The organism is Microbacterium sp. SORGH_AS_0969 (assembly GCF_030818255.1).
Lineage (GTDB): Bacteria > Actinomycetota > Actinomycetes > Actinomycetales > Microbacteriaceae > Microbacterium.
Map to the genome: position 1 here is coordinate 3,310,140 of NZ_JAUTAG010000001.1, position 230,686 is coordinate 3,540,825.

198 protein-coding genes, 9 tRNA genes, 1 other RNA gene and 4 pseudogenes (2 of these 212 only partly in view) are annotated in these 230,686 nt (G+C 69.3%); 136 read left to right on the plus strand and 76 right to left on the minus strand.

Annotation, left to right across the window (positions count from 1 at the left end; all coding sequences use genetic code 11):
- Together QE388_RS15520 and QE388_RS15525 are read left to right on the plus strand one after the other, a co-directional pair.
- Positions 1-400 carry the 3' portion of an ATP-binding cassette domain-containing protein gene (locus tag QE388_RS15520; protein WP_307386270.1) on the plus strand. It extends 374 nt beyond the left edge of the window, so 400 of the gene's 774 nt are visible here — the last part of the coding sequence; its start codon lies off the left edge, out of view; its stop codon occupies positions 398-400.
- 62 nt (positions 401-462) lie between these two features.
- A tRNA-Asn gene (locus tag QE388_RS15525) sits at positions 463-535 on the plus strand.
- A 133-nt stretch (positions 536-668) separates the two neighbouring features.
- Here QE388_RS15525 and QE388_RS15530 read toward each other — a convergent pair.
- Entirely contained in the window at positions 669-1,790 is a 1,122-nt protein-coding gene (locus tag QE388_RS15530) for an IS1249 family transposase (RefSeq protein ID WP_307386016.1), read from the minus strand.
- A gap of 125 nt (positions 1,791-1,915) precedes the next feature.
- Between QE388_RS15530 and glsA the strand changes: the two genes are divergently transcribed.
- The 3 genes from glsA to QE388_RS15545 are packed head-to-tail and all read left to right on the plus strand — an operon-like array spanning position 1,916 to position 4,604.
- On the plus strand, positions 1,916-2,878 hold the full coding sequence (gene glsA / locus QE388_RS15535) for a glutaminase A (RefSeq protein WP_307386273.1): 963 nt from the start codon (positions 1,916-1,918) through the stop codon (positions 2,876-2,878).
- A 47-nt stretch (positions 2,879-2,925) separates the two neighbouring features.
- Positions 2,926-3,300 carry a hypothetical protein gene (locus QE388_RS15540; protein ID WP_058595611.1) on the plus strand — a complete coding sequence of 125 codons (375 nt, stop codon included), beginning with the start codon at positions 2,926-2,928 and terminating at the stop codon, positions 3,298-3,300.
- On the plus strand, positions 3,300-4,604 hold the full coding sequence (locus QE388_RS15545; protein WP_307386275.1) for a glutathionylspermidine synthase family protein: 1,305 nt from the start codon (positions 3,300-3,302) through the stop codon (positions 4,602-4,604). The genes QE388_RS15540 and QE388_RS15545 overlap by 1 nt, the downstream gene beginning before the upstream one ends.
- Positions 4,605-4,634: 30 nt before the next feature.
- Here the strand turns inward: QE388_RS15545 and def are convergent, their stop codons facing one another.
- Positions 4,635-5,201: a peptide deformylase gene (gene def / locus QE388_RS15550; RefSeq protein WP_081317250.1), complete on the minus strand. Its 567-nt coding sequence runs from the start codon at positions 5,199-5,201 to the stop codon at positions 4,635-4,637.
- A 41-nt stretch (positions 5,202-5,242) separates the two neighbouring features.
- On the opposite strand from def, the gene QE388_RS15555 reads away from it, so the two are divergent.
- Positions 5,243-6,205: a DMT family transporter gene (locus QE388_RS15555; protein WP_275800295.1), complete on the plus strand. Its 963-nt coding sequence runs from the start codon at positions 5,243-5,245 to the stop codon at positions 6,203-6,205.
- A gap of 106 nt (positions 6,206-6,311) precedes the next feature.
- Positions 6,312-6,388, plus strand: a tRNA-Ile gene (locus QE388_RS15560).
- 121 nt (positions 6,389-6,509) lie between these two features.
- Here the strand turns inward: QE388_RS15560 and QE388_RS15565 are convergent.
- Complete coding sequence (locus QE388_RS15565) at positions 6,510-7,553, minus strand: methionine synthase (RefSeq protein ID WP_307386278.1); 1,044 nt, start codon at positions 7,551-7,553, stop codon at positions 6,510-6,512.
- Complete coding sequence (locus QE388_RS15570; protein ID WP_307386280.1) at positions 7,550-8,530, minus strand: putative oxygenase MesX; 981 nt, start codon at positions 8,528-8,530, stop codon at positions 7,550-7,552. The genes QE388_RS15565 and QE388_RS15570 overlap by 4 nt, the downstream gene beginning before the upstream one ends.
- A gap of 103 nt (positions 8,531-8,633) precedes the next feature.
- Here QE388_RS15570 and QE388_RS15575 point away from each other — a divergent pair, with 103 nt between their 5' ends.
- Together QE388_RS15575 and QE388_RS15580 are read left to right on the plus strand one after the other, a co-directional pair.
- Positions 8,634-9,584: a LysR family transcriptional regulator gene (locus tag QE388_RS15575; RefSeq protein ID WP_275800301.1), complete on the plus strand. Its 951-nt coding sequence runs from the start codon at positions 8,634-8,636 to the stop codon at positions 9,582-9,584.
- A gap of 29 nt (positions 9,585-9,613) precedes the next feature.
- Complete coding sequence (locus QE388_RS15580; RefSeq protein ID WP_307386281.1) at positions 9,614-10,570, plus strand: isoprenylcysteine carboxylmethyltransferase family protein; 957 nt, start codon at positions 9,614-9,616, stop codon at positions 10,568-10,570.
- 21 nt (positions 10,571-10,591) lie between these two features.
- Here QE388_RS15580 and QE388_RS15585 read toward each other — a convergent pair whose 3' ends face one another.
- From QE388_RS15585 to QE388_RS15605, 5 genes are all read right to left on the minus strand, one after another.
- Positions 10,592-11,614, minus strand: coding sequence for a CNNM domain-containing protein (locus tag QE388_RS15585; protein ID WP_307386282.1), 1,023 nt, complete (start codon positions 11,612-11,614; stop codon positions 10,592-10,594).
- Positions 11,611-13,014, minus strand: coding sequence for a hemolysin family protein (locus QE388_RS15590; RefSeq protein ID WP_307386284.1), 1,404 nt, complete (start codon positions 13,012-13,014; stop codon positions 11,611-11,613). Before QE388_RS15590 ends, QE388_RS15585 begins: the two co-directional genes overlap by 4 nt.
- A gap of 211 nt (positions 13,015-13,225) precedes the next feature.
- Positions 13,226-13,921, minus strand: a complete 696-nt coding sequence (locus QE388_RS15595) for a hypothetical protein (RefSeq protein WP_307386286.1) — start codon at positions 13,919-13,921, stop codon at positions 13,226-13,228.
- Complete coding sequence (locus QE388_RS15600; RefSeq protein ID WP_307386288.1) at positions 13,918-14,841, minus strand: ABC transporter ATP-binding protein; 924 nt, start codon at positions 14,839-14,841, stop codon at positions 13,918-13,920. The genes QE388_RS15595 and QE388_RS15600 overlap by 4 nt, the downstream gene beginning before the upstream one ends.
- Positions 14,838-15,239 (minus strand): GntR family transcriptional regulator, encoded by a 402-nt coding sequence (locus tag QE388_RS15605; protein WP_307386290.1) that lies wholly within the window; start codon positions 15,237-15,239, stop codon positions 14,838-14,840. The genes QE388_RS15600 and QE388_RS15605 overlap by 4 nt, the downstream gene beginning before the upstream one ends.
- Before the next feature lie 183 nt (positions 15,240-15,422).
- Here QE388_RS15605 and QE388_RS15610 point away from each other — a divergent pair, with 183 nt between their 5' ends.
- Positions 15,423-15,749 carry an ATP-dependent DNA ligase gene (locus QE388_RS15610; RefSeq protein WP_275798556.1) on the plus strand — a complete coding sequence of 109 codons (327 nt, stop codon included), beginning with the start codon at positions 15,423-15,425 and terminating at the stop codon, positions 15,747-15,749.
- Positions 15,750-15,776: 27 nt separating this feature from the next.
- Here QE388_RS15610 and QE388_RS15615 read toward each other — a convergent pair whose 3' ends face one another.
- Together QE388_RS15615 and QE388_RS15620 are read right to left on the minus strand one after the other, a co-directional pair.
- A complete protein-coding gene (locus tag QE388_RS15615) occupies positions 15,777-17,204 on the minus strand; it encodes a HAMP domain-containing sensor histidine kinase (RefSeq protein WP_307386292.1) in 1,428 nt (475 codons plus the stop codon).
- Entirely contained in the window at positions 17,201-17,875 is a 675-nt protein-coding gene (locus QE388_RS15620) for a response regulator transcription factor (protein ID WP_307386294.1), read from the minus strand. The genes QE388_RS15615 and QE388_RS15620 overlap by 4 nt, the downstream gene beginning before the upstream one ends.
- Before the next feature lie 143 nt (positions 17,876-18,018).
- Here QE388_RS15620 and QE388_RS15625 point away from each other — a divergent pair, with 143 nt between their 5' ends.
- The 3 genes from QE388_RS15625 to QE388_RS15635 all read left to right on the plus strand — a co-directional run bounded on the left by QE388_RS15625 (position 18,019) and on the right by QE388_RS15635 (position 20,244).
- A complete protein-coding gene (locus QE388_RS15625) occupies positions 18,019-18,555 on the plus strand; it encodes a hypothetical protein (protein WP_307386296.1) in 537 nt (178 codons plus the stop codon).
- 77 nt (positions 18,556-18,632) lie between these two features.
- On the plus strand, positions 18,633-19,598 hold the full coding sequence (locus QE388_RS15630; protein ID WP_307386298.1) for a hypothetical protein: 966 nt from the start codon (positions 18,633-18,635) through the stop codon (positions 19,596-19,598).
- Between the two features lie 142 nt (positions 19,599-19,740).
- Positions 19,741-20,244 carry a DUF3145 domain-containing protein gene (locus QE388_RS15635; RefSeq protein WP_058595626.1) on the plus strand — a complete coding sequence of 168 codons (504 nt, stop codon included), beginning with the start codon at positions 19,741-19,743 and terminating at the stop codon, positions 20,242-20,244.
- A gap of 144 nt (positions 20,245-20,388) precedes the next feature.
- On the opposite strand, the gene QE388_RS15640 is transcribed toward QE388_RS15635, so the two are convergent.
- The 6 genes and pseudogenes from QE388_RS15640 to aceE all read right to left on the minus strand — a co-directional run bounded on the left by QE388_RS15640 (position 20,389) and on the right by aceE (position 28,056).
- On the minus strand, positions 20,389-21,627 hold the full coding sequence (locus QE388_RS15640) for a beta-ketoacyl synthase (RefSeq protein WP_307386300.1): 1,239 nt from the start codon (positions 21,625-21,627) through the stop codon (positions 20,389-20,391).
- Positions 21,628-21,696: 69 nt separating this feature from the next.
- Positions 21,697-21,945 carry an acyl carrier protein gene (locus tag QE388_RS15645; protein WP_013586517.1) on the minus strand — a complete coding sequence of 83 codons (249 nt, stop codon included), beginning with the start codon at positions 21,943-21,945 and terminating at the stop codon, positions 21,697-21,699.
- A 75-nt stretch (positions 21,946-22,020) separates the two neighbouring features.
- Positions 22,021-23,025 (minus strand): beta-ketoacyl-ACP synthase III, encoded by a 1,005-nt coding sequence (locus QE388_RS15650; RefSeq protein ID WP_307386305.1) that lies wholly within the window; start codon positions 23,023-23,025, stop codon positions 22,021-22,023.
- Positions 23,022-23,947: pseudogene (locus tag QE388_RS15655) on the minus strand (ACP S-malonyltransferase). Before QE388_RS15655 ends, QE388_RS15650 begins: the two are co-directional and overlap by 4 nt.
- 82 nt (positions 23,948-24,029) lie before the next feature.
- The gene (locus QE388_RS15660; protein WP_307387160.1) at positions 24,030-25,265 is read right to left on the minus strand and encodes a CdaR family transcriptional regulator; all 1,236 of its coding nucleotides are present in this window, start codon (positions 25,263-25,265) and stop codon (positions 24,030-24,032) included.
- Positions 25,266-25,329: 64 nt separating this feature from the next.
- Positions 25,330-28,056: a pyruvate dehydrogenase (acetyl-transferring), homodimeric type gene (gene aceE, locus QE388_RS15665; protein ID WP_307386307.1), complete on the minus strand. Its 2,727-nt coding sequence runs from the start codon at positions 28,054-28,056 to the stop codon at positions 25,330-25,332.
- Positions 28,057-28,410: 354 nt separating this feature from the next.
- Between aceE and QE388_RS15670 the strand changes: the two genes are divergently transcribed.
- The 5 genes from QE388_RS15670 to QE388_RS15690 all read left to right on the plus strand — a co-directional run bounded on the left by QE388_RS15670 (position 28,411) and on the right by QE388_RS15690 (position 36,672).
- A complete protein-coding gene (locus QE388_RS15670) occupies positions 28,411-30,426 on the plus strand; it encodes a hypothetical protein (protein WP_307386310.1) in 2,016 nt (671 codons plus the stop codon).
- The gene (locus QE388_RS15675; protein WP_307386312.1) at positions 30,411-31,478 is read left to right on the plus strand and encodes an acyltransferase; all 1,068 of its coding nucleotides are present in this window, start codon (positions 30,411-30,413) and stop codon (positions 31,476-31,478) included. Before QE388_RS15670 ends, QE388_RS15675 begins: the two co-directional genes overlap by 16 nt.
- 142 nt (positions 31,479-31,620) lie before the next feature.
- A complete protein-coding gene (locus tag QE388_RS15680; protein ID WP_307386314.1) occupies positions 31,621-33,606 on the plus strand; it encodes a hypothetical protein in 1,986 nt (661 codons plus the stop codon).
- Positions 33,607-33,788: 182 nt separating this feature from the next.
- The gene (locus QE388_RS15685) at positions 33,789-35,885 is read left to right on the plus strand and encodes an acyltransferase family protein (RefSeq protein ID WP_307386316.1); all 2,097 of its coding nucleotides are present in this window, start codon (positions 33,789-33,791) and stop codon (positions 35,883-35,885) included.
- 91 nt (positions 35,886-35,976) lie between these two features.
- Positions 35,977-36,672, plus strand: coding sequence for a hypothetical protein (locus QE388_RS15690; RefSeq protein WP_307386318.1), 696 nt, complete (start codon positions 35,977-35,979; stop codon positions 36,670-36,672).
- 8 nt (positions 36,673-36,680) lie between these two features.
- Here QE388_RS15690 and QE388_RS15695 read toward each other — a convergent pair.
- The 5 genes from QE388_RS15695 to QE388_RS15715 all read right to left on the minus strand — a co-directional run bounded on the left by QE388_RS15695 (position 36,681) and on the right by QE388_RS15715 (position 39,917).
- Positions 36,681-36,753: transfer RNA gene (locus QE388_RS15695), tRNA-Val, on the minus strand.
- Between the two features lie 14 nt (positions 36,754-36,767).
- The gene (locus QE388_RS15700; protein ID WP_307386320.1) at positions 36,768-38,066 is read right to left on the minus strand and encodes a hypothetical protein; all 1,299 of its coding nucleotides are present in this window, start codon (positions 38,064-38,066) and stop codon (positions 36,768-36,770) included.
- Positions 38,063-38,392, minus strand: a complete 330-nt coding sequence (locus tag QE388_RS15705) for a hypothetical protein (protein WP_058595635.1) — start codon at positions 38,390-38,392, stop codon at positions 38,063-38,065. Before QE388_RS15705 ends, QE388_RS15700 begins: the two co-directional genes overlap by 4 nt.
- Positions 38,389-39,606, minus strand: coding sequence for a hypothetical protein (locus QE388_RS15710; RefSeq protein ID WP_307386322.1), 1,218 nt, complete (start codon positions 39,604-39,606; stop codon positions 38,389-38,391). Before QE388_RS15710 ends, QE388_RS15705 begins: the two co-directional genes overlap by 4 nt.
- Complete coding sequence (locus QE388_RS15715) at positions 39,603-39,917, minus strand: DUF6507 family protein (RefSeq protein ID WP_307386324.1); 315 nt, start codon at positions 39,915-39,917, stop codon at positions 39,603-39,605. The genes QE388_RS15710 and QE388_RS15715 overlap by 4 nt, the downstream gene beginning before the upstream one ends.
- 89 nt (positions 39,918-40,006) lie before the next feature.
- Between QE388_RS15715 and QE388_RS15720 the strand changes: the two genes are divergently transcribed.
- The 3 genes from QE388_RS15720 to rnpB all read left to right on the plus strand — a co-directional run bounded on the left by QE388_RS15720 (position 40,007) and on the right by rnpB (position 42,867).
- Entirely contained in the window at positions 40,007-40,735 is a 729-nt protein-coding gene (locus tag QE388_RS15720; protein WP_307386326.1) for a zinc ribbon domain-containing protein, read from the plus strand.
- 6 nt (positions 40,736-40,741) lie between these two features.
- Positions 40,742-42,457: a bifunctional 3'-5' exonuclease/DNA polymerase gene (locus tag QE388_RS15725; RefSeq protein ID WP_307387161.1), complete on the plus strand. Its 1,716-nt coding sequence runs from the start codon at positions 40,742-40,744 to the stop codon at positions 42,455-42,457.
- 28 nt (positions 42,458-42,485) lie between these two features.
- Positions 42,486-42,867, plus strand: an RNA gene (rnpB, locus tag QE388_RS15730) — RNase P RNA component class A.
- 73 nt (positions 42,868-42,940) lie between these two features.
- Here rnpB and QE388_RS15735 read toward each other — a convergent pair.
- Entirely contained in the window at positions 42,941-43,336 is a 396-nt protein-coding gene (locus QE388_RS15735; RefSeq protein WP_307386328.1) for a DUF732 domain-containing protein, read from the minus strand.
- Between the two features lie 46 nt (positions 43,337-43,382).
- Entirely contained in the window at positions 43,383-44,168 is a 786-nt protein-coding gene (ppgK, locus tag QE388_RS15740; RefSeq protein WP_058614656.1) for a polyphosphate--glucose phosphotransferase, read from the minus strand.
- Positions 44,169-44,266: 98 nt separating this feature from the next.
- Between ppgK and QE388_RS15745 the strand changes: the two genes are divergently transcribed.
- Genes QE388_RS15745 through QE388_RS15755 form a run of 3 tightly spaced genes read left to right on the plus strand, consistent with a single transcriptional unit; the run spans position 44,267 to position 48,860 of the window.
- The gene (locus tag QE388_RS15745) at positions 44,267-44,452 is read left to right on the plus strand and encodes an SPOR domain-containing protein (protein ID WP_275797338.1); all 186 of its coding nucleotides are present in this window, start codon (positions 44,267-44,269) and stop codon (positions 44,450-44,452) included.
- Positions 44,453-44,508: 56 nt separating this feature from the next.
- Complete coding sequence (glnA, locus tag QE388_RS15750) at positions 44,509-45,849, plus strand: type I glutamate--ammonia ligase (RefSeq protein ID WP_058595722.1); 1,341 nt, start codon at positions 44,509-44,511, stop codon at positions 45,847-45,849.
- Between the two features lie 20 nt (positions 45,850-45,869).
- The gene (locus tag QE388_RS15755; RefSeq protein ID WP_307386333.1) at positions 45,870-48,860 is read left to right on the plus strand and encodes a bifunctional [glutamine synthetase] adenylyltransferase/[glutamine synthetase]-adenylyl-L-tyrosine phosphorylase; all 2,991 of its coding nucleotides are present in this window, start codon (positions 45,870-45,872) and stop codon (positions 48,858-48,860) included.
- Between the two features lie 34 nt (positions 48,861-48,894).
- Here the strand turns inward: QE388_RS15755 and QE388_RS15760 are convergent, their stop codons facing one another.
- Positions 48,895-50,586: a long-chain-fatty-acid--CoA ligase gene (locus tag QE388_RS15760; RefSeq protein ID WP_307386335.1), complete on the minus strand. Its 1,692-nt coding sequence runs from the start codon at positions 50,584-50,586 to the stop codon at positions 48,895-48,897.
- A 118-nt stretch (positions 50,587-50,704) separates the two neighbouring features.
- Between QE388_RS15760 and QE388_RS15765 the strand changes: the two genes are divergently transcribed.
- Positions 50,705-51,019 carry a DUF2277 domain-containing protein gene (locus tag QE388_RS15765; protein WP_307386337.1) on the plus strand — a complete coding sequence of 105 codons (315 nt, stop codon included), beginning with the start codon at positions 50,705-50,707 and terminating at the stop codon, positions 51,017-51,019.
- A 6-nt stretch (positions 51,020-51,025) separates the two neighbouring features.
- On the opposite strand, the gene QE388_RS15770 is transcribed toward QE388_RS15765, so the two are convergent.
- Together QE388_RS15770 and glnA (QE388_RS15775) are read right to left on the minus strand one after the other, a co-directional pair.
- The gene (locus QE388_RS15770) at positions 51,026-51,739 is read right to left on the minus strand and encodes a hypothetical protein (protein ID WP_307386339.1); all 714 of its coding nucleotides are present in this window, start codon (positions 51,737-51,739) and stop codon (positions 51,026-51,028) included.
- A 38-nt stretch (positions 51,740-51,777) separates the two neighbouring features.
- Entirely contained in the window at positions 51,778-53,202 is a 1,425-nt protein-coding gene (glnA, locus tag QE388_RS15775) for a type I glutamate--ammonia ligase (protein ID WP_307386341.1), read from the minus strand.
- A gap of 101 nt (positions 53,203-53,303) precedes the next feature.
- Between glnA (QE388_RS15775) and QE388_RS15780 the strand changes: the two genes are divergently transcribed.
- Positions 53,304-53,762, plus strand: a complete 459-nt coding sequence (locus tag QE388_RS15780; protein WP_307386343.1) for an RDD family protein — start codon at positions 53,304-53,306, stop codon at positions 53,760-53,762.
- 40 nt (positions 53,763-53,802) lie between these two features.
- On the opposite strand, the gene QE388_RS15785 is transcribed toward QE388_RS15780, so the two are convergent.
- Positions 53,803-54,513 carry a DUF4191 domain-containing protein gene (locus QE388_RS15785; protein ID WP_058614651.1) on the minus strand — a complete coding sequence of 237 codons (711 nt, stop codon included), beginning with the start codon at positions 54,511-54,513 and terminating at the stop codon, positions 53,803-53,805.
- 122 nt (positions 54,514-54,635) lie between these two features.
- Between QE388_RS15785 and QE388_RS15790 the strand changes: the two genes are divergently transcribed.
- Positions 54,636-55,730 carry a hypothetical protein gene (locus tag QE388_RS15790; RefSeq protein WP_307386346.1) on the plus strand — a complete coding sequence of 365 codons (1,095 nt, stop codon included), beginning with the start codon at positions 54,636-54,638 and terminating at the stop codon, positions 55,728-55,730.
- A gap of 17 nt (positions 55,731-55,747) precedes the next feature.
- Here the strand turns inward: QE388_RS15790 and sucB are convergent.
- The 3 genes and pseudogenes from sucB to QE388_RS15805 form a co-directional block, all read right to left on the minus strand.
- Positions 55,748-57,464 (minus strand): annotated as a pseudogene (gene sucB, locus QE388_RS15795) (2-oxoglutarate dehydrogenase, E2 component, dihydrolipoamide succinyltransferase).
- 54 nt (positions 57,465-57,518) lie between these two features.
- Entirely contained in the window at positions 57,519-58,892 is a 1,374-nt protein-coding gene (lpdA, locus tag QE388_RS15800) for a dihydrolipoyl dehydrogenase (RefSeq protein ID WP_307386348.1), read from the minus strand.
- Entirely contained in the window at positions 58,889-60,349 is a 1,461-nt protein-coding gene (locus tag QE388_RS15805; protein ID WP_307386350.1) for a leucyl aminopeptidase, read from the minus strand. The genes lpdA and QE388_RS15805 overlap by 4 nt, the downstream gene beginning before the upstream one ends.
- An 85-nt stretch (positions 60,350-60,434) precedes the next feature.
- On the opposite strand from QE388_RS15805, the gene QE388_RS15810 reads away from it, so the two are divergent.
- From QE388_RS15810 to QE388_RS15820, 3 genes are all read left to right on the plus strand, one after another.
- On the plus strand, positions 60,435-61,361 hold the full coding sequence (locus QE388_RS15810; RefSeq protein WP_058595653.1) for a proteasome assembly chaperone family protein: 927 nt from the start codon (positions 60,435-60,437) through the stop codon (positions 61,359-61,361).
- Positions 61,362-61,611: 250 nt separating this feature from the next.
- Positions 61,612-62,919 (plus strand): RNA polymerase sigma factor, encoded by a 1,308-nt coding sequence (locus QE388_RS15815; protein ID WP_307386352.1) that lies wholly within the window; start codon positions 61,612-61,614, stop codon positions 62,917-62,919.
- Positions 62,916-63,614 carry a coenzyme F420-0:L-glutamate ligase gene (locus QE388_RS15820; protein WP_058595655.1) on the plus strand — a complete coding sequence of 233 codons (699 nt, stop codon included), beginning with the start codon at positions 62,916-62,918 and terminating at the stop codon, positions 63,612-63,614. Before QE388_RS15815 ends, QE388_RS15820 begins: the two co-directional genes overlap by 4 nt.
- A 296-nt stretch (positions 63,615-63,910) precedes the next feature.
- Here QE388_RS15820 and QE388_RS15825 read toward each other — a convergent pair whose 3' ends face one another.
- Complete coding sequence (locus tag QE388_RS15825) at positions 63,911-64,933, minus strand: sugar-transfer associated ATP-grasp domain-containing protein (RefSeq protein ID WP_307386353.1); 1,023 nt, start codon at positions 64,931-64,933, stop codon at positions 63,911-63,913.
- A gap of 45 nt (positions 64,934-64,978) precedes the next feature.
- Between QE388_RS15825 and QE388_RS15830 the strand changes: the two genes are divergently transcribed.
- A complete protein-coding gene (locus tag QE388_RS15830; protein WP_275801180.1) occupies positions 64,979-65,614 on the plus strand; it encodes an alanine racemase C-terminal domain-containing protein in 636 nt (211 codons plus the stop codon).
- Positions 65,611-66,651 (plus strand): alanine racemase, encoded by a 1,041-nt coding sequence (locus QE388_RS15835; RefSeq protein WP_307386355.1) that lies wholly within the window; start codon positions 65,611-65,613, stop codon positions 66,649-66,651. The genes QE388_RS15830 and QE388_RS15835 overlap by 4 nt, the downstream gene beginning before the upstream one ends.
- 63 nt (positions 66,652-66,714) lie before the next feature.
- On the opposite strand, the gene QE388_RS15840 is transcribed toward QE388_RS15835, so the two are convergent.
- Positions 66,715-66,933, minus strand: coding sequence for a hypothetical protein (locus QE388_RS15840; protein ID WP_058595658.1), 219 nt, complete (start codon positions 66,931-66,933; stop codon positions 66,715-66,717).
- 163 nt (positions 66,934-67,096) lie between these two features.
- On the opposite strand from QE388_RS15840, the gene QE388_RS15845 reads away from it, so the two are divergent.
- A complete protein-coding gene (locus QE388_RS15845; protein ID WP_307387163.1) occupies positions 67,097-69,169 on the plus strand; it encodes a type IIA DNA topoisomerase subunit B in 2,073 nt (690 codons plus the stop codon).
- Between the two features lie 90 nt (positions 69,170-69,259).
- Here the strand turns inward: QE388_RS15845 and QE388_RS15850 are convergent, their stop codons facing one another.
- On the minus strand, positions 69,260-71,713 hold the full coding sequence (locus QE388_RS15850) for a DNA topoisomerase (ATP-hydrolyzing) subunit A (RefSeq protein ID WP_307386358.1): 2,454 nt from the start codon (positions 71,711-71,713) through the stop codon (positions 69,260-69,262).
- 71 nt (positions 71,714-71,784) lie between these two features.
- Here QE388_RS15850 and QE388_RS15855 point away from each other — a divergent pair, with 71 nt between their 5' ends.
- Positions 71,785-72,912 (plus strand): alkaline phosphatase family protein, encoded by a 1,128-nt coding sequence (locus QE388_RS15855; protein WP_307386360.1) that lies wholly within the window; start codon positions 71,785-71,787, stop codon positions 72,910-72,912.
- Positions 72,913-72,918: 6 nt separating this feature from the next.
- Here QE388_RS15855 and sepH read toward each other — a convergent pair whose 3' ends face one another.
- Complete coding sequence (sepH, locus tag QE388_RS15860; RefSeq protein ID WP_307386361.1) at positions 72,919-73,974, minus strand: septation protein SepH; 1,056 nt, start codon at positions 73,972-73,974, stop codon at positions 72,919-72,921.
- Positions 73,975-74,195: 221 nt separating this feature from the next.
- On the opposite strand from sepH, the gene QE388_RS15865 reads away from it, so the two are divergent.
- On the plus strand, positions 74,196-74,489 hold the full coding sequence (locus QE388_RS15865; RefSeq protein WP_013586557.1) for a DUF4193 domain-containing protein: 294 nt from the start codon (positions 74,196-74,198) through the stop codon (positions 74,487-74,489).
- Here QE388_RS15865 and QE388_RS15870 read toward each other — a convergent pair.
- Positions 74,464-74,955 carry a DUF3093 domain-containing protein gene (locus tag QE388_RS15870; RefSeq protein ID WP_058595663.1) on the minus strand — a complete coding sequence of 164 codons (492 nt, stop codon included), beginning with the start codon at positions 74,953-74,955 and terminating at the stop codon, positions 74,464-74,466. The two genes, QE388_RS15865 and QE388_RS15870, sit on opposite strands and share 26 nt — an antisense overlap.
- Before the next feature lie 12 nt (positions 74,956-74,967).
- Between QE388_RS15870 and dut the strand changes: the two genes are divergently transcribed.
- From dut to dxs, 5 genes are all read left to right on the plus strand, one after another.
- A complete protein-coding gene (gene dut / locus QE388_RS15875; protein WP_058614637.1) occupies positions 74,968-75,423 on the plus strand; it encodes a dUTP diphosphatase in 456 nt (151 codons plus the stop codon).
- Positions 75,420-76,049 carry a DUF3710 domain-containing protein gene (locus tag QE388_RS15880; protein WP_307386365.1) on the plus strand — a complete coding sequence of 210 codons (630 nt, stop codon included), beginning with the start codon at positions 75,420-75,422 and terminating at the stop codon, positions 76,047-76,049. Before dut ends, QE388_RS15880 begins: the two co-directional genes overlap by 4 nt.
- The gene (locus QE388_RS15885; RefSeq protein WP_275801195.1) at positions 76,046-76,813 is read left to right on the plus strand and encodes a DUF3159 domain-containing protein; all 768 of its coding nucleotides are present in this window, start codon (positions 76,046-76,048) and stop codon (positions 76,811-76,813) included. Before QE388_RS15880 ends, QE388_RS15885 begins: the two co-directional genes overlap by 4 nt.
- A 136-nt stretch (positions 76,814-76,949) precedes the next feature.
- A complete protein-coding gene (gene acnA / locus QE388_RS15890; protein WP_307386366.1) occupies positions 76,950-79,790 on the plus strand; it encodes an aconitate hydratase AcnA in 2,841 nt (946 codons plus the stop codon).
- A 235-nt stretch (positions 79,791-80,025) separates the two neighbouring features.
- Positions 80,026-81,975: a 1-deoxy-D-xylulose-5-phosphate synthase gene (gene dxs, locus QE388_RS15895; RefSeq protein WP_307386368.1), complete on the plus strand. Its 1,950-nt coding sequence runs from the start codon at positions 80,026-80,028 to the stop codon at positions 81,973-81,975.
- Positions 81,976-82,305: 330 nt separating this feature from the next.
- On the opposite strand, the gene QE388_RS15900 is transcribed toward dxs, so the two are convergent.
- From QE388_RS15900 to QE388_RS15915, 4 genes are all read right to left on the minus strand, one after another.
- The gene (locus tag QE388_RS15900; RefSeq protein ID WP_307386370.1) at positions 82,306-84,444 is read right to left on the minus strand and encodes a 3-hydroxyacyl-CoA dehydrogenase NAD-binding domain-containing protein; all 2,139 of its coding nucleotides are present in this window, start codon (positions 84,442-84,444) and stop codon (positions 82,306-82,308) included.
- Positions 84,441-85,649, minus strand: a complete 1,209-nt coding sequence (locus QE388_RS15905; RefSeq protein WP_307386372.1) for a thiolase family protein — start codon at positions 85,647-85,649, stop codon at positions 84,441-84,443. Before QE388_RS15905 ends, QE388_RS15900 begins: the two co-directional genes overlap by 4 nt.
- Before the next feature lie 71 nt (positions 85,650-85,720).
- Positions 85,721-86,917, minus strand: a complete 1,197-nt coding sequence (locus QE388_RS15910) for an HRDC domain-containing protein (protein WP_307386374.1) — start codon at positions 86,915-86,917, stop codon at positions 85,721-85,723.
- Positions 86,910-87,452: a DUF3000 domain-containing protein gene (locus QE388_RS15915; RefSeq protein WP_058595672.1), complete on the minus strand. Its 543-nt coding sequence runs from the start codon at positions 87,450-87,452 to the stop codon at positions 86,910-86,912. Before QE388_RS15915 ends, QE388_RS15910 begins: the two co-directional genes overlap by 8 nt.
- A gap of 73 nt (positions 87,453-87,525) precedes the next feature.
- On the opposite strand from QE388_RS15915, the gene QE388_RS15920 reads away from it, so the two are divergent.
- On the plus strand, positions 87,526-88,761 hold the full coding sequence (locus QE388_RS15920) for an alpha/beta fold hydrolase (protein ID WP_363376612.1): 1,236 nt from the start codon (positions 87,526-87,528) through the stop codon (positions 88,759-88,761).
- A gap of 28 nt (positions 88,762-88,789) precedes the next feature.
- Here QE388_RS15920 and QE388_RS15925 read toward each other — a convergent pair whose 3' ends face one another.
- The gene (locus QE388_RS15925; protein WP_275801209.1) at positions 88,790-89,230 is read right to left on the minus strand and encodes a SufE family protein; all 441 of its coding nucleotides are present in this window, start codon (positions 89,228-89,230) and stop codon (positions 88,790-88,792) included.
- Positions 89,231-89,264: 34 nt separating this feature from the next.
- Positions 89,265-90,167, minus strand: a complete 903-nt coding sequence (locus tag QE388_RS15930; protein ID WP_058595675.1) for a sulfurtransferase — start codon at positions 90,165-90,167, stop codon at positions 89,265-89,267.
- A 120-nt stretch (positions 90,168-90,287) separates the two neighbouring features.
- On the opposite strand from QE388_RS15930, the gene zapE reads away from it, so the two are divergent.
- The 9 genes from zapE to QE388_RS15975 all read left to right on the plus strand — a co-directional run bounded on the left by zapE (position 90,288) and on the right by QE388_RS15975 (position 98,132).
- Entirely contained in the window at positions 90,288-91,325 is a 1,038-nt protein-coding gene (gene zapE, locus QE388_RS15935) for a cell division protein ZapE (protein ID WP_275801211.1), read from the plus strand.
- Between the two features lie 169 nt (positions 91,326-91,494).
- The gene (locus QE388_RS15940) at positions 91,495-92,769 is read left to right on the plus strand and encodes an ammonium transporter (RefSeq protein ID WP_058595677.1); all 1,275 of its coding nucleotides are present in this window, start codon (positions 91,495-91,497) and stop codon (positions 92,767-92,769) included.
- Positions 92,770-92,892: 123 nt separating this feature from the next.
- Complete coding sequence (locus QE388_RS15945) at positions 92,893-93,402, plus strand: type II toxin-antitoxin system PemK/MazF family toxin (RefSeq protein ID WP_081318462.1); 510 nt, start codon at positions 92,893-92,895, stop codon at positions 93,400-93,402.
- A gap of 22 nt (positions 93,403-93,424) precedes the next feature.
- Entirely contained in the window at positions 93,425-93,940 is a 516-nt protein-coding gene (locus QE388_RS15950; protein ID WP_307386381.1) for an ASCH domain-containing protein, read from the plus strand.
- A gap of 359 nt (positions 93,941-94,299) precedes the next feature.
- Positions 94,300-95,166, plus strand: coding sequence for a sensor histidine kinase (locus QE388_RS15955; RefSeq protein ID WP_307386382.1), 867 nt, complete (start codon positions 94,300-94,302; stop codon positions 95,164-95,166).
- Entirely contained in the window at positions 95,163-95,807 is a 645-nt protein-coding gene (locus tag QE388_RS15960; protein WP_275801215.1) for a response regulator transcription factor, read from the plus strand. The genes QE388_RS15955 and QE388_RS15960 overlap by 4 nt, the downstream gene beginning before the upstream one ends.
- 75 nt (positions 95,808-95,882) lie before the next feature.
- Positions 95,883-96,620 carry an ABC transporter ATP-binding protein gene (locus tag QE388_RS15965; protein WP_307386384.1) on the plus strand — a complete coding sequence of 246 codons (738 nt, stop codon included), beginning with the start codon at positions 95,883-95,885 and terminating at the stop codon, positions 96,618-96,620.
- Positions 96,617-97,381: an ABC transporter permease gene (locus tag QE388_RS15970; RefSeq protein WP_275801217.1), complete on the plus strand. Its 765-nt coding sequence runs from the start codon at positions 96,617-96,619 to the stop codon at positions 97,379-97,381. The genes QE388_RS15965 and QE388_RS15970 overlap by 4 nt, the downstream gene beginning before the upstream one ends.
- A gap of 7 nt (positions 97,382-97,388) precedes the next feature.
- A complete protein-coding gene (locus QE388_RS15975) occupies positions 97,389-98,132 on the plus strand; it encodes an ABC transporter permease (RefSeq protein WP_307386386.1) in 744 nt (247 codons plus the stop codon).
- Positions 98,133-98,246: 114 nt separating this feature from the next.
- On the opposite strand, the gene QE388_RS15980 is transcribed toward QE388_RS15975, so the two are convergent.
- A tRNA-Val gene (locus QE388_RS15980) sits at positions 98,247-98,322 on the minus strand.
- 152 nt (positions 98,323-98,474) lie between these two features.
- On the opposite strand from QE388_RS15980, the gene QE388_RS15985 reads away from it, so the two are divergent.
- The 7 genes from QE388_RS15985 (at position 98,475) to QE388_RS16015 (ending at position 100,741) form a co-directional block, all read left to right on the plus strand.
- A tRNA-Gly gene (locus QE388_RS15985) sits at positions 98,475-98,546 on the plus strand.
- A gap of 65 nt (positions 98,547-98,611) precedes the next feature.
- Positions 98,612-98,682, plus strand: a tRNA-Cys gene (locus QE388_RS15990).
- A 27-nt stretch (positions 98,683-98,709) separates the two neighbouring features.
- A tRNA-Val gene (locus QE388_RS15995) sits at positions 98,710-98,781 on the plus strand.
- Between the two features lie 99 nt (positions 98,782-98,880).
- On the plus strand, positions 98,881-99,252 hold the full coding sequence (locus QE388_RS16000; protein ID WP_275801219.1) for a hypothetical protein: 372 nt from the start codon (positions 98,881-98,883) through the stop codon (positions 99,250-99,252).
- A 65-nt stretch (positions 99,253-99,317) separates the two neighbouring features.
- A complete protein-coding gene (locus QE388_RS16005) occupies positions 99,318-99,731 on the plus strand; it encodes a PPOX class F420-dependent oxidoreductase (RefSeq protein ID WP_307386389.1) in 414 nt (137 codons plus the stop codon).
- A 194-nt stretch (positions 99,732-99,925) separates the two neighbouring features.
- Positions 99,926-100,309, plus strand: a complete 384-nt coding sequence (locus QE388_RS16010; protein ID WP_307386391.1) for an ATP-dependent DNA ligase — start codon at positions 99,926-99,928, stop codon at positions 100,307-100,309.
- Positions 100,310-100,348: 39 nt separating this feature from the next.
- A complete protein-coding gene (locus QE388_RS16015; protein WP_307386392.1) occupies positions 100,349-100,741 on the plus strand; it encodes a TIGR03618 family F420-dependent PPOX class oxidoreductase in 393 nt (130 codons plus the stop codon).
- A gap of 3 nt (positions 100,742-100,744) precedes the next feature.
- On the opposite strand, the gene QE388_RS16020 is transcribed toward QE388_RS16015, so the two are convergent.
- Positions 100,745-101,896 (minus strand): SLC13 family permease, encoded by a 1,152-nt coding sequence (locus tag QE388_RS16020; RefSeq protein WP_307386394.1) that lies wholly within the window; start codon positions 101,894-101,896, stop codon positions 100,745-100,747.
- Positions 101,897-101,978: 82 nt separating this feature from the next.
- Here QE388_RS16020 and thrS point away from each other — a divergent pair, with 82 nt between their 5' ends.
- A complete protein-coding gene (gene thrS / locus QE388_RS16025) occupies positions 101,979-103,964 on the plus strand; it encodes a threonine--tRNA ligase (protein WP_307386396.1) in 1,986 nt (661 codons plus the stop codon).
- 110 nt (positions 103,965-104,074) lie between these two features.
- Positions 104,075-104,599 (plus strand): HIT domain-containing protein, encoded by a 525-nt coding sequence (locus QE388_RS16030; protein ID WP_275801236.1) that lies wholly within the window; start codon positions 104,075-104,077, stop codon positions 104,597-104,599.
- A 198-nt stretch (positions 104,600-104,797) separates the two neighbouring features.
- Here QE388_RS16030 and pdxY read toward each other — a convergent pair whose 3' ends face one another.
- Both pdxY and QE388_RS16040 read right to left on the minus strand, forming a co-directional pair.
- The gene (gene pdxY, locus QE388_RS16035) at positions 104,798-105,652 is read right to left on the minus strand and encodes a pyridoxal kinase PdxY (protein ID WP_275801229.1); all 855 of its coding nucleotides are present in this window, start codon (positions 105,650-105,652) and stop codon (positions 104,798-104,800) included.
- A complete protein-coding gene (locus QE388_RS16040; RefSeq protein WP_307386399.1) occupies positions 105,649-106,989 on the minus strand; it encodes an aminotransferase class I/II-fold pyridoxal phosphate-dependent enzyme in 1,341 nt (446 codons plus the stop codon). Before QE388_RS16040 ends, pdxY begins: the two co-directional genes overlap by 4 nt.
- Before the next feature lie 118 nt (positions 106,990-107,107).
- Here QE388_RS16040 and pdxS point away from each other — a divergent pair, with 118 nt between their 5' ends.
- From pdxS to QE388_RS16090, 10 genes are all read left to right on the plus strand, one after another.
- The gene (pdxS, locus tag QE388_RS16045; protein ID WP_307386401.1) at positions 107,108-107,992 is read left to right on the plus strand and encodes a pyridoxal 5'-phosphate synthase lyase subunit PdxS; all 885 of its coding nucleotides are present in this window, start codon (positions 107,108-107,110) and stop codon (positions 107,990-107,992) included.
- Positions 107,982-108,602 (plus strand): pyridoxal 5'-phosphate synthase glutaminase subunit PdxT, encoded by a 621-nt coding sequence (gene pdxT, locus QE388_RS16050; RefSeq protein ID WP_307386403.1) that lies wholly within the window; start codon positions 107,982-107,984, stop codon positions 108,600-108,602. Before pdxS ends, pdxT begins: the two co-directional genes overlap by 11 nt.
- A 10-nt stretch (positions 108,603-108,612) precedes the next feature.
- Positions 108,613-109,371: a YebC/PmpR family DNA-binding transcriptional regulator gene (locus tag QE388_RS16055; protein WP_058595691.1), complete on the plus strand. Its 759-nt coding sequence runs from the start codon at positions 108,613-108,615 to the stop codon at positions 109,369-109,371.
- A gap of 48 nt (positions 109,372-109,419) precedes the next feature.
- Entirely contained in the window at positions 109,420-110,022 is a 603-nt protein-coding gene (gene ruvC, locus QE388_RS16060) for a crossover junction endodeoxyribonuclease RuvC (RefSeq protein WP_275798397.1), read from the plus strand.
- Positions 110,023-110,031: 9 nt separating this feature from the next.
- On the plus strand, positions 110,032-110,652 hold the full coding sequence (gene ruvA / locus QE388_RS16065; protein WP_307386407.1) for a Holliday junction branch migration protein RuvA: 621 nt from the start codon (positions 110,032-110,034) through the stop codon (positions 110,650-110,652).
- On the plus strand, positions 110,645-111,688 hold the full coding sequence (gene ruvB / locus QE388_RS16070) for a Holliday junction branch migration DNA helicase RuvB (protein WP_307386409.1): 1,044 nt from the start codon (positions 110,645-110,647) through the stop codon (positions 111,686-111,688). The genes ruvA and ruvB overlap by 8 nt, the downstream gene beginning before the upstream one ends.
- A gap of 94 nt (positions 111,689-111,782) precedes the next feature.
- The gene (gene yajC / locus QE388_RS16075; protein WP_275798402.1) at positions 111,783-112,229 is read left to right on the plus strand and encodes a preprotein translocase subunit YajC; all 447 of its coding nucleotides are present in this window, start codon (positions 111,783-111,785) and stop codon (positions 112,227-112,229) included.
- Between the two features lie 47 nt (positions 112,230-112,276).
- A complete protein-coding gene (gene secD / locus QE388_RS16080; protein ID WP_307386411.1) occupies positions 112,277-113,983 on the plus strand; it encodes a protein translocase subunit SecD in 1,707 nt (568 codons plus the stop codon).
- Positions 113,983-114,969, plus strand: coding sequence for a protein translocase subunit SecF (gene secF, locus QE388_RS16085; RefSeq protein WP_275798405.1), 987 nt, complete (start codon positions 113,983-113,985; stop codon positions 114,967-114,969). The genes secD and secF overlap by 1 nt, the downstream gene beginning before the upstream one ends.
- A gap of 64 nt (positions 114,970-115,033) precedes the next feature.
- A complete protein-coding gene (locus QE388_RS16090) occupies positions 115,034-117,286 on the plus strand; it encodes a bifunctional (p)ppGpp synthetase/guanosine-3',5'-bis(diphosphate) 3'-pyrophosphohydrolase (RefSeq protein WP_275798407.1) in 2,253 nt (750 codons plus the stop codon).
- On the opposite strand, the gene QE388_RS16095 is transcribed toward QE388_RS16090, so the two are convergent.
- The 3 genes from QE388_RS16095 to QE388_RS16105 all read right to left on the minus strand — a co-directional run bounded on the left by QE388_RS16095 (position 117,273) and on the right by QE388_RS16105 (position 119,849).
- Positions 117,273-117,875 carry a hypothetical protein gene (locus tag QE388_RS16095; RefSeq protein ID WP_307386413.1) on the minus strand — a complete coding sequence of 201 codons (603 nt, stop codon included), beginning with the start codon at positions 117,873-117,875 and terminating at the stop codon, positions 117,273-117,275. The genes QE388_RS16090 and QE388_RS16095 overlap by 14 nt on opposite strands.
- Positions 117,876-117,938: 63 nt before the next feature.
- Positions 117,939-119,468, minus strand: a complete 1,530-nt coding sequence (locus QE388_RS16100) for a DUF349 domain-containing protein (protein WP_307386414.1) — start codon at positions 119,466-119,468, stop codon at positions 117,939-117,941.
- 84 nt (positions 119,469-119,552) lie between these two features.
- Positions 119,553-119,849 (minus strand): dioxygenase, encoded by a 297-nt coding sequence (locus QE388_RS16105; RefSeq protein ID WP_307386416.1) that lies wholly within the window; start codon positions 119,847-119,849, stop codon positions 119,553-119,555.
- 158 nt (positions 119,850-120,007) lie between these two features.
- On the opposite strand from QE388_RS16105, the gene QE388_RS16110 reads away from it, so the two are divergent.
- From QE388_RS16110 to aroB, 11 genes are all read left to right on the plus strand, one after another.
- Positions 120,008-121,366 (plus strand): replication-associated recombination protein A, encoded by a 1,359-nt coding sequence (locus QE388_RS16110; protein WP_373426650.1) that lies wholly within the window; start codon positions 120,008-120,010, stop codon positions 121,364-121,366.
- 54 nt (positions 121,367-121,420) lie between these two features.
- Positions 121,421-122,149, plus strand: coding sequence for a DUF1361 domain-containing protein (locus QE388_RS16115; protein ID WP_307386420.1), 729 nt, complete (start codon positions 121,421-121,423; stop codon positions 122,147-122,149).
- Positions 122,150-122,304: 155 nt separating this feature from the next.
- Complete coding sequence (rpsD, locus tag QE388_RS16120) at positions 122,305-122,934, plus strand: 30S ribosomal protein S4 (protein WP_058595701.1); 630 nt, start codon at positions 122,305-122,307, stop codon at positions 122,932-122,934.
- 346 nt (positions 122,935-123,280) lie between these two features.
- Positions 123,281-123,547 carry an ATPase gene (locus QE388_RS16125; protein WP_307386422.1) on the plus strand — a complete coding sequence of 89 codons (267 nt, stop codon included), beginning with the start codon at positions 123,281-123,283 and terminating at the stop codon, positions 123,545-123,547.
- 61 nt (positions 123,548-123,608) lie between these two features.
- Complete coding sequence (gene alaS, locus QE388_RS16130) at positions 123,609-126,278, plus strand: alanine--tRNA ligase (protein ID WP_307386424.1); 2,670 nt, start codon at positions 123,609-123,611, stop codon at positions 126,276-126,278.
- Positions 126,275-126,748: a Holliday junction resolvase RuvX gene (gene ruvX / locus QE388_RS16135; protein WP_275800506.1), complete on the plus strand. Its 474-nt coding sequence runs from the start codon at positions 126,275-126,277 to the stop codon at positions 126,746-126,748. Before alaS ends, ruvX begins: the two co-directional genes overlap by 4 nt.
- Before the next feature lies 1 nt (position 126,749).
- Positions 126,750-128,423, plus strand: a complete 1,674-nt coding sequence (gene mltG / locus QE388_RS16140; protein WP_307386426.1) for an endolytic transglycosylase MltG — start codon at positions 126,750-126,752, stop codon at positions 128,421-128,423.
- On the plus strand, positions 128,417-129,253 hold the full coding sequence (locus QE388_RS16145; RefSeq protein ID WP_307386428.1) for a shikimate dehydrogenase: 837 nt from the start codon (positions 128,417-128,419) through the stop codon (positions 129,251-129,253). Before mltG ends, QE388_RS16145 begins: the two co-directional genes overlap by 7 nt.
- 4 nt (positions 129,254-129,257) lie before the next feature.
- Positions 129,258-130,484, plus strand: coding sequence for a chorismate synthase (gene aroC / locus QE388_RS16150; protein ID WP_307386430.1), 1,227 nt, complete (start codon positions 129,258-129,260; stop codon positions 130,482-130,484).
- Positions 130,471-131,037, plus strand: coding sequence for a shikimate kinase (locus QE388_RS16155; protein ID WP_307386432.1), 567 nt, complete (start codon positions 130,471-130,473; stop codon positions 131,035-131,037). Before aroC ends, QE388_RS16155 begins: the two co-directional genes overlap by 14 nt.
- Positions 131,034-132,110, plus strand: a complete 1,077-nt coding sequence (gene aroB / locus QE388_RS16160) for a 3-dehydroquinate synthase (RefSeq protein WP_307386434.1) — start codon at positions 131,034-131,036, stop codon at positions 132,108-132,110. The genes QE388_RS16155 and aroB overlap by 4 nt, the downstream gene beginning before the upstream one ends.
- Before the next feature lie 240 nt (positions 132,111-132,350).
- Here the strand turns inward: aroB and QE388_RS16165 are convergent, their stop codons facing one another.
- The 3 genes from QE388_RS16165 to QE388_RS16175 form a co-directional block, all read right to left on the minus strand.
- Complete coding sequence (locus tag QE388_RS16165) at positions 132,351-133,670, minus strand: MFS transporter (RefSeq protein WP_307386435.1); 1,320 nt, start codon at positions 133,668-133,670, stop codon at positions 132,351-132,353.
- A gap of 12 nt (positions 133,671-133,682) precedes the next feature.
- On the minus strand, positions 133,683-134,576 hold the full coding sequence (locus QE388_RS16170) for a shikimate dehydrogenase (protein WP_307386437.1): 894 nt from the start codon (positions 134,574-134,576) through the stop codon (positions 133,683-133,685).
- Positions 134,577-135,023: 447 nt separating this feature from the next.
- The gene (locus QE388_RS16175) at positions 135,024-135,656 is read right to left on the minus strand and encodes a TetR/AcrR family transcriptional regulator (RefSeq protein WP_307386439.1); all 633 of its coding nucleotides are present in this window, start codon (positions 135,654-135,656) and stop codon (positions 135,024-135,026) included.
- A gap of 50 nt (positions 135,657-135,706) precedes the next feature.
- On the opposite strand from QE388_RS16175, the gene QE388_RS16180 reads away from it, so the two are divergent.
- The 25 genes from QE388_RS16180 to QE388_RS16300 all read left to right on the plus strand — a co-directional run bounded on the left by QE388_RS16180 (position 135,707) and on the right by QE388_RS16300 (position 163,941).
- Entirely contained in the window at positions 135,707-137,518 is a 1,812-nt protein-coding gene (locus QE388_RS16180) for a sugar phosphate isomerase/epimerase and 4-hydroxyphenylpyruvate domain-containing protein (protein ID WP_307386440.1), read from the plus strand.
- A 13-nt stretch (positions 137,519-137,531) separates the two neighbouring features.
- Positions 137,532-137,990 carry a type II 3-dehydroquinate dehydratase gene (aroQ, locus tag QE388_RS16185; protein WP_275801448.1) on the plus strand — a complete coding sequence of 153 codons (459 nt, stop codon included), beginning with the start codon at positions 137,532-137,534 and terminating at the stop codon, positions 137,988-137,990.
- A gap of 138 nt (positions 137,991-138,128) precedes the next feature.
- Positions 138,129-138,689 (plus strand): elongation factor P, encoded by a 561-nt coding sequence (gene efp / locus QE388_RS16190; RefSeq protein WP_013586614.1) that lies wholly within the window; start codon positions 138,129-138,131, stop codon positions 138,687-138,689.
- A 2-nt stretch (positions 138,690-138,691) separates the two neighbouring features.
- Positions 138,692-139,102, plus strand: a complete 411-nt coding sequence (nusB, locus tag QE388_RS16195) for a transcription antitermination factor NusB (protein WP_058595714.1) — start codon at positions 138,692-138,694, stop codon at positions 139,100-139,102.
- A 322-nt stretch (positions 139,103-139,424) separates the two neighbouring features.
- Positions 139,425-142,376 (plus strand): DEAD/DEAH box helicase, encoded by a 2,952-nt coding sequence (locus QE388_RS16200; RefSeq protein WP_307386442.1) that lies wholly within the window; start codon positions 139,425-139,427, stop codon positions 142,374-142,376.
- A gap of 173 nt (positions 142,377-142,549) precedes the next feature.
- Positions 142,550-144,127, plus strand: coding sequence for an MBL fold metallo-hydrolase (locus tag QE388_RS16205; protein WP_307386444.1), 1,578 nt, complete (start codon positions 142,550-142,552; stop codon positions 144,125-144,127).
- Between the two features lie 268 nt (positions 144,128-144,395).
- Entirely contained in the window at positions 144,396-144,926 is a 531-nt protein-coding gene (gene pyrR / locus QE388_RS16210) for a bifunctional pyr operon transcriptional regulator/uracil phosphoribosyltransferase PyrR (protein WP_307386446.1), read from the plus strand.
- Complete coding sequence (locus QE388_RS16215; RefSeq protein ID WP_307386448.1) at positions 144,923-145,891, plus strand: aspartate carbamoyltransferase catalytic subunit; 969 nt, start codon at positions 144,923-144,925, stop codon at positions 145,889-145,891. Before pyrR ends, QE388_RS16215 begins: the two co-directional genes overlap by 4 nt.
- Positions 145,888-147,210, plus strand: a complete 1,323-nt coding sequence (locus tag QE388_RS16220) for a dihydroorotase (protein WP_307386450.1) — start codon at positions 145,888-145,890, stop codon at positions 147,208-147,210. The genes QE388_RS16215 and QE388_RS16220 overlap by 4 nt, the downstream gene beginning before the upstream one ends.
- The gene (locus QE388_RS16225; RefSeq protein ID WP_307386452.1) at positions 147,207-147,710 is read left to right on the plus strand and encodes a hypothetical protein; all 504 of its coding nucleotides are present in this window, start codon (positions 147,207-147,209) and stop codon (positions 147,708-147,710) included. The genes QE388_RS16220 and QE388_RS16225 overlap by 4 nt, the downstream gene beginning before the upstream one ends.
- Positions 147,707-148,879 (plus strand): glutamine-hydrolyzing carbamoyl-phosphate synthase small subunit, encoded by a 1,173-nt coding sequence (gene carA / locus QE388_RS16230; protein WP_307386454.1) that lies wholly within the window; start codon positions 147,707-147,709, stop codon positions 148,877-148,879. The genes QE388_RS16225 and carA overlap by 4 nt, the downstream gene beginning before the upstream one ends.
- Positions 148,872-152,159, plus strand: coding sequence for a carbamoyl-phosphate synthase large subunit (carB, locus tag QE388_RS16235; protein ID WP_307386456.1), 3,288 nt, complete (start codon positions 148,872-148,874; stop codon positions 152,157-152,159). The genes carA and carB overlap by 8 nt, the downstream gene beginning before the upstream one ends.
- Complete coding sequence (gene pyrF, locus QE388_RS16240; RefSeq protein WP_307386458.1) at positions 152,156-153,016, plus strand: orotidine-5'-phosphate decarboxylase; 861 nt, start codon at positions 152,156-152,158, stop codon at positions 153,014-153,016. Before carB ends, pyrF begins: the two co-directional genes overlap by 4 nt.
- Entirely contained in the window at positions 153,009-153,914 is a 906-nt protein-coding gene (gmk, locus tag QE388_RS16245) for a guanylate kinase (protein ID WP_307386460.1), read from the plus strand. Before pyrF ends, gmk begins: the two co-directional genes overlap by 8 nt.
- Positions 153,915-154,110: 196 nt before the next feature.
- Entirely contained in the window at positions 154,111-154,365 is a 255-nt protein-coding gene (gene rpoZ / locus QE388_RS16250; RefSeq protein ID WP_013586629.1) for a DNA-directed RNA polymerase subunit omega, read from the plus strand.
- 129 nt (positions 154,366-154,494) lie between these two features.
- On the plus strand, positions 154,495-155,688 hold the full coding sequence (metK, locus tag QE388_RS16255) for a methionine adenosyltransferase (RefSeq protein WP_307386462.1): 1,194 nt from the start codon (positions 154,495-154,497) through the stop codon (positions 155,686-155,688).
- Positions 155,689-155,784: 96 nt separating this feature from the next.
- Positions 155,785-157,767, plus strand: a complete 1,983-nt coding sequence (locus tag QE388_RS16260) for a primosomal protein N' (protein ID WP_307386464.1) — start codon at positions 155,785-155,787, stop codon at positions 157,765-157,767.
- 47 nt (positions 157,768-157,814) lie between these two features.
- A complete protein-coding gene (gene fmt / locus QE388_RS16265) occupies positions 157,815-158,732 on the plus strand; it encodes a methionyl-tRNA formyltransferase (RefSeq protein ID WP_275799570.1) in 918 nt (305 codons plus the stop codon).
- Positions 158,729-160,102, plus strand: a complete 1,374-nt coding sequence (locus QE388_RS16270; RefSeq protein ID WP_307386467.1) for an RsmB/NOP family class I SAM-dependent RNA methyltransferase — start codon at positions 158,729-158,731, stop codon at positions 160,100-160,102. The genes fmt and QE388_RS16270 overlap by 4 nt, the downstream gene beginning before the upstream one ends.
- 36 nt (positions 160,103-160,138) lie before the next feature.
- Entirely contained in the window at positions 160,139-160,810 is a 672-nt protein-coding gene (rpe, locus tag QE388_RS16275; protein ID WP_307386469.1) for a ribulose-phosphate 3-epimerase, read from the plus strand.
- Between the two features lie 292 nt (positions 160,811-161,102).
- Positions 161,103-161,366 carry a phosphoribosyl-ATP diphosphatase gene (locus tag QE388_RS16280; protein WP_043361677.1) on the plus strand — a complete coding sequence of 88 codons (264 nt, stop codon included), beginning with the start codon at positions 161,103-161,105 and terminating at the stop codon, positions 161,364-161,366.
- Between the two features lie 46 nt (positions 161,367-161,412).
- Complete coding sequence (gene hisG, locus QE388_RS16285; RefSeq protein WP_307386472.1) at positions 161,413-162,255, plus strand: ATP phosphoribosyltransferase; 843 nt, start codon at positions 161,413-161,415, stop codon at positions 162,253-162,255.
- Positions 162,255-163,019 carry an imidazole glycerol phosphate synthase subunit HisF gene (gene hisF, locus QE388_RS16290; protein ID WP_275799580.1) on the plus strand — a complete coding sequence of 255 codons (765 nt, stop codon included), beginning with the start codon at positions 162,255-162,257 and terminating at the stop codon, positions 163,017-163,019. Before hisG ends, hisF begins: the two co-directional genes overlap by 1 nt.
- Positions 163,016-163,354 carry a phosphoribosyl-AMP cyclohydrolase gene (gene hisI / locus QE388_RS16295; RefSeq protein ID WP_058597766.1) on the plus strand — a complete coding sequence of 113 codons (339 nt, stop codon included), beginning with the start codon at positions 163,016-163,018 and terminating at the stop codon, positions 163,352-163,354. Before hisF ends, hisI begins: the two co-directional genes overlap by 4 nt.
- A complete protein-coding gene (locus tag QE388_RS16300; RefSeq protein WP_307386474.1) occupies positions 163,354-163,941 on the plus strand; it encodes a Trp biosynthesis-associated membrane protein in 588 nt (195 codons plus the stop codon). The genes hisI and QE388_RS16300 overlap by 1 nt, the downstream gene beginning before the upstream one ends.
- Positions 163,942-164,146: 205 nt before the next feature.
- Here QE388_RS16300 and QE388_RS16305 read toward each other — a convergent pair whose 3' ends face one another.
- On the minus strand, positions 164,147-164,446 hold the full coding sequence (locus tag QE388_RS16305) for a hypothetical protein (protein ID WP_275799584.1): 300 nt from the start codon (positions 164,444-164,446) through the stop codon (positions 164,147-164,149).
- 10 nt (positions 164,447-164,456) lie between these two features.
- Here QE388_RS16305 and QE388_RS16310 point away from each other — a divergent pair, with 10 nt between their 5' ends.
- The 11 genes and pseudogenes from QE388_RS16310 (at position 164,457) to QE388_RS16360 (ending at position 182,979) form a co-directional block, all read left to right on the plus strand.
- Entirely contained in the window at positions 164,457-170,258 is a 5,802-nt protein-coding gene (locus QE388_RS16310) for a cutinase family protein (protein ID WP_307386476.1), read from the plus strand.
- A 107-nt stretch (positions 170,259-170,365) separates the two neighbouring features.
- Positions 170,366-170,596 carry a DUF6704 family protein gene (locus QE388_RS16315; protein WP_013586640.1) on the plus strand — a complete coding sequence of 77 codons (231 nt, stop codon included), beginning with the start codon at positions 170,366-170,368 and terminating at the stop codon, positions 170,594-170,596.
- 2 nt (positions 170,597-170,598) lie between these two features.
- Positions 170,599-171,375 (plus strand): indole-3-glycerol phosphate synthase TrpC, encoded by a 777-nt coding sequence (gene trpC, locus QE388_RS16320; protein ID WP_307386479.1) that lies wholly within the window; start codon positions 170,599-170,601, stop codon positions 171,373-171,375.
- Positions 171,372-172,703: a tryptophan synthase subunit beta gene (trpB, locus tag QE388_RS16325; RefSeq protein ID WP_307386481.1), complete on the plus strand. Its 1,332-nt coding sequence runs from the start codon at positions 171,372-171,374 to the stop codon at positions 172,701-172,703. Before trpC ends, trpB begins: the two co-directional genes overlap by 4 nt.
- A complete protein-coding gene (trpA, locus tag QE388_RS16330) occupies positions 172,700-173,491 on the plus strand; it encodes a tryptophan synthase subunit alpha (protein ID WP_307386483.1) in 792 nt (263 codons plus the stop codon). The genes trpB and trpA overlap by 4 nt, the downstream gene beginning before the upstream one ends.
- Before the next feature lie 10 nt (positions 173,492-173,501).
- Positions 173,502-174,507 (plus strand): annotated as a pseudogene (gene lgt, locus QE388_RS16335) (prolipoprotein diacylglyceryl transferase).
- A 52-nt stretch (positions 174,508-174,559) separates the two neighbouring features.
- Positions 174,560-179,137, plus strand: a complete 4,578-nt coding sequence (gltB, locus tag QE388_RS16340) for a glutamate synthase large subunit (RefSeq protein WP_307386485.1) — start codon at positions 174,560-174,562, stop codon at positions 179,135-179,137.
- Positions 179,130-180,596: a glutamate synthase subunit beta gene (locus QE388_RS16345; RefSeq protein ID WP_307386486.1), complete on the plus strand. Its 1,467-nt coding sequence runs from the start codon at positions 179,130-179,132 to the stop codon at positions 180,594-180,596. The genes gltB and QE388_RS16345 overlap by 8 nt, the downstream gene beginning before the upstream one ends.
- 54 nt (positions 180,597-180,650) lie before the next feature.
- Positions 180,651-182,096 carry a pyruvate kinase gene (gene pyk, locus QE388_RS16350; protein ID WP_058597756.1) on the plus strand — a complete coding sequence of 482 codons (1,446 nt, stop codon included), beginning with the start codon at positions 180,651-180,653 and terminating at the stop codon, positions 182,094-182,096.
- 76 nt (positions 182,097-182,172) lie between these two features.
- Positions 182,173-182,253 (plus strand) — tRNA-Leu (locus QE388_RS16355).
- Between the two features lie 105 nt (positions 182,254-182,358).
- Positions 182,359-182,979 carry an ANTAR domain-containing response regulator gene (locus tag QE388_RS16360; RefSeq protein WP_013586648.1) on the plus strand — a complete coding sequence of 207 codons (621 nt, stop codon included), beginning with the start codon at positions 182,359-182,361 and terminating at the stop codon, positions 182,977-182,979.
- A gap of 269 nt (positions 182,980-183,248) precedes the next feature.
- Here the strand turns inward: QE388_RS16360 and QE388_RS16365 are convergent, their stop codons facing one another.
- Complete coding sequence (locus QE388_RS16365) at positions 183,249-183,680, minus strand: hotdog fold thioesterase (protein WP_307386489.1); 432 nt, start codon at positions 183,678-183,680, stop codon at positions 183,249-183,251.
- A 72-nt stretch (positions 183,681-183,752) separates the two neighbouring features.
- Here QE388_RS16365 and polA point away from each other — a divergent pair, with 72 nt between their 5' ends.
- The 6 genes from polA (at position 183,753) to QE388_RS16395 (ending at position 192,041) form a co-directional block, all read left to right on the plus strand.
- The gene (gene polA / locus QE388_RS16370) at positions 183,753-186,392 is read left to right on the plus strand and encodes a DNA polymerase I (RefSeq protein WP_307386491.1); all 2,640 of its coding nucleotides are present in this window, start codon (positions 183,753-183,755) and stop codon (positions 186,390-186,392) included.
- 50 nt (positions 186,393-186,442) lie between these two features.
- On the plus strand, positions 186,443-188,119 hold the full coding sequence (locus QE388_RS16375; RefSeq protein ID WP_307386493.1) for a DUF885 domain-containing protein: 1,677 nt from the start codon (positions 186,443-186,445) through the stop codon (positions 188,117-188,119).
- A 97-nt stretch (positions 188,120-188,216) separates the two neighbouring features.
- Positions 188,217-189,278: an LLM class flavin-dependent oxidoreductase gene (locus QE388_RS16380; RefSeq protein WP_307386494.1), complete on the plus strand. Its 1,062-nt coding sequence runs from the start codon at positions 188,217-188,219 to the stop codon at positions 189,276-189,278.
- The gene (locus QE388_RS16385) at positions 189,275-190,609 is read left to right on the plus strand and encodes an MFS transporter (RefSeq protein WP_307386496.1); all 1,335 of its coding nucleotides are present in this window, start codon (positions 189,275-189,277) and stop codon (positions 190,607-190,609) included. The genes QE388_RS16380 and QE388_RS16385 overlap by 4 nt, the downstream gene beginning before the upstream one ends.
- Before the next feature lie 65 nt (positions 190,610-190,674).
- Positions 190,675-191,439 carry an SGNH/GDSL hydrolase family protein gene (locus QE388_RS16390; protein ID WP_307386497.1) on the plus strand — a complete coding sequence of 255 codons (765 nt, stop codon included), beginning with the start codon at positions 190,675-190,677 and terminating at the stop codon, positions 191,437-191,439.
- Between the two features lie 92 nt (positions 191,440-191,531).
- The gene (locus tag QE388_RS16395) at positions 191,532-192,041 is read left to right on the plus strand and encodes a hypothetical protein (RefSeq protein WP_307386498.1); all 510 of its coding nucleotides are present in this window, start codon (positions 191,532-191,534) and stop codon (positions 192,039-192,041) included.
- A gap of 85 nt (positions 192,042-192,126) precedes the next feature.
- On the opposite strand, the gene QE388_RS16400 is transcribed toward QE388_RS16395, so the two are convergent.
- Positions 192,127-192,813 carry a hypothetical protein gene (locus QE388_RS16400; protein WP_307386500.1) on the minus strand — a complete coding sequence of 229 codons (687 nt, stop codon included), beginning with the start codon at positions 192,811-192,813 and terminating at the stop codon, positions 192,127-192,129.
- Between the two features lie 505 nt (positions 192,814-193,318).
- On the opposite strand from QE388_RS16400, the gene QE388_RS16405 reads away from it, so the two are divergent.
- Together QE388_RS16405 and QE388_RS16410 are read left to right on the plus strand one after the other, a co-directional pair.
- The gene (locus tag QE388_RS16405) at positions 193,319-194,122 is read left to right on the plus strand and encodes an SDR family NAD(P)-dependent oxidoreductase (RefSeq protein ID WP_307386501.1); all 804 of its coding nucleotides are present in this window, start codon (positions 193,319-193,321) and stop codon (positions 194,120-194,122) included.
- Between the two features lie 309 nt (positions 194,123-194,431).
- Positions 194,432-195,655, plus strand: a complete 1,224-nt coding sequence (locus tag QE388_RS16410) for a serine/threonine-protein kinase (RefSeq protein ID WP_307386503.1) — start codon at positions 194,432-194,434, stop codon at positions 195,653-195,655.
- A gap of 23 nt (positions 195,656-195,678) precedes the next feature.
- Here the strand turns inward: QE388_RS16410 and QE388_RS16415 are convergent, their stop codons facing one another.
- Positions 195,679-196,218 (minus strand): hypothetical protein, encoded by a 540-nt coding sequence (locus QE388_RS16415; RefSeq protein WP_307386505.1) that lies wholly within the window; start codon positions 196,216-196,218, stop codon positions 195,679-195,681.
- Positions 196,219-196,402: 184 nt separating this feature from the next.
- Here QE388_RS16415 and QE388_RS16420 point away from each other — a divergent pair, with 184 nt between their 5' ends.
- Together QE388_RS16420 and QE388_RS16425 are read left to right on the plus strand one after the other, a co-directional pair.
- On the plus strand, positions 196,403-197,332 hold the full coding sequence (locus tag QE388_RS16420) for an AEC family transporter (protein WP_307386507.1): 930 nt from the start codon (positions 196,403-196,405) through the stop codon (positions 197,330-197,332).
- Between the two features lie 97 nt (positions 197,333-197,429).
- The gene (locus tag QE388_RS16425) at positions 197,430-197,975 is read left to right on the plus strand and encodes an HdeD family acid-resistance protein (RefSeq protein ID WP_307386509.1); all 546 of its coding nucleotides are present in this window, start codon (positions 197,430-197,432) and stop codon (positions 197,973-197,975) included.
- Between the two features lie 66 nt (positions 197,976-198,041).
- Here the strand turns inward: QE388_RS16425 and QE388_RS16430 are convergent, their stop codons facing one another.
- Positions 198,042-200,012: a S9 family peptidase gene (locus QE388_RS16430; protein WP_307386511.1), complete on the minus strand. Its 1,971-nt coding sequence runs from the start codon at positions 200,010-200,012 to the stop codon at positions 198,042-198,044.
- 2 nt (positions 200,013-200,014) lie between these two features.
- Complete coding sequence (locus tag QE388_RS16435) at positions 200,015-200,779, minus strand: SDR family oxidoreductase (RefSeq protein ID WP_307386514.1); 765 nt, start codon at positions 200,777-200,779, stop codon at positions 200,015-200,017.
- Between the two features lie 155 nt (positions 200,780-200,934).
- Here QE388_RS16435 and QE388_RS16440 point away from each other — a divergent pair, with 155 nt between their 5' ends.
- Positions 200,935-201,735 (plus strand): glycerophosphodiester phosphodiesterase family protein, encoded by an 801-nt coding sequence (locus QE388_RS16440; protein ID WP_307386516.1) that lies wholly within the window; start codon positions 200,935-200,937, stop codon positions 201,733-201,735.
- A 109-nt stretch (positions 201,736-201,844) separates the two neighbouring features.
- The gene (locus QE388_RS16445; protein ID WP_307386518.1) at positions 201,845-202,216 is read left to right on the plus strand and encodes an RNA polymerase-binding protein RbpA; all 372 of its coding nucleotides are present in this window, start codon (positions 201,845-201,847) and stop codon (positions 202,214-202,216) included.
- Positions 202,217-202,231: 15 nt separating this feature from the next.
- On the opposite strand, the gene lnt is transcribed toward QE388_RS16445, so the two are convergent.
- The 9 genes and pseudogenes from lnt to QE388_RS16490 all read right to left on the minus strand — a co-directional run bounded on the left by lnt (position 202,232) and on the right by QE388_RS16490 (position 212,282).
- Positions 202,232-203,797, minus strand: a complete 1,566-nt coding sequence (gene lnt, locus QE388_RS16450; protein WP_307386520.1) for an apolipoprotein N-acyltransferase — start codon at positions 203,795-203,797, stop codon at positions 202,232-202,234.
- A 59-nt stretch (positions 203,798-203,856) separates the two neighbouring features.
- Positions 203,857-206,341 (minus strand): annotated as a pseudogene (locus QE388_RS16455) (DEAD/DEAH box helicase).
- Positions 206,338-207,096: a twin-arginine translocase subunit TatC gene (gene tatC / locus QE388_RS16460; RefSeq protein WP_275800333.1), complete on the minus strand. Its 759-nt coding sequence runs from the start codon at positions 207,094-207,096 to the stop codon at positions 206,338-206,340. The pseudogene QE388_RS16455 and the gene tatC overlap by 4 nt, the downstream one beginning before the upstream one ends.
- A 63-nt stretch (positions 207,097-207,159) precedes the next feature.
- Positions 207,160-207,414, minus strand: a complete 255-nt coding sequence (gene tatA / locus QE388_RS16465) for a twin-arginine translocase TatA/TatE family subunit (protein WP_058597911.1) — start codon at positions 207,412-207,414, stop codon at positions 207,160-207,162.
- A gap of 91 nt (positions 207,415-207,505) precedes the next feature.
- Positions 207,506-208,471: a YafY family protein gene (locus tag QE388_RS16470; protein WP_307386522.1), complete on the minus strand. Its 966-nt coding sequence runs from the start codon at positions 208,469-208,471 to the stop codon at positions 207,506-207,508.
- On the minus strand, positions 208,468-209,460 hold the full coding sequence (locus QE388_RS16475) for a YafY family protein (protein WP_307386524.1): 993 nt from the start codon (positions 209,458-209,460) through the stop codon (positions 208,468-208,470). Before QE388_RS16475 ends, QE388_RS16470 begins: the two co-directional genes overlap by 4 nt.
- Before the next feature lie 123 nt (positions 209,461-209,583).
- Entirely contained in the window at positions 209,584-210,534 is a 951-nt protein-coding gene (locus QE388_RS16480) for an FKBP-type peptidyl-prolyl cis-trans isomerase (protein ID WP_307386525.1), read from the minus strand.
- Positions 210,535-210,543: 9 nt separating this feature from the next.
- Positions 210,544-211,569, minus strand: coding sequence for a tRNA (adenine-N1)-methyltransferase (locus tag QE388_RS16485; RefSeq protein ID WP_307386527.1), 1,026 nt, complete (start codon positions 211,567-211,569; stop codon positions 210,544-210,546).
- Positions 211,566-212,282 (minus strand): HAD family phosphatase, encoded by a 717-nt coding sequence (locus tag QE388_RS16490; RefSeq protein WP_307386529.1) that lies wholly within the window; start codon positions 212,280-212,282, stop codon positions 211,566-211,568. Before QE388_RS16490 ends, QE388_RS16485 begins: the two co-directional genes overlap by 4 nt.
- 96 nt (positions 212,283-212,378) lie before the next feature.
- Here QE388_RS16490 and QE388_RS16495 point away from each other — a divergent pair, with 96 nt between their 5' ends.
- Complete coding sequence (locus QE388_RS16495) at positions 212,379-213,245, plus strand: PAC2 family protein (protein ID WP_307386530.1); 867 nt, start codon at positions 212,379-212,381, stop codon at positions 213,243-213,245.
- A gap of 166 nt (positions 213,246-213,411) precedes the next feature.
- On the opposite strand, the gene QE388_RS16500 is transcribed toward QE388_RS16495, so the two are convergent.
- Both QE388_RS16500 and QE388_RS16505 read right to left on the minus strand, forming a co-directional pair.
- Positions 213,412-214,260: an undecaprenyl-diphosphate phosphatase gene (locus tag QE388_RS16500; RefSeq protein WP_307386532.1), complete on the minus strand. Its 849-nt coding sequence runs from the start codon at positions 214,258-214,260 to the stop codon at positions 213,412-213,414.
- Between the two features lie 8 nt (positions 214,261-214,268).
- Positions 214,269-215,570, minus strand: coding sequence for a M20/M25/M40 family metallo-hydrolase (locus QE388_RS16505; protein WP_307386533.1), 1,302 nt, complete (start codon positions 215,568-215,570; stop codon positions 214,269-214,271).
- A 172-nt stretch (positions 215,571-215,742) separates the two neighbouring features.
- Here QE388_RS16505 and QE388_RS16510 point away from each other — a divergent pair.
- Positions 215,743-215,828: transfer RNA gene (locus QE388_RS16510), tRNA-Leu, on the plus strand.
- 160 nt (positions 215,829-215,988) lie between these two features.
- Entirely contained in the window at positions 215,989-217,032 is a 1,044-nt protein-coding gene (locus QE388_RS16515) for an isopenicillin N synthase family oxygenase (RefSeq protein WP_307386534.1), read from the plus strand.
- 252 nt (positions 217,033-217,284) lie between these two features.
- On the opposite strand, the gene QE388_RS16520 is transcribed toward QE388_RS16515, so the two are convergent.
- Positions 217,285-218,364 carry a VIT1/CCC1 family protein gene (locus QE388_RS16520; protein WP_307386536.1) on the minus strand — a complete coding sequence of 360 codons (1,080 nt, stop codon included), beginning with the start codon at positions 218,362-218,364 and terminating at the stop codon, positions 217,285-217,287.
- A 295-nt stretch (positions 218,365-218,659) separates the two neighbouring features.
- A complete protein-coding gene (locus QE388_RS16525; protein ID WP_307387165.1) occupies positions 218,660-220,519 on the minus strand; it encodes a DEAD/DEAH box helicase in 1,860 nt (619 codons plus the stop codon).
- 583 nt (positions 220,520-221,102) lie between these two features.
- Here QE388_RS16525 and QE388_RS16530 point away from each other — a divergent pair.
- Genes QE388_RS16530 through QE388_RS16540 form a run of 3 tightly spaced genes read left to right on the plus strand, consistent with a single transcriptional unit; the run spans position 221,103 to position 223,238 of the window.
- A complete protein-coding gene (locus QE388_RS16530) occupies positions 221,103-221,963 on the plus strand; it encodes an SGNH/GDSL hydrolase family protein (protein ID WP_275801725.1) in 861 nt (286 codons plus the stop codon).
- A gap of 4 nt (positions 221,964-221,967) precedes the next feature.
- Positions 221,968-222,480, plus strand: coding sequence for a DUF3806 domain-containing protein (locus QE388_RS16535; protein WP_307386537.1), 513 nt, complete (start codon positions 221,968-221,970; stop codon positions 222,478-222,480).
- A complete protein-coding gene (locus QE388_RS16540; RefSeq protein WP_307386538.1) occupies positions 222,477-223,238 on the plus strand; it encodes a hypothetical protein in 762 nt (253 codons plus the stop codon). The genes QE388_RS16535 and QE388_RS16540 overlap by 4 nt, the downstream gene beginning before the upstream one ends.
- 154 nt (positions 223,239-223,392) lie before the next feature.
- On the opposite strand, the gene QE388_RS16545 is transcribed toward QE388_RS16540, so the two are convergent.
- Both QE388_RS16545 and QE388_RS16550 read right to left on the minus strand, forming a co-directional pair.
- Positions 223,393-224,199 (minus strand): RNA methyltransferase, encoded by an 807-nt coding sequence (locus QE388_RS16545; protein WP_307386540.1) that lies wholly within the window; start codon positions 224,197-224,199, stop codon positions 223,393-223,395.
- 223 nt (positions 224,200-224,422) lie between these two features.
- Entirely contained in the window at positions 224,423-225,625 is a 1,203-nt protein-coding gene (locus QE388_RS16550; RefSeq protein ID WP_307386542.1) for an amidohydrolase family protein, read from the minus strand.
- Positions 225,626-225,703: 78 nt separating this feature from the next.
- Here QE388_RS16550 and QE388_RS16555 point away from each other — a divergent pair, with 78 nt between their 5' ends.
- Both QE388_RS16555 and QE388_RS16560 read left to right on the plus strand, forming a co-directional pair.
- Positions 225,704-226,552, plus strand: coding sequence for a Sir2 family NAD-dependent protein deacetylase (locus tag QE388_RS16555; RefSeq protein WP_275797871.1), 849 nt, complete (start codon positions 225,704-225,706; stop codon positions 226,550-226,552).
- Between the two features lie 35 nt (positions 226,553-226,587).
- Positions 226,588-227,175 (plus strand): histidine phosphatase family protein, encoded by a 588-nt coding sequence (locus QE388_RS16560; protein WP_307386547.1) that lies wholly within the window; start codon positions 226,588-226,590, stop codon positions 227,173-227,175.
- Between the two features lie 87 nt (positions 227,176-227,262).
- On the opposite strand, the gene QE388_RS16565 is transcribed toward QE388_RS16560, so the two are convergent.
- The 3 genes in view from QE388_RS16565 to QE388_RS16575 are tightly spaced (at most 55 nt apart) and all read right to left on the minus strand, a layout consistent with a single transcriptional unit that may run on beyond the window.
- Positions 227,263-228,423 carry an acyl-CoA dehydrogenase family protein gene (locus QE388_RS16565; RefSeq protein WP_307386549.1) on the minus strand — a complete coding sequence of 387 codons (1,161 nt, stop codon included), beginning with the start codon at positions 228,421-228,423 and terminating at the stop codon, positions 227,263-227,265.
- Positions 228,420-230,018 (minus strand): dihydrolipoamide acetyltransferase family protein, encoded by a 1,599-nt coding sequence (locus tag QE388_RS16570; protein WP_307386550.1) that lies wholly within the window; start codon positions 230,016-230,018, stop codon positions 228,420-228,422. The genes QE388_RS16565 and QE388_RS16570 overlap by 4 nt, the downstream gene beginning before the upstream one ends.
- A gap of 55 nt (positions 230,019-230,073) precedes the next feature.
- On the minus strand, positions 230,074-230,686 hold the 3' portion of the coding sequence (locus QE388_RS16575; protein ID WP_307386552.1) for an alpha-ketoacid dehydrogenase subunit beta. Its footprint extends 389 nt past the window's final position; only the last 613 of its 1,002 coding nucleotides appear in the window; its start codon lies beyond the right edge, outside the window; it ends in the stop codon at positions 230,074-230,076.

Here is a 230,686-nt window from a genome sequence, read left to right on the forward strand (position 1 = left end):
TAGCCGCGCGCTCGCTGTGCGCGTCGCGACGCTCCTCGACGAGATGGAGCTCCCGCTCGGCACCGCACCGAAGTATCCCTACGAGCTCAGCGCGGGCATGCGTCAGCGGGTGGCCCTCGCCCGGGCGTTCGTGCTCGAGCCGCGCCTCTTCGTGGCCGACGACCTCTACGCCAACCTCGACGTCGAAGTGCGCGCGGCCGCTCGCGCGTCGATCGTGCGCCGACGCGACGAGCGCGGCATGGCGTCGCTCGTCGTGACGAACGATGCCGACGCGCCCACCGACCTCGATGCCGACGTTCTGGTGCTGCACGGCGGGCACGCCGTCGCTTTCGGTCATGGCTCGGACGAACTGCAGTGGACCCCGGGCGGCGCGCCCGACCGACGCGTTTCGACGGCCTGATTTTTCGACTACCCCGCGGTGCTGTTAGTATCGTGTGGTTGCCCGCCGCAAGGCGCGCATGATCCTCGGTAGCTCAATTGGCAGAGCAATCGGCTGTTAACCGATAGGTTCTTGGTTCGAGTCCAAGCCGGGGAGCGAGAGACCCACGCCCATCTAGCTTGGCTCTCACCCTAGGCCCGGGCTTCCACCCCGGGCCTTACTTTTTGCTCGCGCCCCTCGCACCCCCGGTCCGGCTTATAGGCAAGAACGTGTGGATGGCTCGGGCGTGTCAGCTCCGTCCTGCCCATCCGGTTCGGATCCAGAGGCCTTCCTCGGCGGTGACGGCGGTGTCGTAGAGAGCTGGCTGTCCGTCGTCGTCGGGCTCGTCGGGTGTGGCCGGCGGGGTGGGCGTGATGGCGTGCCGGTGCGCGCGCTCGAGGGGAACCTCGTGCAGCAGCAGGAACCACTCGACGGCTTTGCGGCGGTGCTCGGTGGGCATGCCCCGGTGATGGCGCAGAAGGTGGCGGATCTGACTGTTCAAACCCTCCAGGCGTGAAGTGGTGCGGGGGTTTCCGTGCTGGAGAGTGGTGAACACGTGCCCTGATTCTGCGGCGCGATGAAGGACATTCCAGGCTCGGCGGAGTTTGAAGTGGGTGAACCCGAAGTGCCCGTTCGCGTAGAGGGTGCGTTCTTTGGTGAGATGCCCGTGGGTCTGCCACCACGCTTGCAACGTGAGCCGCCAGGAGATGGCGTCATCGATGGTGTGGACCGCGGTCAACGCGAGGGAGATCTGGCGCAGGTCGCGGCCGGCGCGGGTGCGGGGATTGCGCGTCAGCTCGCGGGTGACGTTCAGTTGCAGGTGGAAGATGCAGCGTTGCACGGCGGTGTCGGGCCAGGTCGTGGCTAGGGCGGAGCGGATGCCGGAACCGCCGTCGGTGACGACGACGACCGGGGGCGGGACCTGTTCGAACAGGGCCGTCCACGCGGCGGTGGATTCTCGGGCGCACCACTGCCAGGCGAGGACGCGTCCGGTGTCGGATTGGGCGATGAGAAGGCACCAGGAGCCGATCCAGACACCGTCGACGAGGACGACATCGTGAACTTCGCCGGTGACCGGCATCACGGGCTGCAGACCCCAGCACCAGGCGGTGTCGTGACGAAATGAGCGCCCGGTTCCGCCGCCGATTTCCGCTTGCGTTGTTTTGCCCGTCAACCAGCGCAGGAACCGGCGCAGCTGCTCCCGCTCGCTCACGTCGCGTCGGGAGCGGACAGATGATGCGCCGCAGTCGGGGCAGCGCCATCGCTGTGTTCCGGCGGCGGTCTTACCGTTCTTCACCAGCCGAGCACCGCATATCACGCAGAGCGCCTGATTCGAGGGATGGTCCACGCCTAAGCGTCGCGGACCATGCACAACCCCGTTTCACCGCGTGATCGCGCGGCTAGATCACCATCCCATCCACACGTTCTTGCCTATAACCCCCCGGTCCGTTCCGCGGCCACGGCCCGCGCCGAGCCGGCGCCTGCGAGGCTGGGGGAGTGACCCCCGCACTCGACCCCGCCCGCTACGACCTCGACTCCCTGCGCGAAAGGCTGCTCGACGAGCGCGGGGGAGAGGTGGATGACAGCATTCCCCAGCTCGCGGAGGCCGATCCCGACCTCTGCGCGCTCGCCCTCGCCCTTCCGGACGGCACCGTGCGACGCAGTCGAGACGCCGACGTGCCGTTCAGCATCCAATCGGCGGTGAAGCCGTTCCTCTTCGCCCTGGCGCTGCGGGACACCGACGGCGACGCCCTCGACCGGGTCGGGATCGAGCCGACGGGGGAGTCCTTCGACGCGATCAAACTCGAGAGCGGAACCGGTCGACCCCCGAACCCGATGGTGAACGCGGGCGCCCTCCTGACCGCATCTCTCGTGGACGGTGGAGATGCCGAGGAGCGCAGTGCCCGCATCGCGCGTGGGCTCGCGGCCTTCGCGGGCCGCGACCTCGACGTGGACGAAGCGATCGCGCACAATGAACACCTGCTCGGCGATCGCAACCACGCCCTCGCGCACCTCATGCGGGCGGAGGGCACCCTCGCCGTGTCCGCCGACAACGCCGTCGCGGTCTACGCCCGCGCCTGCGCGACGCTCGTGGATGCCGAGACCCTGGCGATCATGGGAGCAACCCTGGCGCTCGGCGGCGTCAATCCGTGCACCGGCGACCGGGTGATCCCGGAGCGTGTCGCGCGCGACGTCGTCTCGGTGATGGCGACGTGCGGTGTCTACGACGGCTCCGGTCGATGGATGCGGGCCGTCGGCATCCCGGCCAAGTCCAGCGTGTCGGGGGCGATCGTGCTGTCGGCCCCCGGTCGTCTCGGTGCGGCCGTCGTCAGCCCGCCCCTCGACGCGCAGGGCACGAGCGTGCGCGGACACCGCGCGAGCGAGGTGCTCAGTGAAGAACTCGACCTGCACTCCTTCGCAACCGCGCCACGGCTGACCCTCGGGTCGTCGCGGGTGTGAGAGCATCGGCGAGGACGCGGCTCCGTGGCGTCCACGAAGGAGTTCCGATGCCACCCACCGCACGCCGCCGCGCCTCTCGCAGCGTGACGATCGGGGTCGTCGCGGCCCTCGCCGCATCTCTCACCGGGTGCGGTCAGGGCACCAACGTCTCGGAGGACTACGCGCAGATCTGCCGCGACAACGCGACCGAGAAACGCCTCCCCGACGACGACTGCAACAACCACGGCGGAACGGCCCACTGGTACTACCTGCCGCTGGGCTCCAGCGGGCGGAACGTGCCCGCCGTCGGACAGCCCGCGACGGGAGGCACCGACGCGCTGCCGTCGGGCAAGACCGCCGCGAAGGGCATCTCCGGCGACGGCGCCAGCGTCTCCCGCGGTGGCTTCGGCGGCTCGGGATCCGACGGAAGCCACGGCGGCTGATGCGCCGCATCGAGCTGGCGCCCCGGCCGGACTGGGAGCGGACCATCAAGCAGTCCGGTCTCATCTACTCGCGATCGCTGCGCGACGACGGGTCTGCGGTCGAGTACTGGAACGATGGCGCGGCGTACGTGTTCACGCTTCCCGAGGTCGAAGCGCTCGAGAAGCAGACCGAAGAACTGCACCGTATGTGCCGTGAGGCCGCCCGGTACATGGCATCCGGAGAACTCGGCCACCTCGGACTCACCCCTCAGGCGTTCGAGTTCGCGCAGTGGTCGCTCGAGCAGGACGAGCCCGACGTGTACGCGCGGTTCGACCTCGCGTACGCCGGCGACGGTTCCCCGGCGAAGATGCTCGAGTACAACGCCGACACCCCCACCGGGCTGATCGAAGCCTCGCTGACGCAGTGGTTCTGGCTGCAGGACCGGATCAAGAGCGGCGCGCTCCCCGCCGACACCGACCAGTGGAACGGGCTGCACGAAGCGCTCGTCGAGCGTTGGCGCGTTCTTCTGCACCGATCGCTCAGCGAGGGCGAGGGCGGGCGCCTGTTCGTCGCGCACTCGGATGCCGACATCTACGGCGAGGACTGGGACACCGTCGCCTACATGCGCGACCTCGCGGGCGAGGCGGGCTGGGAGCACACCGGCATCGAGATGAAGGACATCGGCTGGCACCACGGCGCGCGCCAGTTCGTGGGCGTGCCGGAACCGTGGGGCTCGTCGCGCAGCGTCAACGCACTGCCCGGCGACGCTCCGGGTACGCAGTACCCGGTGATCCGCAACCTCTTCAAGCTGTACCCCTGGGAGGACGTGGTCTCAGGCGACGACCGGGTCGTCGGCGACCAGGAGTTCGGGTCGCTGCTCATCGCCGGTCGCGGCCTGTTCGGACGCTGGTTCGAGCCCGCGTGGAAGATGTTCCTCTCGAACAAGCTGCTGCTCGTCGCGCTGTGGCGCCTCTACCCCGACCACCCGAACCTGCTGCCGGCGTACGCTGACGGACCGAACGGCATGACCGACTACGTCGTCAAACCCGTCTTCGGCCGCGAGGGCGACGGCATCCGGGTCCACCGCGCCGACGGGAGCGTGACCACGAACGGTCAGGAGTACCGCCGCGAAGGAACGGGACGCGAGCGTGTCTGGCAGCAGTACCACGAGCTGCCCGACTTCCCCGGGTCGAACGGGAGCAACCACCCCGTGCTCGGGTCGTGGGTCGTGAGCGACGAGGCGTTCGGGGTCGGCATCCGCGAATCCGACGGGCCGATCACCGACTACTTCTGCCGCTTCGCGCCGAACATCATCGAGAGCTGAGCTCTCGCGGGGCCCCACACGCGTCGATGCTCACGCGTCGATGTCGTCGACTCCCGGCATCCACGACGCACCAGGCTTACCCCACTTGCGCTTCTTCGCGATCTTCGCGACCACCCGGCTGTCCTCGTCGTCGAGGCGATCGACGTACAGGATTCCGTCGAGGTGATCGAACTCGTGCTGGAGGATGCGCGCACGCCAACCGGTGACCTCGATGCGGACGGGCTGCCCGTCGAGGTCGACGCCCGTGAGCAGCGCCGCGTCGGAGCGGCGGAGGGGGAAGCGCTCGCCCGGGAACGACAGGCACCCCTCGGACTCGTCGTCGGGATCGGGGTAACCGGGTTCGAGCGGGCGGATCCACAGCTCCGGGTTGATGACGACGCCCCGCCACGGCAGGCCCTCGTCGTCTTCGTACGTGTACGTGAAGATGCGCAGTCCCACTCCCACCTGGGGTGCGGCGAGACCGACGCCGGGGGCGGCATCCATCGTCTCGAACATATCGGCGACGAGGGTGCGCACCTCTTCGGTGATCTCGTCGACGCGGGCGGCGGGAGCGTGCAGCACGGGATCACCCATGATGCGAATCGGGAGAACGGCCACGTCACCAGCCTAATCGCGGAGGCGGCGGCTATCGTCGGAGGGTGATCCCGCTCGATGTCTCCCTCAGCGACGGAATCGACCAACTCGTCGGTGTCTTCCGCGACCCCCGCATCCTCCTCGGCATCCCGCTCGCCCTTCTCGGGGCGGTGTTCATGTCGTTCGGGGCGCAGTACCAGCACCGCGGGGTGCAGAAGGTCGAGCGCCTCTCGGGCAAGACCACCGGCGGACTCTCTCGCAAGCAGCTGACCTCGCTCCTCACGCGTCCGTCGTGGGTGGCGGGCACGGTCATGCTCGGCCTCGCGATCGTGTGCCAGCTCGCGGCCCTCTCGGTCGCGCCGCTGATCCTCGTGCAGCCGCTCGGGGCGATCGCACTCGTCATCACGACGGTGCTGAACGCTCGGGTGTCACGGCACAAGCCGACGCGTCAGTCGCTCGTCGCGATCGCGCTGTGTGTCGGCGGCATTCTCGTCTTCGTCACGATCGCGGCGTTCTTCGCCACCGAGCACGTGGTCACCGAGCGCGAGCTACTGATCATCCTCGGCATCCTGGCCGTGGTCGTCGTCGTCTTCGGGGTGTTCTGGATCCTCGTCCGCCGCAAGGCCCAGGCGCTGTTCTACATCATGGCCGCCGGCGTCATCTACGGCTTCGTCGCCACCCTCGCGAAGGTCGTCATCAGCCGCGCGCAGGCCGGCGACTTCGAGTGGCTGACCCTGCTGTGCCTGGTGGCGTTGCTCGCCGCTGTCGCCGTGGGCGCGTACTTCGTGCAAACGGCGTACTCGGTCGGCCCGCCCGACCTCGTGATCGCGGGACTCACCGTGATCGACCCGATCGTGGCCGTGCTCATCGGCCTGCTCGTGCTCGGCGAGGCCTCGACGGCCCCCGCGTGGGCGCTCATCGGTTTCGTCATCGCCGGCGCGATCGCCACCTGGGGTGTGATCCAGCTGACCAAGCATCACCCGCAGGTGACCGCCGACGGCAAGCCCAAGCAGCCGCGCGTCCACTGACTCGGCGGGACCTTTCGCGTCGATAGCCGGTCGACGGGAGTTTCGGCGACGAGCCGCGTCGACCGTCGGCGAGGAACAACGGATGCCGGTAGGCTCGTCGTCGCTGGGGGCGGTGGCCAAGCTGGTCAAGGCAGCGGGCTCATAACCCGACGATCGTGGGTTCAAGTCCCACCCGCCCTACCATTCCCTTCGACCGGGGCCGCGTGCGCGACGAGCGGCGGGTCCGGGACGAGCGGAGGGCCGGGGACCCGGCATCCCTCCGCCTCTCGTCCCCGGCCCTCCCGCCGTCACCCCGCGTCGCGCGTCAGACCAGCACCGGCGCCGACACCTCATCGCGGACGATCGCGGCGCCCGCCGACAGCGCGCTCATCTTCTCGAGCGCCACGCGGCGCGGCAGGGGAGCCATGCCGCAGTTGGTCGAGGGGATGAGCTTGTCAGCGTCGACGAACTGCAGGGCGCGACGCAGCGTCTCGGCGACCTCCTCTGGCGTCTCGACCGTCTCCGTCGAGACGTCGATCGCGCCGAGCATGACCTTCTTGCCGCGGATGAGCTCGATGAGGTCGATCGGCACGTGCGAGTGGTGGCTCTCGAGCGAGACGGCGTCGATCGTCGAACGCTGCAGGAGCGGGAACGACTCCTCGTACTGGCGCCACTCGGAGCCGAGCGTCGCCTTCCAGTCGTTGTTCGCCTTGATGCCGTAGCCGTAGCAGATGTGCACGACCGTCTCGGCGCGCAGCCCCTCGGCGGCGCGTTCGAGGGCCGCGACGCCCCAGTCCTTCATCTCGTCGAAGAACACGTTGAAGGCCGGCTCGTCGAACTGGATCATGTCGACCCCCGCTGCCTCGAGCTCACGCGCCTCCTGGTTGAGGATCGTCGCGAACTCCCACGCGAGCTTCTCGCGGCTGCGGTAGTGACGGTCGGAGAGCGTGTCGATCATCGTCATGGGTCCGGGAAGGGCCCATTTGATCGGTCGGTCGGTCTGAGCGCGGAGGAAAGCGGCATCCTGAACGAACACGGGCTGACGCCGGCTGACCGCTCCGACGACCGTCGGAACGCTCGCGTCGTAACGATTCCGGATGCGGACGGTCTCGCGGTTCTCGAAATCGACGCCGTCGAGGTGCTCGATGAACGTCGTCACGAAGTGCTGGCGCGTCTGCTCGCCGTCGCTGATGATGTCGATGCCGCGGCGCTCCTGCTCGTGGACGGCGGCGCGGAGGGCGTCGTGCTTCCCCTCGACGAGCTCGGCGCCCTCGAGCTCCCACGGCGCCCAGAGAACTTCAGGCCGCGCGAGCCACGCGGGCTTGGGGAGGCTGCCGACGAGAGCAGTGGGAAGAAGAGCCGAGGTCATCGCAGCACCGCCCCGAAGTTCGCGGCCCACGCGTCGAGAGCGGCGCGGTGCGGCTTCACGAAGTGCTCCTCGGCGTAGCGTCCCTGTACGACCGCCAGCTGGCTGCGCTCCTCGCGGTCGTAGTCGATGCCGGTGCGCACGAAGTCGGGCTGGTCGAGGGTCGGGCGGTATTCCTCGCCGGCGGGGATGATGGCGTTGTAGATCTCGGGTCGGTAGATCTTCTGGAAGGTCTCCATCGTGGCGATCGTGCCCGCCAACTGCAGGTCGGTGTAGTCGGCGAGCAGGTCACCGCGGAAGTAGAACGCGAGGGGAGCGACGCTGCCGCGCGGCATGAAGTACCGCACCCGCAGGCCCATCTTCGCGAAGTACTCGTCGGTGAGTGAGAACGCGTCCTGCTCGTACTCGACGCCGAGCACGGGGTGCACGACGCCGGTGCGGTGATACATACGGCTCGTCGACACGCTGATGCAGATCACCGGCGAGGACGAGAACCGGTCGCGATACACCGAGGAGTCGAGGAAGTGCCGGAAGAGCTTGCCGTGCAGATCGCCGAAGTCGTCGGGCACCGTGAACGTGCCCGCAGCCGCCTTGGCGGCCGGAAGGACCACGCTGAAGTCGTAGTCGCGCAGGTACGACGAGAAGTTGTTGCCGACGATGCCCTGGTGGCGCTCGCCGGTCTCCGTATCGACGATGTGGACGTCGAGCACCTCGATGACGGGGAACTCCTCGTCGTCGGCGCCGTCGGCGAACGCGAGTTGCACCGACACGATGTCGAGCTCGACGCGATACCGGGCGTCGGCGGACAGCAGCTCGTTGAGTCGGCGATCCATCATCGACAGGGCGTTTCGCAGGTTCTGTCGGCGACCCTCGCCGCGCGCGAGGTTCGCGAAGTTGGTCGTGACGCGCGAGTTCTCCGCCGGGGCGTAGTCCTCGTCGAAACGGGTGGTGGTGATGCTGAACGTGATGTCGTTCGTCATGACGTGCCAATCAGAAGGGGTCGGATGCCGCTCCCTCATGGTGCTCGCACGGATCAGGCATCGGGTAATTCCACGCAACTATGCGTTGGTATAGCCTCAAGCTATGGCCCGTCGTCCGAGCGGCATCACGCTGCAGCAGCTCCAGTACTTCATCGAGGTCGCCGCCGAAGGGTCGATCAGTGCGGCGGCCGATCTGCTCTACGTCGCGCAGCCGACGATGTCGGCCGCGATGCGCGACCTCGAGAGCCGCGTGGGGCGCGAGCTCCTGGTGCGCTCGGCCCGCGGAGTCACGCTGACCAACGACGGAGTCGAGTTCCTGGGGTACGCCCGACAGGTCGTCGAGCAGGCCGAGCTGCTCGAACAGCGCTACCTGGGACGCCCGCCGTCGCGGCGCCTCCTCGGCGTCTCGGCGCAGCACTACTCCTTCGTCGTCGACGCCTTCGTGCGGATGGTGCGAGCGACGGATGCCGCCGAGTACGAGTTCTCGCTGCGAGAAACCCGCACGTGGGACATCATCGAAGACGTCCGGACGCTGCGCAGCGAGGTCGGCATCCTGTTCCGCAACGACTTCAACCGCAACGTCATCGACAAGCTGCTGCGCGACTCGGGGTTGGCCTTCCACCCTCTCTTCGTCGCCGACCCGCACATCTTCGTCTCACGGCGGAACCCCCTCGCCTCGCGGAAACGGGCCACCCTCGACGATCTCGTCTCGCTGCCGCGGCTGACCTTCGACCAGGGCGCGAACAATTCGTTCTACTTCGCCGAGGAGATCCTCTCGACGCTCTCGAGCGCGCAGGAGATCCGCGTCTCCGACCGCGCCACGATCTTCAACCTCATGATCGGCCTCGACGGGTACACGATCTCGACGGGCATCATCAGCGACGACCTCGATCCCGAGATCGTCGCGGTGCCGCTCGACGTCGACGAGGAGATTGAGATCGGCTGGATCGGCCGCACCGCCATCCCGCTCACCGAGCAGGCGCAGCGTTACCTCGCCGAAGTCCGGACCGTCGTCGCCGAGGCGGGGGTCGCCCTCGCCGATCCCGCCTCGTAGCGCGCACCACGACAGTACGCTCGGTCGAGATGCACATCACCGCTTCGCACTCGGTCCCGATCGGCCGGCTGTACTTCGCCGCGCAGGCGCTCGCCGGCGCGGCATGGTGGGTCTGCGTCTTCGCCGTTCCCCTCGTGCGCACCGCGACCCTGGGCGACCTCGACCCCGCGCTCGTCGCGATGCTCGACGTCCCCCTGTTCGTCGTGGCATCCGCTCTCGCGGTCCTCCCCGGGCGCGCGGGCCGCATCGCCGCTCTCGTCGCGACCGCGTGGACGCTGCTCGTCACCGCGGCCCTCGCCGTATACGCCACCGTCACGGGTCTGGCCGGGTGGGGAGTGGTCGCGATGGTCGCCGCCGCCACGTGCTCGGTGCTCGCCCTGGCCCTGCTCTGGCTCGGCCGCGTTCCCACGAACTGGCTGCTCATCGGACCCTTCGCCTTCCGCCGAGCGCGCCCGCGCCGGACGCCGATCGCCCACGTCGTCGCCACGACCGCTCAGATCGTCGTGTTCTGGGGGCTGTTCCTCGTCGTGTTCCCCCTCGCGATCCAGCTCCTCGAGAAGCGGTGGGGTCTCGCAGCCCCCGTGCCCGCGTGGGTGACGCTGATCGGCGCGGGAGTGGTACTCGCCGCCAGCGCTCTCGGCCTCGCGTCGGCCGCCGCGATCACGGTGAAGGGCGACGGAACACCGCTGCCGTCCGCGATGCCGAATCGTCTCGTGATCGCCGGCCCCTACCGGTGGGTGCGCAATCCGATGGCACTGGCGGGCATCGCTCAGGGCGTCGGTGTCGGGCTCATCCTGCAGTCGTGGCTCGTCGTGGTCTACGCTCTGGCGGGGTCCCTTGTCTGGAACTACGCCATCCGTCCTCACGAAGAGGCCGACCTCGAGGCCAGCTTCGGTGACGACTACCGCCGTTACCGCGACGAAGTGCGCTGCTGGGTTCCCGGTCGTCGCCGGAACACGACGAAGGCCCCGCTCCCACGGGCGTGAGAACGGGACCTTCGCGAGCCGCTACCGCGAGACGTCGGCGAGCTCGCCGGGTCCGGGCAGGATCTCGCGCAACAGGTCGTCGAGCGTGACGACCCCCACGAGCCGGTCGCCGTCCACGACCGTGGCCAGCTGCACCCGCCCACGGCGCATCCGCGCCAGGGCGTCGTACGCCGAGGCCTCCGGCTCCAGCACGAGCGGCTCTCGCGCGATGTCGAGAGCGGGGGTCGCGGGGTCGACTGTCAGAGTGTCGCGGACGTGCGCGACGCGCGACGACGCTCCCGAGCCGACGAGGATGCGCAGGTGCGTCGACGAGGCGGCGACGGTCTGGATGTCGGCGACGGTGGCATCCGTCGGCACGCTCGTGGGGGAGCGGTCCGTCCGGACGATGTCGCCCACCGTCAGGGTGCCGAGCGCGATCGCCTGCGCGATCGGCTCCGAGTACTGCTCCTCGAGCGTGCCGGCCTGGCGCGAATGCGCGACGAGCTCGCGGATCGTGTCGGCGTCCTGACCGCCCGCGGCCGCCTTGTCGACCGGCTCGACACCCGACGCCTTCACCAGGCGGTTGGCGATGTGGTTGATCCACAGCAGGAACGGTCGCAGCGGCCAGGTCAGCGCACGGGCCAGGATGCCGGTGGCCTTCGCCGCGGTCTCAGGATGCGCGATCGCCCACGACTTCGGAGCCATCTCGCCGATCACGAGGTGAAGGAACGTGACGACGATCAACGCGAGCATGAACGCGATGATGTCGGCGAGAACGTAGGGAAGACCCCAGGCCTCGAACACCGGGGCGAGGGCGTAATCGATCGCGGGTTTTGTGATCGCGCCGAGGAGGAACGTGCACGCGGTGATTCCGAGCTGCGCGAACGCGAGCATCACGGTGAGCTCGTTGACGCCGCGCAGCGCCGCACGGGCGGACGCGCTCGTGGCGGCTTCCTCCTCGAGGCGGTGGCGTCGGGCGGCGAGGAGCGCGAACTCCACGATCACGAAGAACGCACTCGCGACGATGAGGAGCGTCGTGATGAGGGCGACCATCCAGCCGTTCATCGGGCCACCTCCTCATCGACGGTCGGGGCTTCGTCGGCGGGCTCGGCATCCCGGTCCACCTCGTGCAGACGCACCGCGAGCTGTGAGGGAACGTGCCGGTCGACCTCGATCACCTCGACCGTCAGCCAGCGTTCGATGTCGAGACCCTGAACCGTTTCGGAGGGCTTCTCGGGAAGGTCGACGCGCACCACCGCGCCGATCGTCGGGAGGTCGCCGTGGGTCTCGATGACGAGGCCCGCCGCGGTCTCGGCGTCGGTCTCGGCCAGGTCGAAGCCGATCACGCGCTCGAGCTCATCGAGGTGGAGGTCACCCGGAACGGTCCAGGCGTCGTCGCCCACGGCGGCGACCTCGGAGGTCTCGACGTCGTGCTCGTCGGAGAGCTCGCCGATCACCTCTTCGGTGAGGTCCTCGATCGTCAGGATGCCGTCGAAGTTGCCGTACTCGTCAACCACGCACGCGAGCTCGTTGCGGGTCTTGCGCATCCGATCGAGGGCGACGGGCAGCATCATCGAGGTCGGCAGGACGACCGCGGGCCGCATGACCGTCGACACCGCGGCGTCGTCGGAGGGCTGCTCGCGCAGCAGATCGATCAGCTCGACGACACCGACGGGGGAGTCCTCGTCACCGATCACCGGATAACGCGTGTGACCGGATGCCATGAGGGCGCGCACCTCGCCGACCGTCGTCTCGGGGGTCACCGAGTCGATCTGCGAGCGCGGGATCATGGCGTGCTCGACGTCACGCTGAGGGAAGTCGAGGATGCGGTCGATGATGATCGACAGATCGCCGGGGAGGTCGCCGCTCTGCCGGGACTCCTCGATGATCGCCTCGAGGTCGCGAGCGGTGGCGCTCTCGTCGACGTCCTCGAGAGGCTCAATGCGCAGCAGGCGCAGCAGCGCGTTCGCCGCGACGTCGAAGACGGTGATGAGCCAGCCGAAGAGCAGCAGGTAGATGCGGGTCGGCACGGCGAGGGCCCGGGCGAGCGGCTCCGGGCTCGCGATCGCGAGGTTCTTCGGGTAGAGCTCACCGAAGATCATCGTCACGATGGTCGCGAGCAGCAGAGCGCCGACCGTGCCGATGAGGACCGACACCGCGGGGTCGACGCCCACACCACCCAGCAGGGTGCCGAGCGATTCGCCGATCAACGGCTCGGCGACGTAGCCGATGAGCAGACCGGTCACCGTGATGCCCAACTGCGCGCCGGAGAGCATGAACGACGTGCGCTTCGTGATGGCGAGCACGCGCTTGGCCTGCGCGTCGCCCTTCTCCGCCAGCGCCGCCATGCGCGAACGGTCGACCGACATGTACGCGAACTCCTGCGCGACGAAGAAGCCGCAGGCGACGATGATCGCCAGAGTCACGATGACGCCCAACAGAAGAGTCAGGACCGCAGCCAGCATCAGATTTCACCCCCTCTCGAAACGAGGGGGCTCGAAGATCGGCCCTCCTGGTCGGGGGAGGTTCGGTGATGGCTCACGGGGTTTCTCTCTCGTGGGTCGGTTGATCGAAGATCGTCCTCCACTGTATCGAGGCGACGACACGCCCGGCTGGGGATTGACCGCGTAAAACGGGGCCGGACCGCGGTGCGGTCCGGCCCCCTTTCCCGCGCGATTACGGAGTCGCGCGACGCAGGGTGAGGAACGACGAGGACGCGAGCGCGGCGATCAGCACCAGCCCCCAGAGCGCCATCCCGAAGGCCCCGAGCGCGGCCCCACCCTCCAGCACGGCGGGCCACGAGCGGGTCAGCGTGACGAGCGCGATGAGCACGACCAGGAGGAGACCCGCGCCCACGAGGGTGACCGTGGTCACGAGGGCGCCGAAGCGCTTGAAGATGGTCGCTCCCCAGAACCCGATGACGAAGAAGAACATCGCGACCGCGAAGAACGTCACTCCGGCAGCGAACGGCCCGGCCTCCCACAACCAGGGCATGTAGAAGAAGTACCCGTTCATCCCGTACCCATTGGTCGCCTGCTCGACGAGGCCACCCGCGACGAAGACGATCGAGAGCACGACAGCTGTGATCCCCGCTGTCAGCAGGGTCCCCGTGAAGAACTCACGACGCGTGACGCTCATCGCCTGGGAGAAGGGGAACGTGCGGGTCAGCGCCTGGGCGCCGACCACGCCGAAGTACCACAGTGGGGCCTGGGCGCCGCCGCTGATCTTGACGCCGTCGACCCCCGCCGCAGCGATGATCCCGTAGACCAGAAGGCTCAGACCCAGGGCTCCGAACAGGATGATCAACGGCAGCCAGAGGAACGTCTGACGGTTGATCAGCTGTAGGCGGACCACGTTCAGCGTGCGGTTCATCGCAGCGCTCCTTCCGGGAGGGCGGCGCCGACGGTCGCGGCGGCGCGTGGGCTGGTGCTCTGCGTGCGACGCACGATGAGTTGCTGCAGCGATACCGGGGCGACCTCGAGTCGCGCCTCGACGAGCGCCCGACGGTCCGCCGGGGTGAGCTCGCCGACGACGGTGACGGATGCCACGCCCCCGAGGCTCTCGCGATGGATGACCTCGCGCCCCAGGCAGAAGGCGTCCACGGCGATCGCGTCACCGACGATCGTCACGGCGCTGTGGCGCACGGCATCCGTGTCCTCGTCCATGACGATGCGTCCGCCGTCGAGGACGATGACCTTCTCGAGGAGATTGGCGACCTCGTCGATCAGGTGGCTCGACAGGATGATCGTGCGCGGATGCTCGGCGTAGTCCTCGAGGAGGCGGTCGTAGAAGATCTGTCGGGCGACCGCGTCGAGGCCGAGGTACGGCTCATCGAAGAACGTGATCTCCGAGCGGGAGGCGAGGCCGATGATGACGCCGACCGCGGAGAGCTGCCCGCGCGAGAGCTTCTTGATCGTCCGTTTCAGCGGAAGCTGGAACTCCTCGACGAGACGGTCGGCGAAAGACTGATCCCAGTTCGGGAAGAACAGACGGGCGGCACGGAAAGCGTGGGCGGGCTGAGCGTCGTCGGGGTACTTCTGACTCTCACGGACGAAGCACATGCGCGAGAGCACGCGCGGATTCTCGTACGGGTCCTCGCCGAACACGCGAGCCTCGCCGCCGGACGCGAAGTTCTGCGCGGTGAGGATGGACATGAGCGTGGTCTTCCCGGCACCGTTGCGGCCGAGCAGACCGTAGATCGAGTCCTTCTCGATCCGGAAGGACACGTCGTCGAGGGCGAGTCCGCCCCGGTAGCGCTTGGTGAGGCCCGTGGCCTCGATCACGGCGGTCATCGTGCGACTCCTTCGGTGCGGGGGGAGGGGGTGGGGGAGGCGAGCTGCGCACGCTCACGGATGAGATCGGCGAGGTCGTCCGGGCCCAGGCCGAGGGTGCGCGCTTCGGCGAGGAGCGGTTCGACGAAGCGATCGGCGAAGGCTGTCCGGCGCTCGCGGAGGAGGGTGTCACGCGCGCCGGAGGCGACGAACATGCCGATGCCTCGACGTTTGTAGAGGACGCCCTTGTCGACGAGCATGGTGATTCCTTTCGCGGCGGTGGCGGGGTTGATGCGGTGGAACGCGGCGAGTTCGTTCATGGAGGGCGCACGAGTCTCTTCGGCGAGCGAGCCGTCGACGATGGAGTCTTCGACGCTCTCCGCGATCTGGAGAAACAGCGCCCTGCCGTCGTCGATCATGCGATCTCCGTCCGTTGGTTCATTACTTGACTAAGTAACCATGCAACGCGCTCCTGCGCCGTGTCAAGACCGGAGATACTTCGCGGCGTGAGATACTAAGCGGACCCCGCATTGCTGCGCTTCCCGGCGCGGTCCCGCCCCTTGCACCACAGGACGCTTCAGTGCGCCAGAAAAGGACCAGCCGTGGGACGCCTCATCTACCGCGATCGCGCATCGTTCGACATCGACGACCGCATCCTCGCCCACCTTCGCATCGTCATCATGAACAAGTTGCGCCGCAACGAGGGGTTCATGCTGCAGCTCCCCGTCAACGAGGGAGTCCGCCAGGCCAGCATCTGGGTGCACGCCTCGAACGCCCTCGTGCTGCAGTTCTACGGCGGCCGCGAGCCGTCGATCGACCGCGAACTCGTGGATCAGATGATGCACGACGCCAGCAGCGCCGATGGGCTCACGCTCCTCTCGACGGGCCCGGTCATCGCCGCATCCCCGACGCCGCGCCTCGCGCGCTGACCGGCGCCGACCTGCTCCCGGGCCGACTCAGCTCCGGCGCTCGCCGCGGGGGAGGGCGACGACGAAGCGCGCCCCTCCCTCGTTCGGCAGGCAGCGGACGTCGCCGCCGTGTGCACGCGCGATCCCCCGCGCAATGGGCAGGCCGAGACCCACGCCCGTCGAGGAACGCGCGGGATCCAACCGCACGAGTCGATCGAAGATGCGCTCGTGGTCGCCCTCGGCGACGCCGGGTCCGTCGTCGGTCACCGTCATGACGACCTCCTTCGCGCTCTCATCCAAGCCGACGCGCACCGATCCGCGGCCGCCCGTCGCACGGGCGGCGTTCTCGATGAGGTTCGACAGCACCTGGCCGATGCGGTCGACGTCGACGGATGCCATGACGGCGGCATCCGGAACCGTCGCGCGCAGATCGAGGTGCGGGTAGAGCAGCGGCGCCCGCTCCGCCTCCGCCCGGACGAGGTCACGGAGGTCGACGTCGGCACGAGCGAGTTCGAGGCCCCGATCGACCCGGGCCATCATCAACAGGTCGTCGACGAGGCGCGAGGCGCGAGCGGCCTCCCGCGCAACCTGTGCGGCGAGCATCTCGCGATCGGGTCCGTCGAGGTCGGCCCGAACGAGGGTGTCGGCGGCAGCGCGGATGCCCGCGACCGGCGTCCGCAACTCGTGCGCCGCGTCCGAGAGGAAGGCACGCAATCGCCGTTCGGCGCCGCGCGCGGCCTCCTCGGCACCGACGACGTCGTCGAGCATGTCGTCGAGAGCGGTGGCCACGCGGCCGATCTCGGTGTCGGGCCGGGTGGGCCGCAGACGCCGGCCGCGCTCGCCCGCACCGATCGAGCGCGCGACCTCCGACACCTGGTCCAGCGGCCGGAGCGTCGCGCGCACGATGACGATCACCGCTCCAGCAGCGATGGCCAGAACGACGGCGGACGCGATCGCCATGATCCACCGGACCTGGACGAGGGTGTCCTCGATCCCGACCGCGGATGCCGTGAGCGTGATCGTGGACCCGTCGCTCAGGGTCGAGCTCAACGTGACGAGATCGTCGTCGCCGCCGATCGTCGAGGCGACGATCGTGACAGCCGACTCGCTCGCCGTCGGCTGGGGCGCCGATCGCGAGCCCGGTCCCGGTCCACCCGGCCCCGGCGGACCCTCGCGTAGTTGATCGGGACTGGGACCCGCGACGACCGATCCGCCCGTCGCGCTGTCGATACGCACGGCGAGGCCCTGATCCGACAGACGCTCGGCCAGATCGGTGTCATCGACGGTGCCGACGAGCGAGGCGGCGGCTGCCGCGCGGTCGCGCAGCCGCTCTTCGATCTGCCCCCGCAGGCGCGCACCCAGCGCGACATCGACGACGACCGAGAGCACGACGAGCAACACGGCGACCAGCGCGAGGACGGCGACGATCGTGCGGCGCCGGAGCGAACCCGACCGCAGGGCCGGCGAGGGCATCATGGCGTGACGCTCAATCGGTAGCCCAGACCCCGGACGGTGTGGATGAGACGCGGTCCGCGCGTCTCCATCTTGCGTCGCAGAGCGCTGAGGTGCACCTCGACGAGGTTCGGGTCGTAGTCGTCGTACCCCCACACCTGGGTGAGGATCTGCCCCTTCGACAGGGTGCGGCCGCGGCTCTCCGCGAACAACTGCAGCAGGCGGAACTCGGTCGCCGTGAGATCGAGCGCCCCACCGGCGCGGTGGGCGATCGCCGCGTCCGGGTCGACGACCAGATCCCCGACCGCGATGGTCTGGGGAAGGCGCCCCCGACGGCGCAGCACCGCACCCACGCGCGCCACGAGCTCGGCCACGGTGAACGGCTTGGTCACGTAGTCGTCCGCGCCCTCGGCGAAGCCCCGCAGGCGATCGTCGACTTCGTCGCGCGCCGTGAGCATGATCACGGCGGTGTCGCCCTCCGTGCGGATCACGGGAAGCAACCGGATGCCGGCAGGCCCCGGCATCATCCAGTCCAGCACCACGAGGTCGGGGCGGAAGGCGCGCAGACGCACCGTCAGATAGCCGCCGTCGGGTGCTCCCTCCGCGACGAAGCCCTCCGCGCGCAGCGCGGTGACGACGCTGATGCGGATGGTCTCGTCGTCGTCGAGCACGAGGACGCGGGCAGGGGTGGGCACCTCGTCACGGTACGACCGCGCCCTGTGCGCTTCTTATGCGTCGGCTATGGCATCCAGTGCCATAGCAAGCTTCAGGTTCGCTTCAGTCCTGCCTCCAAGGCTGGGCTTACCGCCGGGAATCCTCCGGCCCAGGAAGGAACATCATGACCGACGACGACAACCCGACACTCCCGCTGCCGCGCACCGAGGAGCAGCCCGAACCGCAGCGTCACCGCTGGACTCGGCCCGCGCTCATCGCCGGTGCCGTGGTCGTGGCGCTCGGCCTCGCCGGAGGCTCCGCCGCGATCGCCGCACAGTCCGGTACTCCCACCGCCCTCGCCGGGGCCTCGACGACGTCCGCCCCGAGCGCTGACGGCGGCAGCGGGCCGGGCACCGCACCGATGCCGGGCGCCACCCCGACCGACGCCCCGACCCCCGGCGCCGAGGCCACGCCTCCCGCCACGCCGGGCGACGGTGCCGGACCGGGCGCGTGCGAGCCGGGCGCGAAGGGTCCCGGGGGACCGGGTGCCGGGGGTCCGGGTGCCGCCACGCCTCCCGCGGACGGACAGGCGCCCACTCCTCCCGCCCCGCCCGCGGACGGGCAGGCGCCGACCCCACCCGCGCCTCCCGCCGACGGACAGGCCCCCACCCCGCCCACCGGTGGGCAGGCGCCGACCACGCCCCCGACTCCGGGCAGCTGATGACCGACCCGCGCTGACCGCCGCGCCGCACGTTCGACGTGCAGGCCGCGGTCAGCGCGGTGAGGCACGATCGATGCATGACCACACGGCGATCTCCGGCCCGCCGCGTCGCCTCTTCGCGCCGGACACCTGCGCGCCGGACACCTCCGCGCCGGACGCCTCGGAGCCGCGCGCGGCGCCGCTCCCGCGCGGCGACGCTGCGTCGCCGCCGCCTCGCCGTCGGCATCCTCGTCGCGATCGGCGCCCTCTCCATCGTCGGGCTCCTCGTCGCAGCCTTCATCCCCCTGCTCAGCCTCGGTGCCGCGTGGAACACCGAGATGAAGGACGAGGTGAAGAAGGAGAGCATGGACCTCTCGACCTTCGACCCCAGCCGCCTGATCGACGATGCGGACTTCTACGACGGCGACGCGATGACCGCCGACGAGATCCAGCGATTCCTCGACGAGAAGGTGGGGGAGTGCCGGACCGACACCTGCCTCAACGTCCTGCGGACGACCCTCCCCGGCCGCGACAGGCTCGTCTCGGATGCCACGGGCGAGACCATCTGCGAAGCGATCGACGGGGGCGAACTCACCGCGGCCGAGATCATCGATCGGGTCCAGCGCGCGTGCGGCATCTCCGCGAAGGTCCTGCTCGTAACGCTCCAGAAGGAGCAGAGCCTCGTGTCGGGCCGCACGGCTCGAGCGCCCGACGACGCAGCGCTCGGGGCCGCGATGGGCGCGCGCTGCCCCGATACCGCTCCGTGCGATCCCGGTCTCGCCGGGTTCGCCTCGCAGGTCGTGCAGGGCGCCACCGACCTCAAGTCGTACAGCGCCTCGGACTTCATGCGGCAGCCCGGCACGCACTGGATCGCGTTCTCGCCCGACCCCGACTGCGGCGGCTCCGAGGTCACGATCGAGAACGAGGCCACCGCCGCCCTGTACAACTACACGCCGTACCAACCCAACCCCGCGGCTCTCGCCGCAACGTGGGGGACGGGCGACGCGTGCTCGGCGTACGGCAATCGCAACTTCGCGCTGTACTGGTCGCTCTGGTTCGGCTGACGGCCCGCGCCCGGATCATGCACGGGCGAATCACAGTGTTGTGATTTCGTTATGAACGGGCGATAATGACCGAGACAACCGAACATCGCCGTGAACTCCATCACAGGTCGTAGGGGAAGACGTACCTGACGAAGGAGAGACCATGGCGACCACGTCTTCGCGCGGAGTGATCCTGATCCACTCCGCGCCCCGCGCGTTGTGCCCCCACCTCGAGTGGGCGGTGGGACGCGCTCTCGGCCGTGCCGTGAACTTCGACTGGACCGACCAGCCGGTCCTCGCGGGTAGTCGACGAGCCGAGTTCTACTGGGAGGGTCCCGTCGGCTCCGGCGCAGCTCTCGCGAGCGCGATCCGCGGGTGGGAGCACCTTCGCTTCGAGGTCAGCGAAGATCCGACCCCGCGCAGCGACGGTGGTCGCTGGATGCACACGCCGGGTCTCGGCATCCACTACGCGCAGACCGACGCCGCCGGGAACGTCGTCATCGGCGAAGACCGGGTGCGCTACGCCATGGAGGTCGCCGCGGGCGACGCGTTCGAACTCCAGCGCGAGCTCGATGTCGCCCTGGGTTCCGCGTGGGACGAAGAACTCGAGCCGTTCCGTCACGCAGGCGACGATCAGCAGATCGTCTGGCTGCACAAGGTCGGCTGAAACCGTCGGGCGGGGGAGGCGCCACTACCGGACGTCGGTGATCATTCCCGGCACCGAGACCGCGTATCCCCCTCCCGATCGAAAGACGAACGCCCCCGCCCATCCCCGAAGCAGTCGGGGGATGCCGGGGGCGTTCGGCCGTGATCAGACCGAGGCGATCGCGACGACGGCGTTGTGACCGCCGAAGCCGAACGAGTTGCTGATCGCGAGCTGGTCGCCCGCACCCAGCTCGACGGGCGAGCCGGAGAGGGCGAACGGTACCTCGGGGTCCTGCTCGGTGAGGTTGATCGTGGGCGGAGCCACGCGGTTCTGCAGCGCGAGGACGGTGAAGATCGCCTCGAGGGCGCCCGTTCCTCCGAGCAGGTGGCCAGTGGAGGCCTTCGTCGCCGAAACGGGGATCTCGTCGACCCGCTCGCCGAACACCGCGCGCAGCGCCTTGTACTCGTTCGGGTCACCGACCGGGGTCGAGGTCGCGTGGGCATTGATGTGGGTGACGTCGTCGACCGACGCGCCGGCCATCTCGAGCGCCATGTGGACGGCGCGCGCCGCGCCCTGACCCTCGGGGTCGTTGGCCGTGATGTGGTACGAATCGGCCGTGACGCCGCCGCCGACGATCGAGGCGTAGATCTTGGCGCCGCGGGCTTTCGCGTGCTCCTCGGTTTCGAGGATCAGCACGCCGGCACCCTCGCCCATGACGAAGCCGTCGCGGTCGATGCTCGCCGGGCGCGAAGCGGTCTCGGGGGAGTCGTTGCGCTTCGACAGCGCCTGCATCGACGCGAACGACGCGATCGTGATCGGGTGGATCGCCGATTCGGTGCCGCCGGCGATCACGACGTCGGCGAGGCCGTCGCGGATGTGCTGCACAGCGTTGACGATCGACTCGGTGCTCGACGCGCAAGCAGACGCCACCGTCCGGGCGAAGGCGCGTGCGTTGAAGTGGAGCGACAGGTTTCCGGCTGCCGCGTTGGGCATGAGCATCGGCACCGTCATCGGCATGACGCGGCGCGGGCCCTTCTCGCGCAGGACGTCCCACGCGTCGAGGAGCGTCCACACGCCGCCGATCCCGGTGGCGAAGTCGACGCCGAGACGATCGGGGTCGATGTCGGGCGCCCCCGCGTCTTCCCACGCTTCCTTGGCGGCGACCATCGCCAACTGCGACGAGGGGTCGAGGCGCTTGGCCACCGGACGCTCGAGGACGGTCTCGGGACGCACGAGCGCCTCAGCCGCGAAGGTGACGGGAAGCTGGTACTTCTCGACCCACTCGTGCTCGAGGGTGCGCGCGCCGGAGGTTCCGGCCAGCAGGGCGGACCAGCTCTCGGGGGCCGTCCCGCCGATGGGCGAGGTGGCTCCGATGCCGGTGACGACGATGCGGGGTGTGCTCATGGGGTGCGAAATCCTTGCTGCGGACCGATGGGGCCTGACCGGTGGGGGCCGAAGCCCCCACCGGGAGAATCAGGCCTGGTTCGAGGTGATGAAGGTGACGGCGTCGCCGACGGTCTTGAGGTTCTTGACCTCGTCGTCGGGGATGGTGACGCCGAACTTCTCCTCGGCGTTGACGACGATCGTCATCATCGAGATGGAGTCGATGTCGAGGTCGTCGGTGAACGACTTCTCGAGAGCGACCTCGTCGGCCGAGATGCCGGTCTCATCGGTGATGAGCTCGGCCAGACCTGCGAGGACCTCGTCGTTGGTGAATGCCATGATTTCTCCTGTTCGTGGGTCGGCCCGTGCGGTGACCCGTGGGCCTGGATCAGTCTAGGGTTCGACGCTCTCGCGTCAGGGGAGGACGACGACCTGCGCGCCGAAGACCAGACCGGCACCGAAGCCGATCTGCAGCGCGAGTCCGCCGCTGAGCTCGGGGTGCTCCTCGAGCAGTCGGTGGGTGGCGAGCGGGATGGATGCCGCCGAGGTGTTGCCGGTGGTCTCGATATCGCGACCGATGACCACGGTCTCCGACAGCCCCAGCTGCTTGGCGAACTCGTCGATGATGCGCATGTTCGCCTGGTGCGGGACGAAAGCGGCGAGATCGCTCGGCTCGATGCCGGCGGCGTCGATCGCCTGACGGGCGACCTTGACCATCTCCCAGACGGCCCAGCGGAACACCGTGGGGCCCTCTTGGCGCAGCGTCGGCCACGGGGCGGCGCCGTCGCGGAACTCGGTCAGGGTGGCGTTCATGCCCACGGCATCCGCCTTCGATCCGTCCGAGCCCCAGATGGTGGGGCCGATTCCGGGCGTGTCGCTGGGTCCGACGACGACGGCGCCGGCGCCGTCACCGAGCAGGAACGAGATGCTCCGGTCGGTGGGGTCGACGATGTCGCTCAGCTTCTCAGCACCGACGACGACCACGTGCTTCGCGAGGCCGGCGCGGATCAAGGCATCCGCCTGGCCCACGCCGTAGGCGAACCCGGCACACGCCGCGTTCACGTCGTATGCCGCGGCGGGGTTCGCACCGATGCGGTCGGCGACGATCGCCGAGGCCGACGGCGTCTGCTTCGGGTTGCTGATGGTCGCCACGATGACGGCGTCGATGTCGGCGGGGTCCACGCCCGACTTCTCGACGGCCTCGCGCGCGGCCTCCGAGGCGAGGTCGATGGCATCCGTCTCCTTGTTCGCGCGAACACGCGTCACGATGCCCGTGCGCTGACGGATCCACTCGTCGCTCGAGTCGATCGGCCCCACGAGGTCGTCGTTCGGCACGAAGTTCTCACCACGGGCGGCGCCGTACGCATAGATCCGCGTGTGCGCCGGTCCCTGCAGCTGACGGAGGGTGGGGGTGCTCATGCCTGGATGTCTTCTTTCAGGAGCGAGACGGCCGCGTCGAGGTCGTCGGGGGTCTTGACCGCCACGGTGGGCGTACCGCGAAGGGCGCGCTTGGCGAGTCCCGTCAGCGCTCCCGCGGGGGAGAGTTCGATGATGCCGGTCACGCCCTGCTCGGCGAACGAAGCCATGCAGCGATCCCAGCGCACGGGCGACGCGACCTGCGCGACGACGAGGTCGAGAGCGCGGCGCCCCTCGGCGACGACGGAACCGTCGGAGTTGGTCCAGAGGGTGAGACCCGGGTCGGACACCGCGACACCGGCAGCTGCCGCACGCAGCGTCTCTCGACGGCGGGCTCCATGAAACGCGTGTGGAAGGCACCGGCGACCTGCAGCGGGATGACCCGCGCGCCGCGCGGCGCCTCGGCCGCCAGCTCGGCGAGAGCGGGCAGCTCGCCCGCCGCGACGATCTGGCCACCGCCGTTGTAGTTGGCCGGGGTGAGGCCCAGGGCCTCGAGGCGCTCGAGGACGACCGCCTCGTCGCCCCCGACCACCGCGCTCATGCCCGTCTCGGTGACGGCGGCGGCTTCGGCCATGGCACGTCCGCGCAGACCGACGAGGCGGAGCGCATCGTCCTCGGTCAGGACTCCGGATGCCGCCAGCGCGGCGATCTCGCCGACCGAATGCCCCGCGACCCCGGCGACGGCGCTTCCGGAGCGCTGCGTCAAGGCGGACCACGACAGCAGGCTCGCCGCCACGATCAGCGGCTGGGCGACGCTCGTGTCGCGGATGCGGTCGGCATCCCACTCGGTGCCGGCGGCGATGAGGTCGACACCCGCCTGCTCGGAGTACGCGGCGAGACGCTCGCGTGCCCCGTCGAGTTCGAGCCACGGTGTGAGGAACCCAGGGGTCTGCGACCCCTGCCCGGGGAAGACGGCGATGATCACGGTCCCATCCTGCCAAGGATCGAGCGCCGTCTTATGGAGGTATCGACACAGATATGCGGCGTGTCTTTGTGCGAGCCGTGCATCAGCGCGACAGGGGAGGGCGCCGACCGGCGGCTCCGCGCCGTCGCGTGGCATCCGTTCCGATCGACCCGAGAATCAAGGCCGTCTGCAGGATGAGCGCCTCGCGAGGGCCGGTGGCATCCCATCCGATCACCTCGGAGACGCGCTTGAGGCGGTACCGGACCGTGTTCGGGTGCACGTACAGCTCGCGAGCGGTCGCTTCGAGGGAGCGGCCGTTGTCGAGGTAGCTCCAGAGCGTCGCGACGAGATCGGTGCTGTGCGCTTGGAGGGGCCGGTAGACGCGGTCCACCAGCGTCTGCTTCGCCACCGCGTCTCCGGCGAGAGCGCGCTCGGGCAGCAGGTCGTCGGCCTCCACCGGGCGCGGCGCGTTGCGCCACGCGCGCGCGACGGCGAAGCCAGCCAGCGCCGCTCGGGCGCTCTGACCGGCGTCGACGAGAGCCGCGACCGGGGGGCCGAGCACCAGGTGGCCCGACCCGAACCCGGGTTCGAGCCGCTTGGCGATCTCGGCGAACGGGAGCTCGGTCGTGTCGTCGCCACCCCGCGCGGGCAGTTCGGCTCGGCCGAGCACGAGGACGAGACGAGACCCCTGGACGCCGATGAGCACGTCGACTCCGAGCTTGCGCGCCGTGCGGCGCACCTGATCGACGTCGAACTGCGGGGGAGTCGTCCCGACGAGGACGGCGACCTCTCCGTGCCCGTGCCATCCGAGGGCGGCGATGCGGCTGGGCAGTTCTTCGTCGGCCTCGCCCGTGAGGATCGAGTCGACCACGAGCGCCTCGAGACGCGCGTCCCAGAGGCCGCGTGCCTCCGCGGCACGCGCATAGACGTCGGCGGCGGCGAACGCGACCTCGCGCGAGTACAGGAGCATCGCCTCGCGCACACTCTTGCTCCGCCCGGCGACGCGCTCCTCCATCACCTCGACGGTGACGCGGACGAGTTGCAGCGTCTGCGTCAGGCTCACGCTGCGCAAGAGCTCGCGCGGAGCCGCCGCGAAGATGTCCGACGCGATCGCCGGGGTCTGCGCGGGATCCTCGACCCACTGCGTGAACGACGTGATGCCCGCCTGGGCCACGAGGCCGACGGCCGAGCGCCGGGCCGGCGGCATCCCGGCGTACCAGGGGAGGGTCTCTTCGAGGCGCTGGATCGTGGCCGTCGCGAGGTCGCCGGAGATCCGGCGCAACCACACGAGGGTCTCTTCCTTGTCGCGCGCGACGCGATCGAGGCCGTCGCGCGAAATGCGGTCGGGACCGGTCCCGCCCGAGAGGGGGGAGCCGGTCCCGACCGTGGGTTCACTCACGTGATCAGGCCTCGCCGCCCGCGTTGCCGCTGGTGCCGGCGTTGACGTCGTGCAGGCGGTACTTCTCGATCGCCTGTCCGACGACGGCGCGATCGACCTTGCCCTCCTCCGCCAGCGCCTGCAGGGCGCGCACGGCGAGCGAGGGGCCGTCGATCTTGAAGAATCGACGGGCCGCCGCGCGGGTGTCGGAGAAGCCGAAGCCATCGGCACCGAGCGTCCAGTAGTTCTGCGGGACCCACTGGCGGATCTGGTCCTGGACGGCGTGCATCCAGTCGCTGACCGCGACGACGGGACCTTCGGCTTCCTTGAGCTTGTCCGTCAGGTACGCCACGCGCGGCTCCGCCTCCGGGTGCAGGAAGTTGTGCTCGTCGGCGGCGAGGCCATCGCGGCGCAGCTCGGTCCACGAGGTGACCGACCACACATCGGCCACGACGCCCCAGTCGTCCTTGAGCAGGCGCTGAGCCTCGAACGCCCACGGCACGCCCACGCCCGAGGCGAGAAGCTGCGTGCGGGGCCCGTCGCCCTCGCCGGTCGAGATGCGGTGCATACCGCGGACGATGCCGTCGACATCCACGTTCTCGGGCTCGGCGGGCTGCACGTAGGGCTCGTTGTACACGGTGATGTAGTACATGACGTTCGGGTCCGGGTGCTCGCCGCCGTACATGCGCTCGATACCGGAGCGGACGATGTGCGAGATCTCGTACCCATAGGCCGGGTCGTACGACACGGTGGCGGGGTTGGTGGACGCCAGGAGCTGCGAGTGCCCGTCGGCGTGCTGCAGACCCTCACCGGTCAGCGTCGTGCGACCGGCGGTCGCGCCGATGATGAAGCCGCGCGCCATCTGGTCGCCCGCCGCCCACTGGGCGTCGCCCGTCCGCTGGAACCCGAACATCGAATAGAAGACGTAGACCGGGATCAGCGGTTCGCCGTGCGTCGCGTACGACGTGCCGGCCGCGGTGAACGCCGCGAGGGCGCCCGCCTCGTTGATGCCGACGTGAATGATCTGACCCTGCGGGCTCTCCTTGTACGCGAGCAGCAGCTCGCGGTCCACGGAGGTGTAGTGCTGGCCCTTGGGGTTGTAGATCTTCGCCGTGGGGAAATACGCGTCCATACCGAACGTGCGCGCCTCGTCGGGGATGATCGGGACGATGCGGTGACCGAAGTCCTTGACCCGCAGCAGATCCTTGAGCAGGCGGACGAACGCCATGGTCGTGGCGATCTCCTGCGTGCCCGACCCCTTCTTGGGCAGCGCGTACGCCGCGTCGCCGGGGAGCTCGAGACCCACGTGCGTCGAGCGACGCTCGGGGAGGAAACCGCCGAGCGCGCGGCGACGCTCGAGCATGTATTTGATGGTCTCGTCGTTCTCGCCGGGGTTGTAGTACGGCGGCTGGTACGGGTTCTCGTCGAGCTGCGCGTCGGTGACGGGGATGTCCATCGCGTCGCGGAAGGCCTTGAGGTCGTCCAGCGTCAGCTTCTTCATCTGGTGGGTCGCGTTGCGGCCCTCGAAGTGCGGGCCGAGACCGTAGCCCTTGATCGTCTTCGCGAGGATGACGGTCGGCTGGCCCTTGTGCTCCTTGGCCGCCTTGAACGCCGCGAACACCTTGCGGTAGTCGTGGCCACCGCGCTTCAGGCCCCAGATCTGCTCGTCGGTGTAGTCCTTGACGAGCTCCAGGGCCCGCGGGTCGCGACCGAAGAAGTTCTCGCGGACGTACGCGCCGTTCTCGGCCTTGTAGGTCTGGTAGTCGCCGTCGGGCGTCGTGTTCATCAGGTTGAGCAGCGCACCCTCGGTGTCGCGGGCGAGCAGGTCGTCCCACTCACGGCCCCAGACGACCTTGATGACGTTCCAGCCGGCACCGCGGAAGAAGCTCTCGAGCTCCTGGATGATCTTGCCGTTACCGCGGACGGGGCCGTCGAGACGCTGCAGGTTGCAGTTGACGATGAATGTGAGGTTGTCGAGACCCTCGTTCGCCGCGACCTGCAGCTGTCCGCGGCTCTCGACCTCGTCCATCTCGCCGTCGCCCAGGTAGGCCCAGACGTGCGAGTCCGAGACATCCTTGATGCCGCGGTTCGAGAGGTACTTGTTCGACATCGCCTGGTAGATGGCGTTGATCGGACCGAGACCCATCGACACGGTCGGGAACTGCCAGAACTCCGGCATGAGACGCGGGTGCGGATACGACGGGATGCCGTTCGGTGCCTGCGACTTCTCCTGGCGGAAGCCGTCGAGCTGCGCCTCGGTGAGACGACCCTCGAGGTAGGCGCGGGCGTAGGCGCCGGGCGAGGCGTGGCCCTGGATGAAGATCTGGTCGCCGCCCGACGGGTCGTCGAGCCCGCGGAAGAAGTGGTTGAAGCCGACCTCGTAAAGAGCCGCCGACGACGCGTAGGTCGAGATGTGACCGCCGACGCCGATACCGGGACGCTGCGCACGGTGCACGGTGACGGCGGCGTTCCAGCGGATCCACTTGCGGTAGCGGCGCTCGAGCTCCTCGTCGCCGGGGAACTCCGGCTCGTTCTGCTGCGAGATGGTGTTGATGTAGTCGGTGGTGGGAACCATCGGCACGTTGAGGTGCAGTTCCTTGGAGCCCTTCAACAGGCTCAGCATGATCTCGCGAGCGCGAGCCGGTCCCTTCGCCTGAACGAGCTGTCGCAGGGATTCCTGCCACTCCCCGGTCTCTTCGGGGTCGCTGTCCTGCGGCCCTTGCGAATACGGATCCTGGTCGTGAACAGTCACGGAAGACCTTTCGTCGTCTGGCAGGTCATGCCAGAGAATCGCCATACAAGTGCGGCAACCCTTGTTCGCTCCGCACAATCAACCAGCGTCCAGCCTAGCGAGTGATGACGCGAACGGATGCGCACCGGTCCCCGTCTCTTCCGACTCGATCGAGGGAATCCTCGGTGACGGAACACTGTGGGATGCCACAGGGGTGAGGACGCGGGGGAATCGGAGGGCGCCATTCCCGGCGCACCATCGTGTGATTGCGCATCTATACATGCCAGAGAAACGGCATCCGTCCCCTCCCCTCACCCTCCGGGACGAATGAATCCGGGCCGCTGCCGCGCCGGGCTGCTTCGTATGGTGACGGCCATGACCAGCTCGCCCTTCACTCTCGACCGCCGACACTTCCTGCTCACTGCAGGGACCGGCGCGGCCGTCGGTACGGCAGGAACCGCGCTCAACGCACCCGCACCGGCGGCGGCCGCGACCTCGGCGGACAGCGCGGGCGTCGTCACGGTCACCGACGCCATCGCCGGCATCCCCTTCCGCACCGGAACCTCCGAGCTCGACACCGCCGAGTACGCGCGCCGCGCCGCAGCCAACTCCGCGGCCTTCAACGACGCGTGGAAACGCGCTCTGCAGCTGCTGCGCGTCGTTCCCACCCCGACCGCCTCGCCCGCCTCCGGGCGGAGCGTCAACTGGCTGCCGAACGCCGGCGTGACCCTCAAGGTCCCGCCGGGCTTCTACGCGATCGATCAGTGGAACCTCGCCGTCACCCCGGCCGATCTGCGTCTGCCCGGCACGGAACGGGCGTCCGGCCAGCAGTACGGCGAGTGGTCCGTCCGAATCACGATCGAAGCCGAGGGCGTCGTGCTCGTCGCCCGCGACCACGCGGGATCCACCGCCGGCAGCCCTGTCGTGTACCTGGGGAGCCCCGAATCCAGCGGGGGGAGCCAAGACCTCCTGAAGCGCGTCGTGCTGCGAGGGCTCACCGTGCAGAGCGACGGACACTCTCTCCAGGCGAACTACGTGGCCGACCGCGTCGGCATCCTCGTGCGCCAGAGTCAAGAGATCCGCCTCGAGCGCGTCTCGGTCTTCGGCTTCGCGCGCGAAGGCATCCGATTCGAGGGCGTCATGGATTCGACGATCGACGCCGCGGTCATCGGCTGGTGCGGTCGCGGCTCGCGGCTGAGCGCGCCGCCGACTCCCTCACCCTTCGGCCTTGCGTTCCTCAGCACGCGCAACGGCTCAGGCGCGATCGTCGAGAACTGCAACGCCCTTCGTGTGATCGACACGCACCTGGAGTTCTGCGACCACGAGCTCTTCATCGATCGCGGGACACGCCACGTGGACTTTCTCGGGTGCAAGTTCGAGCACGGCTGGGGGACGACGTCTGCACAGTCCCCGGTGTCGATCGGTTATCCACCGAACAGGGAATCCTCTCGAGACCGCGTTCTCGAGATCGGGTTCACTTCGTGCATGTTCGTTCAGAACACCTATGCCGACCCCGGGCGACACCCGAGCCACATCGTCGTCGGCGAGCTGGCATACGGCGGCGGCGAGGCGTTCGCCGCCAAGACGGCCGTCACCTTCACGGGATGCCATTTCTCGGTGCCGGACGGCGTCGGCGAGCGCTGGTTCACCGGGGGCGACACCACCTTCACCGCGTGCGACTTCGCCGGGTGCGGGAACGCGGAGGGAGACCCCGCCTGCTTCGATCTCGGCAACGACGTCACGTTCGACGGGTGTCGCTTCTCCGCGGTCGCCGAGGTGCACGACGGATTGACCGAGACGCAACGCAACGGTCCCATCGGGGCGGTCGTGCCCGGCTCCCGCGCCGATCTTTTCCGTTTTCGCGGCGGCGCGTCCCGCGTCCTCGATCCCGTGATCTACTTCCCGCCCCCGAATCAGGGCGTTCGCACCTCTCCCGGGTCCGTGGCCACGCTGGCGCAGAACGTCGGCGATGCGAATCGCGTAGCCGGGTGGCATCCCGCCTTATACGGACTGCCACCCGGGAACGGTGGTCGGCCCGGTCCCATCGCCGCCGTCCGATACGAAGACTCTCGTCGTACGCAGCTCGGCACTTCCCTCACGTGGACGCCCCTCACGGGGACGTCGACCCCGGTCCTTGAGCCCGACGATCAGGGGCGGGTCTCCGTGTGTGGAGCGGAGCAGGTTCGCGTGCGAGGCGGGCGGACCTACTCCGGTTTCACCGATGCGTACTCCGGGCAGATCATCCGTGTCCTCGCCGACGGCGAGCCGATCACCTTCTCGGGAGGTCAGCTCGTCCTCCGCGGAACACAGACCCTTCGCGCCGGAACGTCGGACATGACCTGCTTCGTCTATTACACCTACGGTTCAGGCGCGGCATGGTTCCAGATCTGAGGGTGCGGCGGCGCTCGACGCTCGGGGCACGGTTCGACCCACGCGCGAACAGTCTGAACGCGATCCGGCTCGGGCTCGCACTGCTGGTCCTGGTGGCACACGCCTGGGAGTTGGGCGGCTATGGGCTCGAAACGCAGTTCCTGGGGCCGTTGGCCGTCGCGGGTTTCTTCGCGATCTCAGGCTTCCTCATCACAATGAGCCGTTCACGGACGACGAAGCTGTCCGACTTCCTGCGTCGACGGATCGCTCGAATCTTCCCGGCATTTCTCGTCGTTCTCGTCGTGACGGCCTTCCTCTTCGCTCCGTTCGCAAGTCTCCTTCTCGGAGGGGGAACGTGGACTCCCGGAGCGGCTCTGGGCTACGTCATGCGCAACGCCGCGCTGTGGCCCGTGCAACCGACCATTCCGGGAATGCTCGAGACGCTGCCGTTCCCCGGGGTGTGGAACGGTTCGCTCTGGACGCTGTCCTATGAGTTCGGCTGCTACATCGTCACAGGGGTCGTCGGATGCCTCGTGACTCGTCGGAGCACGCGAGCCACCGCTGCGCTCTGGGTGGTGAGCGCCACCATCTCGCTCACGACATCGGCGGATCTCCTGTCGCTCCCGCACGTCGTGGTGACGCTCTGTACTCTCCTGTGCGCCTACATGTCGGGGGCGCTGCTCTTCCTCTGGCGCGACCGGATCCCCCACGCTCCCTGGCTCATCGCACTCGCCTTCGCCACGATCGTCATCGGTGTCGCCCTACGCATCGCACCCGGCATCCTCGGACCGGCAATCGCGTACGTACTCATCGCACTGGGTGCGGCGCTTCCCCTGCGCATCGGATCGCGCAACGACATCTCCTACGGCGTCTACATCTACGCGTTCCCCGTTCAGCAGATGCTCGCGCTCCTGCTCTCGGGTACGGGGACTCCGGTCGCGGGGTATCTCGCCCTCAGCATCATCTTCACCCTGCCCCTTGCGTGGGCGAGCTGGCTCGCGGTCGAACGGCCGGCGATGCGACTCGGAACGGGACCTCGCCGACGTTCGCGTCGTGAGCGGTTGACGGTCTGACGTCCTCGATCCCCGCGCTCACCCCGATGTGGTGAAGTGGGGGAGGAATTCGCCTCCCGCGCGGTCAGAGCACGTCCGCGTACGCCGAACAGACACGAATGCGGCTGCCGCACGGTGTGCGAATGTCGGGATCATGCACCCGATGAATGACGAGCTCCCCCGACGAGGGTTTCTTCTGGCAGCGACCGCGACCGCCGGGCTCGCCACTTTCTCGTCAGCACCCACCGCCGCCAGCGCAGCCGACGAGAACGTCCCCAACACCGTCGTCACTGTCCTCGGCGCGATGAGGGGAGTGCCCTACGCACTTGCGACGAGTGCACTGGACGAGATCGAGTTCGCGCGCAGGGCCCGGATCAATACAGTGGCATTTCGCAAGGCATGGAAGGAAGCGCTTGCCACAGTGCGATTCGTTTCCCCGCCGGAAGTCTCAGAAGCGTCGAATTATGAGACAGTCTCGCAACCATTGAGTGGCGCGACGATACGAGTTCCGCCGGGGTTCTATCCCATCGATACCTGGGATATGTCCGTCACCCCCGCTGACCTCAATCTCCCGGGCTCGGAGGCCCATGGGCCTCAGTATGGCGAGTGGTCGATCAGGGTAACCGTCGAGGCCGATGGTGCCGTACTGGTGACGAAGGACTATCCAGGATCACCGAGCCCAACGACTCCTGTCATCTATCTCGGCAGCCCCGATTCTCCGGGGCGCAGCCTCGATCTGCTGAAAAGGGTGACGATCCGGGGCCTCAGCATTCAGAGCGATACGAACCCCATTCAGTCGTTCACCGCAACGGACAGGGTCGGGATGATCGTCCATCAGGCCCAGGAGGTGTGCCTAGAAAAGGTATCCATCTTTGGGTTTCGAAGAGAAGGTCTGCGTCTCGAGGGCGTTATGGACTCTACATTCACGTCGGTGAACATCGGCTGGTGCGGGCGCTCTGACGCAGCGGAGGGTGGCGCGTTCGCGCTCGCAGTGATGACGACGACTGACGCGGCTGGTGTCCCCGTCGAGAATTGCAATGCTCTCCGATTCATCGGCTGCCACATTGAGTTCTGCGACCTTGAACTCCTGATCGACCGGGGCTCACGACATGTCGACTTCTGGGGATCGAAGTTCGAACATGGCTGGGCGACAACTTCCACCCGCTCACCCATCCAAATCGGCGCTATGCCTGGCTCCTCATCGCCGACGACGTACGTTCGTGAAATCAGCTTCGTCTCCTGCATGTTCGTGCAGAACACGTATGCCTTCGAAGGGAGTCACCCAAGTCACATTTCCGTGGAAGAGGTGGGCTATGTCGGTAGCCAGTCTGAAAAGGCCAAGACCGCGATCTCCTTCGTCGCCTGTCACTTCACGGTTCCGGACGGTGGCGGTGAGCGATGGTTCCTTGGAGCCGACACGACATTCTCCGCGTGCGACTTCCATGGATGCGGAAACGCTGCGGGTGAGCTGGCGTGCTTCGACCTGGGAAATGACGTGGTGTTCTCGGCATCCCGGTTCTCCGTGGTTCGCTTCATCCATGACGGACTCACCGGTGACGCGGGCGCGGGCGGGCCTGGCGCCCCACTGAACCACTCGCGTGCCGACCTCTTTCGCTTTCATGGGGGCGCCTCGCGCGTGCTTCAGCCTGTCATCTACTTTCCTGCCCGTGCGGAGGGAGTGGATGCCGCGCCAGGGTCCCTTGTAACTATCGCCTCCGGTGCGGGGAACGGGAATCTCATCGCAGGGTGGCAGACGCACTGGTACGGGTTGCCGACCCATCCCGACGGATCGCCGGGACACATCGACCCCGTCCTTTACGAGCAGCGGTCGCAGCGTCATCTCCTTTCACGCCTCACCGTTGACCCGTGGTCGCGGGAGGTGACGGGCGTGCTCCCGCCCGACAGGGAAGGGTTCATTTCGGTGATGGGGAGAGAGACGCTCAAGCTGCAGGGGGGCGCATCGTACAACGACTTCCGTGACGGATACTCGGGGCAGGTCGTGAGAGTGGTCAGCGATGGTGGAACGGCTGTTCTGAAACCAGGATCATTCGTCTTCCGCACTCCAGGTTCGAATTCCATCGGCCCCGGAACACTGCGAACGTTCGTGTTGTACAGCGATGGAGGAGGAGCGGCGTGGTTCGAGGTGTGAGCTCGACCGCGGGACTCGTCCCCCGATCTCTGCAAAGGGTGAGCGACGGGGCCAATCTCGAGGAGCGGCGCCTCTCCCTCGATCGTGCCGTGCGCCGGATGCTCGGCGCGGTAACCGTCCGTCACCCTGTCGCCGCCGTGCCCTCCGTGACAGATCGGCTCGGCCTTCCGTGGCACGTTCCAATGGTGTCAACTCCCATCAGGCCACGAGCCGAGCGTGCCTCGGTCGATGCAACCGGCTTTCTTCCGCACATCCAGGGGCTGAGGGCGATCGCCGTTCTGGGGGTCGTGGTTTTCCATCTGTGGCCGAGGATGCTGCCGGGAGGGTTCGCCGGCGTCGACGTCTTCTTCGTCATCTCCGGCTTCCTGATCACCGGACACCTTGCTCGCGAACTGAGCCGAACCGGCACGGTCCGACTGGCGGCGTTCTGGGCCCGGCGTGCTCGACGACTCCTGCCCGCGGCGCTGATCGTTCTGTGCTTCTGCGCGATCGTCGTCTCGACACCCACCCTCGCTCCGCTCTCGGCGCTACCCCTGAGAGTGAAGGAGATCGTCGCCTCTACCTTCTATGTCACCAACTGGCACCTCGTCACCACGTCCGCGAACTACTTCGGCGACTCGAACAGTCCGACCTTCGCACGGCACTACTGGTCGCTTTCTGTCGAGGAGCAGTTCTACCTCGTGTGGCCACTGGCAATCCTGCTCGGCGCTGCGATCGGCCGGCGTCTCACCGGTCGGACAAGAGCGGGCGTCGTGGGCGCGGTCGTGCTCATGACGTGCGTGAGCCTCATGGCCAGCGTGTGGTTCACCGCGTTCAGCCCGGCGGCGGCGTATTTCGCCACCTTCACCCGTGTGTGGGAGTTCGGCGCGGGTGCGCTGCTCGCCCTGCTCCCCACACTCCATCCGAAACCGGTGTGGTGCCGCGTCCTGCTGGGATGGCTCGGACTCGCCGGTCTGGCAGCATGCTTCGCGCTCCTGAGCGACGCCGTCCACTTCCCCGGTTCCGCGGCCCTGCTTCCGGTGCTCTCGACCGTCGCGGTCATCGCTGCGGGCGCGGACGGCCCGTGGTGGTTCCCCGCCAGACTCATCTCCCTGCCGCCGTTCGCGTTCGTCGGGAAGATCTCGTACAGCCTCTACCTCTGGCATTGGCCGCTGATCCTGATCGCACCGGCTCTCGCGTGGTGGTCGGGAACCGGCGCACAGATGCTCTGCCTGCTCGTCGTCACCATCGTCTTTGCGTGGCTGACGCAGCGTTTCATCGAGGACCCCGTTCGTTCTTGGCATCCCTTACGCGACGCGAGACCACGACGGACATTTCTCGTCGCGGCCGGCGCCATGTTGCTCGTCTCTCTCCTGAGCGTCGGCCTCGCAGCAGCGAACTTTCCTCGGTATCTCGCGGGCGAGGCGACGATCACGCAGTTGCAGTCGGAGCCCGGCCCGTGCGTCGGCGCACATCAGGTCCTCGACGCGGGCTGCGCGGAGACCGTGCACGAGGGGTATGCACCCGAAGCGGCGATTGCCGGGATGGATCTCCCTCCCGCCTCGCAGTGTCTTGCCCAATTCGGAGATGACCGGGTGGCGCCCTGTTCATTCGGTGCTTCCGATCCCGCTGCGCCTGAGGTGCTTCTCATCGGAGACAGTCATGCGTTCCAGTACATCGACGTTCTCGCGAAGAGCGCGGTCGAGAAGGGGTGGCGTCTGACGACGGTACTGAAAGGCGGCTGTCCGTGGAACACGACAGCGCTGAGCGAGGAAGTGCCGTTCGCGCGCGTGTGCGCGACCTGGCAGGAGAATGTCTCGGCCTGGCTCCGTGACCAGAAGCCGGATGTCGTCGTGACGTCAGCGTTCGCAAGAACCCACTTCTCCGCCGAGGGGCACGCGACCGCGACGGACGCTGCCGCCGATGGTTTCCGTCTCGCGTGGGAGAGCATGTCGAATCGGGGCACTCCGATCGTCGCAATCCGCGACAATCCGACTTTCGCGACCAACCCCAACATCTGCCTGCTGAACCGCGAGCCGGTTGACTGCCGTGCACCACGGAGCGAGGCGCTACCCGCACTCGACCCCATGCTGCTCGCGGCTGAGAGTGTCGACGGCATTCTCGTCATCGACAACACCGAGGTGTTCTGCGACCAAGATCGCTGTTCACCGGTTATCGGCGGCCGTAACGCGTATCGCGATTCTGACCACCTCACGGCGAGCTTCGCCGCCACCTTGGGAGACAGAGTCGTCGCCGGTATCAGTCGGGCGCTCGAGGCCGACACACCGCGTGGTCCATGACGATGGGAAGCGGCGAGACAATGAGTCGCGGAGCAGGCTCTTCGTCGCCTCGCCTCCGCATCACCGAACCCGCGGGGGTTAGCCTGACCCCGTGAGCACCCCCGATATCGACGGCTTCCGCACCCGCCCCGAGCATCGGTGGCCGGTGCTCATCGCTCTCGCCGTCGGAACCGGCCTGTACGCGGTCCTCCCGAGCGATGCCTCGGGCGCGCTGCGCTATGTCGTCGTGATCGCCGGCGTGCTCTGCGCGATCCCAATGATCGTGACCAATCCAGCACGCCTGACCCGCGAGACCCGCGTCGGGCGCGGCTTCGCCCTAGGCTTCACCGTGGTGCTGCTGGGCGCCAATCAGGTCGCCTTCTTCCTTCTCGTTCGCCAGTTGCTGCTGGGCGAGGGGAGCGGCGCGACCACCCTGCTCGGCGCCGCACAGGTCTGGGCGATCAACGTGATCGGTTATGCCGTCGTCTACTGGGAGATGGACCGAGGCGGTCCGATCGCCCGCCGCCGCGACGCGCGCGACGACCTTCCTCCCGCCGACTTCCAGTTCCCTCAGGACTCCGACCGTGACGCCGTCCGCGAGGTGGCGCGGCGCTCCTCCGACGTCGAGGACTGGGCGCCGGGGTACGTCGACTACCTCTACTTCTCGGCATCCAACGCGATGGCGTTCAGCCCGACCGATGTCATGCCGCTGAGTGCGCGCGCCAAGATGTTCATGATGGTGCAGGCGATCTCGGGATTCGCGCTTCTCGCGCTCGTGATCGCACGGAGCGTGAACATCCTGAGTTGACGGCGGAGTGGGCCCTGCCGGGATCGAACCGACGACATCCACGGTGTAAACGTGGCGCTCTACCAGCTGAGCTAAAGGCCCGGGATGCCTCGAGTCTAGCGGGCGGGCGAGACCGGACCCTCCTCGAGCGAACGCGCGCAGAGATCGACGAGGAACATGTACACGGCGCGGCTCGGATCGGCGAGCAGGTCATGCGCGCCGTCGGCCGGTGGGATCACGCGCTTCCATCCGCGACCCGGGACGATCGCGTCGTAGCGTTCCCGCCGCGCTCCCTGAAGAAGCACGTCAGTCCATCCGCCGGTCCCCGGACCCACCGCCTGTTCGAGTTCCGCCGTCGCCACCGACATCGGCTCGGCGTCGTCGATCGGCCAGAACGGCTCGAGCCCGATCCACGCGGCGACGAACGCGGGCACGTGCTCGGGAACGACCAAAGCGATGTGGCGACGTTCCGGATCGGCGATCGCGGCACCCGCGTTCAGCTCGCCGATCGAGGGGTCGTGCGCGATCACGACGCCGCGAGGACCGGCGAACGCCACGAGGACGGCGGCTTGCCCTCCGCGCCGGACCCGGGCGACGAGCAGCGGGGTGCGCGAACCAAGAGCCGAGGCGACAGCCGTGCCCGTCGGAGTGAGCGCGGCCCCCTCGTCGATGAAGCCCGCCGCGAGCAGTTCGGCCGCGGCATCCGTCCCTCTCACCCGACGGGGGAGGGTCCCGGATCCGGGGCCCCGGCGCGTGCGCGACGCACCCGCCCGCAGCTCGGTGAGAGCCGCGGTCGAGACGACGGGAGCGGTCGTGGCGAAAGCCGGGGGAGCGAACGGGGCGAGAGCCTCGAGCGGGAAGCCGACACGCGTCGAGGCGTCGGCGTCGGCGGGAGCGGCACCCACCGATCGCGCCGCCGCCTCGACCTCGCCGGCATCGGCGGTGAGACGCAGCTGCGCGGCGATCCACGAGAAGACCGGGCCCACTGCTCCGAGCTGAGCGGGGGTGGCGCTGGCGGACAGGTGCACGTGGTGCGTCCCCGTCGCCCACACCGTCTTCGTCACGACGACGTCGGTCGCGCCCGCCGGGTAGACGAAGGTGATGCATCGCGCGCGGGCGAGGGTGGCATCCGGATTCTCGTCCCACAGGTCGACGCCCACCACCCGGGCTCCGGGATGCTGCTGGCTCGAGGCGAGGATCGCGGCCGCGGACGCGTCGGTGAGCGGCGCGGTGCTGTCCACCAGCGTCAGGACGAGGTTGGGCTGGAAGACGTCCTGCCGCTCGCGGAGGGTGAGCACGAGTTCGGCGCCCTGGTACTCCGAAGCGACGAAGCTGTCGGGATAGGTAACGATCGCGTGCGGGGTCCGTACCTCAAGGACGTCGGGAACGCGTCGGTCGGCGGTCGAGAACTTCACGCGCGGCCGCCTTTCGTCGTCGGGTCGCCGCGCAGGGTGAGGTACCACGCGGGGAGAAGGAAGCGGGGGAGCCAGAACGCCCCGACGATCGCCACGACGAGCAGGATCGCCGCGACCGCGAGCAGGACGAAGAACACCTCTCGCGAGTACGACTCCACGAGCAGGGCCACGGATGCCACGGCGAACGCCGCACCCAACCACAGCCAGGCGAATCCGATCGTGCTGCCGAATCCGCGGCGCGCGCGGATCCACCCCTTCCATCGACCGGTGTAGGCGACGACGCCGAGAACGAGGAACACGACCCCGAGGAGAAGCCCGACGGTCACAGGACGTTCCCCGGCTGCGCCCCGATCGGCCCCGGCGCCATGATCTCGACGTTCTCTTGACGGACGTCGTCCACCACGTCCTGCGCGACCGCTTGACCGCCCATGCCACCCAGGACGCCGCCGATCACACCGCCGATGATCCCGCCGATGATGGTTCCCGGGCCGGGGAAGATCGATCCGATGCTCGCACCGAGGAGAGCGCCGCCCCAGCCGCCACCGGCTCCACCCGCGACGGACGCGCTGCCGATCACGACGGTGTCGACGACGGCCTCTTCCTGCCGCTGATCCTCCGACCAGTCCGGGTGCCGCGTGAGGGTGTCGTTGTAGCTCTCGCCGTATACACCCCAGTACGTGAGTCCGGCGCCGAGCAGCCCCAGCGCCTTACCGGCGCGGCCGGCCCACTCCGGTGGCGTGCCCACTTTGTCGGGAGCGAACTGCGGCTGGCCCTGCCAGCCCGGCAGACCCGAGACGCGGGGAGGGGTGTCGGGCAGCAGATTGCTCTCGAGCATCAGGATGCCGGAGGGGCTGCGCACCCACACCTGTCCATCGATCATGGTGCGCGGCCACGTCGGGTTGATCTGGCCCGCGGTGAGCGTGATCTCGTCGGGCAGGAGGGCTCCGGGACCCGGGACCATGAGCGTGCCGCGGTACCGCTGCAGGAGCTCGGCGGCGAGACCCTGCGTGCCCGAGCCGATGTTGCCGTTGACGATCTCGAGGCCGTCGTTCATCGACCACGAGGCTGACGTCCGAAGCGCGCGCAGCGCTCGCGCGCACTCCTGGTCGGCCGCGACCACATCGCCCTCGAACACCGATCGCCTCTGCGCGACGTCCCACACCGTGGGGGCGCTCGGGTCACGGTCGTCCATCGGCAGGTCGAGCTGCTCGTCGACGGTGGCGAGGTCGGCCACCAGGGCGGCGCGCCGCGCCTCGAGCGACGTCAGGGTGTCGGCGTAGGTCCGCAGGGCCGAGACGGCAGCCGTGAGAGCGGTCTCGAGGTCGTCGACGGTCGTCGGCACAGGCGCCATCGCGCCGTACGCCGTCTGCGCTTCGGGAGCGTGATAGACCGCGCTCAGACCACCCCAGGTGGTCGTGATGTCGGTCGAGGCGTCGTCGAGTCCGTCCAATGCCGCGGCGAGGGTGTCGGCGGCCGCCGATACCGCTGCCGAGCTGGGCACCGTGACGAGCGGCCCGGTTCCGGTGAACGGCGTGCTCACGGCTGAACGCCGCTCATCGTCGACTGCGTCTGCGCCGCCATGTCGTCGTCGGCCTGCTCGTAGAACGAGATCACGCTCTCGGTCGTCTCGGTGACCGTGCTGACGTGCCGTCGGAGAGCGGCGAGGCGGATCAGGAACGGGTCGGCGGCAACCTCGCTGAGCGCGGTCGAGGTCTCACCGTCGCCGACAGCCGTCTGGACTGCGTCGAAGGCGTTCGCGGTCGCGGTCACGACATCGTCGATGGCCTGGGCGTGTTCGTCGGTTGCACGGCAGACGGCGCGCGCCTGTACGGGATCGATGCTCCATGTCACGGTGATGGCATCCCTTCATCCGGGGGGTCCGTACGTTCCAGGCTACCCAGGGCGCTCGCGTGTCCGACCCTCGCGGTAGCGTGGACATCGTGAACGCCGACCCCGCCGACCAGCGCAAACTGCTCGATCTCGCCGACCTCGATGCCCGGATCCGGCACGATGAGCGTGTCGCGGGCAACCCGCCGCAAGCGGCGGAGGTGCGCGACCTGCTCGCCCAGCGCGCCACGCTGACCCAGGAACTGTCGAGTCGAGCCAACGCCCGCGACGACCTGACGGCTGAGATCGCGCGCCTCGAGTCCGACGTCAAGGTCGTCGACGCACGCATCGCGCGCGACACCGAGCGGCTCGCCGCCTCGTCGAACCCGAAGCAGGCGCAGGGCTTCGAGAGCGAGCTCGCCGCTCTCGCGCGTCGCAAGAGCGATCTCGAAGACCTCGAGATCGAACTCATGGAGCGGCTCGAGAGCGCGGATGCCGCTGTCGCCGAGCAAGAGGCTCTGATCACCGAGACCAACGCCCGCGGTGCGGAGCTGAGCGCCGAAGCCAAGCGGGTCGTGGCCGAGGCCACCGAGCGGCTCGAGGGAGCCCGCCGTGACCGCGAGGCCGTGGCCGGCTCCGTGCCGGCGGATCTGGTCGCGCTCTACGAGCGCCTGGCCGCGCGCGGAAACGGTGCCGGTCTCCTCCGGGCCGGTGCGTGCGAAGCGTGTCGCATGGTTCTGCCCCCGAGCGATCTGGCGGCCGTCCGCCGCGCGCAGACCGACGAGGTCGTCTTCTGCCCCGAGTGCGGGGCGATCCTCGTGCGCACCGAAGAATCGCGGTGAAGCGCCCTGGCGTCCGCGGCCTCTGACGCGGTCGTCGTCGGACGGACGGCATCCGGTGATGTCGCCCTGATCGATCTGGATGCCACGGGCACCGTGACCTCCACCGTCGCCGTCCGGGCGTCCGACGTCACCCGTGCGATCCACGACCGCGAGACGACCGGGCCGGTCCGCTGGATCTGGAGCGACACGCGGACCTGGTACCCCGGTCTGCTCACCGCGGGCGTTCGCGTGGGGCGAGCCTGGGACCTCCGCCTCGTGCACGCGCTCCTCCGCGATGCCGCAGCCGTCACCGACGACCACGGTCTGCGTGCCGCTCGCGCCTGGGACGCGGTCGCAGCCGACACCGTCGCGGCCGACACGCTGTTCGACCTCGCCGACACGGCATCCGGCCTTCCCGACACCGCAGACGCGGCGCTCGAGGAGTATCGCCGTCAGCGCGCCGCCATCGACGGCGCCTCCACGCCGGCTGCGCTGCGCCTCCTGTGCGCGGCCGAGTCGGCGGGCGCACTTCTCGCGGTCGAGCTGCATGAGACCGGCTTGCCATGGAGCGTCGAGGCGCACGGCATCCTACTGGCGCGGGAGCTGGGGGAGCGGCGCGGCCAGGCTCTCCCCACCCGCATCGAGGAGTCCGCGGCACGCGTGCGCGCGGCTCTCGGCGACCCGTCGGCGTCGCTCGACTCGCAGCCACGTCTGCTGCGGTCGCTCCATCGCGCCGGTCTCTTCGTCGAATCGACGAGCAAGTGGGAGCTGTCCGAGCACGACCATCCGGTGGTGGAACCCCTCCTGGCGTACAAGAAGCTGATGCGCCTGTACACCGCGAACGGGTGGGCGTGGATGTCGGAGTGGGTTAACGACGGCCGGTTCCGGCCCGTGTACGTGCCGGCGGGCGTCGTCACCGGCCGCTGGGCGTCATCCGGCGGGGGAGCGCTGCAGATTCCCCGGGCGCTCCGTGTCGCGGTTCGCGCCGACCCGGGGTGGACGCTCGTCACGGCCGACGTGGCGCAGCTGGAACCCCGCGTCCTGGCGGCGATGGCGCGCGACACCGCTCTCGCCGACGCCGCGCGCGGCCGCGACCTGTACGCGGGTGTCGTCGAGGCCGGCGCGGTGGCCACGCGCGCCGAGGCGAAGATCGCGATGCTCGGGGCGATGTACGGCGCGACGACCGGGGAGAGCGGCCGTCTCCTTCCCCGTCTGCGGCGCACCTTCCCCCGGGCCATGGCGCTCGTCGACCATGCGGCGCGCGTCGGCGAAGAGGGCGGTGTCGTGTCGACGTGGCTCGGCCGCACCTCGCCCGGACCGGGCGAGGCGTGGCGTGCGGTGCAGTCGCGGGCCGGCGACGCCGAGGCATCCGGGATCGACGAGACCCGCGCCCGCCGCTCCGCGCGCGACCGGGGGCGCTTCACGCGCAACTTCGTGGTGCAGGGAACGGCCGCCGAATGGGCTCTCGCCTGGCTCGCCGATCTGCGCGGGCGCCTCGCGGCTTTCGAACCCATGGATGCCGCGGACGCCGCGCCCCGCTCCGGCCCGGTGTTCGAGCGCCGCCCGCACCTGGCGTTCTACCTGCACGACGAGATCATCGTGCACACGCCGGTCGTTCACGCCGAGGCCGTCGCCGCGGCCGTCCGCGAGTCGGCGGCGACCGCTCAACGCCTTCTCTTCGGCTCGTTCCCCCTGGACTTCCCGCTCGACCTCCGAATCGGCGAGACGGCGGAGAAGGCGTGATCGGCCCGCGTAGACTCGAGGGTGCGAATGGGTCGGCTGGACGGTCGCGTCACGGGTTCGCCCGTGCCGAGGAACGTCCGGGCTCCACAGGGCAGGACGGTGGGTAACGCCCACCCGGAGCAATCCGCGAGACAGTGCCACAGAGAGCAGACCGCCCCACCGGTCCCTGAGCTTGTCGAAGGGCCGCGGGGTAAGGGTGAAAGGGTGGTGTAAGAGACCACCGGGGTCGTGGTGACACGACCCGCACGGTAAACCTCGTCCGGAGCAAGGCCAGACAGGGGATGTTGACGCGGCTCGCCGAGTCCCCGGGTAGGCCGCTTGAGCGGCACGGCAACGTGTCGCCGAGAGAGATGACCGTCCACGGGGCTCACGCCCCCGGACAGAACCCGGCGTACAGGCCGGCCCATTCGCTTCACGTCACTCGACCAGGCGAGTTCGCGCCGCAGGGGACGGGCCTGTACGCCGATCCGGCGAATGCGCCGGTCAGTCGCAGAGCGTCGCCTGTGCAGCCTGGGCGACGATGACGCCGTCGCCCGGCTGAGCGGAGAGGCCCGCGGGAACGACGAGGATGACCTGGTCCGCGGGCGTTCCGGCCTCGAGCTGCTCGCACGTGCTCTCACCGAGCGAGACCAACTGATCGTCCGTCGCCGAAGCGAGGTCGCCGAGCTTGCCGCGCACCTCGGTGAGGTAGGCGGCATCCTCCGACGAGGCCGGAGTCGCGGTGTCTTCCGGCTCGACGACGACGGTCGTGTCGCCCGATGAGAAGGTCCCGGTCTGTCCGGGCGTGACGGTGATGTTCTCCTCGGTCGTTTCGCTGGTGCATCCGGCGAGGAGCACAGCGGCGGTGGCGAGGACGAGGACAGCGGGGAGACGTTTCATGGCTCCACCATAGGAAAGCCGAAACGCGTCCGTCAGAAAGACGGCCTCACTTGACAGCGGGCAGCGCCTCAGGCACAGGGACGGCCAGCGAGGCTGCGCCGATGATCCCCGCGTTGTTGCGATGCTTCGCGGGAACGATGGGTGCGCGCAGCTTCAGCAGGGGCAGGAACTGCTCGGAGTGCTTCGAGACCCCGCCGCCCACGACGATCAGGTCGGGGCTGAACAGGAACTCGACGTAGTCGTAGTACCACTGCAGACGCTTGGCCCACTTCTCCCACGAGAGTTCTTCGCGCTCCATTGCAGAGTAGGCGGCGTACCCCTCGGCATCCCGCTTGTGACCGCTGCGCTGCAGATGGCCGAGCTCGCTGTTGGGGACGAGGACGCCGTCGTAGATCAGCGCCGAACCGATGCCGGTGCCGAGCGTCGTCAGGATGACGAGACCGTCGATGCCCTTCGCGGCGCCGTATCGCACCTCCGCGACACCCGCGACATCGGCGTCATTCGCGAAATGGATGTCGCGCGAGAGCCCGTGCTCGAAGAACTTCTCCGCCTCGAAGCCGATCCACGACTTCGACACGTTGGCTGCCGAGAGCGTTCGTCCGCCCTTCACGATGGCCGGGAAGGCCACGCCGAGCGGCAGGTCTGCCGGCGCTTCGAGGGTCTCGAGCACCTCCTTGACGGCGGCGAGCACATCGGCGGGCTCCGCGCCGGCGGGGGTCGCGACCTTGATGCGATCGCTGACCAACTCCCCGGCATCCAGATCGACGATCCCCGCTTTGATGCCGGTTCCGCCGATGTCCACTCCGACCGCGCGCGACGCATTCGTTGCCATGCCCTCCAGCCTATCCAGCCGAGGGGCCTTGATCAGTAGGATCGACAGAGGCACGGCGGACATCCGCCGCGAGCCCGTGACCCACGCGAGGAGCGATCGTGAGCGACGAGAACACGAAGTACTGGTACAACCTGGAGACCCACGAGGTGGAGCAGGGATACGCCTCGCCGGCGATCGACCGTGCCGGGCCCTTCGACACCGCCGAAGAGGCGGCTCGCGCGCCCGAGATCCTGCGCGAGCGGTCGCGGCAGTGGGCCGAAGACGACGCCCGCGACGACCGCTGACCCGTCGACGGCGTCAACCGCTGACCGCACCGTACTGAGAACGAGGGATGACGACGATGGACAAGCAGCGCGATTTCGTTCTGCGCACGATCGAAGAACGCGGCGTGAAGTTCGTGCGCCTGTGGTTCACGGATGTCGTGGGCACACTGAAGTCGGTGGCGATCGCGCCGGCCGAGGTCGAGGGGGCCTTCACCGAGGGCCTCGGATTCGACGGCTCGGCCATCGAGGGTCTCACGCGTTCGTACGAGTCGGACCTGCTCGCCCACCCCGACCCGACGACCTTCCAGATCCTGCCGTGGCGCGGCGAGATCGACCCCACGGCGCGCATGTTCTGCGACATCACGACGCCCGACGGCCAGCCCGCCGTGGCCGACCCGCGCCACGTGCTCAAGCGCACGCTCGCCAAGGCCGCCGACGCCGGGTTCACGTTCTACACGCACCCCGAGATCGAGTTCTACCTCCTCAAGTCGTCCCAGCTGGGCGCGGACGGACGCCCCGAGCCCGTCGACTCGGCCGGCTACTTCGACAACGTCCCCGGCGGCACGGCTCACGACTTCCGCCGTCGCTCGGTGCGCATGCTCGAAGACCTCGGCATCTCCGTCGAGTTCAGCCACCACGAGGGCGGCCCCGGCCAGAACGAGATCGACCTGCGCTACGCAGACGCGCTCACGACCGCCGACAACATCATGACCTTCCGCACGGTCGTGAAGGAGGTCGCGATCGAGCAGGGCGTCTACGCCACGTTCATGCCGAAGCCGATCAGCGGCCAGCCCGGCAGCGGCATGCACACGCACCTGTCGCTCTTCGAGGGCGACATGAACGCGTTCTACGAAGAGGGCGCGCAGTACCAGCTGTCGAAGGTCGGCCGTCACTTCATCGCGGGCCTGCTGCGCCACGCGAACGAGATCTCGGCCGTCACCAACCAGTTCGTCAACTCGTACAAGCGCCTGTGGGGCGGCGACGAGGCTCCCAGCTTCATCTGCTGGGGCCACAACAACCGGTCGGCGCTCGTGCGCGTGCCGCTGTACAAGCCGAACAAGGGTCAGTCGACGCGGGTGGAGTACCGCGCGCTCGACTCCGCCGCGAACCCGTACCTGTCGTACGCGCTCATGCTCGCGGCCGGGCTCAAGGGCATCGAAGAGGAGTACGAGCTCCCCGCCGAGGCCGAAGACAACGTGTGGTCGCTCAGCGACGCCGAGCGCCGTGCGCTCGGATACGCGCCGCTCCCCGCGAGCCTCGACCACGCCCTCGAGTACCTCGAGGAGTCCGAGCTCGTCGCTGAGACACTGGGGGAGACGGTCTTCAAGTACGTGCTGCTCAACAAGCGTCGCGAATGGCAGCAGTACCGCGCCCAGGTGACGCCGTTCGAGCTCGCGAGCAACCTCGAGGCACTCTGACACCGCCCGACAGGACACCGATGATGTCGGGCGATCGATCGACGGCGCTCACGGCCCTGGCGCGCATCGGCTTCTCGCGACTCGCCGAGGCCGATGCGCTCCTCGGCGAGCTCGACGAGCTGGTCGGCGTCGAGCGGACGGATGCCACGGCCCTGGCGCAGCGCGTCGCGGACCCCGATCGCGCCCTGTCGGCGATCGTGCAGATCGCTCGACGGAACACGGATGCCGTGCGCGCCTGCGCCGCAGACGCCGGAGCGTGGCGCGCGCTCTGGGACATCGTGGGCGCCTCGGACGGGTTCGCGGAGTTCTACCTCCGTCATCCGGAGGAGCTCGCGCACCTCGCCGGCGCCGGTCTGACCATCCCCGACGAGCAGGAGATGCGTGCCGACCTCCTGGCATCCGTCGGCGACGACAACGGCTTCGCGGCGGATTCCTCGGATGCCGCGTGGGTGGCGTTGCGAGTGCGCTATCGGCGCATCCTGGCCCGGATCGCCGCGTACGACCTGGGGCAGGACGACCCGGCCGCCGCGATCGACATGGTCTCGGCATCCCTCGCCGACCTGGCCGGAGCGGCGCTCGAGGCCTCGCTGAGCGTCGCTCGCGCGCGTACGGCAGGGACGGGGCCGGCGGCGTTTCCGCGCGCGCAGGTCGAGGCGACGCAGTTCGCGATCATCGCGATGGGCAAGACCGGTGCCCGCGAGTTGAACTATGTCAGCGACGTCGACGTGATCTTCGTCGGCGGGTCGGCTGACGAAGAGGTCGTGTCCGAGGCGCGCGCGATCGACATCGGGACGCGCCTGGCCGTGCAGACGATGCGCGGCATCTCGGGCCCCGAGATCGAGCCGCCTCTGTGGGAGGTCGACCCGAACCTCCGCCCCGAAGGGAAGCAGGGAGCGCTCGTACGCAGCCTCGGCTCGCACCGGCAGTACTACGACCGGTGGGCGAAGAGCTGGGAGTTCCAGGCGCTCTTGAAGGCGCGCGCGATTGCGGGCGACGCGCAGCTCGGCGCCGACTACGTCTCGGCGATGCAGCCGCTCGTGTGGCACAGCGCCGCGCGCGAGAACTTCGTCGAGGGCGTGCAGCGCATGCGCGAGCGCGTGACCGACCACATACCGGCGAGCGAGATCAACCGTCAGCTGAAGCTCGGTCCCGGCGGCATCCGCGATGTCGAGTTCACGGTGCAGCTGCTTCAGCTCGTGCACGGGCTCACCGACGAGCGGATCCGCCAGCGCGGCACGCTCGAAGCGTTGGACGCGCTCGTCGCCGAGGGCTACATCGGGCGTTCCGAGGCCGAGGCGTTCGCGCGCGACTACCGCCTGCTGCGTCTGCTCGAGCATCGCCTGCAGTTGCGGGGTCTGCGCAGGACGGCGCTCCTCCCCGAGAAGCCCGACGATCTTCGCGTCCTCGCGCGGGCGACGCGACTGGCGGATTCCGCCGAGGGCGTTCAGGCCGCGTGGGAGGCCATCAAACGCGAGGTGCGCGACATCCACGTGCGCCTCTTCTACCGTCCGCTGCTCTCCGCCGTGGCGGCCCTGCCCGAGGGGGAGCGCACCCTCTCGACCGAGCAGGCGCGCGACCGCCTCGCCGCGATCGGCTTCCGCGATCCTGCCGGTGCCCTGAGGCACATCGCCGCGCTGACCACCGGGTTGAGCCGCAAGGCCACCATTCAGCGGCACCTCATGCCGGTGATGATCCGCTGGTTCGCCGATGGCGTCGACCCCGACTACGGGCTCCTGGTTTTCCGGCGCATCAGCGAGCGGCTGGGGAACACACCCTGGTTCCTCCGTGTGCTCCGAGACTCCGCCGGTGCGGCCGAGAGCCTGACGCGTGTGCTGTCGGGATCGCGCTACATCGGCGAGCTGATGGAGTGGATCCCCGAAGCGGTGGCATGGCTCGACGACGATGCCCTGCTCCGCCCACGCTCGGGCAAGGCGCTCGAAGATGAGGCGCGAGCCATCCAGACGCGATGGCAGAACATCGACGACGCCATGCGGTCGGTACGCGCGCTCCGTCGTCGCGAGATGCTCCGTGTCGCGATGGCGGCTGTGCTCGAGGTGGTGTCGCTGGAGGAGCTCTCCGACGCTCTGACCACCATCACCGAGACGACGATCCAGGCGACGCTCCGCGCCGTCCGCCGCGCCGTCGTCCCGCCGGAGGACGATGACCTCGACTTCTCGGTCATCGCGATGGGACGCTTCGGCGGTCGAGAGCTCGGTTTCGGGTCGGATGCCGACGTGATGTACGTCTATCGCGCGAACGGCCTCGATCCTCAGCGCGCGAACAACCTGGCGCTGAAGATCGTCGCCGGCCTGCGCGAGCATTCCGAGGACCACCGCCTCCCGCTCGATCTCGACGCCGAGTTGCGCCCCGAGGGTCGCAGCGGCCCTCTGGCCCGCTCCCTCGACGCGTACGCCGAGTACTACCGCCGCTGGTCGTTGTCGTGGGAGGCGCAGGCCCTCCTGCGCGCCCGCGGCGTCGCCGGCAGCGTCAAGCTCATCAACGACTTCATGGCTCTCGCCGACGAGGTGCGCTACCCCGAGAAGGCCGACCCGAACGGTTTGCGCGAGATCCGTCGCATCAAAGCACGCGTCGAGAACGAGCGGCTTCCGCAGGGTGCCGACCCCGCACGTCACCTCAAGCTCGGTCCGGGGTCGCTCAGCGACGTCGAGTGGCTCGTCCAGATCCTCCAGCTGCAGCACGCCCGCGCCGTGCCGGGTCTTCGGACGACGTCCACCCTCGGCGCGCTCCGCGCGGCCGTCGATGCCGGCCTCCTCCCGGCCGACGCGGCCGAGAAGCTCGCGGCATCCTGGCACCTGGCGAGCCGCCTCCGTTCGGCCAACACCCTGCTCTCGGGCCAGACGAGCGACGTGCTCCCCGCCGACCGCGCCCGTCTCGACGGCATCGGACGCATCCTCGAGTATCCGCCGCGCTCAGCGACCCGTGTCGAGGAGGACTACCTCGCCGCGACCCGCCGTGCCCGACGCGTCTTCGAGAAGCTCTTCTACGGATGATCCACTCCGGGTGATGATCGCCGAGAGGCATCGATCACGACATCAGGCGCTCGCGCACCTCTCGACGCAGGACCTTGCCCACGAGCGAGCGCGGGAGGTCGTCGACGATGATCACGCGCCGCGGGACCTTGTAGGCAGCCAGGCGGGTCTTGCAGAAGTCGCGCACCGCGTCCGGCTCGAGGTCGACCCCGTCGCGGACGACGATCGCGGCAGCGACGTCTTCGCCGCCTCGCGGCTTGGGTAGCGCGACGACGGCGGCAGCCTCGATATCGGGATGAGCGACGAGCGCATCCTCGACCTCGCTGGGCGAGACGTTGAACCCGCCCGTGATGATGATCTCTTTCAACCGATCGACGATCGTGACGAAACCGTCGGGAGAGACGGAGGCGATGTCGCCCGTGCGCAACCACCCTCCGTCGAGCAGCGTCTCGGCAGTGTCGGTCGGGCGGTTCCAGTAGCCCTGGAACACCTGCGGACCGCGCAGGAGCAGTTCGCCCGTCTCGCCGAGCGGTACATCGCTCTCGGGGTCGGCGGGATCGACCACGCGGATCTCGGTGCTGGGGAACGGCACGCCGACCGTGCCCGGCCTGCGAGACGGACCGATCGGGTTGCCGAGCGCGACGGGCGAGGACTCGGTCATGCCGTACCCCTCGACGAGCAGACCGCCGGTGGCGGCCTCCCAGCGATCCACGGTCGCGACGGGCAGGCTCATCGCCCCCGAGATCGCGAAACGCACGGTCGACAGATCGATCGTGCCGCGAGCGGCAGCGCGGGCGAGCTGGTCGTAGATGGGCGGAACCGCGGGCAGGAAGGTCGGTGGGCTCTTCCGGATCGCGGATGCCACGAGCTCGAGATCGTACTTCGGGAACAGCACGAGCTTCGCGCCGATGCTCATCGCGAACGTCAGGCACAGAGTGAGCCCGTACGCGTGGAACAGAGGAAGGACGCCGTAGAACGTCTCTTCCCCGTCATGCAGACCCGGCACCCAGGCGCGGCCCTGCATCGCGTTGGCGCGCAGGTTCGCGTGCGTCAGCACTGCCCCCTTGGGACTGCCTGTCGTGCCGCTCGTGTACTGGAGGAGCGCGATGTCGTCGAGTCGAGGTCCGGCCTGCTTTCGCGACAGCGTGCCGTGGCCGAGCAGCGTCTCCCACCGGCGGACCCGCTTCGACGTAGGGGCGGCGGTGAGCTGCGCGCGGGCCTCCCGGGCTTTGCGTACGGGCAGGCGCAGCGCGAGGCGCTGGGAGCGCGGCATGGCGGATGTGATGTCGACGCTGACGACGTGCTCGAGCGCCAGGTCGGAGGGGAACTCGGCAACGGTGTCGGCGACCTTGTCCCACACGATCGCGAACCGCGCGCCGTGATCCTCGAACTGGTGTCGCAGCTCGCGAGGGGTGTAAATCGGGTTGTGCTCGATGACGATCGCACCGAGCCGGAGGGCCGCGTAGAACGCGACCACGTGCTGCGGACAGTTGGGAAGCACGAGGGCGACCCGATCACCGGCGCGCACACCGAGCCGACGAAGACCCTCGGCGGCCCGGTCGACGAGCTTTCCCAGCTCGCGGTAGGTCGTCGTCGCGCCGAAGAACTCGAGCGCGGGGCTCTTGCCGTACCGCGACACGCTCGCGGCCATCATCTCGGGCAGAGTCTGCGTCGGCTCGTCGATCTCGTGCGGGACTCCTTCTGCGTAGGAGCTCAGCCAGGGACGCGAAGCGTAGGGGAGGGGCATGGCATCCATCCTTCCGTCCCCCTCCGACATCCCGGCGGCACGGCACCTGTGGGGATGCCGGGAGCCTTCGCGCCGTCCGCATCTTTCGCGGGAGGTATCGACGGCCTACCCTGGCGCCATGTGCCGCAACATCGTCCCCCTCCACAACTTCACCCCGCCCGCGACGGATGCCGAGTGCCACGACGCCGCGCTGCAGTTCGTCCGCAAGATCGTCGGGACGACCAAACCCTCGCGGGCCAATCAGGAGGTGTTCGATCGCGCGGTGGCCGAGATCGCGGCATCCGTTCGTCATCTTCTCGACGACCTGGTGACGAACGCCCCTCCAAAGGTCCGCGAGGAGGAAGCAGCGAAACGACAGGCGCGCTCCGCCGAACGGTACGAGGCGATCCGCGTGTTCCAGGAGCAGAAGCGGGCGGCGCGGGCGGCGTGCTGACCGGTCTCAGCCTTCGGTGAACCGCTCGAACAGGGGAGTGGCATCCGGTCTTTCGAGGTCCGGGATGCCATCGTCCTCCGGGACCGCGGTGAGCGGTCCACGCAACTGGTCAAGGAGCGCCGCGGGATCGCCGGGCTCGCAGGTGGAGGTCGCGCGAACCTCGAGCACATCGACCACGCCGCCCGATGCACCGGCCGGAATCATGTCGACGTCCAACCGAGACACCTTTGCCTCCGGCTTGCCTGCCACGATCACGGTGTTCTCGATGCCCTCGCCGTAGGTGGGCGACGGAGCGACCTGCCAGCCGTTGTCTGTCATCCACGCTCGGAGATCGGCCATGCGCTGCAGCCCCTGTCCGTCGAAGGAGAAACCCTCCGGCAGGTTCCGGCGCAGGATGAACTCGTATCCGTCTTCGCATCGTGCAGGAATGTCGCCATACTCTCCGACGCGCCACTCTCCGGCGTAGATCTGCTCCTGCACCTCGGCGACGGCGGCCTTGAAGTTGAGGTTCACCGCCTGCGCCCGGGTGAAGCTCTCTTCGCCGGCCGCTGAGCGCGATGGTGCGGCGCCAGAGCCGTCGCACCCGGACAGCAGAATCACGACGGTGATCGCACCGATAGCCAGCGCGAACGGTCTTCCTCGTTCGATCATCGACCCCATCCTGCCAAAACCGCGGGCCGCCGTGGGGCCCGCCAGACGCACGAAGACGCCCGCCCCCACGAAACGGCGGGGACGGGCGTCTTTCAGCGATCAGGCGATCAGACCCCGAAGTACAGTTCGTACTCGAACGGGTGCGGACGCTGAGCGATCGGCTGGATCTCGTTCTCGATCTTGTACTCGATCCAGGTCTCGATGAGCTCCTCGGTGAAGACGCCACCGGCGAGCAGGAACTCGTGGTCGGCGCGGAGGGCCTCGAGGGAGTCGAGCAAAGAGTTCGGAACCTGCGGGATGTTCTTCGCCTCTTCGGCCGGGAGCTCGTAGAGGTCCTTGTCGACGGGCTCGTGCGGCTCGATGCGGTTCTTGATGCCGTCGATGCCGGCCATCAGCTGAGCGGCGAACGCGAGGTACGGGTTACCCGAGGCGTCGGGGGCGCGGAACTCGATGCGCTTGGCCTTCGGGTTCGTGCCCGTGATCGGGATACGGATGGCCGCCGAGCGGTTACCGGCCGAGTACACCAGGTTGACCGGCGCCTCGAAGCCCTTCACCAGACGGTGGTAGCTGTTGAGGGTCGGGTTGGTGAAGGCGAGCACGGCGGGGGCGTGAGCCAGGATGCCGCCGATGTACCAGCGGGCGATGTCGGAGAGGCCGCCGTAGCCGGTCTCGTCGTAGAACAGCGGCTTGCCGTCGTTCCACAGCGACTGGTGGGTGTGCATGCCCGAACCGTTGTCGCCGAAGAGCGGCTTCGGCATGAAGGTGGCGACCTTGCCCCACTCTTCAGCGGTGTTCTTGACGATGTACTTGAACTTCAGGATGTCGTCGGCCGCGTGCACCATGGTGTCGAAGCGGTAGTTGATCTCGGCCTGGCCGCCGGTGCCGACCTCGTGGTGGGCGCGCTCGAGGATGAGGCCCGCGTCGATCAGCTTGAGGCTGATGTCGTCGCGAAGGTCGGCCTGCTTGTCGACGGGCGAGACCGGGAAGTAGCCGCCCTTGTAGGGCGTCTTGTTGGCGAGGTTTCCGCCCTCTTCGACGCGACCCGTGTTCCAGGCGCCCTCCTCGGAGTCGACCGAGTAGAAGCTCGCGTTCTGCTTCACTTCGTAACGGACGTCGTCGAAAATGTAGAACTCGGCCTCGGGAGCGAAGTACGCGGTGTCGGCGATGCCGGTGGAGGCGAGGTACTTCTCAGCCTTCTTGGCGACCTGACGCGGGTCCTTCGAGTAGATCTCGCCGTTGCGCGGGTTGTAGATGTCGAAGACCATGACGAGCGTCTTCGCCTCGCGGAACGGGTCGAGGTACGCCGTCGTCACGTCGGGGATGAGCTGCATGTCCGACTCGTGGATGTTCGCGAACCCGCGGATCGACGAGCCATCGAACAGCTGTCCGACGGTGAAGAACTCCTCGTCGACGGTCGAGGCGGGGATGTTGAAGTGCTGCTGCACACCAGGAAGGTCCGTGAAACGGATGTCGAGGAACTTGACGTCCTCGTCCTGGATGAACTTCAGCACCTCGGACGAATCTTTGAACATGAAGACTCCAGAGGTAGAACATTCGGGATGGGCGGGCCGCGGCTCGCCTCCTCGACCATACCCAGAACCGGTGTCTCGGTCATATCTCGCATGTTTCAGGGATGTTACGCGGACACGATTACGCTGGGGTCGTGACCGCTGCGACCGACAACGAGTATCCGGGCCAGCGGCTCGGCCTTCCCCGCGAGGGACGCGGCTCCATCGCCCGACCCGGCCGGCGCATCGCCGCGCTCCTGATCGACGTCGCGAGCGCGGGACTGATCGGCTTCGCCTTCTTCTCGAGCCCCGATCCGGTGACCGGCGTGCCATTCGCGAACCCCATCGCGACGAACCTCATCTTCTTCGCCGTGCAGATTCTGTTCATCCCGCTGATCGGCGGAAGCCCGGGGCACCGACTCATGGGGATGCGTCTCGAATTGGCATCCGGGGGATGGGTGGGCGTGTGGCGCCCGATCGTCCGCACGATCCTTCTGGCGCTCGTGATCCCCGCGGTGGTGTGGGACTCCGACCAGAGAGGTCTGCACGACAAGGCCGTCGGAACGATTCTTGTCCGCAGCTGACAGCAGAAAGGCCCCGCCTCGGCGGGGCCTTTCTCGTGGGTCAACGCGGGCGCGGTGCCCGCATCTTGTTCGGGTCGACGCCCTTCGGGATCGGCAGCGAGGCCAGGCCCTGCGAGACGGAGGAAACGCGCTTGATGACGGCGGCCATCGTGGCGCGGTCGACCTTCTTCGGCAGCGCCTTGATCCTCGAGGCGAGGTCTTTGATGGCGACCTCGTCCTCGCCGTGGCCGACGTAGAAGACCGTGATGGGAACGCCGGTGGCCACGCGCTGCACGCGGGCTCGCTCTTCACCCATGAGCCGGGAAAGTCGCGTGCGCGATCCCTCGCCGATGAGGACGACACCGCCGCGGCCGATTGCACGGTAGACCGCTTCCTGCGTGCGGGGGTTCACGCCGATGGGCGTTTCCGACGCCTGCCAGTTGCGGCCGAGCGACGACGACAGGACGTGGCCGGTGGCCCCCGGCATCCCGTCGATCTTCTTGTACATCGCGTGGGTCGACAGGCGCGTCATCGTGATCATGCCGCCCAGGATGCCGGCCAGCAGACCCGTGAAGCCCCACAGGATCACGCTCCAGACGGCGACCGGCGGGATGAGGAACCCGATCAGCACGCCGAGCGCGGCGCCCACCAGCACGATGCCGGCCAGCGCGAACGGGAGCCAGCGGTACTCCTTCTGCGTGAAGGTGTAGAGCGTGCGAAGCTGCGAGAAGAATCCCGGACGCTTCTCGGGGGTGGTGGTACGAGCGGCCATAGGAACGATTCTATCTTCGCGCGTGACGCCGCCTCTCCTCCCCAACCGGTCAACGCTCCGCTCTGTCCACGATCGCCCTCGTGAGCGCCGCGCGCGGTCGCGGAAACGCGCACGATCGACGGATGACCGCGTCTGCCGCCCCGCCCGTCGTCGAACGCCTCGACGACTACCTCCACCGCCGCTCACGGAGCGGCCTTCCACTGTCGCCCGGCGAGGTCGTGACCCTCGCGGTGGGTGTTCTGCGCGGATGCCATCGCGCGGAAGACCGCTCCCATCGAGGTTTCTGGGCGCTGACGGCCCGGGGCTGTCCGACACTGCTGGATGAGGGAGAGGGCGAGGGCGACGACGTCCTGGCCGAGACGGCTCGCGTTCTCGCGCGCCTTGCGGACATGACCGATCGCGACGGACGGCCCCTCGTCGAGCGTGCACGGGACACCGTGTTGACCGACCCTCCCCGCGCCTGGGGGGAGGCGGAACGACGACTCTTCGCGTGGGCCGATCCTGTTCCCCTGGTCCTCGGCCCCCTCGCGCCGATCGTCGCGGCCGACACCGGACCCGTTAGGGCTCCCGCGCCCTCGGCATCCGGCTTCCTCACAACCGTCGATGCGGACGTGGCGACCATGGTCGCCGAAGCCGTGCGCGACGTGCGTGAGAAGCTGCGCCGTGTCCGCCACCTCCGCTGGATCACGTTCGGCGCCGTGGCGGTCGCCACCGCGCTCGTGCTCGGATTTCTCCTTCCGTCCTCCGCACCTGCGTCGATTCCCGCCGGCGATCCCGGCCCGTCCGCCACCACGTGGGCGGACGAAGAGATTCCGGATGCCACGCCTCCGGCGACGCCGACTCCGTCCGGTCATCCGACGGTTCTCGATCTCGGCGGTACGACCCACCTCCTCGACGTACAGACGAGCACACCGGCGCCGTCGGAGACCTCGGCGGACGGGGAGATCGTCGCCTCCGCGCGCGCACTGCTCGAATCGTATGCGGCATGCGCCGGAGAGCCGGGATGCGAGCAGCGGCTCAGAGAGGGTCGAGCAGCCGGCGACGACGAGATACCGATGAACCCGGCCGTCGCGGACATCACCCTGGTCGATGACTTCGGGGGACTCGCTGTCTTCCGTCTGGACGCTGGCGATCGACGACAATACGTGACGCTCGTGCGCGACAAAGACCGATGGCTGGTCCGCGCCGTCAGATCGGGCACGGACCAGCCATCATGAGCCGGTTGCAGCGGGGATCAGATCCCGAGGTCCCCCTCGAACTGAGCCGCCTCGAGGCGTGCCTTCACCGCGCCGAGGAAGCGAGCGGCGTCCGCACCGTCGATGATGCGGTGATCGTAGGAGAGCGCCAGGTACACGTACGAGCGCACGGCGATCGCATCCTTGCCGTCGACCGAAACGACACCCGGCTTCTTCACCACGGCACCGAGGCCGAGGATCGCCGACTGCGGCAGGAAGACGATGGGCGTGTCGAACAGCGCGCCGCGCGAACCGGTGTTGGTCAGCGTGAACGTGCCGCCGGCGAGCTCGTCGGGCTTCAGCTTGTTGTCACGGGTGCGAGCCGCCAGGTCGGCGATCTCGCGCGCGAGCTGAGCGATGTTCTTCTCACCCGCGTCCTTGACGACCGGCGTCAGCAGACCACGCTCGGTGTCGACGGCGATCGCGACGTTCTCCTGGGCGGGGTAGACGATCTCGTCGCCCTCGACCGTCGAGTTGATGATCGGGAAGGCCTTGAGGGCCTCGATCGCCGCGATGGCGAAGAACGGCAGGAACGAGAGCTTGTCGCCCGTCTTCTGCTGGAACTCGCCCTTCACGCGGTCACGGAGCGCCGCGGACCTTCGTCACGTCGACCTCCACGACGGTCGTGAGCTGCGCGGTGGCCTGCATCGATGCGACGGCGCGTTCGGCGATGACCTTGCGCAGACGCGACATCTTCTGCGTCGTGCCGCGAAGCGGCGACACCTCGACAGGCGCAGGAGCAGACGGAGCAGCAGCCGCGGGAGCCGCCGCCGGAGCCGACTTCGCGGCCTCGGCCGCCTTCAGGACGTCTTCCTTGCGGATGCGTCCACCGACTCCGCTCCCCTTGACCGTGGTCAAGTCGACGCCCTGCTGCTGGGCGAGACGCCGGACGAGCGGGGTGACGTAGGTGACGTCATCGTTGGACGAGACTGCGGGCGCCTGCTCGGCGGGCTTCTCCGCGGCCGGAGCCGGGGCCTCGGCGGGCTTCTCGGCGGCGGGCTGCGGAGCGGGCTTCTCTTCCACGGCGGGAGCGGGCTGCTCGGCCGGCTTCTCCTCGGCGGCCGGGGCGGACGCGGGAGCCTCGGCAGGAGCGGGAGCACCGCTGCCGATGCGCGCGAGCGTGGCGCCAACGGCAACCGTCTCGTCTTCCTGGACGACGATCTCCTGGAGGGTTCCGGCGACCGGCGAGGGGATCTCGGTGTCGACTTTGTCGGTCGAGATCTCGAGCAGCGGCTCGTCCACGGCGACATCGTCGCCGACGGCCTTCAGCCAACGCGTGACGGTGCCCTCGGTGACGCTCTCACCGAGCTCGGGGAGCTTGACGTCCGTCGCGTCACCGGACGACGCCGGGGCGGGCTGTGCGGCTGCCGGCGCCTCGGCGGGGGCAGCCTCCTCGGCGGGGGCAGCCTCCTGCGCGGGAGCCTCCTCCTGAGCGGCGGGCGCGGCCTCGGGCGCGGCGTCCGACGAACCGGCGCCGGACCCGTCGCCGATCTTCGCCAGCACGGCGCCGACCTCGACGGTCTCGTCTTCTTGCACGAGGATCTCTTCGATCACGCCCGAAACGGGCGAGGGGATCTCGGTGTCGACCTTGTCGGTCGAGATCTCCAGCAGACCCTCGTCCTCCTGGACGGTGTCACCGACCTGCTTCAGCCAGCGGGTGACCGTTCCCTCGGTCACGCTCTCGCCGAGAGCGGGGAGGACGACGGAAGTGCTCATGGATATGTCTCCTTCGTACCGGATGCGGTATCTAGCTTAGTGACCGGTTCGTGGTCAAAGTGCGTGCAGGGGCTTTCCGGCGAGAGCCAAGAAGGCTTCGCCGAGCGCCTCGCTCTGGGTGGGGTGCGCGTGGACGAACGGCGCGATGTCTTCCGGGTGGGCCTCCCAGCCCACCGCGAGCTGGGCCTCGGTGATAAGTTCGCCCACGCGGTCGCCCACGAGATGCGCACCGACGACCGGCCCGTCGACCCGCCGGACGATCTTGACGATCCCCGACGTTCCGATGATCTCACTCCGGCCGTTTCCGGCGAGGTTGTACTCGTAGGCGCGGACGGCCTCGGATCCGTAACGATCCTGCGCCTGGGCCTCGGTGAGACCGACGGACGCGACCTCCGGGTGCGAGTAGGCGACGCGAGGGACGTCGGAGTCGGAGACGAGCACGGGGGACAGGCCCGCGATCTCCTCCGCGACGAAGACGCCCTGCTGGAAGCCCCGGTGCGCCAGTTGCAGTCCGGGCACGATGTCGCCCACCGCCCAGACGTGGGCGGCCGCGGTGCGCAGACGTTCGTCGGTCTGCACAAAACCGCGGTCGAGGACGACACCGGCCTCCTCGTAGCCGAGGCCGGCGGTGGCCGGACCCCGGCCGACCGCCACCAGGACGTAGTCCGCCGACAGCTCGGCCCCGTCATCGAGGACCACGGTGATGCCGTGCTCGTCCTGTCGCGCCGAGTCGAATCGCCGACCGAGCCGGAACTCGATGCCTCGCTTGCGGAATGCGCGCTCGAGGGCCTTGCTCGACGCGACATCCTCCGCGGGCAGAAGGTGGGGGAGTGCCTCCACGATCGTGACGTCGACGCCGAAAGAGCGCCAGACGCTCGCGAACTCGACGCCGATGACGCCGCCGCCCAGAACGATGACGCGCTGCGGGACCACGTCGAGATCGAGAGCCTGCTCGCTGGTGAGAACGCGACCCCCGATCTCGAGACCGGGAAGGCTGCGGCTGTACGACCCCGTCGCCAGAATCACGTCGGCGCCCTGGTAGAGGTCCGCGCCGACGCGCACCGCGGGTCCGGCCTCGAGGGATCCCTCACCGCGGACCGCGCGGATGCCGCGCGCCGAGATCAGCCCCTCGAGCCCTTTGAACTTCTTGGCCACGATGCCCTCGCGGTAAGCGCGCACCCCGGCAGGGTCGATGCCGGTGAGGCTCGCGTTCACACCGATGCTCGCCGCATTGCGTGCCGCATCCGCGACCTCGGCCGCGTGCAGGAGGGCCTTGGTCGGGATGCAGCCCCGGTGCAGGCACGTGCCCCCGAGCTTGTCCTTCTCGACGAGGACCACGTCCTTGCCCAGCTCGGCGAGACGAAGGGCAGCGGCGTACCCGCCGCTCCCACCCCCGAGGACGACGACGTCGGCGGAGTACTCGGTCATCGCGAGCTCGCCAGCAGCTCGACCAGCGAACGAACCGTCGCCGCCGTGACTCCCTTGTCGGTGTACCCGAACGGAGCACCCTTGTTCATGCCCACGCCCGCGATGTCGAGGTGCACCCACGGGATGCGGGGGGCGTCGGCCTCGTCCGAGACCCGGCCGACGAAGTGGCGGAGGAAGAGCCCCGCGAAGAGCGAGCCTCCCGCCGGGTCGCCGATCTTGGCGTTCTGCAGGTCCGCGATGGGCGAGTCGAGGTCGTCGACCATGTGCGCCGGGAGCGGCAGCTGCCAGGCGAGCTCCGAGGCGCGCGACGCGGCGGACAGGTACTCGGCGACAGCGTCGTCTTCGCCCATCACACCGGTGTGCCGGTTTCCGAGGGCGATCGTGATCGCGCCGGTGAGAGTGGCGACGTCGACGAGCAGATCAGGCCGCTCACGGCTCGCGGCGGCGAGGCCGTCGGCGAGCACGAGACGGCCTTCGGCATCCGTGTTCAGCACCTCGACAGTGGTCCCGTCGAGCGTGCGGAGCACGTCACCGGGACGCGTGGCCCGACCTGACGGCATGTTGTCGGCGATGCACAGCCACGCGCTCACCCGAACGGGCAGCGCCATCTCGGCGGCGGCCTTCAGCACCGCGAGGACCGTCGCCGCACCGCACATGTCGTACTTCATGCCGACCATCGAGGCGGCGGGCTTCAGCGACAGGCCGCCGGTGTCGAACGTGATGCCCTTGCCGACGAGGGCGACGTGACGCTGCGCCCCGGCGGGGGAGTAGTCGAGGCGGACGAGGCGGGGCGGGCGGTCCGACCCCTGACCGACACCCAGGATGCCGCCGTACCCGCCGTCGCGGAGCGCTTCCTCGTCGAGCACCTCGACGTCGACGGGCAGACCGGCGACCGCCTCGACCGCCGCGTCGGCGAAATCGGCGGGACCGAGCCACTCGGCGGGCGTGGTGACCAGATCCTTCACGAGAGCGACCGCGCCCGAGATGGCTGCCACGGCGACGACGTCCTCGTCGGCTGGGGCGTCGGACGAGAACACCGTGACGCGCTGCGCGCGGGTCTTCGGCGACTCCTTCTTGTATCCCGCGAACCGGTAGCCACCGAGGGCCGCCCCCTCGGCCAGCGGCCGCCATGCGGAAGGCACCAGCGCCTGCACCGCGACGTGCTCGAAGCCCGTGAGCTGGCGCAGCCCTGCACCCGCCGCGTCGCGGAGGGCGGCGGCATCCGGATCGCTCCCCGCACCCACGACAGCGAGCGGAGTGGTGACCCCGGGCACGTGCACCCGCTGGAACGAGCCGGGAGCTCCGGTGAATCCGACGGCCGTCAGAGCGGCACCGAGTCCGTTCCACTCCGCGGGGTCTGCACCTTCGCCCACAGGCTTGGCGACCACCAGAAGAATCGCATCGGCATCGGACTCGCGCAGGGGGGCGCTTGTGTGCGCCACGGAAGGAAAGGGCATGTCGTCCATCCTAGGTTCGCGTGTGTTCGCTAGCAGCGGGACGCTCCGGACCCCGACGTCCGACCCGGCTCGTAAGCTGGGGGGCATGCCGTATTCCGCACCGCTGTACGATCGCGCACCCTCCGCGCCGCCGGTGCCCTCGGGGCTTCCCCTGGTGATCGCGCTTACGGGGTTCACCGACGCCGGCGGGGCCGTCACCCGGCTCGTCGAGTACTTCCGCAACGACCTGGAGCCCCACGCCGTCGTCGCGTTCGACAACGACACGCTGCTCGACTACCGCGCTCGGCGCCCCTTGATCACATTCGTCGAAGACCACCTCAGCGACTACCGGCCGCCGCGGCTCGAGCTGTCGCTCGCCCACGACTCCCTGGGAAGCCCCTTCCTCCTCTTGGCGGGATACGAACCGGACTTCCTCTGGGAAGCCTTCGCCGAGAGCGTCCTCGAGCTCAGCGCCGGACTCCAGGTGTCGTCCGTGACGTGGGTGCACGCCATCCCGCTCCCCGTTCCGCACACGCGGCCGATCGGCACCACGGTCAGCGGCACGCGCTCCGATCTCGCCGAAGCGCACTCCGTCTGGCGCCCTCACACGCAGGTGCCCTCGACAGTCGGCCACCTGCTCGAGTACCGCTTCGCGGAGGCCGGCGCCAAGGTCGCCGGGTTCGCGCTACTGGTTCCGCACTATCTCGCCGACACCGAGTACCCCGCTGCCACCCTCGCCGCCCTCGACAGCCTCACGGTGGCCACCGGACTCGTCTTCTCCGGAGAAGTGCTGCGCGAAGAGAATCGCGACTTCCTCACGAAGGTGACCGAGCAGGTCACCGCGAGCGACGAGCTCACGCGCATGCTGCAGGGCCTCGAGGAACGCTACGACTCCTACATGGCCGGTTCCACCCAGGCGACGCCGATCATCCACACGGGCGATCTCCCCAGCGCCGACGAGCTGGCGGCCGAACTCGAGCGCTTCCTGGCGTCCGGCCCGAGCGACGACGACCGGCGCGGGCCCCTCGGCTGATCCCGCCCCACGCAGTCAGCACATCTGACAGCGGTTCTCGCGGAATGCGGGGACGCGCCTCCGCGTTACTACGCATAGATCCCCGGTGCGCGTCAAGTCCCGCGTCGAGGATGTGAGACAATGAAGAACCTGACCCGTTGTCAACCGGTCCAGGAGCCCCGCTCCTCGGCTCCGGACTTGACAAGGGTCTTACTAGTGTCCGAGAACGACCGGCGGCCGTGCAACGTACGTTCCCGGTGAAAGGCGAAACGTGGCAGGCACGAACACCAAGACCCGCTCCCGGAGTGCGAAGGACACCGACCTCGACACTTCCGAGGAGGCCGTGACGACGTCGACGAAGACGCCGGCGAAGAAGGCCCCCGCCAAGGCCAAGGCCACACCGGCGAAGGCCAAGACGAAGGCGAAGAAGGACGACGACCTCGAAGACGAAGAAGAGGTCGACGAAGAGGTCGATGTCGAACTCGACACCGACGACGACACTGACGACGACGAGGCGAAGCCCGCGGCGAAGAAGTCCGACGACGACAGCGACGACGACGACGAGACCCCGGCGGCGCCCGCCGAGGCCCTGCCGACCGGCGCGATCGTCATCTCGTCGAGCGACGAGGACGACGTTCCCGTCTACTCTGCGCAGATCACCGGCGCCACGGCCGACCCGGTCAAGGACTACCTGAAGCAGATCGGCAAGGTCCCGCTCCTGAACGCGGCCGAAGAGGTCGAGCTCGCGATGCGTATCGAGGCCGGCCTGTTCGCCGAAGAGAAGCTGTCGAACATGTCGGCGGCCGAGAAGACGAGCCAGCTGGGCCTCGACCTGCAGTGGGTCGCCCGCGACGGTCAGCGCGCGAAGAGCCACCTCCTCGGCGCCAACCTCCGTCTGGTCGTCTCGCTCGCCAAGCGCTACACCGGTCGCGGCATGCAGTTCCTCGACCTCATCCAGGAGGGCAACCTGGGCCTCATCCGTGCCGTCGAGAAGTTCGACTACACCAAGGGCTTCAAGTTCTCGACGTACGCGACCTGGTGGATCCGCCAGGCGATCACGCGCGCCATGGCCGACCAGGCCCGCACCATCCGCATCCCGGTGCACATGGTCGAGGTCATCAACAAGCTCGCTCGCGTGCAGCGCCAGATGCTGCAGGACCTCGGTCGCGAACCCACGCCCGAAGAGCTCAGCCGCGAACTCGACATGACCCCCGAGAAGGTCATCGAGGTGCAGAAGTACGGCCGCGAGCCCATCTCACTGCACACGCCCCTCGGTGAAGACGGTGACAGCGAGTTCGGTGACCTCATCGAGGACACCGAGGCGGTCGTCCCCGCCGACGCGGTGGGCTTCACGATGCTGCAGCGTCAGCTCGAATCCCTCCTCGACTCGCTCAGCGAGCGTGAGGCGGGCGTGATCCGCATGCGCTTCGGCCTCGGCGACGGACAGCCCAAGACCCTCGACCAGATCGGCGACACGTTCGGCGTGACGCGCGAGCGGATCCGCCAGATCGAGTCGAAGACGATGGCGAAGCTGCGTCACCCGTCGCGCTCGCAGTCGCTCCGGGACTACCTCGAATGAGCGGCGAGGCCAACGCCGGCAAGGCGCTCACCCGTACCGTCGAGGGCACCTCGTACGCGCGCATCCCGATCCGCACGCGGGTCGTCATGCCGGGCGACGATCTCGACGCCTTCATCCTCGAGTACGCGAAGGATGCCGTGCAGCCGGGCGACCTGCTGTTCGTCACCGAGAAGATCGTCGCGATCACGCAGGGCCGCTCGTTCAAGCTCGACTCGATCAAGCCCCGCAAGCTCGCTCTCTTCCTCTCGAAGTACGTCACGCGCACGCCTTACGGCATCGGTCTCGGCATGCCCGAGACGATGGAGATGGCGCTGCGCGAGTGCGGCACGCCCCGCATCCTGTTCGCTGCGGCCGTCTCGGCCGTGACCAAGGCGTTCGGACGAAAGGGCGACTTCTACCGCATTGCGGGTGACAAGGCTCGAGCGATCGACGGCCCCACGAAGGGCACGATCCCGCCCTACAACCAGGCCGTGGTCCTCGGACCCGAGCGTCCCCGCGAGGTCGCCGCGCGTCTGAAGTCGCTGCTCGGCATCGACCTCGACGTCGCCGTCGTCGACATCAACGACCTCGGGGGGAACATCCTCGGGTCGACGCTCGACAAGGCCGGCGAGAAGCGTCTCGTCGCGATCCTGAAGGACAACCCGCTCGGCCAGGGACACGAGTCCACGCCGCTCGGCATCGTCCGCCCCAGCTGACACAGTTCGTCGAAGGCCCGCCCCGTTCCCGGGGCGGGCCTTTCGCGTTCCCGGATGCCAACTCCCACCGCCCGACGTCCGGCACCAGGGTCTATCAGGGTAATGACTTGCCGCAAATGGTCGGTGACGGCCCCTCCGCGCGTACATCTGCGGCAAGTCAACGGCTCCGCCGGGCGAGCGCAACGGTACCCCCAAGCCCCCGGACGTCACCCGAGCCGGACCCCGGCGCAGCCCGCCGCACCGCGGCCAGAACCCGCCCGCCCCCGATACGGGAGCGGGCCCCGCGGCATCCGGTGTCAGAAACCGATCGCGGCGCGGTAGCGCGGCTTGTGACCGGTGCGGATACCGGTGACGCTCGGCTTGTTCTCGTACACGCCCGCGCCCCAGTTGCCCTCGACGAGCACGGGACCTTCGGGGCCGACGACGATGTCCCACCCGACGTACTGCACCTGCGGCACGACGCGGGCGACCTGGTCGACGAACGCTTTGACCTCGTCGATCATCGGCAGCTGGAAGTCGGCGATGCGCACGCCCGAGTCGGGGTGCAGCTCGTGGACGTGCCCGTGGGAGTCGTAGCCGGCCCCGAGGGCGTGGCCGTTCTCGTCGAGCATCGTGTAGAAGCCACCGAAGGTCATCTGGTCGCTGACCGCGCCACGGCCGAACTTCTGCGCCATCGCGAGGATGTGCGTGGTCGAGCCGTCGAAGAACGCCGTGACGCGCGTGGTGTTGACGGTGCCGGGGCAGACGGCCGCGAGGTCGTCGTGCTGGCGGATGACCTCTTCGACGAGGATCTCCCCGCGCTCCAGCAGACCACGGTGGAACGCGTCCCAGTCCTCGACCTCGGCCGCGTGGTACCGGTGCACGCCGGTGCCGGCCTGACCGACCGGCTCCTTCGTCACGATGGTGCCCAGGCGCTCGGTGAAGGCGCGCAGGTCGTCGGCGTTGTCGGCATCCACGACCATCCACTCACGGCGCAGGAAATCGCTGAACCGGCGGTCGAACTCCACCTTGTCCTGGAAGATCCCGCGGTAGTCCGGGTGGTCGTACTTCTGCGAGATCTGATTCGACACCGGGTGCGTCATGTACGTCGCGCGTTCCGCGGGGGTGAGGATCGCGAAGTCGTAGTCGATGTAGTCCTGGAACCCGACGTTCTTCACGCCCGCCTGGTAGAGCATGTCGGCGACCACCAGCGGCAGGGACTTGCCGTGCTGCTCGGACGCTTCCTTCGCTCGCTCGACCACCGACCCGACGTCGATACGGCGGGCGCGTCCGGCGAGGTAGCGCAGACGGGTGACGGGGGAGAAGCCCTGCTTAGGCATGCACGCTCCGGGGTCGGGGATCACGGACCCCGTTAGTCTAGATGTGTGACCTCCACGCTCCCTGCTCGCGCGTCCGCCGCCGGGGGAGTCGCTCCGATCGCGTGGGTCTCCGAGGCTGCGCTGCGCCACAACGCACCCCTGGCCGTGGGTGGCGACGACGACGTTCTCGCCGCCGACGCGTGGGGTCACGGTGCCGAGTGGGTGGCATCCGTTCTCGCCGGACAAGGGATGGATGCCACGGCCCTCGACGCCCCGACCCTGTTCGGCCTGCCCGGAACGCACGCGCGGCCCGTGATGTCGCTCCGCGGCCGGGCGCTGGGCACGAAGCCCCTCCTCCGCGGCGAGGGCGTGTCGTACGGGTATACGCACCGCGCCCCGCGAGACACGACGGTCGCGTTGGTCACCGGGGGATACGCGCAGGGAGTCGTTCGCTCTCTCGGCAACGCCGTGACCGTGTCGATCGACGGACGGCGGCACCGCATCGTCGGTCGCGTGGCCATGGACGTCTCGGTCGTCGACATCGGCGAGACGACGATCGCTCGCGGAGCGGAGGTCGTGTTCTTCGGCGACCCCGCGATCGGCCAGCCTTCCCTCGAGGAATGGACGGATGCCACGGGCTGGACCGCGGCCGAGATCGTCGCCGCCGTGGGTGTCCGCGCCGAACGGCGAGTCGCCGCGTGAGCGCCGAGTACCGCGTCGACCTCGACGCCTTCACCCGAAACCTGCGTCGCGTGCGCGAGGCGGTGGCCCCGGCGCAGCACATGTTCGTCGTGAAGGACGACGCGTACGCGCACGGGCTCGACGTGCTCGTCCGTCGCGCCTGGAACGAGGGCGTGCGCTGGTTCGGAGCCTTCGACGTCATCACCGGCGCGGCGGTCCGGGCGGCGACGGGACCGGATGCGCGCATCTTCGTGTGGCTCATCGGCGGGGCCGATGACCTGGCCGCGGGGATCGAGGCCGACCTCGACCTGGGTATCGGAGACCAGGCGCTCCTCGACGACCTGGCCGCTCTCGACACCCGAGGCGTCGCCCGCGTGCACCTCAAGATCGACACGGGGCTCCACCGCAACGGCATCCGTCCGGAGGCGTGGGGCGCGGCTCTCGTCCAGACGTCCGCCCTCGTGGCCGCGGAGCGAGCCCGGTTCGAGGGCATCTGGTCGCATATCTCCGAAGCCTCGGATGCCGATGACGACGATGCCCGCGCGCTGTTCCTCTCCGCGCGGGAGGCGGCCCGCACCGCCGGCTTGGAGCCTCACTTCTCGCACCTGGCCGCCAGTGCGGCGGGCTTCGCCCGTGGCGAGTTCCGCGAAGACCTGGTGCGCGTCGGCGCGTTCTCGTACGGCATCCGACCGGCGGGCGGGCCGGGGGAGACCGAGCTCGGGATCGAGCCGATCTCCACGCTCGTCGCGACCGTCACCGCGGTGGATCCGGAGCACGTGCGCCTCGATGTCGGGAGCCTGCACGGTCTGCCGAGCGCCCTGTCGGGCCGCTTCGACGTCGCGACGACCGCCGGTCCTCGCCGGGTCGAGGCGATCGGTCTCACCTCCCTCACCGTCGCCCCGTGGGACGCGGCGGTCGGCGAGACGGTCCCCGTCTTCGGCCGCGGCGCACTGGCGAGTGCAACCGACCTCGCGGAGCTGATCGACACGATCGGCGAGGAGATCGCTCTTCGCGTTTCGCCCGTCGTTCCTCGCACATACGCGGGGCAGTTGGGCTGACGACACAGAAAAGGCCCCGTCCGCTCCTGTCGGAGCGACACCGGGGCCCGTTCTGAGGGAGTCTCAGTCGGCAGCGTGGAGACGCGCGGTCTCGTCGTGCCACGAGGTGGCGACGCTGCGCAGCTTCTCTTCGTACTTGCGGCCGTGGTGCGCGCAGAACAGCAGCTCGCTGCCGTTGACCTCGGCGGCGATGTACGCCTGCGCGCCGCAGGAGTCACAGCGATCCGCCGCCGTCAGGCGGTGGTCGAGAACGGACGCTTCGGGTGCGGTCGTGGTGGTCATCTCGGGTGCCCTCCTCAAGTGGTCGTTGGGCGAGTCTCCATATACAACCACGCGGATGTTTCCCCTATGCCGCGGCTTGATCACATTTCGCTGTGCGCGTACGGTGACCCGACCGTGCTGTGTGTCTGGCAGGGGATGTCGGTGGCCCCGATTACGCTGGGAAATCGTGACGTCCGAGTACTCCGCCCATCATCTCCAGGTCCTCGAGGGCCTCGAAGCCGTCCGCAAGCGCCCGGGCATGTACATCGGCTCCACCGATTCGCGCGGTCTGATGCACTGCCTGTGGGAGATCATCGACAACTCGGTCGATGAAGCGCTCGCCGGTCACGGCAGCCGCATCGACATCGTCCTCCACGCCGACGGCAGCGTCGAGGTGCGCGACCGTGCCCGCGGCATCCCGGTCGACGTCGAGCCCCGGACGGGGCTCACCGGCGTCGAGGTCGTCTTCACCAAGCTCCACGCCGGTGGCAAGTTCGGCGGCGGTTCGTACGCGGCATCCGGTGGTCTGCACGGTGTCGGCGCCTCGGTCGTGAACGCACTGTCGGAGCGTCTCGACGTCGAGGTCGATCGTGCGGGCAAGACGTACGCCATGTCCTTCCACCGCGGCGAACCGGGCCTGTTCGCGGGCGACACGCCCGACTCGGCCTTCACGCCCTTCGAGCGCAGCAGTGAGCTGCGCGTCGTCGGCAAAGCCCCCCGCGGTGTCACCGGTACGCGCATCCGTTACTGGGCCGACCGACAGATCTTCACCAAGGACGCGACGTTCGGCCTCGACGAACTCGTCCAGCGCGTGCGCCAGACGGCGTTCCTCGTGCCGGGACTCGAGATCGTCGTGCTCGACGAACGCGGTGACGAGAAGGTCGAGACGAGCTACCGCTTCGACGGCGGGATCTCGGAGTTCGCGGACTTCCTCGCCCCCGACGCGGCCGTGACCGACACCTGGCGCCTCACGGGCACCGGCACGTTCACCGAGACGGTTCCCGTACTCCAGCCCGGCGGGTCGATGATCCCGACCGAGGTGCAGCGCGAGTGCGAGGTCGACATCGCGGTTCGGTGGGGCACCGGCTACGACACGACGACCCGCTCGTTCGTCAACATCATCGCCACGCCCAAGGGCGGGACGCACCAGCAGGGTTTCGAGCAGGGCCTCATGAAGGTGTTGCGCGCGCAGGTCGAGCAGAACGCGCGCAAGCTCAAGGTCGGCAACGACAAGATCGAGAAGGACGACCTTCTCGCCGGTCTCACGGCGGTGCTGACCGTCCGCCTCCCTGAGCCGCAGTTCGAGGGCCAGACCAAAGAGGTGCTGGGCACTCCCGCGGTGCGGCAGATCGTGGCATCCGTGGTCCAGAAAGAGCTCGCGGCTCGCTTCGCGTCGCCCAAGCGCGACGACAAGGCGCAGACGGCGCAGTTGCTCGAGAAGATCGTTTCCGAGATGAAGGCGCGCATCTCCGCGCGCACCCACAAAGAGACCCAGCGGCGCAAGAACGCCCTCGAGTCGTCGTCGCTGCCGGCGAAGCTCGTCGATTGCCGATCGAACGACGTCAACGACTCGGAGCTGTTCATCGTCGAGGGCGACTCCGCGCTCGGCACGGCGAAGCTCGCGCGCAACAGCGAGTACCAGGCTCTGCTGCCCATCCGCGGAAAGATCCTCAACACACAGAAGGCGTCGATCAGCGACATGCTGTCGAATGCCGAGTGCGCGTCGATCATCCAGGTCATCGGGGCCGGGTCAGGTCGCTCGTTCGATCTCAGCGCGGCCCGCTACGGCAAGATCATCCTGATGAGCGACGCCGACGTCGACGGCGCGCACATCCGCACGCTGCTGCTGACGCTGTTCTTCCGCTACATGCGCCCGCTCGTCGAAGAGGGGCGCGTGTATGCCGCCGTGCCGCCCCTGCATCGCGTCGTGGTGATGAACCCCGGCACCAAGCCCAACGAGACGATCTACACGTACAGCGAGCAGGAGCTTCACGGCCTCCTCACGAAGCTTCGGCGCAGCAACAAGCGGTGGCAGGAGCCGGTCCAGCGTTACAAGGGCCTCGGAGAAATGGATGCCGACCAGCTCGCGACCACCACGATGGACCGCGCGGGTCGCATGCTGCGCCGTGTCCAGGTCGAGCACATCGAGCAGGCCGCCGAGGTGTTCGACCTGCTCATGGGCAGCGACGTCGCTCCGCGCCGGGAGTTCATCATCGACTCGAGCGACCGGCTGGCACGCGAGCGCATCGACGTCTGATACCGAGACGCGCTGCCGGGTGTCGTCGGCCGGATGCGCACGACCGATCGGACCGCTTTCACGGCCCGCACCGGCGTGAGCAGCGAGACGTCAGCGGACCGACGTCCCGATCGCGCCGATGACCGCGTCGAGCGGCTGTCCCGAGGCGTCGCGCTTCGCGCCGCTCTCGGGCAGCGTGCGCACAGAGCCGTCGGTGCCGACCGCGCGCGGGTCGGTTCCTACCCAGGCGAGCACGAGGGCGTCCTCCCCACGCAGAAGCCGCTGCGCACGCACGCCACCGGTCGCGCGCCCCTTGGCGGGGTACTCGGTGAACGCCGAGACCTTCGCGCTGCCCGCGTCGGTTCCGGGAAGCGCGGCACTGGAGCCCGCGACGGTGACGACCACGGCGTCGAAAGCCGCGGCTCCGACGACCGAGAACGCGATGACGCGAGCGCCGTCGGAGAGGCGGATCCCCGCCATGCCACTCGCGGAGCGACCCTGCGGACGCACCGAGGATGCGTCGAAGCGCAAGAGCTGCGCGTCGCTGGCGACGAAGACGAGCTCGGCGTTGTCGCCCGCCGGAGCGGCGCCCACGACGCGGTCTCCGTCACGGAGAGCGATGATCTCGATCTCGGGTTTCGTGCCGAGCTCGCTGGCCGCGACACGCTTGACCACGCCCTGCGCGGTTCCCAGCGCGATGGTCGGCCCGTCGGTGAGGGGCACGAGCGCGACGACGCTCTCGCCCTTCGCCAGCGTGAGGTACTGCTCGACCTTGGTGCCGGCCGCCAGCTGCACCGAGTTGGCGGGCACGGAGGGGAGGTCGACGGGGGAGAAGCGCACGAGGCGGCCGGTGGAGGTCACGGCGCCGATGTCGCCCCGAGTCGTCGTGTCGACAGCGGAGCGGATGGCGTCGTGCTTCGAACGGCGGGCGGGGGGGACCACGCCCCCCGCGGGAGCGTCGGCGATGAGTTCGGCGCGGACCATCCGGCCGGTGGCCGACAGGAAGACCCGGCACGGCGCGTCGGCGATCTGCAGATCGGCGGCGGCCGCGGCTTTCGCCGATCGCGGCTGCACCGGTCCGCCGTTCAGGAGCAGCGTGCGACGCGGGGTTCCGTACGCCTCGGCGGCCGCGTCGAGCTCTCTCGCAACCTGCTGGCGGAGCAACGTCTCGCTGCCGAGCAGCTCGACCAACTGGGCGATCTCGGCGTTCAACTGATCGCGCTCGGCCTCCAGTTCGATCCGCGAGAACTTCGTGAGACGGCGCAGGCGCAGCTCGAGGATGTACTCGGCCTGCGGGTGAGAGAGGTCGAAGACCTCTTGCAGCTTGGTTCGGGCCTGCTCGCCGTCGTCGGAGGAACGGATGACCTGGATGACCTCGTCGATGTCGAGGATCGCGATGAGCAGGCCCTCGACGAGGTGGAGACGCTCACGCTTACGGGCGAGCCGGTACTCGCTGCGGCGCGTGACGACGCGGATGCGGTGGTCGATGTAGACCCGCAGCATCTCGCGCAGGCCGAGGGTCTGCGGCTGCCCGTCGACGAGGGCGACGTTGTTGATGCCGAACGAGTCCTCGAGGGGCGTGAGGCGGTAGAGCTGCTCGAGGACGGCCTTGGGGTCGAAGCCCGTCTTGATGCCGATGACCAGGCGAAGACCGTTGTTGCGGTCCGTGAGGTCGGTGACGTCGGCGATGCCCGTGAGCTTCTTGGCCTGGACGGCGTCCTTGATCTTCTCGATGACCCGCTCGGGGCCGACGAGGTAGGGGAGCTCGGTGATGACGATGCCGGTCCGGCGGGGACCGAGCGACTCGATGGACGCCTTAGCGCGGGTGCGGAACGTGCCGCGTCCGTTCGTGTACGCGTCCTTGATGCCGTCGAGACCGACGATGATGCCGCCCGAGGGGAGGTCGGGGCCCGGGACGAACTCCATGAGCTCCTCGACCGTGGCATCCGGGTTCTGCAGCAGGTGCGTCGCCGCGCCCACCACCTCGATGAGGTTGTGCGGCGCCATGTTCGTGGCCATGCCGACCGCGATGCCGGTCGCCCCGTTGACGAGGAGGTTCGGGAAAGCGGCCGGGAGCACCTCGGGCTGCTGGAACTGTCCGTCGTAGTTCGGGATGAAGTCCACGACGTCTTCGTCGAGATTCTCAGTGAGGGCCAGAGCCGGTGCGGCCAGTCGCGCCTCCGTGTACCGCGGCGCGGCAGGACCGTCGTCGAGCGAGCCGAAGTTGCCGTGGCCGTCGACGAGCGGCACCCGGAGCGAGAAGTGCTGCGCGAGACGCACGAGCGCGTCGTAGATGGGGGCGTCGCCGTGCGGGTGAAGCTTTCCCATCACCTCGCCGACGACACGGGCGCTCTTGACGTGCCCCCGGTCGGGCCGCAGGCCCATCTCGGCCATCTGGTAGAGGATGCGACGCTGCACCGGCTTCAGACCGTCGCGGGCATCGGGAAGAGCGCGCGAGTAGATCACCGAGTAGGCGTACTCGAGGAACGACCCCTGCATCTCGGCGGAGACATCGACATTCTCGATGCGCTCGGACACGGGGGAGGAAGAACGGGAATCGGGCATGGATGCGGCCTCGGGTCGGGCGGGCGTCACGTCAGGACGGGGATCGGGAGCCGTGTGGAAGACTTGCTCCGATGACTCTCAGCCTACCGGCGGACCCGCCGCGTTCCCGGAGCCTCACCGGTGTGGTGGAGCAGTCGATCGCCGCCCTCGAGGGACGCTCGGACTGGTTCGCCCCCGCGCACAGCGCGGTCGTCTTCGTCGTCGACGGTCTCGGCGCCCACAACCTCGCCGCCCGGCGAGGGCACGCGCGGTTCCTCGGTTCGACGGGGGGTCGCCGCGACGTCGCGCGCACCGTCTTCCCCTCCACGACCGCGGCGGCGTTGACGAGCCTGCTCACCGGCACGGACCCGGGCACGCACGGCATCGTCGGATATCGCGTCCGCATTCCCGGCACCGACGTGGCACCGAACCAACTGCACGGCTGGGAGACCGACGGTCTCGACCCGAGAGCCTGGCAGCGCAGCGAACCGCTCATCGAGCGCGAGGTCGGGGGAGGGAGGCCGTGCTTCGTCGTCTCCCGCCCCGAGTACACCGGGACAGGATTCACCGCGGCCACCCTTCGCGGAGCCGAGTTCGTCGCGTCGAACGATCTCGCCGAGCGTGCCGCGACGGCGGCGGATCTGGCGGCGCGCCACCCCGGTGCGCTGGTCTACCTCTATGCGCCGGAGCTCGACACCGCCGGACACCGCGACGGTACCGAGTCCGATCGCTGGATCACCGCGCTCGAGCGCGTCGACGCCGCGGCGCAGCTGCTCGCTTCCTCCGCCGACCCGAACACCGGCATCCTGATCACCGCCGATCACGGAATGGTCGACGTCCCCGCCCGCCGACACGTCCTTCTCGGCGACGGCGATGCGCTGGTCGACGGGGTCACCCTCATCGGCGGCGAGCCGCGCATGTTGCACCTCTACGCGGAGCCCGGGCGAGAGAATGCCGTGGCCGCGGCGTGGCGAGAGCGCGAGCACGCGCGGGCCTGGGTGCTGACCCGTGCCGAGGCGATCGCGGCAGGGCTATTCGGAACCGTGGCGGATGAGGTCCGCGAGCGGATCGGCGACGTCGTCGTCGCCGCGCGAGGGCGCTACGCCTACTACGACGACCGCGAGAACGACAAACGCCCGCAGAGCATGGTCGGACAGCACGGATCTCTCACCGACGAGGAGCGGACGGTTCCCCTCCTGCGCCTCGGCGCGTTCGCCTGAGCCCGCTCAGCTCTCGTCCGAGCGCGCCCCGAACACGATCTCGTCCCACGAGGGCATCGACGGGCGGCCCTTGGCTCGGCGACCCGCATCGTTGCCCGATGCCGCGGGGCCGGACGAGGAGGCGTTCTCGGGCTCGGGCGCCGACTCGACGGCCGGGTCGCTGTAGCCCGGTTCGACGGCGTCGAAGAGCGCGACCGGTGCCCCCACCGGACGCGTGGCCGGCGCCTCGGGCGCGGTGGTTCCGGGCAGCGGCTCCCGCTGGCCGCGCCGACGGCGAAGGGCCTCGAGAAGGTCGGCGGTCTCCGACGAGGTGACGGGCACGTCGGGTGCCCGCTTGATCGCGGCTGCCTGCACGGCTGCCGCCACGGGTCCGGTGGCCTCGACGCCCGGCTCGTCCTCGATGTCGATCTTCCGCGGGCCGAACGAACCGCTGTCGAAACGCGACTCGTCCTTTGGGAGAGGGCTGTCCAGGGCGCGCAGCCGCGGGATGAGGCCCTCGGGAAGCGACCCCTGCCGCGAGAGCTGGATCGCGTCGGCGTTCTGGGGTGAGAGCGTGCTGCGGCGGGGGTCGAAGCTCCAGCGGGCATCGTGGTCGATGCCGTTCGCCGTGAACTCGAGCTTGACCATCCAGCCGGACGATTCCTTCCAGCTGGTCCAGCGTTCCGCGGAAGCGCCGGCCTCACCGAGCTTCGCGCGCACGGCGGTGCCGAAGGTGATGGGGGAGTCGTGTTCGAGAGCGCCCCCGAGAAGCACGGGCACGGCCAATGCCTGAGCCACGACGTGCTCGCGCTCGGCCAGCACCGGACCCTCGAATCGCTCCACGTCCTCGACGCGGGCGTTCAGCAGGGTCGCGACCTCACGGGCGGTGAGGCCGGAGCGGATGTGCGCCTGGATCTCACGCGGGCTGGGGCGGGGTCCACGGTCGTCGTCTTCACGGTCGCGACGGGCCCGACGCGCTTGCACGCGCATCACCTCGTCGAGGGCGAGAGCGAATCGTTCACCCGATTCGGTCGCGACGACGAGGACGTCATCTTCAGTTCCGATGACTTTGAGCTGCTCCATGCGAAACACCCCTCCGATCTGCGGTCGACGCCCATGCTGACACGGCCGTTCCCCGGTTCCGGGAATATCGCGGGCGCGCCGCGAGTTTCAGGCCTCGCCCGAAACGCAACCCGCTTCGCGAGCATTTGCTTATCGAGGTCGGGTCATGCAAACTATGGCCGCCCGATCGGGTACCCGACGGCGCACAGCACCACAATCACCGGAAGTAGAGACCAGCACGCATGGCCACCGATTACGACGCACCGCGCAAGACCGAGGACGACAGCGAGTCGATCGAGGCCCTCAAGGAGCGCGTGCCTGACAAGACGTCGGGATCGATCGACAACGAGGATGCCGACAACCCCTCGGGCTTCGAACTGCCCGGGGCCGATCTGTCCGACATCGAACTCGACGTCGTCGTCCTCCCGCCGCAGGAAGACGAGTTCACGTGCATGAACTGCTTCCTCGTCAAGCACCGCTCGCAGATCGATCACGAGAGCGGCAACGGCTTCATCTGCGCGGAGTGCGCAGCCTGAGCTGAGCACGCTGGATCGCCGCGACGAGGCGATCCGGCGTCCGGGTGGACACCACCCACGAAGGAGTCGGATCCTCGGGGTCGGTCACGGGAACCGTGACGACCCCGTCGATGCCGCCCCGGATCACATGCCACGCCCGATGGTCGAGACCACTCCCTCGGGCCGTGCGAGCGGCATCGCCCTCGACGCCGAACGGCTCGCCGAGCAGCTCGACGGGAATGTGCGCGCGGCCGGCGTGCAGCTCGCCCTCGCGGATCTCCACGACAGGGGAGATCGCCAGGAGGCCGACCACGATCGCGACCGACACGACCAGCCCGATGAACAGGGCGAGGGTCGTGTTCAGAGGCGAGAAGACGACGGCGGCCATGGGGCCGCAGACCGCGGCGGCGACCAGCGCCCACAGCGACGGGCTGAGGCGCTCTCGGTACTCGACTCCGGTGCGGATGCCGCACCCCCTCTTCTGCATTACCCTCGTGGGGTGACCGAAACGGTGGATGTCCTCATTGTCGCATCCGAGCCTCCGGTCTTCGCCCACCCGGGCGACGCCGGAGCCGACCTGACCTCCGCGGAGGCCGTGCGTCTCGAACCCGGGCGACGCGCACTCGTGTCCACCGGGGTCCGCATCGCGCTGCCCGAGGGTTACGCGGCGTTCGTCGTCCCGCGCAGCGGACTGGCCGCCAAGCACGGCATCACGATCGTCAACTCTCCGGGGACGATCGATGCGGGCTATCGCGGCGAGATCAAGGTCGCCCTCCTCAACACAGACCTCGACGAGGCCTACGACATCTCCGTGGGCGACCGCATCGCCCAGCTCATCGTGATGCCCGTCCCGCCCGTGCGTTTCGTCCCCGTCGACGACCTGCCCGACAGTGTGCGCGGCGAGGGCGGATTCGGATCGAGCGGATACCAGAACCTTCAAGGGAGCACCCGATGACCGACGACGCTCAGCCCACCTCCGAAACCGACGACGCCGCCCTCGAGGTGGCGATCTCCGCGAAAAGCGCTCCCGCTGATCGCGAAAGCAGCGGGCCGTTCGACGAGGCGGAGGCGAACCCCGTCCGCCCGTACATCGATCTCGGCGGCATCAAGATCCTTCCGCGCGAAGGTCTGAACCTCCGTCTCGAGGTCGAGGAGCAGACGAAGCGGATCGTGGCCGTCGGCCTCGATTACGCCGACTCCACCCTCCAGGTGCAGCCGTTCGCCGCTCCCCGCACGAGCGGGCTGTGGGGCGAGACGCGCGAACAGATCCGTCAGCAGGTCAAGCAGCAGGGCGGTCGCGTCGAGGAGCGCGAGGGCCCTCTGGGTCCCGAACTGCTCGCCGAGGTCCCGGTCATGGGTGGCGCCGAAGGCGCGGGCAAGCGCCTCGCGCGCTTCGTCGGCGTCGACGGTCCGCGGTGGTTCCTGCGCGGCGTCATCGGGGGAGCGGCCACGAGCGACGTCGAAGCCGCGGCGGCCGTCGAAGATCTCTACCGATCGATCGTCGTGGTGCGGGGCGGTTCGCCCATGCCCCCGCGCGACCTGATCCCCCTCCGGATGCCGGCGACCCCCGGCACGGCATGAGCGACGACGCCGTACGCCCGACGCGCGAGGGCGAGAACGTTCCCCTCGAACCGCCCGCCGCGGCCGACAGCCTGAGCGCCGCGCTCGGCAACGCCGCTCGACGCGCGGGCCTGGATCCGTCTGCTCACGCGTCGACCGGCTCGGCCGTGTGGTCCGCGATGGGCGGGTGGCGCGGCATCCTGGAATCGGTCCTGCCATCGCTGGCGTTCGTCGTGCTCTTCACGGTCACCATCGATCCGACGACGCGCCAGGGGAACCTGTGGCTCAGCCTCGGCGTGTCGGTGGGCATCGCCCTGGTCTTCACAATCGCGCGACTGATCGCGAAGTCGCCGCCGAGCGCCGCCATCGGCGGCCTACTCGCGACCGTGGCGGCGGCCGTCCTCGCGCTCGTCACGGGCCGGGGCCAGGACAACTTCGTGTTCGGGTTCTTCACGAACGGCGCGTACGGCACCGCGTTCCTGGTCTCCGCCCTGGTGGGCTGGCCGCTCATCGGTCTGGCGGCGGGCTACCTGACGGGGGAGGGCACCAGCTGGCGCGCCGACCGTCGCAAACGCCGGACCTACGTGTGGCTGTCGATCGCCTGGGCCGCCCTGTTCGCGGCGCGCCTCATCGTGCAGCTGCCGCTGTACTTCGCCGGCGACGTCGTGGCGCTCGGCACGCTGAAGATCGTGATGGGCCTGCCGCTGTTCGCGCCGATGCTCGCCGTGACCTGGCTCACGGTCCGCGCCCTGGGGCCTGCTCGCTCCGTTGCGCGCGAAGACTGATACATTTATCTTGATATCAAGATAAATACCCGTCTTCAGCGCGGTTAGGTCGGCCTTCCTGGCAGCGATCGGGCGGCGCGGGGAAGATGGGATTCGCGGGCTGACGCCTGCGCATTCGCCGACGAAGGAGACGATCGTGTCCACGGTTGACAGCTTCGGTGCCAAGAGCACCCTGACGGTCGGCAGCACCGACTACGAGATCTTCCGCATCGACACGGTCGCCGGTCACGAGAAGCTCCCGTTCAGCCTCAAGGTGCTGCTCGAGAACCTTCTCCGCACCGAGGATGGCGCCAACGTCACCAAGGAGCAGATCGAGGCGCTCGGTTCGTGGGTGCCCACGGCCGACCCCGACACCGAGATCCAGTTCACGCCCGCCCGCGTGGTCATGCAGGACTTCACCGGGGTGCCCTGCATCGTCGACTTGGCCACCATGCGCGAGGCCGTCACCGCCCTCGGCGGCGACCCCAACAAGATCAACCCGCTCTCGCCCGCCGAGATGGTCATCGACCACTCGGTCATCGCCGACCTGTTCGGCAGCGAGAACGCCCTCGAGCGCAACGTCGAGATCGAGTACGAGCGCAACGGCGAGCGGTACCAGTTCCTCCGCTGGGGCCAGACGGCGTTCGACGACTTCAAGGTCGTCCCGCCGGGCACCGGCATCGTGCACCAGGTCAACATCGAGCACCTGGCCAAGGTCATCTACGACCGCACCGTCGACGGCGTGCTCCGCGCGTACCCCGACACCTGCGTCGGCACCGACTCCCACACCACCATGGTCAACGGCCTGGGCGTGCTCGGCTGGGGCGTCGGCGGCATCGAGGCCGAGGCGGCCATGCTCGGTCAGCCCGTGTCGATGCTCATCCCGCGCGTCGTCGGCTTCAAGCTCTCGGGCGAGATCCCCGCCGGTGTCACCGCGACCGACGTCGTCCTCACGATCACCGACATGCTTCGCAAGCACGGCGTCGTCGGCAAGTTCGTCGAGTTCTACGGCGAGGGCGTGGCCTCCGTCCCGCTCGCGAACCGCGCCACCATCGGCAACATGAGCCCCGAGTTCGGCTCGACCGCTGCGATGTTCCCGATCGACGACGTCACGCTCGATTACCTGCGCCTGACCGGTCGCGACGAGCAGACCGTCGCCCTCGTCGAGGCGTACGCCAAGGAGCAGAAGCTCTGGCACGACCCCAACCGTGAGCTGGTCTTCAGCGAGTACATGGAGCTCGACCTCTCGACGGTCGTCCCCTCGATCGCCGGGCCCAAGCGCCCGCAGGACCGCATTCTGCTCTCCGAGGCGAAGTCGCAGTTCGAGAAGGACATCCTGAACTACGCGGATGCCTCGGTCTCGGACTCGATCGTCGACCTCGAGGTCGACGGCACCTTCCCGGCATCCGACCCGGGCTCGGTTCCCGGCGAGGAGGAGGAGGACGTCACGGGCAGTGACGTGCTCATCTCTTCGGGCCACCCGGTGAACGCGTCGAACCCGGTCAAGGTCACCACCCCCGACGGGCAGTCGTACCTGCTCGACAACGGCGCCGTGACCCTCGCGGCGATCACGTCGTGCACCAACACGTCGAACCCGTCGGTCATGATCGCGGCGGGCCTGCTCGCCAAGAATGCCGTCGACAAGGGCCTCAAGCGCAAGCCGTGGGTCAAGACGACGCTCGGCCCGGGCTCGAAGGTCGTCACCGACTACTACGAGAAGTCCGGCCTCGACAAGGCGCTCGAGGGCCTCGACTTCTACACCGTCGGCTACGGCTGCACGATCTGCATCGGCAACTCGGGTCCGCTCATCGAAGAGGTCTCCGCAGCCATCAACGAGAACGACCTCGCCGTGACGGCCGTCCTCTCGGGCAACCGCAACTTCGAGGGTCGCATCAGCCCCGACGTGAAGATGAACTACCTGGCATCCCCGCCGCTGGTGGTCGCCTACGCGCTGGCCGGCTCGATGAACTTCGACTTCGAGACCGATGCCCTGGGCAAGGACCAGAACGGCAACGACGTCTTCCTGAAGGACATCTGGCCCGCTCCCGACCAGGTGCAGACCATCATCGACGCGTCGATCTCGCGCGAGCAGTTCATCCAGCAATACGCCACGGTCTTCGAGGGCGATGAGCGCTGGAAGAACCTGCCCACCCCGACCGGCCCGGTCTTCGAATGGGATGCCGACTCGACCTACGTCCGCAAGGCGCCCTACTTCGACGGCATGTCGATGGAGCCCTCGCCGGTCACCGACATCACCGGCGCGCGCGTCATGGCGACCCTCGGGGACTCGGTCACGACCGACCACATCAGCCCGGCCGGAAACATCAAGGCGGGCACCCCCGCCGCGCAGTACCTCACCGAGCACGGCGTCGCCCAGAAGGACTTCAACTCCTACGGCTCGCGGCGTGGCAACCACGAGGTCATGATCCGCGGCACGTTCGCCAACATCCGCCTGAAGAACGAGATGGTCGCCGCCGTCAACGACGGCCAGATCATCGAGGGTGGCTACACCCGCGACTTCACGCAGGAGGGCGGCCCCCAGGCGTACATCTACGACGCGAGCCAGAACTACCAGGCTCAGGGCACCCCGCTGGTGATCTTCGGCGGCAAGGAGTACGGCTCGGGTTCGTCGCGCGACTGGGCGGCCAAGGGCACCAACCTCCTCGGTGTGAAGGCCGTCATCACCGAGAGCTTCGAGCGCATCCACCGCTCCAACCTCATCGGTATGGGCGTCGTGCCGCTGCAGTTCCCGGCCGGCGAGAGCTGGAAGTCGCTGGGCCTCGACGGCACCGAGATCGTCTCGATCGAGGGCCTCGAGCAGCTCAACGAGGGCGTCACGCCGAAGACCGTCAAGGTCACCGCCGAGCCGAGCGAGTTCTCGCCCGAGGGCAAGCAGACCGTCACCTTCGACGCCGTGGTCCGCATCGACACCCCCGGTGAGGCCGACTACTACCGCAACGGCGGCATCCTGCAGTACGTGCTGCGTTCGCTGGTCTGACCCACCGCGCGCCGGCCAGGAGCGCCCACCCCGAACCTTCGGGGTGGGCGCTCTTCGCATCCGTCGGGCTCGGCGCCCGCGAACCGGACCGCGACGACGGCGACCGCCCTCTGCCGCTCATCGTCGAGAGAGCATGCGGACCCCGGGCGCAAGCCGTTGCCGGGCCCCCACCGGCCCCCGAGACTAGAATCGACACGTTCGCGCGTTCCCGCGCGCACCGCACGAGAGGAGTCTTATGGCTCTCCTACCCGGCATTCACGGCCCCCGTGACCTGGACGACCTGAGCACCGACGACTTGCGCCAACTGGCCGCGGAGGTCCGTGCCTTCCTCGTCGAGAACGTCTCGCGGACCGGCGGACATCTCGGTCCGAACCTCGGCGTCGTCGAGCTGACGATCGCCCTCCACAAGGTGTTCGACTCTCCGGCCGATCCGATCATCTTCGACACGGGGCACCAGTCCTACGTGCACAAGATGCTCACCGGTCGCCAGGACTTCGCGAACCTGCGCTCGCGCGGCGGCCTCGCCGGATACCCGCAACGATCCGAGAGCGAACACGACATCGTCGAGTCCTCCCACGCCTCCAGCTCACTCAGCTGGGCCGACGGCGTCTCACGGGCCTTCAGTCGCACGGGGCGCCGCGATCGTCACGTCGTCGCCGTCGTCGGTGACGGCGCGCTCACGGGTGGCATGACGTGGGAGGCGCTGAACAACATCAGCGACGACAACGATCGCAACCTCGTCATCGTCGTCAACGACAACGGCCGTTCGTACGCGCCGACCATCGGAGGGATGGCGCGCTACCTCAACCGTGTGCGCACGAACGAGGCCTATCGCACGCTGCACCGCGGCTCCGACACCCTGTTCCGCCGTCTGGGGCCCGCCGCTCGCGCGGTCTACCGCGGCGTCCGCGGCGGCACCCACGGCTTCCTCTCGCGCTTCACCAACAACGAGGCGCTCTACAGCAACCTCGACATCAAGTACCTCGGCCCGATCGACGGCCACGACTTCAAGTCGCTCATCGAGACGCTCGAGCTCGCCAAGTCCTACGGCGCTCCCGTGATCGTCCACGCGATCACCGACAAGGGCAGCGGCTATGCGCCCGCCATGAGCGACGAGGCCGATCAGTTCCACGCCGTGGGCAAGATCGACCCGGTCACGGGTGAGGCCGTGGGCTCCGGCGGTGGTACGCAGTGGACCGATGTCTTCGCCGAAGAGCTGGTCGCGGTGGGCGCCGAGCGCGAAGACGTGATCGCCATGACCGCCGCGATGCTGCGCCCGACCGGCCTGCAGCAGTTCGCCGAACGCTTCCCCGAGCGGGTGTACGACGTCGGCATCGCCGAGCAGCACGCGGTCGCATCGGCCGCGGGTCTGGCCTTCGGCGGCCTGCACCCCGTCGTCGCGATCTACGCCACGTTCATGAACCGGGCTTTCGACCAGGTCATGATGGACGTCGCCCTGCACAAGGCGGGCGTCACGTTCGTGCTGGACCGCGCGGGGGTCACCGGCCCGGACGGCCCGAGCCATCACGGCATCTGGGACCTCGCCATGCTGCAGCTCGTCCCCGGTATCCGCATCGCCGCGCCGCGCGACGCGGCTCGCCTGCGCGAGGAGTTCCGCGAGGCCACGGCCATCGAGGACGCGCCGACGGTCGTGCGGTACCCCAAGGGCAAGGTCAACGCCGACGTCGAGGCGATCGAGCGCATGCACGACGGTGTCGACGTGCTCAGCCGAGGCTCGAGCCCAGACGTCCTCCTCGTCGGTATCGGCCCGATGGTGCACCTGGCTCTCGAGGTCGCGGAGCGGCTGAAGGCGCAGGGCATCGGCGCGACCGTCATCGACCCGCGCTGGGCCATTCCCGTGCAGCCGTCGATCGTCGACCTCGCGCGCGAACACCGTCTCGTCATCACCATCGAAGACGGCATCCGCGTCGGCGGAGTGGGCACCCGCGTGCGCCAGGTCCTGCGCGAGGCCGGTGTCGACACGGCGGTCGACGAGCTCGGCATCCCGGACGAGTTCATCGACCACGCCACGCGCGAGCAGATCCTCGAGGATGCCGGTCTTACCGCATCCAAGATCGCCCACGATGTCGTGGCGCAGGTGCTCGGCACGCGCATCCCGATGGCGCGGCAGACGCCCACCGGCTCGATCCCCACGATCGAGGAGTGGGAGGAGTCGCGCCCGTAGGCGCGTGAGCAACCGCGAACAGGCCGGGATGCCGATATCCCGGCCTGTTCTGCATATTCGGCGCCCATCGCGGTCACCAGGACAGGGGAGGCGACGAGAACAGGCTGCAACCTCAGCAAACGGCCTGTCCTCGTCGCACGGCCTGTACTCGTGGTCGTGCCGCGGGCGCGCCTCGCGCACCCTCGCAGCCACGAGAACAGGGAAGGCGACGGAAACAGGCTGAAACCGCAGCAGACACCCTGTCCTCGTCGCTCAGCCTGTCCTCGTGACGGTCGCACGAACGACGACGGCGCCGCCCCCGAGGGGACGACGCCGTCGTGACAGAAAGCCTCAGGCTCCGATGCCGCGGATGGGCGGGTGGTGAAACGTGTCGCCGAAGGCGCGTTCCGAGGCCCCCTCGCGGTCGAGGTAGGGCGAGGCCCCGCCGTCGATGAAGGGCCAGCCCGCGCCGAGGATGAGGCACAGGTCGATGTCCTGCACCTCGGGGACTACGCCCTCGTCGAGCATGATCTTGATCTCCTGCGCGAGGCCGTCCTGCACGCGGGCGAGGATCGTCTCGGGCGCGACGGGCGTCTTGCCGGTGACGAGAACCTTCTGTGCGGCCTTGGTCCAGCCGGTGACGCGGCCGCCCTTGTCCTTCTCGACGACCTCCGGGAGCGCCGCAAGCTCGTGGAAGTTCTCGGACGCGAAGAACCGCTCCGGGAAGGCGCCGGCCATGGTGTCCTGTACGTGGGCCGCGACTTTCCAGCCGACCAGGTCAATGAGCTGGAATGGTCCCATCGGCAGCCCGAGCGGCGCGAACGCCTTCTCCACCACCGTGATCGGGGTGCCCTCGTACACCGCCCGCGCGGCCTCACCCATGACCTTGGCCAGCAGCCGGTTCACGACGAACCCGGGCGCGTCGGCGGTGAGCACGGCGTTCTTGCCGAGCCCCTTCGCGACGACGAACGCCGTCGACAGGGCGGCGTCGGAGGTGGCATCCGTCTTCACGACCTCGATGAGCGGCATGACCGCGACGGGGTTGAAGAAGTGGAAGCCGACGAGCCGCTCCGGGTTCTGCAGCACCGAGCCGATCTCGGCGACCGAGAGCGACGAGGTGTTGGTGGCGAGGATCGCGTCTTCCGCGACGATCTTCTCGATGGCCGAGAACACCTCTTGCTTGACCCCGACCTCTTCGAACACGGCCTCGATCACGAAGTCGCAGTCCGCGAACTCCGAGCGGTCGGTCGTGCCGTGCACGAGGGCGCGCAGCTGGTTGGCGGTGTCGCCGTCGAGCCGGCCCTTCGCCTCGAGCTTGCCGATCTCCTCCCGGATGGATGCCACGCCCTTGTCGACGCGACCCTGGTCGAGGTCGGTGATGACGACGGGCACCCGCAGCTTCCGCACGAACAGCAGAGCGAACTGCGACGCCATGAGTCCCGCGCCGATGACACCGACCTTCGTGACCTTCTTCGCCAAGGCCTTGTCGGGAGCCCCGACCGGACGCTTCGCGCGCTTCTGCCCGAGGTCGAAGGCATACATGGATGCCGCGAACTGATCGCCCGTGATGAGGTCGGCAAGCGCCTCGTCCTCGCGGGCGAACCCCTCGGCCTTCGTGCCGCTCTTGGCCTTGTCGAGCAGGTCGAGCGCGACGTAGGGAGAGCGGGGCACGGTGCCGATCTTGGACTCGAGCATGCCGCGCGCCATCTTGATCGCGATCGGCCACTTGGTCAGGCGCTCGAGCTTGCCGGGCTCGTTCTTGCGCTCGACGCGGACGCGACCGGTGAGCACGCCGTCCGCCCACCGCAGCGAGTCCTCCAGGTAGGAGGCCGCCGGGAAGATGGCATCCATGATCCCCAGGTCGAACGCCTGCTGGGGCTTGAGCATCCGGTTCTGCTTGAGCGGGTTCGAGATGACGACCTCGAGCGCGTTCTCGATGCCGATGAGGTTCGGCAGCAGGTACGCGCCGCCCCAGCCGGGGATGATGCCGAGGAACACCTCGGGCAGCGCGATCGCCGCCGCTGAGGCGTCGACCGTGCGGTAGGTCGAGTTCAGCGCGATCTCGAGGCCGCCGCCGAGCGCGAGCCCGTTGACGAAAGCGAACGACGGAACACCGAGGTCGGACAGCGAGCCGATGACCTGGTGCCCGCGCTGAGCGATGAGCCGGGCGACCTCCTTCGACGGCAGCTTGGCGACGTCGGACAGGTCGGCACCGGCCGCGAGGATGTACTGCTTGCCGGTGATGGCGACGGCGTGGACCTCGCCCGCCGCCGCACGGCGCTTCAGCGTCGCCAGGGTTTCGCCGAGCTCGGCGAGCGTCGCCGGGCCCAATGTGTTCGGACGCGTGTGGTCGCGGCCGTTGTCGAGCGTGATGAGCGCGAGGACGTTGCCCGAGGGCAGGCGCACATCGCGGACGGGGGAGTGGGTGATCACCTCGTCGCCGGTGAGGGCGTCGAGGGGGCTGAAGTCGATCGAGGTGTAGTCGGTCACTTGCGCTTCTTCTTTCCGTCGAAGAACGGGTTCTCCCAGATGACAGAGCCGCCCTGGCCGAGGCCCACGCACATGGCGGTGAGGCCGTAGCGCACGTCGGGACGCTCGGCGAACTGCGCGGCGAGCTGGATCATGAGACGGACTCCGGATGCCGCGAGCGGGTGGCCGACGGCGATCGCACCGCCCCAGGGGTTAACGCGCGGGTCGTCGTCGGCGATGCCGAAGTGATCGAGCAGCGAGATCACCTGGATGGCGAACGCCTCGTTCAGCTCGAACAGGCCGATGTCGTCGATCGTGAGCCCGGCCTTCTTGAGGGCCTTCTCGGTCGAGGGGATGGGGCCGATGCCCATGATCTCGGGCTCGACGCCGGCGAACGCGAACGACACCATCCGCATCTTGGGGGTGAGGCCGAACTCCTTCACGGCGTCGGCACCCGCGAGCAGGCTGATCGTGGCGCCGTCGGTGAGGGGCGACGAGGTGCCGGCGGTGACGCGGCCGTGCGGGCGGAACGGCGTCTTCAGCGTCGCGAGACCCTCGACAGTGGTCTCGGGGCGGCGACCCTCGTCCTCGGTCGCGAGGCCCCAGGCGCCGTCGGCATCCTTCACCGCCACCGGCACGAGGTCGGGCTGGATCTTCCCGGCCTCGTAGGCGGCCTGAACCTTGTGCTGGCTCGCTGCACCGTAGCGGTCGGCGCGTTCCTTCGTCAGGTGCGGGAAGCGGTCGTGGATGCGCTCCGCCGTCACGCCCATGTTGAGTGCGCCCGGGTCGACGAGCTTCTCGGCCACGAAGCGCGGGTTGGGGTCGACGTTTCCCCCGATGGGGTGACGACCCATGTGCTCGACGCCGCCCGCGAGAGCGAGGTCGTACATGCCGACGCCGATCGAGGCACCCATCGTGGTGACGCTGGTCATGGCGCCGGCGCACATGCGCTCGACCGCGAGACCCGGCACCGTCATCGGGAGCCCCGCGAGGATCGCCGCGGTGCGACCGAGGGTCAGACCCTGGTCACCGGTCTGCGACGTCGCGGCGACCGCCACGTCGTCGATGCGGTCCTTCGGCACGTCGCCGTTGCGCTCCATCAACCCGATGATCGCTTTGACGACCAGGTCGTCCGCGCGGGTGTTCCAGTACATGCCCTTCTCGCCGGCGCGCCCGAAGGGGGTGCGCATTCCGTCGACGAAGAAGACGTCCGTCATCTCGGCCACTCTGCCTCCAAAGTTTGGGATGACCCCAGCCTAGGAAGGCGGATTCCCCGCGAGGAATCGGTTGTCCGAACCTACGAATCCGTGCCAGACCCGTCGTCGTCGACATTGAGGGAAGCTACAAAGCTATCCGCGATCACCTGTGCGGTCTGGTCAATCTGCCAGGGTCGCGCACCGAGTTCGGCGAGAGCCGCCCCGATGGTCTCGACGGTCACCTCGGCGGGCGGAGCCCAGGCCACCCGACGAAGCGTCTCGGGGGTGAGGAGGTTCTCGGTCGGCATCCGCAACTCTTCGGCGCGCGCCTCGACGGCGGGTCGCGCCGCCTTCAGACGACGATCGGCCTCGGGGTTGCGATCGACCCACGCGCGGGGCGGCGGAAGCGTGTCGCTGGGGACACGGTCCGGCGGCAACTCGGTGTCTTCGCGGCCCGCCACGATGGCGTTCCACCACCGATCGAGCTGAGTACGGCTGGCCCGCCCGTTGAACTCCTTGACGCCGGCGAGCGCCTGCTTGCTCGCGGGATCCGCGAGCACGGCGGCCACAAGTGCGCGGTCGGGCACGAGTCGGCCGGGGGCGACGTCCTGCTCGCGGGCGTACTCCTCGCGGGCCCACCAGAGCGCACGGGCCACCGCGAGAGCTCGACGACCGCGCACCGTGTGGAGCCCGCTCATACGCCGCCACGGGTCTTCGCGCGGCGGCTTGGGCAGGCGGTCGAGGACGGCCTGGAACTCCTGCCGCGCGAACTCGGTCTTCTGCTGCTCGTCGAGCTCGGCCACCAGCACGTCCCGGACGTCGATGAGGTGCTCGACGTCGAGGGCGGCATACTCGAGCCAGGATGCCGGGAGTGGACGGGTCGACCAGTCCGCCGCCGAGTGGGCCTTGGCCAACGTGATGCCCAGCGTCTGCTCGACGACAGCGCCGAGACCGACGCGCTCGTGTCCGAGCAGTCGCGCGCCCAGCTCGGTGTCGAAGATGCGCGGGGGCTCGAGACCACGCTCGCGCAGCGACGGCAGGTCCTGACTGGCCGCGTGGAACACCCACTCGATGTCTGCGATCGCGGCCTGCAGCGGCGAGAAGTCCTCGATCGTCGACGGGTCGAAGAGGAAGACGCCCGCCTCCCGACGGAACACCTGGATGAGGTACGCGCGCTGCGAGTAGCGGAATCCCGATGCACGCTCGACGTCGACCGCGACCGGACCGGTACCCGCAGCGAGGCGATCGGATGCCGACGCCAGTCCGGCGGCATCCTCGATGACGTTGTACTCAACCACGGGTGGGCCTCCGGGCTCCGAAGACGGCGACGCCCTCCGACCCCGGGGGGAGGCCGGCCAGCATGCACACGAGTTCCGCCCACGCGTCGAGATGGGGGCGGATGGGACCACGCGGCGACCATGACGCGCGAAGTTCGATCTGCGACCCCTCGCCCTGGGACGCGAGGGCCCCGAAACCGGTCGAGAGGGTCTTGGTGGCGGTGCCCGATTCGGAGTGCCGTTCGGCGCCGCGCGAGTCGAGAGCATCGATGAGCCACGACCACGCCACCTGGGCGAGGAGGGGATCGATGCCGATCTCGGGCTCCAGCGGCGCCTGCGCGAAGCACACCACGCGCCACGCGCCGCCCCACGCATCGGGTTCGTCCGGATCGTGCAGCAGGATGAAACGCCCCGTGCCGAAAGGCGAGTCGGTCGAGTGTTCCTCCGGACGGACATCGCCCGCCAACGCCAGGGAGTGGGGTGCCAGGCCGGCGGGGGAGGGAATCTCGCGCACGACGAAATCGTCACGGAACGTGGCGGCGCGCACCTCCTCCATCGCCCGGGCGAAAGGGGTCGACGCCTCGGGTGAGCCCAGGTCAGTCACGGCCACAGACTAGAGTGAGGCCTCGATGAACGCTCCCAGGCGCGCCGCGCGGCCCGGCCCCTCGCGACGAACCGTATCGATCGCACGCGTGGGGATCGCGACTCTCGCGATGGCCTTCGGGGCGAGCCTCACCGCATTGAGTGCGGTCTCGCTCCGCATGGCTCGTACCGTCATCACGCCCGCGGGTCGAGTTCCCAACACGCGGATCGTCTCGCTCGACACCGCCGCGCAGACGGTCACGCTCGACCGCACCGATGACACCGCCCTACCGGGACGGTACGGGCTCTTCACCGTTGGAACCACCGACTATTTGCGGCTGGGGTCGGTGGTCGCCGACGACGGCGCAACCGTCACCCGGAAACTCCTCACCCAGGTCGCCGCCGACGACAGTATCGCCGCCGAGGCGGCTTTCAGCGGCTGGTACTACGACGAACCCGATCAGCTCCGACTGCCGTACCGGTCGGTGCAGATCGAGACCCCCGTCGGGGCCTGCCCCGCGTGGGAGTTCCCCGCCGACGAGGAGTCCGGCGGGGAGGAGTCCAGCGACGAGGGGTCCGGTGTCTGGGTCATCCAGGTCCACGGTCGAGGGACGACGCGCGCCGAGACGCTTCGCGCCATCCCGGTCTTCCACGCCCTCGGTATCACGGCTCTCGCGGTGTCGTACCGCAACGACGGGGAGGCGCCGCAGAGCGCGAGCGGCACCTACGCGCTCGGCGCGACCGAGTGGCGCGACGTCGATGCCGCGATCGAGTACGCCGCGGCGCACGGGGCGCGACGCGTCATCCTCATGGGGTGGTCGATGGGCGGCGCGATGTGCCTCCAGACCGAAGCCTTCTCGACGCATCGCGACCTGATCGCGGGACTCGTCCTGGAATCACCCGTCGTCGACTGGCGCACGGTTCTGCGCTATCAGAGCCGTCTCCTCAAGCTGCCCCGCCCGGTCCTCGGTCTGACGGAGCGCATCCTCGACTCCGCTTGGGGTGCCCGCCTGGTCCGCGGCGAGGCCATCCCCCTCGACCGTCTCGACCGTGTCGCCCACGCGGACGACCTGCGGCATCCGGTCCTGATCCTCCACAGCGACGATGACGGCTTCGTGCCCAGCGACGCTTCGCACGCCCTCGCGGAGGCTCGCCCCGACCTCGTCACGATGGAGACGTTCGAGGTGGCGCGCCACACGAAGCTGTGGAACTACGACGAGACGCGCTTCACCCGCGTGATCCAGGACTGGGTACGGCGGCAGGGACTCGCGTCCGAAGAGTGACGGATGCCGCCGTGCTCAGGCACAGCGTTCAGGCACCCCGCTTGGCGGCGACCTGACGCTTCGCGCGCATGAGCATGCCCGTCATGCCCGCGATCCGCAGCGGGCTGACCGCTCGGGTGAGGCCGATGCTCTGCGGGAAGTCGTCGGGAACGGCGAGGACCTCGTCGGCCGACAGCCCGGTCAGTCCCTGCGCCAGGATGCTCGCGAAACCGCGCGTCGTCGGGGCCTCGGCGGGTGCCGTGGCGTGCATCGCGACGCGGTCGGCGTCGTCGACCGTGACGATGATGTACACCGGCGACTGGCACTCTGCCACCCGCTCCTGCAGCTCGGGGTGATCGGCGTACTCGGCCGGCACCGCGGGGAGCTCCTGCGAGAACTCCAGCAGGAGCTGCAGCCGGTCGGGCTCGTCGAGCTCGAGGAACTCGTCGCGGATCTCGGCCAGGCGGGCGGGGAGGGTGTTCTCGGACATCTCCGTCATCCTCCCACGCCCGCGAACGCCGGGCTCAGCGCGAGGGCACCTCGCCGGGCTCCGACCCCGAGACGATGGGCACGCGCACCGCGCTACCCCACTCGGTCCACGAGCCGTCGTAGTTGCGGACATCCTCGAAGCCCAGGAGGTGCTTCAGCACGAACCAGGTGTGGCTCGAGCGCTCGCCAATACGGCAGTACGCCACGATCTTGTCGCCGTCCTTCAGGCCCGCGCCGTCGCGGTAGATGGCATCCAGTTCTTCGCGCGACTTGAAGCCGCCGTCTTCGGCGACGGCCTTGGCCCACGGCACGCTCTGGGCGCTCGGGATGTGACCCGCGCGGAGGGCCCCCTCTTCGGGGTACGCCGGAGCGGAGGTGCGCTCGCCCGAGTACTCCTCGGGGGAGCGCACATCGATGAGCGGGTTGCCGAGGTGCGCGAGCACGTCGTCCTTGTAGGCGCGGATCAATGCGTCGTCGCGCTCGACGATCGGGTACTCCACCGGCTCGCGGGTGGTCGGCTCGGTCGTGAGAGGGCGACCCTCGGCGATCCACTTGTCGCGGCCGCCGTCGAGGAGACGAACGTCCTCGTGCCCGAAGAGCGAGAACACCCACAGCGCGTACGCGGCCCACCAGTTGTTCTTGTCGCCGTAGATGACGACCGTGTCGTCGCGCGCGATGCCCTTCTTGCTCAGCAGCTTCGCGAAGCCCTCGCCGTCGAGGTAGTCGCGCACGACGGGATCGTTGAGCTCGGTGTGCCAGTCGACCTTGACGGCACCGGGGATGTGCCCGGTCTCGTAGAGGAGCACGTCCTCATCGGACTCGACGACGACCAGACCCGGTTGCCCGAGCCGCTGCTCGAGCCACTCGCCGGTCACGAGACGGCCGGGCTCGGCGTAGTCGGCGAACTTGGGGGAGCTGGTGTCGAACTCGACGGTCACGGGAGATCTCCTCGGTCGGGGCAGGGGGTGCGGCGGCATAGGGTGGACACCGCACCATCGACCCTAGATCCGCGGCATGGGGCACGCACCCATCCCGTAAGACTCGGACACAGGACGGCCATGACCTCCACTCCCGCCACGACCGGCCTCATCCACCTGACGGAGCGCGAGCCCGCCGTCACCGGTGCCGAGATGGTGAACGCCCTCGTCCCGCCGCCGCAGTTCGACGGCGCGACCTTCGAGTCGTATCGGGCCGACGATGCCTACCCCTCGCAGCAGGAGGCCAAAGAACTCCTTCAGGCGTTCGCCGGAAAGCAGTCGAGCCCGGCGAAGAAGGGCGGGTTCTTCCGTCGCGCCGAGAAGGTCGCGCCGGTCAAGCCCGGGGTCTACCTCGACGGCGGCTTCGGCGTCGGCAAGACACACCTGCTCGCCTCGATCTACCACGCGATGCCGGCCCGCCGGAAGTACTTCGGATCGTTCATCGAGTACACCGCGCTCGTCGGCGTGCTCGGCTACGCCAAGGCCGTGGAACTGTTCCGCGGGAGCGATCTTCTCTGCATCGACGAGTTCGAGCTCGACGACCCGGGCGACACCATGGTCATGACCCGGCTGCTCGGGGAGCTCGTGGCATCCGGAACCCGGTTGGCAGCGACGTCGAACACTCCGCCCAACGCCCTCGGCGAGGGACGCTTCGCGGCGCAGGACTTCCTTCGCGAGATCCAGTCGATGGCGGACAGTTTCCGGACCATCCGCATCGACGGAACCGACTTCCGTCAGCGTGCGATCGACGGCGAGGCGAAGGTGCTCGGCGACGACGAGTACCGTCAGGCGATGGATGCCGCGGCCTCAGCCGGAGTGGCATCCGATGATGCGTTTTCCGACCTCGTCGGTCACCTGGCCCGCGTGCACCCGTCGCGTTTCATCCGTCTGATCGACGGCGTCGACACGATCGGGCTGCGTGACGTGCAGGTCCTGCACGACCAGTCCGCCGCCCTGCGTCTGGTCGCGTTCATCGACCGCGCGTACGACGCGCAGATCCCGATCCGGGCAACCGGCGTCCCGCTGAACACGGTCTTCAGCGACGAGATGCTCGCGGGCGGGTACCGCAAGAAGTACTTGCGCGCCACGTCGCGGCTCGTCGCCCTTACACACTCTTGATCCAGCGTCCTCATCTGCGCCTCTCGGCCGCGCGAAACGCGATGTTTACGTGAGGCCGATCTCCGTAACGTCCCCGTAACACCTCTCGAACGGAGATGGAAACCGGGGCTGGGAACACTGGGGGGACCCGACGCTACACCTGCGTCCCTGCAGAGAGGTTTCCTCCGAGATGGATCAAGGCAACACCGCATTCATCCTGCTAGCAGCCGCCCTCGTGCTGCTCATGACGCCAGGACTCGCATTCTTCTACGGCGGTCTCGTCAAGGCCAAGAGCGTTATCAGCATGATGATGATGAGCTTCGGCGCGATGGGCCTGATCGGCGTGCTGTGGGTGCTCTACGGCTACGCGATCGCCTTCCCGGCGACCGACGCCGGCGTCACCCAGCTTCCCTGGATGATCGACTGGAACGAGTTCGGTCTCGCCAGCGTCCTCGAGACGCCTGAGGGCGCCGCGTACCCGCCGCTGGCCTTCGTCGCCTTCCAGGCCACCTTCGCCATCATCACCGTCGCCCTGGTTTCGGGCGCCATCGCCGATCGCGCCAAGTTCGGCGCCTGGATGATCTTCGCCTTCGTGTGGTCGACGGTCGTCTACTTCCCCGTCGCCAGCTGGGTTTTCAACTTCGGTCTCGCCGAGGACGGCTCGTTCTCCTACGGCGGCTGGATCACCCACGGTATGCAGGACGTGTTCGGCGTCGGTGCGATCGACTTCGCCGGTGGTACCGCGGTCCACATCAACGCCGGTGCCGCCGCCCTCGCCCTCGCTCTGGTCCTCGGCAAGCGCGTCGGCTTCCAGAAGGGCGCCCACGTCCCCCACAACCCGCCGTTCGTGCTCCTGGGCGCCGGTCTGCTGTGGTTCGGCTGGTTCGGCTTCAACGCTGGCTCCGAGCTCGCCGCTGACGGCACCGCCGCCCTGGCCTTCGTCAACACGATCGCCGCTCCCGCAGCAGCCCTGCTCAGCTGGCTGATCGTCGAGAAGATCAAGGACGGCAAGCCCACCTCCGTGGGTGCCGCGTCGGGCGCCGTCGCCGGTCTCGTCGCGATCACCCCGGCGTGCGCCGCACTGACGCCGATCTGGGCCATCGTGCTGGGTCTCGTCGCCGGTGCCGTCTGCGCCCTCGCGATCGAGCTGAAGTTCAAGCTCGGCTTCGACGACTCGCTCGACGTGGTCGGCATCCACCTCGTCGGCGGTCTGCTCGGAACGCTGTACCTCGGCATCTTCGCCAACACCACCGGCCTCATCTACAGCGGCTCGCTGAACCAGCTGCTGGTGCAGGCGATCGCCGCCCTCGCAGTCCTGGTGTACTCGTTCGTTCTCGCCTTCGTCATCGGCTTCGCGATCGAGAAGACGATCGGCTTCCGCGTCAAGAACGAGGACGAGATCGCCGGTATCGACACCGTGGTTCACGGTGAAGAGGGCTACGTCCTGACCGACGCTCGCGCCTGAGCATCTCCACCCCGGACGGGGCGTCACCGGTTCGTCGGTGGCGCCCCGTCTCTCGTTTTCGCCCCGCGCTGCCGTGCGCCGCGCTCCGTCGGATTCGAGTCCGCGGATGCCTAGGGTGGGGGAATGGGAACCACCTCTCGTCTCGTGTCGGCATTCCTCGGGATGTTCCGCTCGACGGCACCGGCCAGGCCGGCCTCTGCGCCCGCACGAGCCGTCACGGCGCCAGCCGACGCCCAGACGCTCGAAATCGAGCCGCCGCGCCGCCTCACGATCTCGTACGCCCCGCAGCGCGACAATGCGCCGGACGGGGGAGAGATCGTCTGGACGTGGGTGCCGTACGAAGAGCGCGACGGGCGTGGCAAGGATCGTCCCGTCCTCGTCATCGGACGGGCGGATGCCACCCGCTCGTACGCCGTACGGCTGACCAGCAAGCCGCACGACGGCGATCGGCAGTACCTGTCGCTTGGCACGGGGGAGTGGGACCCGCAGCGGCGTCCCTCATGGGTCGACATCGAGCAGCTGTACCTCGTGCACGATGCCGGGATGCGTCGAGAGGCCGCCGCCCTGGATCGGCGGCGCTTCGACACGGTCGCGGCCGCACTGACGGCCCGCTACGGGTGGAAGCGCGGCTGACGACGGCTGCCAGGATGGGGGGATGAGCACCGTTTCCCCCATCGCCGTCGACACCGCCGCGGCTCTTCGCCTGTGGCAGGAATACGCCGACGCCCGTCCCGACGCCGTCGCCGCCTGTCCCGAGTACACCGTCGAGCACTTCGGCGACTCCGAGAGGCTGGCGGACGAGTTGCTCGCGTGCGTGCTCGAGGGAGAGAAGCGGGCGACCTCGTCGCTCGTCGCGGAGTACATCGCGGAGCGGCAGCAGCTGCCGCGGATCGGCTCGCACTGGATCGCCTGCGACGGTCGAGGGGTGCCCCGGGCCATCCTGCGGACGACCGAGATGCGTCTGGGGGTCTTCTCCAGCGCGGACGCGCGATTCGCGTTCGACGAGGGCGAGGACGACCGGTCCCTCGAGAGCTGGCAGATCGAGCACCGTCGCTACTGGACGCGGATTTGCGCCGCCCTCGGGCGCGAGTGGTCCGAGGACGACGACGAGATCGTCTTCGAGCGCTTCACGGTGGCGTGGCCACCGGAGCACAGGGACGGCGGGCACTGATCGACCGCGTCGTCGCGGAGCGCGCGGAGGCCCTGGGCGAACCGCGAGAACGTCGATGGAGAGGAGCGGGGTCGGTGGGTGGGAGTCGTCATCGCCGCGGTTCACGCTCGCGCGGGTTTTCCGGCACTCGGTTGCGGAGGAGCCTTCTGACGGGACTGATCCTCGGACTCACCGTGTTCCTGGGGCTCTGGTTGACGGTCACGCCGGAGGATCTGGCCGCACGATGGACTCAGCTCGCTTTGGGCGCTACGGCGGTGGCCGGTGTGATGGCCGGTTCGCGCCTGCCGTTTCTCGGAGTGGTCGTGACGACTGCCGCGACAGCATGCGCATGGACCCTCCACGTCACTGCTGATCCGTTCATGTTGACGGGATTCGCGGTGTTCCGACTGGCGGAGAAGCGCGGAGGACGCAGGTTCCCGTGGTGGATGTTCGCCGGCGTCGTCCTCGTGGTGCTCACCTCGGCGTTCCTCGGTACGGAGGGCGTGGAGGATCGTTTCCGCGGGATGGTGTTGAGCGCTGTCGTGTTGTGCGTCGCGTGGGTGCTCGGCGTGCGGACACGAGAGGTCAGGGAGGAAGCGGCGGCTCGGTCGCGCGCCGAGGAGCGTCTTCGCGTGGCGCGCGACGTACACGATGTGCTGTCTCACTCCCTCGGAACGATCGGGGTGCAAGCGGGAGTCGCCGCCCATGTGAGCACCCTCGGCACCGAGCAATTGCGTGAGGTGCTGCGGGGGATCGAGGGTGATGCGAGAGCCTCTCTGTTTCAGTTGAAAGCCCTCCTGCAGAGGGAGCGAACCGGCACCGAGGCGGAGAATGTCGCGTCGAGTCCCCTGTCGACAGCGCTCGCACGTCTTGCGATGTCCGCTGAGCGGGCCGGTATCTGCGTCCGTGTCGACTCCGACGAAACGATCGATGGGCTTCCGTCCGATGTACGTACGACGGTGCTCAGAGTTGTCCAAGAAGCGATGACGAACGTCATCCGGCACGCGGCGGCGTCCCTCGCCATCGTGAGGCTTCACGTGTCCTCGGAGTCGGTGACGGTGGGGATTCAGGACGACGGGCAAGGCGCTCCGCGCACGTTCCAGCCCGGTCACGGTTTGGCGGGTATGCGCGAGAGGATCGAGCTCCTGGGTGGGACGGTGGACTTTGCCTCCTCGACGTCGGGCTTCACGGTGTCGGCGACCATTCCGCTAGTGGGAACTCCGAGCAGACCGCAAGGACGAATGTGATCAGGGTGCTCATCGCGGACGATGAACCGTCGATCCGCTCATCGCTTCGAATGCTGGTCGACAGCGAGGCCGGCATGGAGGTGGTTGGCGAGGCTACAGACGGCACGGACGCGGTCGAGCGTGCGGCAAGTCTGCATCCGGATGTCGTCTTGATGGACGTGCAGATGCCGCGGATGACCGGGCTGGAAGCGACCCGCGTCCTCGCCGGGGAGCCCGACGGGCCGCGGGTGATCGTGCTGACGATGTTCGATCTCGATGAGTACGTGTACGAGGCACTCCGGGCCGGCGCCTCAGGGTTCCTGCTGAAGAACAGTCCGCCCGGCGAGGTGCTGCACGCAGTACGCGTGACACACGAGGGCAATGCGCTGCTCGCCCCGGAAGTGACGAAGCGGTTGATCGGACGTTTCGCCCCCGTGCGCGAGGACCACCGACTCAGCCACCTCACGGCGCGGGAGCGCGAGACGCTGGCTCTCATCGGGCAGGGCAGATCGAACGCCGAGATCGCGGATGACCTGTTCGTCACCGTGACGACCGTGCGCACCTACGTGAGCCGGATTCTGACGAAACTCCAGGCCCGGGACCGGGCGGGGCTCGTCGTCATCGCTTACGAGAACGGCATTGTGACCCCGGCATCCACGTGATCCGATGACCCGAAGCCCGCGATTGTCAACTCTCGCAGACTGACGCCGGCACGCCGGCCCAGTTGGCTGGGAGGCATGATCGAAGTCAGTCACCTGGTCAAGCGTCACGGCTCACGCACCGTGGTCGACGATGTCAGTTTCACCGCTCTTCCGGGGCGGGTCACCGGCTGTCTCGGACCCAACGGCGCGGGGAAGAGCTCGACGCTGCGGGTCTTGCTCGGATTGGATCGTGCGACCAGCGGCACCGCGCTGATCGATGGTCGGCCGTATCGATCGCTGGAACGTCCGTTGTGGACGGTGGGAGCGATGCTCGACGGCCCCGGCGCGAACACGGGCCGCACCGCGAAGGCGCACCTGACCTGGGTGGCGCAGTCGAACGCCATCCCCAACCGACGAGTGGACGAGGTACTGGAGCTCACCGGACTGCGGGATGCCGCGAAAATGAGAATCCGCGGATTCTCGCTCGGTATGGGGCGACGGCTCGGCATCGCCACAGCCCTCCTCGGCGACCCTGACGTGCTCGTGCTGGACGAGCCCACAAACGGACTCGATCCCGACGGCATCCGTTGGACGAGGCGCTTTCTGCGCTTCCTCGCCGACGATGGCAAGGCTGTGTTGGTGTCGAGTCACCTGATGAGCGAGATGCAGGACACCGCCGACGATGTCGTGATCATCGCTCGCGGCCGCGTTCTCGCAACGGGCAGCACAGCAGAGGTCATCGGCACGCACCGCACCCTGGAAGACGCGTTCTTCGAGCTCACGGACAAGCACACCGACTACCGGGCCGGAGACGTGGACGGGGCGACGGCATGAACGGTCTCCTGCCCCTCGTGCGTTCCGAAGCCACCAAACTTCGCACCGGCCGCGCAACGTGGATTCTCGGGGCCGCAGCCGTCCTCGGCAGCTGGCCGATGGCCTGGGCCAACGCGGCGACCGCCGTCGGGGTGGCGTCCGATGACCCACGCCTCTTCTCTTCCGAACCGATCCCTCTCGCGTTCCAGGGGTTCGAGATGGCCGGGTTCGGGTATGTCCTCGTCGTCGTCCTCTCCGCGCTGTGGGCCGGAAGCGAGTACGGCGGCAATCAACAGATTCGCACGACGCTGCTGGCCACCCCACAGCGGTTGCGCGTGTTCGCAACGAAGACGCTGCTGCTCGCGATCACGGTCGCGGCGATCGCCTTCTCGACCATGTGGGGCACTCTGGTGATCACGCACCTCGTGGGAGAGACCGGTGTCGATCCGTGGACGTTGAACCCGGCGATCTGGGCGAACCTCGGCGGCGTCACCGTCGCATGGACGCTCACCGCGCTGACGGCCTTCGCCGTCGGCGTGCTCGCCCGCACTGTCATCCTGCCGCTCATCCTCGTCGTCCCGCTCGTCATCGGGGTCGGTGACTTCCTCACCGTGTTCTGGGCCGGCGCGAAGTATCTCCCCGTTGCCGCGGGTGCCGCTCTTTCCTCGAACCCCGCGACCGGCACATACCTCGACCCGCCCTTGGGCGGCATCGTCCAAGCCGGATGGGCAACGGTGCTGCTCACCGCAGCAGCGGTCTCGTTCGTGCGCCGAGACCTGTGAGGCACAGATGATCCACACGCTCCGCGCCGAATGGACCAAGGCGCTCACTCTTCGAAGCATTCAAGGCACGATCGCTGCCGCGCTCCTCGTCCCCCCTGTCCTCGCGTTCGCCTCTGCGCTCGCCTTCGACGGCGAAGCGTCAACGGCGGCGTCGTTCTCCATCGAGTCTCACGGGTTCGAAACCGCCGGGTTCGGGCAGCCGCTAATCATTCTGCTCGCAGCTCTCGTGGCCGGAACCGAGTACATCGACGCACAGCTCGCCACCACTCTGACGGCCACACCCCGGCGGGGGCGTGTGCTCGGGGCGAAGTTCATCGTGACCGCGGTAGCGGCGGTGGCTGTCGGCATCGTCGCCACGAGCGCTGCCGTGCTCCTCGAACACGCGGCACTCGGTGAACACGGTCTTTCCGTCAGTGGGTTCACGGCGGGCATGGGGTGGAACCTGGTCGGCGTTGCCGTGAACTATGCGCTGATCGGGCTCATCGCCGCAGCCGTCACCGTCCTGGCCCGCACGTTCATCGTGACGCTCGTCGTACTCGTGCCTCTGGTTCTCGGGCTGACGATCTCTTGGCTGGGCCCCGTTCCGGCGTTGAGATTTCTGCCCGATCTCGCCGGACTGCAGCTCCTCACCGACTACCCGGGAGTCGGACTCCTCGACCCGATACCCGGGGCAGTCGTCATGGCAGCCTGGGCAGCGTTGCTCTGCATCGCGTCGTGGCTCGTCTTCCGTAGGCGCGACACCACGGGCTGAGACTCGCGCCAGCAGCCCACCACCCGGGCGGGGCCGAGTGCACACGCACGAGGTCGATCTCGCCGACGAAGAAGGCCCGAAATCTCCGCGTTCCGCGTGATTCCGGGCCTCCAGTGGTGGGCGATACCAGACTCGAACTGATGACCTCTTCCGTGTGAAGGAAGCGCGCTACCAACTGCGCCAATCGCCCGCATCCCGAACGGGACTCATCGATCGTACCGGATGCCACGACGTGCTCCGAACCACGCCGTCGAGACACACCCGGGGCGCGCCTGGTTTTGCACCCGTGCCCAGATCGGGTAATGTCTTACAAGTGCTCGGGGCAAGCCCCGAAAACGAAATGCGGATGTAGCGCAGTGGTAGCGCATCACCTTGCCAAGGTGAGGGTCGCGAGTTCGAATCTCGTCATCCGCTCGAGTGAAGGGATCTTCGTCAGGGAAACCGACGAGAGATCACGACACGTGGGTCGAACCACACACGGTGGCGTGGCCGAGCGGCTAGGCACCGGCCTGCAAAGCCGTTTACACGGGTTCGAATCCCGTCGCCACCTCGCTTCATAACTGAACAGCCTGTATAGGCGCGATTGGCGCAGCGGTAGCGCGCTTCCCTGACACGGAAGAGGTCACTGGTTCGATCCCAGTATCGCGCACCGAATGAAACCCCCGGTTCCGCCGGGGGTTTTCTCGTTCCCGCTGCTGTCGCTCGCGCGACAGCGGCGATGTCGGCGGGTCATGGCATCCTGTCTTCTATGGAGGAGCTTCAGGATTCGCCCCCGCGTCGATCGCGTGAGCAGCTCGAAGAGTGGGTGCAGGAGTTCAAAAATCAGGGCCACATCGTGGCGGGGGCCCTTCGAGTCGCCCAGCAAGAAGACGCCGACGGTCAAGACACCGGGCTCGTCGTGATGAGCCTGCGCAATGCGAAGGCGTCGATCTACATGCAGCCGCGCGGCTACGACGACCCCGTGTGGGAAGCGACGCTCACGGGGCGCCCCGAAGATCTCACGCTCTCGATCCACGACATTGCTTCGCTCGCGGCCGAGCTCGTGATCGCCGGCAACCTCTGTTCGTTCCTCCAGTGGAAGTCGCTCGAGTGGGACCGCCAGAGCGGAACGCACGGCTGATCCGTATCGAGCCCGTGCGCCGCAAGTCCCCCACGCCGGCCCGCCACGGCGGCTAGCGTGTTCGCATGACCGTTCCCGACACGCACTGGCGTGAGATCGCCGCGTCGCCGTTCGTCTCGCTCGGAACCTTCCGTCGCAACGGGGCCGAGGTCGCCGTCCCCGTCTGGATCGCGCGCGACGGCGACGAGCTCGTCGTCACGAGCGAACGCAACACCGGCAAGGTGAAGCGCTTGCGCAACGACCCTCGCGTCACGCTCCGCCCCTGCAGTCGCATGGGAGCAGTGGAACCGGATGCCATCACGGTCACGGCGCGGGGACGAGTCGCCGGCCCCGCGACCGACGAACCGCGCGCGGACTCGGCACTGCGTCGGAAGTACGGTCTGCAGTACCGCGCGATCCTCGGATTCGAGGCGCTGGTGCGCAAGATCCAGAGACGTCCGGGCGACCGGGTGATCCTCCGCATCAGTCGCGGAGACTGACGCTCCATCGGGACGCCGCGGGCCGCCACACGCCGCAGGGTGTACCCGAACCGCAGTCTCGCGCAAGGGGGTTTGCCGTTCTCGCCGAGTCGCGAAAGGTTGCTGGAAAGCGGCTGGCACCCCCGGCATCCGCGTCCCCCTTCTTCTCGCCGGAAGATGCGCGGTGCGACGAGGTGCCGGCGACGAGGTTCCGCATGGGCAAGTTCATCTACGACGGCAACACGAAGATGGAGTTCGAGGACCGGCTCCTGGCGCACCTGCAGGCGGTCATCATGGCCAAGGTTCGACGCGGGGAGAGCTTCCCGTTCACCTGGAAGGATGACATCAGCACCGGGGGCGGGCGCACGACCGTGTACATCCACCCGAACGTCTCGCTGGTGTTCAAGTACCACGGGAGTCGAACCCCACAGTTGAGCGCACCGTGGCTGCACGCTCTGACGTACAACGCCAACTCGGGTCGTGGACTCTACGTCATCCCGGAGCCCGAGGAGTTCACACCGCGAGAGAGCATGCAGCGGGAGGAGATGGTCTTCCGCGAGGTACCGAACGAACCGATGGCCTCGGATGCGCACTCCTGACCGGGAATATCGACTCCCGCGGCGCGGGTTGTCGCTCTCATGAGCGACTGGACCGAGGCCAAGCCCTTCTTCGAGACGACCGCCGTCGCGCACCTCGCGACACTCATGCGCGACGGTTCCCCGCACTCGACCCCGCTCTGGGTGGGCGTGGACGGCGAGCGGCTGATGTTCTTCACCGAGATCGACGCCCTGAAGGACCGGAACCTGCGCCGCGATCCGCGCGTGGCGATCTCGGTGACCGGCGCCGACAACCCGTACTCGATGGCGTTCGTCCGCGGGGAGGCCGTCGAGCGATTGGAGGGTGACGAGGCTCTGCCGTACGTCGACCGCATCTCGTATCTGTACGAGGGACGCCCCTACGGAATGCGGGAGGGCCTCGCCGTGTGGTTCATCGAACCGCGTAAGGCGTGGTCTCGCACCTACGAGGACTGAGCCTCACAGCGCGAGAGGGAGCACCCCCAGCACGAGGATGAGCGGGGCGATCACCGCGCCGAGCACGATGAAGCGCCCCCACTTCACCTCGACGCCGGCCGCGACCAGACGATCGTGCCAGAGGAGGGTCGCGAGAGACGCCCACGGCGTCACGATCGGCCCCGCATTCACACCGATGAGCAGCGCTGCAAGGCGCGCGGGGGAGCCCGCGACCGATTCGAGCGCAAGGTAGGCGGGAAGGTTGTTGATCCCGTTCGCTGCCAGAGCGCCCACGCCGGCGACCTGCCAGAGCGAGACGAGGTCGTCGCCCGTCCCGGCCAGCACCGAGGTGACTCGACCAATGCCGAGGGCTTCCAGTGCACCCACGGCGAGGAACAGGCCGCCGGCGAACACCAGCAGCGACCACGGTACGAGACGAATCCCTAGCCCCGCCGGCGCGCGCCACGCGAACGCCGCCAGGAGGACGACCGCGGCGCCGACCGCCGGCATCCACGGTTCCAGGCCGACCACCAGCAGCGGAAGCAGGGCGACCGTCACCACGGCCGAGACGCGCAGGAGGATCGGATCGGAGACAGTGGGGGAGGCGGCATCCGGGTAGGTCTTCGGGAGACGGCGGAGGAACACCAGCGTCAGCACCGAGACCGAGACGGCGATCGCGATCAGCGCCGACGGCCCGAGCAGAGCGAGGAAGGCGACCGGGTCGTGTCCACCCCCGAGGGCTTCGGATGCCAACAGGTTGGTGAGGTTCGACACCGGGAGCACGAGCGAGGCGGTGTTCGCGAGCACGACGGTCACGAAGGCGAAGGGGAGCGGGTCGAGCTTGCGCGCCACGGCCATCGAGACCACGACCGGCGTCAGCAGCACCGCTGTCGTGTCGAGCGAGAGGAACGCCGTGGCGACCGTCGCGAGCGCCACGACGAGCACCCACAGCCACACCGTGCGACCGCGCGCGACACGGGCCAGGCGGGCGGCCACGACGTCGAAGAGTCCGGCTTTGGATGCCAGCTCCGCCACGATCGTGACGGCGACGACGAACAGCAGGATCGGCCAGACGCGGTCGGCCACGGCGAGGGCGTCATCCGCGGGGAAGACGCCGGTGAGCAGCGCGATGATCCCGAGGATCCAGAGCACGCCGCCGATGATGGCCAAAGTCACCGCTCCACTATGAGGCACGCCGGGTGCCATCGAGGTCACGCCCGCCCGGTAGCCTGGAACAGACCCTTTCAGGAGATGTGCTGTGACTGATTTTCCCGCCGATGGCTTCGCCCTCTTCCCCGACCGATCGGTTGTCGCCCTGCGCGTCAACGGCGAGCTGAAAGACCTCGCCACGACCGTCACGGCCGACGACGAGGTGGAGCCCGTCACGATCGACAGCGCCGACGGTCTGTCGATCCTGCGGCACTCGACGGCGCACGTGCTCGCGCAGGCGGTGCAGCGCGTCAAGCCGCAGGCGAACCTGGGGATCGGCCCGCCCGTCACCGATGGCTTCTACTACGACTTCCAGGTCGACGAGCCCTTCACCCCGGAAGACCTCAAGGTCATCAAGAAGGAGATGGAGCGGATCGTCCGCGAGAACCAGCGGTTCGTCCGCCGCGTGGTCACCGACGACGAGGCCCGTGCGGAGCTCGTCGACGAGCCGTTCAAGCTCGAGCTCATCGGACTCAAGGGCGGCTCCGCCGAGGCCGCGGAGGGCGCGAACGTCGAGGTCGGCGCCGGCGAGCTGACGATCTACGACAACGTCACCCGCGACGGCGAGACCGCGTGGAAAGACCTCTGCCGCGGACCCCATGTGCCCGGCACGCGCCTCATCGGCAACGGGTGGGACCTCACCCGCATCGCCGGCGCCTACTGGCGCGGCAGCGAGAAGAACCCGCAGCTGCAGCGCATCTACGGCACCGCGTGGCCCACGAAGGACGAGCTGCGTGCGTATCAGCACCGCCTCGAGGAGGCCGCGAAGCGCGACCACCGCAAGCTCGGCAAGGAGCTCGACCTCTTCTCGTTCCCCGACGAGATCGGTCCGGGACTCTCGGTGTTCCACCCCAAAGGCGGCATCATCCGCTACGAGATCGAACGCTACATGCGCGAGCGCCTGCTCGCCAGCGGGTACGAGGTCGTCAACACCCCGCACATCACCAAGGGCGACCTGTTCATGACGAGCGGGCACCTGCAGTGGTACGCCGACGGCATGTACCCGCCGATGGTGCTCGACGAGGTGGTGGATGCTGACGGGCACGTGTCGCGCGAGGGCCAGGAGTACTACCTGAAGCCCATGAACTGCCCCTTCCACAACCTGATCTTCCGCTCGCGCGGACGCAGCTACCGCGAGCTGCCCCTGCGCCTGAGCGAGTTCGGGTCGGTGTACCGCTACGAGAAGAGCGGCACGCTGTCGGGCCTCACCCGTGTGCGCGGCATGACCCAGGACGACACGCACATCTACGTGACCGCCGAACAGGTGAAGGGCGAGCTCACCCACAGCCTCGACTTCGTGCTGCAGACCTTGCGCGACTACGGCCTGAACGACTTCTACCTCGAGCTGTCGACCAAGGAGGAGGGCAACCCGAAGTTCATCGGCGACGACTCCCTCTGGGTCGAGGCCACCGAGACGTTGCGCGAAGTCGCCGAGGCGTCGGGCCTCGAGCTCGTGCCCGACCCGGGCGGGGCGGCGTTCTACGGCCCGAAGATCTCGGTGCAGGCGCGCGACGCCATCGGCCGCACCTGGCAGATGTCGACGATCCAGCTCGACTTCAACCAGCCCGAACGATTCGAGCTCGAGTACACCGGTCCCGACGGCGAGAAGCACCGTCCCGTCATGATCCACCGCGCCCTCTTCGGCTCGGTCGAGCGCTTCTTCGCGATCCTGCTCGAGCACTACGCCGGCGCATTCCCCGTGTGGCTCGCACCCGTGCAGGTCGTGGCCGTTCCGGTGGCCGCCGAGTACGGCGACTACCTGCAGAGCATCGTCGCGGATCTGAAGACCAAGGGCGTGCGCGCCGAGGCCGATCACAGCGACGACCGCATGCAGAAGAAGATCCGCACGCACACCACGCAGAAGGTGCCGCTCATGCTGATCGCCGGCGAGCAGGACCGCTCGAACGGCACGGTCTCGTTCCGGTTCCGTGATGGGACGCAGCTCAATGGCATCCCGGTCGACGAGACCGTCGCGCGCATCACCGGCGCCATCGCGGCTCGCACGCTCGTGAACACCGCGGAGGATCTCGCGTGACGAGCGATCCGGATGCCGTGGCGGCGGGCTCGTCGCCCTCGTCCGGCGCCACGCCCGCCAGGGAGCAGCCTGCCGTCACCGCATCCGGACCCGCGACCACCGACGCCGAGCTGGTCGACGCCGCGACGCTTCCGGGAGTGCCGGACGAGTTCCAGCGACTGTGGACCCCGCACCGCATGGCGTACATCTCGGCTGGTCGCGAGCCGATGGAGCAGAACTGCCCCTTCTGCGCGGCGCCCGGCAAGTCCGACGAGGACGGCCTGATCGTCGCGCGCGGGAAGACCGCCTACGTACTGCTCAACCTCTTCCCGTACAACTCGGGTCACCTGCTGGTGTGCCCGTACCGTCACATCGCCACGTACGACCAGGCGACCGACGAAGAGGTGGCCGAGATCGGCGCGCTGACTCAGCGCGGGATGCGCGTTCTGCGCGCGGTGTCGCGGTGCGACGGCTTCAACCTCGGCATGAACCAGGGCGCGATCGCGGGGGCCGGTGTCGACGCGCACCTGCACCAGCACATCGTGCCCCGGTGGGCCTCGGACGCGAACTTCTTCCCGATCATCGCCAAGACGAAGGCCCTGCCGCAGCTCCTCGGCGACGTGCGCCGCACGGTCGCGGACGCCTGGGCCGACTGAGCGCACCCTGGCACTGCCGCACACGCCCGCGGGCACCTGCTGACGTCGTTTGCCGCTGATGCGCGCTTACCGGCGCTCACCTCGTCCATCTGCGTCAAACGAAACGACGCCCGCCCGCCTGTTTGCCTCGGATGGTCACGAGCGTCGCGCAGCACCGACGATCTTCGGCAAACGAATCCCGGCGGCCAACGCGGAACCTCAGCGCACCTGGCGGACCGAGAACTGCAGGCGCGGGTGGGCGTAGGCCTCCTGCGACTCGATGAGACGCAGTTCGCGCGAACCCGACTCGTACGTGTTCGTCAGCAGATCGAAGACGCTGGATGCCGTGCGGGCCAGCGCGTCGGCCGCGTCGCCGCCGCTGCGACGGTAGTGCGCCGTGAACAGCGCTGCGGTCACGTCGCCGGACCCGTTGGCCTTCATCGGGATGAGCGGCGTCTGCACGATCCAGGCGCCGTTGTCGTCGACGACCATCATCTCGATCGTGTCGGCCTCGCGGTCCGGACGCTCGACGCTCGTCACGAGGATCGTTCGCGGCCCGCGAGCGCGCAGCGCATCAGCCGAGGCGAGGGTCGAGTCGATGCTCCCCGGTTCGGTGCCGGTGAGGAAACCGAGCTCGAACTGGTTCGGGGTGAGGATGTCCGCGACGGGGACGACGCGCTCACGCAGGAGCTCGGGGATCGCGGGGGCCACGAAGCATCCCGACTTGGCGTTGCCCATGACCGGGTCGCAGGCGTAGACGGCATCCGGATTCGCCTTCTTCACCCGCGCGACGGTGTCGATGATCACGTCGGCGATGCCCTCGCCACCCTGGTACCCCGAGAGGACGACGTCGATCTCGGGGAAGACGCCGCGCTCCTCGATGCCCGTGATCACCGCGGCGACGTCGTCGGGGGAGATCAGCGGACCGCGCCATGCCCCGTACCCGGTGTGGTTCGAGAAGTTGACCGTGTAGACGGGGAGAACCTCGACGCCGATGCGCTGGAGGGGGAACACCGCGGCGGAGTTGCCGACATGCCCGTACGCGACGGCGGACTGGATCGAGAGAACCTTCATGCCTCGATCCTTCCACCTCGAGCGGGCGGTCGACGCGTTCCCGCAGCGGCGGCGATGTCATCGGCCAGTGTCCGGGCCGCGGTGTCGTCGAGGTCGTGCACCGTCAGCCGCAGGAACGACCCGGACGGACCGGAGGAGAGGAAGAACGGATCCCCCTCACGAACGAGCCAGCCTCGGCGCATGAGGTCGTCGCGCACCGTGGCCGCGGGAACGGGGAGGGGCACCCAGAGGTTGAGTCCGTCGCCCGGGGCGACCGGCAGTCCACGTTCGGTCAGCGCGGCGGCGAACGCCGCGTTGCGGTCGGCGTAGTGGACTGCGGCGCGCTCGATGTCGGCGCGGACGCCGTCGTCGGTGACGAGCGCGTGCGTCATGCGCTGGAGGATGTGGCTCACCCATGTCGTCCCGGGCGTGAGCCGCACGGCGAGTCCGTCGGCGGTGTCGGGATCGGATGCCGTCACCGCGAGGCACGTGTCCGGCCCCAGGAACTTCGACATCGAGCGGATGCGCGCCCACCGGCGCTGCCCCGACCCGATGACGGAGTGGAGCAGGGCGCGGGAGAGGAGCGAAAAATGATCGTCCTCGATCACGAGGACGTACGGGTGCGCGGCCAGCACGTCGCGGAGGGCCGCCGCGCGCTCGGCGCTGAGACCCGCGCCGGTCGGGTTGTGGGCGCGAGGCGTCACGATCACGGCTCTCACGCCGGCGTCGAGCGCGGCGCGGAGTCCCTCGACGGTCATACCGTCGGCATCCACCTCCACCGGGATCGCGCGATATCCTCCCGTCCGCACCGTGTGCAGCGCGGAGAGGAAGCACGGGTCTTCGAGCGCCACCGCATCGTCTCGCTGCAGCGCCTGCGCGAGGAGCCGCTCGATCGCATCGCTCGCGCCGCTGGTGACCGTGATGCGCAGATCGTCATGGGGGAGCTGGTCCGCCATCCAGTCACGCGCCCAGGCCTCGAGCCCCGGGTCGATGACAGGCTCGCCGTACAGCACGGGGCGGGTCGAGCGGACGAGGGCGTTCGTGGGATCGGGGATGAGCGCCGGGTCGGGGTTGCCTGTCCCGACGTCGCGCAGCACCGTGTCCGGCGCGTAACCCTCCTGTGCGACGGTCGTGCGGTCGGCTACGCGCGTGCCCCCGCGCCCGCGCGCTTCGACGAGGCCCGCCTGCGAGAGCTGCCGATAAGCCGCGACGACGGTGTTGCGGTTGACGCCGAGGTCGGCCGCGACGGTCCGGACAGACGGCAGGAGCGTTCCCGGCGCGAGTTCTCCGCGTTCGATGCGCTCACGCAGATCCGTGGCGATCTCGGATGCCGACCGGCCGGTGATGTCGATGGTCATGTGCCCCCTCGGTCATGAACCACCCTATGGCCTGAGACATGCTACGTTTTGGCCTAAGCCAAAAGAAGCGCGACTCGACGCGCCGCACATCGCGCCCCGAGCGCGGAACGGAGTGGATATGACCGACACCGGAACCTCACGCGTCAAGCGCGGCCTCGCCGAGATGCTCAAGGGCGGCGTCATCATGGACGTCGTCACCGCCGAGCAGGCCCGCATCGCCGAAGACGCCGGCGCCGTCGCGGTCATGGCGCTCGAGCGCGTGCCCGCCGACATCCGCGCGCAGGGCGGTGTGGCACGCATGAGCGACCCCGACCTGATCGACGACATCATCGCGTCGGTGTCGATCCCGGTCATGGCGAAGGCCCGCATCGGCCACTTCGTCGAGGCGCAGATCCTGCAGGAACTCGGTGTCGACTACATCGACGAGTCCGAGGTGCTCTCGCCCGCCGACTACGTGAACCACATCGACAAGTGGAACTTCACCGTGCCGTTCGTCTGCGGAGCGACGGGCCTCGGCGAGGCGCTGCGCCGCATCACCGAGGGCGCCGCCATGATCCGGTCGAAGGGCGAGGCCGGCACCGGCGACGTCTCCGAGGCGACCAAGCACATCCGCACGATCACGGGCGAGATCAACGCGCTCCGCGCCAAGACGAAGGACGAGCTGTACGTCGCAGCCAAGGAGCTGCGGGCCCCGTACGAGCTCGTCGCCGAGATCGCCGAGACCGGGAAGCTGCCCGTCGTCCTGTTCACCGCCGGGGGAGTGGCCACCCCCGCCGACGCGGCCATGATGATGCAGCTCGGCGCCGACGGCGTGTTCGTGGGCTCGGGCATCTTCAAGTCGGGCAATCCCGCCGAGCGCGCCGCCGCGATCGTCAAGGCGACCACCTTCCACGACGACCCCAAGATCGTGGCCGAGGCCTCGCGCGGACTCGGCGAGGCGATGGTCGGCATCAACGTCGCCGACCTCCCCGCTCCGCACCGCCTGGCCGAGCGTGGCTGGTAACAGCCCCCGCGTCGGCGTCCTCGCCCTGCAGGGCGATGTGCGCGAGCACCTCGCCGTGCTGACGACCCTCGGTGCCGACGCGCGACCCGTGCGTCGACCCGAGGAGCTCGCCGCCGTGGAGGGCCTCGTCCTCCCCGGCGGCGAGTCGAGCGTGATCGACAAGCTCGCGCGCGCCTTCGGCCTCTTCGACCCGATCCGCGCGGCGATCGAGGACGGGATGCCGATGTACGGCACGTGCGCCGGACTCATCCTGCTCGCCGACCGCATCGACGGTGCGATCACGGGCCAGCAGACGTTCGGCGGCCTGGACGTCCGGGTACAGCGCAACGCCTTCGGCTCCCAGACGCAGTCGTTCGAGACCGACCTCGCGGTGCCCGCCCTGGGCGACCCGCCGGTTCATGCCGTGTTCATCCGGGCCCCCGCGGTCGTCGAGTGGGGTCCGGATGCCGAGCCCCTGGCATCCCTTCCCGATGGACGGGTCGTGGCGGTCGAGCAGGGGCGACTGCTGGGCACGGCGTTCCATCCCGAATCCACCGGCGAGACGCGCTTCCACGAGCGCTTCCTCAAGCACGTCCGCGGGCGACGCGGCGCGGCCGCACCCGCGTTCTAGACTGGAACCTATGTCCGGACACTCCAAATGGGCCACGACCAAGCACAAGAAGGCGGTCGTCGATGCCCGCCGCGCCAAGTCGTGGGCCAAGCTCATCAAGAACATCGAGGTCGCGGCCAAGCTCGGCGGCGCCGACCTGCAGGGCAACCCGACCCTCTTCGACGCCGTCCTGAAGGCCAAGAAGACCTCGGTCCCCAAAGACAACATCGACCGCGCGATCAAGCGCGGTGCGGGAATCGGCGGCGAGGCCGTCGAGTACACCTCGATCATGTACGAGGGCTACGGCCCCAACGGCGTCGCGTTCCTCATCGAGTGTCTGACCGACAACAAGAACCGCGCGGCAGCCGAGGTGCGCACGGCGCTCAGCCGCAACGGCGGCACGCTGGCCGACCCGGGCAGCGTCGCGTACAACTTCAGCCGCAAGGGCGTCATCGTCGTGCCGAGCGAGGGCACGACCGAAGACGACGTCATGCTCGCGACCCTCGAGGCCGGTGCCGAGGAGATCGAGCCGCACGGTGACGGCTTCGGCATCATCACCGAGGCGAGCGACCTCGTGACGGTGCGTTCCGCTCTGCAGGAAGCCGGCATCGAGTACGACTCGGCCGACGTCGAGTTCGTCCCGTCGCTGAAGATCGAGGTCGACGCCGACACCGCCCGCAAGGTGTTCCGCCTGATCGACGCGCTCGAAGACAGCGACGACGTGCAGAACGTCTACACGAACTTCGACCTCACCCCCGAGGTGCAGGCCGAACTCGAGAACGACGAGTAAGGGCGCGCCCTGACCTCGAGCACGGCCCCTGCGCTTAGCGTGGGGGCCGTGTCTCGTTCCCTCCGCGTCCTCGGTATCGATCCCGGCCTGACCCGCTGCGGGATCGGCGTCGTGGACGTGTCGCCGAACCGGACGGCCTCACTCGTGCACGTCGGGGTCGTGAGGTCGTCGACGACGGATCCGATCGAAAAGCGTCTCGCGACGATCGCCGCCGGCATCCGCGAGATCCTCTCCGCGCACGACCCGCACGTGGTCGCCGTCGAGCGCGTCTTCGCGCAGAACAACCGCCACTCGGTGATGGGCACCGCCCAGGCCAGCGGTATCGCCCTCCTGCTCGCAGCGGAGCACGGCATCCCGGCCGCCACCCACACGCCGAGCGAGGTGAAGGCGGCGATCACCGGCTACGGCTCGGCCGACAAGCTGCAGGTGCAGACGATGGTCGCGCGCGTCCTCCGGCTCGACGCGCTGCCGCAACCCGCGGACGCGGCGGACGCCCTCGCAATCGCTCTCTGCCATGCGTGGCGCGGGGGACCGGTCGCCGCGACGGGGGAGACGACGCTCACGCCGGCCCAGCGAGCATGGCGGGATGCCGAGAAGCGGCGTTCTCCACAGCCTCGTGTCGCTCGAACACATGTACGAAGCGATGCGTAAGCTGAAGGCATGATCTCTTCGCTCCACGGCACGGCGGCCCACGTCGCCGACGACTCCCTCGTCATCGTGGTCGGCGGCGTGGGCTTCTCGGTGTCCGTCACCTCGCAGTTCGCGCGCACCGTGCATGTCGGAGACGACGTCCATGTGCACACGAACCTGATCGTGCGCGAAGACGCCCTCTCGCTGTACGGCTTCGAGAGCCGCGAAGAGCTTACGGTCTTCACGCAGCTGATCAGCGTCACCGGCGTCGGCCCGAAGTCCGCCCTCGGCGTGCTGTCGTCGCTGACGGTTCCGCAAATCGCTCAGGCGGTCGCCGACGACGACGATGCGCCCTTCCGACGCGTCTCGGGCATCGGGCCGAAGACCGCGAAGCTGATCGTGGTCCAGCTCGCCGGCAAGCTCGCCGTCGTCCCCGCGGCCGCCCCCGCAGCCGTCGCCGCGCACGGGCAGGTGCCCCTGCAGGTCACTCAGGCCCTCGTGGGTCTCGGCTGGACCGAGCGCACGGCCGCCGAGGCCGTGGCATCCGTCGCCGAGGGCGCCTCCGAGAGCGACCGCTCGTCGGTGCAGGCGCTCCTGCGCCTCACGCTCGCGCTCCTCGGACCCGCGCGCAAGGAGACCGTGGGTGGCTGACGTCCGCGATGCCGGAACCCCCGACGACGAGACAGAGCTCGCGATCGAGGGGGCGCTGCGCCCGACCTCACTCGCCGAGTTCGTCGGGCAGCAGAAGGTGCGCGGGCAGCTCCAGCTGTTGCTCGACGCGGCGCGCATCCAGCAACGCTCGCCCGACCACATCCTGCTCTCGGGCCCGCCGGGGCTCGGGAAGACCACGCTGGCGATGATCGTCGCGCACGAGAGCGGTCGACCCCTTCGCCTCTCGAGCGGTCCGGCGATCCAGCACGCGGGGGATCTCGCCGCGTTGCTCTCATCGCTCACCCCGGGCGAGGTGCTGTTCATCGACGAGATCCACCGCATGGCGCGGTCGGCTGAAGAGATGCTCTACCTCGCGATGGAGGACTTCCGCATCGACATCATGGTCGGCAAGGGGGCCGGGGCCACGAGCATCCCCCTCGATCTCTCGCCGTTCACCCTCGTCGGGGCGACGACTCGCGCGGGACTCCTGCCCAATCCGCTGCGCGACCGCTTCGGCTTCACGGCGCACCTCGAGTACTACGAGCCCGAGGAGCTGGAGCAGGTCGTCTCGCGATCGGCATCCATGCTCGACGTCGGGCTCCCCGGCACGGCGCGATCCGAGATCGCCCGACGCTCGCGAGGGACGCCGCGCATCGCGAACCGCCTGCTGCGGCGCGTGCGCGACTATCTCGTCGTCCACGGGCCCTCGGCCGGCACGGACGACGGAGATGCCGACGTGCGCACCGTCGGCGCCGCTCTCGATCTCTACGACGTGGATGCCATCGGTCTCGACCGCCTCGACCGCGCTGTTCTCGATGCGCTCGTCCGTCGCTTCCGCGGCGGTCCCGTCGGCCTCAGCACCCTCGCCGTCGCGGTGGGCGAAGAGCCCGAGACCATCGAATCGGTGGTGGAGCCCTACCTCGTTCGGATCGGTTTCATGGGTCGCACGCCGCGCGGTCGCGTCGCCACCCCCGAGGCCTACGACCACCTCGGCGCTCCCCACCCCGACGGCCTGCTCCGGTTCAGCCAGGGGTGATGACCTATACTCGGCGGGGGATTCCCCGACCCCCGCTTGACTTACGCTAGGCAGTGCCGCACGGCGCGCCTGACTCGAAAGGTGCACCGCCTCCATGGACTCCAGTCTTCTTCTCGTCGTCGTCTTCGCCGGTCTGATCGTTTTCATGTTCGTGAGCTCCCGGCGTCGCGTGAAGAAGCAGAAGCTCGAGCTCGAAGAGAAGGCACGACAAACGGTCCCCGGAGCCGAGGTTCTGCTCCAGGGCGGGCTGTACGGCACCATCGTCGAGTACGACGGCGAAGACCTCGACAAGCCGGCGCAGGTCGAGATCGCTCCCGGTGTCGTCATCAAGGTTCACAGCCAGGCCGTCCTCCGCATCGTCGACCCGGCGTCGGGCACGGTCACCGAAGACGAGTTCATCGAGGCGGAAGAGACCGAGGCCGAGTACGTCGCGGGCGTCGCCGACGGCGACATCACCTCGATCAGCGACGACCACCGCGCCGCACGTCAGGCTGCCGAGGCCGACGCCGACCGCACCGACAAGGACCGTCCGCAGGCCTGACACCTCGACCGTTCGTTTTCCGTTCCGCCGCATAGAAAGCCGACTCCGTGGCGTCCTCTCCTCCCGTCCGCCATGCCTGGCGCGTTCTGACCGGTCTCCTCGCCATCACGGCGGTGCTGTTCGGCCTCAACGCCCTGGGCGTGTACGCCTTCAAGGCGAGCTCCTGGACCCCTGACCTCGCCCTCGACCTGCAGGGCGGAACGCAGATCATCCTGCAGGCGCAGACCACGGATGGCGCCGCCCCGGACTCCGAGCAGCTTCAGCAGGCGGTGTCGATCATCCGCCAGCGCGTCGATGCCTCGGGTGTCGGGGAGACCGACATCGCCACCGAGGGAAGCGACAAGATCGTCGTGCAGATCCCCGGCGAGGCGGACGAGGCGACGCGTCAGCGGATCCAGAGCTCCGCGCAGCTGCAACTGCGCCCCGTGCTGTTCACCGGCTCGCCCGCCACGACGTTCGTCGGCGACGACGGCAACACGACGCCGTATCCGACACCGGACCCGAACCTGCCCGCGACGCCGACCGCGTCCCCGACGGACGGCAGCGACCCGGCGTACATCACCCCGGCGCTGCAGGCGCAGTTCCTCGCGTACGACTGCGCGAACCCGCCGAGCAACCCCGCCGAGGCCCCCGCGGATCAGCCGATGATCACGTGCGGCCTGCAGGACGGCACGAAGTACATCCTCGGTCCCGTCGAGATCGACGGAGACGACATCGCGGATGCCACGAACGGTCAGGAGCAGAACACCGGCCGCTGGGCCGTGAACCTCGTCTTCAACGACCAGGGCACCGAGAAGTTCGGCAAGATCAGCCAGCGCCTGTACGGCAAGCAGCCCCCGTTCAACCAGTTCGCGTTCGTCCTCGACGGATCCGTGCTGTCGGCCCCGTCGATGAACGGCATCATCCTCGACGGCCGCCCCAGCATCACGGGCAGCTTCACGCAGGAGTCCTCGAAGGCACTGGCCGATCAGCTGAAGTACGGTGCGCTGCCGCTGAGCTTCAACGTCGTGAGCTCCGACACCGTCTCGGCGACGCTCGGATCCCAACAGCTGCAGGTCGGCTTCATCGCGGGTCTGATCGGTCTCGCGCTCGTCGCTCTCTATTCGCTGATCGTGTACCGCGCACTGGGCACGGTGATCATCGCGTCGCTCGGCGTGATGGCCGTGCTCACCTATGTGATGCTCTGCATCCTGGCATGGCGCATGGGCTTCCGCCTGTCGCTCGCCGGTGTGGCGGGCCTCATCATCACGATCGGCTTCACCGCGGACTCGTTCATCGTCTACTTCGAGCGAATACGAGACGAGCTGCGCGACGGCAAGTCGATCACGGCCGCGGTCGAGGACGGGTGGTCCCGCGCCAAGCGCACGATCTACATCTCGAAGTCGATCAACATCCTCGCCGCCGTCGTGCTCTACATCCTCGCGGATGCCACGGTGAAGGGCTTCGCCTTCACCCTCGGGCTCACGACCGCGATCGACATCGTGATCTTCATCCTCTTCACCCACCCGGTGATGCAGTTGCTCGCCCGCACACGGTTCTTCGGCTCGGGTCACCCGCTGTCCGGCATGGATCCCGAAGCCCTCGGTGCCGTGTATCGCGGTCGCGCGCAGTTCCGGGCACCCATCGCCGACAGCGGCCGCACCAAGCGCTCGCGCGTCGAGGCGCAGCGCCGCCAGACGATCGCGGAACGCAAGCAGGCCGAGCTCGCCGCCGCCCGCGGCGATAGCCGCTCCACGAAGGAGGGAGACGACTGATGCGCTCCATGACGCAGCTCGGTAACGACCTCTACTCGGGGAAGACCTCCTTCCCCTTCGTCCAGCGTCGCCGGATCTGGTTCCTCATCGCCGCGCTCCTCGTGATCGGTGCGGCGCTCGTGCCCCTGGTGCGGCCCATCCAGTTCTCGATCGAGTTCACCGGTGGCTCGCAGTTCACGGTGTCGAATCCGTCGACGTTCGACCAGTCGCTCGCGACGCAGGCCGTGACCTCGGTCGTCCCGGGAGCGACGACCCGCGTCACCGTGATCAGCGACTCAGCCGTCCGCGTGCAGACCGATCAGATGAGCAACGACGAGACGCAGGCCGTGTCGGCCGCTCTCGCCAACGCGTACAAGGTGCCGACCTCGGAGGTCACCAACTCCTTCATCGGAGCGACCTGGGGTGCGGACGTCACGAGACAGTCGTTGTGGGGTCTCGCGATCTTCCTCGCCCTGACGTTCCTCATCCTGGCGCTGTACTTCCGCACGTGGAAGATGTCGGTCGCGGCCATCATCGGCCTCGTCGACGTGCTCGTCATCACGATCGGGATCTACGCGCTCTTCGGATTCGAGATCTCGCCGGCGGCCGTCATCGGATTCCTCACGATCCTGTCGTACGCCCTGTACGACACGACGGTCGTGTTCGACAAGGTCAGGGAGAACACGAGGGAAGACGGCGAGATCTCCGGGCGCACCTTCGCGGAGTCCGTCAACCTCGCCGCCAACCAGACCCTCATCCGATCGATCAACACCACGGTCGTCGCCGTCCTGCCGATCGGCGCGATCCTCTTCATCGGTGTGCCGCTGGGTGCCCGCACGTTGAGCGACATCTCCCTGTCGATCTTCGTGGGAACCCTCGTCGCCGCGTACTCGACGCTTTTCGTCGCCGTTCCGCTCTACGCCCTCCTGCGCGAGCGCGAGCCGGTGATCGCCCAGCGCGACGCTCGCGTGCGGTCCGCGCGCGAGAAGGCGGGTGTCCCCGCCTGACGGCGGGGGCCCGCTCCGCCGGGCGTAGGATTGATCGACTGACGTCACGACGGGGAGGGCACCGATGACCGAGACCACGGCCTCCGCTCCGCCGCCGTCCTCGCTTCGACGGCTCGTGCCGCGCATCTTCTCGCGCGCCGCGCGTCGCGACGACGTCGACAAGCTCCTGCGCACGGTCCGCACGCACCACCCCAAGGGCGATCTCGGAATTATCGAACGCGCTTATGCGGTCGCCGACAAGGCGCACGACGGGCAGAAGCGCCAGAGCGGCGAGCCCTACATCACGCACCCTCTGGCCGTGGCGCAGATCCTCGCCGAACTCGGCCTCGGACCGAAGGCGATCGCGGCCGCGCTGCTCCACGACACCGTGGAAGACACCGGATATCCGCTCGACGAGCTGGCAGCCGACTTCGGCGACGAGGTCGCCATGCTCGTCGACGGCGTCACCAAGCTCGACAAGGTCAAGTACGGCGACAGCGCCCAGGCCGAGACCGTCCGCAAGATGATCGTCGCGATGTCGAAAGACATCCGCGTGCTCCTCATCAAGCTGGCCGACCGCCTCCACAACGCGCGTACATGGGGCTTCGTCCCGCCGCACAAGGCCGCGAAGAAGGCCACCGAGACCCTCGAGATCTACGCGCCGCTCGCGCACCGTCTCGGCATCCAGGCCATCAAGAGCGAACTCGAAGACCTCTCGTTCGCCGTGATGCACCCGAAGCTCTACGCCGAGATCGAGAGCCTGGTGAAGCAGCGCACGCCGCAGCGCGAGCAGTACGTGCAGAACGTGATCGACGCGGTCGACGCCGATCTCCGCGAGCTCCGCGTGCGCGGTCGCGTCATGGGCCGACCGAAGCAGCTGTACTCCGTCTATCAGAAGATGGTCGTGCGGGGTCGCGAGTTCGACGACATCTACGACCTCATCGGCATCCGGATCCTCGTCGGCACGGTGCGCGACTGCTACGCGGTGCTGGGCGCGATCCACGCACGGTGGACCCCGCTTCCGGGGCGGTTCAAGGACTACATCGCGACACCGAAGTTCAACCTCTATCAGTCGCTGCACACGACGGTGATCGGCCCCGGCGGACGCACGGTCGAGATCCAGATCCGCACGCACGAGATGCACCAGCAGGCCGAGTTCGGCGTCGCTGCGCACTGGAAGTACAAAGAGCGCATGGCGGGTGGAAAGGCGGATGCCAAGGCCGTCGACGCCGACATGGCGTGGATCGCGCACATCTCCGACTGGCAGGCGGAAACCGCCGACCCGGGGGAGTTCCTCGACTCGCTGCGCTTCGAGATCGGCGCAAAAGAGGTCTACGTCTTCACTCCGAAGGGCCGGGTCATCGGGCTGCCCGCGGGGGCCACGCCGGTCGACTTCGCGTACGCGGTGCACACGGAGATCGGGCACCGCACGATGGGTGCGAAGGTCAACGGTCGTCTGGTGCCGCTCGAGACGGCCCTCCAGAGCGGCGATGTCGTCGAGGTCTTCACGTCGAAGAACCCCGACGCGGGTCCGAGTCAGGACTGGCTCGGGTTCGTCAAGAGCACCCGCGCGCGCAACAAGATCCGCGGGTGGTTCACGAAGGAGCGTCGTGAAGAGGCGATCGAGCAGGGGAAGGACTCCATCGCCCGCGCGATGCGCCGGCAGAACCTGCCATTGCAGCGTCTGATGAGCCAGGACTCGTTCACCGAGGTCGCGCGACAGTTCCACTACGAGGACGTCTCAGCGCTCTACGCGGCGGTCGGAGAAGGCCACGTCTCGACGCAGTCGGTGATCGAGAAGGTCACCGCACTGGTCAGCGAGGAAGACACCTCGACCGGACCGATCGACCTGCCACAGGTCGGTCGCCGTCGCGCTCCGCGCAACAGCGATTCGGGCGTTCTCGTCCGCGGTGCCCCCGACATCCTCGTCAAGCTCGCGAAGTGCTGCACGCCGGTGCCCGGTGACGACATCGTCGGCTTCGTCACGCGCGGGAGCGGCGTCTCCGTGCACCGCGGCGATTGCACGAACGTGAAGTCGCTGAAGGAAGATCCCGACCGGCTCATCGATGTCGAGTGGGCGCCGACCACGAAGAGTCTGTTCCTCGTCCAGATCCAGGTCGAAGCCCTCGATCGCTCCGGACTGCTCAGCGATGTCACCCGCGTCCTCAGCGAGCACCACGTCAACATCCTGTCGGCGACCGTGTCGACCTCGAACGATCGTCTCGCGCTGAGCAAGTTCGTCTTCGAGATGGGCGACACCGTCCACCTCGATCGGGTACTGAACGCCGTGCGACGCATCGACGCCGTCTACGACGTCTACCGCGTCACCTCGTCGTGACGCTCACCGCTTCCTGGCGTTCCCCGCGTCCGTCGGGCGCGGCGTCACCAGGCAGCGCGTCGAGGAGCGTCGCACCATCGAGGACGTCGAGAGCGCGACGACCGTAGGGGACCCGGGGCCGGGCGAGGATCCACTGTCTCGCCTGCTCCGCGAGAACGGGGTCGGAGCAGGCCCACCGCGCCGCCGCGTCGTGGTGTCCCAGGCGCGCGAGATCGGCGAGCGTGCGGGTCGGCGTCGACACGGCCACCCCCGCGATGTGGATGACGTCCGCCGGGTCGAGCAGGACGTCGTGGTAGACCACTCGGCCGCTACCCGCCATGCGCGCGCGTCGACCGCTCGAGCGCTGCAGGTGGTGCGGGGACGGCTCGACGAGCGCGCCACCGTGCACCCACGCCGCACTCAAGCGCACCGCCGCGAGCCGCTCGCCGGCAAGCGGGCCCAGGCTGCGCGCTCGCATCCACGTCGTCTCGGCCGCGTCCGCCGGCATGTACCCCTCGCCGATGGCGACCAGGACGCCGTCGAGGCACGCCGCCGTGAGTTCGGCGAGCGAGAGGCGCTCGCCCGGGAAGAACAGAAAAGGCGACACCATCACGTCAGTCTGACGCGAGGGTGTCGCCCGTTCCCACCGAAGCGGGAATCTGTGGAGAAGTGATCAGCCGCCGAGGGCGCGCAGCCAGCCACGGCGCGCTTCGAGCGCCTCGGACGCCTGTGCGGCCGCGCGCTTGTCGCCCCGTGCCTCCGCCTCGGCCAGCTCGGACTCGAGCTTCGCGATGGCATCCATGATCTGACGCGTCATGTCGTTCGCACGCGCCTTCTGCTCGGGATCGTTGCGCTTCCAGTCCGCGTCCTCGCGCGTACGCACGCTCTGCTCGATCTTGCGCAGCTCGTCGTCGAGACCGCGCTCGACGTCGCGGGGGAACACGCGGCCGATCTCGTCCCACTGTCGCTGGATGGCGGTGAGGCGCTGACGGGCCGTCGCGAGGTTCTTCTCGTCGACGATGGGCGCCGCCTGCTCGAGAAGTGCGCGCTTCTGCTCGATCTTCTCGCGAGAGGCTTCGATGTCGGCGGCCTCGCGTTCCCCGCGGGCGCTGTAGAGCGCGTCGCCCGCGGCCTTGAAGCGTGCCCAGAGCGCGTCGTCGACCTTGCGACCAGCGCGCCCGGACGCCTTCCACTGGTCGAGAAGGTCGCGGTACGCCCCGATGCCGTCCTCGCCGCGCGGGGCGAGGGCCTCGGCGCGCTCCACGAGACGCGTCTTGGCGTCGCGGGCGGCCTTGTGGGTCTCATCGAGTGCCGAGAAGAACTCGCGACGGTGACGGTCGAATGTCGCGCGAGCGTCACGGAACCGGCGCCAGAGCTGCTGTGCGGTGGACTTCGGCAGGCGGGGACCGTTCTGCTGGTGCGCCTGCCACCGGTCGAAGAGCGCCGACATCTCGGCGGTGCTCTGCTTCCACTGCACGGTCTGCGGGTCGCGGGCGGCGAGAGCCTCGGCCTCCTCGACGATGACGGTGCGCTCGCGCACCGCCTCCGCGACGGCCTCCTTGGCCGCAGCGGCCTCGCTCTCGCTCGCCTCCGCGAGCTCGGCGGTCAGGGCGTCGATGCGCGAGATGAGAGCCGCGAGGTCGCCGACGGCGGCAGCGCCGTCGAGCTTCGCACGGACGCTCAACGCGGTGGTGCGCAGGTCGGACGCCGAGGCGCCGCCGCGGCGGTGACGGACCTCGAGCAGGGTCACCTCGCTCGCGAGGTCGGCGAACTTGCGCTCGAAGTAGGCGAGTGCCTCGGCCGGGGTGCCATCGGGGTACTGGCCCACGACGCGCCAACCGTCGGCCTCGCGCACCGAGACCGTGCCCTCGTCGTCGACGCGGCCCCACGGCTCGCTCGGCGCCGCAACACGAGCTCCCGGACGCGGGCCGGGGCGCGGTGACGGCGCGGGAGTCGGTGACGGGGCCACCGGAGCAGCGACAGGAGCCTCAGCGGCATCCGCTTCGGTCGTCTCGGCGACGTCGTCGGGGCCGTCCGCGGGCACCGCGATCTCGGGGGCGGAAGCAGCGGTCTCTTCGGCGGGATCAGTGGCCGCCGCGGACTCGTCGGGCGAGACGGGTGTCTCGTCTGCGGGTACCAGTTCGTCGGCTGCGTCGCTCGAGTCGTGCGAGCCGGCGGTGTCGGGGGAGGAAGCGGAAGTCACGGAAATAGCACCTCATCGCGGCGAAGCCGCCTGGGGGAGAAGGACGATCCCGAGCCTAGTACGCCCGACCGGGACATGAAGGGGTCAGGGTGTCGGCGACCCCGTCGGCTCGAGGTCGGGGAGAGGGGCATCGGACGGGGTCGGCACGGACGGGGTGTCGGTCGCGCTGGGCGCCGGGGTCGGTGCTCCCGGGCCCGCGACGAAGTACACGGTTTGGACGCCGACGGCGCCCGCGATCACGAGGAGTCCGACGACGATCCCGACGACGTTGTCCCGTCGGCGACGATGGCCCTGTCGCCGATGCAGTTCCTGCCGCGCCTGGTACACGCGAGCCCGCTCGCGCTGCTCGCGGCTCTGCCGGTCTTTCCCGCCCGTCGCCACATCGACCTCCTCCGGCCGCCGCGCGACCGCCCCCGATCCTACGCAGGGCCGGCGGAGGCCGACAAAAGAGCGACGCCGGTGTCGGCGGCCCCGGCTAGCCTGGATCGGTGCCCGCTTCCTCCGCCCTCTTCCAGGGCCAGACCCCGCTCGCGGTCCGCATGCGGCCGACGAGTCTCGATGAGGTCGCGGGCCAGGGCCACCTCCTCCGTCCGGGGTCGCCCCTCGTCACCCTCGCCACCACCGACTCCTCGGCATCCGGGTCCGCCGTCTCGGTGATCCTCTGGGGACCGCCCGGAACGGGGAAGACCACCCTCGCTCAGGCCATCGCGCGGTCCTCGGGACGACGCTTCGTCGAGCTGTCGGCGATCACCGCCGGCGTGAAAGACGTCCGCGAGGTCATGCAAGAGGCCCTGACCCAACGCGACTTGTACGGACAGTCGACGATCCTCTTCCTCGACGAGATCCACCGCTTCACGAAGGCCCAGCAGGACGCGCTCCTGCCCGGGGTCGAGAACGGTTGGGTCGTCTTGATCGCGGCCACCACCGAGAACCCCTCGTTCTCGGTGATCTCGCCCCTGCTGTCGCGGTCGCTCCTCCTGACCCTCCGGCCCCTCGGCGACGATGACCTCGGGGCGCTCGTCGATCGCGCGGTGACGGATCCGCGTGGGCTCGCCGGTCGCGTCGTGCTCGACGACGAGGCGCGCGCAGCGCTCGTGAGACTCGCTTCAGGAGACGCGCGGCGCGCCCTCACGGCTCTCGAGGCGGCAGCCTCCGTGGCGGGCGACGATACCGGGCTCGCGGCGACGACGACCGACGACGAAGACGAAGACGAAGACGCCGATCCGGATGCCGACGAGCTCGACGAGGCGATCACGGAGCCCCCGGTGATCACGGCCGACCACATCGCGCAGGCCGTCGACCGGGCCCTGTTGCGCTACGACCGCCAGGGCGACGAGCACTACGACGTCATCAGCGCCTTCATCAAGTCGGTACGCGGATCGGACCCGGACGCGGCGATCCACTACCTCGCGCGGATGATCGAGGCCGGGGAGGACCCCCGATTCATCGCTCGACGGCTCGTGATCTCGGCCGCCGAAGACATCGGCATGGCCGACCCGCAGGCGCTGCAGATCGCCGTGGCCGCCGCCGACGCCGTCGCGTTCATCGGTATGCCCGAGGGCCGGATCCCGCTCGCCGAGGCGACCGTGTACCTCGCGACCACGGCGAAGTCGAACGCCGCGTACAACGCGATCAACGCCGCGATCGCCGACGTGCGCGCAGGCGGGTTCGGACGAGTACCGATGCACCTGCGCGACGCGCATTACCCCGGGGCGAAGCGACTCGGTCACGGCAAGGGATACAAGTACGCGCACGACAGCGAGATCGGCATCGTGAGTCAGCAGTACCTCCCCGACGAGCTGCGTGGCCGGCGCTACTACGAGCCCACCAACCACGGGGCCGAGCGTGACGTGTCGGCGCGGCTCGAGAAGATCCGCCGCATTCTCGACGGCGGGTGAATTCCGGGGCGTTCGGGCGGGTTCGGGTCCCTGCCCGTGCCACAGTGTGTGCCCGTGATCGTGCTCCTCACCGCTGCCGCCGTCCTGGCCCTCAACCTGTATGCGGTCGTGCTCGTGCTCCTTCGCGCGGCCGTCTATCGCGTACGCCTGTACCGTCCGATGCTGCTGAACGTGGGCTTGTCGTTCGTGCCGGTTCCGCTGTCGCTGGTCGCGGGCGTCGGCTTCCTGCTGTTCGTGGAGTACCGCAGCCATGCGCTCGACAACGCCTCCCTGCTCGAGGGTGTGCTGGCGGTCATGGCGCTCGCTGTGCCCACGGGCGCGTGGCTGCTGATGTTCCCCAACTCGGTCTACCTCATTACCGAACTGAACTTCAGCCATCGTGTCGAGAACACCCCGGTGCCGCTCTGGTACGACATCGTGCAGACACTTGCGCTGACGTTGGCGGGGATTGCGAACGCGATCCTCAGCCTGGTCCCCCTCCAGATGTTCGTCATCATCGGCCAGCAGCGCGGGGACCAGATCACCGTCGAGAGCTGGGTCTTCGCGGGCATCGTCATCCTGCTCGGAGCGGTAGGGATGTACCTCGGCCGGTACCTGCGCTTCAACAGCTGGGATGTGCGGCATCCGAAAGCCGTGGCGCACAAGCTCCGGTCACACCTGCGGGAGCGGGGCAAAATGCTCGAAGCGGTCGGATTCGTCGCCACGCACGCCGTGCTGGTGACGATGCTGTACGTCCCGCTCTTCCTCCTCGCCTGGTCCTCTGTCGTCGCGGCCGGCCTCTGATATCATTGACCGGTTCGAGACCGGGTTCTCGGGCATCCCCTCTCTTCTTCACCGACCTTCCGGCGTGCCCCGGCGTGCAGTCCGGATAGGGCGAAGAGAGGCGATACGTCCGTGAGCCGCGAAAGGCGCGGCCACGTCATCGGAAGGAGAACTTCGTGACCACGAAGTCTCAGGACCGCCGCAAGGTGCGTCTGTCGCGCGCCCTCGGCGTCGCACTCACCCCCAAGGCCGCCCGCTACCTCGAGAAGCGTCCCTACGCTCCGGGTGAGCACGGTCGCACCAAGCGCAAGGCTGACAGCGACTACGCCGTCCGTCTGCGTGAGAAGCAGCGTCTGCGCGAGCAGTACGGCATCCGCGAGAAGCAGCTGCGCATCGCGTTCAACGAGGCACGCCGCACCGACGGCCTGACCGGTGAGAACCTGGTCGAGCTGCTCGAGATGCGTCTGGACGCCCTCGTCGTGCGTTCGGGCTTCGCCCGCACCACCGCGCAGGCTCGCCAGCTCGTCGTGCACCGCCACATCCTGGTCGACGGCCAGCTCGTGGACCGCCCGTCGTTCCGCGTGAAGCCGGGTCAGCAGATCCACGTCAAGCCGAAGAGCGAGGGCCTCGAGCCCTTCCAGGTCGCCGCCGCCGGTGGGCACGCCGAGGTGCTGCCCCCCGTTCCCGGTTACCTCGAGGTCGACCTGTCGACGCTCCAGGCGAAGCTCCTGCGTCGCCCCAAGCGCGCCGAGGTGCCCGTCACGTGTGACGTGCAGCTCGTCGTCGAGTACTACGCCGCCCGCTGATCCCAGCGAGCACACGAAGGGCGTCGGGTTCTCCCGGCGCCCTTCGTCGTTACAGCTCACGCTCCCGCCGCCTTTGGTGGTTTCCTCGTCGTGCGTGCGCAGCATTCGTTTGCCCGAGATGGCCGGTCTTGGATGGCGCCGGCGACCGTCTGCGGCAAACGAACGGCGAAAGCGTCTGTTCGTTTGCCCGAGATTGTCGGTGCGAGGTCGAGCCGCCGACCATCTGCGGCAAACGAACGCGAGAGGAACATCCGCAACAGATCTCTCTGAAGCGGCGCACGACGACCGTCGCCTACGATGAAGGATGCCGCGACCGCGGCGCTGTATCGAGGAAGAAGTGGTGATCGTGAGAAGCCTCGTCTGGTTCGCCTTCGGCATCGTCGGCGGTTTCGTCGCCGCTCACCTGGTGAACAAGGACCCCCGGGGTCAGGAGCTGTTCGCGCAGCTCGATTCCCGCATCAGCGAGTTCACCGATCGCATGAGCGACGCCTACCACGAGCAGGAGATCCGCCTGTCGGAGATCGTCGACGACGTCAAGGGCGTCGCCGCCTCCGCGAGCACGTCCCTCGGTACCGCCGCCGACGCGGCGCGCTCGGCTTCCTCGTCCGACTGACCTTCCGGCATCCCGCCCCCGGCGCCGGGGGAGGGTCCGCACGCCCATCGAAAGATTCGCCATGAAAACCGCCGAGATCGCCCAGCGCTTCCTCGACTTCTTCGAGAAGAAGAACCACACGATCGTCCCCTCGGCCTCGCTCGTCACCGACGATCCGGCCCTGCTGTTCACCGTGGCGGGCATGGTGCCCTTCATCCCGTACCTCAGCGGTGTCGTGCCGCCGCCGTACCCGCGCGCGGCCGACGTGCAGAAGTGCATTCGCACCAACGACATCGAAGAGGTCGGCAAGACGCCCCGCCACGGCACCTTCTTCCAGATGCTCGGCAACTGGTCGTTCGGCGACTACTTCAAGGAAGACGCGATCCGCTACGCGTGGGAGCTGCTGACCGCCCCCGAGTCCGAGGGCGGCCTCGCCTTCGACCCGAAAGACCTCTGGGTCACCGTCTACGAAGAGGACGACGAGGCTCACGACCTCTGGTTGAAGCTCAGCACGCTACCCGAGGATCGCATCCAGCGCCTCGGCAAAGACACGAACTACTGGTCGACCGGGCTCCCGGGTCCGGCGGGCCCGTGCTCCGAGATCTTCTTCGACCGCGGCCCGGCGTACGGCATCGACGGGGGACCGGCGACCGACGACGACCGCTACGTCGAGATCTGGAACCTCGTGTTCATGCAGTACGAGATCACGAACGTGCGGTCGAAGTACGACTTCGACATCGTCGGCGAGCTGCCGGCGAAGAACATCGACACCGGCATGGGCCTGGAGCGCATCGCGTTCATCAAGCAGGGCGTCGACAACATGTACGAGACCGACCAGGTACGCCCGGTCCTCGATCTCGCCGCAAAGCTCGCGGGCAAGTCGTACGGTGCCGAGTCGCACGAGGACGACGTGCGCCTCCGCATCGTCGCCGACCACGTCCGTTCCTCGCTCATGCTGCTGGCCGACGGCGTGACGCCCTCGAACGAGGGACGCGGGTACATCCTGCGGCGCATCATGCGTCGCGCCATCCGTTCGATGCGCCTGCTCGGCGTCGAGGGCCCGACCTTCCCGGAGCTGTTCGCCGCGTCACGCGACGCGATGAAGGAGTCGTACCCGGAGGTCGAGGCCGACTACGCGCGCCTGTCGGCCTACGCGATCGCCGAGGAGCAGACGTTCCTCCGCACGCTCGCGGCGGGATCCGCCATCCTCGACCAGTCGGTGGCCGAGGCGAAGAACGGCGGCGGCACGACGCTGTCGGGTTCCGAGGCGTTCCTGCTGCACGACACGTACGGCTTCCCCATCGACCTCACGCTCGAGATCGCCGAAGAGGCGGGCCTGAGCGTCGACCGCGGAGCCTTCGACCAGCTCATGCAGGAGCAGCGCACCCGCGCGAAGGCCGACGCCCGTGCTCGCAAGGGCGCGATCGCCGATCAGAGCGCGTACCGCGAGTTCCGCGCGCTGGGCGAGACGGTGTTCACCGGATACACCGAGCTGCAGACGGAGTCGACCGTGCTCGGCATCCTGGTCGACGGTCAGGGCACGGATCGCGCCTCCGCCGGACGGATCGCCGAGGTCATCACGGCCGAGACCGCGCTGTACGCCGAGTCGGGCGGCCAGGTCGCCGACAAGGGCACGATCGTGGGGCCGGGGTACGAGCTCGAGGTGCTCGACGTGCAGCGCCCCGTGCCCGGTCTCATCAGCCACACCGTCGAGGTCACCACCGGCGAGGTGTCGGTGGGCGCGCCCGCCACCACCGTGGTCGACGCGTTGAACCGCCACTCGGCGCAGCAGGCGCACTCCGCGACGCACCTCGTGCACGCGGCGATCCGCGACACCCTCGGCAAGACGGCGACGCAGACCGGATCGCTCAACCGCGCCGGCTACATGCGCTTCGACTTCAGCTGGGGCTCGGCGCTCTCGCCCGAGACCCGCACCGAGATCGAGGACATCGCCAACAACGCCGTGCGCGACAACCTCGAGGTCACCACGCGCGTGATGTCGCTCGACGAGGCGAAGGCCGCGGGCGCCATGGCGCTGTTCGGCGAGAAGTACGGCGACACCGTGCGCATGGTCGACATCGGCGGCCCCTGGTCGCGCGAGCTCTGCGGCGGCACGCACGTCGCCCGCAGTTCCCAGATCGGCCTGGTCAACCTCGTCGGCGAGCAGTCGGTCGGTGCCTCGAACCGTCGCGTGGAGGCGCTCGTGGGTCTCGATGCCTTCCGCGACCTCGCGGCGGAGCGCGCGATCGTGTCGCAGCTGTCGACGTCGCTCAAGACACCGCGCGAGCAGCTCACGACCCGCATCGCAGAGCTGGCGGCAAGCCTCAAAGCGGCCGAGAAGAAGATCGCCGCGTTCGAGGCACAGGCCCTGACCGGTCGTCTGCCCCAGCTGGTCGAGGCGGCCGTCGCCGTCGGCACCGTGCGCGTCGTCGCGCAGAGCCTGGGGGAGGGCGCGTCGGCCGACGACGTGCGCTCGCTCGCCCTGCAGGTGCGAGACCGTCTCGGCAGCGACCCCGCGGTCGTCGCGCTCGCGAGCGTCGCGGGCGGGCGCGCCACGGTCGTCGTCGTGACGAACGAAGCCGCCCGCGAACGGGGCCTGGCCGCCGGTTCTCTGGCGAAGGCCGCCGCGGGAGTGCTCGGCGGAGGCGGGGGCGGTCGCCCCGACGTCGCGCAGGGCGGCGGAACGGATGCCACGGCTCTGCCGCAGGCGCTCGAGGGCATCGTCGCGGACGTGCGGGCGACCACCGCGTGACGGCGTTTCGGCGCGGCATCCGTCTCGGGATCGATGTCGGGCGCGCCCGTGTCGGTGTCGCCCGCTCCGACCCGGACGGAGTACTCGCCGTCCCTGTCGAGACGGTTCCGCGCAAGGGCGAGCCCGTCCGCCGCATCGCCGCCCTCGCCGCGGAGTACGAGGCGTTCGAGGTGCTCGTCGGCCTGCCGCTGAATCTCCGCGGCGAGGACACGCCCTCGACGACCGACGCCCGCAGGTTTGCGCAGGCTCTCGCCACCGCATTGCCGATGCCCGTCCGGCTGGTCGATGAGCGTCTGAGCACCGTGTCGGCACACGGTGTGCTGAGAGAGGCAGGACGTTCCCAGCGGGATTCTCGTAGCATTGTGGACCAAGTCGCCGCTGTGGTGCTGCTGCAGCAGGCGCTCGACGTGGAGCGACAGTCCGGTGACCCGGCCGGACCCGCCGTCACACCGGGACAGGAGCCCGCCTGACATGCCCGAAAACGACCCCAACGCCAACGACCCCCTCGCCGACCTGTACGGACGGCTGCCCGACCCGCGCGCGGCCGCTCCGGACGGCGCGCGGCGACGGTCGCCGTCGACGGACGAGTCGCCCGCCGCGCCCGAGCCGGAGACGCCCGTGTCGCGCCGCGCCGCGCGAGCTGCTCGCGCGCAGACAGGACCCACCGCGGCACAGACCGGTGTGCCCGCTCCGGCGCAGAGCACGGAATCCGTCGCCTCGACGCCCGCCGCCTCCCGGCCGCGAACGACGGCGCCGACGAACAACGCGGCGCCGACTCCGTCGGCCGGCGCCGCCACGCGCCCCGCCGCGGCACAGCCCGGCCCCGCTCGAACCCCCGCCGAGACGGCTCGTCGAGCGGCCGCCGCGGAGCAGCCCACGCAGCAGATCCCGACCACGCCCGCTGAGCGCGAGCCCGCTCTCGTCGGCGCAGCTGCTGCCGGCGTGTCGGCCGGACGGACGGCGAGCGACGGCACCGTACCGAGCGGCTCGCTCGAGGACCTCTTCACCGGCCGCGCCCACACCGACCAGATCGGCGCCGCCGCTCCCCGGAAGCCCAAGAAGCGTCGCCGCACCGGCGGGTGGATCGCCCTCGGGATCGTCCTCGTGGTCATCGGCGGCCTCGTGGGCGGCGGCTTCGCGCTGTGGAACACCTACGGCGACCGGGTTCAGGCGTTCCTCGGCACCGGCGAGCCCCTCGACTACGAGGCGGGCATCGCCAACGGCGAGGCCCGCGTGACGATCGTGGCGGGGGACACCGGCGAGTCCGTCTCCCCGAAGATGTTCGACGCCGGCGTGACCAAGGCCTCCAACTCGCTCTACAAGTACATGGTCGACAATTCGGTCGGCTTCACCTTCCAGCCGGGTGTCTACAAGCTGCAGAAGCAGATGACGTCCGAGGCCGTCATCGCCGCACTCCGCGACCCGACGAACCGCCTCGACAACTCCGTGCAGCTGCGCGAGGGCCTCACGCTCACCCAGTCGCTCGACGTGATCTCGGAGCAGACGGGCATCGCGCGCGCCGACCTCGACGCGGCCGTCGCCGATCCGTCGCAGTACGGCGTCTCCGCCTCGTCGCTCGAAGGATGGATCTTCCCCGCCACCTACGACTTCGACGAGGGCGTCGCCGCGAAGGACGTGATCGCGCGCATGGTCCAGCGCACGGTGCAGTCGCTCGATCAGGCGGGAGTGCCCGAGAGCGACCGCGAGCGGATTCTCATCATCGCGTCGATCATCGAGCGCGAAGCGCGCAACCCCGACGACTTCTACAAGGTCTCGCGCGTGATCGAGAATCGCCTCCAGCCCGACAACGACGAGACGCACGGCCTTCTGCAGATGGACTCGACCGCCCAGTACGGCGTCGGTGAGATCGGCGCGGGAAGCTCGTCGTCGTCCGAGAACGCGCTCACCAGCGACAACCCGTGGAACACCTACATCCACCCGGGTCTGCCGGTGGGTCCGATCGCCAACGCGGGTGACCTGGCGATCGACGCGGCCATGCACCCCGTCGACGGACCGTGGTACTACTTCACGACCGTCAACCTCTCGACGGGAGAGACGGTCTTCTCGACGACGTACGCCGATCAGCTCAAGGCCGTCGACCAGTTCCAGCAGTGGTGCCGCGACAACCCCGACGGCGGATGCTGAGCACCGACCGGCTCGCCGTCTGGGGGGACCCGATCGATCACTCACGGTCGCCGTCGCTGCACGCGGCGGCGTACCGCGAGCTGGGGCTGTCGTGGACGTACGGGCGGCAGCGAGTGACCGAAGCGGAGTTTGCCGTCCGACTGGGCGAGTTGGATGACACCTGGCGCGGGCTCTCGCTCACGATGCCACTGAAGAACGTCGCCTTCCGCGCCGCTGTCGAGCTCGACGACGCCGCGCGGCGTACGGGCGCCGTGAACACGTTCCTCCTCACGTCCGACGGACCGCGCGGGTTCAACACCGACGTCGGAGGCCTGGCGCGCGCCCTGCGCGAGGCGGGCGTGGCTGAACCGGGCGTGGCGCGCATTCTCGGAGCAGGCGCCACGGCGACTTCCGCGGTGATGTCTCTCGCTGAGCTCGGCACGCGGCGCGTCGAGGTCGTGGCCCGTCGCCCCGAAGCCGTCATCCCCCTGAGGGACCTGGGGGAGTCCGTCGGTGTCGAGATCTCACGCGCGTCGTTCGACGACCCCGGCGTGCCCCTGCCCGTCGATGTGACCGTCGCGGCTCTCCCGGGGAAGGTCGACGTGGGTCCCGGCATCCGTCCCTTCGCCGAGAACGGCGGGCTGCTCGTCGACGTCGTCTACGGCAACTGGCCGACCGCCCTCGCCGAGCAGTGGCGCGCCGCGGGGAACGAGGCGATCAACGGGCTTCCGATGCTGCTGCACCAGGCGCTGCTGCAGGTGCGCATCTTCGTCGGCGGCGATCCGGCCGTTCCCCTCGAGCGCGAGGACGCCGTGCTGGCCGCGATGCGCATCGCGCTCGTGGGAGACTAGACGAATGCTTCGCGTTCTCACGGCCGGCGAGTCCCACGGCCCCGAACTGATCGCCCTCATGGAGGGGATGCCGGCGGGCGTTCCCATCTCGTCCGCGCAGATCCGCGCAGAACTCGCGCGTCGCCGGCTCGGCTACGGCCGCGGCTCGCGCATGAAGTTCGAGGAAGACGAGCTGACGCTGTCCACGGGCATCGTGCAGGGCTACACGATCGGCAGCCCCATCGCCCTGCGCATCGGCAACACCGAGTGGCCGAAGTGGACCGAGGTCATGAGCCCCGAGCCCGTCGAGCTGTCGGACAAGTCGCGCGGTCGCGGTGCGGCGCTCACGCGTCCGCGTCCCGGTCACGCCGATCTCGTCGGCATGCAGAAGTACGGGTTCGACGAGGCGCGCCCGATCCTCGAGCGCGCCTCTGCCCGCGAGACGGCGGCGCGGGTCGCCCTCGGCGCCGTCGCCCGGGCATTCCTCAGCGAGCTCGGCATCCGCCTCGTCAGCCACACTCTGTCGATCGGCCCGGTGCGTGTCCCCGACGACGCCGCGATCCCCGCGCCCGACGACGTCGACCGTCTCGACGCCGACCCGTTGCGCTGCTTCCACCCCGCCACGAGCGAGGCCATGGTCGCCGAGGTCGACGACGCCAAGAAGGCCGGAGACACCCTCGGCGGCGTCGTCGAGGTGCTCGCCTACGGCCTGCCCCCGGGGCTCGGCTCGCACGTGCAGTGGGACCGTCGACTGGATGCCAAGCTCGCCCAGGCACTCATGAGCATCCAGGCGATCAAGGGTGTCGAGGTCGGCGACGGCTTCCTCACCACGACGCGTCGCGGGTCGCAGGCGCACGACGAGCTCTTCGCCACGGACGACGGCATCACGCGCTCCTCCGACCGGGCCGGCGGGACCGAAGGCGGCATGTCGACCGGCACCGTTCTGCGTGTGCGTGCCGGCATGAAGCCGATCGCCACGATCCCGAAGGCGCTGCGCACCGTCGACGTCGCGACCGGCGACACCGCGGCGGCGCACCACCAGCGCTCCGACGTTTGCGCGGTTCCCGCCGCGGGTGTCGTGGCCGAGGCGATGGTGGCCGTGACGCTCGCCGACGCCGTGCTCGAGAAGTTCGGGGGCGACAACATCGCCGAGACGCGTCGCAACCTCGAGTCGTACCTCGCGAACCTCCCCGAGACGCTGCGCACGAGCGACGCGTCCGACGCCGCGCTGCTCGCGCATGACCCCGCCTGAGCCGGTGGACCAGGCGACGACGATCCCGGATGCCGGGACCTCGGCCGTCGTCCTGATCGGGCCGATGGGCGCGGGGAAGACCAGCGTCGGGCGCCGTGTCGCGCGCGCCCTCGGCACGCCGTTCACCGACACCGACAAGCTCGTCGTCCGCGACCACGGCCCGATCCCGGCGTTGTTCCGTGCCCACGGCGAGCCGCACTTCCGCGCCCTCGAGCGTGAAGCCGTCGCCGAGGCGCTGACCCGCGGCGGTGTGGTCGCGCTGGGCGGGGGTGCGGTCCTCGACGCCGTGACACGCGAGCGGTTGCGAGAGCACCGGGTCGTGCTGCTGACCGTGGCGCCGCACGTCGTGGCATCCCGGATCCACGGAGACGATCGCCCCCTTCTCGGGGGCGAGGATCCCGTCGCGCGCTGGCTGCGGATCTTCGAGGAACGGCGACCGGTCTACGAGCAGACGGCCGACATCGCATTCGACACCTCGTCGGGCCCGCTCGCGCGGGTCGTCGACGACATCGTGGCCTGGGCACGCCGTGTGCCGGCCGGAGAGACGGCATGACCGACACCACCACCATCAGCGTCGCCGGCGACTCCGGCTACGACATCACGATCGGCCGCGGCCTTCTGGCCTCGCTCGGAGAGGTGCTGCCGGCGGCCGCGCAGAAGGTGCTCGTGGTGCACCCGCCGACGCTCGCTAAGCAGGCGGAAGAGGTGCGCGCGCAGCTCATGGGCGATCGCCAGGTGCTGCTCGCCGAGATTCCGGATGCCGAGGCCGGCAAACGCGTGGAAGTCGCGGCGTTCTGCTGGCAGGTGATGGGCCAGGCCGACTTTACGCGGACCGACGCTGTCATCGGCTTCGGTGGGGGAGCGGTCACCGACCTCGCCGGTTTCGTCGCGGCGACCTGGCTGCGCGGCGTCGCCCTCGTGCAGGTTCCGACCACCGTGCTCGGCATGGTCGACGCTGCCGTCGGCGGCAAGACGGGCATCAACACCGCGGAGGGGAAGAACCTCGTCGGGGCGTTCTGGCCGCCGGTCGCCGTGGTGTGCGATCTCGACCTGCTCGACACGCTGTCGAAGAACGAGGCGACGGCCGGGTTCGCCGAAGTCGTCAAGGCGGGTTTCATCTGGCATCCGGAGATCCTCGATCTCATCGAGGCCGACCCGTCGGGGATCGTCGATCCGCGCGGCGACGCGTTCCGCCGCTGCATCGAACTGGCGATCGACATGAAGGCGCGGGTCGTCGGTGAGGACCTGCGCGAGGCGGGGCTGCGCGAGGTGCTCAACTACGGGCACACGCTGGGCCACGCGATCGAGCACGCCGAGCGCTACCGCTGGCGTCACGGCGCCGCGATCTCGGTCGGCATGGTGTTCGCCGCGGAGCTGTCGCGACTGGCCGGACGCCTGTCCGACGACGTCGCGCAGCGTCACCGCACGGTGCTCGAGTCGCTCGGCCTGCCGACGACGTATCGCGCCGGGGCGTTCCAGACGTTGAAGGCGACCATGCAGCGCGACAAGAAGAGCCGCGGCAGCATGTTGCGCTTCATCGTGCTCGACGACCTCGCGCGCCCGACGGTGCTGCAGGCGCCGGATGAGTCGCTGCTGTTCGCCGCGTACCAGGAGGTCGGCGCGTAGGTTCGGCATCCGCCGGCGCGCTCGACATCGGGTTCGTGGATTCCGGATGCCATGGCATCCGACGCTCTTCCCTCACTTGCGCGCGGCTCGTGCCGGGCACGGGGATGCGTCGCAGATCCGGAGATGCGCCTCGGATCCGGACGATTCGCACGGGATGCTCCGGATCCGCGACGCGTCTCCGGTTCTGCGACGGGAACGGCCCCGCCTCCGGAAGGAGACGGGGCCGTTCCACGCTGAGGATCAGACCCCCGCGGGGACGCGCTCCTCGGCGCGGAGGCCGAGCTGTGCGGTCGGCACGTTCTTCGTCTCGCGTGCCGTGAGGGCGCTGATCGACGCGATGATCGCGATGACCGCGGTGAAGAGGCTGATGACGACCCAGCCGCCCGCTCCTCCGCCGCCGAGCGCCGCGACGATGCTGGGCGCGAACCCGGCCATGAGGAAGCCGAGCTGCGTGCCGATCGCCATCCCCGAGAAACGGACGCGCGTGCTGAACATCTCGCCGTAGAAGGAGGGCCACACGGCGTTGGCGGCGGCGTACCCGCACGAGAACGTGAGGACCGCGAGGCCGAAGGTGAGAAGGTCGTTCCCGGCCCCCATCGACAGCATGTAGAACGGCATGAACGCCGCGGACGACAGGGCGCCGTAGATGAAGACGGGCTTGCGACCGATGCGGTCGGCGAGCTTGCCGAACAGCGGCTGCGTGAAGAGAGCGACGACGTTGGCGACGACGACGAGCCACAGCGTGACGCTCGCGGCGAGCCCGACCTCTTTGCCGTAGGCGATCGCGAGGGTGCCGAAGACCGTGGACACCGCGGCGATGAACGCGCAGAAGATCACGCGGAGCACGTCGCGCCAGTGGTTCTTCAGCAGAGGAACCAGCGGCATCCGCGCGATCTGTCCGGTCTCCTTGGCCTGTTCGAACTCGGGCGTCTCGTGCAGGCTCCGTCGGATGAAGAAGGCCACGATCACGACGACGGCGCTCAGCCAGAACGGCACGCGCCATCCCCATGAGAACTTGATGTCGTCGGGGAGCGCGACGACGGGGATGAAGACGAGGGCGGCGAGGATCTGACCGCCCTGCGTTCCCGTGAGGGTCCACGAGGTGAAGAAGGAACGGCGTCCGTCGGGGGCGTGCTCGAGAGTGAGCGACGACGCTCCCGCCTGCTCGCCCGCCGCCGACAGCCCCTGGGCCAGACGGCACAGCACGAGCAGGATGGGTGCGAACCAGCCGATCTGCGCGAAGCCGGGCAGGCAGCCGATCACGAACGTCGACAGGCCCATGAGGAGCAGCGTGAACATCAGCACCTTCTGGCGGCCGATGCGATCCCCGAAGTGACCGAGGATGACGGCGCCGACCGGGCGCGCGATGTAGGCGAACCCGAAGGTCGCGAACGACATCACCAGTGCCGCTTGGTCGCCCGACGGGAAGAAGACCGTGGGGAAGATGAGCGCGGCGGCCGAGCCGAACAGGAAGAAGTCGTAATACTCCACGGCACTTCCCATGAAGCTGGCGGTGGCCGCCTTCACGGGAGTCTTCCGCGTCGTTGCGGTGGTGGTCATGGGGTGTGCTCCTTAGCGAGGAATGGCGGGGCTGGCGGGCGAGTCGGCGGCCACCAGGTCGAGGAAATGGGCGGTCATGCGATCGGGGTCGGGTCGCGTCCCCGTGATGAGGGCGAACGCATCGACGGCCTGGTGGACCGCCATACGTCCGCCGCTGAGCGTGCGGCAGCCGCGCTCGCGCGCGGCGACGAGGAGTTCGGTGTCGAGCGGGCGGTACACGATGTCGGCGACCCAGAGGTCGGGGCGCAGCAGCGCGGCGTCGAGGGGGAGCCCCGGGTGCTCGGCCATTCCTACCGGGGTGCAGTGCACGAGGCCGTCGGCACCGTCGAGCACCTCGCCGAGGCGACCCGGCGTCGCGGTGTCGACGGCGGAGAGCGGATGCCGCGAGCCGAGGTCGTCGGCGAGCGCGGTCGCGCGTGCGGAGTCGAGGTCGACGATCGTCAGTCGAGCGGTCCCGAGGCGCAGCAGCGCGTCGGCGACGGCGGACCCTGCGCCACCCGCGCCGAGCTGGACGACGTGCCGGGTTGCGGCATCCGGGAGCCCGTCGGTGAAGGCTGCGGCGAAGCCGGTCGTGTCGGTGTTGTAGCCGACCCGCCCGGTGGGTGTGAACAGCACCGTGTTGACTGCGCCGAGGGCGGCGGCGACGGGGTCGATCCGGTCGAGGTGGGCGAGGACGCTCTGCTTGCACGGGTGCGTCACATTGACGGCGTCGTAGCCGAGGCGCTCGGCCCACGCGAGCACGTCGCCGATGCGCTCGGGGTCGATGCCCAGGGCGGTGAGGTCGAGCGGGCGGTAGACGTAGGTCAGCCCCAGCGCGCGAGCTTCGGCCATGTGCATCGACGGGGTGAGCGAGGGGAGGACTCCCGTGCCGATGAGGCCGACGAGATACGGGTGCGCGTCGATCACGGTACTCCTTCGTGTCCGTGTGGCGGTTATGTACTAACCGGTACGTTCAGAGGAAACCACGCTCACGCCGCGGTGTCAACGACGAGATCCCAGATGCCGTAGATCCGGGGCGCCCCGCGAGCACCCCGGTGGCTTCGACAGGCTCAGCCACCTGTGTCGCGAGGCCCCTGAGCTCGCCGAAGGGTCCGGGCCCCGCGAGCACCCCGGTGGCTTCGACAGGCTCAGCCACCTGTGTCGCGAGGCCCCTGAGCTCGCCGAAGGGTCCGGGCCCCGCGAGCATCCCGGTGGCTTCGACAGGCTCAGCCACCTGTGTCGAGAGGCCCCTGAGCTCGTCGAAGGGTCCGGGCCCCGCGAGCATCCCGGTGGCTTCGACAGGCTCAGCCACCTGTGTCGAGAGGCCCCTGAGCTCGTTGAAGGGTCCGGGGGCCGGCGTGCCCCTCCGCGCGATCAGCGCGCGGGTGCGGTCAGCCAGCCGACCACCACGTCGCCGAGAGCGGCGCGGAGGTGCACCCGACGCTCGGGCGAGGCGAGGTCGACATCGAAGAGGTGCCCGAACGTGTACTGGTTGGCGACCTGGAACACGCAGTACGAGCTGATGACGAGGTGCACGTCGATCGCGTCGACGTCGGAACGGAAGACTCCGGTGGCACGCCCGCGCTCGAGAATCTCGTCGAGAAGGCCCTTCGCCGGCTGGGAAAGCGTGCGCAGGCCCTCGATCTGACGGATGAACTCGCCGCGGTGGATGTTCTCGATCGCGACGAGTCGGATGAACGCCTCGTGACCGACGTGGTGGTCGAAGGTGAGCTCGGCCAGAGCGCGGATGGCGTCCACGGGATCGGCGTGATCGACGTCGATCGCGCGCTCCGCCTCGCGGATGCCGCGGTAGGCCTCTTCGAGGACCGCGCGATACAGCCCTTCCTTGCCGCCGAAGTAGTAGTAGATCATCCGCTTCGTCGTGCGCGTGCGCGCGGCGATGTCGTCGACCCGAGCGCCGGAGAACCCCTCTTCGGCGAAGACCTCGGTCGCGACGGCGAGCAGCTCGGATCGGGTGCGCTCGGCGTCTCTGCGTGCCTCGGCCATTCGGTCAGACTAGTGGACCCCGTTTGTACCAGATGGTACATTCGGCCGCCATGAGGACCTCGATCGCGACCGTCTGCATCAGCGGGACGCTCGCCGACAAACTCCACGCCTGCGCCGACGCCGGCTTTGACGGCGTGGAGATCTTCGAGCCCGACCTCCTCGCAGCTCCCGAAAGCCCCGAGGAAATCGCGGCCCTGGCCGGACGTCTGGGGCTGAGCCTCGATCTCTACCAGCCGATGCGCGACGTCGAGGGCGTCGACGAAGAGACGTTCGCCGCGGTGCTGCGGCGGGCGGACGCGAAGTTCCGTCTCATGCAACGGCTCGGCATGGACCTCGTCCTCTGCTGCAGCAATGTCGCCACCGCCACGGTCGACGACGACGCCGTCTCCGCCGACCAGCTGCGACGCCTCGGCGACCTGGCGGCGGGGTATGGCATCCGGATCGCTTTCGAAGCCCTCGCCTGGGGTCGTTTCGTCGACGACTACCGCCGCGCCTGGCGCATCGTCGAGCGCGCCGACCATCCCGCGGTGGGCGTGTGTCTGGACTCGTTCCACATCCTCTCGCGCGGGCACGACCTCGCGGAGATCGCGGACATCCCGGGCGAGAAGATCTTCTTCGTGCAGCTCGCCGATGCTCCGCGTCTCAGCATGGACGTGCTCTCGTGGAGCCGGCACCACCGGCTGTTCCCCGGCGAGGGGGAGTTCGACCTCGCCGACTTCACCGCCCGCATCGTTCAGGCCGGATACACCGGACCCTGGTCGCTCGAGGTGTTCAACGACACCTTCCGGCAGACCGACGCCCGCCGGACCGCCCGGCACGCGCGGCGTTCGCTGCGCTGGCTCGAAGACGCGGTGTCGCGGACCCTGCCGGACGCACCGTCCGATCTGGGGATGCTCCCGGATTCGGCGGCCCCCTCCGGCGTCGACTTCATCGAGGTCAAGGCCGAAGACACCTCGGCGATCGAAGAGCTGCTCGCGCAGCTCGGCTTCACCTCGCGCGGACGCCACCGCACGAAGCCGGTCACCCTCTGGACGGCGGGGGAGGCCCGCGTCATCCTCAACGAGCAGCACGCTCGCGGGTGGGAACAGCGTCTCGCCGCGATCGGGCTCGAGGTCGACGACGCCGAAGCGGTCGATCTGCGCATGAGCGAGCTCGGCGTGCCGCGCGCCTACCGCCGCACGTACGCGACCGAGGAGCGCCTCGACGGTGCGGTCGCGCCCGACGGAACCGAGGTCTACTGGGCGCAGGCCGCCGACGAGGGAGAGCCCGCCTGGGTCGCGGAGTTCGAGCACGGCGAACCACGACGCGACACCGCGATCGCGGGCGTCGACCATGTGAGCCTGAGCCAACCGTGGGATGCCATCGAGGAGGCGACGCTGTTCTACACCGCGGGCTTCGCCCTCCGGGTCGACAGCGCGACCGAGGTGCCGGGTCCCCGGGGCCTCGTCGCCAGTCGCGTCCTCGTCGCGCCGGGTGGGGGAGTGCGCCTTCCGCTCAACGTCGCCCCACCGATCCTCGCCGCCGAGCGGGCCGGCGCCGCGCTCCCTCAGCACGTCGCCTTCGTCTGCGACGACGTCCGCGCCGTCGCTCGCGCCGCGCGCACGCGGGGCTTCTCTCCCCTCGAGATGCCCGCCAACTACTACGACGACATCGCCGCACGTTTCGACCTGAGCACAGCCGACGTCGACGAGTTGCGCGAGCTCCACCTCGGCTACGACCGGGATGCCGCGGGCGAATACCTGCACTTCTACACGCGCACGATCGGCGAGGTGTTCTTCGAGTTCGTCGAGCGTGTCGACGCCTACGCGGGCTACGGAGCCGGTACCGCCCCCGTGCGCCTCACCGCGCAGGGACGGCGCTGATAGCGTGCCCGACATGACCACGCCCCGCCGCCTGCTGCTCGTCAACGGTCCGAACCTCAACCTGCTGGGCACGCGTCAGCCCGAGATTTACGGGCGCGAGACCCTCGCTGATGTCGAACGGGTCACTGCCGAAGCCGCCCAGCGCCACGGCATCGAGGTCCGGGCCCTGCAGAGCAACCACGAGGGCGTGCTCATCGACGCGATCCACGCCGCCCGTCTCGACTGCGCGGGCATCGTGATCAACGCCGGAGGGCTCACGCACACCTCCGTCGCGCTGCGCGACGCGCTGGCATCCGTCGCCCTCCCCGTCGCCGAGGTGCACATCTCGAACATCAAGGAGCGCGAGAGCTTCCGTCACTTCTCGTACATTGAAGACGTCGCCGCCGTGCACGTGATCGGCGAGGGCGTCCCGGGGTACGCGCGGGCCGTCCACCTGCTCGTCGACGTCATCAGCGGCCGCGCGGACGGCTGAGCGCGCCGCTGCCGGCTCGGGCGGGGACGTCTGGTTGCACCAGGTCGCCCGCGCCCGAGCAAGGCATCGCGTAGACTCGACCGCTGGGTGTGCGCCAGAGCGCCGCCTCCCCTCACACGAAACGGAACACTGGCACTCATGGCATCCACCGCAGACATCAAGAACGGCGTCGTCCTCAGCATCGACGGTCAGCTCTGGAACGTCGTGGAGTTCCAGCACGTCAAGCCCGGTAAGGGTGGCGCGTTCGTCCGCACGAAGCTGAAGAACGTCATGAGCGGCAAGACCGTCGACCGCACGTTCAACGCCGGCGCCAAGGTCGACATCGAGAACGTCGACCGCCGCGACTTCACGTACCTGTACAACGACGGTGAGGGCTTCGTCTTCATGGACGTCGCCGACTACGACCAGATCACCGTGGGCGCTGCCACCGTCGGCGACGCCGCCAACTTCCTGCTCGAGAACCAGCAGGTGCAGATCGCGCTCAACAACGGCAACCCCCTCTACATCGAGCTCCCGCCGTCCGTCGTGCTCGAGGTCACCTACACCGAGCCCGGTCTGCAGGGCGACCGCTCGTCGGCCGGCACCAAGCCCGCCACCGTCGAGACCGGCTACGAGATGCAGGTTCCGCTGTTCCTCGAGACCGGCACGAAGATCAAGGTCGACACTCGCACCGGCGAGTACCTCGGCCGCATCAGCTGACCTTGTCCGCCCGCACAAAGGCGCGCAAGCGCGCTCTCGACATCCTCTTCCAAGCCGACGTGCGCGGCGAGGAACTGCCGATCATGCTGGCCGCCGAGGCGAAGCGCGCCTCTTCCGAGCCCGACCGTCAGGCCTCCTGGTTGTACGCCCGCGACATCGTCGACGGTGTGATCGACAACCGCGACGCGATCGACGAGCAGATCACCACCTTTGCGAAGGACTGGTCGCTGCAGCGCATGCCCGCCGTCGACCGCGCCCTGCTGCGCATCGGCACGTGGGAGATCCTGTACAACGACGAGGTGCCCACGGCCGTCGCGATCGACGAAGCGGTGGAGCTCGCGAAAGAGTTCTCGACCGACGACTCCGGCTCGTTCGTCCACGGCGTGCTGGCCCGGATCGCGCGCTCGTCCTGAGCCCTCGCGACGTGTTCCGACGCGGCCCCGACGTTTCGTCGGCGGCCGCGTCGCGGCGTTTCGGCGTGAACGCGTTGGCGGGGTGCGCGCGCCGCGGCGAGTCAGCGGCGTGCGCGCGCGGCCGCGAGTCAGCGGCGTGCGGGCGCGGCCGTGTGTCAGCGGCTTGCGGGCGCGGCCGCAAGTCGCGCATAAACGCTGTTCGCGCACAGAAACGCGAGCTCAGCGTGTTTCTGTGCGCGAATCGCGTTTATGCGTGGTCCGGAACCCCCGCGAGCCCGCTCGCACGGCCGGCGATGTCGGAAGCCTCGGGCAGGATGCTCCCGTGACCACCTGGCGCGACCTCCTCCCCGGGGGCAAGCCGGCCGCCTACGAGCCGCTCGCCCTCGGCGTCGAGCTGCGCCAGCGCGAGGCCTACGACCCCGCGCGGTGGGAGGCGCGGGCGGTGGTGCCGGTGACCCCGCGCATGCTCGCGCGCCGCCGCGACGATCTGCAGCTCGTCGCGCGTCCCCTCGTGCGAGGCGCGCGCGAGGCGTGGATCCGAGCGGATGCCACGTGGGATGCCGTGCGTCGATCCACCACGCGCTTCGACCCCGCGCACGTGCGGTGGTTCGCCGAGCTCCACGCCCTCTCTCAGGCCCTTCGCACCGCCGGACCGTTCGCTCCCTCCGGCGACACGATCGCCCTCGATGCCGTCGACTCGCCCCTGCTGTGGCCGCACCTGGCGGCGGCCGAGGGGCTTGGCATCCGGATCGTCGCGATGCACGCGCAGCAGACGGTGCGCCTCGCACGCACGGCGACGGCGCGCGTGGCGCTCGACGCGGTCGGCGGGGGAGCGCTGCGCGTCTCGGCCGATCTCGAGATCGACGGGCGTCCCGTGGATGCCGCGCATGCCCGCGCCGTGGGCACATCGGGGGTCTTCGCGTTCGAGGTCGACCGCGACCCCGTGCCGATCGTCCTCGCGGCCGTCGACCTTCCGTCGCCGCTCCCCGCGCTGATCGGCGGCAGGGTCGTCGACGTCGTCGCCGCCGAAGCGACGGAGTTCGTGGTCGAGATGTATCCGCGCCTCGCCCTCCGCGCCCCGCTCTCGGTCGGCGCCGGAGTGCCGCCCCCGCCGCCGGCGCGCCCGACGCTGACCGTGGAGGTCTCGTACCTCGACGACGACGCCGTGCAGTACCGGCTCGACTGGGTGTATCCGGGCGGCTTCCGAACCGTGTACGACGACCAGAGCGAGAACGTCGAGCGTGACGCGCGCGCCGAGGCGCAGATCGGCGAGCGGTTCGAGACGGCGTGGATGGCGGCATCCGACCTGCCCCTGATGCCAAAGGCTCTCCTGCGCGACGCGGACGCCGCGGTCTTCGGTTCCCGCGTGCTGCCCGCTCTCGACGTGGTCGACGAGGTGCGGGTGCGCACTCGGGGCACGCAGCCGACCTTCCGCGAGCTGCGGGGGGATCCGTCCCTGCGCATCACCGCGGTGGAGTCACTCGACCGCGACTGGCTCGACCTCGGCATCGTCGTGACGATCGACGGCCGTCTCATCCCCTTCGGCGTGCTCTTCAGCGCCCTCTCACGGGGGCGCACGCGCATCAAGCTGTCGGACGGTGCCTGGTTCTCGCTCACGCACCCGGCTCTGCAGAGGCTTCGAGAGCTGCTCGAGGAGGCCGCGGCGCTCGACGAGTGGGAGACCGGGCCGCGCCTGCCCCGCACCCACCTCGCCCTGTGGGCCGAGTTCGAAGACCTCGCCGACCAGTCCGAGGCTGCGGTCGAGTGGCGGCAGCTGGCGCGAGCGCTCCGTGACGTCACCGAGGTACCGCGAGTGTCCACACCGCCCGGATTCCGAGCGGAGTTGCGCCCGTACCAGCGCGAGGGGTTGTCGTGGCTGGCGCTCCTGCACGCCCACCGGCTCGGCGGCATCCTGGCCGACGACATGGGCCTCGGAAAGACGCTGCAGCTGCTCGCGGTCATCGCCCACAGCCGCACCCGCGGCGACGCGCGACCGTGGCTCGTCGTCGCGCCGACGTCGGTGCTGCCGACCTGGCGCGACGAAGCCGCACGTTTCGCCCCCGGCCTGCGGGTCGCGGTCGTCGAGGCGACCGCGGTGCGCCGTGAGAGGTCCATCGCCGAGATCTCGGGCGACGCGGACATCGTCGTCGCGTCCTACGGCGTCGTGCGGACGGATGCCGACGAGTTCGCCGCACCGCACTGGTCGGGGGTGGTGCTCGACGAGGCGCAGTTCGTCAAGAATCCGGCGACGCGTATCCATCGCGCGATCGCCGCCCTGCGCACCGACGCGGTGTTCGCGGCCACCGGCACCCCGATCGAGAACGGGCTCGACGATCTGTGGGCCCTCCTTGCGCTGACGGCACCCGGGTTGTTCCCCTCGATCCGACAATTCCGCGAGGACTACACGCGCGCGATCGAGCAGCTGCCGTCGGACGCGCCCACCGCCCTCTCTGCCGCGGCAGCCGGGGAGCATCGCGAGAAGACCCTCGAGCGACTTCGGCGCCGGGTGCGGCCGTTCCTCCTCCGCCGCACCAAGGACGTGGTGGCGTCCGATCTCCCGCCGAAGCAGGAGCAGGAGATCGCCGTGCCGCTCGGCCCGGCCCACCGCGCGCTGTACGACCGCGTGCTGCAGCGCGAGCGTCAGAAAGTGCTCGGGCTGCTCGACGACCTCGATCGGCAGCGCTTCATCGTGTTCCGTTCGCTGACGCTGCTGCGCATGCTCGCGCTCGCCCCCGGTCTCGTCGACGAACGCGACGCGCACCTGGGATCGGCGAAGCTCGACGTGCTGCTCGAGCGACTCGTCGAGGTCGCCGCGGAGGGGCACCGCGCGCTCGTCTTCAGCCAGTTCACGTCCTTCCTCGACATGGCCGCCGAGAGATTGGATGCCGCGGGCCTCGCCTACGCCCACCTCGACGGGAGCACCGCCCGGCGCGGTGACGTGGTCGCGGGCTTCCGCGCGGGGGAGGCGCCCGTGTTCCTCATCAGTCTGAAGGCCGGCGGCTTCGGCCTGACCTTGACCGAGGCCGAGTACGTTTTCGTGCTCGACCCGTGGTGGAACCCCGCGGCCGAAGCGCAGGCGATCGACCGCGCGCACCGCATCGGCCAGGACAAGAGCGTGTTCGTCTACCGGCTGATCGCGGCCGGCACGATCGAAGAGAAGGTGCTCGCCCTCCAGCGCCGGAAGGCCGCACTGTTCGACACGGTCATCGACGAGGGGGAGGCGTTCGCCGCTTCCCTCGACGCGTCGGACATCCGGGGGCTGCTGGGGCCGTGAGACGAGCGCACCGAACAGACGCGAGGCGGCGCCGCGCGCACCGCTGACCCGCGATCGATCCGCGGCGGCGAGTCCGCGGCATCCATTGGTCGCTCGAACCGCCGCGACTCCCCACGGCCTTCCAGCCGCCCCCGCGTAGACTCGTCAGGTTCCGTCCACGACACAGGAGCGACATGAGAATCACCGGCCTCGGCCACGCGGGCATGTTCATCGAGACGGCGGGCGGCAGCATCCTCTGCGACCCCGTCATCGGTCCGAGCTTCTTCGGCTCGTGGTTCCCGTTCCCCGACAACCGCGCGCTCGACTGGGAGCGCTTCGGCAAGGCGGACTTCCTCTACATCTCGCACCGCCACCGCGACCACTTCGATCCGGCGATGCTCGAGCGGTACGTGCCGAAGGACATCAAGGTGCTCCTCCCCGAATACCCCACCGACGACCTCGAGCAAGACCTCATCGCCCTCGGCTACACGAACCTCGTCCGCACCGAAGCGGGTGTTCCACTGCAGTTCGGTGACCTGAAGCTCATGGTCACCCCGCTTCGGGCCCCCTCGGACGGCCCGATCGGCGACTCGTCGCTCTCGCTCGACGACGGCACGGCATCCATCCTCAATCAGAACGACTCGCACCCGCTCGACCTCGAGAAGCTGTTCGACTTCGGCAAGCCCGACGCGTACTTCACCCAGGTCTCGGGCGCGATCTGGTGGCCCATGGTCTACGACCTGCCGCAGGATGCCAAGCAGAACTTCGCGCAGCTCAAGCGCGACGCGCAGAACAAGCGCGCGATGTACTACATCGAGAAGGTGGATGCCGAGCACGTCTTCCCCATGGCCGGTCCGCCGATGTTCCTGCGCGAGGCGCTGTTCCGCTACAACGGCACGGGCCTCGAGAACGATTCGATCTTCACCGATCAGCGCGAGTTCCTCGCCCACATGAAGGAGCAGCGACCCGATCAGAAGGGGTATCTCTTCCTGCCGGGTACCGAGGTCGAGGTGCAGGGCTCCGATGTCACCGTCACCCAGACGCTGTACACCGACGAAGAGATCGAGCGCATCTTCGGCGACAAGTGGGACTACCTCGCCGAACAGCGCGACAGCCGTCAGGCCGAGATCCAGGCGGAAGAGGCATCCCGTGCCGAGATCATCCCGCCGGCGGAGATGCTCGCGGCCCTGAAGGAGTGGTGGGAGCCGCTGCTGCGCCGCGCCCGCACGATCCGCAACGGCGTGGGCGGGATGGTGCGCTTCCGCATCGGCGAGCTCGACATGGTCGTGGACTTCCCCAAGGCGAAGCTGCGTGAGTATGCGGGGGAGGAGTGCATCTACTGGTACACGATCCCCGCCGACCTCGTGTCGACGAACATCCGCGATCACGAGATCGACTGGTCGAACTCGATCTTCCTGTCGATGCAGTTCGAGGTCGGCCGATCGGGCAAGTTCAACGAGTTCCTCACGACGTTCCTCAAGTGCCTGTCGCGTGACCGCATCGAGTACGTCGAGAACTGGTACGCCGAGCAGTCCGACCAGACCGAGGATGCCGAAATCGACGGCTGGACCGTGCAGCGCCGCTGCCCGCACCTGCGCGCCGACCTCACCAAGACCGGCAAGATCGAGGACGGCGTGCTGACGTGCTCGCTGCACGACTGGAAGTGGGACCTGGCCTCGGGTCGGTGCCTGACGACGACGGGGCACCCGATCCGCTCTACGCCGAGCGGGGAACGCCGCGCCGCCGAGGCCGCGGAGGTCGCCGCGGGCTGAGTCCCCGGCATCCGTATTCCGCACGTCGCGCTCCGGTGATTGGGCGGCGCCGCGGGCCCGTCGACGCATAAACGCTCTCCGCGCTCGGAAACACGTGCACACCGCGTTTATGGTCGCGAACAGCGTTTATGCGTTTGCATCCGGATGCCGAACCGAACACTCGGCACACACCGGATCCACGCAACACGCGGGCATCCACCCCCTAAGCTGGACGACGAACCACAGCAACCTTTAACCCCGTCCCGTGAGGCGGAGAAGGGAGCAGCGGATGAATACGCGCACCGTCATGCACGATGCCGACATCGCCCGCGCTTTGACGCGCATCTCGCACGAGATCCTGGAGTCCAACAAGGGACCGGAAGGACTCGTCCTCCTCGGCATCCCGACCCGCGGCGTCACGCTCGCGAACCGGATCGGCCCGCTGGTCAGTGAGTTCGGGGGAGCGCCCGTTCCGGTCGGCTCGCTCGACGTGACGATGTACCGCGACGATCTGCACCGCAACCCCACGCGGGCACCGCGCAAGACCGAGATCCCCGCGGGCGGCATCGACGGCAAGGTCGTCGTGCTGGTCGACGACGTGCTGTTCTCGGGTCGCAGCATCCGCGCCGCCCTCGACGCCCTGCAGGACATCGGGCGCCCCGCCGCCGTGCGCCTCGCGACCCTCATCGACCGCGGCCACCGCGAGCTGCCGATCCGCCCCGACTTCGTGGGCAAGAACCTCCCCAGTTCCCGCGACGAGCGCGTGAACGTCCGCCTCGCCGAGACGGACGGCGTCGAAGAGGTGACGATCGAATCATGAGGCACCTCCTCGACACCCAGCACCTCTCGCGAGCCGAGGCCATCGAGATCCTCGACGTCGCCGAGGACATGGCCGACACCCAGCGCCGCGAGGTCAAGAAGCTCCCGACGCTGCGCGGCAAGACCGTGGTCAACCTCTTCTTCGAGGACTCCACCCGCACGCGCATCTCGTTCGAGGCCGCCGCCAAGCGCCTCTCCGCCGACGTCATCAACTTCTCGGCAAAGGGCTCGAGCGTCAGCAAGGGCGAGTCGCTGCAGGACACCGCACAGACCCTCCAGGCGATGGGGGCGGATGCCGTCGTCATCCGCCACGGAGCCTCCGGCGCCCCGCGCACCCTCGCCACCAGCGGCTGGATCACCGCGGGCGTCGTCAACGCGGGAGACGGCACGCACGAGCATCCGACGCAGGCGCTGCTCGACGCCTTCACGATCCGCAAGCGTCTCTTCGGCGACGACAGCCGCGGCCGCGGGCTCGACGACATCCGGGTCACGATCGTCGGCGACGTGCTGCACTCGCGCGTCGCCCGGTCGAACGTCTGGCTGCTGCACACGCTCGGGGCGCACGTGACTCTGGTCGCCCCGCCGACCCTCGTTCCGCAGGACGTCAGCGGCTGGCCCATCGAGGTCGATTACGACCTCGATCACGCGATCGCGGCGGGACCCGACGCGCTGATGATGCTCCGCATCCAGCTCGAGCGCATGTCGGCCGCGTATTTCCCCACTGAACGGGAGTATTCGCGCCGCTACGGCCTCGATGCGCGACGCCTGGCAGCCCTGCCGCCCGATAGCATTGTCATGCACCCCGGCCCCATGAACCGGGGTCTGGAGATCTCCGCCGAAGCCGCCGATTCGCCTCGCTCGACGGTGCTCGAGCAGGTCACGAACGGCGTCTCCGTGCGGATGGCCGTGCTGTACCTGCTGCTCGCGGGCGAACGGCCCCACACCGAGAAAGAGGACCTTCGATGAGCCACGCCACCCCCCAGACCCTTCTGGTCCGCGGCGCTCGCGTCGAGGGTCAGGATGCCACCGACCTCCTCGTCCACGACGGGGTCATCGCCGAGACGGGCACCGGCCTGTCGCACGCGGGCGCCACGGTCGTCGACGCCGACGGGCTCATCGCCCTGCCGGGCCTGGTCGACCTGCACGTGCACCTGCGCGAGCCCGGGTTCGAGGCATCCGAGACCGTCCTCACCGGATCTCGCGCCGCCGCGGCCGGCGGCTTCACCACCGTCTTCGCGATGCCCAACACCTCGCCGACCGCTGACACCGCCGGTGTGGTCGAGCAGGAGTTCGCCCTCGGGGAAGCGGCCGGATACGTCCACGTGCAGCCGATCGGTGCCGTCACCGTCGGACAGAAGGGCGAGCGCCTCGCCGAGCTCGGCGCCATGGCCGACTCGCGCGCCCGGGTGCGCGTCTTCAGCGACGACGGTTTCTGCGTCTTCGACCCGCTCATCATGCGGCGAGCGCTCGAGTACGTGAAGGCGTTCGACGGCGTGATCGCCCAGCACGCGCAAGACCCGCGGCTCACCGAGGGCGCGCAGATGAACGAGGGCGCCGTCTCGGCCGAGCTGGGTCTCACCGGCTGGCCCGCGGTCGCCGAGGAGTCGATCATCGCCCGCGACGTGCTGCTGGCCGAGCACGTCGGCTCGCGCCTGCACGTCTGCCACCTGAGTACGGCGGGCTCGGTCGACATCATCCGCTGGGCCAAGAAGCGCGGCGTCAACGTCACCGCCGAGGTGACCCCGCACCACCTGCTGCTGACCGACGAGCTCGTGCGCGACTACGACGCGCGCTACAAGGTCAACCCGCCGCTGCGCCGCGAAGAAGACGTCCTGGCCGTGCGCGAGGGTCTCGCCGACGGCACGATCGACATCGTCGCGACCGACCACGCCCCGCACCCCGCCGAGGCGAAGGCGTGCGAGTGGGCCGCCGCCGCCAACGGGATGGTGGGGCTCGAGAGCGCTCTCCGGGTCGTGCAGCAGGCGATGGTCGACACGGGCCTGATCGGCTGGGGAGATGTCGCCCGGGTGATGTCGAAGGCCCCGGCGCGCATCGGTCGGCTCAACGGCCACGGCACACCGCTCGCCGTCGGACAGCCGGCGTCATTCACCCTGTACGACCCGCGCCCCTCGCGCGCGTTCTCGGTGACCGACCTTCGCGGTCGAAGCAAGAACTCCCCGTACCTCGGTCGGGAGCTGCCGGGAGAGGTGCGGTGGACCGTGCGTTCCGGCATCCCGACCGTCGCCGATGGTGCGCTGCTCGACGCGCCGGGAGCTCTCGCGTGAGCCGCGAGGGTGCTCTGCTCGTGATGGTCGGCGTGGCCGTCTTCCTGCTGGGTCTGCTGGCGTGGGCCTGGTGGCGACGAACGCGGCGCGATGCGCGCTATTCCGCCCCGGTGGGGGAGCTGCCCGCGGACGCCGTCGAGACGGCGGTGTTCCCGGGGCTCTACGTCGCCACAACCCGTCACGACGAGCCGCTCGAGCGTCTCGCGGTCAAGGGTCTCGGCTTCCGCTCCCGCGTCGACGTCACCGTCACGACGGCCGGCGTCGCGCTCGACCTCCCGGGCCAGCCTCGCATCGCGCTCACCCGCGACCGCCTGATCGACGCGAGCCAGGCGACCGTCGCCATCGACCGCGTGGTCGAGCGCGACGGCCTGACCCGCGTCGCCTGGCGCATCGACGACGACACGGTCGTCGACACCTACCTCCGACCTCAGGATGCCTCGGCGAAAGCCCTCGCCGACGCCATCCGTCCGCTCATCACCACGACAGGAAGCGACGCATGACCGCCCTGATCCCTTCCGCGCGCCTGACGCGCGACCCGGCCGTCCTCGTGCTCGAAGACGGCACCCGTTACACCGGCCGCGCGTACGGTGCGCGCGGCGAGACTCTCGGCGAGGTCGTCTTCGCCACGGGCATGACCGGCTACCAGGAGACGATCACCGACCCCTCGTACGCGGGTCAGATCGTGCTGCAGACCGCCCCGCACATCGGCAACACCGGAGTGAACGACGAAGACCCCGAGTCGCGGCGCATCTGGGTCGCCGGTTACGTCGTGCGCGACCCCTCGCGCATGGTGTCGAACTGGCGCGCCAACCGCTCGCTCGACGACGCGCTCGTCGAAGACGGGATCGTCGGCATCTCGGGCATCGACACCCGCGCCGTGACCCGTCGGATCCGCTCCTCGGGCAGCATGCGCGGCGGCGTCTTCTCGGGCGAGGCCGCGAGCCTCGACGCCGAGGAGCAGCTGCGCCGCGTCCGCGAGGCCCCCGGGATGGCCGGCCGCAACCTGTCCGCCGAGGTCTCGGTGACCGAGGTCGAGGTGACCCCGGCCACGGCCGAGCGCATCGGCAACCTCGCTGTGCTCGACCTCGGAGTGAAGAAGTCCACGATCGACAATCTCGCCGCCCGTGGCTTCGACGTGCACGTCTTCCCGCAGTCGGCGACGATCGACGAGATCCGCGCGATCGAGCCCGTCGCCGCGTTCTACTCGAACGGCCCGGGTGACCCCGCGGCATCCGATCAGCACGTCGAACTGCTGCGCGAGGTCCTGAGCGACGGCCTGCCGTTCTTCGGCATCTGCTTCGGCAACCAGCTGCTCGGTCGCGCCCTCGGCTTCGGCACGTACAAGCTGCCGTTCGGACACCGCGGCATCAACCAGCCCGTGCTCGACAAGACCACCGGCCGCGTCGAGATCACGTCCCAGAACCACGGCTTCGCCGTCGACGCGCCCCTCGACCAGGTCGTCGACAGCCCGAACGGCTTCGGCCGCGTCGAGGTGAGCCACATCGGCCTCAACGACCAGGTCGTGGAGGGCCTGCGAGCCCTCGACATCCCCGCGTTCAGCGTGCAGTACCACCCCGAGGCAGCCTCGGGTCCGCACGACGCCAACTACCTGTTCGACCGCTTCCGCGAGATGGTTCTCGCCACGATGGAGACCAAGAAGAATGCCTAAGCGCGACGACATCAACTCCGTCCTCGTCATCGGCTCCGGCCCGATCGTCATCGGTCAGGCCTGCGAGTTCGACTACTCCGGCACCCAGGCGTGCCGCGTGCTCCGCGAAGAGGGGGTGCGCGTCATCCTCGTCAACTCCAACCCGGCGACGATCATGACCGACCCCGACTTCGCCGACGCGACGTACATCGAGCCGATCACCCCCGAGGTGATCGAGTCGATCATCGCCAAGGAGAAGCCGGATGCCGTGCTCCCGACGCTCGGTGGACAGACGGCGCTCAATGCGGCCATCCAGCTGCACAAGCGCGGCATCCTCGAGAAGTACGACGTCGAGCTCATCGGCGCCGACTTCGACGCGATCAACCGCGGCGAGGACCGCCAGATCTTCAAGGAGCTCGTGATCGAGGCGGGCGCCGACGTCGCGGCATCCGTGATCTGCCACTCGATGGACGAGCTCCTCGCCGGCGCCGAGAAGCTCGGCTACCCGCTGGTCGTCCGCCCCTCCTTCACGATGGGCGGTCTCGGCTCGGGCTTCGCGTACGACGAGGCCGACCTCCGCCGCATCGGCGGCGCGGGTCTGCACGACTCACCCACCAACGAGGTGCTGCTCGAGGAGTCGATCCTCGGGTGGAAGGAGTACGAACTCGAGCTCATGCGCGACACCGCCGACAACACGGTGGTCGTCTGCTCCATCGAGAACGTCGACCCGGTCGGGGTGCACACGGGTGACTCGATCACCGTGGCCCCCGCCCTGACGCTCACCGACCGTGAGTACCAGCGCCTGCGCGACATCGGCATCGACATCATCCGCGCCGTCGGCGTCGACACCGGTGGCTGCAACATCCAGTTCGCCGTCGACCCCAAGACCGGTCGCATCATCGTCATCGAGATGAACCCGCGCGTCTCGCGCTCGTCGGCGCTCGCGTCGAAGGCCACGGGCTTCCCGATCGCCAAGATCGCGGCGAAGCTCGCGATCGGCTACCGACTGGATGAGATCCCCAACGACATCACCAAGGTGACCCCGGCGAGCTTCGAGCCCACGCTCGACTACGTCGTGGTGAAGGTTCCGCGCTTCAACTTCGAGAAGTTCCCCGCCGCCGACACCACGCTCACCACGACCATGAAGTCGGTCGGCGAGGCCATGGCGATCGGCCGCAACTACACCACGGCCCTGCAGAAGGCGCTCCGCTCGCTCGAGAAGCGCGGGTCGAGCTTCCACTGGGGCGAGGAGTCACGCTCGGTCGAGGAGCTGCTCGAGATCGCGAAGACCCCGACCGACGGCCGCATCGTCGTGCTGCAGCAGGCGCTGCGCAAGGGCGCGACGCCCGAGCAGGCGTTCGACGCGACGGCGATCGACCCGTGGTTCATCGACCAGATGGTGCTGATCAACGAGGTCGCGGAGTTCATCGGCGCAGCCGACGAGCTGGATGCCGACACCCTGCGCGTCGCGAAGGAGCACGGTTTCAGCGACGCGCAGATCGCGCAGATCCGCGGGCTCGACGAGGCCGAGGTGCGTGAGACCCGCTACGCACTCGACGTGCGCCCGGTCTACAAGACGGTCGACACGTGCGCGGGGGAGTTCCCGGCCCTCACGCCGTACCACTACTCCTCGTACGACGCCGAGACCGAGGTCACCCCCTCCGACCGCACGAAGGTCGTCATCATCGGCTCGGGCCCGAACCGCATCGGTCAGGGCGTCGAGTTCGACTACTCGTGCGTGCACGCCTCGTTCGCGCTGTCGGACGCCGGGTACGAGACCGTCATGGTGAACTGCAACCCCGAGACCGTGTCGACCGACTACGACACCAGCGACCGCCTCTACTTCGAGCCGCTGACGCTCGAGGACGTGCTCGAGGTGCTCCACGCCGAGTCGCAGTCCGGCACGATCCTCGGCGTCGTCTGCCAGCTCGGCGGTCAGACGCCGCTGGGCCTGGCGAAGGGTATCGAGGCCGCCGGCTACACGATCCTCGGCACGAGCCCCGAGGCGATCGACCTCGCCGAGGAGCGCGAGCTGTTCTCGCGCCTGCTCGACGAGGCCGGTCTCGTCGCCCCGCGCAACGGCACCGCGATCGACGTCGAGGGCGCCGTGCAGGTGGCCGAGGAGATCGGCTACCCCGTGCTCGTGCGCCCGAGCTTCGTGCTCGGCGGACGCGGCATGGAGATCGTCTACTCGACCGAGGCGCTGCGCGACTACTTCGTGCGCGTCGCCGACCAGGCGATCATCGGACCCGGCCTGCCGCTCCTTGTCGACCGCTTCCTCGACGACGCGATCGAGCTCGACGTCGACGCCCTCTTCGACGGCACCGACCTGTACATCGGCGGCGTCATGGAGCACCTCGAAGAGGCCGGCATCCACTCCGGTGACTCGTCCTGCACCCTGCCGCCCGTGTCGCTCGGCCGCACCGAGGTCGACCGCGTGCGCGAGGCGACGCTCGCGATCGCGAAGGGCGTCGGTGTCCGGGGGCTCCTGAACGTGCAGTTCGCGATCTCGGCGGGCGTGCTCTACGTCATCGAGGCGAACCCCCGCGCGAGCCGCACGGTCCCGTTCGTGTCGAAGGCGCTCGGCATCCCGCTCGCCAAGGCCGCCAGCCGCATCATGGCCGGCAACACCATCGCCGAGCTGATCGCCGAGGGGCTGCTGCCCGAGCAGGATGGCTCCCGCGTCCCGCTGGACGCGCCGGTCGCCGTCAAGGAGGCCGTGCTGCCGTTCAAGCGGTTCCGCACCGCCGACGGTCGCACGGTCGACAGCGTGCTCGGGCCCGAGATGCGCTCGACCGGCGAGGTCATGGGCATCGACCGCGATTTCCCAACCGCGTTCGCGAAGAGCCAGGAAGCCGCGTACGGCGGGATGCCGACCTCGGGGACCGTGTTCATCTCGGTCGCCGATGCCGACAAGCGCGCCGTGATCCTGCCCGCCCACCGGCTGCAGGAACTCGGTTTCTCGCTGCTCGCGACCGAGGGAACGGCCGAGATCCTGGCGCGCAACGGCATCCGGGTGCAGGTCGTCGAGAAGTACTCCGAGACGCAGGGGTCGGACCAGCAGAATGTCGTCGACCTCATCAACGCGGGGGAGATCGACATGATCGTCAACACCCCCAGCGGTGGTACGGCCCGCGCCGACGGATACGAGATCCGCGCCGCCGCGGTCGCCGCCGACAAGGCGCTGTTCACCACGATGGCCGTGCTCGGTGCCGCGGTGAGCGCTCTCGGTGCGATGAAGGACGGTTTCGGCGTGCGCAGCCTCCAGGAGTACGCGACCGACCGCGCGGGTCGCCTGTGAGCGAGTCGTTCGGTCAGCGGCTCAGCGCCGCACTGTCGACCCACGGCGCCCTGTGCGTCGGCATCGACCCCCACGCCGCTCTGTTGTCGGCGTGGGGGCTGGATGCCACGGCATCCGGTGCCCGTGACTTCGGCCTGCGGGTGGTCGAGGCCGCCCGCGGCCGGGTCGGGGTCGTGAAGCCGCAGGTGGCGTTCTACGAGCGCTACGGTTCACAGGGCTTCGCCGCGCTCGAAGACGTCATGGCCGCCGCCCGCGAGGCGGGGCTCCTCGTGGTCGCCGACGCCAAGCGCGGCGACATCGGCACGACCATGGAGGGCTACGCCCACGCGTGGCTCGAGCCCGGTTCTCCCCTCGAAGCGGATGCCGTGACCCTGTCGCCCTACATGGGTGCCGACTCGCTGCGCGACACGCTGTCGTTGGCGATCCGCCACGGCAAGGGTGCGTTCGTCCTGACGGCGACGAGCAACCCCGAGGCACGCGCCCTCCAGAGCGCGATCGTCGACGACGCCCTCGCCGTGGGCGACCACGAACACGTCGCCGCGCGCGTCGCGCACGACGTGAACGAGGCGAACATCGGCGCACCCGGTGCCCTCGGTTCGATCGGCGTCGTGGTCGGAGCGACCGTCGACCGGACGGCCTTCGGCCTGGGCGACGTGGCACTGGCGGGGATGCCGATCCTCGCCCCCGGGTTCGGAGCACAGGGCGCTGAGCCGGCCGACCTGGGTCGGCTGTTCGGGTACGTCGCGTCGGCGGTCGTCGCGAACGAGAGCCGCAGCGTCCTCGCGGTGGGACCTGATCGACTCGCCGCCCGCATCGAGGAGCGCGCCGCGCTGTATCAGGGGGTGTCCCGTGGCTGAGTCCCGTCGTCCGCCCGAGGTGGATCGTGCCGCGGCCTCTCGCCGTGCGGTCGCCGCCCGTCGCGAGCGGGCAGCGCTCAAGCGCGACGTGTCGACGCGCGTCATCAGCCCGCAGGAGCTGCTTCGTCGCGGTCTCGAGGACCCGTCGTCGGCCGCGGGTGCGATGCGCGTGACCGAGTTCCTGACCGCGATCCCCGCGATCGGCGAGAACAAGCGCGACCGGATTCTCGATTCGCTCGGCATCTCTCCGGTCAAGCGCCTCGGCGGGCTGGGGTCGCGTCAGCGCGACGCGCTCCGCGACTACCTCGACAGCCGGTGGCCCGAGCCAGGCCCTCGCGCCGGCCGGAGTCGGTTGATCGTGCTGGCCGGTCCCACCGCCGTGGGCAAGGGAACCGTCGCGGCCTACATCAAAGACCACCACCCCGAGATCCACCTGTCCGTCTCGGCGACCACGCGGGCTCCGCGTCCCGGAGAGGTCGAGGGCGAGCACTACTACTTCGTCGACGACGCCGAGTTCGACCGTCTGGTCGCCACCGATGCGCTGCTCGAGTGGGCGACCGTCCACAACCGCCACCGCTACGGAACGCCGCGTGAGCCGATCGAGCGCGTGCTTGCGGCGGGCGGAACGGCCCTGCTCGAGATCGATCTGCAGGGGGCGCGTCAGGTGCGCGCCGCCGAACCGTCCGCGACGCTCGTCTTCCTTCTCCCGCCGAGCTGGGACGAACTCGTCCAGCGCCTCGTCGGACGAGGGACCGAGGATGCCGAGGAGCGGGCGCGGCGACTGCGCACGGCGCGCGTCGAGCTGGCGGCGCAGAACGAGTTCGACTACCGCGTCGTGAACGACGACGTCGCCCGCGCGGCCGCCGAGGTCGTGTCTCTCGCCGCGCCGCGGCGCTGACACGGCGTGCTCCCCAGTTTGGGGCGCGCTTTTTCGCTTGGGGCGCGGAATTCTGCGCCCCAAACCGATAATCCCGCCCCAAACGCCGCCGACGCGACGCCTTCGCGCGGTCTGCGCGGGCGTCGGATAGAATGACAGGATGCTTCGGCGCGTCGCGCGCCGCATCCACCCATCCCGCCGAACCAGGAGGTTCCCCATGGCCGGACGTAACCAGGGCATCATCGACCCGCCCATCGACGCGCTGCTCGACAAGGTCGACTCGAAGTACCAGCTCGTGATCTACGCATCCAAGCGGGCGCGTCAGATCAACGACTACTACTCCGACCTGCACGAGGGAAACCTCTTCGACAACGTCGGCCCCCTCGTCGACTCCACGGTCGAAGACAAGCCGCTCACCATCGCGCTGCACGAGATCCACGAAGACAAGCTGCGTCTGCGCGCTGCGGAGTAATCCACATCAACAGCGCACACGTGATCTGTTCACAGATGTGACGATGCCCCGGGCGGCTCACCGCCGCCCGGGGCATACTTGTGCCCGTTCCCCCTCGCTCACCCCGCTCGCTCACCCCACGGAGTCGTCTTGACCGACCTGCGCCTGTTCACGTCCGAGTCCGTCACCGAAGGACACCCCGACAAGATCTGCGACCAGATCTCGGACAGCATCCTCGATGCGATCCTGACCGACGACCCGACGGGGCGCGTCGCGGTCGAGACGCTCGTCACCACGGGTCTCGTCCACGTCGCCGGAGAGGTGTCGACGAGCGCTTACGTCGAGATCCCGGCGATCGTGCGCGACGTGGTCACCCGCATCGGCTACACGTCGAGCGAGACGGGCTTCGACGGCGACTCGTGCGGCGTGTCCATTTCGATCGGGGCGCAGTCCTCCGACATCGCCGCGGGCGTCAACAAGGCCTTCGAGCAGCGTGAGCGCGGTTCCGTCGACCCTCGCGATCTCCAGGGCGCGGGCGACCAGGGCATCATGTTCGGCTTCGCGACCAACGAGACGCCGCAGCTCATGCCGATGGCGGCGTGGACCGCGCACCGCATCGCCGAGCGCCTGGCATCCGTCCGCAAGAACGGCACGCTGCCGTTCCTTCGCCCCGACGGCAAGACCCAGGTGACACTGGGGTACGACGGTCACACCCCGCGCACCGTCGACTCCGTCGTCCTCTCGACCCAGCACCACCCCGACATCTCGCAGGAAGACCTGCGGGCGCAGGTCCAGGCCGAGGTCATCGACCCGGTGCTCGCTGAGACGGGGCTCGAGCTGCCCGACGTGAAGTACTACATCAACCCGGCGGGTCCCTTCGTCATCGGCGGGCCCAAGGGCGACGCCGGGCTCACCGGGCGCAAGATCATCATCGACACCTACGGCGGCGCCTCCCGTCACGGTGGCGGCGCGTTCAGCGGCAAAGACCCGTCCAAGGTCGACCGTTCGGCCGCCTACGCCATGCGGTGGGTCGCGAAGAACGCCGTCGCGGCGGGGCTCGCCGACCGCCTCGAGGTGCAGATCGCCTACGCGATCGGCAAGGCCAACCCCGTGGGCCTCTACGTGGAGTCGTTCGGCACCGCTCACGTGGACGATGAGGTGATCGTCCGCGCGATCCGCGATGTGTTCGACCTGCGTCCGAAGGCGATCGTCGAGCAGCTCGACCTGCTCCGCCCGATCTACGCGCAGACGGCGACGTACGGCCACTTCGGCCGCGAGCTGCCCGACTTCACCTGGGAGCGCACAGACCGCGTCGACGAGCTGCGCGCCGCCGCCGGGCTCTGACCGTGCGGGCGGGCGGCGCGAGGTGGGGCGGGAGCCCCGCCCGGCGCGCGGCGCACCCCGGGGGAGCGACGTCAGCGGCGCCGAGAGGGTGCGCTCGTGAGTGAACGTCGCGTCGCACGCGTGCAGCTCGAGTCTCCCGTGCCGCAGCTCGACCGCCTCTTCGACTACGCGGTGCCCCACCCCCTCGTGGCGGATATCGCCCCGGGAGTGCGGGTGAAGGTGCCGTTGCGCTCCGCGGGACGCATGATGGATGCCTTCGTCGTCGATGTCGTCGCGGACGACGGCACGGAGCGCCCGCTGTCGTCGGTCGAAACCGTCGTGTCACCGATGCCCGTGCTCCCGGAGCGGCTCTATACGCTCGCCCGGCGCGTCGCCGACCGCGCCGCAGGTTCGGTGAGCGACGTGCTGCGCCTCGCCGTGCCCAAGCGCATGGTCCGCGCCGAGAAGGCCTGGGCCGCCGCGCCACCACCCCAGACGCCCGAGGTCGTCCCCGCCGCGCGCGAGCGGTCCGCGGCCCTGATGAAGCCGTACCCCGGCCTCGCCGACGCCCTCGACGGCGGCGAGCGCCTCGCTCTCGACGCACCGCCCTACCCGCACCCCGAGCTCCCGCGCGGCGCCTGGGCCGATCTGCTCGCCGCAGCGGCGGTCCACACCCTGGCGCGGGGCAAGAGTGCCGTCCTCGTCGTACCCGACTACCGTGACCAGGCGCAGCTGCTCGCGGCGCTGAGCGAGCTGGTGACTCCGGATGCCATCGTCCGAGACGACGCGGATCAGTCCGGCCCCGCCCGCTACGCGCAGTACCTCCGCACCCTGGCGCTCGTGCCGTGCATCGTCGTGGGCCGTCGTTCCGGCGTCTACGCTCCGGCGCACGACACCGGCCTGGTGGCCATCTGGGACGACGGCGACTCCCTGCTGTCGGAGCCGCTCGCCCCCGGTGTCCATGCCCGCGACGCCGCTCTCGTGCGCCAAGAGCTCGAGGGGTCGGCCCTCGTCTTCGCCGGGCACACGCGCACGACCGACGTCCAACGTCTCGTCGACGTCGGGTACGTGCGCGAGATCGCCCCCTCTCGGCGCGCGAGCCCTCGCGTCGTGCTGAGCGCCACGCGCGAGGGGGAGCAGCGTCAGGCGCGCGTGCCGTCGTCGGCGTTCGCGGCCGCGCGCGAGGCGTTGCAGAGCGGTCCGGTGCTCGTGCAGGTCGCACGGCCCGGGTACGCTCCGTCCCTGGTGTGCGCGGACTGCCGTCGTCCCGCCCGCTGTCAACACTGTGCAGGGCCCCTGCGAGCCGCTCGGCCCGGTGCCGTCCCGGTCTGCGCGTGGTGCGGGCGCAGCGCGCATGCCTGGACGTGCGGGCACTGCCGCTCGACCAAACTGCGCATGGCGTCCTCCGGCAGCGAGCGCACCGCAGACGAACTGGGGCGCGCGTTCCCGAACACCCGCGTGATCATCGCCGACGGCGCCCACCCCGTCGCCGAGGTCGACGGCCATCCCGCCCTGGTCATCGCCACCCGCGGAGCCGAACCGATCGCCCGCGGAGGCTATCGCGCCGTCATCCTGCTCGACGGCGACCGCATGCTCCAGAACGAAGCCCTCCGCATCGGCGAGAGCTGCCTCCGCTGGTGGTCGAACGCCGCAGCTCTGGCCGCACCGGGGGCACCGGTCCATCTGGTCGGGGTGGCCGGCCCGGTCGCTCGCGCATTGGCGACGTGGACGCAGCCCGCGTACGCCCGCGCCGAGCTTGCGGACCGGGTACCGCTGCGGATGCCTCCCGCCGTCCGTGTCGCGAGCGTCGACGGACGCGCCCGCAACGTCGACACCCTTCTGTCGTCGCTGCGCGAAACGGTGCCCGACCTCGACCCACTCGCGATCCTGGGTCCAGTGGACACATCCGAATCGCCCGACGTGTCGACCTCTCGCGCGCTGGTGCGTTTCGACTACGCGCACGGCAAGGCTGTGGCCGAGGCGTTACGCGCCGGCGTCATCGCCGACGCCCTCCGCGCTCGTACCTCCCGCAAAGATCGCGGACCGAAGCAGCGCAGTACGCTCAGAGTTCGTCTCGACATCCCCGAGCCCGACCTCTGAGCGGCGTGCGACCCCGTCCGTCCGCTCCCGAGAGTCTGAGGAGACCCATGCGCCTCGTCTTCGCCGGCACCCCCGCCGTCGCCGTTCCCTCACTGCGAGCCCTGGCATCCGGCCCGCACGAGATCGCGGCCGTCGTCACCCGCGGCGACGCCCCCCTCGGACGCAAACGCGTGTTGACACCGTCACCCGTCGCGCAGGCGGCCGTCGACCTCGGCCTCCCCGTCATCAAGGCCGACCGCCTCGACGCCGAGACGACCGAGCGCATCACCGCGCTCGAGCCGGACCTGGGAGTGATCGTCGCGTACGGCGGGCTCGTGCGGGAGCCCCTGCTGACGACCCCGACGAACGGGTGGATCAACCTGCACTTCTCGCTCCTTCCGCGGTGGCGAGGGGCCGCGCCGGTGCAGCGCGCTCTCATCGCGGGCGACACGGTGACCGGCGCCAGCGTGTTCCAGCTCGTGGCCGCCCTCGACGCCGGCGATGTCTTCGCCGAGGAGCGCTACGAGATCCCCGGCGACGCGACGGCGGCCGAGGTGCTCGACGACCTCGCCGGAATCGGCGCTCCGCTTCTCGCCCGGGTGGTCGACGCCATCGCCGGCGGCACGGCCGTCAGCGCACCGCAACAGGGCGAGCCGACCCTCGCCCCCAAGCTCACGCTCGAGGATGGTGCGCTCGATTTCACACAGGATGCCGATGTCCTCCTGCATCGGATCGCCGGGGTCACGCCCGAGCCGGGCGCGCACACCACCCTCGACGGCGCGCGCTTCAAAGTGCTGCGCGCCGTGAGCACCGATGAGCCGCCCCTTCCGCCCGGCCGGGTCACGGCATCCGGCAAGAACGTGATCGTCGGAACCGGATCCCGCCCGCTCCGCCTTGTCACCGTCCAGCCGGCGGGTAAGGGGGCGATGGCGGCGGGCGACTGGTTCCGCGGTCTGCGGACGAGCGAGCCGGTGCTGGGCGCATGAGCGTGCAGGGAGCGCGCGCCGTCGCGTACGAGGTTCTCCGGGCGGTCTCGGGTGACGAGGCGTACGCCAACCTGTTGCTGCCGCACGCGATCGTGCGGGCGAACCTGGATGCCAAGGACGCGGGCCTCGCGACCGAACTGACCTATGGCACCCTCCGGCGCCGGGGGACGTACGACGCGATCATCGCCCTCGCCGCCGACCGCAGCGTCGAACGCATCGATCCCGCCGTGCTCGACGCCCTGCGCCTCGGCGTACACCAGCTGCTGTCGACCCGTGTCGCCTCGCACGCCGCCGTGAACGAGTCGGTCGAACTGGCGCGTCGTCACGGGGGAGGGAAGGGCGCCGCCGGCTTCGCCAACGCCGTGCTGCGGCGCGTCTCGCGCGATACCCCGGGCGAGTGGATGGACCGCATCGCCGCGGCCGCGCGCAGCGACGACGAGCGCATCGGCGTCACCACCTCGCACCCGGTCTGGATCGTCCGGGCCCTGCGCCGCGCGCTCACGGCCGAGGGTCGTGCCGACGAGCTCGCCGAGCTGCTCGATGCCGACAATGTCGCTCCGCGGGTGGCGATGGTCGCCCTCCCCGGTCTCGCTGAGGCCCCCGACGACGCCACGGCCGCGCGCTTCGCCCCGACCGCGTTCACGACGCACGGCGGGGGAGACCCCGAGGGTCTCATCTGCGCGAGCGAGGGACGGATCCGCGTGCAGGACGAGGGGTCCCAGCTCGCCGCGCTCGCCCTGAGCCGGGCGCTGCCGGTGCGGGACGGCGAACGCTGGCTCGACCTCTGCGCGGGCCCCGGCGGGAAGACCGCCCTGCTCGCGGCGGAGGCCCTCGCGCACGGGGCGCAGCTCGATGCGAACGAGATCGCGCCCGCGCGGGCCGGACTGGTGCGGCAGGCCGTGGCATCCGTTCCCGTCGACGTGCCGGTCAGCGAGGAAGACGGACGGCAGCGCGCCGCGCGGAGTCCCGAGCAGTACGACCGCATCCTCGTCGACGCGCCGTGCACGGGCATCGGTGCGCTCCGACGTCGGCCGGAGGCACGGTGGCGCAAGGTCCCGTCCGACGTCCCCGACCTGACCGCGCTGCAGCAGGAGCTCGTCCTGGCCGCGTTCGAGGCGCTCAAACCCGGCGGCGTCGTGGCGTACGTGACGTGCTCGCCCCACCTCGCCGAGACCTCGGGCGTTCTCGCCGAGGTCAAGCGCACCCTCGGGGACGCGGTCGAAGAACTCGACGCCCGGGCCGTCGTGCGTTCGGTGGCGCTGCACGAGATCGACCTGCCCGACCAGGCGGACGGCTCGCTCCGCGCGCAGCTGTGGCCCCACCGGCACGGAACGGACGCGATGTCGATCGCGCTCCTGCGCAAGCGCTGACATCGTCTGCGGCACGCACGTGCCCATAATGGTCGGGTGCCTACCGACGCCCCGCGCATCAATCCGAGCATCCTGGCCGCCGACTTCGTGAACATGGAGGCCGAGCTCGCGCGCATCGCGGGTGCCGACTTCGTGCACGTCGACGTGATGGACAACCACTTCGTGCCGAACCTCACGTTCGGGCCGCAGATGGTGGGGCGCATCCAGGAGACGAGCCCGGTCCCGCTCGACGTGCACCTCATGATCGACGACCCCGATCGGTGGGCTCCCGCGTACGCCGAGCTGGGGGCGGCCTCGGTGACGTTCCACCTCGAGGCCGCGGCATCCCCGATCACCCTCGCCCGGCAGCTGCGGTCGATCGGAGCGCGGGCCGGTGTGGCTGTGAAGCCGGGCACTCCCGTCGAGAACCTCTTCGACTCGCTGAACGAATTCGACCAGATCCTCGTCATGACCGTCGAGCCGGGATTCGGCGGTCAGTCGTTCATGCCCGAGACCATGCCGAAGCTGCGCGCCCTCGCCGACGAGGCGAAGCGCCGCGGATCGAGCGTGTGGCTCCAGGTCGACGGCGGCATCGGCGAGTCGACGATCGCCCAGGCCGCCGAGGCGGGCGCCGACACGTTCGTCGCGGGATCCGCCGTCTTCGGCGCCGACGACCCCGACCGGGCGATCGAGTCGCTCCGCGCCGCCGCGGCGCGCCACCGCCACTGACGCGCGCCACCGCCCAGTGAGGCGCGCCAGCCCCCACGGACGCGCGCCACCGCCACTCACGCGCGCCACCGCCGCTGAGGCGCGCCACCCGCCCATAAACGCAATCCACACGCAGAAACACGCTCTCCTCGCGTTTCTGTGCGCAGACAGCGTTTATGCGCGCCCGCAGCAGCCTCGCACCATTGCGAGCGCGCCCGCGCCTCTGCCCGTCGAAGGCACGCGAAGGGATGCCACGACCCCGGCGAACCGCCCGCGGACGGCCCCACCCCCGCCGACCCGATACCCTGGAAGCGTGAAGACCTTCGACGACCTGTTCGCGGAACTCAGCGCCAAGGCCGTCGAGCGACCCGAGGGGTCGGGAACGGTCGCGCAGCTCGACGCCGGCGTGCACGCCATCGGCAAGAAGATCGTCGAAGAGGCCGCCGAGGTGTGGATGGCCGCCGAGTACGAGTCCGACGCCGCCGCGGCCGAAGAGATCTCGCAGCTGCTCTACCACCTGCAGACGCTCATGCTGGCGAAGGGCCTGACGCTCGAGGACGTCTACCGACATCTCTGAGCCGCTCTCGCCTCCCACACGCTCACGAACCACGAAAGCCCCCGTCATGCTGCGAATCGCCGTGCCGAACAAGGGGTCGCTCGCCGAGACCGCCGCCGAGATGCTCTCGGAGGCCGGATACACCGGACGACGCGACTCGAAAGACCTCTACACCGTCGACCCCGTCAACGAGGTCGAGTTCTTCTACCTCCGCCCCCGTGACATCGCGACCTACGTCGGCTCCGGCGCGCTCGACGTCGGCATCACGGGTCGCGACCTGCTGCTCGATGCCCGCATGCCCGGCGCCCGCGAGGTCGAATCGCTCGGCTTCGCCGGCTCCACCTTCCGCTTCGCGGGCCGCCCCGGCCGCTTCACCGACGTCCAGGACCTCGAGGGCCTCCGCGTCGCGACCGCCTACCCGGGCCTCGTCGACGCGTTCCTCGACGAGCGCGGTATCGCGGTCGACATCGTGCCCCTCGACGGTGCGGTCGAATCCGCCGTCCAGCTCGGAGTGGCGGATGCCGTCGCCGACGTCGTCTCGACCGGCACGACGCTGCGTCAGGCGGGGCTCGAGATCTTCGGGCCGGTGCTCCTCGAGAGCGACGCCGTGCTCATCTCCGGACCGAACGATGCCGAGGGCACCGAAACGCTCCTGCGCCGTCTGCGCGGGGTGCTCGCCGCGCGCAAGTACGTGCTCGTCGATTACGACCTGCCCGCCAACCTCGTCGACCAGGCCATCGCGGTCGCGCCGGGCCTCGAATCGCCGACGATCTCCCCGCTGCGCGACCCCGAGTGGGTGGCCGTGCGCGTGATGAGCCCGCGCCGTGACGTCAACCGCGTCATGGACGAGCTGTACGCGATCGGCGCGCGCGCGATCCTCGTCACCGAGATCCTCGCCGCGAGGCTCTGATGACCCTCGCGCGCCGCGTCATCCCGTGCCTCGACGTCGCGGGGGGCCGCGTCGTGAAGGGCGTGAACTTCCTCGACCTGCGCGACATGGGCGACCCGGTCGAGCTGGCGAAGCTCTACTTCGACCAGGGCGCTGACGAGGTCACCTTCCTCGACGTCACCGCCACGGTCGACGAGCGGTCGACGACCTATGACGTCGTCCGCCGCACCGCCGAGCAGGTCTTCATCCCCCTGACCGTCGGTGGGGGAGTGCGTTCGGCTGATGACGTGGCCCGGCTTCTCGCCGTCGGAGCCGACAAGATCGGCGTCAACTCCGCAGCGATCGCCCGCCCTGCGCTGATCGATGAAATCGCCGACCGCTTCGGCGCGCAGGTCATCGTGCTGTCGCTCGACGTCAAGCGGGCGGCATCCACACCCTCGGGCTTCGTCGTGACCACGCACGGCGGCCGCACCGAGACGACCCTCGACGCCCTCGACTGGGCCCGCGAGGCCGTCGAGCGCGGAGCCGGAGAGCTGCTCGTCAACTCGATCGACGCCGACGGCACGAAGCAGGGCTTCGATCTCGAACTCGTGCGTCTCATGCGCCAGATCGCGGCGGTCCCGGTGATCGCCTCCGGCGGCGCGGGCGCCCTGGAGCACTTCGCCCCCGCGGTGCAAGCCGGTGCCGACGCCGTGCTCGCGGCATCCGTGTTCCACTCCGGTCAGCTCACCGTCGGACAGGTGAAAGACGCCATGGCCGCCGAAGGAATCGAGGTGCGCCGATGAGCGTCGACCGCGTCACGTACAACGCCGACGGCCTCGTCCCCGCCGTCATCCAGCAGTTCGACTCGCGCGAGGTGCTGATGATGGGGTGGATGGATGCCGAGGCCCTGAACCGCACGCTCACCACCGGCCGTGTGACCTTCTGGTCGCGCTCGCGTCAGGAGTACTGGCGGAAGGGCGATACGTCGGGTCACATCCAGATCGTCAAGGGTGCGCGGCTGGACTGCGACGGCGACACCCTGCTGATCGAGGTCGACCAGGTCGGCGCGGCATGCCACACGGGTGACCACACCTGCTTCGACGCCGACGACCTGCACCCGGTCGTGGGGGAGCGCTGATGCGGCGTCCCCGCTCGCTCGCCGTCGTCGCGATGCTCCTCGCCGGAGCGATCGGCGTCATCGGATCGACCCAGACCTGGATCGACGTCACCCTCGACGACGGCGCGCAGCAGACCCTCGCCGTGCCGGGCTCGGACGCCCTCCCCGTCCTGACGCCCTTGAGCCTGGCCGCGCTGGCGCTCGGTGCCGCGTTGTCGATCGCAGGCCCCGTCGTGCGGTACGTCTTCGGCGCGATCGGTCTCGCGATCGCCGTCCTCCTCGGCTTCGGCGCCGCACAGATCGTCTTCGCCACGCCGGTTTCGGCCACGGCCGCGACGGTGACCGACGCCACGGGGATCTCGGGAGTGGATGCCGTCGGCGACCTCGTCGCGGGACTCTCGCTGACCCCGTGGCCCGCGGTCACGCTGGTCGCCCAGGTCCTGCTCGCGGCTGCCGCCGTCTTCACGCTCGTGACCGCGCGTCGGTGGGGGTCGAATGCGGGCCGGAAGTACCGCACGACCGGCGACTCCGCGGCGGAAGCCTCGCGCCCGCAAGACGCGATCGACTCGTGGGACGATCTGTCGCGCGGGGACGACCCGACTGCCTGAAGCATTCTCCGCCTGAGTGTTGAATTCAGACTTGCTGTGATTTAGCTGAACACGATAGCTTTGCGCCAGGGATCCGGCCGGTGCGTTTCGCGGCCTGATCTCCGGGCGGGGCGCTACCCGAGCGCGGACCCGCATATGGGGGAGTCAGCATGCGCGCGCGCCGCTATCCGTACGTCCACTTGCGTCTACGAGGGGCACGCAACAATCACCGCGCCGCTGCGGCGATGCTCATCGCTGTCGCGCTCAGCATGGGGAGCGTGCCCGCCGCCTGGGCTGACCCGACACCGTCGCCGACGTCGACCGTACGCACGAATGCCGCAGCCTTCACCGTGACGCCGAAGCCGACCTTCACCGGGTCGATGACGGTGGGCTCGAAGCTGACCGCGGTCACGGGGACGTGGAAGCCCGCGCCGGACTCGTTCGCGTACCAGTGGCGACGCAACGGAACGCTGATCGCCGGTGCCACCGCCCCGACATACAAGCTGGCCGCCCAAGACGCGGGCACGAAGATTACCGTGACGGCCATCGGCATTAAGACCGGGTACCCCCGCACCTCGGTCACGAGCGACGCCAAAGCGGCCACGACGGCCTCATTCACCACAGCGCCCGCACCGACCATCACCGGGAAGGCCGCAATCGGCTCGACTCTGACCGGCGCGACAGGGACGTGGACGCCGACGCCCGGCACCTTCACCTATCAGTGGAAGCGGGGCGGGGCAGCGATCTCGGGAGCGACCGCGACGACGTACCGCGTGGTCGCCGCAGATGCGGGAGCATCGATCACCCTGACCGTGACGGCGTCGGCTCCCGGGTACAGGACGACGGCTCGGACCAGTTCGGCTGTCGCGATTCCCGCACGCACATTCACGACGACTCCCGTTCCGACGTACAGCGGCAAGATGACCGTCGGATCGACCCTCACGGCAGCGCCGGGCACCTGGGCACCGGTGCCCGACTCCCTGACGTACCAGTGGAGCCGCGACGGCGCTGCAATTACGGGGGCGACGTCCCAGACCTACACGATCGCCCCCGCGGACAGCGGCAAGAAGATCACGGTCACCGTGACGGCCCGCAAAGCCGGCTACACCCCGGCGTCGAAGACCAGCGCCGCGCAGACCTCGGCTCCGGCTCCCTTCACCAGCGCTCCCTCCCCCTCGATCACCGGCACGGCGAGCGTGGGGTCGACCGTTCGGGCCGTGACCGGCACGTGGGCACCCGTGCCCGCGACATTCGCCTACCAGTGGAGGCGCAACGGAACGGCGATCGCCGGAGCGACCGCATCCACGTATCGGGTGGGGACAGCGGATGCCGGGACCCGGCTGAGTGTCAGCGTGACGGCGTCAGCTCCGGGATACGTGACGACGACCCGCGTCAGCTCGTCTACTTCGGTGCCGACGTTGACGTTCGCAACCGTTCCTGTTCCGACGTTCTCAGGCACACCGACTGTCGATTCCGTGCTCACCGCTTCCACGGGGTCGTGGGCACCCACGCCCGACTCCTACACGTTCCAGTGGAACCGGGGCAGCAGCCCGATCGCCGGCGCGACAGCGTCGACCTACCAAGTCGTCGCGGCCGACGTGGGCTCTGCGATCACCGTCACCGTGACAGCACGCAAAGCGGGTTACACCGCTGCCGCGGCGACCAGTACCGCGGCGACGGTGGGCGCGGCGACCTTCACGAGCGCCCCGACGCCTGCGGTGACGGGGCTGGCCCGCGTGGGGGGAACCCTGTTCGGCGTAGTGGGGACCTGGGCACCCCAGCCGAGCAAGCTGACGTACCAGTGGACGCGTAATGGCATCGCCATCCCGGGCGCGACGTCGACCGCCTATCTCGTGACCACGGAGGATCGCGGCGCCCAGCTGCGATTCACGGTCACGGGGTCGAAGGCCGGATACACGACGCTGAAGCGGATGAGTGCCGCCCAGACGGTTCCTGGCGTCTTCTCCTCCACCCCGACGCCGCGCATCTCCGGCACGATCGAGATCGGCAAGACGGTGACCGCCTCGACGGGAACGTGGACTCCGACCCCGGACTCGTTCGGCTACCAGTGGAAGCGCAACGGTACAGCGATCAACGGCGCGACATCGAAGACCTATGCGATCACGCAGGCTGACGCGGGAGCCAAACTCACCGTCACGGTCACCGGCATGAAGGCGAACTACGCTTCGACGAGCAAGACCAGCACGGATAAGCTCGTCCCGTCGACGGTGATCGTGCGCGTGACGAGCGACATCGTCGCGGACACGACCTGGGCCCCGACATTCCCGACGGTGTACGTCGTCTCGAAGGATGTCTCGGTGGCTCCCGGTTCGACGCTCACGATCGCGGCGGGCACTGTCGTAAAATTCGCGGAAAACACGACGTTCATGGTTGAGGGTTCGTTGGTCGTGAATGGCACGTCGGCGGCGCCGGTGACGTTCACCTCCCTCGCCGACGACAGTGTCGGGGGAGACACCCTCGCCGACGGCGACGACACCAAACCCGAGGACAACCGCTGGAACGGCATCCACGTCAACGAAAACGCCACCCTGGTCGCCGATCAGACGCGTGTGACCTTCTCCTCCGGCATCACCTCCGACAAGAGCTCTCCCGTGGCTTCCGCTCGGGTAACCGGATCCATTGTCGATAGCAGGATCGCGTTGCACTCCTCCGCGGGCGCGGTCACCGTCACGGGCACGACCGTTCGCGGATCGATTGGTGCGTCCAGCCGAGGCGGCGCAACCACCGTGACCAACAACACCGTCAGTCGCGACACCTCGAACGAGGATTGGGACGGGGGCGGATTCGTCACGGTCACCCGCGCGGACGGCTTCGACGCCGCCTACCCGCTGAACGTCACCGGGAACACGATCACGAACGGATCGCTCACGGTGGTTTCCGCCAACAACAGCGCACAAGCCGCGCCGATCAAGGTGACCGGAAACACCATCTCCGAAGCAGTCGAGACACCCCTCACCGTCGCCGACGTGAAACTTCGTCCCTCCAACGTCCTCGCCAACACCCTCCGCAACAACACGATCAACGCCATCGCCCTCTCCGGGACACTCGTCGAGAACTGGACCCTGCCCACCACAGGCCCCCGACTCATCCTCAACCGAGATCTCTCCTACTACGACAGCAGCGTCGACGGCGGCATCCGAATCAGCGCCGGAACAACACTCACCGCCCCCGCCGGCACGACCGTCAAGGCCGAGGACAATGTCGGAATCACGGTTGAGGGTTCGTTGGTCGTGAATGGCACGTCGGCGGCGCCGGTGACGTTCACCTCCCTCGCCGACGACAGTGTCGGGGGAGACACCCTCGCCGACGGCGACGACACCAAACCCGAGGACAACCGCTGGAACGGCATCCACGTCAACGAAAACGCCACCCTGGTCGCCGATCAGACGCGTGTGACCTTCTCCTCCGGCATCACCTCCGACAAGAGCTCTCCCGTGGCTTCCGCTCGGGTAACCGGATCCATTGTCGATAGCAGGATCGCGTTGCACTCCTCCGCGGGCGCGGTCACCGTCACGGGCACGACCGTTCGCGGATCGATTGGTGCGTCCAGCCGAGGCGGCGCAACCACCGTGACCAACAACACCGTCAGTCGCGACACCTCGAACGAGGATTGGGACGGGGGCGGATTCGTCACGGTCACCCGCGCGGACGGCTTCGACGCCGCCTACCCGCTGAACGTCACCGGGAACACGATCACGAACGGATCGCTCACGGTGGTTTCCGCCAACAACAGCGCACAAGCCGCGCCGATCAAGGTGACCGGAAACACCATCTCCGAAGCAGTCGAGACACCCCTCACCGTCGCCGACGTGAAACTTCGTCCCTCCAACGTCCTCGCCAACACCCTCCGCAACAACACGATCAACGCCATCGCCCTCTCCGGGACACTCGTCGAGAACTGGACCCTGCCCACCACAGGCCCCCGACTCATCCTCAACCGAGATCTCTCCTACTACGACAGCAGCGTCGACGGCGGCATCCGAATCAGCGCCGGAACAACACTCACCGCCCCCGCCGGCACGACCGTCAAGGCCGAGGACAATGTCGGAATCACGGTTGAGGGTTCGTTGGTCGTGAATGGCACGTCGGCGGCGCCGGTGACGTTCACCTCCCTCGCCGACGACAGTGTCGGGGGAGACACCCTCGCCGACGGCGACGACACCAAACCCGAGGACAACCGCTGGAACGGCATCCACGTCAACGAAAACGCCACCCTGGTCGCCGATCAGACGCGTGTGACCTTCTCCTCCGGCATCACCTCCGACAAGAGCTCTCCCGTGGCTTCCGCTCGGGTAACCGGATCCATTGTCGATAGCAGGATCGCGTTGCACTCCTCCGCGGGCGCGGTCACCGTCACGGGCACGACCGTTCGCGGATCGATTGGTGCGTCCAGCCGAGGCGGCGCAACCACCGTGACCAACAACACCGTCAGTCGCGACACCTCGAACGAGGATTGGGACGGGGGCGGATTCGTCACGGTCACCCGCGCGGACGGCTTCGACGCCGCCTACCCGCTGAACGTCACCGGGAACACGATCACGAACGGATCGCTCACGGTGGTTTCCGCCAACAACAGCGCACAAGCCGCGCCGATCAAGGTGACCGGAAACACCATCTCCGAAGCAGTCGAGACACCCCTCACCGTCGCCGACGTGAAACTTCGTCCCTCCAACGTCCTCGCCAACACCCTCCGCAACAACACGATCAACGCCATCGCCCTCTCCGGGACACTCGTCGAGAACTGGACCCTGCCCACCACAGGCCCCCGACTCATCCTCAACCGAGATCTCTCCTACTACGACAGCAGCGTCGACGGCGGCATCCGAATCAGCGCCGGAACAACACTCACCGCCCCCGCCGGCACGACCGTCAAGGCCGAGGACAATGTCGGAATCACGGTTGAGGGTTCGTTGGTCGTGAATGGCACGTCGGCGGCGCCGGTGACGTTCACCTCCCTCGCCGACGACAGTGTCGGGGGAGACACCCTCGCCGACGGCGACGACACCAAACCCGAGGACAACCGCTGGAACGGCATCACCATCGGGGACGGCGGTGTGCTGTCTGGCTCGAATCTGACAGTGACCTACGCCTCGACCGCGATCTTGTCGACGGGCACGGTCGATCTCTCTTCGTCACGTCTCGAGAAGGCGTATCAGTGCATCTCAGCGCAGTCCGGGACCGTATCGATCACTGGCAGTATCCAGGGGTGCGAAGCGGGTGTGGAAGCGACCGACGGCGGACGGGTGATCGCACGAAACGTCTCTTGGGGAACCGACGACGGGCCTGAGCCGTTCGGGAAGTCCGTTCCCATCGAGGGCAACGTCGACGTCGTCCCGTGGGTCGGGTACGTCGCACCGCCGACACCACCCGTAGTTCCAGTGGCCGCTGCGCCGAGCACATGTGCTGACCTCATCGTCCTGGTGGCGCGCGGATCCGGTGAAGTCCCGAAGGGTCCGTGGAACGTGGCGTCGGACCCCGACCTCTACGATGTCCAAACATTCCAGACCACTGTTGAATCCACCTACGCACAACGAGGTGTGGGAGCGAAGATGCAGCAAGTCTTGACCGGTCAAGAGACACGTAGCGGAGAGGAGTGGCTCGTCGGCGACGCCGATAGCGGCCTGTTGAACCACCTCAGTGACGAGTACAAGAACAGCACACTGATCGTCCCCATCGTCTACCCGGCATCCGACGTCAGTCTTCTGGGCGAGGCATTCAACCTCCTCAAGCCCAAGCCCGCGAAGTTGTTGGAATACATGTCTAGCATTCGGAGCGGTACCGACGCCCTTCGCGAGACGTACGATGCGATGCGCGAGGAGTGCAGCGACGAGCAGAGCAAGTTCATCATCTCGGGTTACTCGCAGGGAGCGATGGCCGCACACATCATGCTCTCTGAGGCAGTGCTCGATGGAGAGCCGCTCGACGACGTGGCCGCCGTCGTCCTGCTGTCAGACCCGCTGCAACAACCTGGCACCTACATGATCGACGGCACTGGTAGCGGCAAGCGTGGTCTCGTAGCGTCACTGTTCGAGTTCTCCGCCGCAAGGAACCTCTGGGACGAGGCGTTCTACGGGGACTATCCGATGCAGGATGCCCGCTCGTACCCATCGGAGTTGTCGAGTCGCACGTACGCCTACTGCACCGACGGTGATCTCCTTTGCGCGCCCTACGTTGCGGGGGGTTCACGAAGCCCGTGGTTGTGGGACTACCCCAACGAAGTTCGCTCTCAGTTCGCCCAGATGGCTGGCATTCATGGCGGCTACGGGCCCTCGACGCTCCGTCCATTTGGTCAGAGCGTCGCCGAAAGTGCGTTCTGATCCAGGACAGCCCTATTGTCGAGCCGCCCACGCCGGCCCGCACCCTCTCGTTCGATAGACTGGCCTGACGCTTTCCCCTGCGCCCGCGCGCGACTGTAAGGAGCCCCATGAGCAACCCCATCGGTGATCCCGGCCACGGACACTCGCCCGCCGCCTGGACGGCCGTGATCATCATGCTGCTCGCGTTCACGCTCGGAACGCTGTTCTTCTGGCTCGACATGCCCGTGCTCGTGTGGGCCTCGGTGGGTCTGCTCGTCGTCGGCGCGATCGTCGGATGGGCCATGGGCAAGGCCGGATACGGCGCGAACGGCTCGAAGACCAGCCCGAAGGCCCACTGACCGTGCTGGCCGATCTCACGGCCGGGGCGGTAGAAGACGCAGAGAAGCGCGCCGAGACGCGTTCCCTCGCCGAGGTCGAGCGCGACGCTCTCGCGCAGACCCCCGCGCGAGACGCTCTGGCGATGCTCGCCCCCGCCGACCGGGTCAAGATCATCGCCGAGGTCAAGCGCGCCAGCCCGTCCCGGGGAGACCTCGCGTCGATCCCCGACCCCGCCCGTCAGGCCCGCTTGTACGAGGAGGGCGGTGCGTCCGCGATCTCGGTGCTCACCGAGGGCCGCAAGTTCAAGGGCAGCCTCGCCGACCTCGAGGCCGTCCGGGCCGCGGTCAGCGTCCCCGTGCTGCGCAAGGACTTCATCGCCACGCCGTACCAGGTGCTGGAAGCCCGCGCCTCGGGTGCCGACCTCGCTCTCCTGATCGTCGCCGCGCTCGACCGGAAGACCCTCACCGAGCTCTACGGCCTCGTCAACGACCTCGGTATGACGGCCCTCGTCGAGACGCACTCGGCGGATGAACTCGCCCGCGCCGCCGACCTCGGCGCGAAGCTCATCGGCGTCAACGCCAGAAACCTGTCGACCTTCGAGCTCGACCGCGACCTGTTCGGCTCCCTTGCCGACCGGTTCCCGGCAGACGCCGTCAAGATCGCCGAGTCGGCGGTGCTCGCACCCGCCGACGTGGCCCACTACCGCGCCGCGGGGGCCGATGTCGTGCTCGTGGGCGAAGCCCTCGTCACGGGCGACCCCGTCGCCACGCTCCGCGCGTTCCTTCAGGAGACGTCATGACCACCAGCCTGCGCGACCAGAAGGGGCCGTTCTTCGGTGACTTCGGCGGCCGGTACATGCCCGAGTCGCTCATCGCCGCGATCGACGAGCTGACCGCGGTCTACGAATCGGCGATGGCCGACCCCGAGTTCCTCGCCGAACTGCGGGCCCTGCTGCACGATTACGCCGGCCGCCCGTCGGCCCTCACCGAGGTTCCTCGCTTCGCCGAGCACGCGGGTGGCGCGCGCGTCTTCCTCAAGCGCGAAGACCTGAACCACACCGGCTCGCACAAGATCAACAACGTGCTCGGACAGGCGCTGCTCACCAAGCGTCTGGGCAAGACGCGCGTGATCGCCGAGACGGGTGCCGGCCAGCACGGCGTCGCCACCGCGACGGCCGCCGCCCTCTTCGGTCTCGACTGCGTCGTCTACATGGGCGAGGTCGACACCGAGCGGCAGGCTCTCAACGTCGCGCGCATGCGTCTGCTCGGCGCCGAGGTCGTGCCCGTCACGACCGGCTCGCGCACGCTGAAAGACGCGATCAACGAGGCCTACCGCGATTGGGTCGCCTCGGTTGAGACGACCAACTACATCTTCGGCACCGCCGCGGGACCCCACCCCTTCCCGGCGATGGTCCGCGACTTCCAGAAGATCATCGGCGAAGAGACCCGCGCCGAGTTCCTCGAGCGCATCGGACGTCTCCCCGACGCCGTCTTCGCCTGCGTCGGCGGCGGATCCAACGCGATCGGCATGTTCGACGCGTTCCTCGACGACGAGGGCGTCGCGCTGTACGGCGTCGAGGCAGCCGGCGACGGTGTCGACACCCCCAAGCACGCGGCATCCATCGAGCGGGGTCGTCCCGGCGTCCTGCACGGCGCCCGCACGTACGTGCTGCAGGATGAAGACGGCCAGACCACCGAGTCGCACTCGATCTCGGCGGGCCTCGACTACCCCGGCGTGGGTCCCGAACACGCCTGGCTGGCAGACATCGGCCGCGCGCACTACATCCCCGCGACCGACGACGAGGCCATGCAAGCCCTGCGTCTGCTCTCGCGCACCGAGGGCATCATCCCCGCGATCGAGTCGGCCCACGCCCTGGCCGGAGCCCTGCGCGTCGGTCGCGAACTGGGTCCGGATGCCGTCATCGCGGTGAACCTCTCCGGTCGAGGCGACAAAGACATGGACACCGCCGCGCGCTACTTCGACCTCTACGATGCCGAGCACGCACCTCCGCCCGAGGGTCGCCCGGCGCAGACCGCCGGCGCCGAGACGGTGGCATCCGCCGCCGGTTCGCCGGTCGATGTGACGCCGGCCCCGGATGCCGCGAGCGGCGCAGGGGTGGAGCTGTGACCTCGCGCGTCTCCGCGGCGATCGAAGCCGCCCACGCCGAAGGTCGCGGCGCGTTCGTCGCCTACCTGCCCGCCGGATTTCCCGACGTCGCCACGAGCATCGAGGCCATCATTGCCCTGGCCGAGGCCGGCGCCGACGTCATCGAACTCGGCCCTCCGTACAGCGACCCGGTCATGGACGGTCTGGTCATCCAGGAGGCGACCCAGACGGCCCTCGCCAACGGCTTCCGTATGCGCGATCTCTTCACGATCATCCGCGAGGTCACGGCACGTACAGATGTCCCGATCCTGGTCATGACGTACTGGAACCTCGTCGAGCAGTACGGCGTCGACCGCTACGCCGACGAGCTCGTCGCCGCCGGGGGAGCGGGGCTCATCACCCCCGACATCACGCCCGACGCCGCCGCCGCGTGGATCGCCACGAGCGAGCGAACCGGCCTCGACCGGGTGTTCCTCGCCGCCCCCACCTCGACCGACGAGCGCCTGCGCATGATCGTCGAGGCCTCGACGGGCTTCGTCTACACCGTTTCGACGATGGGGATCACCGGGGAGCGGGCCGAGCTGGATGCCGCCGCCCGACGACTCGTCGAACGACTGCGAGCGCACGGTGCCGACCACGCGTGCGTCGGTATCGGCATCTCCAACGCCGCTCAGGTGGCCGGAGTGGTCGAGTACGCCGACGGCGCGATCGTCGGAACCGCCCTGGTGAAGGCGCTCCGTGACGGCGGTGTCGAGGGTCTGTCCACCCTCGCACGCGAGCTGTCCGCGGGCACGGCGCGGCGCGCCTAGACTCTTTCGCATGACGTTCGCCCTCTCGAGCGCCGCCTCCGGCGTGCTCGCCAGCATTCCGAGCCCGACGATCTCCTACGTCGATCTCGGTCCGTTCCGCATCCACTTCTATGCCCTGTGCATCGTCGCGGGCATCATCGTCGCCCTGCTTCTCACGAACGCACGGCTGACGCGGCGCGGCGCGGAGAAGTGGGTCGTCATCGACATCTGCCTCCTGGCGGTGCCGCTCGCCACCATCGTCGCGCGTGTCTACCACGTCGCCACGCACGCGGGCTTCTACTTCGGCCCCGGCTCCAACCCGTGGAACATCACCCAGCCCGGCTCCGTCTGGGCCATCTGGGTAGGGCGGGATCGCCATCTACGGCGCGCTCATCGGCGGCGCCATCGGCGCGATCCTCGGGTGCAAGTGGAGCGGTATCCGCTTCTGGACGTTCGCCGACGCCCTCGCCCCGGGCCTCATCATCGCGCAGGCGATGGGCCGCTTCGGCAACTGGTTCAACCAGGAGCTCTTCGGTCAGCCCACCGACCTGCCGTGGGGCCTCGAGATCGCCCCGGGCAACCCGGCGATCCCCGTCGGCCTGCCGGCCGGCACGCTGTTCCACCCCACGTTCCTGTACGAGGTCATCTGGAACCTCCTCGGCGCGGCCGTCATCCTGTACGTCGGCAAGCGCTTCACCCTGCAGTGGGGCAAGCAGTTCGCGATCTACCTCATGTGGTACAGCGCGGGCCGCATCGTCTGGGAGTCGATCCGCGTCGACCCCAGCGACATCATCCTCGGCCTGCGCACGAACGTGTGGGCGGCGATCTTCGGTGTGGTGCTCGGTCTGGTGATCTTCATCGTCCAGTCGCGCCGCCACCACGGCCTCGAACCCTCGCCCTACGTACCCGGGCGCGAATCCAAGGCTCCGGGGGCTGTAGACTCAACCGACCCCTCTGACTTCGTCGACGTGAGCGAGCCGCCCGCGACGAGCGACACCGTCGGCACCAGCGCCACAAGCAGCCCCGCCACGAACTAACACTCTGGGCCGACGTCGTCCCATTCGAAGCATCAACGTGAGGACGGTTGATATGGCTTCCAGCCTGCGTTCCGACACCGTCGGAGGCTCGTTCCCGGCCCGACAGGGAATGTACGACCCGTCGTTCGAGAAAGACGCCTGTGGCCTGGCCATGGTCGCGACTCTCCGCGGCGAGGCCGGACACGACATCGTCGACCTGGCCCTGACCGCGCTGCGCAACCTCGAGCACCGCGGTGCCATCGGCTCCGACGCCGGCACCGGCGACGGGGCGGGCATCCTCACGCAGATGCCGGATGCCTTCCTGCGCGAGGTCGTGGACTTCGACCTGCCGCCGGTGGGGGAGTACGCAGCGGGAATGGTCTTCCTCCCCCTCGGGCACGACGAGCGCGCCGCCATGAAGTCGGGGATCGAAGAGATCGCGCGTCACGAGAACCTCGAGGTGCTCGGCTGGCGCGAGGTGCCCACCGAGCCCGACAACCTGGGCAAGCTCGCCTTCGAGGCACGGCCCGCATTCGAGCAGCTGTTCGTCTCGCGTCCGGCCTCCGGCGACCAGCCCGCGCTGTCGGGGATCGCGCTCGATCGTCGCGTGTACCGCCTGCGCAAGCGCGCCCGTCACGAGCTCGACGCCTACTTCGTGTCGCTGTCGAGCCGCACGCTCGGGTACAAGGGCATGGTCACGACGCTCCAGCTCGAGCCGTTCTACCCCGACCTCCAGGACGAGCGCTTCGCGTCCGAGCTCGCGGTGGTCCACTCCCGCTACTCGACGAACACCTTCCCGTCGTGGCCGCTCGCGCAGCCCTTGCGCATGCTCGCGCACAACGGCGAGATCAACACCGTCAAGGGCAACCGCAACTGGATGCGTGCGCGTCAGTCGCAGCTCGAGTCCGAGCTGATCGGCGATGTGCGGCCTCTCCTGCCCATCTGCACCGAGGGCGCGAGCGACTCCGCCTCGTTCGACGAGGTCCTCGAGCTGCTCACCCTGACCGGGCGCAGCCTCCCGCACGCGATCATGATGATGGTGCCCGAGGCCTACGAGAAGCAGGCCACCATCGACCCCGACCTGCGGGCGTTCTACGACTACCACTCCATGCAGATGGAGCCGTGGGACGGCCCCGCGGCGCTCATCTTCACCGACGGCACGCTCGTCGGCGCCACGCTCGACCGCAACGGCCTGCGCCCGGGGCGCTGGACCGAGACCACCGACGGCCTCGTCGTCATCGGTTCCGAGACCGGCGTGCTCGACTTCGCCCCGGAGCGGATCAAGCGCCGCGGACGCCTGCAGCCCGGTCGCATGTTCCTCGTCGACACGGCTGAGCGCCGCATCGTCGAAGACGAAGAGATCAAGGCGAACCTCGCTGCGCTCGAGCCCTGGCAGGAGTGGGTGGACGCCGGTCGCGTCAAGCTCAGCGAACTGCCCGAGCGCGAGCACATCGTGCACCCGATCGCATCCATCACGCGTCGTCAGCGCACCTTCGGCTACACCGAAGAAGAAGTCCGGCTGCTGCTGACGCCGATGGGTCAGGGCGGCGCCGAGCCGCTCGGCGCGATGGGGAGCGACGCGCCCGTCGCCGTCCTCAGCGACCGCCCACGCCTGCTCTTCGACTACTTCTCGCAGCAGTTCGCGCAGGTGACCAACCCGCCGCTCGACTCGATCCGCGAAGAGGTCGTCACCTCGCTGTCGCTGGGACTCGGACCCGAGCGCAACCTTCTCGACTGGGGTCCCGAGCACACACGCACCGTGACGCTCGACTTCCCGGTCATCGACAACGACGAGCTCGCGAAGATCCAGCACATCGACACTGCCCTCAAGGGTCGGTCGTCGGTGACGATCCGCGGCCTCTACCGCGTCGAGGCCGGACACAAGGGCCTGCAGAAGCGCCTCGCGCAGATGTGTAACGAGGTCGACCAGGCCATCGAGGACGGCGCCGAGTTCATCGTGCTCAGCGACCGCGACTCGAACAAGGATCTCGCGCCCATCCCGTCGCTGCTCATGCTCGCGGCCGTGCACCACCACCTCATCCGCAACGAGACCCGCATGAAGGTCGGGCTCGTGGTCGAGGCCGGTGACGTGCGCGAAGTGCACCACGTGGCGACCCTGATCGGCTACGGCGCCTCGGCAGTCAACCCGTACCTGGCGATGGAGACCGTCGAGTACCTCGTGCGCGCGGGCTTCATCACCGGCATCACGCCCGAGAAGGCCGTCAAGAACCTGATCTACGCGCTCGGCAAGGGCGTGCTGAAGATCATGTCGAAGATGGGCATCTCGACCGTGTCGTCGTACGCGGGCGCGCAGGTGTTCGAAGCGGTGGGACTGTCGCGCGAGTTCGTCGACGCGTACTTCACCGGCACCGAGTCGAAGCTCGGCGGCGTCGGCCTCGACGTCATCGCTGCCGAGAACGCGGCGCGTCACGAGTACGCCTACCCCGAGGACGCCGCGGCTCGTGCGCACGAGCGCCTGTGGACCGGCGGTGAGTACCAGTGGCGTCGCGACGGTGCGCCGCACCTGTTCAACCCCGACACCGTGTTCCGCCTGCAGCACGCCACCCGTGAGCGCCGGTACGACATCTTCCGCGAGTACACGAAGCTGATCGACGACCAGGCGCACGAGCTCAAGACCCTCCGCGGCCTCTTCGAGCTGCGCACCGGGGTCCGCCCGCCCGTGCCGATCGACGAGGTCGAGCCCGTGTCGGCGATCGTGAAGCGCTTCTCGACCGGGGCGATGAGCTACGGCTCGATCTCGAAAGAGGCGCACGAGGTCCTGGCCGTCGCGATGAACCAGATCGGCGGCAAGTCGAACACCGGTGAGGGCGGAGAAGACGTCGACCGCCTTCTCGACCCCGCGCGTCGCAGTGCCATCAAGCAGGTGGCATCCGGGCGATTCGGCGTGACGAGCCTCTACCTGACCGAGGCGGACGACATCCAGATCAAGCTCGCCCAGGGCGCCAAGCCCGGCGAGGGCGGTCAGCTGCCGCCGACCAAGGTGTACCCGTGGGTGGCGCGCACGCGTCACGCGACGGCCGGTGTCGGGCTCATCTCGCCGCCCCCGCACCACGACATCTACTCGATCGAAGACCTCAAGCAGCTCATCTTCGACCTGAAGCGGGCGAACCCGAAGGCGCGCATCCACACGAAGCTCGTCAGCCAGTCGGGTATCGGTGCGGTCGCTGCGGGTGTCGCCAAGGCGCTGAGCGACGTCATCCTGGTCTCGGGCCAGGACGGCGGCACGGGTGCGAGCCCGATGAACTCGCTCAAGCACGCGGGCACCCCGTGGGAGCTGGGCCTCGCCGAGACGCAGCAGACGCTCATGCTCAACGGGATGCGCGACCGCGTGGTCGTGCAGGTCGACGGTCAGATGAAGACCGGCCGCGACGTCATCATCGGCGCGCTGCTCGGTGCCGAGGAGTTCGGCTTCGCCACCGCCCCGCTCGTGGTGTCGGGCTGCATCATGATGCGCGTGTGCCACCTCGACACCTGCCCGGTCGGCGTCGCGACGCAGAACCCCGTCCTGCGCTCCCGCTTCACGGGCAAGGCCGAGTACATCGTCAACTTCATGGAGTTCATCGCCCAGGAGGTGCGCGAGTACCTCGCCGCGCTCGGGTACCGCTCGATCGACGAGATCGTCGGCCACGCGGAGCTCCTCGACGTCAACGGTGCGGTCGAGCACTGGAAGGCGCGCGGTCTCAACCTCGCGCCGATCCTCGAGGGACCGCGCTTCGCCGACGACGAGCCGCGTCGCCACGGTCGCAACCAGGACCACGAGCTCGAGGACCACTTCGACGTGCAGCTCATCGAGCGCGCTCAGGACGTCATCGCCCGCGGCGGTCGGATCACGATCGACCTGCCCATCCGCAACACCGCTCGCGCGGTGGGGACGATGCTCGGCCACCACGTCACCAAGGCGCACGGCGAGCACGGACTGCCCGAAGGCTCGATCGACGTCCGTCTGACCGGCTCGGCCGGGCAGTCGTTCGGCGCCTTCATGCCCGCCGGCATCACGCTGCGGCTCGAGGGCGACTCGAACGACTACGTCGGCAAGGGCCTGTCGGGGGGCACGATCGTCGTGCGTCCGCACCGCGGCTCGACGTTCCCGGCGTCCGAGAACGTCATCGCCGGAAACGTCATCGGCTATGGCGCCACCCAGGGGCAGATGTTCCTGAACGGTGTCGTGGGCGAGCGGTTCCTCGTCCGCAACTCGGGCGCGACCGCGGTCGTCGAGGGCGTCGGAGACCACGCGCTCGAGTACATGACCGGTGGTCTGGCCGTGATCCTCGGCGCCACGGGCCGTAACCTCGGCGCGGGCATGTCCGGTGGTCAGGCGTACGTCTACCGGCTCGACCGCGACCTGGTGAACCGCGAGGCCCTGGCATCCGGTGAGCTCGTTCTCGGTGAACTCGGATCCGGGGATGCCGAGATCCTGCGCGACCTGCTCGAGAAGCACGTCGCGGAGACCGATTCCACATTGGCCCGTCGTCTGCTCGACGACTTCGAGGCCGAGGTGCACAATTTCGTCCGGGTTCTGCCGCGCGATTACGCCGCGGTCCTGCAGACCCGCCAGGAGGCAGTGGCCGAGGGGCTCGACCCCGACGGCGACGTCGTCTGGACACGCATTCTGGAGGTGACGGGTGGCTGACCCGAAGGGCTTTCTCAAGGTCACGGAGCGCGAGCTCCCCAAGCGCCGGCCCGTACCCGTGCGCATCATGGACTGGAAAGAGGTGTACGAGCCGGGTGATTCGGCCGTCATCAAGCGCCAGGCCGGTCGCTGCATGGACTGCGGCATCCCGTTCTGCCACAAGGGGTGCCCGCTCGGGAACCTGATTCCCGAGTGGAACGACCTCACCTGGCGCGGCGAGGGCCGCGCCGCGATCGAGCGCCTGCACGCGACCAACAACTTCCCGGAGTTCACGGGTCGGCTCTGCCCCGCCCCGTGCGAGAGCTCGTGCGTGCTGGGCATCAATCAGCCGGCGGTCACGATCAAGCAGGTCGAGGTCTCGATCATCGACGAGGCGTTCGGCAACGGCTGGGTCGAGCCCGAGCCGCCGGAGCGCCTGACGGGCAAGACGGTCGCGGTGGTCGGCTCCGGCCCCGCCGGCCTGGCCGCGGCTCAGCAGCTGACGCGCGCGGGACACACGGTCGCCGTCTACGAGCGCGACGACCGGATCGGCGGCCTCCTGCGGTATGGCATCCCGGACTTCAAGATGGAGAAGCGCCACCTCGAGCTGCGTCTTCGCCAGATGCAGGCCGAGGGCACGCGCTTCCGCGCGGGTGTCGAGATCGGCAAGGACATCTCGTGGAGCGACCTTCGGGTGCGTTATGACGCGGTCATCGTCGCCACGGGCTCGACGGTTCCGCGCGACCTGCCCATCCCGGGGCGCGACCTCGACGGCGTCCACTTCGCCATGGAGTATCTCGTCGAGGGCAACAAGGCGGTCGCGGGCGACCAGGTTCCCCAGCAGATCTCGGCCGAGGGCAAGCACGTCGTCGTCATCGGCGGTGGCGACACCGGCGCCGACTGCATCGGCACGGCGCACCGCCAGGGCGCGCTGAGCGTGACGAACCTCGCGATCGGCAAGCAGCCGCCGTCGGAGCGCCCGGCCGAGCAGCCCTGGCCGATGATGCCGAACCTCTTCGAGATGGCATCCGCTCACGAAGAGGGCGGGGAGCGCACGTTCCTCGCCTCGACGGTCGAGTTCCTCGGCAACGCCGCGGGTGAGGTGCGCGCTCTGCGCGTGGCCGAGACCGAATACGTCGACGGCCGCCGCGTTCCCAAGAGCGGCACCGAGCGCGAGATCCCGGCCGACCTGGTGCTGATAGCGATGGGCTTCACCGGCCCCGAGCGCGAGCACCTGGGCGACCAGCTCGGCACGCGTTTCACGAACCGCGGCAACGTCGAGCGCGACGCGACCTACGCCACCTCGACGCCGGGCGTTTTCGTCGCCGGCGATGCCGGTCGTGGGCAGTCGCTCATCGTGTGGGCCATCGCCGAGGGCCGCGCGGCCGCCGCCGAGGTCGACACCTACCTCATGGGCGAAACGGTGCTCCCCGCGCCGGTGCGCCCGACCGATGTCGCCATCGGCCTGCTGCCCGCCTAAGCTGGCAAGGGCCGATCCGGCCACTTCCCGAATCCTCACGGAGCTTGAAAACGGATGAGACGCGCCAAGATCGTCGCAACACTCGGGCCCGCCACGTCGTCGTATGAGATGGTTCGCGCCATCATCGACGCCGGGGTGGACGTCGCCCGCCTCAACCTGAGCCACGGAGACTACTCCGTGCACGACGCCAACTTCGCCAACGTGCGCAAGGCGGCAGAGGACGCCGGCCGCCCGGTTGCGGCCCTCGTCGACCTCCAGGGTCCCAAGATCCGTCTCGGCAAGTTCGAGAACGGCCCGCACGAGCTCGCCCCGGGCGACATCTTCAAGATCACGATCGAAGACATCCTCGGCACGAAGGAGATCGTGGGCACGACGTTCAAGGGCCTGCCCCAGGACGTCAAGCCCGGTGACTTCCTGCTCATCGACGACGGCAAGGTCCGCGTCCGCGTCGTCGAGACCGACGGCACTGTCGTGACCACCGAGGTCGTCGTCGGCGGCCCCGTGTCGAACAACAAGGGCATCAACCTGCCCGGTGTCGCCGTCAACGTCCCCGCGCTGAGCGAGAAGGACGAGGCCGACCTGCGCTGGGGCCTGAAGGCCGGTGCCGACCTCATCGCTCTGTCGTTCGTCCGGGATGCCAAAGACATCGAGCGCGTGCACGAGATCATGGCCGAAGAGGGACGCTACGTTCCCGTCATCGCCAAGATCGAGAAGCCGCAGGCGGTCGACAACCTCGAAGAGATCATCGACGCGTTCGACGGCATCATGGTCGCCCGTGGCGATCTCGGTGTCGAGCTGCCGCTGGAGGCCGTGCCGATCGTGCAGAAGCGCGCGGTCGAGCTCGCCCGCCGGATGGCGAAGCCCGTCATCGTCGCGACGCAGATGCTCGAGTCGATGATCAGCAGCCCGGTGCCCACGCGCGCCGAGACCTCCGACGTCGCCAACGCCGTCCTCGACGGCGCGGACGCGGTCATGCTCTCGGGCGAGACCAGCGTGGGCGACTACCCGGTCGTGGTCGTCGAGACCATGGCCCGCATCGTCGCCTCGACCGAGGAGCACGGTCTCGAGCGCATCGCGCCGTTGACCAACAAGCCCCGCACCCAGGGCGGCGCCATCACGCTGGCCGCGGTCGAGGTCGCCGACTTCGTCGAGGCGAAGTACCTCTGCGTGTTCACCGAGTCGGGCGACTCGGCGCGCCGCATGTCGCGTCTGCGTTCGACGATCCCGATGCTCGCGTTCACGCCCGAGCCCGGCATCCGTCGTCGTCTCGCCCTCACCTGGGGTGTCCGCTCGACGCTGGTGGAGCACGTCCCGCACACCGACAAGATGTTCCTGCAGGTCGACGACTACCTGCTGTCGAACGACCTCGCGAAGGTCGGCGACAAGGTCGTGGTCATCTCCGGGTCCCCTCCCGGAATCGCCGGTTCGACGAACGACCTGCGCGTGCACCGCGTGGGCGACGCCGTCCACGGTGCAGCCCCCGGCTACCAGGACGTCTGATCGTCGACGACGCGCGCCGGTTCCGCCGGCGCGCGTCGCTCGTGTTCTCCCGGTAGATTGGGGTTCGCGAGCACGAGCCGGTGTGGCGGAATGGCAGACGCGGGGCACTCAAAATGCTCTGTCGAAAGACGTGTGGGTTCGAGTCCCACCACCGGTACGACCCCCGGGTCGGCTCTTCCCGAGTCGGCCCGGTATCGTTTGCCCTCTATCGCATCGACGCTCCTCGCGGGCGATGCGCCCCTCCCAGTCCTAGGATGGTCACGTGACTGATCAAGAAGCCGCTCCGGCCTCCGCGCCCGCCGCCCCCCGCCGCGTCGTCGTGGCGGAAGACGAGTCGCTCATCCGTCTCGACATCGTCGAGATCCTCCGCGACAACGGCTACGACGTCGTCGGTGAGGCCGGCGACGGTGAGACCGCCGTGCAGCTGGCGACCGAACTCCGCCCGGATCTCGTGATCATGGACGTCAAGATGCCCCAGCTCGACGGCATCAGCGCGGCCGAGAAGCTGAGCAAGAACCACATCGCCCCCGTCGTCCTGCTGACCGCGTTCAGCCAGAAGGAACTCGTGGAGCGTGCGAGCGAGGCCGGTGCACTGGCCTACGTCGTGAAGCCGTTCACGCCGAACGACCTGCTGCCCGCGATCGAGATCGCCCTCGCCCGCTACGAGCAGATCATCACGCTCGAGGCCGAGGTCGCCGACATGGTCGAGCGCTTCGAGACCCGCAAGCTCGTCGACCGCGCCAAAGGCCTCCTGAACGAGAAGATGGGCCTTTCCGAGCCCGAGGCCTTCCGCTGGATCCAGAAGGCGTCGATGGACCGCCGTCTGACCATGCAGGACGTCGCGAAAGCGATCATCGAGCAGCTGGCCCCGAAGAAGGGCTGAGCGCGCCCTCATCGTGAAATGGATGCCACTTCGGTGGCATCCATTTTTCGTTGGCGGGGGAGGGGGTACAGGTCCCTTCGACGGGCTCAGGGACCTCCGTGGCGAGGGCGGCTGAGCCGGCAGGTGGCTGAGCCGGCAGGTGGCTGAGCTCGTCGAGGCCACCGGGCACGCGTAGGGGCAGGCACAGGTGACTGAGCTCGTCGAAGCCACCGGGAACACGCACGGCATGGACCCCTCGACAGGCTCAACGTCCTCGACGGGAGGTGCGGTCAGCGCGCGGGCGCGTCCTTGATCATGTTCGTGATCCGCACCGTGGAGCAGCGGCGTCCCTGATCGTCGGAGATCGCGATCTCGTGCACCGTGAGGCTCCGCCCGAGGTGGATGGGCGTGCAGACGCCGGTGACCAGGCCCGAGGTCGCGGAGCGCGTGTGGGTGGCATTGATGTCGATGCCGACGGCCAACTTGCCCGGTCCCGCGTGGAGATTCGCCGCCATCGAGCCGAGCGACTCGCCCAGCACGACATAGGCGCCGCCGTGCAGGAGACCGACCGGCTGTGTGTTGCCCTCGACCGGCATGGTGGCGACGCACCGTTCGACGGTGAACTCCACCCACTCGAAGCCCATCTTCTCGGCGAGAGCGCCCATGCCGCGCTTCTTCACCCAGTCGAGGCCGGACAGGGGGTCGGGAGTCGTGGACGTCATCATCGCCTTCGTGTCATCGCCGCGATCGGGCCGGGCCGGGGCAGTGTCCGTGGTCCTCGTTAGGCTGGAGGGGTGACGGATGCCGAAAAGCCTACCCTCCTCGTCGTCGACGGCCACTCGCTGGCCTACCGGGCGTTCTACGCCCTGCCGGTCGACAACTTCTCGACGAAGGACGGCCAGCACACCAACGGGATCTACGGCTTCCTGTCGATGTTCGTGAACCTCGTGAAGGCTGAGAAGCCGACGCACCTCGCCGTCGCCTTCGACACCTCGCGGCAGTCGTTCCGCACGCGGGAGTACGCCGAGTACAAGGCGAATCGGAGCGAGTCGCCCGCCGAGTTCAAGGGGCAGATCCCCCTGTTGCAGGAGTGCCTGGAGGCCATGGGCGTTCCGGTGCTGAAGAAGGAGGACTTCGAGGCCGACGACATCCTGGCCACCCTCGCGACGCAGGGCGCGGCCCAGGGCTTCGAGGTCCTCGTGTGCTCCGGCGATCGCGACACGATCCAGCTCGTCAACGACGACATCACGCTGCTGTACCCCAACGTGCAGGGGGTCTCTCAGCTCAAGCGCTACGACACCGCGGCCGTCATCGAGAAGTACGGACTGCCGCCGGAACAGTACCCCGACATCGCCGCTCTCGTCGGCGAGACGAGCGACAACCTTCCCGGTGTGCCGAAGGTGGGCGAGAAGACCGCGGTGAAGTGGCTGACGCAGTGGGGTTCGCTCGACGCCCTGCTCGAGAACGCCGACAAGGTCACGGGCGTGGTGGGCAACAACCTGCGTGAGCACCTCGACGGGGTGAAGCGCAACCGTGCGCTCAACCGCCTGCTGCGCGACGTCGAGCTGCCCGTGGGGCCGTCCGACCTCGAAATGAAGCCGCTCGACGGCCAGGCCGTGCGCGACATCTTCGCGCGCCTCGAATTCCGCACGCTCCTGCCGCGCGTGTTCGACGCTCTCGGCGCCGACGCGGGCGACGGCGCCGAAGAGGCGCGACCCACGGCGACCGCGCCGACGCCCGCTCCGCTCGATGCCGACGCCCTGGCGGCCTGGGCGGGGGAGTCCACCGACACGGTCGGCCTCACGCTCGTCCTCGCGCAGGGAGCGCCGGTGCAGATCGGTCTCGCGCGTGCCGACAGCGCAGCCGAGGCCACCTGGTCACCCGCGGTGCGCGACGCCCTGGCCGGGTGGTTGGCATCCGACGCCCCCAAGGTCATGGCCGACGCGAAGCCGCAGGTAAAAGCCCTGCTTCGCGAAGGGATCGCGCTCGGCGGCATCTCGTCGGACGTGATCCTGGCCGGGTGGCTCGTGCGTCCGAGCTTCCCCGACAAGACGCTGGGCGACCTCGTTCAGCGCTACCTCGACGAGAAGCTCCCCGAAGCCGACCCCACGCAGCTCGTCCCCGAGACCGAGGGGGCCACGCCGGGTCAGCTCGCCTGGTTCATCCGCCGTGTCGCCGAGGCGCAGCGGGCGGAGCTTCCCGAGCGCGTCGCCGGAGTGCTCGACGACATCGAGATGCCGACGCTGACCGCCCTCGCCGACATGGAGCTCGCCGGCGTCGCGGTGTCGCACGAGAAGCTCTCCGGCTTCTCCGCGGAGCTGGGTGCGCGCGCCGACGCTCTCGCGCGCGACGCGTACGCGGCGATCGGCCACGAAGTGAATCTCGGCTCGCCCAAGCAGCTCCAGGAGGTGCTGTTCGACGAGCTGCAGCTGCCGAAGACGCGCAAGACGAAGAGCGGATACACCACGGATGCCGCGGCCCTCGCCGATCTGCAAGAGAGCGCCCCGCACCCGTTCCTCGACCTCCTGCTGAAGCACCGCGAAGCGACCAAGCTGAAGCAGATCATCGACGCCCTCGACACCGCCACCGGGCCGGACGGACGCATCCACACGACGTACGTGCAGACGGGGAGCCAGACCGGTCGCCTCTCGAGCACCGACCCGAACCTTCAGAACATCCCGATCCGCACCGAGGAGAGTCGGCGCATCCGCGCGGCCTTCGAGGTGGGCGAAGGCTACGAGACCCTCCTCACGGCCGACTACTCGCAGATCGAGATGCGCATCATGGCGCACCTGTCGGGCGACCCCGGCCTCATCGAGGCGTTCAACTCGGGCGAAGACCTGCACCGCTTCGTCGGTGCTCGGGTGTTCGGCGTCGAACCGGCCGAGGTCACTCCCGCGATGCGCACGAAGGTCAAGGCGATGTCGTACGGCCTCGTCTACGGGCTGTCTGCGTTCGGTCTGTCCAAGCAGTTGCGCATCGAACAGTCCGAGGCCAAGAAGCTCATGCTCGAGTACTTCGCGCGTTTCGGTGCGGTCCGCGACTACCTGCGCGGCTCGGTCGAGCAGGCTCGCCAAGACGGATACACCGAGACGATCTTCGGCCGCCGGCGCCCGTTCCCCGACCTCACCAGCATGAACCGCGTGCTGCGCGAGAACGCCGAGCGCGCGGCCCTCAACGCCCCGATCCAGGGCAGCGCCGCCGACATCATGAAGGTCGCGCTGTTCCGGATCCGCGAGGAGTTGGCATCCGCGGGTCTGCGCTCGCGCGTCCTGCTGCAGATCCACGACGAACTCGTCGTCGAGGTGGCGGCGGGGGAGTGGGATGCCGTGGAGAGCATCGTGCGCGCCCGCATGGCGGATGCGGCCGAGCTGTCGGTGCCCCTCGACGTGCAGATCGGCCGCGGCGGGGACTGGGACGAAGCGGGGCACTGAGCGCCGGGAGCGGGGATGCGGCAGCGCTCTCGCTTCCCTAGGCTCGAAGGATGACTGACGCACAACGCACCCCCACGCCGATCGACACGATCGCCGAGGCGTGGGTCGACACCCTGGCGGAGCGCATCCCGACGCTGGCCACCTACATCGGGCGCGACGAGCACAACGGCCGCTTCGGCGACTACAGCCCCGAAGGCGCCGAGGCCCTCACCGCCGACGCCCGCGCCACGAAGGCCGCGCTCGAGGCGGCCGAGCCCGTCGACGCGATCGACACGGTCACGAAGATGGACCTCGTCCGCGAGCTCGACCTGATGATCGAGCAGCACGAGGCGAAGACCCATCTTCGCGACCTCAACGTGATCGCGTCACCGGCGCAGGACATCCGCGCGACCTTCGACCTCATGCCGACCGCGACGGTCGAGGACTGGGCCACGATCTCGGAGCGGATGAAGGCGCTGCCCGGGGCCATCGACGGCTACGTCGCGACCCTCCGCCGCGGCATCGCCGAGGGGGTCGTGCCCGCTCGTCGCCAGGTGAACGAGGTCGTCGCGCAGATCGCCCGCTACACCGCCGACACCGGCTTCTTCGCCGAGTTCGTCGGCAACGCCGCGCCCGCCGAGGGGCAGCTGCCCGCTTCGCTCGCGCGCGACCTCGACCAGAACGCCGGCGCCGCCCGCGTCGCGTACGACGGCCTGGCCTCCTTCCTCTCCTCGGAGCTCGCCCCGGTCGCGGGCGAAGCGGACGGGGTCGGTCGCGAGATGTACGCGCTGCACTCGCGCCAGTTCCTCGGCGCCGAGATCGACCTCGACGAGACCTACGACTGGGGCGTCGAAGAGCTCGCCCGCATGGTCGCCGAGCAGGAGGCGATCGCGAACGAGATCCTTCCCGGCGCGAGCGTCGAAGAAGCGGTGGCCTTCCTCGAGAAGGACGAGTCGCGCAAGCTCCGCGGCACGAAGGCACTCCAGGAGTGGATGCAGCGCACGAGCGACAAGGCCGTGGAAGAGCTCGGCCGGACCCACTTCGACATCGCCGAGCCCATCCGCGAGCTCGAGTGCATGATCGCCCCGACCAACGAGGGCGGGATCTACTACACCGGACCGACCGACGACTTCTCGCGCCCCGGCCGCATGTGGTGGTCGGTTCCCGAGGGCGTCGACACCTTCGACACCTGGCGCGAGCTGACCACGGTGTACCACGAGGGCGTTCCGGGCCACCACCTGCAGATCGCCCAGGCCGTGTACAACCGTGCGCAGCTGAACTCGTGGCGCCGCCTCCTGGCGGGCACGAGCGGTCATGCCGAGGGCTGGGCGTTGTACGCCGAGCGTCTGATGGAGCAGCTCGGCTACCTCGACGATCCCGCCGATCGCCTCGGGATGCTCGACGGGCAGCGCATGCGCGCCGCACGCGTCGTGCTCGACATCGGTGTGCACCTCGGCAAGCCGCGCCTCGACGGCACGGGCACGTGGGACCACGACTACGCGCTCGCGTTCATGCTGAAGAACGTCAACATGAGCGAGGAGTTCGTGCGCTTCGAGGTCAACCGCTACCTCGGTTGGCCGGGTCAGGCGCCCGCGTACAAGGTCGGCCAGCGCATCTGGGAGCAGGTCCGCGAGGAAGAGCGGGAGCGCCGCGGTGCCCACTTCTCGATGAAGCAGTTCCACACGCGGGCGCTCGACATCGGTGGCGTCGGTCTCGACACGCTGCGGGCCGCCCTGGCATCCGTTTGATCCCCCGAGGGGCGTCGCTACGGCGACGCCCCTCGTTCGTGCCGGGGAATGTTTCGCCCTCGCGTAAAGTTCATTCATCCGAATGCAAGGAGATCTCATGGACGCCACCCCCGTCGAGCTGGGCCTCGACACCTTCGGAGACATCTCGCGCGGCCCCGACGGGGCACTGCAGAGCGACGCGCAGACCATCCGCAACGTCGTGGAGCAGGCGGTGCTCGCCGACGAGGTCGGGCTGTCGTTCTTCGGGGTGGGGGAGCACCACCGCAAGGACTTCGCGGTCACGAGCCCCGAGATCGTTCTCGCCGCGGCCGCCGCGCGCACGAAGAACATCCACCTCGGCACCGCGGTCACGGTCCTGTCGTCCGACGACCCGGTCCGCGTGTACGAGCGCTTCGCCACGCTCGACGCCGTCTCGAACGGCCGCGCCGAGGTCATCCTCGGGCGGGGGTCGTTCATCGAGTCGTTCCCCCTCTTCGGGTACGACCTGAACGACTACGAGCAGTTGTTCGAGGAGAAGCTCGAGCTCTTCTCGCTCCTCCTCGACGAGAAGCCGGTCACCTGGTCGGGACGCACCCGGGCCGGACTTCGGGATGCCGACGTGTATCCCAAGACCGAGAACGGGCTGAAAGCGTGGGTCGGTGTCGGCGGGTCGCCCGAGTCCGTCGTCCGCGCCGCCCGCTACGGCTACGGTCTCGTCCTCGCGATCATCGGCGGGTCCTCCGCCCGTTTCCGGCCGTTCGCCCAGCTCTACCGGCAGTCGCTGCAGGAGTTCGGCGAGCCCGCGATGCCCATCTCGGTGCATTCGCCGGGCCACGTGGCCGAGACCGACCAGCAGGCGTGGGACGAGGCCTACGAGGGCGTCGCGGAGCTCAACACGACCATCGGTCGCGAGCGCGGATGGCCCGCCTACAACCGCCTGCGCTTCCAGCACGACGTCGGACCCGAGGGGGCGATGTACATCGGCTCGCCTGAGACGGTGGCGACGAAGATCGCCACGACCGTCCGGACGCTGGGCGCCTCGCGCTTCCAGATGAAGTTCGCCAGCGGATCGATCTCGCACGACCGCCTGATGTCGAGCATCGAGCTCTACGGCACGCGTGTCCTGCCGCTGGTCCGGGAGATGCTCGCCGACTCCGATTCCGACGCAGCGGCCTCGTGAGCGCGAGCACCGACACCGTGCGGGTGTCCGAGCGTCTCGACGCCCTGCCGTTCACCCGGCGTCACGGGCGGATCCTGGGCGGCTCGGGACTGGGCTGGGCCCTGGATGCCATGGATGTCGGGCTCATCTCGTTCATCATCGCCGCGCTGGCGGCACAGTGGAAGCTGGAGCCCGCGCAGGCCTCGTGGATCGCCTCGGCGGGATTCGCGGGAATGGCGATCGGCGCGAGCCTCGGCGGGCTCCTCGCCGACCGCTTCGGGCGGCGTCAGGTGTTCGCGCTGACGCTCCTCGTCTACGGCGTCGCGACGGGGGCCAGCGCGCTCGTCGGGGGGCTCGCGGCGCTCCTCGTGCTGCGCTTCGTCGTCGGTCTCGGACTCGGCGCTGAACTGCCCGTGGCCTCGACCTACGTCAGCGAGTTCGCTCCGGCTCGGATCCGCGGGCGCGTCATCGTCTTCCTCGAGGCGTTCTGGGCCGTCGGCTGGACCGCCGCCGCTGTCATCGGCTACCTCGTCGTCCCCTCTTCCGCCGACGGGTGGCGCTGGGCGTTCGCGCTCGGCGCGATCCCCGCGGTATACGCCCTGATCGTCCGCTGGGGTCTTCCCGAGTCGCCGCGTTGGTTGGCGTCTCGTGGCCGCAACACCGAAGCCGTCGCGATCGTTCGGGATCTCGAGGCCGCCGCCGGTCGCGTTTCGCTCGAGCCCTCGAGCGAGGGGGTGGCGGCATCCGCTCCCGCTCCTCGCGCCCGCGTCGGTGCGCTGTGGTCTCCGGGCCTCCGCGCGCGCACGGCGAGCCTGTGGGTGCTGTGGTTCTGCGTGAACTTCTCGTACTACGGCGCCTTCATCTGGATTCCGACGATCCTCGTGGCGCAGGGCTACGACCTCGTACGCTCTTTCGGTTTCACGCTCATCATCACCCTGGCCCAGCTTCCGGGGTACGCCGTCGCCGCGTGGCTCATCGAGGCGTGGGGGCGGCGCGCGACGCTCGCGACCTTCCTCGCCGGCTCGGCGATCGCCGCCGTGCTGTTCGGCACCGCCTCCGGTGAGGTCGCGGTGATCGCGACCGGAATGCTGCTGTCGTTCTTCAACCTCGGCGCCTGGGGTGCCCTCTACGCCGCGACGCCCGAGACCTACCCCACGTCCCTGCGGGGGACCGGTGCCGGGTGGGCCGCGGGCGTGGGGCGCATCGCGTCGATCCTCGCGCCCCTGTCGGTCCCGCCGCTGCTCGCCGCGGGCGGTGCTCCGCTGCTGTTCATCGTGTTCGCGGCGTTCTTCGCGGTGGCCGTCGTCGCGTCGCTCTTCCTCCGCGAGCAACGAGGGCGGGCGCTGGCCTGATCCTCCTCGGGTCGCGGGGGAGGGGCGCTTCGAACCGGGGAGCGTCGCCCGCGTAGGCTCGACGCATGGCATCCGTCCGCTATGTCGCGATCGGCGACTCGTTCACCGAGGGAGTCGGCGACGAACTCCCCGACGGCACGGTACGGGGGTGGGCCGACCTCGCGGCCCAAGGATGGGCGGATGCCGCGGGCGAACCGATCCAGTACGCCAATCTCGCGATCCGCGGCAAGCTGATCCAGCCCATCGTCGAGCAGCAGCTCAAGCCCGCTCTGGCGCTGAAGCCGACCCACCTGTCGTTCAACGGAGGGGGCAACGACATGCTCCGCCCCCGCTCAGACCTCGAGCGGATCATCGGGTTCTTCGAGCACGTCCTGCGTCGGTGCGACGAGGAGGGCGTGCAGCTCATCGTGCTGTCCGGCGCGAACCCGTCGGCGGGGCTGCCCCTCGGTCGGGTCCTGCAGATGCGCGGCGACCGCCTGTCGAAGGCGGTCGAGGAGCGGCTGGCATCGCGCCCCGACGTCATCACGGCGTACAACTGGTTCGATCGTGAGCTCGCCGGTGGCGAGTTCTGGTCGGTCGACCGGTTGCACATGAACCCGCGCGGACATCACCGGGTCGCCGCGCGTGTGATCGAGGCGGTCGGGCTGTCCGCGCCCGCCGAGTGGTGGCGTCTTCGTGACATCCCCGAGGTCGAGCGGTTGAAGGGGTCGGCCTACTACCGCGAGCACGTCGCGCCGTGGATCCGTCGTCGTCTCGCGGGCACCTCGTCCGGAGACGGCCGCGCCCCGAAATTCGGCGGCGAATGGGTGGAGCTGACGCCGGGCGGGTGAGCGTCGCCGGTCGCACGAACGGGCGCCGGGTGCCCGGGCTCAGAGCGCGCGACCCCCTGGTGTCTCGGCATCCGCGTGCCTAAGATCGCCGGATGTCTCCCTCGAACACGCGACTTCTGGCCCTTTCCGGCACCGCGATCGCGCTCGGCGCCCTCACGGGATGCTCCGGCGGTGAGGCGGAACAACCTTCGGCGCCCTCCTCGCCCTCTGTGGCCACGACCGCGCCGCCGACGACCGCGCCGCCCACACCGGACCCCTGGGCCGGCTACTTCGACGACGAGGTCGGCGATGCGGAGGTGGGGGAGTACCTCTGGCAGTCGTGGGGGACCTTCGGCGACGGCGATGAGGTCGCTCCGCGCCGCGGCGACAATCGGACCGTCGAGCCAGGCACGTACACCGTGACACTCGAGTGCGCCGGCCCCGAGATGATGACCGGGCGCATCACCACGACGTCGGGGACCGCCGTCATCGACCCGCTGTCGGTCTCGTGCATGGCCGCGACCCCCGTGCAGGTCGACCTCCCCGAGAAGGGGCTGCTCGTCGACCTCGACAGTGGCGGCGAAGAGGGCGCGTACCTGATCCGGGTCGCCGCGGCGGGATAGCGCGCGGATCACACGGCGATGGCACGCGTCACGGCATCGCGAGACGCGATTCCCGTGCGGCGGAACTCCCGCGTCCGGGCCGATCTCAGGGCAGACGGCACGCGGCGCTCAGCCCGAGATGCAGCATCCCGTCGATCGTCGAGCGGTCACGAGCTGACAACCGGATGACGCCGTCGTCCCGCAGGTCCTCCTGCATCGCGCGATCTTTCGCGTATCCCGCATCGTCGAAGGCGGCCAGAATCGCCGCGTACGAGTGCTCGTTGTCGCCGGTGGCGATCGTGAGGCCGAGACCCGTCGAGCCGTCGCAGACCAACTCGGACGCCGCCGGAATCGACACCGGCGCCCCGGAGGCATCCGTCACCGGTCCCGTCGCCGCTTCGAGGGCGAGGGATGCCATGCGCACGACCTCGTCGCGCGTGTCGCCGATCTGGTCGCTCAGTCGCGGGCCACCGTCGGGATCAGGGGAGACCGGATCCGGCGGAAGCTGCGCCGTGGGCTCTCGTCCTCCCACCAGACCGCACGCGGCATCGGCCGGATCGAGCAAACGGGGCAGCACGAGCTGAGGCTCACCGACGGTGGCCAGCGGTTCGGTGGAGCTGTCGAAGGTGTGCCACACGCGCACCTCATCGCCTTCGACGACCGCCATGTACGACCCCTGGGCGAAGGGGGTATGCCCGTCGTCCGTCTGCACGCTGTCGACCGGAGTGGCGAGAATGCCTTCGACGCGTAGCACCTCGATACGGGCAGAGAGAAGGAAAGCGCGCTCGCTCACGACGTACCCGGTCGAACAGCACATCGGCCACCACGGGCACGATGGACCCGCCCGTCAGGGCGGCCGCGAACGCCGCGAGCAGGAGCGCCGCGCACGCCGCCAACCGGAGAGGCACGAACAACAGCAGCCACCACCGTCGCGCGGGTATCGCGCACACCGCGACCACGAACGCGAGCAGGGCGATCTGCACGCTGGCACCCGCGATCGCTTCCGAGTCCCACCCGCCCACGATGACCTCTGTCGGGCCTTCTGATCGCGAACCGAGGATGGTGAGCGCCAACAGGACGGCGAGCGGCGGGAGCACGAGTACGGCCGACACGACGGCGACGACACGCCGCACCGGGCGCGGGCGCGCAGACGCGGGGGCAGCGGGCGGGAGGACGTCCTGCGTCATGCGGCCAGCCTGCCATCCTCCGCTGCGGGAGAGCCCGGGGCCGCGCCGACGGGGGAGAGGGGCACAGTCGGCTCATAGGCTCCGGACAGCGGCACGGTCCACAATGAGCACATGACCCTCGCACTCGTCACCGGCACCTCCAGCGGCATCGGCCTCCACACCGCGATCGGTCTCGCACGAACCGGCGTCGACGTGATCGCCACCGTCCGCGACACGGGCCGCGCCGACGCCCTGCGCGCGGCCGCCGCCGAGGCGGGGGTGGAGCTCGACATCCGCGCGCTGGACGTCACCGACGCCGAGCGCGCGCGTTCGCTCGTCGCCGACGCCGGCCCGCTCGACATCCTCGTGAACAACGCCGGCCGCGGCGCCGTCGGCACCCTGGAGCAGCTCAGCGACGAAGACCTCCAGAAGCAGCTCGACACGAACTACCTCTCCGTCGCGCGGCTGACCCGACTCGTGCTGCCCGGGATGCGAGAGCGAGGCAGGGGTCGCATCGTCACGGTGACGAGCGTCGGGGGAGCGGTGGGCCAGCCCTTCTCGGACGCCTACTGCGCCGCGAAATTCGCCGTCGAGGGCCTGATGCAGTCCCTCGCGCCGGTCGTCGCCCCGTTCGGCATCGACGTGTCGATCGTCGAGCCGGGTGCCGTCGCGTCGTCGTTCACCGCCTCGGTCGAGCGCGCGGAACCCGGCCCGTACGCGGCTCTCCAGCAGGCGTACCTCGATCGTGCGGCGACGTCGTTCGCGAGCGCGCAGTCGGCGGACGATGCCGCAGAGACCGTCGTCGAGGCGGCCATCACCGACGCGCCCCGGTTCCGCTGGCAGACCTCGGAGTCCGCGCTGCGGTTCGCTGGCCTGTCGCTCGCCGACCTCAGCGGTTCGCGTGTGCTCGACGTGACGTCGCACTGGGTCCGCTGACCGCCCGCGGCCGCGTTGAGTGTCCAAGACACGCCGCTACGGCCCGCGCCATGACGGCGTGTCTTGGACACTCGACAGGGAACGGGACGCGAGCGGCGGGGACGCTCGTTCGTGCCCAAGCTGACATAATGTGAATTATCGGCGTTACCACGACTGGAGCGCACGCCCGGGATTCGGGCCGCATTATGTACCCCGCGGCACCGGCGCACCACCCCCGAATCGAGCGGTCTTTACGCGCGTAGCGTCCCAGGAGAGCCAGGTGCCGCCCGTCGTCGACGTCCGCGCCGGTTCGCTGAGCCGAAGGACCGGATGAGCCAGTCGATCGATGCCGCGATGCCTTACACCGGCGACACCCTCGGAGGTCGCTACGTGCTGTCCGACCGCGTCGGAGCCGGCGGAATGGGCCGTGTCTTCCGCGCGCGCGACACCGTCCTCGCACGCGACGTGGCGATCAAGCTCTTCCACACCGACCGGGCCGACGCCATCGAACCCGGGCGTCGCCTGTCGGAAGCACGTGTTCTCGCCGCCTTCGACCACCCGTCGCTCGTCACGCTCTACGACGCTCGCCTCGACGCCGGCGACCACATCTACCTCGTCATGGAGTACGTCGACGGTCCTTCCCTGCAGCGACGCATCGAGGCGGGCGCTTTGGAGCCCGCCTTCGTCGCCGCACTGCTCGTCGATCTCGCGCGCGCTCTCGCCGCGGTGCATGCCACCGGCGTGGTCCACCGCGATGTGAAGCCGTCGAACGTGCTCCTGCGTCCCACCCGCCATTCTCCGCACGGGTTCGAGGCCGTTCTCGCCGACTTCGGCGTCGCCCACCTGATCGACGCCACGCGTCTGACCACCCCGGGCACCGTCATCGGAACCGCCGCCTACCTGGCCCCCGAGCAGGTCCGCGGCGAACCACCGCAGCCCGCGTCCGACATCTACTCCCTCGGGCTGCTCACCATCGAAGCGCTCACGCGTCTGCATCCCTACCAGGGCGGGACTCTGCAAGAGACGGTACTGGCACGGCTGGCCTGTCCCCCGTCGATTCCCGCCTCACTGGGTCGCGAATGGGCGTCCCTGCTCACCGACATGACCGCGTTCGATCCCGCGGTGCGCCCCCCGGCGGCCGTGATCGCCGAACGAGCGGCGGCGCTGACCTTCTCGACGGACATCGAGATCCCGGATGCCGACGACCTCGACCTTCTCGACCTGCTCGACGTCGAGACGGCTCCCTGGACGCCGCTCCCCGACCTCGAGGCCTCCGCTTCCGCCTCGACCCTCGCCACGTCGCCACCCACCCCGCCATCCTCCGGTGACCGCCGGCGGCGCGCGACGGCACGCCGACGACCCGCCATCCGCCGCGCCTGGCTAGGTGCCGCCGTGCTGGCCGCGGTGCTCGTCGTCGGAGGCCACGTGCTGGCCCTCTCGCTCCTGGCTCCGACGCAGCACGTGACTGAGATCGCGCCGTCTCCCTCGCCGAGCGCCCCCGCGGCGCAGGAGCCGGTTCCTGCGCAGCAGGTCGCCGTCCCCGGCTCGCGCTGACGCGGCGGGAACGGCGACCGATCTCAGCGCATCACGAGCGTCTGGGTGCGGACCCCGAGCTTCTGAGCGATGTTCATCGCCGAACCGTCGGCCACCATAGCCCAGTTCTCGCCGAGCAGGTAGCTGGTCACCTCACCCACCTTGACCACGGTCTGCGCGTCGAACCACTTCTGCGCCTCGTCGGCCGTCGCGAACACCGCGACGGTCTGCATCTGGCCGGACGCACCCGTGCAGTCGATCGACGATGTGGCGAGCGAGAGACCCGAGTCCTTCGGGTCCGTGCAGACGCCACCGGCCGCCACGAACGCGTCGACGACGGCTCGCGCGGTATCGAAGCTCGAGGCGTTCGCGTCGTCGATGTCGGCGGCGTAGTCGTCGAGTTCGTCGTCGATGTCATCGTCGGCGTCATCCGCCTTCGCGCTCGCCGACGCGGCCGACGGCGCAGCCTGGTCTCCCGTCGACGGAGCCGGGCTCGAGCATCCCGTCAGCCCGAACGCCGCGGCGGCCACGATGATCGAGGCTCCCAGGCCCCAGGCGGTCTTCTTCTCCAGCAGCATGCGCACGTGATTCCTCTCAAGGGGTGAAACGAGCCGCGGACTCTCCCGATCCGCGGTCGTGAGCCGATGCTATCGGCGGCCCGACGCCGGTCTCGGCGATCGCCGTGTAACGATTCGACGGCGCCGTTCCTCGCACTACGCTCGAAGGGATGCCTTCCGCCACCCCCGCGCCTCTCCCCCGGACCCGCGGATGAGCGGCGTCCTCACCGGTTTCGCGGTCGTCGGTCTCGCGGTCGTCGTCGGATACGTGATCGCTCGGATCGACCTGCTCGGGGCGCACGCGCGTCCCGTCCTCAGCCGGTTGACGTTCTTCGTCCTCTCGCCCTTCCTGCTTTTCACCGTGCTGGCGACGGCCGACGTCGGCACCCTGTTCTCCGCTCTCCTCCCCGTCTCGATGATCACGGCGGCCGTGATCATCGGCATCTACGCACTCATCTCGGCCGTGATCCTCCGGCGGCGCGTCGGCGAGACGGTGATCGGTGCGCTGTCCGCCGGGCAGGTGAACAGCAACAACATCGGCATCCCGATCTCGCTCTACATGCTGGGCAACGCGGCGTACTCCGCTCCGGTGATCCTGTTCCAGTTGCTCGTGCTGATGCCCATCGCCCTGTCGATCCTCGATGCCGCGACCTCCGGCTCGCGATCGCCGTGGCGCATCCTCCGACAGACGGCGAAGAACCCGATGCTGATCGGCTCGGCTCTCGGGGTGCTGGTCGCCGTTCTCGACATTGATCTGCCGCCGATCGTCTTCGACCCGCTGCATCTGATCGCCGGCGCCTGTGTGCCGGTACTGCTGATGAGCTACGGCATGTCGCTGTACGGCCAGCGCGTGCTGACCGAGCCGGGTCGTCGCCTCGACGTCATCCTCGCCTCGGCGTTGAAACTCATCGCGATGCCCGCTCTGGCGTGGGCGGTCGCCACGTGGTTCGCATTGCCCGCCGACCAGGTCTTCGTCGTCGTGGTCCTCGCGGCACTCCCGACCGCGCAGAACGTCTTCAACTTCGCCCAACGCTACGGCGTGGGCGAGATCCTTTCCCGGGACGTCGTCTTCATCTCGACGTTGGGCTGCCTCCCCGTCCTTTTCGCGGTGGCGCTCCTGCTCGAGCACTCCCCCGCCTGAGATCACCGGCGGATCCGCGTACCGGTCCGTGTCGCGCGGTCTGACCCTCGGGTCTAGGGTGAATATTGTTCTCAGCATTCACACAGAAAGGGGCGTCATGTCGTCCACCACCAACCCCGCCGTCGGCGCCGTGCGCACGGCGCTCGGCATCAGCGGCGCACTCTCCCTCATCATCGGTCTGCTGATCCTGCTCTGGCCGGGTCGCACCGCAGAGATCGCGGTCGGCATCATCGCGGTCTACGTGATCATAGCGGGCCTCGTGAACATCGGCATCGGCCTGTTCTGGCGGTCCGGTTGGGCTCGCATCGGCTACATCGCGCTCGGCGTGCTCTTCATCGTCGCGGGCATCTTCTCGTTCGCCAACCTCTCGGCGACGACCGCATGGTTCGGGGTCTTCATCGGCACCCTCGTCGGCATCCTGTGGATCGTGGAGGGCGTCGTCTCTCTCACGACCGTCAGCCACGGAACGAAGGCCCGCGGCTGGACGATCTTCTTCGCGATCGTCAGCATCCTGGCGGGCGTCGTCCTGCTGTTCTCGCCGCTCCTGGGCGCCGTGACGCTCTTCCTGCTGATCGGCATCTCGCTGGTCGTGCTCGGCGTCTTCCAGATCGTCCGCGCGATCCAGTTCGGCAAGGCCGCGTAACCCCGACGTCTCGTCACCCCGACGAGGAAGGGGCCGGATGCCATGGCACCCGGCCCCTCTCGTGTGTCAGGCGATCGGTAGATACCTGCTCCACCAGTCGAGTACCGCGTCAAAGCGCTGGACGCGATGCTGGGGGCGACCGCCGCGCGTGAGCTCGTGATCCTCCCCGGGGAAGATGAGCATCTCGGCCTCGGTGCCCTGCCGCTTCAGCGCCGCGTAGTAGCGCGTCGCCTGCTCGAGCGGGCAGCGGAAGTCGAGCTCGGAGTGCAGCACGAGCGTGGGCGTCCGCACCTGATCGACGACGGCCATCGGACTCTGCGCCGCGATCCGGTCGGGGTCGGTCCCGACATACTCCTGGCCGAAGAACGAGCCGATGTCGCTCGAACCGGGGAAAGCGGTCGGGTCGAGGAAGCCGCGCTCCACGATCGCCCCCGCGAAGCGGTGGTCGTGCGCGATCACCCACGCGGTCATGTACCCGCCGTACGAGCCGCCCATCACGCCGACGCGGTCTCCGTCGAGGCGCGGGTCGGCCGACACGACACCGTCGAAAAAGTCCATGACGTCGAAGAAGTCGAGCGTGCCCATCCGCTGACGGATCGAGCGCCCGTGGGCGCGGCCGTAGCCGGCGCTGCCACGCGGGTTGCTGTAGACCACCGCGTAGCCCGCGTCAACGAGCACCTGGGTCTCGTCGAACACGTGCACGCCGTACGAGGCGTAGGGGCCACCGTGGATCTGCAGGATGACCGGGAAGGGCCCCTCCCCCTCGGGCGTGGCCACCCAGCCGTGCACGGGATAGCCGTCGCGGCCGACGATCTCGTGCTCGACGGGCACCACGACCCCGCGCTCGCGCACGCCGGCGCCGAAGTCCGTGAGAGCGCGCACCTCGCGCCCCTCGACCAGGATCACCTCTCCGAACGACTCGGGCGAGGCGACGGATGCCACGACCCGCCCGTTCGCCACGGCGTGCCCGTTCACCTCGAGGTCTCCCCCGAGCACCTCGGTCACCTCTCCCCCGCGCGTGACGCGCAGCAGGCGCAGGCGGCCGCGCGTGCGGTCCTGGACGAGTGCGTCGTCGCCGTCGAACGAGATGTGGCTGCCGCCCTCGCCGAGGTCGATCGTCTCGGCGTCCGTGAGGCGCCGTGGGCCCTCGGCCTCGAGTGCGAACAGCGCGATCCCCGGGGCGACGAAGTCGAGGCCCTCCGACCCCACGTCGTTCGCGAGCACGAACACCGTGCCGTCGGGGGCGACGGCGACGTCGGCGATCGAGAGGTCGGCGTCACGTCCGAGCACCTCGCGCTCGCCGCTCCGGTCGACCGCGACGGCGACGACGCGGTCGCGGAGGTCGGGCCTATCGGCCTCGATGGCGTCGGGCACGCTCAGGATCTCGGCGCCGCCACGCGTCCACACGACCCCGTTCCAGCTCGTCTCGCCCGCCGTCAGACGGGTGGGATCCGCGGCGACGACACGCTTCTCGGTCTCGTCGAGCGACGGAGCCGGTGCGTAGAACGGCTCCGCATCCGTCGCGGGAGCGTCCACGACGAAGAGGTGGTTCGGGCGATCGAGATAGCCCAGCCCGTTCGCGTGCCAGCGGATGCCGGTGATCCGGCGCGGCGGCTCGGCCGCGGCATCCCGGCCCTTCACCGTGCCGTAGCGGCCGGGCTCGGGAACGCGCGCCGAGAACGCGAGACGTGTGCCGTCGGGTGACCAGGCGAGATCGGTGACGCCGCCGGGCTGATCGGTGACCTGCACGGGCTCACCGCCGCTCGCAGCCACCACGAAGATCTGCGTACGGCCCTGATCGTCGGCACGGAGGAACGCGATCGTGCCGCCGTCGGGCGAGAGGCGCGGAGCACGGTCAGCGACGCCTCTGGTCAGACGACGCGGCGAACCGTCGGGCAGATCGATGCGCCAGAGCTGTCCGACGCCGCGGTCGGCGGCGAGGTCGGGACGCGAGGTGGCAAAGACGACGAACCCGCCGTCGCGGGAGAGGACCGGGCGCCCGACGGAGATGAGGGCCTCGATGTCGACCGGACGCACGCTCACTCGCCTCCGAACGAACCCGTGTCTCCGACGAGGCGCGTGTTGTCGGCGGGCACCGGGTCGACGGCCGCGCGAGCGACCTCGGCGGCGAACTCCGCGACGTTGTAGAGCTTGCCGGCGTCTTCGCGGCGGGCGGAGATGGCGCCCGGGTTCGCGCGCTCGAGCAGGGTCGCGGTGATCGTGCCCTCGATCATGTCGCCAGAGACCACGGTGAAGCCGATGCCGCGCTCCTCGAGAGCGGGGATCTTCTCGCGCAGGGCGTCCTCGCCGGCACGCTTCGAGAGGGCGACGGGCTCGTACTCCGGCATGGTCGGTGTGGTGCGGATGAAGTGCGCCTGGTGGCTCGTGACGAAGACCACGCGCGCATCGGCGTTCAGCAGCGGGAGCGCCGTCTCGAGCACGTTGACCTGCGCATCGCGGTTCAGCACGAGGGCGTAGTCCTCGGCCATACCCGACTCCATGCCGCCCGAGGCGTTGAGCACGAGGATGTCGAGACCGCCGAAGGTGCGCTCGACCTCGTCGAACATCGCCTTCACCGATTCGGGGTCGGTCAGGTCGGCACCCACGACGAGGGCCTCGACACCGAGCTCACGCAGCTGCGTGGCGAGCTTTTCGGCGCGCGGGGCCTTGTTGCGGAAGTTGATGACGACGTTCGCGCCGGCCTCGGCGAAGTAGCGCACGGTGTCGGCGCCGATGCCGCGCGACGAGCCGGTGACGAGGGCGGTCTTGCCGCTCAGGGAGCCGGACGGAAGGGTCTGGGACACGGATTCTCCTGACGATTCGTGATCGAGCCGCGCACCGATGACGGCACGGACGACCTTCCCACCCTACCGAGCCGAACCCGCTTCGCTCCGGGGTCATGCCCGCTTCACGGGCGTGTCCCACCCGCGTGCTACGTTCGCCCGCGGAGGCTTCCGACATGATTTCCTCGAGCGCGCCGCGTCACCCCTACTTCGCGGCCGGCGACCCGCCGCGGGTGCTCGCACACCGCGGCCTCGTCACGGCCGAAGCCGCGTCGGCGGGGGTGGTGGACAACTCGTTCGCCGCGGTCGCCGAAGCTCACGCGGTCGGTCTCGCCTTCGTCGAATCGGATTGCCATCTCACCGCCGATGGCGTCGTCGTCCTCTTCCACGACGACGACCTGGCTCGCGTGACGGGCGACCCCCGCCGAATCGCCGATGTCCGCCTGCACGAGCTCGAAGAGGTGATGTCGGACCACGGGGGTCTCATCACTCTTGAACAGGCCCTCGAGGCGTTCCCCGACACGCGCTTCAACCTCGACGTCAAAGCCGAGGCGGCCGCCGACCCCGTGGGCCGACTGGTCGCCGCCCAGGCGCACCGGGTCCTTCTGACGAGCTTCTCGGAGGAGCGGCGGCGGCGCGCTCTCGACGCGGCCATGACCGCGGGGGCGAGCGTGCGGCCGGCGACCTCGCCCGGATCGGCGACGGTCGCGCGGCTCGTCGCCGCCGTCGCCACGGGCGTCGCGCCCGTCGCCCGACGCGTGCTGCGCGGCCTCGACGCCCTCCAGATCCCCGAGCGGCAGGGACCGGTGCGCGTGCTGACGCCGCGACTTCTCCGCATCGCGCACGCCGTCGGCGTCGAGGTGCACGTCTGGACCGTGAACGACCACGACGACATGATGCGCCTGCTCGATATGGGCGTCGACGGTCTGGTCACCGACCGCGGCGACGTCGCGCTCGAACTGGTGAACGGCCGCTGAACACCCGGGGTCCTGAGCATCGCCTGTGAGTTCTGCGAGCACGCGCTCATTTCGAATAAAGCGCACAGGTGCGGTCGTTATACATGGGGACCGACGAGAGGACCACACAATGGCAGATCGCAGTCTTCGAGGCATCCGACTCGGCGCACAGAGCCTTCAGAGCGAAGACGGGGTCGTTTTCCACGACCGCGCGCAGCACACCTACTCCTGCAGCACCTGCGGGCGTGACACCGTCCTGACCTTCGCGGCCGACGCCGAGGTTCCCCAGTCCTGGGAGTGCCGCACCTGTGGTGCAGAGGCACTCCTGCGGATCGGTGAGGGCACCGCGACCGTCGACCACAGCGACGACAAGGCTCCGCGCACCCACTGGGACATGCTTCTGGAGCGCCGCACGATTCCCGAGCTCGAGGAACTGCTCGAAGAGCGCCTCGCGTTCGTCCGCGCACGCCGCGGAGCCGGGCATCAGAAGATCAGCGCCTGACGCTGACCGAAGAGTTCAGACGCCGGCCCCCTCGGGGGTCGGCGTCTTCCTCTGTTTCCGCGACCGCAGCGCCACCGACAGCCCGGCGACGAGCACCGCGACGAGCGACCCGGCGCCCAGCACGATCTTGACCGCGGGGCCGATGACGACGGCCGGCGTCAGACCCGTGCGCAGGGGAACGTCCGTGAGCATGTGCCCGGCGACGTCGACCGGGAGCTCGGCGAGCGTCGCCCCGTCGGGGGCGATCACCTGACTCGTACCGACGGTCGAGATGTTCACCACCGAGCGACCCGTCTCGATCGCGCGCATCCGGGCGAAGGCGAGCTGCTGCAGGTTCTCGTCCGTGCCGCGGAAATCGGCATTGTTCGTCTGGAACATGTAGACCTCGGCGCCGTCGTCGGCACCGTCCCACACGACGTCGTCGTAGATCACGTCGAAGCAGATCGCGAGTCCCACGCCCACGCCGTTCAGATCGATCAGCGGCCGTGCGGTGCCCGGGGTGTACTCGCGGCCGATCAGACCGATGAGGTCGGGGGCGAACGGCTCCCAGAACGCCCGGTCCGGCACGTACTCGCCGAACGGAACCGGATGCCTCTTGTCGTACGTCTGCTCCGGCCCGCCATCGGCCGTCCAGAGCAACGACGAGTTGAAGAGCTCGGTCCCCCGCTCGGTGACCGCCGACACGATCAGAGGCGCGTCGACGCGTCGGGACAGCTCGTCCAGCACGGCGGCGGTCTGCGACGAGGTCGTGGGGTCGGAATCGACGCCACCCTCGGGCCACAGGAGCACGTCCATGTCCTGGCCGAAGAGCGGGGCGGATGCCGCGAACTGGGCGTTCAAGACGGCGCCCCGCGCGCGCTGGTCGAAGTAACCCGCGGGCCCGTTGCCCTGCACGGCGCCCACGCGCATCGAACCGGCATCCGTCGTGGGGAACTGCGGAAGCGCGACGAGGACGACGAGCAGCACGGCCGCCGGCACGGCGCGCCGCAGATCACGGAAGCTCCCCACCCGCACGAGTTCGATCACCGTCGCGCACAGCATCACGACGAGGAAGGTCAGTCCCGACATCCCGACCCACGACGCGACCTCCGCGAACGGGCCGTTCACCTGGGAAACGCCGATTCGCCCCCACGGGAACCCGCCGTACGGCCACGATCCGACGATCTGTTCGCGGAGGGTCCACAGGCCCGCGACGAGAGCGGGAAGCAGGACGAGTCGGCCGACGAGGCCCGGCACCACCCGCGGAAGCCAGCGGTACGCGAGAGCGATGGGTACCGCGAACACCGCGGTCAGCACAGCCTCGAGCGTCGAGAGCGCGATCCAGGGGATGGGACCGAGGTAGCGCGCCGTGAAGAGGAGGTTGACCGAGAAGAACGTCGCCCCGAAGAGGAGACCCACCAGCACCGCCGGCCAGAAGCGTCGCCCGGCGAGAGCCACGAGGGCCATCGCCACGGCGGGGAAGGCCATCGGCCACCACGCGAGCGCGGGGTACGCCGTGACGAGCAGGAGGCCCGCGGCCGCGGACAACGGCGCGGCGATCGCGAGTGGGACGATCGGTCGCGGCGACACGGCGAGAGGCACGCTCCCAGCCTAAATCGCCGGAATCGTCCCCGCGCTCAGGTGACGTGTGCGCCCGAGGCTCACGCGGAGGTGTAAGCGACGATCCCGCGGCGCACCGCGTCGAGCGCCGTTCGCGCGGTCTTGGCGAGCTTCGGTTCCGCGACGAGCGAGATCTGGTCGAGCAGATCGATGGTCTGCTTGGCCCAGCGCACGAAGTCCCCCGCGGCCATGTCGGCGAGCGTCAGCACGCTGTCGAGCGGCAGCCCCTTCGCCCACGCGTGCATCGCGGGCGCCAGGCCCGAGGCGGGCGACTCCGACCCCGGGAGGCGGTGGTCGCGTTCGAGGTCGTCGAGCTCTTGCCAGAGCGTCTGCGTGGCATCCAGTGCCCCGCGGAAGGCGCCTCGGGGCAGCCCCCGCTCGCCCGGTCCGGCTTCGTCGCGTCGCGGCTCGTAGACGAGGCAGCAGGCGAGCGCCGCGAGCGAGGGAACGTCGAGGTCGTCCCACAGGCGCTGGCGAAGGGATTCGGCGACGAGGAGGTCGCGCTCGCCGTAGATCCGCCGCATCGTGCGTCCCGCCGGAGTGAGGACGGTCGACCCGTCGTCGTCGGTGGACACGTACTCGAGCGTCGCGAGGACCTCCACGACCCGGTCGAACACCCGCGCGACCGTTCCCGTGCGCTGATCGATCTGCTGGCGGGTCTTGTCGGTGGTCCGCTTGAGCTTCCAGTAGCGCTCGGCCCACCGCGCGTGCGACTCGCGGTCAGGACACGAATGGCACGGATGCCGCTGCATCCGGCGGCGGAGGGACTGGATCTGCTGCTGGCGCTCGTCGCGCAGGCGACGGGGGGCCGTGGCATCCCGCCGATTGATCTTCTCGAGATCGCTCAGTTCGCGGCGGATCGTGGAGTACTCGCGGAAGTCGCCGCGGTCGCACGTCATCGCGCTCTCGTAGCCGGCGAGCGACTCCTCCGCCTCTTTCACCTGTCGAGCGAGGCCGACGACGGATCGGTCGGCCTGGAACTGGGCGAACGACGACTCGAGGATCTCGCGCGCGCGGGACCCGCCCGAACTGGTCGATGAGGTTGACCGCCATGTTGTACGTCGGCCGGAAGCTCGAGTTGAGCGGGTACGTGCGCCGCGAGGCGAGGGATGCCACGGACTGCGGGTCCAGGCCCTCGGTCCACTGCACGACGGCGTGCCCCTCGACGTCGATCCCGCGCCGGCCCGCCCGCCCGGTGAGCTGGGTGTACTCCCCCGACGTGATCGCGACCCGGGCCTCGCCGTTGAACTTCTCGAGCTTCTCGAGCACCACGGTGCGCGCGGGCATGTTGATGCCGAGAGCGAGGGTCTCCGTGGCGAAGACGACCTTGACGAGTTTGCGCCGGAAGAGCTCTTCGACGACCTCCTTGAACGCCGGCAGGAGCCCCGCGTGATGCGAGGCGATGCCACGCTCGAGGTTCTCCCGCCACTCCCAGAAGCGCAGGACCGCAAGGTCTTCGTCCTTCAGGGTGAACGTGAGCTCGTCGACGATCTGCCGGATCTCGACACGCTCCTCGGCCGAGGTGAGCCGGACGTTCGCGCGGCGCAGCTGCTGCACGGCGGCGTCGCAGCCCGCGCGACTGAAGATGAAGAAGATCGCCGGGAGCAGATGGTTTCGCTGGAGGAGCTCGACGACCTCCGGACGGTCGATGCGCTCGATGCGCGGCCCCTGCGACGCACGAACGGGTTTGTGCCCACCGCGACGCTGGTGCGCGTGGCGCGGACCACCCGCGTGACGCTGCGAGCGGTACTCCTGGGCGCGGCGGTTGTTCTCGTACCCTCCGGCGTTGCCGCCGCGGATGCGGAGGAGCTCTTGATTGACCTGAGCCGTGGCGACGCCCGCGCGATCGTCGAAGAGAGGCAGCAGATCGCCGCGCACGAGGACGTGCTGTTCGAGCGGCACGGGCCGCGTCTCGGAGACGATGACCTCCGTGTCTCCGCGGACGGTGTCGAGCCAGTCGCCGAACTCCTCGGCGTTGGAGACCGTCGCCGACAGCGAGACGAGCTTCACCGACCGCGGGAGGTGGATGATCACCTCTTCCCAGACCGCGCCGCGGAAGCGATCGGCGAGGTAGTGCACCTCGTCCATGACGACGAAGCGGAGGCCGCGCAGCGCCGGGGAGTCGGCGTAGAGCATGTTGCGGAGGACCTCGGTCGTCATCACGACGATGCGCGCCGAGGCGTTGATGTTCGTGTCGCCGGTGAGGAGTCCGACCTCGTCGTCGCCGTAGACCTCTTGGAGCTCGTGGAACTTCTGGTTCGACAGGGCCTTGATCGGGGTCGTGTAGAAGGCCTTGTCACCGGGTTCGAGCATCGCGAGGTGGATCGCGAACTCCCCCACGATCGTCTTGCCTGCACCGGTGGGCGCCGCGACGAGAACGCTGCGCCCGTCCTCGAGGGCGTGGCATCCGGCGATCTGGAAATCGTCGAGTTCGAAGCTCTGCGCCTCGGCGAAGTCGGCGGTGTGAGGGTGCGCGGAGCGGGCCGAGGCCCGCGCGAAGCGATCAGCCGGGCTGAGTCCGCTCACGCGGTCGGTCCCAGCAGGCCCTCAGCGGCCATTCGGCGCGCCCTGCGGCGGTCGAAGAGCATCGACACACCGGCCGCCGCGAAGAACAGGACGACCAGGATGCCGGCCAGCATGAGCATGCTGACGATATCGGCAGCCGGGGTGGCCAGAGCGGCGAACAGCGTCGCGATGAGGACCGCGACACGCCATCCCTTGAGGATCGCCTTGCCGCTCATGACGCCGGCGACGTTCAGGGCGACGAGGAAGACGGGGAGCACGAACGCGACACCGATGACCAGCATCAGCTTGAAGACGAAGTCGTAGTACTCGTTCGCGTTATAGAGGTTGGCCGCTCCCGTCGGCGTGAAACCCCACATCAGCTGGATCACATGCGGGACGATCAACACACCGACGTAGCACCCGCCGAAGAACAGGGGCACGGCGGATGCGATGAAGCCGATCGTGTACCGGATCTCTTTGCGCGTGAGGCCGGGCATGATGAAGGCCCAGATCTGCCACAGCCAGATCGGCGCCGACAGGAAGATGCCGATCGTGAAGGCGATGCGCATGCGCAGGTCGAACGCCGACGTGACCGCCGTGAAGTTGATGGCCGAGAGGTTGTCGCCGCGCTGAGCGGCGATCTCGCGGACGGGGACGGTGATCCACTCGATCACCGGCGAGGTGATCGCGAAAGCGACGATCATGCCGACGATGAGCGCCGCAGCGGCGATCATCAGGCGCTTACGTAGCTCGATGAGATGGGCGCCGATCGACATGCGCTTGTCGCGCCGCGGTCCTTCCGGAACGTCGATCCGCGGGGGTCCTGCCGTGGTCACGCCTTAAACAGAGGTGTCGTTCGGCTTGCGCTGCTCGGGGGCCGCGGCCGTGGCCGTGCCGACCTCGGTGGCGCGCGTGGCATCGGTGTTGCCGGCATCGACCTCGTCGTCGCGCTTCATCTCTTTCATCTCGTTCTTGAAGACACGAGCGGACTGCCCCACGCTCTTCGCCAGCGCCGGGAGCTTGGTCGCGCCGAACAGAAGGAGAATGACCGCGAGAACGATCAGCAGGTGTACTCCGGTGATTCCCTGGAACATGATGACTCCTCGTCAGTCTCGGGGGTGGTCGTCAGTCTAACCCGCACAAGTGCACGAAAGCCCGGATCACGGGCAAGGTTCACCCCTTCGATCAACTGGCGTACTGGGCGAGACCGGCTGCAGCCCAGGCGGCGGCAGCCCGTCGAGCCCCTTCCGGCTCGAGCAGCTCGACGTCACCGCCCCGTCGCGCGGCCAGTCTCTTCAGGCTCTGCTCGTCGGCCAGGCGCAGCGACGCGATCGATACGTCGCCGTCGTCGGCGATGTCGGCGCGTTCGAGGTAGTCCGCGAGCAGCGGAGCGACCTCGCGCGGGAAGCGGAATCGGGCGACGACGTCGTCGTCCGCGGGGGCGAACAGATCGGGGACGGGGTCAGCACCGTGCTCCGCGGGAATGTCGGTCAGCACGGGTTCGCTCACCCGGTCGAGGTGGAACGTGCGTACGGCCTGCCGCGTGTGGCACCAGCCCTGGAGGTACCACTGATCGTTCGCGATGTGGACCTTGATCGGGTCGACCGTGCGCAGAGTCGGTCCCGCACCCGGAGCTCGATACGTGAAGCTCACCGCGACCCGGGCGCGCAAGGCTCGGTCGACGACGTCCCGCACCCCGTCGACGGGTCCGGGGGCCACGATCACCGGCGGCGGGGTCGACGACGCGCCACGCGAGAGCTTCGCCAGCAGACCGGTGACGAGTTCGTTGTCGGCGACGCCGGGAAGAGTGCGCGCGAGCTGGAGGCCGGCCAACAGCGCGGCGGCCTCACGAGCGGTCAGCCGCGGAGATCGCTCCAGCCCGACCGTGTTCGTCATGGCGATGATGTCCTCGCGTTCGAGGAGATCCCAATCGATGTCGAACAGCTCGTTCGGCAGCTGCCAGTAACCACGCTCGCCCGGCAGCCCGATCACCGTCAGCCGTTCGACCATGGCACGCATCTGCGCGGGGGTCACGTCGAACTCCACCGCCGCCTCGGCGACCGAGACCTCGCCCTTGCCGATCAGGTACGGCACAAGCTGAAGGAGCAGCGCGGCACGGTCCAGCGCCTGCAGGGGCCTCTCGGCGGTCATGCCGCACCTCCGTGCAGCGCGAGGGTGGCCTCGAGTCGACGGACGACCTCGTCTCGCAGGCTCGCCGGCTCGACGACGCGGACCTCCGGTCCGTACGACGCGAGCTCGTCGGCGAACACGTGCAGGTCGACGAACGGGACGATGACGCCCTGCGGAGCCGGCAGCGCCCGACGGGCGAGCCGCAACGACGCCTCGGTGCCGGGGTGCACTTCGAGGAGAGCACGCTGACGACTCGCGACCTCGCGGAGACCGGCCAGAGCGCGCTCCCCCGCGCCCTGGCGCAGAGTCGGCGAGAACTTCTCGCGGGTAACGACGACCTCGCCCACGACCCGGGAGAGCAGGAAGGTGCGATCGGCATCCATGTTCAGATCGAAACCGAACACGTGCCAGCGGGCCTCGTATTCGACCAGCGCGAGGGGGCGGATCCGCCGCTCGCGCGGACGGGGCTCACCCGGGCGGAGGTACGAGAACGTGACCACGCGGCACTCCTCGATCGCCCTCTGGAACGTCGGGAACGACGCATCGCGGACTCTGATACGCGGCGCGTAGCCGATGATCGGCTCGTCGACGGCGATGCCGAGCGCGCGGATCTTGCGCAGACCGCTTCGCGCGTCGGCCGAGAGCGACTCGCTGCCCCAGACGTCGCCGGCGATGTTGAGCAGAGCGATCTCGGCCGGGCTGAACGAGATGTCGTCGGGGAGCGCGTACTCCGCCGTCGGCACGCGGTACCGCGCTTCACGCAGGTCGTCGGGATCGGCTCGCTCGCCGATCGTCTCGATCGGGATACCGAGACCGCGCAGGTTCTCTTTGTCGCGCTCGAACATCTTTTCGAGAGCGTCCTTCGACGCTCCGGCTTCGAGCTGCTCACGGTACCCGGCCACGGAGGAGAGGATCGTCTCTTTCGTCAGCCCCTGCTCGGTCGCCATGAGGGCGACGACGAGGTTGACCAGTCGCTCCTCGGGAGCGCTTCTGGAGCTGGTGGCGGGCACTCGCCCATCCTAGGCGGGGAGGGGACGACGGTCCCTCCCCGCAGCGCGATCGAGCGCCGCGATCGAGCGCCGCGATGGCGCGACGGCGAACGGGGCCGCGCAGACGAACCGCCTCGGGCCGGGTCAGCCGACCGTGCCCAGGATGTCGACGACGTAGACGAGAGCCTTGTCGGCGGGCGCGCGCAGCGCCTGCTGGTCGGCCGAGGTCTGGTCGGAGGGAACGACGACGAGGACCTGCGATCCCACCGTCTGCCCCTCGAGCGCCGAGGCCAGGGAGGGCGGCAGCTGGGATGCGGTCGCCTGGCCGGGGGCACCGTTCTCCCAGGTCGAGAAGAAGGTGGTCTTGGCACCCCAGGCGACACCGAGGAGGTGGATCATGACGTTCGAGTCCGCCGTCAGCACCTCGCCGTCGCCCTTCTTGAGCGTCTCGGTGCGCACGTCGGTCGGCGCATCGTTCTGCGGGAACGAGACGCCGGGCTGGCCACTGGGGGCGCGCACGACGGAGGGCATGCCGGTTCCGGCGTTGAACTGCTCGACGCCGTCGGCGGCGGGCAGGAAGACCTTGCGCACATCGAAGACGAACACCGCCGGAGCGCCCGCCGTCAGCCCGAGACCCTGGGCCTGCGCGGCGGGGATCGTGTCACTCGGAAGCGCGACGGCCACCCGCGAGCCCTCGGCCGCACAGTGCAGGAGGTCACCCACGCCCGGAACGTTCTTCTCGAGCTCGAGCAGGGTGAGCGGCCGAGAGAAGTCAGCGGCGTAGGGAGTCGCGATCGCCGTCTCGCCCGTCGCGGCGTTGACCACGGTCACATCGAGGAAGGCCTGCTGGCCCTCCTCGGTCAGCTTCTCTCCATCGCCCTGGACGAGGGTGTCGACCGCCGTCTGCGTGGGGAGGTAGGGGCTACGCAGGTTCACCGTCGGCGCGGTGCCCACGTCGCCCGGCGCCGAGATCGCCGCGGACAACGCGGGGTCGGCGGTCGGGGTCGGGCACGAGGCGCCGGCGGAGGCAGAGCATCCGACGAGACCGAATCCGGCGAGGGCGGTCACGGCGACGAAGGCGGGGAGTCTGCGCACCGGAACAGTTTAGGGCGTCGCGTCCGATGAATCCGCCGAGGGCGCTGGGAGGCCCTGGCGCCGACGCACCCCGTCGGCCGCCTTCTGCGCCTCGCGCACGCGCTTGCGGAGGTTCTTGTCGGTGATCTCGCGATCGCCGACAGCCCCCGGCGTCCACAGCTCCACGTCCTCGTCGCCGTAGCTCGACTTCGACGCGCGACGCTTGACCTCGGGCGGCACGGCGCCCGGCGCGAGCCGACGCGCGGTGAGGAGGAAGCCCGTGTGCGCGATCATCCGGTGATCGGGGCGGACGGCGAGACCCTCGACGTGCCACCCGCGGACCATGGTCTCGGACGCATCCGGATCGGTGAACAGACCCGTCGCGCGGATGTACTCGGCGACGCGGCTGAGCTGCGTGGCGGTCGCGACGTAGCAGAGCACCACTCCGCCGGGTGTGAGAGCATCGGCGGCGACGTCGATGCACTCCCACGGCGCGAGCATGTCGAGCACGACCCGATCGACGGACCCCGGCTCGACGGCGGTGGGAAGGCTCTCGACGAGATCGCCCACGACGACGTCCCACGTCGAGGGAGGGGCGCCGAGGAAGGTCTCGACGTTCGCGCGAGCGACGTCGGCGAACTCCTCCCGACGTTCGAACGACACGAGGCGCCCCGCGGGACCGATCGCCCGGAGCAGCCAGAGCGACAGCGCACCGGAGCCGACCCCGGCCTCGACGACGGTCGCCCCGGGGAAGATGTCGGCCGCCGAGAGGATCTGCGCCGCGTCCTTCGGGTACACGATCGCCGCTCCGCGGGGCATGGACATGACGAAGTCTCGCAGGAGCGGACGCAGCGCGAGGTAGTCGTGCCCCGCGCTGTTCGTGACGACGCTTCCGTCCGGCTCGCCGACGAGGAGCGAATGCTTGAGCACGCCGTTGTGCGTGTGCAGCTCACCGTCCTCGCGCAGCGTGATCGTGTGCAGTCGGCCCTTGGGGCCGGTCAGCTGCACGCGATCGCCGACCCGGAAGGGGCCGCTCAGGTGCGGGGTCTCACTCATCGGGTCTCCTGCGGGGTGATGATCGAAGCGGTGGGGAAGGCGGGCGTCTCGCGCCGCGAGGCGTGGAGCGCGCGGAGGTCGGCGGTGGTGCGACCCTCGAGGCTCGGCCAGAGTGCGTCGGCGCCGAGACCGTCGAGCGGGACCATCAGGGGCACTCCGAGCGAGACGGCACCGCTGGCGAGCGCCGAGCGCAGCCCGTTGGGCGAGTCCTCGATCGCCACGGTGTCGGCGACGTCGACGCCGAGCGCGGCGCACGCCTGGAGGTAGGGGTCGGGATAGGGCTTCGGACGCTCGACGTCGTCACCGGCGACGACGACGTCGAAGGCCGGGAAGTCGATCAGTTCGGTCACCGACAGGGCCATCCGCCGCATCGACATGGTCACGAGGGCTGTCTTCACCCCGTTCGCGCGGAGGTCGGCGAGGAGTTCCCGCGCCCCCGGACGGAACGGGACGCCGACCACGGAGAGCTGACGCAGCACCTCGTCCGTGAGGTACGCGATGATCTCGTCGACGCCCCAGGGCACGCCCGCGTTCTGCAGCAGGCGGGCCGAATCCTCGAGGGCGAGGCCGACCATGCCGAGCGCCTGCTCGTGCGACCACGTTCCCCCGAAGCGCTCGACCAGGGGCGTCTCGGCGGCCATCCAGAACGGTTCCGTGTCGACGAGAGTGCCGTCCATGTCCCAGAGGACGGCGGCGGGCGCGGAAGAAGTCATCGTTCCATCGTATCGAGCGCGCCCCGCCGCACCGCTCCCCCGCGAGCGCATGCGCCTATCCTGGAACCCAGCCCTTCCCGGGGCAGAGGAGGTCGCGTGGACGCACTGGGTCGCCGGATCATCGTCGCCGCTTTCGACGGATGGAACGACGCGGGAGAGGCGGCGTCCGCCGCCGCGAGTCTTCTGCGCGCCGACACCGAGTACGAAGTGGTGCACACGGTCGACCCCGAGCTCTACTTCGACTATCAGTACACACGTCCGCAGATCGGACTGGATGCCGAGGGCCACCGCACCCTCACCTGGCCCGAGGCGCGGCTGCTCCGCCCGGCTCATCGGTCCGACGACGCGGAGATCTGGCTGCTCGTCGGGGTCGAACCCGCGCGCGCGTGGCAGGCCTTCGCCGCCGAGTTCATCGACGTCGCCCTCCGCGAAGACGTGACGGGGTTCGTGGCGCTCGGCTCGATGATGTCCGATGTGCCGCACACGCGCCCGATCTCGGTCTTCGCCGGGAGCGACAACGAGGGCGTCCGTCAGGCACTCGACCTCGAACGGAGCCTGTACGAGGGTCCGGTGGGCATCCTCAGCGCGATCGGACACGCGGCCGAGGGGGTCGGCATCCCGACCGCCAGCCTGTGGGCGAGCGTGCCGCACTATGTCGCCGGTCACACCCCGTCACCGAAGGCGACCCTGGCGCTTCTCGACCGCCTGCAGTCGATCACCGGCATCGAGGTTCCGCGCGGCGAGCTCGCCGCCGAGGCCGTCGCGTGGGAAGCGTCGATCGACGCGGCAGCGGCCGACGACGAAGAGATGAGCGAGTACATCCGCCAGCTCGAGCAGACCCGCGACACGTGGGACTCCCCCGAGGCTTCCGGCGACGCGATCGCCCAGGAGTTCGAGCGCTATCTGCGCCGCGGAGGCGACGGGCCGAGCAAGCCCGGTCGCGACGACCCGCCGCGCCGCTGAGCTCAGCCGCACGGGCGCCCGGTCCCTTCGACGGGCTCAGGTACCTCGCACCGACTCACGGTCCGAACCGAGGTGGCTGAGCTCGTCGAAGCCGTCGGAACCCCACCTCCCCGGAACACCACGACGGCGCCGCCCCGAGGGGACGGCGCCGTCGTGGCATCCGGGATCAGCTGGTGATGACCGTCGACACCGCGGGGATGACGCCCGTCAGCAGCAGGATGATGATCAGGATGCCGAGCGCCACGCGATAGATCACGAACGGCAGGAAGCTGCCGCGCTTGAGGTACTGCATGAGGAAGGCGATGACCAGGTAGCCGACCACGAACGCGATCACGGTCGCGATGGCGGTCTCGCCGAGGTCGTAGGGACCGGTGCCCTCGTCGAAGCTCTTGTAGAGCTCGTAGAGACCGCTCGCGAACACCGCGGGAACGGCGAGCAGGAACGAGTACTCGGCGGCAGCCGTGCGCTTGTAGCCGAGGGCGCGCCCCAGGGTCGTGGTGGCGCCGGAGCGGGAGACGCCGGGAACGAGGGCGAGGGCCTGTGCGAAACCGAAGGCGAAGCCGTGACCGACCGTGAGGTCGTCGAGGTCGCGACGACGCTTGCCGTAGTGATCGGCGAGGCCCAGCAGGATGCCGAAGACGATCAGGACGATCGCGGTGATCCAGAGGCTGCGGAAGTTGTCGCGGATGAGGCTCTGGAGGAGGAAGCCGAGCACACCGATCGGGATGGTGCCGATGATGATGTACCAGCCCATGCGCGCGTCGGGGTCGTTGCGCGGGACCCGGCCCGTGAGGGACAGGAACCAACGCGAGAGCACGCGGGCGATCTTCTTGCGGAAGTACAGCAGCACCGCGAGCTCGGTGCCGATCTGGGTGATGGCGGTGAACGTCGCGCCGGGGTCGGTCTGCGACGGGAGGAACTCGCCCACGATGCGCAGGTGGGCGCTGGAGGAGATGGGGAGGAACTCGGTGAGGCCCTGAACGAGCCCCAGGATGATGACCTCGAGAATATGCATGCGGTCCTTCAGTACGTTCGGATGAGGTCGGCGAGGACTCGTCGACCGAACTCGAGCGCGTCGACGGGGACACGCTCATCGACACCGTGGAACATCCCGGTGAAGTCGAGGTCGGCGGGGAGTCGCAACGGCGCGAACCCGTAACCGGAGATTCCGAGGCCGGCGAGGGCCTTGTTGTCGGTGCCGCCGCCCATGAGGTACGGCACCACCGGCACGCCCGGGTCGTGACGGCCGAGCTGCGCGACCATCGCGTCGACGAGGTCGCCCGAGAACGGCACCTCGAGACCGATGTCCGTGTGGACGATCTCGATCTCGATGTCCGACCCGACGATGCGACGGATGTCGGCGAGCGCCGCCTCCTCGGTACCGGGGAGCACACGCACATCGATGAGAGCCTCGGCCCGGTCCGGGATCACGTTGTGCTTGTACCCCGCGGTCAGGCCCGTGGGGTTGGTCGTGGTCCGCAGCGTCGAACGGATGAAGCTGGATGCCGCTCCGGTGCGCAGTGCGAGCGCGTCGGGGTCGCCCGCGTCGTCGCCCGTGATGTCGGCGAGGCCGTTCAGCAGCGCCGCCGTGGTGTCGGTGAGCCGGATGGGCCACTCGGTGCGACCGAGGGCCGCCACCGCTTCCGCCAGCCGGGTGACGGCGTTGTCGGGGTGCAGGCCGCTGCCGTGCCCCGCGCGCCCACGGGCGATGAGCTTGATCCAGATGAGGGCCTTCTCCCCCACCTGCAGCAGATAGGCGCGACGGTCGCCGACGGCGATCGAGTATCCGCCGACCTCGCTGATGGCCTCGGTCGCTCCGCGGAACCAGTCCGCCCGGTCCTTCACGACCAGCGCGGAGCCCTCGACGCCGCCGTTCTCCTCGTCGGCGAAGAAGGTCACGATGATGTCGCGCTCGGGCTGCTCCCCCGCGCGCAGCACATCGGCGACGGCCGTGAGGATCATGGCATCCATGTCCTTCATGTCGACCGCTCCGCGGCCCCACAGGATGCCGTCACGGATCTCTCCGGCGAACGGATCGACGCTCCAGTCCTCGGCGACGGCGGGCACGACGTCCAGGTGGCCGTGCAGGATCAGCGCGGGCTTGTCGGGGTTGCGGCCGGGGACGCGCGCACAGACGTTCGTGCGGCGGGCGATCGGCTCGTAGTACTCGGTCGCGAGGCCGAGTCCTTCGAGGTAGGCACCGACGTATTCGGCCGCCTCGCGCTCGCCGTTCGAGCGTCCACCCCCGTAGTTCGAGGTATCGAACCGGATGAGGTCGGACGCCACGCGGGCGACCTCGGGTACGTCGTTCTCGAGCTCGGGCATGCGCACTACGGTACCCGGGCGCGGACCCGCGAACCGTCCTGTGTCGGCCTACGGCGGGCCCTCGAAGGGCTCGATGCCGCCGAGCCGCGCCCGGGGTGCACGCTCGGTTCGAGACGGGGCTCCGGTCGTGGTAATGTCGTTCCTCGTTGCGAAAGTGACAAAACACCCAGATGCGCGGGTGGCGGAATAGGTAGACGCGCTAGCTTGAGGTGCTAGTGCCCGTATTAGGGCGTGGGGGTTCAAGTCCCCCCTCGCGCACAAAACGAAGAAGGCCCCGGGTTCACCCGGGGCCTTCTTCGTTTCTGCGGCAGCGGGACGGCGTGACCTGGTTTCTCGGCGACGGTCCCTCCCGAGAAGCCCCGCCCAACCGTGACACCTCAGTAACACCCGCGTGACACACGCGCCCTAGCGTCGGAGCATGCCTCCATTCGCGGTTCCCCTCATCGACATCTCAGCCTGGGTCGGCGACGGGTCGGACGACGCCCGAGCCGCCGTGGTGGCGGCGATGGACCATGCGGCACGCACCGTGGGCTTCATGCAGGTGGTGGGTCACGGCATCCCGGACTCCGTCGTCTCGGGCCTGACGGGAGCGCTCGACGAGTTCTTCGCGCTGCCGCTGGATGCCAAGAAGGCCTACGTGCGACCGGCGGCCGAGAACCGCGGCTACAGCCCACCCAAGAGCGAGTCGTTGAGCTACAGCCTCGGCGTCGACCCGGTGACGCGGATGAACGACTTCTTCGAGGCGTTCAACGTGGGAGCCTCGTGGCGCGACTATCCCGGCACGAGCACCACGGTCGAGGACTACGCCGAGAACACGTGGCCGGATGCCGTACCGTCCTTCCACGGCGCGGTCGAGACGTACTTCGACGAGGCGCGCAGAGTCGCCCACACCCTCACGCGGATCCTCGCCGCGGCACTCCGGGTGCGCGAGGACTTCTTCGACACGCTCACCGACCACTCGATCGACGTGCTGCGGATGAACAACTACGCCCTCCCGCCCGGTTCGATCGAGCTGGGTGCGGAGCTGACGGGCATGGGCGAACACACCGACTTCGGCCTCGTGACGGTGCTCTGGGCCGATCAGGTCGCCGGGCTCCAGGTGCTCGGACAGGACGGATCGTGGAACGACGTGTCGCCCGCCGACGGCGCCCTGCTGGTGAACCTCGGCGACGTGGCGGCCCGGCTGACGAACGACAAGTGGATGTCGACGCTGCACCGGGTGAAGCCCCCGGTCATCGACGGCACGATCGAGCGCCGACGGTCGGCGGCCTTCTTCCACGACGGCAACGCCGACGCGGTCATCGCTCCGCTCCCGCACTTCGTCACGCGCGAGGCACCGGCGCTGTACGAGCCGGTGACGGTCCGCGAACACATCGCGGCGAAGCTCGCGGGCTCGCGGGCCGGACGCAAGAACGTCTCGGCCGTACGCGAGGCCGCCCGCGTCGCCGCCAGCCGCGGATAGCCCGGCCGCCGACGCTCCCGCGGTGCGCCGCGAGTCGGGGTGCGGCGGGTTCGCGGCGCGGGGCGCAGCGCCGTGCGGGGCGGAGCGCGGGGCGGGGCGGAGCGCGGGGCGCAGCGCCGTGCGGGGCGGGGCGGGGCGGGGCGCAGCGCCGTCGACCACGCCATAAACGCTTGCGCGGTGCCGCACGAACGGCGGACACCGCCACACCCCGGACGCGCTCCGGGCGAGCCACAGCCCCGGCGGGCCGCGGCCTCAGGCCGCCGACACCCCGAACAGCAGACCGAGCACGTAGGTCACCGCGGCGGCCCCGAAGCCGATCGCGAGCTGACGCAGGCCGCGCTTGAGAGGCGACGCACCCGAGAGCAGGCCGACCATCGCACCGGTGCCCATCAGTGCCACGCCGACGAGGGCGAGCGCGACGACAACCGCGACGATGCCGGACAGGCCGAAGATCCACGGCAGCACCGGGATGATCGCGCCGGAGGCGAAGAACAGGAAGCTCGAGAGCGCCGCGCCCCACGCGCTGCCGACGACCTCGTGCGACGACTCCCCCGGAGCGGCCGCGGCGGGGGCCGTTCCAGCCTGAGCGGCCGTGACGACCTCGCGCGCCTTCGCGAGGGCGTCGTCGGGCTCCATGCCGCGGGTGCGGTACACGAGCGCGAGTTCATTGGCATCCAGATCCAGGTGGGGCAGAGCCGAGTCGGCGAAGTCGCTCTCTTCGGTCGCTTCGAGCAGCTCGCGCTGCGAGCGCACCGACACGAACTCGCCGGCGCCCATCGAGAGGGCCCCCGCGAGGAGTCCGGCGACGCCGCTGAACAGCACGAAGCTGGGGGCGACGCCGGTCGCACCCACGCCCATCACCAGGGCGAGGTTCGAGACGAGTCCGTCGTTCGCGCCGAAGACGGCGGCGCGGAAGGTTCCCGAGAGACGCCGACGACCCCGCGCGGCGAGACCGCGGACCACCTCGTGGTGCACGCGCTCGTCGGCGGCCATCGCCGCGGTCGCGTACGGCTCGTCGGCGTAGGGCGAGCGGGCCTCGGCGTTCTGTGCCAGGGCGAGGACGAAGATCGAGCCGAAGCGGCGGGCCATCCAGGCGAGCAGGCGGGTTCCGATGCCGGGCTGCGGCAGCCGCTGCGGCTTCTCGCCGAGCAGGTCGATCCAGTGCTGCTCGTGGCGTCCTTCCGCTTCGGCGAGGGCGAGTAGGATGTCGCGTTCCTCCCCGGTGCGGCGGGAGGCGAGTTCGCGGTAGACGCGCGCCTCGGCGCGTTCGTCGACCAGGTAACGCGCCCAACGGCGGCGGTCGCGGGCGGTGGGTGTGGCGGGAGTCGTCACGGGGCTCCTTCGGGTCGACCCCACCGTAGTGAGCGAGAACCCCTCCCCGGGCGCGTCGGCTGACACTGACAGCATTTCGGGGACCCGAAGCCCGGAAAGCCGCGGCTGCCGCGGCGGAGATGCCAGTATTTCGGCGGCGCGAAGTCGTCTCGCGGCACACCTGCATGACCGATCCCGTCGAGCATGGTCGCCGAGCGCGCACGAGTGCACTTCTGCCCCACTGGTCCTGCAGATGAACCGCACGGCGTCAGCGTGTCGCGGCGACCCGCCGCTCGGCGCACAGCACGAACCGGGTTCAGGAGTGCACGCGCTTGCGCAGCAGGTCGATGCGCGCCTGCAGCTGCGCGACGGTTGCGTGCGACACGGCAGGTCCCCCGCAGAGACGCCGGAGCTCGGCGTGGACGAGGCCGTGCGGCTCGCCGCTCTGCCGCGCGTAGAGACCGACCATCGTGTTGAGAAGCTGACGCTGCTCTTTGAGCGTGCGGTGGAGAGGCGCGGGAAGCCCGCCCTCGTCGACGGAGGGCGGTTCGACGCCGTTCTCCTTCTCGTTCGCCTCGCGCGTGGAGCGATGCCGCGACTGCCGGGTGGCGCGCGACATGAGCACCTCGTGCACCTGCTCGGGCTCGAGAAGACCCGGGATGCCGAGGAACTCCTCCTCCTCGATGGTTCCGGGCACCGCGAGCTGGCCGAACTCCTGCCCGTCGAACATCACGCGGTCGAAGTGCGCGAGCGAACCCAGCGCCTGGTACTCGAACTCCTGCTCGAGCGCGTCGGATGCCTTGTCCTCGCGCTCGGCGGCATCCATCATGTCTTCTTCGGCGTTCCACTGGTCGTCCGCGTCGCTGTCGCGGTCGAGGGCGTGCTCGCGCTGGGCCTCCATCTCACCCGCGAGGGCGAGCAGCTGCGGCACGTTCGGCAGGAACACGCTCGCGGTCTCACCGCGGCGCCGCGCGCGGACGAAACGGCCGATGGCCTGGGCGAAGAACAACGGGGTCGAGGCGCTCGTGGCGTAGACGCCGACGGCGAGGCGGGGGACGTCGACGCCCTCCGACACCATGCGGACGGCGACCATCCAGCGGCTCGTGCCCTTGGAGAACTCCTCGATGCGACTGGAGGCCTCAGCCTCGTCGGAGAGGACGACGGTGACCTTCTCGCCGCTGATGTCCTCGAGGATGGCGGCGTAGGCGCGCGCGGCGGTCTGGTCGGTCGCGATGACGAGGCCGCCGGCATCCGGAACCGTCTCTCGCACCTCGGTGAGGCGCCGGTCGGCGGAGCGGAGGACCGCGGGAATCCAGTCGCCGTTCGGATCGAGCGCGGTGCGCCAGGCCTGGGACGTGATGTCTTTGGTGTTGTCCTGGCCGAGCTGGGCCTCCATCTCTTCCCCTGCCTTGGTGCGCCAGCGCATCTGCCCGGCGTAGACGAGGAAGAAGACCGGCCGGACGACGCCGTCTTCGAGGGCGCGTTTGTAGCCGTAGGCGTAGTCGGTTCGGGAGAGGCGGATGCCCTTGGAGTTCGGGTGGTACTCGACGAACGGGATGGGCGCCGTGTCGCTGCGGAACGGCGTTCCCGAGAGCAGCAGACGGCGGGTCGCTCGACTGTAGGCCTCGCGCAGCGCGTCGCCCCAACTGAGGGCGTCGCCGCCGTGGTGCACCTCGTCGAGGATGACCAGGGTTCTGGCATCCATCGTCAGTCGCTGGTGCACCTCGGCCTTGACGGCGACCTGCGCGTAGGTGACGGCGACACCGTGGTACTGCCGCGAGGGCGTGGCGTGGCGGTTCGAGAAGAACGGATCGAGTCGGATGCCGACCCGCGCGGCCGCCTCGGCCCACTGGGACTTGAGGTGCTCGGTGGGGGCGACCACGACGATGCGATCGACGACGCGGCGACGCATGAGCTCGGACGCGAGGCGCAGGGCGAAGGTGGTCTTACCGGCGCCCGGGGTCGCGGCGGCGAGGAAGTCGCGGGGACCCTTGCCCACACCGTCGGGACCGTCGGAGCCGAAGTACTGATCCAGTGCCTCGGCCTGCCACGCACGCAGACGCTGGGCGGTTCCCCAGGGCGCACGCTGCGGGAACGAGGGTGAGAGGTGCTCGGCGGCGAACGACCCGAAGTGGGGCTCGGTGCCGTCGAGCGGAGCCGGGGCATCGCCCGGCATCGGGTGGTCGGCAACGGGCGCGGTGGCGTGGGTGGGATCGACGGGAGCGGATGCCGCGGGCTCGGTGCCCGCGGCAGCGGGAGACACGGGAGCGGGGCCGGGGCTCGCCGACGGGCCAGGGCTTGCGACGGGGCCGGGACTCGCGACGGGGCCGGGACTCGCCACCAGGGCTGGGCTCGCGACCGGGCCGGGGCTGGCCACCGGGCCCGGACTCGCAACCGGGCCGGGGCTCGCAACCGGGCCAGGGCTCGCGATCTTCAGGGGCGCGCCGCCATCGGCGGGCGTCGGAGGGTGTTCCAGGTTCTGGGTGCGGGCTTCGTCTTCCAGCATCGAACCTCCATCCCTCGCGAGCGCGAACATCAACGATAGGTCACCGCCGACCGGGCGTGCGCCGGGGTGTGGACGGATCGGCCCGCGCACCGGCCATAAACGCGATTCGCTCACATAAACGCGGGGAGAACGTGTTTCTGTGCGTGGATCGCGTTTATGGGTGCGCCGCCGCGCGTACCCGCCGCGCCGCGCCCGCCGGATGCGCCCCTTGCCGTGTCGGAGGCCCGGGTTAGCCTGGGGGTCGGAGGTTTCGATGACACTCGATCCGCACTCGCCCCGCACCTCGTCTTCGCCCGACAACGTCGGCCCGCACCCCTGGCGGCGCTACGTCGCCCTGGGCGACTCGTTCACCGAGGGCATCGGAGACCCGCTCCCCGACGGGGGCCACCGCGGCTGGGCCGACCGCGTCGCCGAGGTGCTCGCCACGCAGGTCGACGACTTCGCCTACGCCAACCTCGCCGTCCGCGGAAAGCTTATCGGCCAGATCGTCGCCGACCAGATCGAGCCGGCCCTCGCGCTCAAGCCCGACCTCATCACCTTCTCCGCGGGGGGAAACGACGTCATCCGCCCCGGAACCGATCCGGATGCCGTGGCCCAGCAGTTCGAGGATGCCATCATCCGCCTGCGCCGCGACAACGCCACCGTCGTCGTGTTCACGGGCATCGACACGGAGTTCACGCCCGTGTTCCGCGGCATCCGGGGCAAGGTCGCGATCTACAACGAGAACATCCGCGCGATCGCCGATGCGCACGATTGCGTCGTCGCCGACCAGTGGGGGCTGAAAGAGGTGCAGGACATGCGCTTCTTCGACGACGATCGCCTGCACTACAACCCTCTCGGCCACCACGAGGTCGCGCGCATGGTGCTGCGGGCGCTGAACGTTCCGAACGACCTGCAGCCGATGCAGCCGGAGGCGCTCGCGGCGACGACCTGGCGCGCCGCGCGCGAGAAAGACCTCGTGTGGGCGCGGTCGTATCTCGTGCCGTGGGTACTGCGGCGCCTGCGCCACCAGTCGTCGGGTGATCACGTGAATCCCAAGCGCCCCGAGCCGCTCCCCGTCGTGACCCTCGCCCCGGGTCCGGATGCCGCCGCCTCACGCGGGACGCAGGTCTGACGCCGTGGCCTCGAAGGGCTTCCGCGGATTGTTCGGCGGCGCGCGACCCGAGGGCCAACAGGCGTCGCCGCCCGTCGGTTCGCCCGTCCCGCCGACGGCACCGGCCGAGGGGCCGATCTCGGGTCCTCTGTCGGCCGACCTCGCCGCCGAGATGGACGCGCGTCGAGAGTGGGTGTGGACGTCGGTGAGCGCCGATGCCCCGCTCGACCGGAGTGACAACCACACCGCGCTCTCGGTGATCGCAGCTCTCGTCGCCGAGGTCCGCCCCGACGAGACGTGGAAGCTGCAGTCGCTGGGGACCGTGTTCGGCGACGTCCTCGCCCGCGTGACCGGCGCGGAGTGGGTGCAGGTCGACGACGAGTTCGGGAGCGATGCTGCGCTCCGGTTCGGCGGACCCGACGACCTCGCGTTCCCGATGACCATGATCTCCAAGCGGATGGAGGCCGGCGAAGACGTCGACGTCCTCGAGCTGTTCCGCAGTGTGGCGACCGCGATCGGCGAGGCGCAGGCGCAATGAGCGACGTCGAGGGACGCCCCACCGTCGAGCTACCCGAAGCCGTTCTCGCCCTGCTCGCCGCCGCCGACGCCGACACCCTCCTGCGCGATGCCGAGTCGCTCGCGACGGGGCTGGCCGACACGGGGTGGACGCCCGACGTGGAAAGTGGGCGCTTCGCGGCCGGCGACTGGGATCTCCTGTCGTCCGCGTGGGCGCCGAATCTGTCGGTGTTCTTCGAGGGCGCGGAAGACGAGGTGCGCATACGGGCGCAGGCCGTGGCATCGTTCCTCACCTCTCAATCGGAGCGGTGGGCGTTTCACACCGACGGTGACGACTGGTCGGAGTGGACCCTCGACGACGTGCGGTGGACCGAGGGGGACGGGATGGCCCTCCATCCCCTGGAATGGAAGGGTGGCGGCGTCGTCGTCAGTCTCTACATCCAGCCCGACTATCAACCGGGCAAGATTCTGGCCCCCGCGAATCTGCACCTCGGCATCGACCGCGCCGACACCCCGTCCGAGGGGCTCCCCCGCGACGACGAGCGTGCGCGTCGCGTGGTGCGCGACGGGTCGGTCGTCGACCGGTGGTTCCTCGCCGGGGAGCACGAGCTGCCCGACGACGTGATCGCCGCACTGGAGAACGACCCCGACTCCCGTGTGCGCGCCGCCGCGGAGTCCGAGCGTTGGTACCGCGAGCGCACGATCATCGGAACCCCACCGATGCTCGAGGCAGACGGCCCCGACCCCGAGCACCCTCCCGCTCGTTTCGCTCCGCGGTAGCAAGACACCCCGCGGTCGCAGACCGCAGCGCCTCTCGCACGCGGAACGCCTCTCGAGAGGCGCGAGATCGTCGTCCGCGCCCGGGGCTCGCGCGCGCGCCCCGCGATGCGGGAGCGCGTCCTCGAGGAGCCCCCGACGCCCGGACGCGCGATCCTCAGCGCCTCCCGCGCCCCAGCTCCCACAGTGCCACGGCGCTCGCCGCGGCGACATTGAGGGAGTCCACTCCCCCGGCCATCGGGATGGTCACGACCGTGTCGGCCGCGGCGAGCGCACCACGGCTCAGTCCGTCGCCCTCGGCGCCCATCAGCAGGGCGACGCGCTCGTGCCCCGCCGCGGAGAAGGCGTCGAGCGTGACGGCGTCGTCCGAGAGGGCGAGGGCGGCGAGATGCAGCCCGGCCGCGTGCAGGAGCGGTTTGGCTTCCGACCACTCGGGGAGGCGCGTCCACGGCACCTGGAACACCGTCCCCATGCTGACGCGAACGCTCCGCCGGTAGAGCGGGTCCGCACACCGCGGCGTCACGAGCACGGCATCCGCCCCGAGGGCCGCCGCGGAACGGAATGCCGCCCCGATATTGGTGTGATCAACGATGTCTTCGAGCACCACGACCAGCGGCGCGTCCTTGACGACCTCTTCGACGGATGCCAACGCGGGGCGATGCATGGATGCCAACAGCCCCCGATGCACGGTGTACCCCGTCACCCGCTCGGCGATCTCGGCCGGGACGACGTAGACCTCGGCATCCTCGCCGACGAGGGCGAGCGCGTCGGCGAGGAACTTCTCCTGCACGAGGACCGACCGCGGACGGTGGCCGGCACGGAGTGCGCGGTCGAGGACCTTCGACGACTCCGCGATGTACAGCCCGCCCGCGGGCTCGGTCACCCGCCGGAGCGACACGTCCGTGAGATCGCGGTAGTCGGCGAGGCGCGGGTCGTCGGCGGAGTCGAGCGGGATGACGGGCATCCGTCCATCGTGCCAGCCCTCGCGCGCACCCGACTCGCCCGCTCCCGCCGTGTCCTACCCGGCCCGTGCCGCGACACCCGGCCAGCGCTCGTCGCCGCAGACGGATGAGTGTCCAAAACATCCGGAACGTTCGAAAATTCGTCCGGGTTTCGTGGACACTCAACGAAAGAGAGCCCTTGCACAACGGGAGCGCCCGCCACGGGAGGGCACGCGCCCGATCCGCTCACGCGACGTGCAGCACCCGCCCACCGCCGACGACCAGGGCGCGCTCGGGGAGCCGGACGAGCGCGTCCATCGGGTTCTCGGCATCCATCAGCACGATGTCCGCACGGGCGCCCACCTCGAGATCGTGCACCTCACGCCCTACCGCCCACGCCGCAGCGGTCGTGGCGAGCCGCACGACGCGGAGCAGATCCTCGTCGCGGACGAGTCCCGCCGCCCGCGCGTACTGCCACGCGATGCCGAGCGTGTCGCCCGTGCCATAGGGGCTCCAGAGGTCGCGGATGCCGTCCGTGCCGAACGCGAAGCGCACGCCGGCGGCGTCGAGCTCGGCGAGGGGCAGCTGCGGGAGCCGCAGGGGCGCGACCGTCGTCATCGAGACCCCGACCTCCGCCATCGCGGCCAACAGGTCGCGACGGTGCGAGGGCTCCAGCTGGGCGACCGCGAAGCCGTGCGCGATGTTCACGCGGCCGCGCAGGCCGAGCCGCGCGGCGCGGTCGACGAGCAGCTCGATCTGGAACGCGCCGAGCTCGGCGGGGTCGTGCAGGTGGATGTCGACACCCACCCCGGTGTCGGCGGCGAGCGCGGTGATCGCGTCGATCTGTCCGACGGGGTCGCGGTCGATGGTCGCGGGGTCGAGCCCGCCGATCGCGTCGACGCTCGGCCGGGTCGCGGCATCCCGCAGCGAGTCGAGCACGCCGGGGCGACGCAGGACGCCGTCCTGCGGGAACGCCACAATCCGCACGTCGAGCGCGCCCTCGTAGGCGGCGGCGGCTTCTTCGACCGCCTCGATCCCGCGCAGCCCGACGCCGGTGTCGACGTCGACGTGGGTGCGGATCGCCGTGGTGCCGTGACGCACGAACTCGCGCAGGACGTGCGCGGAGCGTTCGAGGGAGGGGATGCCGAGGGCGTCGCGTTCGGCCCGCTCGTGGCGGATGCGCCCCTCGGTGGTGCCCTCGCCCCCGTATGACTGCCACGGCAGTCCCCACCACGACTTGTCGACGTGGGCGTGGGCGTTCACGATGCCGGGCAGTGCGAGGAGGCCCCGCCCGTCGAACTCCCGGACGCCGATCGGCGCGGACCCTGCGGGGGTGACGGCGGTGATGATTCCGGCATCCATCGCGATGTCGACCGGCTCTCCGCCCCACGGTCGCACGCGGCGGAGGCAGGTGATGTCGAGCATGGCGGGTGGGGGGAGAGCGCTCATCCCTCCAGTATCGACGGCGTTCGGGTGCGCGTCCGGTGGGCGACGCCCCGCCCTAGACTCGATACGACGGAGGTGCGCATGACCGACACGACGAAGGATGCCGAGTCCTTGGCATCCATCGATCGGGCCGTCGAGGTGCTTGCGGGTCGCCGGATCGCGGTGCTCACGGGCGCGGGCGTGTCGACGGATTCGGGCATCCCCGACTACCGCGGAAAGGGTGCTCCCACCCGCACTCCGATGACGGTGCAGCAGTTCCTCTCCAGCGCCGAGGCCCGCCGCCGGTACTGGGTGGGCAGCCACCTGGGGTGGAAGGTCTTCGCCGCGGCCGAACCCAATGACGGCCATCGTGCTCTGGCCGATCTCGAAGCGGCGGGGGTGTCGAACGGCGTCGTGACGCAGAACGTTGACGGTCTGCACGTGCGCGCGGGCAGCGGGCGGGTCGTGGAGCTGCACGGCACGATGCGCCGCATCGGCTGCCTCCACTGCGGGCAGATCTTCGACCGCCGCGACCTCGCGGAGCGCATCGAGGCCGAGAACCCGTGGATCACCGCCCCCGAGAACGTCGAGCTCGGCCCCGATGGTGATGTGACCCCGACCTCGGCCGAGGGTTTCGTCGTCCCCGTCTGCTCGGTCTGCGGGGGCACCCTGAAGCCCGATGTGGTCTTCTTCGGCGAGTACATCCCGGTCGAGAAGTTCCGTGAGGCCGAGCAGTTGGTCCACGCGAGCGAGGCGCTCGTCATCGCGGGGTCATCGCTCGTGGTGAACTCCGGCATCCGCCTCGTGGAGCGGGCGCGCCGACGCCGCCTCCCCGTCGTCATCATCAACCGCGGCGAGACCCGCGCGGATCGCCGCGCCGCGGTCAAGGTCGACGGAGGCACGACGTCCGTGCTGCGCGCGTTCGCGGAACGGTTGCCGGGTCTCCTCTGAGCCGCACGCCCTCCACCGCCGGTTAGGCTCGACAGGTGACGATCCTGACCCTCGTGCGACACGGTGAGACCGACTGGAACTCCGGGGGCCGCATCCAGGGCTCGACCGACATCCCCCTGAACGACACCGGGCGCGCCCAGGCCCGCGAGCTCGCCGAGACCCTGGCCGCCGAGTACGCGGGGCGCGACGTCGTCATCGTCTCGAGCGATCTCTCCCGAGCGGCAGAGACCGCCGACATCCTCGCCGAAGCCCTCGGCATCACGGTGAGCCGCCGGATGCCAGGACTTCAGGAACGCTCCTACGGCGACGCCGAGGGTATGGACGCCCCCACCTTCTCCGAGACGTACGGCCCGTGGCACGCCGCCGACGTGCCGGGTGCCGAGACGTGGCCCGTGGTGCGGGAGCGTGCGCTCGCCGCGCTCGCCGAGGCCGTGGCATCCGCTCCCGAAGGAGCGGATGTCATCGCTGTCGCGCACGGCGCGCTCATCCGCGAGGTCATCATGTTCGCCACCGACGGCGCCTTCCCCCGCGAGGGCGAGAGGCTGCCGAACTGCTCGGCCACGACGTTCCGCCTCGACGGCGACCGCTGGGAGATGCTCGCGTACGCGGGCGTCGCGAGCTGACCCGCCGCCCCGGGCCGGCGCCGCGCGAACGCGGGCGTCGCGAGCTGAGCGCGCCGCCTGCGCGCGAGCATCGCGACCGCGACGCTCTCAGCTCACCCCCAGCGCCCGCGAGATCACCATCAACTGCACCTCGGTGGTCCCCTCGCCGATCTCGAGGATCTTCGAGTCGCGGTAGTGCCGCGCGACCGGGTACTCGTTGATGAACCCGTTGCCGCCGAACACCTGCGTCGCGTCGCGGGCGTTGGCCATCGCGGCGTCGCTCGCGGTCATCTTCGCGACCGCGGCATCCACCGAGAACGGCTTGCCCGCGTCGCAGAGGCGCGCGGCGTGCACCCACGCGAGGCGCGCGGTGTGGACGCGGGCGTGCATGCGCGCGAGGAGGAACTGGATGCTCTGCCGCGTCGACAGGCGCTCGCCGAACACCGTGCGGCTGCGCGCGTAGTCGACGGCGGCTTCGAGGCATCCCTCCGCCGCGCCCGTCGCCAGAGCCGCGATCGCCACGCGGCCCTCGTCGAGCGTGCGGAGGAAGTTCTTGAAACCCTGTCCGCGCTCGCCGAGGAGGTTCGCCTCGGGCACGCGGACGCCGTCGAACGTCAGCGGGTGCGTGTCGGAGGCGTTCCAGCCGACCTTGTCGTAGGCGGGGCCGACCGTGAATCCGGGCGTGCCGTTGGGGACGATGATCGTCGAGATCTCGGGGCGGTCCCCGGCGCGACCGGTGACGGCCGTCACGGTGACGAAACGGGTGATGGCGGTGCCCGAGTTGGTGATGAATTGCTTCGACCCGTCGATCACCCACTCCCCCGACTCGAGACGCGCGGTCGTGCGCGTCGCCCCGGCGTCGCTGCCGGCCTCGGCCTCGGTGAGACCGAAGCCGGCGAGCGCACGCCCGGCGACGAGGTCGGGGAGATACTCGGCCTTCTGCGCGTCGGTGCCGTAGCGGAACAGCGGCATCGCACCGAGACCGACACCCGCTTCGAGCGTGATCGCCATCGACTGGTCGACGCGCGCGATGCCCTCGATCGCGACGCAGAGGCTCGCGTAGTCGCCGCCCTGACCGCCGACCTCCTCGGGGAACGGCAGACCGAACAGACCGAGTTCCCCCATCTGCGCGACGAGATCGAGCGGCAGCTCGTGCGCGCGGTCGGCCTCGTACGAACGCGGCGCGATCACGTCGTCGGCGAACTCGCGGACCATGGCGGCGAGTTCGCGCTCTTCGTCGGTGAACGCCTGCTGGCTGTCGATGCTCACAGGGAGTCTCCTCCTCGAGGATGGGGGAACAGCATGGCTCGGCCGGGTTCCCGGAGCACGCCGGCGACATCGGTGAGGAACCGCGCCGCCTCGGCCCCGTCGACCAGACGGTGATCGAACGAGAGACTGAGCGTCAACACGTCGCGCAGCGCGATCTCGCCGTGATGCTCCCACGGCGTGCGCCGCACGGCACCCACCGCGAGGATGCCGGCCTCGCCGGGGTTGAGGATCGGGGTCCCGGCATCCACTCCGAAGACCCCGACGTTGGTGATCGAGAACGTCCCGCCCGTCATCGCGGCCGGTGCCGTCCGGCCCGCGCGGGCGGTCGCGGCGAGCTCGGCGATCGCGTCGGCGAGGTCGACGAGCCCGAGGGTGTCGGCATCCGGGATCACCGGCACCACCAGCCCGCGCTCGGTCGCCGCGGCGATCCCGAGGTTGACGTAGTGGTGCTCGATGATCTCACCCGCGGTCTCGTCCCATCTCGCGTTCAGCGCGGGCGTCCGCCCGAGCGCGAGGCACACCGCCTGGGCGACGATCGCGAGCACGCCGATGCGGTGTCCGTCGAGGGCACGATCGGTCTTGAGGGATGCCAACAGCTCGGTCGTCGCGGTGACGTCGAGCGTGAGGAACGTCGTCGCGTGCGGAGCGGTGAACGCGCTCTGCACCATCGCGGCGGCGGTGTGCTTACGCACTCCGCGGATAGGCGTGCGCGTGACGCGCGCACGCTCGGAAGCGGGTCTGGCCGGGGGGACCGTCGACGCGAAGGGAAGGGTGTCGGTGACCATGCCGGGCACCTGTGCTTCCGTGGGGGTACGGGCGGCGAACTCCTCGACGTGCGCGCGGGTCACCGTCTCCCCCGGGTGGGCTGCGGCGACGACGACGAGGTCGACGCCGAGGTCTCTCGCGAGCTTGCGCACGGGCGGCGTGGACCGCGGGCGTTCGAGGGGCAGGTCGATCGGCCCGGTGCGCAGCACGTCGTGCGGCGCAGCCTCTCGCACGGCGGTGTCGCCGTCGAGGACCGCCGTGGCCCCGCAGCGCGCTCGCCGCCGCGGGCGGCTCGCGGATGAGGGTGCAGCCCCGTAGCCGACGAGATTGGGGGTGGCTTTCTCGGACTCCCCCGGTGCCGTCGTGCGGAGATCGTCCGCGACACGCCGCTCGGCGGCGCCGGACATCCGCGTGTCGGCGACGAACTCCGCGGGACGGTCCATGCCCTCGGCCGGGGAGCCAGACTCCGTCGTGCGGAGATCATCCGCGACACGCCGCTCGGCGGCGCTTGACACCGGCGTGTCGGCCACGAACTCCGCCTGACGGTCCACGGGCGACGACGTTTCAACCGCGCTCGGGCTCTCGGCATCCGCCCCCACCGTGAAGGACACGAGCGGAGAGCCGACCTCGACGACGTCGCCCGCGGCCGCGTGCAGGTTCTGCACGGTGCCGGCGTACGGCGAGGGAATCTCGACGATGGCCTTGGCCGTCTCGACCTCGGCGATCGTCTGGTTGAGGGCGACCTCGTCGCCCTCCGAGACGTGCCACTGCACGACCTCGGCCTCCGGGAGACCTTCACCGAGATCGGGAAGGCGGAACTCCGCGATCATCGAACGCCCCCCTTCGCCTCGACGACACACGATGATTCAGCACAGCATTCCCGGTTCATCGCAACACCTCTTCCTCGCGCTCCAGGACCCGGTCCACGGCGAACAGGATCCGGTCCAGGTCTGGCACGTGGTGCTTCTCGAGCTTCGAGGGCGGGTACGGGATGTCGTGCCCGGTCACGCGTTGCGGGGGCGTTTCGAGGTAGGAGAAGCACTGCTCCGTGATGCTCGCGACGAGTTCCGCTCCGACGCCTGCCTCACGGGCCGCCTCGTGGGTGACGACGACCCGGCCGGTCTTGCGGACGGATGCCGCGACGGTGTTCATGTCGATCGGCGACAGCGAGCGCAGATCGATGACCTCGAGCGAGATCCCCTCGTCCTCCGCGGCGAGCGCGGCATCCAGAGCCGTGCGCACCTGCGCTCCGTAGGTGACGATCGTCGCGTCGGTCCCCTCGCGAGCCACGCGGGCGAGGTGCATCGGCGGGGCGTCGGCGAGCGCGGCATCCAGATCCACCTCGCCCTTCGAGTGGTACAGGCGCTTGGGCTCGAAGAAGATGACGGGATCATCGGATGCCACGGCCTGCTGCAGCATCACGTGAGCGTCCTGCGGGTTGCTGGCGGCGACGACCCGGAGTCCCGCCGTGTGGACGAAGTATGCCTCGGGCGACTCG

Coding starts and splice junctions, on each gene's coding strand:
- QE388_RS15540 (WP_058595611.1), top strand. CDS start 2,926: ATGCCACCCACCGCACGCCGCCGCGCCTCTCGCAGCGTGACGATCGGG.
- QE388_RS15545 (WP_307386275.1), top strand. CDS start 3,300: ATGCGCCGCATCGAGCTGGCGCCCCGGCCGGACTGGGAGCGGACCATC.
- QE388_RS15565 (WP_307386278.1), bottom strand. CDS start 7,553: ATGACCTCGGCTCTTCTTCCCACTGCTCTCGTCGGCAGCCTCCCCAAG.
- QE388_RS15570 (WP_307386280.1), bottom strand. CDS start 8,530: ATGACGAACGACATCACGTTCAGCATCACCACCACCCGTTTCGACGAG.
- QE388_RS15575 (WP_275800301.1), top strand. CDS start 8,634: ATGGCCCGTCGTCCGAGCGGCATCACGCTGCAGCAGCTCCAGTACTTC.
- QE388_RS15580 (WP_307386281.1), top strand. CDS start 9,614: ATGCACATCACCGCTTCGCACTCGGTCCCGATCGGCCGGCTGTACTTC.
- QE388_RS15585 (WP_307386282.1), bottom strand. CDS start 11,614: ATGAACGGCTGGATGGTCGCCCTCATCACGACGCTCCTCATCGTCGCG.
- QE388_RS15590 (WP_307386284.1), bottom strand. CDS start 13,014: ATGCTGGCTGCGGTCCTGACTCTTCTGTTGGGCGTCATCGTGACTCTG.
- QE388_RS15595 (WP_307386286.1), bottom strand. CDS start 13,921: ATGAACCGCACGCTGAACGTGGTCCGCCTACAGCTGATCAACCGTCAG.
- QE388_RS15600 (WP_307386288.1), bottom strand. CDS start 14,841: ATGACCGCCGTGATCGAGGCCACGGGCCTCACCAAGCGCTACCGGGGC.
- QE388_RS15605 (WP_307386290.1), bottom strand. CDS start 15,239: ATGATCGACGACGGCAGGGCGCTGTTTCTCCAGATCGCGGAGAGCGTC.
- QE388_RS15615 (WP_307386292.1), bottom strand. CDS start 17,204: ATGATGCCCTCGCCGGCCCTGCGGTCGGGTTCGCTCCGGCGCCGCACG.
- QE388_RS15625 (WP_307386296.1), top strand. CDS start 18,019: ATGACCGACGACGACAACCCGACACTCCCGCTGCCGCGCACCGAGGAG.
- QE388_RS15630 (WP_307386298.1), top strand. CDS start 18,633: ATGACCACACGGCGATCTCCGGCCCGCCGCGTCGCCTCTTCGCGCCGG.
- QE388_RS15635 (WP_058595626.1), top strand. CDS start 19,741: ATGGCGACCACGTCTTCGCGCGGAGTGATCCTGATCCACTCCGCGCCC.
- QE388_RS15640 (WP_307386300.1), bottom strand. CDS start 21,627: ATGAGCACACCCCGCATCGTCGTCACCGGCATCGGAGCCACCTCGCCC.
- QE388_RS15645 (WP_013586517.1), bottom strand. CDS start 21,945: ATGGCATTCACCAACGACGAGGTCCTCGCAGGTCTGGCCGAGCTCATC.
- QE388_RS15650 (WP_307386305.1), bottom strand. CDS start 23,025: ATGAGCACCCCCACCCTCCGTCAGCTGCAGGGACCGGCGCACACGCGG.
- QE388_RS15670 (WP_307386310.1), top strand. CDS start 28,411: ATGACCAGCTCGCCCTTCACTCTCGACCGCCGACACTTCCTGCTCACT.
- QE388_RS15675 (WP_307386312.1), top strand. CDS start 30,411: ATGGTTCCAGATCTGAGGGTGCGGCGGCGCTCGACGCTCGGGGCACGG.
- QE388_RS15680 (WP_307386314.1), top strand. CDS start 31,621: ATGAATGACGAGCTCCCCCGACGAGGGTTTCTTCTGGCAGCGACCGCG.
- QE388_RS15685 (WP_307386316.1), top strand. CDS start 33,789: ATGGTGTCAACTCCCATCAGGCCACGAGCCGAGCGTGCCTCGGTCGAT.
- QE388_RS15735 (WP_307386328.1), bottom strand. CDS start 43,336: ATGAAACGTCTCCCCGCTGTCCTCGTCCTCGCCACCGCCGCTGTGCTC.
- ppgK (WP_058614656.1), bottom strand. CDS start 44,168: ATGGCAACGAATGCGTCGCGCGCGGTCGGAGTGGACATCGGCGGAACC.
- glnA (WP_058595722.1), top strand. CDS start 44,509: ATGGACAAGCAGCGCGATTTCGTTCTGCGCACGATCGAAGAACGCGGC.
- QE388_RS15755 (WP_307386333.1), top strand. CDS start 45,870: ATGATGTCGGGCGATCGATCGACGGCGCTCACGGCCCTGGCGCGCATC.
- QE388_RS15760 (WP_307386335.1), bottom strand. CDS start 50,586: ATGCCCCTCCCCTACGCTTCGCGTCCCTGGCTGAGCTCCTACGCAGAA.
- QE388_RS15765 (WP_307386337.1), top strand. CDS start 50,705: ATGTGCCGCAACATCGTCCCCCTCCACAACTTCACCCCGCCCGCGACG.
- glnA (WP_307386341.1), bottom strand. CDS start 53,202: ATGTTCAAAGATTCGTCCGAGGTGCTGAAGTTCATCCAGGACGAGGAC.
- QE388_RS15780 (WP_307386343.1), top strand. CDS start 53,304: ATGTTACGCGGACACGATTACGCTGGGGTCGTGACCGCTGCGACCGAC.
- QE388_RS15785 (WP_058614651.1), bottom strand. CDS start 54,513: ATGGCCGCTCGTACCACCACCCCCGAGAAGCGTCCGGGATTCTTCTCG.
- QE388_RS15790 (WP_307386346.1), top strand. CDS start 54,636: ATGACCGCGTCTGCCGCCCCGCCCGTCGTCGAACGCCTCGACGACTAC.
- lpdA (WP_307386348.1), bottom strand. CDS start 58,892: ATGACCGAGTACTCCGCCGACGTCGTCGTCCTCGGGGGTGGGAGCGGC.
- QE388_RS15805 (WP_307386350.1), bottom strand. CDS start 60,349: ATGCCCTTTCCTTCCGTGGCGCACACAAGCGCCCCCCTGCGCGAGTCC.
- QE388_RS15810 (WP_058595653.1), top strand. CDS start 60,435: ATGCCGTATTCCGCACCGCTGTACGATCGCGCACCCTCCGCGCCGCCG.
- QE388_RS15820 (WP_058595655.1), top strand. CDS start 62,916: ATGAGCGGCGAGGCCAACGCCGGCAAGGCGCTCACCCGTACCGTCGAG.
- QE388_RS15825 (WP_307386353.1), bottom strand. CDS start 64,933: ATGCCTAAGCAGGGCTTCTCCCCCGTCACCCGTCTGCGCTACCTCGCC.
- QE388_RS15840 (WP_058595658.1), bottom strand. CDS start 66,933: ATGACCACCACGACCGCACCCGAAGCGTCCGTTCTCGACCACCGCCTG.
- QE388_RS15850 (WP_307386358.1), bottom strand. CDS start 71,713: ATGCCCGATTCCCGTTCTTCCTCCCCCGTGTCCGAGCGCATCGAGAAT.
- QE388_RS15855 (WP_307386360.1), top strand. CDS start 71,785: ATGACTCTCAGCCTACCGGCGGACCCGCCGCGTTCCCGGAGCCTCACC.
- sepH (WP_307386361.1), bottom strand. CDS start 73,974: ATGGAGCAGCTCAAAGTCATCGGAACTGAAGATGACGTCCTCGTCGTC.
- QE388_RS15865 (WP_013586557.1), top strand. CDS start 74,196: ATGGCCACCGATTACGACGCACCGCGCAAGACCGAGGACGACAGCGAG.
- QE388_RS15870 (WP_058595663.1), bottom strand. CDS start 74,955: ATGCAGAAGAGGGGGTGCGGCATCCGCACCGGAGTCGAGTACCGAGAG.
- QE388_RS15880 (WP_307386365.1), top strand. CDS start 75,420: ATGACCGACGACGCTCAGCCCACCTCCGAAACCGACGACGCCGCCCTC.
- QE388_RS15885 (WP_275801195.1), top strand. CDS start 76,046: ATGAGCGACGACGCCGTACGCCCGACGCGCGAGGGCGAGAACGTTCCC.
- dxs (WP_307386368.1), top strand. CDS start 80,026: ATGGCTCTCCTACCCGGCATTCACGGCCCCCGTGACCTGGACGACCTG.
- QE388_RS15915 (WP_058595672.1), bottom strand. CDS start 87,452: ATGGAGGAGGTGCGCGCCGCCACGTTCCGTGACGATTTCGTCGTGCGC.
- QE388_RS15920 (WP_363376612.1), top strand. CDS start 87,526: ATGAACGCTCCCAGGCGCGCCGCGCGGCCCGGCCCCTCGCGACGAACC.
- QE388_RS15925 (WP_275801209.1), bottom strand. CDS start 89,230: ATGTCCGAGAACACCCTCCCCGCCCGCCTGGCCGAGATCCGCGACGAG.
- zapE (WP_275801211.1), top strand. CDS start 90,288: ATGACCTCCACTCCCGCCACGACCGGCCTCATCCACCTGACGGAGCGC.
- QE388_RS15940 (WP_058595677.1), top strand. CDS start 91,495: ATGGATCAAGGCAACACCGCATTCATCCTGCTAGCAGCCGCCCTCGTG.
- QE388_RS15945 (WP_081318462.1), top strand. CDS start 92,893: ATGGGAACCACCTCTCGTCTCGTGTCGGCATTCCTCGGGATGTTCCGC.
- QE388_RS15950 (WP_307386381.1), top strand. CDS start 93,425: ATGAGCACCGTTTCCCCCATCGCCGTCGACACCGCCGCGGCTCTTCGC.
- QE388_RS15955 (WP_307386382.1), top strand. CDS start 94,300: ATGTTGACGGGATTCGCGGTGTTCCGACTGGCGGAGAAGCGCGGAGGA.
- QE388_RS15965 (WP_307386384.1), top strand. CDS start 95,883: ATGATCGAAGTCAGTCACCTGGTCAAGCGTCACGGCTCACGCACCGTG.
- QE388_RS15970 (WP_275801217.1), top strand. CDS start 96,617: ATGAACGGTCTCCTGCCCCTCGTGCGTTCCGAAGCCACCAAACTTCGC.
- QE388_RS15975 (WP_307386386.1), top strand. CDS start 97,389: ATGATCCACACGCTCCGCGCCGAATGGACCAAGGCGCTCACTCTTCGA.
- QE388_RS16000 (WP_275801219.1), top strand. CDS start 98,881: ATGGAGGAGCTTCAGGATTCGCCCCCGCGTCGATCGCGTGAGCAGCTC.
- QE388_RS16005 (WP_307386389.1), top strand. CDS start 99,318: ATGACCGTTCCCGACACGCACTGGCGTGAGATCGCCGCGTCGCCGTTC.
- QE388_RS16010 (WP_307386391.1), top strand. CDS start 99,926: ATGGGCAAGTTCATCTACGACGGCAACACGAAGATGGAGTTCGAGGAC.
- QE388_RS16015 (WP_307386392.1), top strand. CDS start 100,349: ATGAGCGACTGGACCGAGGCCAAGCCCTTCTTCGAGACGACCGCCGTC.
- pdxY (WP_275801229.1), bottom strand. CDS start 105,652: ATGAAGGTTCTCTCGATCCAGTCCGCCGTCGCGTACGGGCATGTCGGC.
- QE388_RS16040 (WP_307386399.1), bottom strand. CDS start 106,989: ATGACCATCGACATCACCGGCCGGTCGGCATCCGAGATCGCCACGGAT.
- pdxS (WP_307386401.1), top strand. CDS start 107,108: ATGACCGACACCGGAACCTCACGCGTCAAGCGCGGCCTCGCCGAGATG.
- QE388_RS16055 (WP_058595691.1), top strand. CDS start 108,613: ATGTCCGGACACTCCAAATGGGCCACGACCAAGCACAAGAAGGCGGTC.
- ruvA (WP_307386407.1), top strand. CDS start 110,032: ATGATCTCTTCGCTCCACGGCACGGCGGCCCACGTCGCCGACGACTCC.
- yajC (WP_275798402.1), top strand. CDS start 111,783: ATGGACTCCAGTCTTCTTCTCGTCGTCGTCTTCGCCGGTCTGATCGTT.
- secF (WP_275798405.1), top strand. CDS start 113,983: ATGCGCTCCATGACGCAGCTCGGTAACGACCTCTACTCGGGGAAGACC.
- QE388_RS16090 (WP_275798407.1), top strand. CDS start 115,034: ATGACCGAGACCACGGCCTCCGCTCCGCCGCCGTCCTCGCTTCGACGG.
- QE388_RS16095 (WP_307386413.1), bottom strand. CDS start 117,875: ATGGTGTCGCCTTTTCTGTTCTTCCCGGGCGAGCGCCTCTCGCTCGCC.
- QE388_RS16110 (WP_373426650.1), top strand. CDS start 120,008: ATGCGGCCGACGAGTCTCGATGAGGTCGCGGGCCAGGGCCACCTCCTC.
- alaS (WP_307386424.1), top strand. CDS start 123,609: ATGAAAACCGCCGAGATCGCCCAGCGCTTCCTCGACTTCTTCGAGAAG.
- mltG (WP_307386426.1), top strand. CDS start 126,750: ATGCCCGAAAACGACCCCAACGCCAACGACCCCCTCGCCGACCTGTAC.
- QE388_RS16145 (WP_307386428.1), top strand. CDS start 128,417: ATGCTGAGCACCGACCGGCTCGCCGTCTGGGGGGACCCGATCGATCAC.
- aroC (WP_307386430.1), top strand. CDS start 129,258: ATGCTTCGCGTTCTCACGGCCGGCGAGTCCCACGGCCCCGAACTGATC.
- QE388_RS16155 (WP_307386432.1), top strand. CDS start 130,471: ATGACCCCGCCTGAGCCGGTGGACCAGGCGACGACGATCCCGGATGCC.
- aroB (WP_307386434.1), top strand. CDS start 131,034: ATGACCGACACCACCACCATCAGCGTCGCCGGCGACTCCGGCTACGAC.
- QE388_RS16165 (WP_307386435.1), bottom strand. CDS start 133,670: ATGACCACCACCGCAACGACGCGGAAGACTCCCGTGAAGGCGGCCACC.
- QE388_RS16175 (WP_307386439.1), bottom strand. CDS start 135,656: ATGGCCGAGGCACGCAGAGACGCCGAGCGCACCCGATCCGAGCTGCTC.
- QE388_RS16180 (WP_307386440.1), top strand. CDS start 135,707: ATGAGGACCTCGATCGCGACCGTCTGCATCAGCGGGACGCTCGCCGAC.
- aroQ (WP_275801448.1), top strand. CDS start 137,532: ATGACCACGCCCCGCCGCCTGCTGCTCGTCAACGGTCCGAACCTCAAC.
- efp (WP_013586614.1), top strand. CDS start 138,129: ATGGCATCCACCGCAGACATCAAGAACGGCGTCGTCCTCAGCATCGAC.
- QE388_RS16205 (WP_307386444.1), top strand. CDS start 142,550: ATGAGAATCACCGGCCTCGGCCACGCGGGCATGTTCATCGAGACGGCG.
- pyrR (WP_307386446.1), top strand. CDS start 144,396: ATGAATACGCGCACCGTCATGCACGATGCCGACATCGCCCGCGCTTTG.
- QE388_RS16215 (WP_307386448.1), top strand. CDS start 144,923: ATGAGGCACCTCCTCGACACCCAGCACCTCTCGCGAGCCGAGGCCATC.
- QE388_RS16220 (WP_307386450.1), top strand. CDS start 145,888: ATGAGCCACGCCACCCCCCAGACCCTTCTGGTCCGCGGCGCTCGCGTC.
- carA (WP_307386454.1), top strand. CDS start 147,707: ATGACCGCCCTGATCCCTTCCGCGCGCCTGACGCGCGACCCGGCCGTC.
- carB (WP_307386456.1), top strand. CDS start 148,872: ATGCCTAAGCGCGACGACATCAACTCCGTCCTCGTCATCGGCTCCGGC.
- rpoZ (WP_013586629.1), top strand. CDS start 154,111: ATGGCCGGACGTAACCAGGGCATCATCGACCCGCCCATCGACGCGCTG.
- fmt (WP_275799570.1), top strand. CDS start 157,815: ATGCGCCTCGTCTTCGCCGGCACCCCCGCCGTCGCCGTTCCCTCACTG.
- QE388_RS16270 (WP_307386467.1), top strand. CDS start 158,729: ATGAGCGTGCAGGGAGCGCGCGCCGTCGCGTACGAGGTTCTCCGGGCG.
- hisG (WP_307386472.1), top strand. CDS start 161,413: ATGCTGCGAATCGCCGTGCCGAACAAGGGGTCGCTCGCCGAGACCGCC.
- hisF (WP_275799580.1), top strand. CDS start 162,255: ATGACCCTCGCGCGCCGCGTCATCCCGTGCCTCGACGTCGCGGGGGGC.
- hisI (WP_058597766.1), top strand. CDS start 163,016: ATGAGCGTCGACCGCGTCACGTACAACGCCGACGGCCTCGTCCCCGCC.
- QE388_RS16300 (WP_307386474.1), top strand. CDS start 163,354: ATGCGGCGTCCCCGCTCGCTCGCCGTCGTCGCGATGCTCCTCGCCGGA.
- QE388_RS16315 (WP_013586640.1), top strand. CDS start 170,366: ATGAGCAACCCCATCGGTGATCCCGGCCACGGACACTCGCCCGCCGCC.
- trpB (WP_307386481.1), top strand. CDS start 171,372: ATGACCACCAGCCTGCGCGACCAGAAGGGGCCGTTCTTCGGTGACTTC.
- gltB (WP_307386485.1), top strand. CDS start 174,560: ATGGCTTCCAGCCTGCGTTCCGACACCGTCGGAGGCTCGTTCCCGGCC.
- pyk (WP_058597756.1), top strand. CDS start 180,651: ATGAGACGCGCCAAGATCGTCGCAACACTCGGGCCCGCCACGTCGTCG.
- QE388_RS16365 (WP_307386489.1), bottom strand. CDS start 183,680: ATGACGTCCACGACTCCCGACCCCCTGTCCGGCCTCGACTGGGTGAAG.
- QE388_RS16375 (WP_307386493.1), top strand. CDS start 186,443: ATGACTGACGCACAACGCACCCCCACGCCGATCGACACGATCGCCGAG.
- QE388_RS16380 (WP_307386494.1), top strand. CDS start 188,217: ATGGACGCCACCCCCGTCGAGCTGGGCCTCGACACCTTCGGAGACATC.
- QE388_RS16390 (WP_307386497.1), top strand. CDS start 190,675: ATGGCATCCGTCCGCTATGTCGCGATCGGCGACTCGTTCACCGAGGGA.
- QE388_RS16395 (WP_307386498.1), top strand. CDS start 191,532: ATGTCTCCCTCGAACACGCGACTTCTGGCCCTTTCCGGCACCGCGATC.
- QE388_RS16405 (WP_307386501.1), top strand. CDS start 193,319: ATGACCCTCGCACTCGTCACCGGCACCTCCAGCGGCATCGGCCTCCAC.
- QE388_RS16410 (WP_307386503.1), top strand. CDS start 194,432: ATGAGCCAGTCGATCGATGCCGCGATGCCTTACACCGGCGACACCCTC.
- QE388_RS16420 (WP_307386507.1), top strand. CDS start 196,403: ATGAGCGGCGTCCTCACCGGTTTCGCGGTCGTCGGTCTCGCGGTCGTC.
- QE388_RS16425 (WP_307386509.1), top strand. CDS start 197,430: ATGTCGTCCACCACCAACCCCGCCGTCGGCGCCGTGCGCACGGCGCTC.
- QE388_RS16440 (WP_307386516.1), top strand. CDS start 200,935: ATGATTTCCTCGAGCGCGCCGCGTCACCCCTACTTCGCGGCCGGCGAC.
- QE388_RS16445 (WP_307386518.1), top strand. CDS start 201,845: ATGGCAGATCGCAGTCTTCGAGGCATCCGACTCGGCGCACAGAGCCTT.
- tatC (WP_275800333.1), bottom strand. CDS start 207,096: ATGTCGATCGGCGCCCATCTCATCGAGCTACGTAAGCGCCTGATGATC.
- tatA (WP_058597911.1), bottom strand. CDS start 207,414: ATGTTCCAGGGAATCACCGGAGTACACCTGCTGATCGTTCTCGCGGTC.
- QE388_RS16470 (WP_307386522.1), bottom strand. CDS start 208,471: ATGACCGCCGAGAGGCCCCTGCAGGCGCTGGACCGTGCCGCGCTGCTC.
- QE388_RS16485 (WP_307386527.1), bottom strand. CDS start 211,569: ATGAGTGAGACCCCGCACCTGAGCGGCCCCTTCCGGGTCGGCGATCGC.
- QE388_RS16490 (WP_307386529.1), bottom strand. CDS start 212,282: ATGACTTCTTCCGCGCCCGCCGCCGTCCTCTGGGACATGGACGGCACT.
- QE388_RS16500 (WP_307386532.1), bottom strand. CDS start 214,260: ATGCATATTCTCGAGGTCATCATCCTGGGGCTCGTTCAGGGCCTCACC.
- QE388_RS16505 (WP_307386533.1), bottom strand. CDS start 215,570: ATGCCCGAGCTCGAGAACGACGTACCCGAGGTCGCCCGCGTGGCGTCC.
- QE388_RS16515 (WP_307386534.1), top strand. CDS start 215,989: ATGCCTCCATTCGCGGTTCCCCTCATCGACATCTCAGCCTGGGTCGGC.
- QE388_RS16525 (WP_307387165.1), bottom strand. CDS start 220,519: ATGCCGGGCGATGCCCCGGCTCCGCTCGACGGCACCGAGCCCCACTTC.
- QE388_RS16530 (WP_275801725.1), top strand. CDS start 221,103: ATGACACTCGATCCGCACTCGCCCCGCACCTCGTCTTCGCCCGACAAC.
- QE388_RS16540 (WP_307386538.1), top strand. CDS start 222,477: ATGAGCGACGTCGAGGGACGCCCCACCGTCGAGCTACCCGAAGCCGTT.
- QE388_RS16545 (WP_307386540.1), bottom strand. CDS start 224,199: ATGCCCGTCATCCCGCTCGACTCCGCCGACGACCCGCGCCTCGCCGAC.
- QE388_RS16550 (WP_307386542.1), bottom strand. CDS start 225,625: ATGAGCGCTCTCCCCCCACCCGCCATGCTCGACATCACCTGCCTCCGC.
- QE388_RS16555 (WP_275797871.1), top strand. CDS start 225,704: ATGACCGACACGACGAAGGATGCCGAGTCCTTGGCATCCATCGATCGG.
- QE388_RS16570 (WP_307386550.1), bottom strand. CDS start 230,018: ATGATCGCGGAGTTCCGCCTTCCCGATCTCGGTGAAGGTCTCCCGGAG.